230 protein-coding genes and 3 tRNA genes (2 of these 233 running past the window's edge) are annotated in these 226,815 nt (G+C 56.2%); 152 read left to right on the top strand and 81 right to left on the bottom strand.

From position 1 onward, the window contains the following. Together rpoD and ACXJGX_RS02600 are read left to right on the top strand one after the other, a co-directional pair. A protein-coding gene (rpoD, locus tag ACXJGX_RS02605; RefSeq protein WP_474778575.1) for an RNA polymerase sigma factor RpoD crosses the window boundary here: on the top strand, positions 1-1,432 show its 3' portion. Its footprint begins 542 nt before the window's first position; 1,432 of the gene's 1,974 nt are visible here — the last part of the coding sequence; its start codon lies off the left edge, out of view; its stop codon occupies positions 1,430-1,432. 43 nt (positions 1,433-1,475) lie between these two features. Then, entirely contained in the window at positions 1,476-1,868 is a 393-nt protein-coding gene (locus ACXJGX_RS02600; protein ID WP_474778574.1) for a hypothetical protein, read from the top strand. Positions 1,869-1,966: 98 nt separating this feature from the next. On the opposite strand, the gene ACXJGX_RS02595 is transcribed toward ACXJGX_RS02600, so the two are convergent. Next, positions 1,967-2,656 carry a nitroreductase family protein gene (locus tag ACXJGX_RS02595; protein WP_474778573.1) on the bottom strand — a complete coding sequence of 230 codons (690 nt, stop codon included), beginning with the start codon at positions 2,654-2,656 and terminating at the stop codon, positions 1,967-1,969. 92 nt (positions 2,657-2,748) lie between these two features. Beyond that, complete coding sequence (locus tag ACXJGX_RS02590; protein WP_474778572.1) at positions 2,749-3,603, bottom strand: SDR family oxidoreductase; 855 nt, start codon at positions 3,601-3,603, stop codon at positions 2,749-2,751. Positions 3,604-3,711: 108 nt separating this feature from the next. Here ACXJGX_RS02590 and ACXJGX_RS02585 point away from each other — a divergent pair, with 108 nt between their 5' ends. The 6 genes from ACXJGX_RS02585 (at position 3,712) to ribD (ending at position 7,487) form a co-directional block, all read left to right on the top strand. After that, positions 3,712-4,101 carry a winged helix-turn-helix transcriptional regulator gene (locus ACXJGX_RS02585; RefSeq protein WP_474778571.1) on the top strand — a complete coding sequence of 130 codons (390 nt, stop codon included), beginning with the start codon at positions 3,712-3,714 and terminating at the stop codon, positions 4,099-4,101. Positions 4,102-4,192: 91 nt separating this feature from the next. Then, a complete protein-coding gene (locus ACXJGX_RS02580; protein ID WP_474778570.1) occupies positions 4,193-4,441 on the top strand; it encodes a hypothetical protein in 249 nt (82 codons plus the stop codon). A 230-nt stretch (positions 4,442-4,671) separates the two neighbouring features. Beyond that, entirely contained in the window at positions 4,672-5,076 is a 405-nt protein-coding gene (locus ACXJGX_RS02575; RefSeq protein ID WP_474778569.1) for a secondary thiamine-phosphate synthase enzyme YjbQ, read from the top strand. Positions 5,077-5,286: 210 nt separating this feature from the next. Then, positions 5,287-5,802 carry a hypothetical protein gene (locus ACXJGX_RS02570; protein ID WP_474778568.1) on the top strand — a complete coding sequence of 172 codons (516 nt, stop codon included), beginning with the start codon at positions 5,287-5,289 and terminating at the stop codon, positions 5,800-5,802. A gap of 132 nt (positions 5,803-5,934) precedes the next feature. Next, entirely contained in the window at positions 5,935-6,402 is a 468-nt protein-coding gene (gene nrdR / locus ACXJGX_RS02565) for a transcriptional regulator NrdR (protein WP_474778567.1), read from the top strand. Between the two features lie 23 nt (positions 6,403-6,425). Continuing rightward, positions 6,426-7,487 carry a bifunctional diaminohydroxyphosphoribosylaminopyrimidine deaminase/5-amino-6-(5-phosphoribosylamino)uracil reductase RibD gene (gene ribD, locus ACXJGX_RS02560; RefSeq protein WP_474779170.1) on the top strand — a complete coding sequence of 354 codons (1,062 nt, stop codon included), beginning with the start codon at positions 6,426-6,428 and terminating at the stop codon, positions 7,485-7,487. Here ribD and ACXJGX_RS02555 read toward each other — a convergent pair. Together ACXJGX_RS02555 and ACXJGX_RS02550 are read right to left on the bottom strand one after the other, a co-directional pair. Next, positions 7,484-9,484, bottom strand: a complete 2,001-nt coding sequence (locus ACXJGX_RS02555; protein WP_474778566.1) for a capsular polysaccharide biosynthesis protein — start codon at positions 9,482-9,484, stop codon at positions 7,484-7,486. The two genes, ribD and ACXJGX_RS02555, sit on opposite strands and share 4 nt — an antisense overlap. A 40-nt stretch (positions 9,485-9,524) precedes the next feature. Then, positions 9,525-10,775, bottom strand: a complete 1,251-nt coding sequence (locus tag ACXJGX_RS02550) for a capsule biosynthesis protein (RefSeq protein WP_474778565.1) — start codon at positions 10,773-10,775, stop codon at positions 9,525-9,527. 164 nt (positions 10,776-10,939) lie between these two features. On the opposite strand from ACXJGX_RS02550, the gene ACXJGX_RS02545 reads away from it, so the two are divergent. From ACXJGX_RS02545 to ACXJGX_RS02520, 6 genes are all read left to right on the top strand, one after another. After that, on the top strand, positions 10,940-11,536 hold the full coding sequence (locus ACXJGX_RS02545) for a riboflavin synthase (RefSeq protein ID WP_474778564.1): 597 nt from the start codon (positions 10,940-10,942) through the stop codon (positions 11,534-11,536). Continuing rightward, a complete protein-coding gene (locus tag ACXJGX_RS02540) occupies positions 11,536-12,102 on the top strand; it encodes a hypothetical protein (RefSeq protein WP_474778563.1) in 567 nt (188 codons plus the stop codon). Before ACXJGX_RS02545 ends, ACXJGX_RS02540 begins: the two co-directional genes overlap by 1 nt. 119 nt (positions 12,103-12,221) lie before the next feature. Further along, positions 12,222-13,352: a 3,4-dihydroxy-2-butanone-4-phosphate synthase gene (ribB, locus tag ACXJGX_RS02535; RefSeq protein WP_474778562.1), complete on the top strand. Its 1,131-nt coding sequence runs from the start codon at positions 12,222-12,224 to the stop codon at positions 13,350-13,352. Then, the gene (locus ACXJGX_RS02530; RefSeq protein WP_474778561.1) at positions 13,352-13,891 is read left to right on the top strand and encodes a 6,7-dimethyl-8-ribityllumazine synthase; all 540 of its coding nucleotides are present in this window, start codon (positions 13,352-13,354) and stop codon (positions 13,889-13,891) included. The genes ribB and ACXJGX_RS02530 overlap by 1 nt, the downstream gene beginning before the upstream one ends. Next, entirely contained in the window at positions 13,888-14,355 is a 468-nt protein-coding gene (gene nusB / locus ACXJGX_RS02525) for a transcription antitermination factor NusB (protein ID WP_474778560.1), read from the top strand. The genes ACXJGX_RS02530 and nusB overlap by 4 nt, the downstream gene beginning before the upstream one ends. Before the next feature lie 57 nt (positions 14,356-14,412). Then, the gene (locus ACXJGX_RS02520; RefSeq protein WP_474778559.1) at positions 14,413-14,970 is read left to right on the top strand and encodes an HdeD family acid-resistance protein; all 558 of its coding nucleotides are present in this window, start codon (positions 14,413-14,415) and stop codon (positions 14,968-14,970) included. A gap of 215 nt (positions 14,971-15,185) precedes the next feature. Here the strand turns inward: ACXJGX_RS02520 and ACXJGX_RS02515 are convergent, their stop codons facing one another. Beyond that, positions 15,186-15,332: a hypothetical protein gene (locus tag ACXJGX_RS02515; RefSeq protein WP_474778558.1), complete on the bottom strand. Its 147-nt coding sequence runs from the start codon at positions 15,330-15,332 to the stop codon at positions 15,186-15,188. A 321-nt stretch (positions 15,333-15,653) separates the two neighbouring features. Here ACXJGX_RS02515 and ACXJGX_RS02510 point away from each other — a divergent pair, with 321 nt between their 5' ends. Beyond that, a complete protein-coding gene (locus ACXJGX_RS02510) occupies positions 15,654-16,112 on the top strand; it encodes an MmcB family DNA repair protein (RefSeq protein ID WP_474778557.1) in 459 nt (152 codons plus the stop codon). Here the strand turns inward: ACXJGX_RS02510 and ACXJGX_RS02505 are convergent. Next, complete coding sequence (locus tag ACXJGX_RS02505) at positions 16,099-16,290, bottom strand: DUF6324 family protein (RefSeq protein WP_474778556.1); 192 nt, start codon at positions 16,288-16,290, stop codon at positions 16,099-16,101. The genes ACXJGX_RS02510 and ACXJGX_RS02505 overlap by 14 nt on opposite strands. 127 nt (positions 16,291-16,417) lie before the next feature. Here ACXJGX_RS02505 and ACXJGX_RS02500 point away from each other — a divergent pair. The 5 genes from ACXJGX_RS02500 (at position 16,418) to ACXJGX_RS02480 (ending at position 20,292) form a co-directional block, all read left to right on the top strand. Next, a tRNA-His gene (locus ACXJGX_RS02500) sits at positions 16,418-16,494 on the top strand. Between the two features lie 134 nt (positions 16,495-16,628). Further along, entirely contained in the window at positions 16,629-17,660 is a 1,032-nt protein-coding gene (locus tag ACXJGX_RS02495; RefSeq protein ID WP_474778555.1) for an RluA family pseudouridine synthase, read from the top strand. A 341-nt stretch (positions 17,661-18,001) separates the two neighbouring features. Next, on the top strand, positions 18,002-18,898 hold the full coding sequence (rpoH, locus tag ACXJGX_RS02490) for an RNA polymerase sigma factor RpoH (protein WP_474778554.1): 897 nt from the start codon (positions 18,002-18,004) through the stop codon (positions 18,896-18,898). Between the two features lie 131 nt (positions 18,899-19,029). Continuing rightward, positions 19,030-20,004 carry a Gfo/Idh/MocA family protein gene (locus ACXJGX_RS02485; RefSeq protein ID WP_474778553.1) on the top strand — a complete coding sequence of 325 codons (975 nt, stop codon included), beginning with the start codon at positions 19,030-19,032 and terminating at the stop codon, positions 20,002-20,004. A gap of 9 nt (positions 20,005-20,013) precedes the next feature. Further along, a complete protein-coding gene (locus tag ACXJGX_RS02480) occupies positions 20,014-20,292 on the top strand; it encodes a DUF4389 domain-containing protein (protein ID WP_474778552.1) in 279 nt (92 codons plus the stop codon). A gap of 11 nt (positions 20,293-20,303) precedes the next feature. Here the strand turns inward: ACXJGX_RS02480 and ACXJGX_RS02475 are convergent, their stop codons facing one another. From ACXJGX_RS02475 to ACXJGX_RS02460, 4 genes are all read right to left on the bottom strand, one after another. Further along, a complete protein-coding gene (locus ACXJGX_RS02475) occupies positions 20,304-20,783 on the bottom strand; it encodes a GNAT family N-acetyltransferase (protein WP_474778551.1) in 480 nt (159 codons plus the stop codon). Then, positions 20,780-22,597, bottom strand: coding sequence for a M3 family oligoendopeptidase (locus tag ACXJGX_RS02470; protein WP_474778550.1), 1,818 nt, complete (start codon positions 22,595-22,597; stop codon positions 20,780-20,782). Before ACXJGX_RS02470 ends, ACXJGX_RS02475 begins: the two co-directional genes overlap by 4 nt. A gap of 85 nt (positions 22,598-22,682) precedes the next feature. Further along, positions 22,683-23,636, bottom strand: coding sequence for an alpha/beta hydrolase (locus ACXJGX_RS02465; RefSeq protein ID WP_474778549.1), 954 nt, complete (start codon positions 23,634-23,636; stop codon positions 22,683-22,685). 3 nt (positions 23,637-23,639) lie between these two features. Then, positions 23,640-23,930, bottom strand: a complete 291-nt coding sequence (locus ACXJGX_RS02460; RefSeq protein WP_474778548.1) for an SCP2 sterol-binding domain-containing protein — start codon at positions 23,928-23,930, stop codon at positions 23,640-23,642. 21 nt (positions 23,931-23,951) lie between these two features. On the opposite strand from ACXJGX_RS02460, the gene ACXJGX_RS02455 reads away from it, so the two are divergent. The 5 genes from ACXJGX_RS02455 (at position 23,952) to ACXJGX_RS02435 (ending at position 28,963) form a co-directional block, all read left to right on the top strand. Beyond that, positions 23,952-24,563, top strand: a complete 612-nt coding sequence (locus ACXJGX_RS02455) for a tetratricopeptide repeat protein (RefSeq protein ID WP_474778547.1) — start codon at positions 23,952-23,954, stop codon at positions 24,561-24,563. 24 nt (positions 24,564-24,587) lie between these two features. Then, positions 24,588-27,473, top strand: a complete 2,886-nt coding sequence (locus ACXJGX_RS02450) for a helicase-related protein (protein ID WP_474778546.1) — start codon at positions 24,588-24,590, stop codon at positions 27,471-27,473. Further along, entirely contained in the window at positions 27,470-27,859 is a 390-nt protein-coding gene (locus tag ACXJGX_RS02445) for an RNA-binding S4 domain-containing protein (protein WP_474778545.1), read from the top strand. The genes ACXJGX_RS02450 and ACXJGX_RS02445 overlap by 4 nt, the downstream gene beginning before the upstream one ends. A gap of 49 nt (positions 27,860-27,908) precedes the next feature. Further along, on the top strand, positions 27,909-28,244 hold the full coding sequence (fdxA, locus tag ACXJGX_RS02440) for a ferredoxin FdxA (protein WP_474778544.1): 336 nt from the start codon (positions 27,909-27,911) through the stop codon (positions 28,242-28,244). A gap of 212 nt (positions 28,245-28,456) precedes the next feature. Continuing rightward, the gene (locus tag ACXJGX_RS02435) at positions 28,457-28,963 is read left to right on the top strand and encodes a CarD family transcriptional regulator (protein ID WP_474778543.1); all 507 of its coding nucleotides are present in this window, start codon (positions 28,457-28,459) and stop codon (positions 28,961-28,963) included. A gap of 89 nt (positions 28,964-29,052) precedes the next feature. Here ACXJGX_RS02435 and purD read toward each other — a convergent pair whose 3' ends face one another. Continuing rightward, positions 29,053-30,315, bottom strand: a complete 1,263-nt coding sequence (gene purD / locus ACXJGX_RS02430; protein ID WP_474778542.1) for a phosphoribosylamine--glycine ligase — start codon at positions 30,313-30,315, stop codon at positions 29,053-29,055. Between the two features lie 157 nt (positions 30,316-30,472). Between purD and ACXJGX_RS02425 the strand changes: the two genes are divergently transcribed. Further along, positions 30,473-31,063: a glycine-rich domain-containing protein gene (locus tag ACXJGX_RS02425; RefSeq protein ID WP_474778541.1), complete on the top strand. Its 591-nt coding sequence runs from the start codon at positions 30,473-30,475 to the stop codon at positions 31,061-31,063. Next, on the top strand, positions 31,063-32,478 hold the full coding sequence (xseA, locus tag ACXJGX_RS02420) for an exodeoxyribonuclease VII large subunit (RefSeq protein ID WP_474778540.1): 1,416 nt from the start codon (positions 31,063-31,065) through the stop codon (positions 32,476-32,478). The genes ACXJGX_RS02425 and xseA overlap by 1 nt, the downstream gene beginning before the upstream one ends. On the opposite strand, the gene ACXJGX_RS02415 is transcribed toward xseA, so the two are convergent. Genes ACXJGX_RS02415 through ACXJGX_RS02405 form a run of 3 tightly spaced genes read right to left on the bottom strand, consistent with a single transcriptional unit; the run spans position 32,473 to position 34,257 of the window. Beyond that, complete coding sequence (locus ACXJGX_RS02415; RefSeq protein ID WP_474778539.1) at positions 32,473-32,865, bottom strand: hypothetical protein; 393 nt, start codon at positions 32,863-32,865, stop codon at positions 32,473-32,475. The genes xseA and ACXJGX_RS02415 overlap by 6 nt on opposite strands. Continuing rightward, the gene (locus ACXJGX_RS02410) at positions 32,862-33,251 is read right to left on the bottom strand and encodes a hypothetical protein (RefSeq protein WP_474778538.1); all 390 of its coding nucleotides are present in this window, start codon (positions 33,249-33,251) and stop codon (positions 32,862-32,864) included. Before ACXJGX_RS02410 ends, ACXJGX_RS02415 begins: the two co-directional genes overlap by 4 nt. Next, positions 33,244-34,257, bottom strand: a complete 1,014-nt coding sequence (locus ACXJGX_RS02405) for an alkane 1-monooxygenase (RefSeq protein WP_474778537.1) — start codon at positions 34,255-34,257, stop codon at positions 33,244-33,246. The genes ACXJGX_RS02410 and ACXJGX_RS02405 overlap by 8 nt, the downstream gene beginning before the upstream one ends. A 139-nt stretch (positions 34,258-34,396) precedes the next feature. Here ACXJGX_RS02405 and ACXJGX_RS02400 point away from each other — a divergent pair, with 139 nt between their 5' ends. From ACXJGX_RS02400 to ACXJGX_RS02380, 5 genes are all read left to right on the top strand, one after another. Continuing rightward, entirely contained in the window at positions 34,397-36,082 is a 1,686-nt protein-coding gene (locus ACXJGX_RS02400; protein ID WP_474778536.1) for an NAD(P)H-dependent oxidoreductase subunit E, read from the top strand. A gap of 64 nt (positions 36,083-36,146) precedes the next feature. Continuing rightward, positions 36,147-37,157: a signal recognition particle-docking protein FtsY gene (gene ftsY, locus ACXJGX_RS02395; protein WP_474778535.1), complete on the top strand. Its 1,011-nt coding sequence runs from the start codon at positions 36,147-36,149 to the stop codon at positions 37,155-37,157. A gap of 2 nt (positions 37,158-37,159) precedes the next feature. Beyond that, positions 37,160-37,996, top strand: a complete 837-nt coding sequence (locus ACXJGX_RS02390; protein WP_474778534.1) for a hypothetical protein — start codon at positions 37,160-37,162, stop codon at positions 37,994-37,996. Next, entirely contained in the window at positions 37,975-38,904 is a 930-nt protein-coding gene (locus ACXJGX_RS02385) for an EamA family transporter (protein WP_474778533.1), read from the top strand. The genes ACXJGX_RS02390 and ACXJGX_RS02385 overlap by 22 nt, the downstream gene beginning before the upstream one ends. A gap of 11 nt (positions 38,905-38,915) precedes the next feature. Then, positions 38,916-39,524 (top strand): inner membrane-spanning protein YciB, encoded by a 609-nt coding sequence (locus ACXJGX_RS02380; RefSeq protein WP_474778532.1) that lies wholly within the window; start codon positions 38,916-38,918, stop codon positions 39,522-39,524. Here ACXJGX_RS02380 and ACXJGX_RS02375 read toward each other — a convergent pair. Then, positions 39,521-39,850 carry a PilZ domain-containing protein gene (locus tag ACXJGX_RS02375; protein ID WP_474778531.1) on the bottom strand — a complete coding sequence of 110 codons (330 nt, stop codon included), beginning with the start codon at positions 39,848-39,850 and terminating at the stop codon, positions 39,521-39,523. The genes ACXJGX_RS02380 and ACXJGX_RS02375 overlap by 4 nt on opposite strands. Before the next feature lie 322 nt (positions 39,851-40,172). Here ACXJGX_RS02375 and ACXJGX_RS02370 point away from each other — a divergent pair, with 322 nt between their 5' ends. The 3 genes from ACXJGX_RS02370 (at position 40,173) to ACXJGX_RS02360 (ending at position 44,752) form a co-directional block, all read left to right on the top strand. Continuing rightward, complete coding sequence (locus ACXJGX_RS02370) at positions 40,173-41,351, top strand: aminotransferase class V-fold PLP-dependent enzyme (protein ID WP_474779168.1); 1,179 nt, start codon at positions 40,173-40,175, stop codon at positions 41,349-41,351. Positions 41,352-41,520: 169 nt separating this feature from the next. Further along, complete coding sequence (folE2, locus tag ACXJGX_RS02365) at positions 41,521-42,624, top strand: GTP cyclohydrolase FolE2 (protein ID WP_474779166.1); 1,104 nt, start codon at positions 41,521-41,523, stop codon at positions 42,622-42,624. Between the two features lie 295 nt (positions 42,625-42,919). After that, positions 42,920-44,752, top strand: coding sequence for a Hint domain-containing protein (locus ACXJGX_RS02360; RefSeq protein ID WP_474778530.1), 1,833 nt, complete (start codon positions 42,920-42,922; stop codon positions 44,750-44,752). A gap of 9 nt (positions 44,753-44,761) precedes the next feature. Here ACXJGX_RS02360 and ACXJGX_RS02355 read toward each other — a convergent pair whose 3' ends face one another. Continuing rightward, positions 44,762-45,223 carry an SRPBCC domain-containing protein gene (locus ACXJGX_RS02355; protein ID WP_474778529.1) on the bottom strand — a complete coding sequence of 154 codons (462 nt, stop codon included), beginning with the start codon at positions 45,221-45,223 and terminating at the stop codon, positions 44,762-44,764. Further along, positions 45,220-45,537 carry an ArsR/SmtB family transcription factor gene (locus tag ACXJGX_RS02350; protein WP_474778528.1) on the bottom strand — a complete coding sequence of 106 codons (318 nt, stop codon included), beginning with the start codon at positions 45,535-45,537 and terminating at the stop codon, positions 45,220-45,222. The genes ACXJGX_RS02355 and ACXJGX_RS02350 overlap by 4 nt, the downstream gene beginning before the upstream one ends. 132 nt (positions 45,538-45,669) lie before the next feature. Here ACXJGX_RS02350 and ACXJGX_RS02345 point away from each other — a divergent pair, with 132 nt between their 5' ends. From ACXJGX_RS02345 to ACXJGX_RS02325, 5 genes are all read left to right on the top strand, one after another. After that, complete coding sequence (locus ACXJGX_RS02345) at positions 45,670-46,290, top strand: ATP-dependent Clp protease proteolytic subunit (protein ID WP_474778527.1); 621 nt, start codon at positions 45,670-45,672, stop codon at positions 46,288-46,290. Positions 46,291-46,416: 126 nt separating this feature from the next. Further along, complete coding sequence (clpX, locus tag ACXJGX_RS02340) at positions 46,417-47,685, top strand: ATP-dependent Clp protease ATP-binding subunit ClpX (RefSeq protein ID WP_474778526.1); 1,269 nt, start codon at positions 46,417-46,419, stop codon at positions 47,683-47,685. Positions 47,686-47,689: 4 nt separating this feature from the next. Next, positions 47,690-48,061: a RidA family protein gene (locus ACXJGX_RS02335; protein WP_474778525.1), complete on the top strand. Its 372-nt coding sequence runs from the start codon at positions 47,690-47,692 to the stop codon at positions 48,059-48,061. A gap of 60 nt (positions 48,062-48,121) precedes the next feature. Further along, positions 48,122-48,505: an NADH:ubiquinone oxidoreductase subunit NDUFA12 gene (locus ACXJGX_RS02330; protein WP_474778524.1), complete on the top strand. Its 384-nt coding sequence runs from the start codon at positions 48,122-48,124 to the stop codon at positions 48,503-48,505. Positions 48,506-48,515: 10 nt separating this feature from the next. After that, positions 48,516-48,887 (top strand): DUF2155 domain-containing protein, encoded by a 372-nt coding sequence (locus ACXJGX_RS02325; RefSeq protein WP_474778523.1) that lies wholly within the window; start codon positions 48,516-48,518, stop codon positions 48,885-48,887. On the opposite strand, the gene aat is transcribed toward ACXJGX_RS02325, so the two are convergent. Then, complete coding sequence (aat, locus tag ACXJGX_RS02320; RefSeq protein ID WP_474778522.1) at positions 48,851-49,489, bottom strand: leucyl/phenylalanyl-tRNA--protein transferase; 639 nt, start codon at positions 49,487-49,489, stop codon at positions 48,851-48,853. The two genes, ACXJGX_RS02325 and aat, sit on opposite strands and share 37 nt — an antisense overlap. 75 nt (positions 49,490-49,564) lie before the next feature. Here aat and ACXJGX_RS02315 point away from each other — a divergent pair, with 75 nt between their 5' ends. After that, the gene (locus ACXJGX_RS02315) at positions 49,565-50,281 is read left to right on the top strand and encodes a class I SAM-dependent methyltransferase (RefSeq protein ID WP_474778521.1); all 717 of its coding nucleotides are present in this window, start codon (positions 49,565-49,567) and stop codon (positions 50,279-50,281) included. A 1-nt stretch (position 50,282) separates the two neighbouring features. Here ACXJGX_RS02315 and accC read toward each other — a convergent pair whose 3' ends face one another. The 8 genes from accC to ACXJGX_RS02275 all read right to left on the bottom strand — a co-directional run bounded on the left by accC (position 50,283) and on the right by ACXJGX_RS02275 (position 58,066). After that, positions 50,283-51,632 carry an acetyl-CoA carboxylase biotin carboxylase subunit gene (accC, locus tag ACXJGX_RS02310; RefSeq protein WP_474778520.1) on the bottom strand — a complete coding sequence of 450 codons (1,350 nt, stop codon included), beginning with the start codon at positions 51,630-51,632 and terminating at the stop codon, positions 50,283-50,285. Positions 51,633-51,642: 10 nt separating this feature from the next. Continuing rightward, positions 51,643-52,131: an acetyl-CoA carboxylase biotin carboxyl carrier protein gene (gene accB / locus ACXJGX_RS02305; protein ID WP_474778519.1), complete on the bottom strand. Its 489-nt coding sequence runs from the start codon at positions 52,129-52,131 to the stop codon at positions 51,643-51,645. Positions 52,132-52,278: 147 nt separating this feature from the next. After that, positions 52,279-52,626, bottom strand: coding sequence for a hypothetical protein (locus ACXJGX_RS02300; RefSeq protein WP_474778518.1), 348 nt, complete (start codon positions 52,624-52,626; stop codon positions 52,279-52,281). A 117-nt stretch (positions 52,627-52,743) separates the two neighbouring features. Continuing rightward, positions 52,744-53,493, bottom strand: a complete 750-nt coding sequence (locus tag ACXJGX_RS02295) for an ABC transporter ATP-binding protein (protein WP_474778517.1) — start codon at positions 53,491-53,493, stop codon at positions 52,744-52,746. A 78-nt stretch (positions 53,494-53,571) separates the two neighbouring features. Then, the gene (locus ACXJGX_RS02290) at positions 53,572-54,330 is read right to left on the bottom strand and encodes an ABC transporter ATP-binding protein (protein WP_474778516.1); all 759 of its coding nucleotides are present in this window, start codon (positions 54,328-54,330) and stop codon (positions 53,572-53,574) included. Between the two features lie 12 nt (positions 54,331-54,342). Further along, positions 54,343-55,542 carry a branched-chain amino acid ABC transporter permease gene (locus ACXJGX_RS02285; protein ID WP_474778515.1) on the bottom strand — a complete coding sequence of 400 codons (1,200 nt, stop codon included), beginning with the start codon at positions 55,540-55,542 and terminating at the stop codon, positions 54,343-54,345. A gap of 4 nt (positions 55,543-55,546) precedes the next feature. Further along, positions 55,547-56,578 carry a branched-chain amino acid ABC transporter permease gene (locus tag ACXJGX_RS02280; RefSeq protein ID WP_474778514.1) on the bottom strand — a complete coding sequence of 344 codons (1,032 nt, stop codon included), beginning with the start codon at positions 56,576-56,578 and terminating at the stop codon, positions 55,547-55,549. 123 nt (positions 56,579-56,701) lie between these two features. Then, positions 56,702-58,066: a substrate-binding protein gene (locus tag ACXJGX_RS02275; protein ID WP_474778513.1), complete on the bottom strand. Its 1,365-nt coding sequence runs from the start codon at positions 58,064-58,066 to the stop codon at positions 56,702-56,704. A 219-nt stretch (positions 58,067-58,285) separates the two neighbouring features. Between ACXJGX_RS02275 and ACXJGX_RS02270 the strand changes: the two genes are divergently transcribed. The 5 genes from ACXJGX_RS02270 (at position 58,286) to ACXJGX_RS02250 (ending at position 64,109) form a co-directional block, all read left to right on the top strand. Further along, on the top strand, positions 58,286-59,590 hold the full coding sequence (locus ACXJGX_RS02270) for a helix-turn-helix domain-containing protein (RefSeq protein WP_474778512.1): 1,305 nt from the start codon (positions 58,286-58,288) through the stop codon (positions 59,588-59,590). Positions 59,591-59,670: 80 nt separating this feature from the next. Continuing rightward, the gene (locus tag ACXJGX_RS02265; protein ID WP_474778511.1) at positions 59,671-60,039 is read left to right on the top strand and encodes a response regulator transcription factor; all 369 of its coding nucleotides are present in this window, start codon (positions 59,671-59,673) and stop codon (positions 60,037-60,039) included. Continuing rightward, positions 60,036-60,308 carry a hypothetical protein gene (locus ACXJGX_RS02260; protein ID WP_474778510.1) on the top strand — a complete coding sequence of 91 codons (273 nt, stop codon included), beginning with the start codon at positions 60,036-60,038 and terminating at the stop codon, positions 60,306-60,308. Before ACXJGX_RS02265 ends, ACXJGX_RS02260 begins: the two co-directional genes overlap by 4 nt. Beyond that, positions 60,308-63,004 carry an ATP-binding protein gene (locus ACXJGX_RS02255; RefSeq protein ID WP_474778509.1) on the top strand — a complete coding sequence of 899 codons (2,697 nt, stop codon included), beginning with the start codon at positions 60,308-60,310 and terminating at the stop codon, positions 63,002-63,004. Before ACXJGX_RS02260 ends, ACXJGX_RS02255 begins: the two co-directional genes overlap by 1 nt. Before the next feature lie 43 nt (positions 63,005-63,047). Beyond that, positions 63,048-64,109, top strand: coding sequence for a FliM/FliN family flagellar motor switch protein (locus tag ACXJGX_RS02250; RefSeq protein ID WP_474778508.1), 1,062 nt, complete (start codon positions 63,048-63,050; stop codon positions 64,107-64,109). On the opposite strand, the gene ACXJGX_RS02245 is transcribed toward ACXJGX_RS02250, so the two are convergent. Genes ACXJGX_RS02245 through ACXJGX_RS02235 form a run of 3 tightly spaced genes read right to left on the bottom strand, consistent with a single transcriptional unit; the run spans position 64,106 to position 65,398 of the window. Continuing rightward, a complete protein-coding gene (locus ACXJGX_RS02245; protein WP_474778507.1) occupies positions 64,106-64,531 on the bottom strand; it encodes a protein tyrosine phosphatase family protein in 426 nt (141 codons plus the stop codon). The two genes, ACXJGX_RS02250 and ACXJGX_RS02245, sit on opposite strands and share 4 nt — an antisense overlap. 10 nt (positions 64,532-64,541) lie before the next feature. Then, positions 64,542-64,973, bottom strand: coding sequence for a DUF6691 family protein (locus ACXJGX_RS02240; protein ID WP_474778506.1), 432 nt, complete (start codon positions 64,971-64,973; stop codon positions 64,542-64,544). Further along, positions 64,973-65,398, bottom strand: a complete 426-nt coding sequence (locus tag ACXJGX_RS02235; RefSeq protein WP_474778505.1) for a YeeE/YedE family protein — start codon at positions 65,396-65,398, stop codon at positions 64,973-64,975. Before ACXJGX_RS02235 ends, ACXJGX_RS02240 begins: the two co-directional genes overlap by 1 nt. A 230-nt stretch (positions 65,399-65,628) precedes the next feature. Between ACXJGX_RS02235 and ACXJGX_RS02230 the strand changes: the two genes are divergently transcribed. Continuing rightward, on the top strand, positions 65,629-65,946 hold the full coding sequence (locus tag ACXJGX_RS02230; protein ID WP_474778504.1) for an ArsR/SmtB family transcription factor: 318 nt from the start codon (positions 65,629-65,631) through the stop codon (positions 65,944-65,946). Between the two features lie 6 nt (positions 65,947-65,952). Here the strand turns inward: ACXJGX_RS02230 and ACXJGX_RS02225 are convergent, their stop codons facing one another. Further along, positions 65,953-66,168 (bottom strand): hypothetical protein, encoded by a 216-nt coding sequence (locus ACXJGX_RS02225; protein ID WP_474778503.1) that lies wholly within the window; start codon positions 66,166-66,168, stop codon positions 65,953-65,955. A 109-nt stretch (positions 66,169-66,277) separates the two neighbouring features. Between ACXJGX_RS02225 and ACXJGX_RS02220 the strand changes: the two genes are divergently transcribed. Further along, positions 66,278-66,535 (top strand): DUF2312 domain-containing protein, encoded by a 258-nt coding sequence (locus ACXJGX_RS02220; RefSeq protein ID WP_474778502.1) that lies wholly within the window; start codon positions 66,278-66,280, stop codon positions 66,533-66,535. 3 nt (positions 66,536-66,538) lie between these two features. Here the strand turns inward: ACXJGX_RS02220 and ACXJGX_RS02215 are convergent, their stop codons facing one another. Beyond that, the gene (locus ACXJGX_RS02215) at positions 66,539-67,420 is read right to left on the bottom strand and encodes a hypothetical protein (protein WP_474778501.1); all 882 of its coding nucleotides are present in this window, start codon (positions 67,418-67,420) and stop codon (positions 66,539-66,541) included. Positions 67,421-67,503: 83 nt separating this feature from the next. Between ACXJGX_RS02215 and ACXJGX_RS02210 the strand changes: the two genes are divergently transcribed. Further along, the gene (locus tag ACXJGX_RS02210) at positions 67,504-69,159 is read left to right on the top strand and encodes an ABC transporter permease (RefSeq protein ID WP_474778500.1); all 1,656 of its coding nucleotides are present in this window, start codon (positions 67,504-67,506) and stop codon (positions 69,157-69,159) included. 114 nt (positions 69,160-69,273) lie between these two features. Beyond that, a tRNA-Thr gene (locus tag ACXJGX_RS02205) sits at positions 69,274-69,349 on the top strand. A 256-nt stretch (positions 69,350-69,605) separates the two neighbouring features. Here ACXJGX_RS02205 and ACXJGX_RS02200 read toward each other — a convergent pair. From ACXJGX_RS02200 to ACXJGX_RS02190, 3 genes are read right to left on the bottom strand one after another with little or no spacing between them, the layout of a single operon-like run. Continuing rightward, positions 69,606-70,409 (bottom strand): carbohydrate ABC transporter permease, encoded by an 804-nt coding sequence (locus ACXJGX_RS02200; RefSeq protein WP_474778499.1) that lies wholly within the window; start codon positions 70,407-70,409, stop codon positions 69,606-69,608. Continuing rightward, entirely contained in the window at positions 70,406-71,293 is an 888-nt protein-coding gene (locus ACXJGX_RS02195) for a carbohydrate ABC transporter permease (protein ID WP_474778498.1), read from the bottom strand. Before ACXJGX_RS02195 ends, ACXJGX_RS02200 begins: the two co-directional genes overlap by 4 nt. Before the next feature lie 24 nt (positions 71,294-71,317). Then, positions 71,318-72,076 carry a DeoR/GlpR family DNA-binding transcription regulator gene (locus ACXJGX_RS02190; protein ID WP_474779164.1) on the bottom strand — a complete coding sequence of 253 codons (759 nt, stop codon included), beginning with the start codon at positions 72,074-72,076 and terminating at the stop codon, positions 71,318-71,320. A 292-nt stretch (positions 72,077-72,368) separates the two neighbouring features. On the opposite strand from ACXJGX_RS02190, the gene glpD reads away from it, so the two are divergent. The 13 genes from glpD (at position 72,369) to ACXJGX_RS02125 (ending at position 91,555) form a co-directional block, all read left to right on the top strand. Continuing rightward, positions 72,369-73,970, top strand: a complete 1,602-nt coding sequence (gene glpD / locus ACXJGX_RS02185) for a glycerol-3-phosphate dehydrogenase (protein ID WP_474778497.1) — start codon at positions 72,369-72,371, stop codon at positions 73,968-73,970. Positions 73,971-73,992: 22 nt separating this feature from the next. Next, on the top strand, positions 73,993-75,081 hold the full coding sequence (locus tag ACXJGX_RS02180) for an ABC transporter ATP-binding protein (RefSeq protein ID WP_474778496.1): 1,089 nt from the start codon (positions 73,993-73,995) through the stop codon (positions 75,079-75,081). A 12-nt stretch (positions 75,082-75,093) separates the two neighbouring features. Beyond that, positions 75,094-76,173: an ABC transporter ATP-binding protein gene (locus tag ACXJGX_RS02175; protein ID WP_474778495.1), complete on the top strand. Its 1,080-nt coding sequence runs from the start codon at positions 75,094-75,096 to the stop codon at positions 76,171-76,173. Positions 76,174-76,214: 41 nt separating this feature from the next. Then, the gene (locus ACXJGX_RS02170) at positions 76,215-77,087 is read left to right on the top strand and encodes a carbohydrate ABC transporter permease (RefSeq protein WP_474778494.1); all 873 of its coding nucleotides are present in this window, start codon (positions 76,215-76,217) and stop codon (positions 77,085-77,087) included. Then, positions 77,087-77,926, top strand: coding sequence for a carbohydrate ABC transporter permease (locus ACXJGX_RS02165; protein ID WP_474778493.1), 840 nt, complete (start codon positions 77,087-77,089; stop codon positions 77,924-77,926). The genes ACXJGX_RS02170 and ACXJGX_RS02165 overlap by 1 nt, the downstream gene beginning before the upstream one ends. 22 nt (positions 77,927-77,948) lie before the next feature. Next, positions 77,949-78,221: a DUF2160 domain-containing protein gene (locus ACXJGX_RS02160; protein ID WP_474778492.1), complete on the top strand. Its 273-nt coding sequence runs from the start codon at positions 77,949-77,951 to the stop codon at positions 78,219-78,221. Positions 78,222-78,296: 75 nt separating this feature from the next. Beyond that, the gene (locus tag ACXJGX_RS02155; protein WP_474778491.1) at positions 78,297-80,018 is read left to right on the top strand and encodes an ABC transporter substrate-binding protein; all 1,722 of its coding nucleotides are present in this window, start codon (positions 78,297-78,299) and stop codon (positions 80,016-80,018) included. 148 nt (positions 80,019-80,166) lie between these two features. Further along, positions 80,167-81,654 carry a glycerol kinase GlpK gene (gene glpK, locus ACXJGX_RS02150; RefSeq protein ID WP_474778490.1) on the top strand — a complete coding sequence of 496 codons (1,488 nt, stop codon included), beginning with the start codon at positions 80,167-80,169 and terminating at the stop codon, positions 81,652-81,654. A 350-nt stretch (positions 81,655-82,004) separates the two neighbouring features. Next, positions 82,005-84,227, top strand: coding sequence for a 1,4-alpha-glucan branching protein GlgB (glgB, locus tag ACXJGX_RS02145; protein ID WP_474778489.1), 2,223 nt, complete (start codon positions 82,005-82,007; stop codon positions 84,225-84,227). Positions 84,228-84,243: 16 nt separating this feature from the next. After that, positions 84,244-85,500, top strand: a complete 1,257-nt coding sequence (gene glgC, locus ACXJGX_RS02140; protein WP_474778488.1) for a glucose-1-phosphate adenylyltransferase — start codon at positions 84,244-84,246, stop codon at positions 85,498-85,500. Then, positions 85,497-86,927, top strand: a complete 1,431-nt coding sequence (gene glgA / locus ACXJGX_RS02135) for a glycogen synthase GlgA (RefSeq protein WP_474778487.1) — start codon at positions 85,497-85,499, stop codon at positions 86,925-86,927. Before glgC ends, glgA begins: the two co-directional genes overlap by 4 nt. A gap of 20 nt (positions 86,928-86,947) precedes the next feature. Further along, positions 86,948-89,005, top strand: coding sequence for a glycogen debranching protein GlgX (gene glgX / locus ACXJGX_RS02130; RefSeq protein ID WP_474779162.1), 2,058 nt, complete (start codon positions 86,948-86,950; stop codon positions 89,003-89,005). Positions 89,006-89,161: 156 nt separating this feature from the next. Further along, a complete protein-coding gene (locus ACXJGX_RS02125) occupies positions 89,162-91,555 on the top strand; it encodes a glycogen/starch/alpha-glucan phosphorylase (protein WP_474778486.1) in 2,394 nt (797 codons plus the stop codon). Here the strand turns inward: ACXJGX_RS02125 and ACXJGX_RS02120 are convergent. From ACXJGX_RS02120 to ACXJGX_RS02095, 6 genes are all read right to left on the bottom strand, one after another. Continuing rightward, the gene (locus ACXJGX_RS02120) at positions 91,552-93,168 is read right to left on the bottom strand and encodes an alpha-glucosidase (RefSeq protein ID WP_474778485.1); all 1,617 of its coding nucleotides are present in this window, start codon (positions 93,166-93,168) and stop codon (positions 91,552-91,554) included. The two genes, ACXJGX_RS02125 and ACXJGX_RS02120, sit on opposite strands and share 4 nt — an antisense overlap. Before the next feature lie 98 nt (positions 93,169-93,266). Continuing rightward, complete coding sequence (gene pbpC, locus ACXJGX_RS02115) at positions 93,267-95,303, bottom strand: penicillin-binding protein 1C (RefSeq protein ID WP_474778484.1); 2,037 nt, start codon at positions 95,301-95,303, stop codon at positions 93,267-93,269. Beyond that, positions 95,300-100,648: an alpha-2-macroglobulin family protein gene (locus ACXJGX_RS02110; protein WP_474778483.1), complete on the bottom strand. Its 5,349-nt coding sequence runs from the start codon at positions 100,646-100,648 to the stop codon at positions 95,300-95,302. Before ACXJGX_RS02110 ends, pbpC begins: the two co-directional genes overlap by 4 nt. Positions 100,649-100,829: 181 nt before the next feature. Beyond that, complete coding sequence (locus ACXJGX_RS02105; protein WP_474778482.1) at positions 100,830-101,894, bottom strand: YeeE/YedE family protein; 1,065 nt, start codon at positions 101,892-101,894, stop codon at positions 100,830-100,832. Positions 101,895-101,952: 58 nt separating this feature from the next. Further along, positions 101,953-102,288 (bottom strand): ArsR/SmtB family transcription factor, encoded by a 336-nt coding sequence (locus ACXJGX_RS02100; RefSeq protein WP_474778481.1) that lies wholly within the window; start codon positions 102,286-102,288, stop codon positions 101,953-101,955. 131 nt (positions 102,289-102,419) lie between these two features. Next, positions 102,420-102,806 carry a hypothetical protein gene (locus tag ACXJGX_RS02095; RefSeq protein WP_474778480.1) on the bottom strand — a complete coding sequence of 129 codons (387 nt, stop codon included), beginning with the start codon at positions 102,804-102,806 and terminating at the stop codon, positions 102,420-102,422. 45 nt (positions 102,807-102,851) lie between these two features. On the opposite strand from ACXJGX_RS02095, the gene ACXJGX_RS02090 reads away from it, so the two are divergent. The 12 genes from ACXJGX_RS02090 to hemA all read left to right on the top strand — a co-directional run bounded on the left by ACXJGX_RS02090 (position 102,852) and on the right by hemA (position 112,751). Beyond that, positions 102,852-103,589 carry a cytochrome c biogenesis CcdA family protein gene (locus ACXJGX_RS02090; protein WP_474778479.1) on the top strand — a complete coding sequence of 246 codons (738 nt, stop codon included), beginning with the start codon at positions 102,852-102,854 and terminating at the stop codon, positions 103,587-103,589. 11 nt (positions 103,590-103,600) lie between these two features. Beyond that, on the top strand, positions 103,601-104,167 hold the full coding sequence (locus ACXJGX_RS02085; RefSeq protein ID WP_474778478.1) for a thioredoxin family protein: 567 nt from the start codon (positions 103,601-103,603) through the stop codon (positions 104,165-104,167). Between the two features lie 106 nt (positions 104,168-104,273). After that, positions 104,274-104,747: a sulfur oxidation c-type cytochrome SoxX gene (soxX, locus tag ACXJGX_RS02080; RefSeq protein WP_474778477.1), complete on the top strand. Its 474-nt coding sequence runs from the start codon at positions 104,274-104,276 to the stop codon at positions 104,745-104,747. 27 nt (positions 104,748-104,774) lie between these two features. Beyond that, complete coding sequence (gene soxY / locus ACXJGX_RS02075; RefSeq protein WP_474778476.1) at positions 104,775-105,191, top strand: thiosulfate oxidation carrier protein SoxY; 417 nt, start codon at positions 104,775-104,777, stop codon at positions 105,189-105,191. 18 nt (positions 105,192-105,209) lie between these two features. Further along, on the top strand, positions 105,210-105,539 hold the full coding sequence (soxZ, locus tag ACXJGX_RS02070; protein ID WP_474778475.1) for a thiosulfate oxidation carrier complex protein SoxZ: 330 nt from the start codon (positions 105,210-105,212) through the stop codon (positions 105,537-105,539). A 32-nt stretch (positions 105,540-105,571) separates the two neighbouring features. Continuing rightward, on the top strand, positions 105,572-106,417 hold the full coding sequence (gene soxA, locus ACXJGX_RS02065; protein WP_474778474.1) for a sulfur oxidation c-type cytochrome SoxA: 846 nt from the start codon (positions 105,572-105,574) through the stop codon (positions 106,415-106,417). Between the two features lie 99 nt (positions 106,418-106,516). Further along, positions 106,517-108,220: a thiosulfohydrolase SoxB gene (soxB, locus tag ACXJGX_RS02060; RefSeq protein WP_474778473.1), complete on the top strand. Its 1,704-nt coding sequence runs from the start codon at positions 106,517-106,519 to the stop codon at positions 108,218-108,220. 16 nt (positions 108,221-108,236) lie between these two features. Then, positions 108,237-109,508, top strand: a complete 1,272-nt coding sequence (gene soxC / locus ACXJGX_RS02055; RefSeq protein ID WP_474778472.1) for a sulfite dehydrogenase — start codon at positions 108,237-108,239, stop codon at positions 109,506-109,508. Next, on the top strand, positions 109,492-110,541 hold the full coding sequence (locus ACXJGX_RS02050; protein WP_474778471.1) for a c-type cytochrome: 1,050 nt from the start codon (positions 109,492-109,494) through the stop codon (positions 110,539-110,541). The genes soxC and ACXJGX_RS02050 overlap by 17 nt, the downstream gene beginning before the upstream one ends. Positions 110,542-110,584: 43 nt before the next feature. Continuing rightward, a complete protein-coding gene (locus tag ACXJGX_RS02045) occupies positions 110,585-111,034 on the top strand; it encodes a DsrE family protein (RefSeq protein ID WP_474778470.1) in 450 nt (149 codons plus the stop codon). Between the two features lie 57 nt (positions 111,035-111,091). Further along, complete coding sequence (locus tag ACXJGX_RS02040) at positions 111,092-111,523, top strand: DUF302 domain-containing protein (protein WP_474779161.1); 432 nt, start codon at positions 111,092-111,094, stop codon at positions 111,521-111,523. 7 nt (positions 111,524-111,530) lie between these two features. Beyond that, positions 111,531-112,751: a 5-aminolevulinate synthase gene (hemA, locus tag ACXJGX_RS02035; RefSeq protein WP_474778469.1), complete on the top strand. Its 1,221-nt coding sequence runs from the start codon at positions 111,531-111,533 to the stop codon at positions 112,749-112,751. A 177-nt stretch (positions 112,752-112,928) separates the two neighbouring features. Here the strand turns inward: hemA and ACXJGX_RS02030 are convergent, their stop codons facing one another. Beyond that, positions 112,929-113,840 carry an MBL fold metallo-hydrolase gene (locus ACXJGX_RS02030; RefSeq protein ID WP_474778468.1) on the bottom strand — a complete coding sequence of 304 codons (912 nt, stop codon included), beginning with the start codon at positions 113,838-113,840 and terminating at the stop codon, positions 112,929-112,931. A gap of 71 nt (positions 113,841-113,911) precedes the next feature. Next, a complete protein-coding gene (locus ACXJGX_RS02025; protein WP_474778467.1) occupies positions 113,912-114,412 on the bottom strand; it encodes a hypothetical protein in 501 nt (166 codons plus the stop codon). A 272-nt stretch (positions 114,413-114,684) separates the two neighbouring features. Here ACXJGX_RS02025 and ACXJGX_RS02020 point away from each other — a divergent pair, with 272 nt between their 5' ends. Together ACXJGX_RS02020 and ACXJGX_RS02015 are read left to right on the top strand one after the other, a co-directional pair. Next, a complete protein-coding gene (locus tag ACXJGX_RS02020) occupies positions 114,685-117,003 on the top strand; it encodes a Tex family protein (RefSeq protein WP_474778466.1) in 2,319 nt (772 codons plus the stop codon). A 285-nt stretch (positions 117,004-117,288) separates the two neighbouring features. Beyond that, positions 117,289-117,879 (top strand): hypothetical protein, encoded by a 591-nt coding sequence (locus ACXJGX_RS02015; protein WP_474778465.1) that lies wholly within the window; start codon positions 117,289-117,291, stop codon positions 117,877-117,879. A gap of 462 nt (positions 117,880-118,341) precedes the next feature. Here ACXJGX_RS02015 and ACXJGX_RS02010 read toward each other — a convergent pair. After that, positions 118,342-118,431, bottom strand: a tRNA-Ser gene (locus tag ACXJGX_RS02010). Positions 118,432-118,690: 259 nt separating this feature from the next. Between ACXJGX_RS02010 and ACXJGX_RS02005 the strand changes: the two genes are divergently transcribed. From ACXJGX_RS02005 to ACXJGX_RS01975, 7 genes are all read left to right on the top strand, one after another. Then, entirely contained in the window at positions 118,691-119,560 is an 870-nt protein-coding gene (locus ACXJGX_RS02005) for an SPOR domain-containing protein (protein WP_474778464.1), read from the top strand. Between the two features lie 27 nt (positions 119,561-119,587). Then, a complete protein-coding gene (locus ACXJGX_RS02000) occupies positions 119,588-120,766 on the top strand; it encodes a D-alanyl-D-alanine carboxypeptidase family protein (RefSeq protein ID WP_474778463.1) in 1,179 nt (392 codons plus the stop codon). Beyond that, on the top strand, positions 120,763-121,371 hold the full coding sequence (gene tmk / locus ACXJGX_RS01995; RefSeq protein WP_474778462.1) for a dTMP kinase: 609 nt from the start codon (positions 120,763-120,765) through the stop codon (positions 121,369-121,371). The genes ACXJGX_RS02000 and tmk overlap by 4 nt, the downstream gene beginning before the upstream one ends. After that, positions 121,368-122,474, top strand: coding sequence for a DNA polymerase III subunit delta' (locus tag ACXJGX_RS01990; protein WP_474778461.1), 1,107 nt, complete (start codon positions 121,368-121,370; stop codon positions 122,472-122,474). The genes tmk and ACXJGX_RS01990 overlap by 4 nt, the downstream gene beginning before the upstream one ends. Before the next feature lie 10 nt (positions 122,475-122,484). Then, positions 122,485-123,273, top strand: coding sequence for a TatD family hydrolase (locus ACXJGX_RS01985; protein WP_474778460.1), 789 nt, complete (start codon positions 122,485-122,487; stop codon positions 123,271-123,273). Next, entirely contained in the window at positions 123,273-124,073 is an 801-nt protein-coding gene (locus tag ACXJGX_RS01980; protein ID WP_474778459.1) for an MBL fold metallo-hydrolase, read from the top strand. Before ACXJGX_RS01985 ends, ACXJGX_RS01980 begins: the two co-directional genes overlap by 1 nt. Before the next feature lie 61 nt (positions 124,074-124,134). After that, entirely contained in the window at positions 124,135-125,064 is a 930-nt protein-coding gene (locus ACXJGX_RS01975; RefSeq protein WP_474778458.1) for an AEC family transporter, read from the top strand. A gap of 46 nt (positions 125,065-125,110) precedes the next feature. Here the strand turns inward: ACXJGX_RS01975 and ACXJGX_RS01970 are convergent, their stop codons facing one another. From ACXJGX_RS01970 to ACXJGX_RS01950, 5 genes are all read right to left on the bottom strand, one after another. Further along, complete coding sequence (locus ACXJGX_RS01970; RefSeq protein ID WP_474778457.1) at positions 125,111-125,998, bottom strand: ABC transporter permease; 888 nt, start codon at positions 125,996-125,998, stop codon at positions 125,111-125,113. A gap of 3 nt (positions 125,999-126,001) precedes the next feature. Next, positions 126,002-127,615, bottom strand: coding sequence for an ABC transporter permease (locus ACXJGX_RS01965; protein ID WP_474778456.1), 1,614 nt, complete (start codon positions 127,613-127,615; stop codon positions 126,002-126,004). Between the two features lie 3 nt (positions 127,616-127,618). Beyond that, positions 127,619-127,906, bottom strand: a complete 288-nt coding sequence (locus ACXJGX_RS01960) for a DUF1330 domain-containing protein (RefSeq protein ID WP_474778455.1) — start codon at positions 127,904-127,906, stop codon at positions 127,619-127,621. A gap of 65 nt (positions 127,907-127,971) precedes the next feature. After that, a complete protein-coding gene (locus ACXJGX_RS01955; protein WP_474778454.1) occupies positions 127,972-129,078 on the bottom strand; it encodes an extracellular solute-binding protein in 1,107 nt (368 codons plus the stop codon). A gap of 77 nt (positions 129,079-129,155) precedes the next feature. After that, positions 129,156-130,256, bottom strand: a complete 1,101-nt coding sequence (locus ACXJGX_RS01950) for an ABC transporter ATP-binding protein (RefSeq protein WP_474778453.1) — start codon at positions 130,254-130,256, stop codon at positions 129,156-129,158. A 354-nt stretch (positions 130,257-130,610) separates the two neighbouring features. On the opposite strand from ACXJGX_RS01950, the gene ACXJGX_RS01945 reads away from it, so the two are divergent. From ACXJGX_RS01945 to ACXJGX_RS01915, 7 genes are all read left to right on the top strand, one after another. Next, the gene (locus ACXJGX_RS01945; RefSeq protein ID WP_474778452.1) at positions 130,611-131,498 is read left to right on the top strand and encodes a metal ABC transporter substrate-binding protein; all 888 of its coding nucleotides are present in this window, start codon (positions 130,611-130,613) and stop codon (positions 131,496-131,498) included. Then, positions 131,495-132,343 carry a manganese/iron ABC transporter ATP-binding protein gene (locus ACXJGX_RS01940; RefSeq protein WP_474778451.1) on the top strand — a complete coding sequence of 283 codons (849 nt, stop codon included), beginning with the start codon at positions 131,495-131,497 and terminating at the stop codon, positions 132,341-132,343. Before ACXJGX_RS01945 ends, ACXJGX_RS01940 begins: the two co-directional genes overlap by 4 nt. Beyond that, complete coding sequence (locus ACXJGX_RS01935; protein WP_474778450.1) at positions 132,340-133,194, top strand: metal ABC transporter permease; 855 nt, start codon at positions 132,340-132,342, stop codon at positions 133,192-133,194. Before ACXJGX_RS01940 ends, ACXJGX_RS01935 begins: the two co-directional genes overlap by 4 nt. Continuing rightward, a complete protein-coding gene (locus ACXJGX_RS01930) occupies positions 133,191-134,024 on the top strand; it encodes a metal ABC transporter permease (protein WP_474778449.1) in 834 nt (277 codons plus the stop codon). The genes ACXJGX_RS01935 and ACXJGX_RS01930 overlap by 4 nt, the downstream gene beginning before the upstream one ends. Before the next feature lie 64 nt (positions 134,025-134,088). Further along, positions 134,089-134,793 (top strand): ABC transporter permease, encoded by a 705-nt coding sequence (locus tag ACXJGX_RS01925; RefSeq protein ID WP_474779159.1) that lies wholly within the window; start codon positions 134,089-134,091, stop codon positions 134,791-134,793. Beyond that, positions 134,787-135,503, top strand: a complete 717-nt coding sequence (locus ACXJGX_RS01920) for an ATP-binding cassette domain-containing protein (RefSeq protein WP_474778448.1) — start codon at positions 134,787-134,789, stop codon at positions 135,501-135,503. Before ACXJGX_RS01925 ends, ACXJGX_RS01920 begins: the two co-directional genes overlap by 7 nt. Next, entirely contained in the window at positions 135,500-136,297 is a 798-nt protein-coding gene (locus ACXJGX_RS01915; protein ID WP_474778447.1) for an ABC transporter substrate-binding protein, read from the top strand. Before ACXJGX_RS01920 ends, ACXJGX_RS01915 begins: the two co-directional genes overlap by 4 nt. Positions 136,298-136,324: 27 nt before the next feature. On the opposite strand, the gene ACXJGX_RS01910 is transcribed toward ACXJGX_RS01915, so the two are convergent. From ACXJGX_RS01910 to ACXJGX_RS01890, 5 genes are read right to left on the bottom strand one after another with little or no spacing between them, the layout of a single operon-like run. Continuing rightward, positions 136,325-136,834, bottom strand: a complete 510-nt coding sequence (locus ACXJGX_RS01910; protein WP_474778446.1) for a DUF6505 family protein — start codon at positions 136,832-136,834, stop codon at positions 136,325-136,327. Then, positions 136,831-137,499: a biotin/lipoate--protein ligase family protein gene (locus tag ACXJGX_RS01905; RefSeq protein ID WP_474778445.1), complete on the bottom strand. Its 669-nt coding sequence runs from the start codon at positions 137,497-137,499 to the stop codon at positions 136,831-136,833. Before ACXJGX_RS01905 ends, ACXJGX_RS01910 begins: the two co-directional genes overlap by 4 nt. Further along, positions 137,496-138,563, bottom strand: coding sequence for an Mrp/NBP35 family ATP-binding protein (locus tag ACXJGX_RS01900; RefSeq protein ID WP_474778444.1), 1,068 nt, complete (start codon positions 138,561-138,563; stop codon positions 137,496-137,498). The genes ACXJGX_RS01905 and ACXJGX_RS01900 overlap by 4 nt, the downstream gene beginning before the upstream one ends. Continuing rightward, positions 138,564-138,758, bottom strand: a complete 195-nt coding sequence (locus ACXJGX_RS01895; RefSeq protein ID WP_474778443.1) for a DUF6494 family protein — start codon at positions 138,756-138,758, stop codon at positions 138,564-138,566. Between the two features lie 14 nt (positions 138,759-138,772). Further along, positions 138,773-140,740, bottom strand: a complete 1,968-nt coding sequence (locus ACXJGX_RS01890) for a 4Fe-4S binding protein (protein WP_474778442.1) — start codon at positions 140,738-140,740, stop codon at positions 138,773-138,775. Positions 140,741-140,920: 180 nt separating this feature from the next. On the opposite strand from ACXJGX_RS01890, the gene ACXJGX_RS01885 reads away from it, so the two are divergent. From ACXJGX_RS01885 to ACXJGX_RS01840, 10 genes are all read left to right on the top strand, one after another. Continuing rightward, entirely contained in the window at positions 140,921-141,484 is a 564-nt protein-coding gene (locus ACXJGX_RS01885; protein WP_474778441.1) for a DUF3305 domain-containing protein, read from the top strand. Then, positions 141,481-142,026, top strand: coding sequence for a DUF3306 domain-containing protein (locus ACXJGX_RS01880; RefSeq protein WP_474778440.1), 546 nt, complete (start codon positions 141,481-141,483; stop codon positions 142,024-142,026). The genes ACXJGX_RS01885 and ACXJGX_RS01880 overlap by 4 nt, the downstream gene beginning before the upstream one ends. Further along, entirely contained in the window at positions 142,023-142,634 is a 612-nt protein-coding gene (locus ACXJGX_RS01875; RefSeq protein WP_474778439.1) for a TorD/DmsD family molecular chaperone, read from the top strand. Before ACXJGX_RS01880 ends, ACXJGX_RS01875 begins: the two co-directional genes overlap by 4 nt. Before the next feature lie 50 nt (positions 142,635-142,684). Then, positions 142,685-142,870, top strand: a complete 186-nt coding sequence (locus ACXJGX_RS01870) for a twin-arginine translocation signal domain-containing protein (RefSeq protein WP_474778438.1) — start codon at positions 142,685-142,687, stop codon at positions 142,868-142,870. Between the two features lie 59 nt (positions 142,871-142,929). Beyond that, the gene (locus ACXJGX_RS01865; protein ID WP_474778437.1) at positions 142,930-145,890 is read left to right on the top strand and encodes a formate dehydrogenase subunit alpha; all 2,961 of its coding nucleotides are present in this window, start codon (positions 142,930-142,932) and stop codon (positions 145,888-145,890) included. Positions 145,891-145,901: 11 nt separating this feature from the next. Beyond that, entirely contained in the window at positions 145,902-146,495 is a 594-nt protein-coding gene (gene fdh3B / locus ACXJGX_RS01860; RefSeq protein WP_474778436.1) for a formate dehydrogenase FDH3 subunit beta, read from the top strand. 67 nt (positions 146,496-146,562) lie between these two features. Beyond that, a complete protein-coding gene (locus ACXJGX_RS01855; protein ID WP_474778435.1) occupies positions 146,563-147,756 on the top strand; it encodes a formate dehydrogenase subunit gamma in 1,194 nt (397 codons plus the stop codon). Positions 147,757-147,769: 13 nt separating this feature from the next. Next, a complete protein-coding gene (locus ACXJGX_RS01850; protein WP_474778434.1) occupies positions 147,770-147,898 on the top strand; it encodes a hypothetical protein in 129 nt (42 codons plus the stop codon). Positions 147,899-147,990: 92 nt separating this feature from the next. Then, a complete protein-coding gene (locus tag ACXJGX_RS01845; protein ID WP_474778433.1) occupies positions 147,991-149,043 on the top strand; it encodes a sugar phosphate isomerase/epimerase family protein in 1,053 nt (350 codons plus the stop codon). 48 nt (positions 149,044-149,091) lie between these two features. Further along, complete coding sequence (locus ACXJGX_RS01840; protein ID WP_474778432.1) at positions 149,092-150,228, top strand: Gfo/Idh/MocA family protein; 1,137 nt, start codon at positions 149,092-149,094, stop codon at positions 150,226-150,228. Here ACXJGX_RS01840 and ACXJGX_RS01835 read toward each other — a convergent pair. From ACXJGX_RS01835 to ACXJGX_RS01820, 4 genes are read right to left on the bottom strand one after another with little or no spacing between them, the layout of a single operon-like run. Further along, a complete protein-coding gene (locus ACXJGX_RS01835) occupies positions 150,217-150,774 on the bottom strand; it encodes a PqiC family protein (protein WP_474778431.1) in 558 nt (185 codons plus the stop codon). The genes ACXJGX_RS01840 and ACXJGX_RS01835 overlap by 12 nt on opposite strands. A gap of 1 nt (position 150,775) precedes the next feature. Beyond that, positions 150,776-152,869 (bottom strand): PqiB family protein, encoded by a 2,094-nt coding sequence (locus ACXJGX_RS01830; protein ID WP_474778430.1) that lies wholly within the window; start codon positions 152,867-152,869, stop codon positions 150,776-150,778. A 2-nt stretch (positions 152,870-152,871) separates the two neighbouring features. After that, complete coding sequence (locus tag ACXJGX_RS01825) at positions 152,872-153,471, bottom strand: paraquat-inducible protein A (protein ID WP_474778429.1); 600 nt, start codon at positions 153,469-153,471, stop codon at positions 152,872-152,874. Further along, positions 153,468-154,097 carry a paraquat-inducible protein A gene (locus tag ACXJGX_RS01820; protein WP_474778428.1) on the bottom strand — a complete coding sequence of 210 codons (630 nt, stop codon included), beginning with the start codon at positions 154,095-154,097 and terminating at the stop codon, positions 153,468-153,470. Before ACXJGX_RS01820 ends, ACXJGX_RS01825 begins: the two co-directional genes overlap by 4 nt. A 122-nt stretch (positions 154,098-154,219) precedes the next feature. On the opposite strand from ACXJGX_RS01820, the gene ACXJGX_RS01815 reads away from it, so the two are divergent. From ACXJGX_RS01815 to ACXJGX_RS01805, 3 genes are read left to right on the top strand one after another with little or no spacing between them, the layout of a single operon-like run. Further along, entirely contained in the window at positions 154,220-154,906 is a 687-nt protein-coding gene (locus ACXJGX_RS01815) for a fumarylacetoacetate hydrolase family protein (protein WP_474778427.1), read from the top strand. Beyond that, positions 154,903-155,451 (top strand): TRAP transporter small permease, encoded by a 549-nt coding sequence (locus tag ACXJGX_RS01810; RefSeq protein WP_474778426.1) that lies wholly within the window; start codon positions 154,903-154,905, stop codon positions 155,449-155,451. The genes ACXJGX_RS01815 and ACXJGX_RS01810 overlap by 4 nt, the downstream gene beginning before the upstream one ends. Next, positions 155,445-156,761: a TRAP transporter large permease gene (locus ACXJGX_RS01805; RefSeq protein ID WP_474778425.1), complete on the top strand. Its 1,317-nt coding sequence runs from the start codon at positions 155,445-155,447 to the stop codon at positions 156,759-156,761. The genes ACXJGX_RS01810 and ACXJGX_RS01805 overlap by 7 nt, the downstream gene beginning before the upstream one ends. On the opposite strand, the gene ACXJGX_RS01800 is transcribed toward ACXJGX_RS01805, so the two are convergent. Further along, on the bottom strand, positions 156,754-158,385 hold the full coding sequence (locus ACXJGX_RS01800; protein ID WP_474778424.1) for an alpha-D-glucose phosphate-specific phosphoglucomutase: 1,632 nt from the start codon (positions 158,383-158,385) through the stop codon (positions 156,754-156,756). The two genes, ACXJGX_RS01805 and ACXJGX_RS01800, sit on opposite strands and share 8 nt — an antisense overlap. A gap of 8 nt (positions 158,386-158,393) precedes the next feature. Then, the gene (locus tag ACXJGX_RS01795; protein WP_474778423.1) at positions 158,394-159,041 is read right to left on the bottom strand and encodes a nucleoside/nucleotide kinase family protein; all 648 of its coding nucleotides are present in this window, start codon (positions 159,039-159,041) and stop codon (positions 158,394-158,396) included. 185 nt (positions 159,042-159,226) lie between these two features. On the opposite strand from ACXJGX_RS01795, the gene ACXJGX_RS01790 reads away from it, so the two are divergent. Next, positions 159,227-160,081, top strand: coding sequence for a YihY/virulence factor BrkB family protein (locus ACXJGX_RS01790; RefSeq protein WP_474778422.1), 855 nt, complete (start codon positions 159,227-159,229; stop codon positions 160,079-160,081). A gap of 1 nt (position 160,082) precedes the next feature. Here the strand turns inward: ACXJGX_RS01790 and kynU are convergent, their stop codons facing one another. Together kynU and ACXJGX_RS01780 are read right to left on the bottom strand one after the other, a co-directional pair. Beyond that, a complete protein-coding gene (kynU, locus tag ACXJGX_RS01785) occupies positions 160,083-161,276 on the bottom strand; it encodes a kynureninase (protein ID WP_474778421.1) in 1,194 nt (397 codons plus the stop codon). Further along, positions 161,273-161,620, bottom strand: coding sequence for a DUF1304 domain-containing protein (locus ACXJGX_RS01780; protein ID WP_474778420.1), 348 nt, complete (start codon positions 161,618-161,620; stop codon positions 161,273-161,275). The genes kynU and ACXJGX_RS01780 overlap by 4 nt, the downstream gene beginning before the upstream one ends. A gap of 180 nt (positions 161,621-161,800) precedes the next feature. Between ACXJGX_RS01780 and ACXJGX_RS01775 the strand changes: the two genes are divergently transcribed. From ACXJGX_RS01775 to ACXJGX_RS01765, 3 genes are all read left to right on the top strand, one after another. Continuing rightward, the gene (locus ACXJGX_RS01775; RefSeq protein WP_474778419.1) at positions 161,801-162,250 is read left to right on the top strand and encodes a methyltransferase family protein; all 450 of its coding nucleotides are present in this window, start codon (positions 161,801-161,803) and stop codon (positions 162,248-162,250) included. A 104-nt stretch (positions 162,251-162,354) separates the two neighbouring features. Further along, the gene (locus ACXJGX_RS01770; RefSeq protein WP_474778418.1) at positions 162,355-163,929 is read left to right on the top strand and encodes a Re/Si-specific NAD(P)(+) transhydrogenase subunit alpha; all 1,575 of its coding nucleotides are present in this window, start codon (positions 162,355-162,357) and stop codon (positions 163,927-163,929) included. A 14-nt stretch (positions 163,930-163,943) separates the two neighbouring features. Next, positions 163,944-165,371 carry an NAD(P)(+) transhydrogenase (Re/Si-specific) subunit beta gene (locus ACXJGX_RS01765; RefSeq protein ID WP_474778417.1) on the top strand — a complete coding sequence of 476 codons (1,428 nt, stop codon included), beginning with the start codon at positions 163,944-163,946 and terminating at the stop codon, positions 165,369-165,371. Positions 165,372-165,753: 382 nt separating this feature from the next. On the opposite strand, the gene ACXJGX_RS01760 is transcribed toward ACXJGX_RS01765, so the two are convergent. From ACXJGX_RS01760 to ACXJGX_RS01740, 5 genes are all read right to left on the bottom strand, one after another. Then, on the bottom strand, positions 165,754-166,698 hold the full coding sequence (locus ACXJGX_RS01760) for an ABC transporter permease (RefSeq protein WP_474778416.1): 945 nt from the start codon (positions 166,696-166,698) through the stop codon (positions 165,754-165,756). Beyond that, positions 166,691-167,698: an ABC transporter permease gene (locus tag ACXJGX_RS01755; protein WP_474778415.1), complete on the bottom strand. Its 1,008-nt coding sequence runs from the start codon at positions 167,696-167,698 to the stop codon at positions 166,691-166,693. The genes ACXJGX_RS01760 and ACXJGX_RS01755 overlap by 8 nt, the downstream gene beginning before the upstream one ends. A 102-nt stretch (positions 167,699-167,800) precedes the next feature. Further along, on the bottom strand, positions 167,801-169,531 hold the full coding sequence (locus tag ACXJGX_RS01750) for a peptide ABC transporter substrate-binding protein (RefSeq protein ID WP_474778414.1): 1,731 nt from the start codon (positions 169,529-169,531) through the stop codon (positions 167,801-167,803). Positions 169,532-169,578: 47 nt separating this feature from the next. Beyond that, on the bottom strand, positions 169,579-170,583 hold the full coding sequence (locus ACXJGX_RS01745) for an ABC transporter ATP-binding protein (RefSeq protein WP_474779157.1): 1,005 nt from the start codon (positions 170,581-170,583) through the stop codon (positions 169,579-169,581). Continuing rightward, positions 170,576-171,580, bottom strand: coding sequence for an ABC transporter ATP-binding protein (locus ACXJGX_RS01740; RefSeq protein WP_474778413.1), 1,005 nt, complete (start codon positions 171,578-171,580; stop codon positions 170,576-170,578). Before ACXJGX_RS01740 ends, ACXJGX_RS01745 begins: the two co-directional genes overlap by 8 nt. A gap of 211 nt (positions 171,581-171,791) precedes the next feature. Between ACXJGX_RS01740 and argE the strand changes: the two genes are divergently transcribed. From argE to ACXJGX_RS01725, 3 genes are read left to right on the top strand one after another with little or no spacing between them, the layout of a single operon-like run. Further along, positions 171,792-172,952 (top strand): acetylornithine deacetylase, encoded by a 1,161-nt coding sequence (argE, locus tag ACXJGX_RS01735; RefSeq protein WP_474778412.1) that lies wholly within the window; start codon positions 171,792-171,794, stop codon positions 172,950-172,952. Continuing rightward, complete coding sequence (locus ACXJGX_RS01730; protein ID WP_474778411.1) at positions 172,949-174,295, top strand: NAD(P)/FAD-dependent oxidoreductase; 1,347 nt, start codon at positions 172,949-172,951, stop codon at positions 174,293-174,295. The genes argE and ACXJGX_RS01730 overlap by 4 nt, the downstream gene beginning before the upstream one ends. A gap of 45 nt (positions 174,296-174,340) precedes the next feature. Beyond that, the gene (locus ACXJGX_RS01725) at positions 174,341-175,504 is read left to right on the top strand and encodes a M20 aminoacylase family protein (RefSeq protein ID WP_474778410.1); all 1,164 of its coding nucleotides are present in this window, start codon (positions 174,341-174,343) and stop codon (positions 175,502-175,504) included. A 30-nt stretch (positions 175,505-175,534) separates the two neighbouring features. Here ACXJGX_RS01725 and moaA read toward each other — a convergent pair whose 3' ends face one another. Beyond that, positions 175,535-176,539, bottom strand: a complete 1,005-nt coding sequence (gene moaA, locus ACXJGX_RS01720; protein WP_474778409.1) for a GTP 3',8-cyclase MoaA — start codon at positions 176,537-176,539, stop codon at positions 175,535-175,537. An 85-nt stretch (positions 176,540-176,624) separates the two neighbouring features. Here moaA and ACXJGX_RS01715 point away from each other — a divergent pair, with 85 nt between their 5' ends. Further along, positions 176,625-177,074: a D-galactarate dehydratase gene (locus tag ACXJGX_RS01715; protein ID WP_474778408.1), complete on the top strand. Its 450-nt coding sequence runs from the start codon at positions 176,625-176,627 to the stop codon at positions 177,072-177,074. A gap of 18 nt (positions 177,075-177,092) precedes the next feature. Here the strand turns inward: ACXJGX_RS01715 and ACXJGX_RS01710 are convergent, their stop codons facing one another. Genes ACXJGX_RS01710 through glmU form a run of 4 tightly spaced genes read right to left on the bottom strand, consistent with a single transcriptional unit; the run spans position 177,093 to position 181,532 of the window. Beyond that, positions 177,093-177,779, bottom strand: a complete 687-nt coding sequence (locus ACXJGX_RS01710; RefSeq protein ID WP_474778407.1) for a DNA alkylation repair protein — start codon at positions 177,777-177,779, stop codon at positions 177,093-177,095. Then, positions 177,776-178,366 carry a GNAT family N-acetyltransferase gene (locus ACXJGX_RS01705; protein WP_474778406.1) on the bottom strand — a complete coding sequence of 197 codons (591 nt, stop codon included), beginning with the start codon at positions 178,364-178,366 and terminating at the stop codon, positions 177,776-177,778. Before ACXJGX_RS01705 ends, ACXJGX_RS01710 begins: the two co-directional genes overlap by 4 nt. Continuing rightward, positions 178,363-180,186: a glutamine--fructose-6-phosphate transaminase (isomerizing) gene (gene glmS, locus ACXJGX_RS01700; RefSeq protein WP_474778405.1), complete on the bottom strand. Its 1,824-nt coding sequence runs from the start codon at positions 180,184-180,186 to the stop codon at positions 178,363-178,365. Before glmS ends, ACXJGX_RS01705 begins: the two co-directional genes overlap by 4 nt. A 2-nt stretch (positions 180,187-180,188) precedes the next feature. Next, on the bottom strand, positions 180,189-181,532 hold the full coding sequence (gene glmU / locus ACXJGX_RS01695) for a bifunctional UDP-N-acetylglucosamine diphosphorylase/glucosamine-1-phosphate N-acetyltransferase GlmU (protein WP_474778404.1): 1,344 nt from the start codon (positions 181,530-181,532) through the stop codon (positions 180,189-180,191). 125 nt (positions 181,533-181,657) lie between these two features. Between glmU and ACXJGX_RS01690 the strand changes: the two genes are divergently transcribed. The 4 genes from ACXJGX_RS01690 to ACXJGX_RS01675 all read left to right on the top strand — a co-directional run bounded on the left by ACXJGX_RS01690 (position 181,658) and on the right by ACXJGX_RS01675 (position 185,125). After that, on the top strand, positions 181,658-182,320 hold the full coding sequence (locus tag ACXJGX_RS01690) for an HAD-IA family hydrolase (protein WP_474778403.1): 663 nt from the start codon (positions 181,658-181,660) through the stop codon (positions 182,318-182,320). Positions 182,321-182,356: 36 nt separating this feature from the next. Then, complete coding sequence (locus tag ACXJGX_RS01685) at positions 182,357-183,568, top strand: DegT/DnrJ/EryC1/StrS family aminotransferase (RefSeq protein WP_474779155.1); 1,212 nt, start codon at positions 182,357-182,359, stop codon at positions 183,566-183,568. Between the two features lie 120 nt (positions 183,569-183,688). Then, the gene (locus ACXJGX_RS01680) at positions 183,689-184,615 is read left to right on the top strand and encodes a hypothetical protein (protein ID WP_474778402.1); all 927 of its coding nucleotides are present in this window, start codon (positions 183,689-183,691) and stop codon (positions 184,613-184,615) included. A gap of 144 nt (positions 184,616-184,759) precedes the next feature. After that, positions 184,760-185,125 (top strand): NADH-quinone oxidoreductase subunit A, encoded by a 366-nt coding sequence (locus ACXJGX_RS01675; RefSeq protein WP_474778401.1) that lies wholly within the window; start codon positions 184,760-184,762, stop codon positions 185,123-185,125. A 23-nt stretch (positions 185,126-185,148) separates the two neighbouring features. On the opposite strand, the gene ACXJGX_RS01670 is transcribed toward ACXJGX_RS01675, so the two are convergent. After that, on the bottom strand, positions 185,149-186,507 hold the full coding sequence (locus tag ACXJGX_RS01670; RefSeq protein WP_474778400.1) for a GGDEF domain-containing protein: 1,359 nt from the start codon (positions 186,505-186,507) through the stop codon (positions 185,149-185,151). Between the two features lie 267 nt (positions 186,508-186,774). Between ACXJGX_RS01670 and ACXJGX_RS01665 the strand changes: the two genes are divergently transcribed. From ACXJGX_RS01665 to ACXJGX_RS01535, 27 genes are all read left to right on the top strand, one after another. Beyond that, complete coding sequence (locus ACXJGX_RS01665; RefSeq protein ID WP_474778399.1) at positions 186,775-187,308, top strand: NuoB/complex I 20 kDa subunit family protein; 534 nt, start codon at positions 186,775-186,777, stop codon at positions 187,306-187,308. Positions 187,309-187,329: 21 nt separating this feature from the next. Next, a complete protein-coding gene (locus tag ACXJGX_RS01660; RefSeq protein ID WP_474778398.1) occupies positions 187,330-187,941 on the top strand; it encodes an NADH-quinone oxidoreductase subunit C in 612 nt (203 codons plus the stop codon). 113 nt (positions 187,942-188,054) lie between these two features. Beyond that, complete coding sequence (locus tag ACXJGX_RS01655; protein WP_474778397.1) at positions 188,055-188,954, top strand: sulfotransferase; 900 nt, start codon at positions 188,055-188,057, stop codon at positions 188,952-188,954. Continuing rightward, the gene (locus ACXJGX_RS01650) at positions 188,951-190,189 is read left to right on the top strand and encodes an NADH-quinone oxidoreductase subunit D (protein ID WP_474778396.1); all 1,239 of its coding nucleotides are present in this window, start codon (positions 188,951-188,953) and stop codon (positions 190,187-190,189) included. Before ACXJGX_RS01655 ends, ACXJGX_RS01650 begins: the two co-directional genes overlap by 4 nt. Further along, positions 190,189-190,347, top strand: a complete 159-nt coding sequence (locus ACXJGX_RS01645) for a hypothetical protein (protein ID WP_474778395.1) — start codon at positions 190,189-190,191, stop codon at positions 190,345-190,347. The genes ACXJGX_RS01650 and ACXJGX_RS01645 overlap by 1 nt, the downstream gene beginning before the upstream one ends. 17 nt (positions 190,348-190,364) lie before the next feature. Next, the gene (locus ACXJGX_RS01640; RefSeq protein ID WP_474778394.1) at positions 190,365-190,706 is read left to right on the top strand and encodes a hypothetical protein; all 342 of its coding nucleotides are present in this window, start codon (positions 190,365-190,367) and stop codon (positions 190,704-190,706) included. A 14-nt stretch (positions 190,707-190,720) separates the two neighbouring features. After that, a complete protein-coding gene (locus ACXJGX_RS01635; RefSeq protein WP_474778393.1) occupies positions 190,721-190,843 on the top strand; it encodes a hypothetical protein in 123 nt (40 codons plus the stop codon). Beyond that, on the top strand, positions 190,843-191,943 hold the full coding sequence (locus ACXJGX_RS01630; RefSeq protein ID WP_474778392.1) for an NADH-quinone oxidoreductase subunit E: 1,101 nt from the start codon (positions 190,843-190,845) through the stop codon (positions 191,941-191,943). Before ACXJGX_RS01635 ends, ACXJGX_RS01630 begins: the two co-directional genes overlap by 1 nt. Before the next feature lie 187 nt (positions 191,944-192,130). After that, a complete protein-coding gene (locus ACXJGX_RS01625; RefSeq protein WP_474778391.1) occupies positions 192,131-192,730 on the top strand; it encodes an NADH:ubiquinone oxidoreductase in 600 nt (199 codons plus the stop codon). Between the two features lie 51 nt (positions 192,731-192,781). Next, on the top strand, positions 192,782-193,012 hold the full coding sequence (locus tag ACXJGX_RS01620; RefSeq protein WP_474778390.1) for a DUF5337 domain-containing protein: 231 nt from the start codon (positions 192,782-192,784) through the stop codon (positions 193,010-193,012). Next, positions 193,012-194,298, top strand: a complete 1,287-nt coding sequence (gene nuoF / locus ACXJGX_RS01615) for an NADH-quinone oxidoreductase subunit NuoF (RefSeq protein WP_474779153.1) — start codon at positions 193,012-193,014, stop codon at positions 194,296-194,298. Before ACXJGX_RS01620 ends, nuoF begins: the two co-directional genes overlap by 1 nt. Next, the gene (locus ACXJGX_RS01610) at positions 194,295-194,705 is read left to right on the top strand and encodes a hypothetical protein (protein WP_474778389.1); all 411 of its coding nucleotides are present in this window, start codon (positions 194,295-194,297) and stop codon (positions 194,703-194,705) included. Before nuoF ends, ACXJGX_RS01610 begins: the two co-directional genes overlap by 4 nt. Positions 194,706-194,710: 5 nt before the next feature. Further along, complete coding sequence (locus ACXJGX_RS01605) at positions 194,711-194,944, top strand: hypothetical protein (protein ID WP_474778388.1); 234 nt, start codon at positions 194,711-194,713, stop codon at positions 194,942-194,944. A 145-nt stretch (positions 194,945-195,089) separates the two neighbouring features. Next, positions 195,090-195,497, top strand: a complete 408-nt coding sequence (locus ACXJGX_RS01600) for a DUF5333 domain-containing protein (RefSeq protein ID WP_474778387.1) — start codon at positions 195,090-195,092, stop codon at positions 195,495-195,497. 140 nt (positions 195,498-195,637) lie between these two features. Further along, positions 195,638-197,653: an NADH-quinone oxidoreductase subunit NuoG gene (gene nuoG, locus ACXJGX_RS01595; RefSeq protein WP_474778386.1), complete on the top strand. Its 2,016-nt coding sequence runs from the start codon at positions 195,638-195,640 to the stop codon at positions 197,651-197,653. 114 nt (positions 197,654-197,767) lie between these two features. After that, positions 197,768-198,805 carry an NADH-quinone oxidoreductase subunit NuoH gene (gene nuoH / locus ACXJGX_RS01590; protein ID WP_474778385.1) on the top strand — a complete coding sequence of 346 codons (1,038 nt, stop codon included), beginning with the start codon at positions 197,768-197,770 and terminating at the stop codon, positions 198,803-198,805. A gap of 1 nt (position 198,806) precedes the next feature. Next, positions 198,807-199,301 (top strand): NADH-quinone oxidoreductase subunit NuoI, encoded by a 495-nt coding sequence (gene nuoI / locus ACXJGX_RS01585; protein ID WP_474778384.1) that lies wholly within the window; start codon positions 198,807-198,809, stop codon positions 199,299-199,301. 11 nt (positions 199,302-199,312) lie between these two features. After that, positions 199,313-199,732 (top strand): DUF4259 domain-containing protein, encoded by a 420-nt coding sequence (locus ACXJGX_RS01580; protein ID WP_474778383.1) that lies wholly within the window; start codon positions 199,313-199,315, stop codon positions 199,730-199,732. Then, positions 199,729-200,127, top strand: coding sequence for a carboxymuconolactone decarboxylase family protein (locus tag ACXJGX_RS01575; protein ID WP_474778382.1), 399 nt, complete (start codon positions 199,729-199,731; stop codon positions 200,125-200,127). Before ACXJGX_RS01580 ends, ACXJGX_RS01575 begins: the two co-directional genes overlap by 4 nt. After that, on the top strand, positions 200,124-200,729 hold the full coding sequence (locus tag ACXJGX_RS01570; RefSeq protein WP_474778381.1) for an NADH-quinone oxidoreductase subunit J: 606 nt from the start codon (positions 200,124-200,126) through the stop codon (positions 200,727-200,729). Before ACXJGX_RS01575 ends, ACXJGX_RS01570 begins: the two co-directional genes overlap by 4 nt. A gap of 77 nt (positions 200,730-200,806) precedes the next feature. Beyond that, positions 200,807-201,112, top strand: coding sequence for an NADH-quinone oxidoreductase subunit NuoK (gene nuoK / locus ACXJGX_RS01565; RefSeq protein ID WP_113776488.1), 306 nt, complete (start codon positions 200,807-200,809; stop codon positions 201,110-201,112). 5 nt (positions 201,113-201,117) lie between these two features. Continuing rightward, the gene (nuoL, locus tag ACXJGX_RS01560) at positions 201,118-203,283 is read left to right on the top strand and encodes an NADH-quinone oxidoreductase subunit L (protein WP_474778380.1); all 2,166 of its coding nucleotides are present in this window, start codon (positions 201,118-201,120) and stop codon (positions 203,281-203,283) included. Further along, entirely contained in the window at positions 203,283-204,824 is a 1,542-nt protein-coding gene (locus ACXJGX_RS01555) for an NADH-quinone oxidoreductase subunit M (RefSeq protein ID WP_474778379.1), read from the top strand. Before nuoL ends, ACXJGX_RS01555 begins: the two co-directional genes overlap by 1 nt. A gap of 12 nt (positions 204,825-204,836) precedes the next feature. Then, positions 204,837-206,273 (top strand): NADH-quinone oxidoreductase subunit NuoN, encoded by a 1,437-nt coding sequence (gene nuoN / locus ACXJGX_RS01550; RefSeq protein ID WP_474778378.1) that lies wholly within the window; start codon positions 204,837-204,839, stop codon positions 206,271-206,273. Beyond that, entirely contained in the window at positions 206,263-207,021 is a 759-nt protein-coding gene (locus ACXJGX_RS01545) for a biotin--[acetyl-CoA-carboxylase] ligase (protein ID WP_474778377.1), read from the top strand. The genes nuoN and ACXJGX_RS01545 overlap by 11 nt, the downstream gene beginning before the upstream one ends. Before the next feature lie 13 nt (positions 207,022-207,034). Beyond that, entirely contained in the window at positions 207,035-207,808 is a 774-nt protein-coding gene (locus ACXJGX_RS01540; RefSeq protein WP_474778376.1) for a type III pantothenate kinase, read from the top strand. Then, a complete protein-coding gene (locus ACXJGX_RS01535; RefSeq protein ID WP_474778375.1) occupies positions 207,805-209,469 on the top strand; it encodes a ribonuclease J in 1,665 nt (554 codons plus the stop codon). Before ACXJGX_RS01540 ends, ACXJGX_RS01535 begins: the two co-directional genes overlap by 4 nt. Before the next feature lie 287 nt (positions 209,470-209,756). On the opposite strand, the gene ACXJGX_RS01530 is transcribed toward ACXJGX_RS01535, so the two are convergent. From ACXJGX_RS01530 to ACXJGX_RS01520, 3 genes are all read right to left on the bottom strand, one after another. Beyond that, positions 209,757-211,211 (bottom strand): DEAD/DEAH box helicase, encoded by a 1,455-nt coding sequence (locus tag ACXJGX_RS01530; RefSeq protein ID WP_474778374.1) that lies wholly within the window; start codon positions 211,209-211,211, stop codon positions 209,757-209,759. Between the two features lie 228 nt (positions 211,212-211,439). Continuing rightward, a complete protein-coding gene (locus tag ACXJGX_RS01525; RefSeq protein ID WP_474778373.1) occupies positions 211,440-211,877 on the bottom strand; it encodes a hypothetical protein in 438 nt (145 codons plus the stop codon). Between the two features lie 125 nt (positions 211,878-212,002). Further along, complete coding sequence (locus tag ACXJGX_RS01520; RefSeq protein ID WP_474778372.1) at positions 212,003-213,598, bottom strand: peptide chain release factor 3; 1,596 nt, start codon at positions 213,596-213,598, stop codon at positions 212,003-212,005. Positions 213,599-213,640: 42 nt separating this feature from the next. On the opposite strand from ACXJGX_RS01520, the gene ACXJGX_RS01515 reads away from it, so the two are divergent. Continuing rightward, entirely contained in the window at positions 213,641-214,291 is a 651-nt protein-coding gene (locus ACXJGX_RS01515) for a hypothetical protein (protein WP_474778371.1), read from the top strand. Here ACXJGX_RS01515 and ACXJGX_RS01510 read toward each other — a convergent pair. After that, positions 214,288-215,250, bottom strand: a complete 963-nt coding sequence (locus ACXJGX_RS01510; RefSeq protein ID WP_474778370.1) for a Hint domain-containing protein — start codon at positions 215,248-215,250, stop codon at positions 214,288-214,290. The two genes, ACXJGX_RS01515 and ACXJGX_RS01510, sit on opposite strands and share 4 nt — an antisense overlap. A 91-nt stretch (positions 215,251-215,341) precedes the next feature. Here ACXJGX_RS01510 and ACXJGX_RS01505 point away from each other — a divergent pair, with 91 nt between their 5' ends. From ACXJGX_RS01505 to ACXJGX_RS01495, 3 genes are all read left to right on the top strand, one after another. Continuing rightward, positions 215,342-216,121, top strand: a complete 780-nt coding sequence (locus ACXJGX_RS01505) for an SDR family oxidoreductase (RefSeq protein WP_474778369.1) — start codon at positions 215,342-215,344, stop codon at positions 216,119-216,121. Next, complete coding sequence (locus ACXJGX_RS01500; RefSeq protein WP_474778368.1) at positions 216,121-217,239, top strand: hypothetical protein; 1,119 nt, start codon at positions 216,121-216,123, stop codon at positions 217,237-217,239. The genes ACXJGX_RS01505 and ACXJGX_RS01500 overlap by 1 nt, the downstream gene beginning before the upstream one ends. Before the next feature lie 72 nt (positions 217,240-217,311). Then, entirely contained in the window at positions 217,312-218,385 is a 1,074-nt protein-coding gene (locus tag ACXJGX_RS01495) for an ABC transporter ATP-binding protein (protein WP_474778367.1), read from the top strand. Here the strand turns inward: ACXJGX_RS01495 and ACXJGX_RS01490 are convergent. From ACXJGX_RS01490 to ccmI, 4 genes are read right to left on the bottom strand one after another with little or no spacing between them, the layout of a single operon-like run. After that, positions 218,382-218,963, bottom strand: a complete 582-nt coding sequence (locus ACXJGX_RS01490) for a hypothetical protein (protein ID WP_474778366.1) — start codon at positions 218,961-218,963, stop codon at positions 218,382-218,384. The genes ACXJGX_RS01495 and ACXJGX_RS01490 overlap by 4 nt on opposite strands. Positions 218,964-219,011: 48 nt before the next feature. After that, positions 219,012-219,254: a DUF1289 domain-containing protein gene (locus tag ACXJGX_RS01485; RefSeq protein ID WP_474778365.1), complete on the bottom strand. Its 243-nt coding sequence runs from the start codon at positions 219,252-219,254 to the stop codon at positions 219,012-219,014. Further along, complete coding sequence (ruvX, locus tag ACXJGX_RS01480) at positions 219,251-219,727, bottom strand: Holliday junction resolvase RuvX (RefSeq protein ID WP_474778364.1); 477 nt, start codon at positions 219,725-219,727, stop codon at positions 219,251-219,253. The genes ACXJGX_RS01485 and ruvX overlap by 4 nt, the downstream gene beginning before the upstream one ends. Next, positions 219,724-220,920 carry a c-type cytochrome biogenesis protein CcmI gene (gene ccmI / locus ACXJGX_RS01475; RefSeq protein ID WP_474778363.1) on the bottom strand — a complete coding sequence of 399 codons (1,197 nt, stop codon included), beginning with the start codon at positions 220,918-220,920 and terminating at the stop codon, positions 219,724-219,726. Before ccmI ends, ruvX begins: the two co-directional genes overlap by 4 nt. A gap of 204 nt (positions 220,921-221,124) precedes the next feature. On the opposite strand from ccmI, the gene ACXJGX_RS01470 reads away from it, so the two are divergent. The 5 genes from ACXJGX_RS01470 (at position 221,125) to ACXJGX_RS01450 (ending at position 226,762) form a co-directional block, all read left to right on the top strand. Then, the gene (locus ACXJGX_RS01470) at positions 221,125-222,369 is read left to right on the top strand and encodes a sarcosine oxidase subunit beta family protein (protein ID WP_474778362.1); all 1,245 of its coding nucleotides are present in this window, start codon (positions 221,125-221,127) and stop codon (positions 222,367-222,369) included. A gap of 199 nt (positions 222,370-222,568) precedes the next feature. After that, positions 222,569-222,751, top strand: a complete 183-nt coding sequence (locus ACXJGX_RS01465; protein ID WP_474778361.1) for a hypothetical protein — start codon at positions 222,569-222,571, stop codon at positions 222,749-222,751. Positions 222,752-222,856: 105 nt separating this feature from the next. Next, positions 222,857-223,186 carry a sarcosine oxidase subunit delta gene (locus ACXJGX_RS01460; protein WP_474778360.1) on the top strand — a complete coding sequence of 110 codons (330 nt, stop codon included), beginning with the start codon at positions 222,857-222,859 and terminating at the stop codon, positions 223,184-223,186. Then, a complete protein-coding gene (locus ACXJGX_RS01455; RefSeq protein ID WP_474778359.1) occupies positions 223,183-226,197 on the top strand; it encodes a sarcosine oxidase subunit alpha family protein in 3,015 nt (1,004 codons plus the stop codon). The genes ACXJGX_RS01460 and ACXJGX_RS01455 overlap by 4 nt, the downstream gene beginning before the upstream one ends. After that, positions 226,190-226,762 carry a sarcosine oxidase subunit gamma gene (locus ACXJGX_RS01450; RefSeq protein ID WP_474778358.1) on the top strand — a complete coding sequence of 191 codons (573 nt, stop codon included), beginning with the start codon at positions 226,190-226,192 and terminating at the stop codon, positions 226,760-226,762. Before ACXJGX_RS01455 ends, ACXJGX_RS01450 begins: the two co-directional genes overlap by 8 nt. 2 nt (positions 226,763-226,764) lie before the next feature. Here ACXJGX_RS01450 and ACXJGX_RS01445 read toward each other — a convergent pair whose 3' ends face one another. Next, positions 226,765-226,815, bottom strand: the 3' portion of a protein-coding gene (locus ACXJGX_RS01445; protein WP_474778357.1) for a winged helix-turn-helix transcriptional regulator. The gene runs 321 nt beyond the window's last position; 51 of the gene's 372 nt are visible here — the last part of the coding sequence; its start codon lies beyond the right edge, outside the window; the stop codon is at positions 226,765-226,767.

The raw sequence follows: 226,815 nt of genomic DNA, 5'->3' as shown, positions 1-226,815 counted from the left end.
CGATCTGGAAACCACGTTCGGCAATCAGTTGGACGGCGATGAAGAGGCGGTTGTTACCTCTGTGACGCCGACCGGCGAAAAGTCTGAAAGTGCGCAAGAGCTGGATGCCGACGGCAACCCGATTTCCAAAGACGACGATGACGATGACGAAGATCATGCCAACATGTCGCTGGCTGCGATGGAAGCCGCGCTAAAGCCGCGGGTTCTGGAAACGCTGGAAGTCATCGCACGCGATTTCTCGAAATTGTCGGACATGCAAGACGCGCGGATGTCGGCCACGCTGAACGAGGATTCTTCGTTCTCGGACAAAGACGAAAAGAAATACCAAAAGCTGCGGTCGGAAATTGTGGAACTGGTGAATTCGCTTCACCTGCACACCAACCGGATCGACGCGCTGATTGACCAATTGTACGGCATCAACCGCCGGATCATGTCGATTGACAGTGCGATGGTGAAGCTGGCTGACCAAGCCCGCATTAACCGCCGTGAATTTGTCGATGCGTACCGTGGCCGTGAATTGGACCCGCATTGGCTGGAAGATATGGCCGAAAAATCGGGCCGTGGCTGGCAGATGCTGGTCGAAAAATCGACCGACAAGATTGAAGAACTGCGCGATGATATGGCCCAGGTCGGCCAGTACGTTGGTGTGGATATTACCGAATTCCGCCGCATAGTGCAGCAGGTGCAAAAGGGTGAAAAAGAAGCCCGCCAAGCCAAAAAAGAAATGGTCGAAGCCAACCTGCGTTTGGTGATCTCGATCGCGAAGAAATACACCAACCGTGGTTTGCAATTCTTGGATTTGATTCAGGAAGGGAACATCGGCCTGATGAAGGCGGTCGATAAATTCGAATACCGCCGCGGTTATAAATTCTCGACCTATGCCACATGGTGGATCCGTCAGGCGATCACCCGGTCCATCGCGGATCAGGCGCGCACGATCCGTATTCCGGTGCATATGATCGAAACGATCAACAAATTGGTCCGCACTGGCCGCCAGATGCTGCACGAAATTGGCCGCGAACCCACACCAGAGGAATTGGCAGAGAAGCTGCAAATGCCTTTGGAAAAAGTTCGCAAGGTCATGAAAATCGCCAAAGAGCCGATTTCCTTGGAAACGCCAATCGGCGACGAGGAAGATTCGCAGCTTGGCGATTTCATCGAAGACAAGAACGCGATCCTGCCGCTGGATTCCGCCATTCAGGAGAACCTGAAGGAAACCACGACACGGGTGCTGGCGTCACTCACCCCGCGTGAGGAACGCGTGCTGCGTATGCGTTTCGGGATCGGCATGAACACCGACCACACGCTCGAAGAAGTCGGCCAACAGTTCAGCGTTACACGCGAACGTATCCGTCAGATCGAAGCAAAAGCGCTGCGGAAGCTGAAGCACCCAAGTCGGAGCAGAAAGCTGCGGAGTTTCTTGGATCAGTAAGTATGAATTATAGTAACGATTAACATTTTCAGGGGGGAGTTCATTGAATAAGTTAAGTTCATGGCTCTCTCCAGGGCTAGTTGCGCTATTACTTTCTCCTTTTGCGGCGATAGGTTTCTTACTAAAATTATTTGCCGATGCTTTTGAGTATGAAAACGGCTTAATAGAGGCAGATTTTTATCTGCACCTGATTGCAGTAGTTGTATATTTTACTTTGGCGTTAGTAAGTTTTGGAGGGGCAATTCATGCAGTGAACCAACTAACCCGTCAGGAATGGCAGACGAAATGCTGCATAAGTTGGCTTAGTGAACTTGTGTTTGTTGTCATGGCGGTCGCAATGGGGGTTTTTCTAGTGTCAAAAGGTGTAGAAGTGGCAGGCAGTAGTGCATCGTTGATACGCCCACTGTTAGACGCTGCCAGTCAAGATCATCCATAATTGTTCATGCAGGTCAGCCAATTAACTGTACTACGTTGACCAAAAGCTTTCGAGCGTGACGACCTTAATATTCATATATATATTTGAATTTTCGAGCCTCAATAAAATTTAGCAATTTTATCCAACGCCTTTTTGTATTTCGCCACCTTTGGCACTGTTGCCGAATCTGCAGCATGTCCAACGGTCAGTATCATCACAGGTTTCTCGGATTCCGGTCGATCCAATGCCGCGTTCAGGAATTTCATCGGGTTTGGTGTATGCGTCAGGCACGACAGTCCCGCGGTATGCAGCGCGGTGATCAGGAAACCTGTCGCGATGCCGACGCTTTCAGGGACGTAGTAGTTTTTGTAGCGTGTGCCATCGTCAAATTCCCCCCATCGCTGGGCAAATATCACGATGTGCCACGGCGCGGTGGTCAGGTGTGGTTTGTCGGCGTTCGTGCCGATTGGCTCTAACGCCTTGATCCATTCGTCGCTGCCGCCACCGTCATAGAATTTACGTTCTTCTTCCTCTGCCTCGGCCCTGATGCGCGCCTTGAGCGCGGGGTCAGATACGGCCGCAAAGAACCATGGTTGGTGGTTGGCCCCCGACGGGGCGCTGCCTGCGGTCAGGATGCAGTTTTCGATGATGTCGCGCGGCACGGGCCGGTCTGAAAAGTCGCGGACCGAATGGCGGGTGGCCATGAAGGCCCGGAAATCAGCCGCGGCTTTTTGCGCGTCACCGTCGGCCATGTCGCGGCGGTCGGGCAGGGGCAGGGCGGCGTAGGTCATTTTGTCTTTGGCGAACATCGGAGGCTCCTTGGGGTGCGCGCAAGCTAAACAGCAATCTCGCGCATCGCCAAGCGGAAAGGGCGGACCGTGCCGGCCCGCCCCCCTGCGTGTTACGCAAGCGCGGCTGCGATCGTGTCTTTGATACCTTCGGTTGGACGCCCGATCAGACCAGAAAGGGTTTTGCTGTCGTTGAACAGCGCCCCTTTGGCGGCCTGTGCATCGCTGTCGGCAAGGATGCCTGCAAAGCCCGCAGGGATACCTGCGCTGGTCAGCGCGGCGGCAAAGGCGTCTTCGGGCATGTCGGTGTAGGTCACAGGTTTGCCTGCGACCTCAGACACGGTCGCGGCGAATTCGGCCAGCGTGAACGCGGTATCCCCGGCCAGTTCCAACACCTGTCCATCGTGGCCACCGGCCAGAACGACAGCGGCGGCTTCGGCATAGTCATTGCGGGTCGCGGTCGCGAATTTGCCATCACCCGCCGCGCCAAAATGTTGCCCAAGTTGCAGATCTTGCGGCAGGGTCATCGTGATGTTTTCCGAATACCACCCGTTCCGCAGGAAACTGTAGGGAATGCCGGCTGCCTTGATCGCGTCTTCGGTTTGTTTGTGTTCAGCGGCGAGCGCCATTTCAGATGCCTGTGCGTTCAGGATTGACGTATAGGCGATAAAACCGACGCCTGCGTCTTTGGCCGCGGTGATGACATTGCCATGCTGCCGCACGCGTTCACCAACGGCCGAGGACGAAATCAGCAAAAGGCGGTCCACACCCGCGAACGCGGTGTGCAGGCTGTCGCGATCGTCGTAGTCGCCAATGCGGGTTGCAATCCCTTTGGCGGCAAAGCCTGCGGCGGCCGCATCTGTGCGCACCAACGCAATGATGTCGGATGAGGGGACGCGTTTGGCAAGATGGTCGACCACGAATTGGCCAAGCTGTCCAGACGCGCCGGTAATCATGTAGGTTGTCATTGTCTTTTCCTTTAGGTTTCGAATCGGGTATAGGTTTCAAATAGAGACCAATATCGCCTTCGGTAAGGAGGCAGGTTTTTGTAGCAAGGTAACACAAAGGGAACCGTGATGCGGGATTTACCAGCGGACCGGCTGGAACAATGGAAAGCGCAGGGGTTTGATCCGCGCAATTGTCCTGTGCGCATGGTTCTGGATCACGTCGCCGCGAAATGGACATCGCTGATTGTGTTGGAACTGGCGCAAGGGCCGCAGCGATTCAACGCGCTAGGACGCACGCTGCCCGATATTTCCAAGCGGATGCTGACCCAATCGCTGCGCGATCTGGAACGTGACGGGCTGGTCACGCGCAAGGTTTTCGACACCAAGCCACCCAGCGTACAGTATGCGCTGACCGACCTTGGGCAATCTTTTTTGGCCCCGTTTGCGCATTTGGTCGACTGGGCGGATGATAGTCACGGCCGCATTCTGGAGGCCCGCGCAGCCTTTGATAAAAAGTGATGTGCGCTGGCGCGCAAAGCTATGGCGCGTTCTGGTAGATTGCAGACCGGGAGGCGCGGCTTAAATAACCCTTAACAAAAAGGGTAACCCGATGAGACGCAACCAAACCTCTGTTATTGCAGTAATTTTTACACTTGGGCTCAGCTCTGCTTTGCATGGGTACGCTGTAGAGCCTGCGCCTGACATGTTGTCGGAACTGACAGATCAGGTCTCTGGTGAGGTCACAGATGACAGCTACGCTGATGTCTGTGTCTTTCAATTGGATATTCCGACCGGCCCTTCGGCAGAGCCGACACCATACCGCAGCTGCGACGCCCAGTCAGCAAAGGTAGGCTTTTAACAGCCGTCAGGATAAAATGGCGCCAGTCCGGCCTATAGCGCATCACGAAACATATCATAGCGTTTCCAGTGTTGGACCGAGGCTTTACACAATTGTTGCCGTACCTGACACGTTGATCGCGTTGAAGGCATTTTGCGAAGATGCGCTTCGCTTGCAAAACGTGACCGAATGCATAGGTGGCTTGTTCGCGCTGCATTGCAGTTCCGGCTTTATCCGCGCAGATTGTGCAGATGCAAACGATATTCCAAATACAAACCAATGGTCCCGGACTTTATGAATTTACCCACGAGGTGGCGGATTTTGTCACAGGGACCGGTTTGCTGACGCTTTTTGTGCAGCATACGTCGGCCAGTCTGTTGATCCAAGAAAACGCGGACCCCGAGGTGCAGGTGGATTTACAGAATTTTTTCGCGCGATTGGTGCCGCGGACCACCGATCCGGCGATGGCCTACCTGACCCATACTTATGAGGGACCGGACGATATGCCAGCCCATATCAAGGCGGCGCTTCTTCCTGTGCAAATCAGTATTCCGGTGATGTCGGGGCAGCTTGCGCTGGGGACGTGGCAGGGGATCTATCTCTTTGAACACCGCGACAGACCACACCTGCGCCGTGTGGTTGCACATTTTGCCTAGCGCCTGAAATTCTTGGCTTAGGGCGCCTTTACGGTGGGATTGGCCGCCACACCTGCCGCGCGGGGCAGGGTGTTTTTTAAACCCGTGATATTGACAGATGTAAATGTCTTGCATGGTGGACGTGGTGGGGTATCTATCCGCCTGTCCCCTGCGAACGGTTGCATACGCGCCCGGTCATCGCAGACATGTTTTTACCTGAAAGGGTCCGCCATGCGTTTTTCCGCCGCTGTTTTTATCTGCTTTTCCGCCACGCCGGTTTGGGCGGACTGCGCTGTCGATCAAACGCTTTTTCTGGGTTGCCACATCGAAGGACGCAACCGCGTGGTTTCTGTCTGCTATGACCAAAGCACCGCCGTCTATACCTATGGTGCGCCGGGTCAAATACCCGAGCTGACCTTGCGCGAAGACATTGCGACGCTGGACTATGCGCCGTGGCCGGGCGTCGGGCGTGCGATTTGGGAAACGGTGACGTTTCACAACGGCGATTACAGTTATAGTGTGACAGGTGGCTTTGATCGTATGCCTTCCGACGACCCTGACGCCGATGTCGAAACGACGTCATTTGGCGGTGTCATGGTATCGCAAGATGGGGCAGTTATTTCGGACCTGACCTGTGCGACAAAAGGGCTTGCGTTTGAATGGGCTGACACATTGTTTGCCGCCAAAACCGCAACCGGCGCAACATACGATCCGGCCACGCAGAGCTGGAGCCAAACAAATAAGTGAGTCTTGGAAGCCACGCTTTTCATGCTCTATTTAGCGCCTGAAAATGCCCACTACCCAAAACCTGTCATGGTTCCTATAGTGCCTGTGGATAAGTGGGGCTTTGGCCCTATCACTAGCTGACAAGGACCGGATATGCGCTGCCCTTTTTGCGGAAATGTCGACACTCAGGTAAAAGATTCACGTCCCGCCGAAGATCATGCGGCGATCCGGCGACGCCGGTTTTGCCCTGCCTGCGGTGGGCGTTTCACCACCTATGAGAGGGTGCAGCTGCGCGATCTGGTTGTCATTAAATCGAACGGACGCCGCGAGGATTTCGACCGCCCCAAGCTGGAAAGGTCAATCCGCATCGCCTTGCAAAAACGCCCGGTAGAACCCGAACGGATGGATCAGATGATCAGCGGGATCGTTCGCCGATTGGAAAGCCTTGGCGATACCGATATCCCGTCGGGCACCATTGGGGAAATCGTGATGGAAAGCCTCGCGCGGATTGATACCGTGGCCTATGTGCGCTTTGCCAGCGTTTACAAGAATTTCCAAGCCGCAGATGATTTTGACAAATTCGTCAGTGAACTGCGTCCAGACGCCCTGCGCGAAGAGTGACGGTTTTACCTGATGCGCGGTTTATGGCGCTGGCCCTGAATTTAGGGCGGCGTGGGATGGGACGTGTCTGGCCCAACCCTGCTGTGGGCTGTGTGCTCGTCAATGACGGCGTGATCGTGGGGCGTGGATGGACCGCTGATGGCGGGCGGCCCCATGCGGAAACGGTGGCGATTGCGCAAGCGGGGAACAGGACGCGCGGTGCTGTTGCATATGTTACGCTGGAACCCTGTTCACATCACGGCAAAACCGCCCCCTGCGCCGAGGCGCTGATTGCTGCGGGCGTGGCGCGGGTGGTTGTGGCCACGGGTGATCCTGATCCGCGTGTTGCGGGGCGTGGCATTGCGATGTTGCGGGCGGCGGGCATCGCAGTTGAAACGGGCGTAATGGCCGCGCAAGCCCAAGCGGACCACGCGGGTTTTTTGTTGCGCGTGACACAGGGCCGCCCGCTTCTGACTTTGAAATTGGCAGGGACGCTGGATGGCCGGATTGCGACCGCGACGGGCGAAAGCCAATGGATCACCGGACCAGAGGCCCGTCGCGCTGTGCATATGATGCGCGCGCGCCATGATGCGGTGATGGTGGGTGCTGGCACGGTGCGTGCGGATGATCCGACGCTGACGGTGCGGGGATTGGGTGTGACACACCAACCTGTGCGGGTTGTGGTGTCGCGCGGCGTCAAGCTGCCCGAGGATAGCCAGTTAGCCCGGTCCGCAAAAGATACCCCCGTATGGCTGTGTCACGGCGAAAATAGCGATGCCAGCATCTGGGTCGATCAGGGCGTCGTCAGTCTGCCCTGTGCAGTCAAGGCGGGACAGGTGGACCCCGATGCCATCCTGCAATCATTGGCCACACGCGGTATCACGCGGGTTTTTTGCGAAGGGGGCGGGATGCTGGCCGCCTCGCTTTTGTCGGCTAATCTGGTGGACCGTTTGGTGGTCATGACCGCTGGCATCGCGATGGGTGCCGAAGGCACGCCGTCGCTTGCGGCCATGGGGATCGAGCGGTTGTCGGATGCGCCGCGTTTCGCACTGTCGTCGGTGCAGGTGGTGGGCCGCGACATTATGCACGTCTGGCAGCGGGCTTAACCGCGCCGCCAAAAATGCGCATAACTTGCAAGTTGCCCTTGGATTTTTGCGAGGCTGCGATTGAATTTACCGGGTGCCGGGATGTCGTTGTTTTCCAGACGGTCGACGATGACTTCGACCGGGCAGGGTAGTCCGGTGATCGGATCGCGGTAGCGCGGATAAGCGATAAGGGCCGCATGGACGAGGGCTGGTAGATCGACACGTGCCGCGCGGCGCGGAATTGGCATGGCGCGATCGTCCGTCAGCCCCCAACCGGCATAAAACGGCATCCCCAGACAGGTTACGTGTTTGCCACGCAACAGGGCCTCGAATCCGATCAGCGACGTGAGGGTCCAAACCTCGTCCACCGCTGCCAGCGCCGCAATCGGATCTGTATCGGTCAAGACCACATCGGCCCATTTGATCGCATCCCCGAGCGCACCGGGGCGCCGCCCTGATTCGACGTCTGGATGCGGCTTGTACGCGATGATGGCTGCCGGGTTGGCGGCGCGCGCAGCTTCCAACAATCCAGCGTTGGTGACGACGTCGGTGCAGCCCAATTTGATCGATGCATCATTCTCGACTTGGCCGGGCACCAAAATACGCCGGCCCTTGGGCAGCGTGACATCGGTTGCGCGGGGCAGATTATATTTTGACAATCCGGCACCGGTGATCCGCGCGATCAATGCCGCCGCGCGGGCGTGATCCGCGTGGGATAGCCGGTCTGAGGTATTGATATACGTCTCAAGCCGACTGGGACGGGTGGCGTCATAATAGATCCCCAGATCATCAAGCACGAGGCTGAGCGGGCCAACCAGATCAGCCCCAAGGCCGCGTGATCGCAAAAACCCATCTTCGACCAATATCGCGTCGTGCGCGTCTGTATTTGCCCAACGCATCAGGCGGCGACCTGTCGCCTTTGCCAGTGCATCAGCCGACGCACCACGCGCAAACCGGACCTTATGGGGTTGTCCGAAAAACTGCTGAAGTGGCTTGCGTTTCCATGGGCGCATATCGCCTGCAACCCAGCCCGCGTGATCTTCGCGCCATACGCGGGTGGCCGCGGCCAGGGTGGTGGCAGCCTCCTCAAAGCTGCACAGCCTGTCATGAAACGGGTCATACCATGTGGGGTAAAGCAGCATCGCACCCGCGAAAAGCTGCGCGCGCGTCAGGCTGCGCTGGCGGCGTTGCAGGGGCGTGCGATCATCGGTCAGGCCCCACCCCATATAAAACGGCTGACCAAAGACAACGGGTTTATGTCCCGCCAAGACCGCCTCGAAGCCGAGCTGCGAACTGACCGTGTAGACCGCAATCGCACCATCAAGCAGCGCCCAAGGCGAAAAGGGCGCGTCACACAGGCTGATCCGGTCGCTCGCGTCTTTTTCACTAAAGTACCCGTTGCGGTGTCCGGCGACCGTTTCGGGGTGTGTTTTAATCAATATCTGCGCGGTGGGGTGTTCGGTTTGGGCATAGAACAGCATTTCACGAAATGTGTTGCTGTCCGCGCCGCTTGCCTGAACAGAGGCGTCCTTGCGGGTTTGGTCGATGACCAACACATACCCCGGATCAGGCAGGGGCAAGTCGGGATCAAACTGGTTATATTTCGACAGATGCTGGGCCTTCAGCATTGCGATGCCATCGCGTGCGCGATTGAGCAGGGCGGTATCGTCAAGCGGATCGTCGGTCAGGATTTTTTCCAAATCCGATGGTGTGGACGGGTCGAAATGCACGCCGCTGGTGTCGATATTTAATCCAATAGGCGCATCGCCATCGCGTCCCAGTCCAACAGAGCGTAAAAATGTGTCCTCGACCCGCACCACGCCCGCGTTTTTTCTGGCCGCGACCGTCGTGCCGCGGGGCGATGTCGGGCTATGCCCCCAGACGCCGACGAGATCAGCGTCGGACGGCACCCCAACGCGAATGTCAAAGCCCGCAAGGCTGACAATCCGCCGCATCCGCCCTTCGGTCAGGAAGCCGCCGTTATAGACAAAAAGGTTTTTACGGGCCGGTTCGTTCATTGGCGGAAGCTACTTGAGGCCACAGGTGTTGGAAAGTCCGTTAATTCACGGACCGGATCACCGGTGGGGTCACATCCGCCTTGGCCTCATATGGCCCGGCTTGCGCCAGCATCCGGTCCGTCAGTTGTCGCATCAGTTGGCGCCGCCCCTTATGCGAATAGAAGCCGCCGGGAATTTGCGAGGTTTGCAGTAAAAATTGGCGGTAATCGCGATAGGCTGCGTGGTCAGGGGCCTGTGGGTTGGCAAAGAATAATCGCAGCGGCTGATGCGAGACTAGCTCCGGCTTATCGTAGACTGCTGTGCCAAAAACCCGCAACGGAATGCCGCGCCAAAGCGCTTGTTGACCAGAGGTAGAGTTGACGGTGACGGCGCTGCGGGCTTCGTCCAATAATTGTGCTAATTTGCCACCGCGCACGTAATGCACGCGCGGCGCTATTGCGTGGCTTTGCGCGATATCGCGGATAAGCTTTTGCAGCGGTGATTGCCCGTTTTCTAACGGATGTGCCTTAAAGACCAAGTGATGGTGTGCGGGCGCACCGGCGGCGAACCCGTCGATCACCACCTGCACAAATTCGCGCATTTCATGAAACGTGGAATGCGCCTGAAAGCTGGCGTCATGTTCCAGCTGTAACAGCGCAATGTGATAGGGATAGCCAGCAGCCTTGATCTTGCGGGTCGCATAGGATCGTTCAGCGGCCAGATAGGGCATCAAGAGCAAGCGCTTTGAATAAAGCCAAGCCTCGGTACGAATGGGCAGTGCGCGGTGTGGCTGAAACGCCGGATATTTTCCGTTTCGAAACAACACAAACCAATGATAAAGCGCCCCGTAAAAGATGTGCTGACGCATATCGCCCCAATGGGTTGGCGGGGTCGGCACATCCACCCCAGAGCATGCGAGGCGTGCGCGCATATCATCAAGCGATAGTTTCATCAGCGGTGAAAACCCGTTACTGCCCCCCCGTTCATAGGTAACCCAGTAGGGGCGCATATATCCTTCTTCAAAGACGTGGATGCGCAGACCGCGGTCTTTGGCTTGGCGGACGGCTTCGGCGTGGATAGGGCGGGTATCGCCGTATAGCACAATGTCGGTGATTTGATGGGTGGCGATAATCTGGCTTAGCGCCGCGGGCCAATCTGCCTGTGACCCTGTGTATGGAATATAGTTGGGGGATTTCCACCAGAACGCCCTGTCACCCGCGTTAAACCCAACACGGTAAACCTGTGCGCCAGCCGTGCGCAGTGACCGACCAAGGCGCCGAAAAAACGGGCCGTGCGGACCCTGCAAAAACAAAAACCGATGTTGCGATTCTTTTACCACTGACCAAACTTTACAACGACAGACACAATAAAACGTTCATGAACACAACTTGCCCTCCTGCGCATTGTGCGACAAGTATGTAGCATACCTTGCGTGCATCCGCGCGGGGAATGTTTTGAAAATGAGAGGAATTTCGCTTGTTTACTGGAATTGTCACCGATTGCGGGCGTATTCTTGAGCTGGAGCAGCGCGGAGATTTGCGCGCAAGAATCGGCACCGCATATGACGTCGATGGCATCGACATTGGCGCGTCAATCGCTTGCAACGGTGTCTGCCTGACCGTGGTTGCGCTGGGCACGGCACCGCAAAACTGGTTTGATGTCGAAATCTCGGCTGAGACCGTGAGCGCCACAAATGTCGGTGAATGGCAGATAGGCAAACTGCTGAACCTGGAGCGCGCGTTAAAAGTCGGCGACGAATTGGGTGGCCATATCGTGTCGGGCCATGTGGACGGTGTGGCGCAAGTGATTGCGATGCGTGACGAGGGTGACAGTACGCGGGTGACTTTCCGTGCCCCGGAACGGCTCGCGCGGTTTATCGCACCTAAAGGGTCCGTTGCGCTGAATGGCACATCGCTGACAGTGAATGAGGTCGACAGCACCGACTTTGGCATAAATTTTATCCCGCATACCAAAGGCGCCACCACATGGGGTGACATCGCGGTGGGCGATCTGGTCAACATCGAAGTTGACACGATGGCGCGCTACGTCGCCCGTTTGCAGGAATATGCGTGATGGCGGGGATCGGGCATAATTCGGGGCAGGTGATTGAACCCGGCTTGAGCTGGCGCAAGCATGTCTGGACCAAAGCCCGCAAAGATTTATTACCAACCCTGCCGATAGAGGTCGTGCGCCTGCGTGTGAAGCGGGCGCAGGAGTTGGGGCTGCCATACAAAACTTATGCCGGGATCCGTGCAAGCACCGGACATGACCTAATCGGATTTTTGTTTTCAAGCAACGCGTTGCAAGTCTTGCGCGATGGGCAGCGGATGCCCGACGCACGCGCGGCAAAGCTTGACGCGTTGGTTGATGCACGCCGGATCGGTCTGGCGCATGCGCCTGTCACACCGACGCATCTTGCCGCGCTCGATGGTGTTGATCGTGCCTATACGGCACCACGGTTTGTCGCCCGCTGGTCGATGATGCGCGATCAGCTTGTTGCGGTTGCGCGCGCCGAAAAAACCTCGGGGGACCGGTTTGTGCTGGTGGGGGATACCGCGTTCGAACGTGAATGGACCGACGCCGCAAAATTGGCGGGCTACCTCTCGGCAGAGACCTATTTCGCACAACAGCAGGGCTAAAACCGGCCTTGCAGTTTTTACAGGTCGCCGTGACGTCGCAGGGCGGATGTTGGTCCACCGCTCTTCCCAAATGCGCATTGCTGGGCTATCTGCGTCAGAACATATAGTCGGGGATGCGCATGAGCCAGAATTTTGAAACACCGGGGCCGGTTGAGCGCGACTGGTCAGATGCGATCAGCAAGATTGAAGATATTATCGAAGACGCGCGCAATGGCCGGATGTTTGTGCTTGTGGATCATGAAGATCGCGAAAACGAAGGCGATTTGGTCATCCCGGCGCAAATGGCCACACCTGACGCGATCAATTTCATGGCCACACACGGGCGCGGGCTGATCTGTCTGTCTTTACCCGGTTCCCGGATTGATGCGCTGGGCCTGCCTTTGATGGCCTCATACAATTCGTCACGGCACGAAACCGCATTTACCGTCAGCATCGAGGCCCGCGAGGGGGTTACCACAGGAATTTCCGCGCATGACCGTGCGCGCACGATTTCCACCGCGATTGATGCCGCGAAGGGGGCCGCTGATATTGCGACACCTGGACATGTCTTTCCGCTGCGCGCCCGTGAAGGGGGCGTGTTGGTGCGTGCTGGACACACAGAGGCAGCCGTTGATATTTCCCGCCTTGCTGGCCTGAACCCGTCGGGCGTGATTTGCGAGATCATGAAAGATGACGGCGAGATGGCGCGCCTGCCGGATCTTGTTGCTTTTGCCCAGCTTCATGGGCTGAAAATCGGCACGATCAGCGACCTGATCGCTTACCGCCGCCGCCATGATAATCTGGTGCGCGTGCGCGAGGTCAGCCAAATCCATTCAGAGTTCGGTGGCGACTGGGAAATGCATATTTTCACGGATGAAACCCAAGGCGCCGAACACATTGCGCTGGTTAAAGGTGACATCACAACACCCGCGCCTGTTTTGGTGCGGATGCACGCGCTTGATCCGATGCTGGATGTCGTTGGTGCCGGTCATCCGGGGCGGCGCAACGAATTCAGCGACGCCATGGAGATTATCGCAGCCGAGGGGCGGGGTGCGTTGGTGTTGTTGCGCGACGTTCACATGAAAATCGACCACGAAGACGAGGTCACACCCAAGACACTGCGCCAGTACGGGCTGGGCGCGCAAATCCTGAGCGCACTTGGATTACATGAAATCACGCTTTTGACCAACTCTCCCATGCCCAAGGTCGTGGGCTTGGATGCGTACGGCCTTGAAATCATAGGCACGCGCAAAATTTCGGAGAACAGATAATGGCCGGACCGTCACATTACATCATGCCGCTGCCAACGTTTGAAAAACCGGTGAAAATTCTGATCGTGGCTTCCCCTTACTACAAGGACATCTCGGACAACCAGATCGCGGGTGCCAAGGCCGAAATTGAAAAGGCCGGCGCGACATGGGAGATTGCAGAAGTCCCCGGCGCGTTGGAAATTCCGACCGCAATCGGTATTGCCGAAAGGATGTCGAATTTCGATGGGTATGTGGCACTGGGCTGTGTGATCCGGGGTGAAACGACACATTACGACACCGTCTGTAACGATAGTTCACGCGCGATCCAGCTGCTGGGTTTGCAAGGTGCCTGCATCGGCAATGGTATCCTGACCGTTGAAAATCGTGATCAGGCGGTGGTGCGTGCTGACCCCGCACAAATGAACAAAGGTGGCGGTGCCGCTGCTGCGGCCTTGCACCTGATTGCGCTGGCCCGTAAGTGGAGCAAATCCGACAAATCGGTGGGCTTTACACAGGAAATTCTGCTGGCTGGTAACACAGGCGGTAAAACGACAGCATGACCATTTCGAACAACCAACGCCGTAAAATGAAATCTGCCGCACGGCTCTATGCTGTGCAGGCATTGTTCCAGATGGAAGCCTCTGGGCAGACAGTGGAAACGATCACCCAAGAGTTCGAGGATCACCGTTTCGGTGAGATCATTGACGATGCCGAATTGATCGAAGGTGATCCGGATACATTTCGCGGCCTCATGGAAACTGCGGTTGATAACCAAGCCGCGATTGACCAGATGACCGACAGGGCGCTGGTCGCCAAGTGGCCGATTGCACGGATTGATCCGACGTGGCGGGCACTGTTCCGCGCCGCGGGTGCCGAACTTTACAAAAAAGACACGCCACCCAAGGTCGTGATCAGCGAATTTGTTGCCGTCGCCGAAGCATTTTCGCATGACGGCAAAGAACCCAAGTTTGTGAACGCGGTGCTGGACCATATGGCGCGCGAGGCGCAACCCGAGAACTTTTAACCCCTATTGACGTTTGGGCCACGACGCCGCAGCCTTGCGGTAACAAGGAGCGCCCAAATGTCCCAGATCGACCAGACCCCGCCTGACGTTATCGAAGCACTGCGCAAATTCCGCAGTCAATTCCGCACAACGGGCTATGTGCTGATTATTCTTGGGCTGCTCGCGATCCTGTTCCCCCTCGTGTTTTCGATCGCGGCCAAGGTGTTGCTGGGCTGGGTTTTCTTGCTGACCGGTGCCGCGTTATTGTATCACGCGTTGCAGGCCAAAGCCTGGGAATCGGCCATTGGCAGCGGGTTGATCGCGGTGATGCATTTGGCATTGGGTGTCTATTTGGCATTTTTTGCGCTGAACGGACTGATCGGGTTGACGTTCCTGCTGGGCCTTGCGTTTCTGGCCCAAGGCGCCGTTGAAACGTATATCGCGACGCAACGCCGCCCCAAAACCGGCTGGGGATGGCTGGCGTTTAATGGCGCGATTACGTTGCTGTTAGGTGTCTTGTTGATTGCCGGTCTGCCGGGGACCGCGCTTTGGGCGATCGGGCTATTCTTGGGGATCAACTTTTTGTCGTCGGGTGTCGCCTTTGTGGCGCTGTCCCATTCGGTATCCGAAAAATAAAGGTGGCGGGAACCGCGGCAGCCGTACATGCAACTAATCCCGGGGACCTGTATGTACAGGTGGGCGCCAGGTAATCTAACCAGGGTTAGAACAGAGCCAGCATCCGAGGATTTGCTTAAGGCCACTGGATTTGTGCATATCCGTACGAGGAGCGCAGAAACCCGCCACGACAACAGGTAGGCGCGAAACCTACCCACGGCAAGTGCCGAGTTTGATTATTCTTGAATGTTCGCTTTGATCAGCCATCCATTGGGGCCGACCATGTCTAAGGGGGCATAAGCAAGCAACACCCGTTCAGCGAGCCCCACCATAATAAGCGCCATGGAAACTTCATAAAATGTGATACTGTGAAACAGTGACATGGCGAGGCTCCTGAGTGAACGTGCCTTCTTTATGCGGTTCAAACCCGTCGAAATCGTGACGTTCAGGTGGTTTTTCGGCAGTTGACCTAACGTCCGATGCCATAATTGGGTCACAAATGGTCGGCGGATTGGCGTTCTGTATCGGCGAATATCCGCTTAGGTGTTGAATCATAACGAAAAACAGTTGTGGCCGCGATATGCGGAATAAATTTCCAGATCAGGCTATAAAATGAAGGACATTGATCGCCGTTCGAATCAGGCTTGTGATCGATGCAATTTTTGATCTTGATTTTTGTTCACCCAATGTTCATGTTTCGAAGCATGCTTAACACCAACGATATCGATCCGCTTATGCCGGGTCAGCTTTTGGCACGAGGCGTTTGCCGCCACCTGCGCAGCCATGATTTTGTGAGCGTAGAGGAATTGATACCCACACGCGGATTGCGCGTGGATGTGATGGCGCTTGGCCCCAAGGGCGAGATATGGATTATCGAGTGCAAGTCGAGCCGTGCAGATTTTCAAACAGATCGAAAATGGCAGGGCTATTTGGAATGGTGTGACCGATTCTTTTGGGCGGTCGATACCGAATTTCCGACCGAGCTTTTGCCGGACCAAACCGGACTGATCCTCGCGGACAGCTATGGCGGCGAAATCGTCCGTATGGGCCCAGAGACCAGACTTGCGCCAGCGCGGCGCAAGGTCATGGTGCAAAAATTCGCGCGTCACGCTGCGCTGCGCGCGCAGGCGGTACGCGACCCAGGCGTGATCAGCGCTTTTTGACGGCGCGGGCTGCCATTGCGGCGGCTTTGATTTCTTCGGCGATTTCGTCGGCTTCTTCGGGTTCAAAATCCATGGGGATTTCAACGCCGTTGGCGTCGATAAAGATTCGCACCATGCCCAAATCGGTTGGACCGATCTGCATGTTTGCCTCGATGTCACGCTCGTTATTAATACCCATCTGGAATCCCCTGATTTCTTCGTATTTGAGTAGCGCGCCATTATACAGCTTGGCAAGCCGTTGCTGCGGGATAAAGCGGCAAAGAGGTCTTGCAATCGTGTGGATGTGCGGCTAAATCAGCCTCGATGCCGCCTTAGCTCAGTTGGTTAGAGCACTGGTTTGTGGAACCAGGGGTCCCCCGTTCAAGCCGGGGAGGCGGTACCACCCTCCCATCGATGAATGATGTCAGGTTGAGACATGCCTTGCTATTTTGCGTGTGATCCCGCAAACCCGCGCGCAACCTGATCTGCCGGAGCCTCTGGCAGGAGTATTTTACCCAAAGCGAGGGCAAGTGTGCCATGTCCGAAGTGATTTCGTTTGAAATAGGGGCAAACCCGCCACCACGTTTAGACAAGGCCATGGGACGCGATGTGCCTGACGATGCCTCACTGAGCCGGTCGCGTTTGGCGAAGCTTATTGCTGACGGCGCAGTGCGCATTGATGGAACGGTCATCACAGACCCCCGGTTTCGTGTGGCCGAAGGCGCCCAGGTTGATGTGACCGTTGAGGTCGCTGTCGAAAGCCATATCGGTGGTGAAGATATCCCGCTGGATGTCGTTTTCGAAGATGATGATTTGATTGTGATCAATAAACCTGCGGGCATGGTCGTCCACCCGGCCCCCGGTACGCCGACCGGAACGCTGGTGAATGCCTTGATCCATCATTGTGGGGACACGCTATCGGGGGTGGGGGGCATGAAACGCCCCGGTGTCGTGCACCGCATTGATAAAGATACGACAGGTTTGTTGGTGGCAGCAAAGACGGACCGCGCGCATCACCATCTGGCCGCGCAATTTGCGGCACATACGGTCGAACGTCGCTATCTTGCGGTGTGTTATGGTGTCCCTGATGCCAATGAACCGCGGTTGCGTGGCGTCAAGGGGACTTCATTCGAGCCTGGCAATATTCTGAAGGTCCAGACATTTTTAGGCCGTCACAAGACGGATCGCCAACGCCAAGCGGTTTCATTTACCACCGGGCGTCATGCCGTCACAAGGTCGCGGATTATTGAACCCTTGGGCAATCCGCCTTGCGCGACGTTGATTGAATGTTGGTTGGAAACGGGACGCACGCACCAGATTCGCGTGCATATGGCCCATTGTGGTCATTCGCTGATTGGTGACCCCGTCTATGGCGGGCGCCGAAAACTGTCGCCCAAAGCCGTCGGCGAGGCAGGGGTGGCTGCGGTGGCCGGGTTTGGCCGTCAGGCGCTGCACGCGGCCACGTTGGGCTTTGAGCACCCGGTCACGGGCGCATTCATGGAGTTCGAAGCAGCATTACCGGATGATATGACCACGCTTCTGTCGGCACTTGGCTTCACGGCTAGTTAGATTTCTGTGCCGGCGCATATGCTATGGCCGGCCGCGAAAATCGCGTGCCTGATATATGCGATCGCTGCGTCGCGAACACCTTTGGTTTGAAAGCGTCTGTAAGGCGCGGTTTTGGGACTATTTCTGCAGAGAGACCATGCGCATAGCATTTACGATGTGAAATTCGCGCATCTGGGCTGAAACAATCGGTCCCATGTGCGTGAATGCACGTAAAATACGCTCGCATTACTAAACTAAACGGTTCATATTGGATTTACGAAATTTCAAGACATGGACTTGAAACGTTACGTCAACCGTACCATATTCATGTTAAGCCTTTAAACATTAGGAGGGCAGAGACAGTGAGCAACTACAAGAATTTACCCGCACCAACCCCAGAAGGTGGGTTGAACCGGTATATGCAAGAAATCCGTAAGTTCCCGATGCTGGAACCCGAGGAAGAATATATGCTGGCCAAACGCTGGGTGGACCATGAGGACACCGAAGCGGCCCACAAGATGGTCACATCTCACCTGCGTCTCGCGGCGAAGATCGCGATGGGCTATCGTGGGTATGGTTTACCGCAGGCCGAGGTGATTTCGGAGGCCAATGTGGGCCTGATGCAGGCGGTCAAACGCTTTGACCCTGAAAAAGGTTTCCGTTTGGCGACATATGCCATGTGGTGGATCCGGGCGTCGATCCAGGAATATATCTTGCGGTCGTGGTCATTGGTCAAATTGGGCACAACCTCGGCGCAGAAAAAGCTGTTCTTTAATCTGCGCAAGGCGAAATCACGCATCGGCGCGTTGGAGGACGGGGATCTGCGTCCCGAAAATGTCACGCGGATCGCGACTGATCTGGGTGTGACCGAGGATGAAGTGATTTCGATGAACCGCCGCCTGTCGGGCGGGGATGCGTCGCTGAACGCCCAGGTCGGCGCGGATGGCGAAGGGTCCATGCAGTGGCAGGACTGGTTGGAGGACGAAAGTGCCGATACCGCCTCTGACTATGAGGAACACGACGAACTTGATGCCCGGCGCGAACTTTTGGCCGAGGCGATGACCGTTTTGAACGAGCGTGAGCGGGACATTCTGGTACAACGTCGTCTTTCCGACGAAACCGTAACCCTGGAGGATTTGAGCACGCAGTACAAAGTAAGCCGCGAACGGATCCGCCAGATCGAGGTGCGCGCGTTTGAAAAACTGCAAGCCAAGATGCAAGAGCTGGCCAAAGAAAAGGGCATGTTGGAAACGGCGTAGGTCGCCAAACCCAACTGTGCATAAACACCCCCGTCGGTTCGTCCGGCGGGGATTTTTTGTGCGGATGAACGATGAGGTGCGGTTGCAATGCGGGTGGTTACCGCTAACATTGCGCCGAAGAGGAGAGTTTCATGATACCGATACGATGGGGCGTTCTAGGCGCCGCTAATTTTGCGCTGAACCACATGGCGCCTGCCATCCATGCCGCGCGCGGCGCTGAACTGACTGCATTGGCGACGTCACATCCAGACAAGGCGGCCCCGTTTCAGGAATTTGCGCCGGGCCTGCGTGTTCACGACAGTTATGACGCATTGCTGGCCGACCCCGACATTGATGCGGTTTACATCCCGCTGCCGAACCATTTGCACGTAGAGTGGGTGATAAAAGCGCTTGCGGCGGGGAAGCACGTTTTGTGCGAAAAACCAATCGCCCTGTCGGATGCTGATTTCGACACCTTGATCGCAGCGCGTGACAAGGCCGGTAAACTGGCCGCTGAAGCCTTTATGATTGTCCACCATCCACAATTTGTCCGGGCGCGCGAATTGGTGCAGGCTGGCGCGATTGGTCGCGTCAAGCATGTGGACGCGACGTTCACCTATTATAATGACGATACGGGCAACATCCGCAATCAGGCTGATAAGGGTGGCGGCGGACTGCGCGACATCGGGGTTTACACATTCGGTTCAACGCGATTTGTGACTGGCGCAGAGCCTGCCACCGTACCATACGCAAACTTGCGGATGGACAATGGTGTTGATGTGTTTGCGCAGGTTGCTGCGGAATTTCCTGATTTCACCTATTCGGCGACGGTTTCAATGCGGTTGTTTCCGCACCAACAGGTCACTTTCCATGGCGAACAGGGGATTATTCGCCTGACCTGTCCGTTTAACGCGAATGTGTTTGATCAGGCAGAATTGGTGCTTGAGACGGACACAACAGCAGTCACGACCGAACGCTGGGCGGGTGTGAACCACTATGTTTTGCAGGTTGAAAACTTTTGCAATTCCGTCCGCACGGGTGCAGATTACCCATGCCCGCTTGAATTTTCGCGCGGTACGCAAAGGATGATCGATATGGTTTTTGCGGCGGGCGACGCCCCGGTTTAGGAGACGCGGATGAACGACGACAACGACGCCAAGGGCGCATCTGATTTCGAAAGCCTTTGGCTGCGATTGGTGCATATGATCATTATTGCGGTGCTGATGAGCATGGCCAGCACGTTGCTTGGCCTGCTCACGATCGCGCAATTTGTGATCATGCTGGTGAACAAACGTACCCCGAATGAACCCTTGGCCGAGATCGGGACGACGATGGGCGTTTGGATGGCCAAAGCTGCGCGCTATCAGACCGCCGCGAGCGAAGTCAAACCGTGGCCGTGGACCGATCTGGACTGATCAAACGCGGTTCAGATCGCCAGCGATAGTTTTAAAATATGTTGTGGTCCGGCACCGCCGTCCATGTACTGGGCGCCGGTGTCGATGAAACCGCCGCCCAGATAAACCTTGCGCGCATGGGGGTTGCGCAGGTTCACTGTCAGCATGACCGCCTCTGCCGCTGGGTAGCTGTGCGCCAAATACGCCTGCAACTGCGCTGCGCAGCCCGATGCGATGCCGCGCCCTTGCAGGTGCTGATCGATCAAAAATGTGCGCAGCCCAAAGATGTTGCTGGCCGCAAACCGATGATGCAGATGAAAACCGCGATCAATGCGGAACATCCCTGCAACCTGATCGCCATACATAATTACATGCACGTCAATCAGGGGATCGTTCAGGTCGATGAATTCGGCGGGCTGCCCCGAGAATACCACCTGATCGGGGGCCACGCTGACCCGCCGGAGCGAGTCGGCGAGTGCGCTGGTCAGCGGTGTCAGCGTAACCAGGGTCAATCCTCCATCGCCTCAAGCTCGTCAATGAAGCCTTCGATCATTGACAGTCCCTTGTCCCAAAATGCGGGGTCCGATGCATCAAGGCCGAAGGGCGCCAGCAGGTCTTTGTGGTGCTTGGACCCGCCCGCGCGCAACATATCAAAATATTTTTCGCGGAAGTCAGGGTCGCCTTCGGCATAAACGGCGTAAAGCGCGTTCACCAGCCCGTCACCAAAGGCGTAGGCGTAGACGTAAAACGGCGAGTGCACAAAGTGCGGGATATAGGCCCAGAACGTTTCATATCCGGGGGCAAAGTCAAATACCGGCCCCAGGCTTTCGCCTTGCACCGACATCCATAGCGCGTTGATGCCATCTGGGGTCAACTCTCCATCGCTACGCGCCGCATGCAGTTTGCATTCAAAATCATAAAACGCGATCTGCCGCACGACGGTATTGATCATATCCTCGACCTTACCAGCGAGCAAAATCTTGCGCTCTTCTTTGGTTTTCGCCCCTTCAAGCAGCTTTTGGAATGTCAGCATTTCGCCAAAGACAGACGCGGTTTCCGCAAGGGTCAGCGGCGTCGATGACAGCAGTTCACCTTGCTCTGCGGCCAGCACCTGATGCACGCCGTGACCTAATTCATGGGCCAGCGTCATCACATCGCGGGGTTTGCCAAGGTAGTTCAGCATCACGTAGGGGTGCACGGGGGTCACGGTCGGGTGGGCAAACGCGCCGGGTGCTTTGCCGGGTTTCACGGCCGCGTCGATCCAGCCCTTGTCAAAGAATGGCTGTGCGATATCCGCCATTTTAGGATCGAAACTGGCGTAGGCATCCAGCACGGTTTTGGTGGCTTCGTCCCAGTTGACGATGCGCGTGGTTTCCATCGGCAGGGGCGCGTTGCGGTCCCACACTTGCATCCGGTCCAACCCCAGCCATTTGGCCTTAAGCGCGTAATAGCGGTGAGATAACCGCGGGTAGGCGGCAACCACGGCGTTGCGCAGGGCCTCGACCACTTCGGGTTCGACGTGGTTCGACAGGTGGCGACCTGTCTGTGGCGTTGGCATTTTGCGCCAGCGGTCTTCGATTTCTTTTTCCTTCGCCAGCGTGTTGTGGACGCGCGCAAACAGTTTGATGTTGCCCTGGAACACTTTGGCCAGCGCATGTGTGGCGGATTCACGCTTTTTGCGGTCTTGTTCGGTCAGCAGGTTCAGCGTTGCCTCGAGGCTCAGGGTTTCCCCGTCGACATCAAATTCAAGCCCCGCCATTGTTTCATCGAACAGGCGATTCCACGCCGCTGCACCAACGGTGGATTGGTCGTGCAGGAATTTTTCGAGCTCGTCTGACAGTTGGTGCGGCTTCATCGCGCGCATCCTGTCGAAGACAGGTTTGTAACACTCAAGATCGGTGTTCGCTGCCAGAAGCTGCGCCAGATGCGCATCTTCCAGACGGTTGAACTCAAGTCCGTAGAAAACCAAGGGTGTCGTGAAATCGGTGATTTCGTCCTGACAGTCCGCCATGAATTTTGCGCGATCACTATCTGTGGTAATTTGATAATAACGCAGCCCAGCATAGGACATAATACGCCCTGCGATCACATCAATTTGTTCATAACGCTGAACTGCGTGCAACAGCCCGGCAGCGTCAAGGCCGGCAAGCTTGCCTTCATAGTCGGCGGCAAAGGCGGCGCATTCTGTTTCAAGCCACGCCATGTCGCGTTCCAGCTCGGGGGCATCGGGGCTGGTATAAAGGTCGGTCAGATCCCATTCGGGCAGGTTGCCCAGATCTTTGCCGCCTTGGGCATTTGTGTCGAAAACGGGCTGGGGAAATTTCATCGGATACCTCTGAACGGTTGTTTGCCATAACATAGGCGGGGGGAGGGGCGGTTGAAACCCCTTCACAGTTCAAAGGTGGGTTGGGTCAGGCGTGGGCAGGCGCCCTGATTGCCGCATCAAAATGCGCTGCGGTCGCATCAAAGATGCTTTTTTGCACAGCGGGGCTGTCCATCATCATTTCGTGCTGGCCGCCTGCGATAATCCGCAGCTGCCCGCCGGGCCAATGCGACATGCGGTCCCGAATACGCACCGGGTCAACGATCGCCTCTTTGCTGCCCAGGAATGTGATGCAAGGCAGGTCGGGTGACGCGCGCAAGCTGAGGCGGTGCATTTCGCGCAATGATGTATTGAGCCAGCGCAGCGACGGCCCCCCGAGGGCAAGATCAGGATGCCGGCGTAGCTGATCCCCAAGTGTTGCAAACATGGCGGCGTCATTGGTCAATGCGTTGCCCTCGAAAGGGGCGCGCAAAACATAGGGTTGTTCAAACTGGCCAGGAGCCAGCGTTTCGTCGAACCCGAGGTGCCTGCTGACCGTCGAAAGCCCCCACGCGATGGGGCGCAGCGCGACCGACATCTGGATACCCCACATCGGGGCCGAGAACATGGCGGCCTTGATATCAAGCCCGTCTTGCAGCGACCGCAAGCCGATGCACCCCCCCATAGAGTGGGCAATCATAAAATAGGGTTGCGGCAGATCCAGCGCCCTCGCGTGATCCATGACTGCGTTCACGTCATGTTGAAAATCGAGAAAACTGCCCACATGGCCAATTGCCCGGTTGGCGGTCATGCGGTCGGAAATACCTTGTCCCCGCCAATCGACCACGACGCTTGCATACCCGCGATCGTGCAGCGCCTTGGCGGCGCGCCCGTATTTTTCTACAAATTCGGTGCGACCCGGAAAGATCAGAACAGTACCTTTTGCCGCCGCGCGGTTCCAGTGGCCCACGCGGATACGCATACCGTCAGCCGTGCGTAGCCAATGCGCAGCACCCCCAGATGGACCTTCTGCAATGTCATCAAAAAGAGGTGCTGCAATCATATGTTAGCCCAGCACACTTGCCAGTTTCATGGCTTGCCCCATGTCGCCATCGACAGAAAGTTTGCCCGTCATGAACGCAGTCGTTGGGTTCAATTCGCCATCAAGAATGGCTTTGAATGTTTCGGTGTCGGCGGTCAAAGACACGTCTGCGTCGTCATCACTGGCGCGCGCGCCGTCGGCGTCGATGATGATGGCGCCTTCGCCTTCGATCACAAACTTTGCGGTGCCGTCAAAGCCGGCGCCGTCCATTTTTGCGTTCAGGGCGGCGACTGCCTCGGTTACAACGTCACTCATGTTTTTCGTCCTTCTTGGTTGATGTGGCGACCAGCCTCTGGTGTTGGCCGCGAACTGCGTTACATTACCAATATGAACATGCAGACACATCGCTTCAAACGTATCGTCACGGCACTTTTTCTGGCAGTGGGGTTTTCCTTACCCGCACTGGCGCAAGAGACGCCGTTGGATGACCTTTATCAAGACCTGCTGGCGGCGGACGAAGATACTTATTTGCGTGTTGAACAGCAGATCATCGCCGAATGGGAAAAAAGCGGATCGCCAGCGATGGATTTGTTGTTGCGCCGTGGAAAAGACGCGATGGAATCCGGCCAGCCAGACCTTGCTGTCGACCATTTCAGCGCGCTTGTTGACCACGCGCCCGGATTTTCCGAAGGATATTTTGGACGCGCGACATCGTACTATTTCCTTGATCAGGTTGGTCCTGCGCTGGCCGATATACAGCGCGTATTACAGATTAACCCGCGCCACTTTGAAGCGATGACCGTGCTGGCCGCGATGATGGAGCAATTGGAACGTCCCAGTGATGCGCTAGCGCTTTACGAAATGATTCTTGAAATCAGTCCGCAATCCATCGCGACGCAAGACGCGGTGAAACGCTTGCAGTTGCAACTTGAGGGTCTCGCGCTTTAGCGTGGGTCACATCGGAAATATTAGATGAGCAACGCGCGCATTACGGCTGTTCTTGGGCCGACGAACACTGGCAAGACGCACTATGCCATTCAGCGCATGCTGTCTTATCGGACGGGCGTCATCGGGCTGCCGCTGCGCCTGCTGGCGCGCGAAGTCTACGACAGAATCGTCGCCGAACGGGGCCCCGCTGTTGTTGCATTAATCACGGGCGAAGAACGGATCGTGCCCCCGCGTGCGGCCTATTGGGTTTGTACCGTCGAAGCGATGCCCGAAGGGATGGGCTGCGATTTTCTTGCGATTGACGAAATTCAACTGTGCGCCGACCCAGAGCGCGGCCATGTGTTTACAGATCGGTTGCTGAATGCACGCGGCCTGCATGAAACCCTGTTTTTGGGCGCAGACACGATGCGCAGTGCAATTGCAGCCTTGGTGCCACAAGCGCAATTTATGTACCGTGATCGCATGTCACAGTTGACCTACACCGGGTCAAAAAAGATTAGCCGGATGCCTGCGCGTGCAGCGATCGTCGGGTTTTCGGTTGAAAATGTCTACGCTATCGCTGAACTTTTACGTCGCACGAAAGGCGGTGCCGCCGTGGTGATGGGCGCACTTTCGCCACGTACGCGCAATGCGCAGGTCGAAATGTACCAAAACGGCGATGTCGATTATCTGGTCGCAACAGATGCGATCGGCATGGGGCTTAATCTGGATATTTCGCATGTCGCGTTTTCATCACTGATCAAGTTTGATGGCCATCGGATGCGGCATCTGGAGCCGCAAGAACTGGCGCAAATTGCAGGTCGGGCAGGGCGCCACCTTGAGAATGGCAGCTTTGGGGTGACGGGCGAAGCCCCCCCGCTGGACGATGATGTTGCCGCCGCGATTACCGAACACCAGTTTAAGCCAGTCACGAAATTACATTGGCGCAACAGTCGGTTACAGTTTGGATCGGTAAAGCGGCTGATTGCGACCCTTGAAGATCGTACCGACGACAAATGGTTGACGCGCGTGCGCGAAAGCGACGACCTGAAGGCGCTAAAAGCGCTGAGCGCGGACGTCGAAGTTGCGGCGCGCGCGACCGACGGGCCTTCGGTCAAACTGCTGTGGGATGTGTGCCGCGTGCCGGATTTTCGTGGGATCTCCGCAGGAGAACACGCCGGGTTGCTCACACAGATTTATAACGACTTGCATCAGCAGGGGCATGTGTCGTCCAATTGGTTTGCGTTGCAGGTGCGGCGGATCGACCGGACAGATGGTGATATTGACACATTGTCAAAACGTCTGGCTTACATACGCACATGGACTTATGTTGCGCAGCGCAACGGATGGTTGCGTGACGAATCTCATTGGCGCGAGGAAACCCGCGCTGTAGAAGACCGACTATCAGACGCGCTGCATGGCGCGCTAACGCAAAGATTTGTGGACCGGCGGACAAGCATTTTGCTTCGCCGGCTCAAACAGAAGGAGAGCCTCTTGGCTGACGTAAACGACAAGGGTGAAGTAACCGTAGAAGGCGAATTCGTCGGGCGGTTGGAAGGTTTCCGCTTTCGCATGGATAAGGCGGGCAGCCCAGACGAGGCCAAGACATTGCGTCAGGCCTCTGTTCAGGCGCTGGTGCCGCAGTTCCATCTGCTGGCGGATCGATTCTATAATGCCCCCGATCCCGAGATTGATTTCACCGAACAAGGTGGCCTGATGTGGGGTGACCAAGCGGTTGGGAAACTGGTTGCGGGTGCGGACCCCTATAAGCCCAGCGTCGTTGCGTTTGTGGATGATGAAGCAGGCGAAGATGTTGCGGCCAAGGTACAGCGCCGTTTGCAGCACTTTATCGACCGCAAGATTGCCGCCGGTTTCGAAGGCCTGCTGGCCCTGAAAAACGACGACACACTGACAGGGGCTGCAAAAGGCTTTGCTTTTCGGATGGCCGAAGGCTTTGGGATTATTCCGCGCGGTGAAATCGCCGACGAGGTCAAGGCATTGGACCAAGATGCCCGTGGGGCGTTGCGCAAGCACGGCGTCCGTTTCGGCCAATTCACGATTTTCCAGCCCTTGCTGTTGAAACCTGCCCCGACGCGGTTGCGTCTGGTGTTATGGTCGTTGACCAAAGGTCTGCAGGAATTCCCCGAAAGCCCGCCACCCGGTCTGGTGACGTTGCCCGCCGCGAAAGATGCGGTGCCGGGTTATTACGCCATGTCGGGCTACCGCGCGGCCGGCGAACGGGCGATCCGCATCGATATGCTGGAACGTCTGGCGGATATGCTGCGTGACAAAGACAGTCGCGGCGGGTTTGAAGCAAACCCGGATATGCTGTCGATCACCGGTATGACGCTTGACCAATTCGCGGACCTGATGGCCGGATTGGGCTATAAGGCTGAAAAAGGCGAACGCGAAAAGGTCAAACCATTGACCAAAGTGATCCCTGAAACAGCAACTGATATCGACGACAGCACGCCTGTAATGGACCGCGCCGCGCCAAAGGCCGGTGCGGTTGTGACGGACCCCGCTGAAACGCTTGCTGCAGATTTGGGCGGTGACGTTGCAAGCATTGCCGACGAAGGCATCGCACCGATCGCGGTCGACCCAATTGACACTGATGTTGCGGGCGGTGTGCCTGACACGGCCGGTGATGAGCAGGCAATCGGTGTCGCGGCAGATGCGCAAGTGGACAGTATCGAACGCGAGACATTCTACACCTTTACGTGGGGTGGTCGCGCCGTACGTCCGGCGCGTCCTCAAACAGAGCGGCCGCAAAACGACCGTCCTCGTGTCAAAGGTAAGCCAAAGGGGAAAGGCAAACCCCAAGCTGGTAACACCAAGCCGCAAACGTTTGCAGCCAAGCCGAAACGTGAAAAAGCGATCGATCCCGATAACCCGTTCGCAGCCGCATTGGCCGGGTTCAAAAAGGGTTGACCGACGCCCCCCGGCAGACGATCCGCCTAGATAAATGGCTGTGGCATGCGCGGTTTTTCAAATCGCGCAGCATCGCAGCCGGGGTGGTGTCTGCCGGAAAGGTTCGCATCGGGGGCACACCCGTGAGCAAACCTGCGCGTGCGGTTGGTGCCGGCGATGTTCTGACGTTTTCCCAAGCTGACGCGACCAAAGTCGTGCGAATCCTTGCATGCGGGGAACGGCGCGGCCCCGCGCCCGAAGCCCAAACATTGTACGAGGACATGTCCCCACCTGTGGAACGTCGTCCCTATAATCCGGGTGGGGACAGGAAAGGGCGCCCAACAAAGAAAGAACGTCGGGATATGATGACGCATCGTACAGGTGATGGTTCATTCGATCTTGAATGATCGCGCACTCTGTCCTAGCTAGGCCATTGATATAAAGTGGAACGCGCCTATGACCTATGTTGTCACCGAAAATTGCATCGCCTGTAAATACACCGATTGCGTCGAAGTCTGCCCTGTGGATTGCTTCTACGAGGGTGAAAATACATTGGTCATTCACCCGGATGAATGCATCGACTGTGGTGTTTGTGAACCAGAATGCCCAGCGGATGCGATCCGGCCGGATACGGAACCGGACATGGAAAAGTGGGTCGAATTCAACCGCAAGTACTCTGAAATGTGGCCTGTTATCGTCACGAAGCGCGATCCGCTGCCGACAGCGACCGAGATGGACGGCAAAGAGGGTAAAATGGCGATGCTGTCCGAGGCCCCCGGCGAAGGCGGCTGATTCGGGCTGTAATTTGGCGCAAAGTCCTGAGTTTGTTCAGGATTCTGATGCTGCAATGCGGCGCTTTTCTGGGCGCTGTTTTTATGATATAGTCAGCACAATGCTGCGAACAAGTTGATCCGAACAGACAAGCGACATGACCGACGGTAACACGTGTTTCCGCCGGAATTTCTGTCGCGTGACGTCTGGCGGGTCGCCATGAAAGGACGATTATGTCGAAGAAAAAAAGCGAATTTAGCCCGGAACAGTTTGTTGTGTATCCGGCGCATGGTGTTGGTAAAATTATTTCGGTTGAGACACAAGAAGTCGCTGGCTTCGAGCTGGAGCTTTTTGTCATTTCCTTTGCGAAAGACAAAATGACGCTGCGCGTCCCGACCCACAAAGCCGCCGAAGTCGGCATGCGCGCGTTGGCCACACCTGACGTGGTGTCGCAAGCGATGAAAACATTGCGTGGCAAAGCGAAGGTCAAAAAGGCTATGTGGTCGCGCCGTGCGCAAGAGTATGAGCAAAAGATCAACTCTGGCGACCTGATCGCGATTGCCGAGGTTGTCCGCGATCTGCACCGCCAAGATGATCAGCGCGAACAAAGCTATTCAGAACGTCAGTTGTATGAAGCCGCGCTAGAGCGTCTGACCCGTGAATTCGCAGCCGTCGCAGGCAGCGAAGAGTCGGTTGCAGGTGAACAGATCACCTCTGTCTTGGTCGGCCGCGCGGCCTAATATCGCGAACTATTCGTAAAAACTTAAAAGCCGCGCGTCGTATGAGCGCGGCTTTTTTGTCTGTCGGGGTTTGCAGGATGTATAGAACCCTATAGCGCGCGCCAACCGATGTCGGACCGGTAAAACCCTTGCGGCCAATCGACGTTTTTGGCCATAGCGTAGGCTTTTTGATGTGCCTCGGCCAAGGTCGCGCCGCGCGCGGTGATATTCAGCACACGACCGCCATTGGCGACGATATGCCCATCTTTTTGGGCGGTCCCCGCATGAAACACCATGTGAAAGCTGTCCTCAGGTTGATCATCGAGGCCCTTGATCGGGGTGCCTTTGGCGTAGTCGCCGGGGTAACCGTTTGCCGCCATCACGATGGTCAGTGCATGGTCATCTGCCCAGTTCGCTTGGATTTCATGCAGCCGTTCTTCGGCGCAGGCCTGCAGAAGGTCAAGAATTTGGCCACCCAACCGGATCATCAAACACTGACATTCAGGGTCGCCAAACCGCACGTTGTATTCAACCAGACGGGGTTGCCCGTCTTTGATCATCAGGCCAACGAACAGCACGCCTTGAAAGGGCGTACCGCGCTTCGCCATTTCATCAATGGTCGGCTGTACAATTTCGGCAAGGGCTTTTTGGGTGACTTCGGCGGTCATCACCGGGGCAGGGGAATACGCCCCCATACCACCGGTATTGGGGCCTGTATCACCATCAAAGGCGCGTTTGTGGTCTTGGGCTGTGCCAACGGGCAAGATTGTCTTGCCATCGCATAGCACAAAGAAAGACGCTTCTTCGCCATCCATAAATTCTTCGATCACAACCTCTGCGCCGGCTGCGCCAAAGCTGCCGTCGAACATGTCATCAACCGCCGCTAAGGCTTCGGCAACAGTCATTGCAACAGTGACGCCCTTGCCTGCCGCCAGACCGTCAGCCTTGACGACAATCGGCGCGCCTTGCGCACGGATGTAATCGCGGGCTGCGTCGGCATTATTGAAATGTGCATAGCCTGCGGTGGGGGCGTTGGCGGCGTCGCAGATTGTTTTGGTAAAAGATTTGGATGCTTCGAGCAGGGCCGCGTCTTTGCTGGGGCCGAAAACCAACAGCCCGGCTGCGCGCAACCTGTCGGCCACACCAACCGCCAAAGGTGCCTCTGGCCCGATGATCACAAAGCTGATCGCGTTTTCTTCGGCAAAGGTCGCCACCGCATCCCCGTCTAGGATATTGATATCGGCACATTCCGCGATGGCGCTGATTCCGGCGTTGCCGGGCGCAACAATCAGGCGGTCGCATTTTGGGTTTTGTTTGATCGCCCACGCAAGGCTGTGCTCGCGCCCGCCGCTACCCAAAATCAGAATATTCATTGTTGCCCCACTGGTTTGACGGTTTGGCAGGTTTTTACGGATGCCAAGTCCCGATCACAAGTGCGCAACCGGGCTATTTCCCAGCGGGCTGCGATTTTCGCGTGGTCTTTCACCGCAGCTTGGGCTAATTTTTAGACTGAAACGCACTGGGACTTTGATGAAATACGAAAAGCGTGATCGTCGGCTCTGGCATCGGTTGGAAGGGTACAGCTTTCACGAGCGCCCCTTAACACGGTCGCTGATCGACCGGCTTCAAGAAGAAACCGGCCACGAGGTTGATACGTGTTATACGATGGTCGAAGAATACCGCCGTTTCATGTATTTGATCGGCAGCACTGGCGAACACCTGACACCTTCGCCGATTGTCGATCAGGTGTGGCGGGCGCATATTGCCGACCACGCCGCGTATTTTGATGATTTTTGCCCCCGCATCATCGGGCGGACAATTCACCACCCGGGTGATCTGCTGCCAGTCCAAGATGACCCGTCCTATGGGTTGACGCTAGAATACTACGCCCAAGAGTTTGGCCGCGCGGATGTCCAATATTGGCCCGAGCCAGAGGTGACGATGGTCAACCTATCGCAAACACTGATGTGGGGCGTGGGGTTTTTGGCGTTTGTGTTCGCGGCGGCATTTTCATCGATGTTGTTTGGAATTTTCGGGATGTTGGTTCTGATCGTAAGCACATTTTTGCAATGGAAGTACACATCGTTGCCGTTGCACAATCTTAAGGTGAAGGACAACTGATGGACCTGTTTGACGATGCACCCGTCGATAATACCCCCGAATTTTCGGTTTCTGAAATTTCAGGGGCAGTTAAAAAGGCGCTTGAGGGCGGGTTTGCAAACGTGCGTGTACGCGGTGAGGTGGGCCGCGTGTCGCGGCCCGGTTCGGGGCACCTGTACCTTGACCTCAAGGACGACCGGTCTGTGTTGTCTGCTGTCATCTGGAAGGGTCGTGCGCAGGCGCTGACACATCGCCCCGAAGAGGGTATGGAAGTGATTGCCACAGGCAAGCTCACGACATTTCCCGGCCAGTCGAAATATCAGATGATCATCGAAGACATCGTGCCCGCAGGGGCTGGTGCGTTGATGGCCATGCTGGAAAAACGCAAGGCAGCATTGGCTGCCGAGGGGCTATTTGATGTCGCGCGCAAACAGCCTCTGCCGTATTTACCGGAAATTATTGGTGTCATTACGTCGCCCACCGGGGCCGTCATTCGTGATATTTTGCACCGTCTGCGGGACCGGTTTCCGCGCAAGGTGCTTGTTTGGCCTGTGGTCGTACAGGGTCAAAAGTGTGCGGCTGATGTCGCGGCAGCGATTGATGGATTTAACCGCCTGACACCGGGTGGGGCATTGCCACGCCCGGATTTGTTGATTGTTGCGCGTGGGGGGGGCTCGCTCGAAGATCTGTGGGGGTTCAACGAGGAAATCGTTGTGCGTGCTGCGGCTGCATCGGACATTCCGCTGATTTCTGCGGTGGGCCATGAAACCGACACGACGCTGATTGATTTTGTGTCTGATCGCCGCGCGCCGACGCCGACCGCTGCGGCCGAATTGGCGGTGCCCGTGCGGCTTGAATTGCTGGGCTGGGTTGATCAACAAAACATGCGCCTCACGCGTGCCTTGTCGCAAGGCGTGCAGCATCGGCGCCAGCGCGTCAGCGATTTGGGGCGGGCCTTGCCCAACAAGGACAGTTTACTATCAGGTCCATCGCAGCGGCTTGATTATTTTGCGGACCGCTTGCCCGTTGCGCTGCGCGCGGCTGCGTCAAAGAAGCGCCTGCAAGTGTCAGAGGCCGCACTGCGCCCGGGAATGATGACCCGCCGTATAGCCGAGGAACGGCGCAGGTTTCACACGCTGTCGGAAAGGTTGTCGCCCAGCTTGCTGGCGGCCCGCATCGCGCGCCAATCCGAGCGGTTGGATACCGTGCTGACCCGTCTGTCTGATCGTGTGTCACGGCAACAGGCAGAACGCATTGCCCGGCTGGAAGCACTTGATCGGCTGTTCGAGACATTGGGCTACCAAGAGACGTTGAAGCGCGGGTATGCTGTGGTGCGTCGTGATGGGCAATTGGTCACCACGCAGGCGCAGGCCACGGGCAACCTCGAGATTCAGTTCGCTGACGGTCGCGTGGCGGTTAGCGCACGCACGTCATGACGATAGATCGCGACAAATCAACGTGTCGTCGCGGTCGGTCATCTCGTGAATTTCTGTAGCTGAGGGTTGCGAGGTATAGATCGCACGCAGCCCGTCAGGGGTGTGCGAAATTGCCCAGCATTTGCGGGCAGGGTCGCCATCATAGCGAAAACAAATATCCCCTTTGCTTTCGAACCAGATACCGTATTGGCAAATTCCCGTCTCGGACGACCACATGACGCGCCGTCCGTCCATGTACCGCTCTATGCCATGCACAAAGCCAGCGCCGACACCCCAGGTGACGGTGCGCCCTGTGACGTAGGCATCAAAGGTCGCGGCGTCCATGCGCCCTTCGGCGGTGGCGGGATGGCTTGCGGTAAACATCAGAAATGTGACGAATGTTTTCATGAGTTGAGATCAGAACAGCTAAAAAGGGCGTCGTCGGCCAGAGGGGTAATCAGAAATTCGCGGGATGGATCGCGCATATAATATCCGGTCAGATCGTCACCTGCTTCAAAGAACGTCCAGCATTTGTATGCGGGGTCATCGTCGTAGCGAAAGCAGATTTGGTCTTTGCTTTCAAACCACGTCCCCCTGATGCAGCGCCCTGATAACGTTGTCCAGATCACGCGCTGATCGGGCAGATACCGTTCGGTGCCGTAGACGCCATGTGGCGGGATACGATAGCCCAGCGTATGCCCCGTCGCATAGGCCGCGAATTCTTGCCCGCTCATGGCGTCTTGGGCCATGGCGCTGGTGGCCATATGCGCAAGGGCAAAAACATGTTTAAACATTGCGCCACCTTTTGACAGCGGGGTCCATGATTTTGCGCCAAATTGGCGGGACCAAGGCGATTGCCGCCATCATGGGCAGCGGTTTCGGTAGCGTCGGTACGTCAGGCGGCAAGGTAAGCGCGGGATAGGGGCGTGCGGGGTGCGCGTGGTGGTCGGAATGGCGTGTCGCGTTCAGCATCAGTGCCGAACTGAACCAGTGCGGGCTGTTCCAACTATGCGCAGGCCCGACGGGGACGGATTTACCGCTTGGGGCTGTGGCGCGCATCAGCCCGTAATGCTGCACATAATCCGACATCAAGAGTTGCATCTGCGCGTGACCCGCAAGCAACACATAAAACACCAATGCCTTGGGACTGATCGACAGCGCGATCCCCATCGCAATCAGCGCGCCTGCGATGTAAATCACGTAGGGGTTTCGCCAAGCTGACCGGCCGTTCGCTTTCAGACGGGCTGCCTCGGCTTGGTAACCCAGTTGAAAAGACCCGGCCCATGCGCGCGCCGCAAAGCGATAAAAATTTTCGCCCCAGCGCGACGTGTTCGGGTCTGCTGGTGTTGCCACCGCCTTATGATGGATCAACACGTGCGCTGACGTATGGTGCCCAAAAAGCAGACTGATGTAGATCCACATGCCCAGTCGGTGTCGCCCACGGGTGCTGCTGTGGATCAGTTCATGGGCGTTTGCGTTGCTGACCTGACCGAAAAACAGCCCGGCGGCAAAAAATAGCCCCAGTTTTTCAAGCGCATGCAGTTCATTCGCTGCCAGCGCAAAAACCACTGTCGGCAATAGCGCGAAATGCGCGAGCGCAAGCGTGACAGACAACCCGTCGCCTGCGGGAAATTCTGTTGCCGGGGTGATTTTATGCACCAGACGATCAAGAATACCGGCAAGCACAGTCAAATAGATGGCCGCCGCAAGCACCCAAAGCCCGCCCCAAACCGCGGCCCCGCCGATAAGCACAACGGGGGTCAGGGTAATAACGGAAAACAAGCGTATTTGTGGTGTCATGGGTGATCGGTAGCATGGGCCGGGGGCGCAGGTCACGGCAAAATTCGAGACAACGTATTCCGTGCCTGTCCGGTCGCTTTTGCATGGTCTGCGCGCCATCGGAGCACTATGTTGACCTTAACACGAGGGGAGAAACGCGATGACTGCGGACGATAACAGCGGTGTCTGGAAATCTGGCAAAGGCAAGGGGCGCCACACCCCCAAAGGCCGACAGCTGGACGATGTCGCTTGGGCGCAGGTGCAAGATTTATTGGGGGATCGCCCCCGCAAACGTGACCTATTGATCGAATTTCTGCACTTGATCCAAGATACCTATGGCCACCTGTCTGCGGCACACCTGCGCGCCTTGGCAGAGGAAATGCGGGTGTCGCAGGCCGAAGTCTACGAAGTCGCGACATTTTATGCGCATTTCGACGTTGTGAAAGAAAATGAAACCCCTCCGCCTGCTTTGACGATCCGTGTGTGTGACAGCCTGTCGTGCGAATTGGCCGGGGCGCAGCAGTTGAAAACCGCACTGCAAGACGGTCTTGACCCTGCGCAGGTCCGCGTATTGCGTGCGCCCTGCATGGGGCGTTGTGATACTGCGCCCGCGCTGGAAATCGGTCACAACCATATCGATCATGCGACCGTTGAAAAGGTGCAGGCTGCGATCGCCGCTGATGATACGCACGTGCATGTGCCGGACTACCAAACCTATGCGGCCTATGTCGCCGATGGCGGTTACAGTGTCTTGGCGGGTTTGCGCGAAAATGGCGACTGGGAGGCGGTGCAAGACACCTTGCTGGCGTCGGGATTGCGCGGTTTGGGCGGCGCAGGCTTTCCTGCGGGAAAAAAATGGGGCTTTGTGCGCGACAACCCCGGTCCGCGCTATTTGGCTGTGAATGGTGATGAGGGGGAACCGGGCACCTTTAAGGACCGGTTTTATCTCGAACGCACCCCGCATTTGATGCTGGAAGGTATGTTGATCGCCGCTTGGGCTGTCGATGCTGAAAAATGTTTCATCTATATGCGGGACGAATATCCCGCTGTCTTGGAAATTCTGCGCCTTGAAATCGCGGCGCTTGAGGCGTCAGGCATCGTTGCGCCGGGATATATAGATTTGCGGCGCGGCGCGGGCGCGTATATCTGCGGCGAAGAAAGCGCGATGATCGAAAGCATCGAGGGCAAACGCGGCATTCCGCGTCACCGGCCCCCTTTTGTGGCGCAGGTCGGGATTTTTGATCGACCGACATTGGTGCATAATGTTGAAACCTTGCTTTGGGTGGCGCGGGTCTGTCGCGAGGGGCCAGAAGTTTTGTCGCGCAACGAACTGAACGGGCGTGTCGGATTGCGATCCTATTCCGTCTCTGGGCGGGTCACGTACCCCGGCGTTTATCTCCTGTCGGCTGGATCGACGATCACTGATGTGATTGCAGCGGCTGGCGGCATGGCAGACGGGCACGTGTTCAAGGCATATCAGCCGGGTGGACCATCATCGGGTCTGTTGCCTGCCAGCATGCATGATGTGCCTCTGGATTTTGACACGCTGCAGCCGCATGACACCTTTATTGGATCAGCGGCTGTTGTTGTTCTGTCAGACCACGACAGTGCGCGGGGTGCGGCGCTGAATATGCTGCGGTTCTTTGAGGACGAAAGTTGTGGTCAATGCACCCCGTGCCGTGTGGGATGTGAAAAAGCAGTGAAACTGATGCAGGCGGACCGCTGGGATCAGCCGCTGCTGTCGGAATTGTGTACCGCGATGGCCGACGCATCAATTTGTGGGCTGGGGCAGGCAGCCCCCAACCCGATCAAACTGGTCATACAGCATTTTAGCGACGAAATTTAGCAGGGCCTTTTCAATCAAAGCCCAAGCGATTAGGTCATGAGGCACCAAGTACAAAGGCGTATGGATGTCGTTTTTCAAAAAGCTCAAAGACCGACTGTCGGGGTCATCGTCAAAAATTGACGCAGGGATCGATGCGATTGTCACTGATGCCGCACCGGCGCCCGTGGTTGACGCCACACCCGAAGTGGCCGCGCCAAAGCCGGGTATCTTGGGTCGTATGTTTGCGGGTGATCAAACCGCGGTCGTGCGGCGTGCGCTTGATGATGAAATGCTTGAGCAGCTTGAGGAATTGTTGATCAGTGCCGATATGGGCGTTGATACGGCATTGCGGGTGACGGCGAACATGGCCGAAGGCCGATTGGGCAAAAAACTGTCCGTTACCGAGATCAAGCAGGTATTGGCGGACGAAATCACCCGGATTATGGAACCCGTCGCACGTCCGATGCCGCTTTATGCGAAAAAGCCGCAGGTTGTATTGGTGGTCGGTGTAAATGGCGCCGGAAAAACCACGACCATCGGCAAACTGGCGAGCCAGTTTCAGGCGGCGGGCAAAAAAGTGGTGATCGCCGCTGGTGATACATTTCGCGCCGCAGCGGTGGAACAATTGCAGGTTTGGGGGGATCGCGCAGGGGTGCCGGTGATGACGGCACCACAAGGGTCAGACCCGGCCAGCCTTGCCTTTGACGCGATGACAAAAGCCGAGGCCGACGGCGCAGATCTGTTGATGATCGACACGGCCGGGCGTTTGCAGAACCGGTCTGACCTGATGGAAGAGCTTGCCAAGATCGTGCGGGTGATCCGCAAGAAAGACCCGGACGCGCCGCACAACACTCTTTTGGTTTTAGACGCAACAACCGGGCAAAACGCGATTCAACAAGTCAAAGTCTTTCAGCAGTTGGCCGATGTTTCGGGTTTGGTGATGACCAAACTGGACGGGACCGCAAAGGGCGGTGTGTTGGTGGCGCTGGCGGACCAGTTCGGCCTACCGATCCATGCCATCGGCGTGGGCGAGCAGATCGATGATCTGGCGCCATTTGACCCGGAAGAGTTCGCCGCCGCATTGGTTGGGATTTGAACGTGAAAGGGCTGATTTGTGCCGTTGCCCTGATGGCCTCACCCGCATTGGCCTATGATACGATGACCATCCAAATGTGCCAGAAAAGCCTGGCGGCGGGGGTGGATGCGGTTGTTCTTGATGCTGGGCTACGCAAGTCGCTGCATGGTTTGCAGGTCCAGCTTGACCCCGACGGGTGGTGCATGATCAACGGCGGGCAAGATCGATTGGGTCTTCCGGTGGACCAGATCGCGTTCCGATTAGACGGCGCACAGGCGTTTGTTGATGGAACTGGTGTACCTGTTGGTCTGGCTTTGCAGGTGTCAAACTGGCAAAGCTACGACATTAGCGCGGCGGTACGCCGATTGCCTGAAAGTGGCGCGTTGATGATTGAGCGTGCGGAAATGCGGGCCGCCGATGAGAGCGGAATTGCCGCGACGGCGGTTATCCAAGGCGCCTATTTCGGGACCGTAGCAAACCTGCAAAGCAGTCTTGCCGGCCTGCGGTTGGCAGAGCTTCAGGCGACAATGAATGTGAACCCGAAGCTGCTGGAAACACTTGGCGTTGATCTATCACAAGTCACACAAGAAACAGTTGATAACGCATTGCGTGACGTCCCCCGTTGGCAAGTCAGCACAGATAGCCGCACTGCGGTAATCGCATTTGCATCTGCGGGTGACGCGGCTTTCGGCAAGCTTGCGGTTGATCTCATGTTAGACCGTGGTGTGGGTTTTTTGCAGGCGATTATTCCTTTCACCGCGTTGTCGCGACAACCCAGCGATGACGACGTCGCGAAAGCCGTCGGGTTGGCGATGTCGGGTGTTTCTGTTGGGGTCTCATGGTCGGCGGGTCCATTTTGAATACGCTTGGTGAATGGTTAGTGTCGATCGCGGGGACACCTGAAGGTGCGCGTTTGGCAACGATCCTTGCGCTGGTGTCGGCAATTGCCCATGCGGTTTTTGGCGCGCTGCAAAAGGGGCGGTATGACCCGTGGTTGTCGCGCGGGGCGATCGATGCGTGGCTTGCGATTATTTCTGCGCCGGTCGCGCTTTTCTTGGTGCCATGGCCGAATGTGACGACCGTATTTATCCTTGCTGGCGCGATTGTTATACACTTAGCATACAAGCTAACAATGGCGATGGCCTATCAAAAGGCTGCGTATACAGTGGTTTACCCAGTGGTGCGCGGTACAGGACCACTGGTGACTGTATTTGCAGCGTCTGTTTTTTTTCACGAACACTTTAGCCCGGTGCAATGGGTCGGGGTGGCGTGTCTCTCTGGCGGCATCTTACTTTTGGCGCTGCGGAACCTGTCCGAAGAGGTGATTGACCTTGCCGCATTAAAGGTCGGGCTGCTGTGGGCGTTGGTTTGCGGTGTGCTGGTGGCCGTCTACACCACCTATGACGCCTATGGGATCAGGCAGTCAGCCGACCCTTTTACGTTTCTTGCGTGGTTTTTCTTTGTGACCTCGCTTGATATGCCGGTGATTGCACTGTGGCGGTATCGGCGCATGACGACCGCGATTGTGCTGCGTCCATTGGTTTGGCGTGGTCTGGCGGGCGCTTTGATCGCATGGGTCAGTTTCGGCGGTGTGATGATGGCAACGCGGCTGGACAAAGTTGGCGAAGCAGCGGTGCTGCGCGAAACATCTACGGTGTTTGCGGCATTAATCGGTTGGTTCATCTTGGGCGAAAAGGTCGGCCCACGGCGGCTGATTTTGATGACCATGGTTGCGCTGGGCGCCGTCATCGTAGAAGTGGGTGGTTAAAGGGGACCGCAATGGCCGAGAAGAAAATCAATCCAATCACCAAGCAGGTCCTTGAGTTAGGACCGACCTTTGCATTTTTCCTGCTTTATATGCGGATCAAGGAACAGACATACAATTTTGCCGGTGTGGATTATTCCGGATTCATTGTGGCCACGATCATCTTTATTCCCATTTTGCTTGGCGCGATGGGTGTGCTTTGGGCGCTGACTGGCAAACTGAGCCGGATGCAGATCTTCACGGCCTTCATGGTAATCTTTTTTGGTGGCCTGACGGCGTATTTCAACGATGAACGGTTCTTTAAGATGAAAACCAGCATCGTTTACGGGTTTATCGCCAGTATCCTATTGATCGGCTTGTTGCGCGGGCAAAGCTATCTTCAGTTGGTGATGGAGGAATTCCTGCCGATGGAGCGTGAAGGCTGGATGATCCTGACCCGTCGCTTGACGATGATGTTTGGCGCCCTTGGGGTGGCGAACGAAATCATATGGCGCACCCAGTCTACGGATCTTTGGGTCAAGCTTGAAACCTTTGCGTTCCCCGTCGCGCTCTTTGTCTTTTTATGGGTGCAAATTGTCGGGTTGCAGCGATACCTGATCGAAGAGCCGACGACCGAAGACTAACGCATTTCTGTAAATCGGAACCCCACTGTCCCGCGATGCGCACCCTGGCGTGCGTCGCGGCGGTAACGCAACGTGTCAAGTATGTCGTCGTTTATCTGCGGGCGAAATGTGACGCCCGCCTGTGCGCCAACGGCCCAAAGCACGGTGCCTTCGACCAGTCTGCCAAGCACATAAAACGAGATTTTCCCCCCACGTTGCAAATTCCGCACGCGTTCAAACCGCGCCCCATTATTGCTAATGTCGGCAACGATGGCTTGTTGGCTCCCTTGAGGTGTGCGGAGTTCGATTGGATATTGGGTCCGATAACGATGTGCCCGATGCTGCATAATATCACCTACATGTTCAATGAGGTACGGTTACAGCGCGTTGCCTAAGAATTGGTTACGCGCAGTATTTGAACAAAATTTTTTGCAGACCGGTTTTGATGCGCGGCGAAACCATATGGATCGGCAGGCCGTTCTTGACGTTGCGGCGCGTCGCGCCTATGAAATCCTTGTGGCGATTTGTTTCCAGATTGCGGGCCACTTGGTATTTTGCCGATGCGAAAGATCAGAAAATATGCCGCTAAAAAGGGTTGCGGTTTTACGCCTCGATACCTTTTCCCGGTGTCGGGGTTTTTTTAATGCGCAAACGCGCGGGGATATGACGATGAAGACTTGGAGCAAACGCACAAAAGCCGTTCACGCCGGCACACGCCGGAGCCAGTACGGCGAGGTCAGCGAAGCGATCTTTATGACGCAAGGCTTTGTTTATGAGACGGCAGAAGACGCCGAAGCACGGTTTGTGGCGCTGGGGGATGATGAATTTATCTATGCCCGCTATGGCAACCCGACTGTGCGGATGTTCGAAGACCGGATCGCCAGTTTGGTCGGCTACGAAGACTGCTTTGCCTGCACATCAGGGATGGCGGCTGTCACGGGGGCGCTGACCGCACTGCTGAAGGCGGGCGATCACGTGGTGTCGTCGCGGGCATTGTTCGGGTCGTGTCTTTATGTGCTGGAAGAGGTGTTGGGCCGCTTTGGCGTCGAGATCACGTTGGTCGATGGCATGGACAACACGGCATGGGATGCTGCGATCCGTCCCGACACCAAGCTGGTGTTTTTCGAAAGTATCTCAAACCCGACGCTCGAAGTTGTTGACATGGCCCATGTTGTTGCCGCTGCGCATGCTGTTGGGGCCGTGGTGGTCGTTGACGATGCGATGGCGACGCCGGTGTTTTCCTATGCGTCGGCGCTGGGCGCAGACATTGCCGTGATTTCGACAACAAAACATGTCGATGGTCAGGGGCGGTTGTTGGGCGGCGCAATTTGCGGATCGCGCGAAATGATCCGTGGCCCCATTGAAACCTATATGAAACATACCGGCGGCGCGATGAATCCGTTTACCGCTTGGTCGCACCTGAAGGCATTGGAAACGATTGACCTGCGCGTTCGCGCACAATCGGCTGCTGCCCTGCAGGTCGCCGAGGCGCTGCATGGCCATCCAAAGCTGACCCATGTCCGTTATCCGACGCATCAGGGCCACCCGCAAAGTGAATTGGCCCTGTCGCAGGCACCTTCAGGGGGCACTGTGTTGGCGTTCGAGGTGGCCGGTGGCCGCGACGCCTGTTTCCGGTTTATCAATGCGCTCGAGATTTTCACGATTTCCAACAACTTTGCGGATGCAAAATCGATCGTGACCCACCCGGCAACAACAACGCATCAGCGACTGCCGCAAGCGCAAAAGGACACCTTGGGAATTTCGATGGGCCTGATCCGACTTTCGGTTGGGTTAGAAGATCCCGAAGATTTGATCGGTGACCTGATGACGGCCTTGGACAAGGTCTGAGCAGAATTCCCCGCGTTTTGCGCGGGGAGCCTGCTATCGTTCCCGCAAGGAGATCCAACACATGACTGATCTAAAAGCTGACCTGCTGCGTATTTATCATGATATTGTTGGAAACTCGGGTGGCAAGTCCCATGTGAAGGGGATGCACCTGGCCAAAGAGGGCACTGATATGAACATGCATACGACTGATCTGGGGCGTGAACCAACCCGTGAAGATGCCGAAGCGGCGTTGGCTGTCCTGCGGCGCTGGGCTGGTGAAGTAACCCCCGAAGAAGTCACATTGCTTGATCCACTGGTGTCGCGGCTGATCCCAGGTCAAGAGGTGTCGAACTATCCTGCTTTGGCCCGCGCGTACCCAGAGGAATTTGAGGTGGACGAGGCATACAAGGCGTCGATGCCCGACCTGCAAAACGGGCCGTCCAGCCTGATCAAAGGGGCAAAACAGCAGATTCAACACGTCGGGATTTCGAATTTCCGACTGCCGATCCGGTTTCACACACGTGACAATGGCGATCTGACGCTGGAAACATCCGTGACAGGCACTGTGTCGCTCGATGCCGAAAAGAAAGGCATCAACATGTCCCGGATCATGCGTAGTTTTTATAAACACGCAGAAGAAACCTTTAGTTTCGAAGTGATTGAGCGGGCGCTTGATGCGTATAAAACCGATCTTGAAAGCTTTGACGCGCGTATTCAGATGCGGTTTTCCTTTCCGATGAAGGTGCAAAGCCTGCGATCTGGCCTGACTGGGTATCAGTATTACGACATCGCACTGGAACTGGTAGAGAGCGCGGGCGTGCGCAAAAAAATCGTGCATCTCGACTATGTTTATTCCTCGACCTGTCCGTGTTCGTTAGAATTGTCGGAACATGCGCGCCAGTTCCGGGGCCAATTGGCAACGCCGCATTCGCAACGGTCGGTCGCAAGGATTGCGGTGCTGTTAGAGCAGGGAAGTAACCTGCTGTGGTTCGAAGACTTGATTGACCGGGCGCGGGCGGCTGTGCCGACTGAAACGCAAGTGATGGTGAAACGCGAAGATGAACAGGCGTTTGCCGAACTGAATGCTGCAAATCCGATTTTTGTCGAAGATGCCGCACGGCTGTTTACCGAGCAGTTGCAAGAGGATAACCGGATTTCTGATTTTCGGGTGATCGCCAGCCACCAAGAAAGCCTGCACAGCCACGATGCTGTATCCGTGCTGACAGAAGGGCAGACGTTCGCATCCGAGAGCCTTGATCCACGGTTGTTTGCGTCGCTGTTTCATGTTGGCTAACGCCCAGACAAGGTGTGCGTGAGGCGCAAAAGCGCACCCGCACACCTGTCCTATTGGTTCAAAAATATCGCTTTTGCGGTGACAGTGTTGCGCGTATATTCGGCCATGCGCGAGCAGCGAACCGAATCAGCTTTGTCAGGGCGAAGTGCGGGGTTGCGAACAAGCGTTGTCTGCCCCCTCACATTTTTTACGGACGAAGATCATGGAACTGCGCTGCGTGTGGGTTTGCGAACCCGCGTGTACGACCCACGTGAGTGGCCCTGTTAGTGTTAAGTTTTGTGAATGGCCTCGCTAAATGGCAACCACATTTACGTGGTTCTATATGGGGACATCCACGACCCAGCTTGATCCGACCGAAGGCAATACTGTTGTTGAGAATGCGAACTCTACCGCGTTCATTGGAAAAACCTTTGGTACCGCTGGCGACCCGCTTTACAATCATATCTCGTCAGCAACGCTGATCGACAGGGGCGGCACCGCTGGCGCGCTTGAAGTGAACAACAGCCTGTCCAACGACCAATTTACGACCAATATTGGCGCGGGCGTCCAGACGTTCACGTATGATGCCAGTATCATTTATGATGCGACAATCACCTATGCGAATGGCACAACTGCCACCGTAACCGCCGTTATTGTCCAAAGCACGACGGGGCAGTTGTTTTTTGCCCCCGATCGGACAGCAAACCCGGCACCTGACACCGTGGCCTTCGAGGCGTCACCCATTGTGTCTGTGCGCCTGATCAGTGTGCACGACAACGTCACGTCGTTTTCTGGACTTGATATCAACCGCATCGTGACGGGCTTTGATGATGGCTATATTGACGGAACGTCAGGCAACGATCTGATCAACGGCAGCTATATCGAACCGATCGCGAATGGCACCGACCGCGTCGACAACGGTGATGGTATTTCCAGCTCTGGAACCGGGTGGCAGGATGATCGCATCCGTGCCGGTGCAGGCAATGACACGGTCTATTCAGGGTTGGGCGATGACAATGTGGATGGCGGAACCGGTGCCGATTTTATCGATGGTGGCGCCGGTAATGACACGCTTTATGGCGGTGCAGGCGTTTTCACGGATACTATTTATGGCGGCGACGGGAACGACAACATTGATGGTGGGGATGGTGACGACCTGCTGTTTGGCGGCGCGGGGAACGACACCATCATCGGTGGGAACGGCAATGACATCATTAATGGCGACAACGGCAATGACACGATCACAGGCGGGACTGGCAACGACATTATCACAGTGGGTCTGGGGGACACTGCCACTGGCGGTGCCGATGCAGACAGATTTACGCTGGACTTTGGCCAGACCAGCAGCACTGGCTCGCTAACTATCACGATCAATGGCGGCACTGATGGTGTCGACAATGATACCCTCAATCTCACGGGGCATGGCGCATTTACGGTGGCTACGACCTTGGATGCGGATGGGGATTCGCGCAGTGGTACTGCGACATACGCCAATGGTCAGACCGTTCACTTCACTGAAATTGAAAACCTGATTGTGTGCTTCGCACAAGGGACGCGGATAAAATCCGAAGGTAGTGAGGTCGCGATTGAATCGCTTAGTGTTGGCGACAGGGTTATGACGCGTGACCATGGATTGCAGACAATACGCTGGATCGGCGCACGCAAGGTCAGCGCGCAAAAACTTGCAGCATATCCCAACCTGCGCCCGGTCCGGATTAGCGCGGGCGCGTTGGGCGCGGGCGTGCCTTCGCGTGACCTGTTGGTGTCGCCGCAACACCGGATCGTCGTGCGCTCCAAGATTGCAGTGCTGATGCTCAAAGCGCCCGAGGTGTTTGTGGCGGCTAAAAATTTGGTCGGTCTTAAGGGGGTTTCTATCGCCGCCGATCTGCCAGAGGTCATCTATTTCCATCTATTGTGTGATAAACACGAGATTATCGAAGCTGAGGGCGCATATGCGGAAACGCTTTACACCGGGACAGAGGCGATGAAGGCGATGTCGCCGCAAGCTGCCGCAGAAATCGCAGTGATCTTTCAAGGGGCGCCATTTTTGAACCCACCACTCGCGCTGCCCGCGCCCAAGGGACATCAGGCCCGCAAGCTGGTTGCCCGGCACATCAAAAATGAACGGGCAATGTACAGCAGGTTGTGACCCCTGCGTTCAGGCCATTTCAAAGTGCTGTGCAGCGCCGAAGTAACTGCCCAATACGATGTCCCATCGGCGCAGGTAACTGGTGCTGACTGCATCGGCGAGCGGACCAAGAATGTCGAACCCCCCATGGGTGAGGTCGCATTGCGTGCCTTGGTCGCAGGACCGAAAGCTTACTTTCACCACGGTTGCATCTGCGGGTGTCAAGCCTCGGTGCCACGTAAAGGCGATGAACCGACCCGGGTCATAGGCAATAATTTCACCCCAAACCACAGTGTCACCGCGGTCAGTCGTCTCGACGATCTTGTCGCCTTTGTGGGCGCCGAACCGAATGTTTTTTGCCGTTTCATGATGGTTTTCGCGGCCGGATCGCGCTGTGGCTGGCCACCAAGTTCCGATCTCATCCGTAAAGAGCGCAAACGCATCGGCGGGGGCCAACGGCACGGTGATGGTTTTATGTATCGGGTCGTTCATTCTGTTTGTCCTTTGGCTTTTTCCTGGGCTGCGCGGGCAAAGGCCGCCAGTGCATCGTCCCAAAGCGAATCCAGATATTGGCGCAACTGCTGCACCCCCTCAGGAGCAATGGCATAGAGCCTGCGGTTCCCGGCGGGGGTAACCGTTAACAGACCTGCATCTGATAGCACGCGCAGGTGTTGGCTGACTGCTGGCCTGCTGATGGGCATTTGCGCTGCAATCGCGCTGACCGACAGCGCGCCGCTGCGCAAATGGTCAATAATCGCGCGCCGTGTTGGGTCTGAAAGGGCGTTGATTGCATCTTGGTAGGTCATGACTTACCGTAAGTCACGACTTACGATTCGTCAAACGTTTCGCGCAACCCTTGAAGCCCCTGTCCGCTGTCACTAAGACTCTGTCAGGACTTTTGAATTAGGACGACCCTGTCCAACAGTGAGGCACTACATATGCAAGATCCCGTCGAGACCTACATGAACCTTGTCCCTATGGTTGTTGAACAGACCGCCCGGGGTGAACGCGCCTACGATATTTTTTCACGTTTGCTGAAAGAACGGATCATTTTTGTGAACGGGCCCGTCCATGATGGCATGAGCCAGCTTGTGGTGGCACAGTTGCTGCATCTGGAGTCGGAAAACCCGAAAAAAGAAATCAGCATGTATATCAACAGCCCCGGCGGCGTTGTGACATCGGGTTTGTCGATCTACGACACGATGCAGTACATCCGACCAAAGGTCAGCACACTTGTCATCGGGCAGGCCGCATCAATGGGGTCACTGTTGTTGACAGCTGGTCACGCCGGCATGCGCTTTTCGTTGCCCAACAGTCGCGTGATGGTCCACCAGCCATCTGGTGGCTACCAAGGCCAAGCCACCGACATCATGATTCACGCGGCTGAAACGCAAAAACTGAAAACGCGGCTGAATGAAATTTACGTGAAACATACCGGAAATTCCCTGAAAAAAGTCGAGTCAGGTTTGGAGCGTGACAACTTTATGTCGCCAGAAGAAGCCAAAGAATGGGGCCTGATCGACGAAATCGTGGCGAACCGCGATAAGATGGACGGTTAAGCAGTTTGTCGTCATGACCCATCGTATGGTCATTTTGACATTGTGGACCTTGATGGGCTGCCCTAATGTTGCTTCGGGGGCAGCCCTAAAATTTGGATGACGGGCCAATAGGCCAAGGGGTTTGACATGGCGACTACGACCGGAAACGACAGCAAAAACACACTTTACTGTAGCTTCTGTGGCAAAAGCCAGCATGAGGTACGCAAGTTGATTGCCGGACCAACGGTTTTCATTTGTGATGAATGCGTTGAACTGTGCATGGACATCATCCGCGAGGAAACGAAATCGGCCGGTTTGAAAACCGGTGACGGCGTGCCAACACCTTCGGACATCTGTAAGGTTTTGGACGATTATGTCATTGGTCAGGTTCACGCAAAGCGCGTGTTGTCTGTGGCGGTGCATAACCATTACAAGCGCCTGAACAATTCAGACAAATCTGACATCGAGCTGGCGAAATCCAACATCATGCTGATTGGGCCAACCGGCTGCGGTAAAACGCTGCTGGCGCAAACGCTGGCGCGCATTTTGGACGTACCCTTTACGATGGCCGACGCGACGACGCTAACCGAAGCCGGTTATGTGGGCGAAGACGTTGAAAACATTATCCTAAAGCTGTTGCAGGCGTCAGAATACAATGTTGAACGCGCGCAACGCGGTATCGTCTATATCGACGAAGTCGATAAAATTACACGCAAGTCGGACAACCCGTCGATCACCCGTGACGTATCGGGCGAAGGTGTTCAGCAAGCACTGTTGAAGATTATGGAAGGTACCGTTGCTTCGGTGCCACCACAGGGCGGGCGCAAGCATCCGCAGCAGGAATTCCTGCAGGTGGATACAACCAACATTCTGTTCATCTGTGGCGGCGCCTTTGCTGGTCTGGATAAAATCATCTCGCAGCGTGGCAAAGGGTCCGGCATGGGCTTTGGTGCCGAAGTACGTGACGTCGAAGAACGCGGCGTCGGCGAAGTGTTCCAGGACCTAGAGCCAGAGGATTTGCTGAAATTTGGTCTGATTCCGGAATTTGTTGGCCGCCTACCTGTGATCGCAACGCTGACAGATTTGGATGCCGATGCGCTGATCACTATTCTGACCCAGCCGAAAAATGCTTTGGTCAAACAATACCAGCGCCTGTTCGAACTCGAAGATACCAAATTGACGTTTACCGAAGACGCGCTATCCGCGATTGCAAAACGTGCGATCGAACGTAAAACCGGCGCACGTGGCCTGCGGTCGATCATGGAAAGCATCCTGTTGGATACGATGTTTGATCTGCCCGGTATGGACACTGTCACCGAAGTCGTCGTGAACGAAGAGGCTGTCACATCCTCTGTGGCGCCGTTGATGATCCACGACGAAAGCCGCAAGGCAAAAGAAACGGCGTCGGCTGGTTAACCCTATGCAACGGATCAAATCGGGCGGCATATTTGAAGATAAAATCGGATATTGCCGCGCGGTTGTTGCGGGTGGATGGGTTCATGTGTCCGGGACTGTCGCGCCCGGCACAGACATCCCCACAAACGCTGCCGACCAATGTGCGGCTGCGCTGGCTGTGATTGAAAAGGCATTAAAAGACGCTGGCGCCAGCTTTGCTGATGCCGTGCGCGTCAGATATGTGGTGCCGAACCCGGACGATTTTGAAGCCTGCTGGCCTGTATTATCAGCGACATTTGGCGAAAATCCGCCTGCGGCCATGATGATTTCCTGCCCGTTGATCGACCCGAAATATAAAATCGAGATCGAGCTGACAGCGTATCGCGAAGGGCTTTAACCGTACTGGACCTTTCCTGCATTTTAATGCAGGAAGAGGCAACGCAACTGGAGACGCGACATGGGCCTTGGTCATAATATCAAACGCATCTTTACATGGTGGGACGGCCAGTCCTTTGGCACGCAGCTGTGGACATCGCGCAACGGCACGAAAGTCGGCGAGGATGGACAAGGCAATATTTACTACACCAACAAAGATAAATCCCGTCGGTGGGTCATCTATAACGGTGAAAACGAAGCAACACGTGTCACGCCAGAATGGCATGGCTGGCTGCATCACACCTGGGACGAAACCCCAACCGAGCATGTGATCAAGCACAAAGCCTGGGAACAACCGCATCAGGAGAACTTGACAGGCACGGTTGCAGCCTATGCCCCTGCCGGTTCTATCCGCAAAGCTGCCCCAGCAGCGCGTGCCGATTACGAGGCGTGGACACCTGAATAAGGTCGCAAATATGCACCGTTTGTTGATCACTGGTCTTGTTGCTGTTTTTGCCTTTGCGTCCTCTGTCGTCGCTCAGGAAGAACCTGCCGAGGTGGCGCCAGGTGGCGTCGTACGAGTGCTGGACAAACTGACGGGCAGTCACATCGATCTAACATTACAAAGCGGCGAAACCGGGCGTCTTGGTTATCTGAGCGTCACGTTAAAAGAATGCCGTTACCCGCAAGAAAACCCTTCTGGTGACGCGTATGTCGCGCTTGAGGTGCATTACCGTGACGAGCCTGCGCCCGCGTTTGAAGGCTGGATGTTAGCGTCTTCACCCGCGCTTAATGCGATGGACCATCAACGTTATGACGTTTGGGCGTTGCGCTGTATTACATCTTGACCCAGCGGCACTGCGCCCGGCGCGGTGAATGACGCTGGTTGGCGAATGGCTTTGTGAAGGCGCTTGCGATAGTCCGCACGCGAAATCTCTATGGCGCCGAGGCTTGCCAAATGGTCGGTGATAAACTGGGTGTCACACAGCTGGAACCCTCCTAAGCGAAGCCGGTCAACCAGATATGCCAGCGCAACTTTGGACGCGTTGGTTGCTTTGCTGAACATGCTTTCCCCAAAAAACGCGGCACCGACAGTCACGCCGTAGGCACCGCCGACCAGCGCGTCATCTTGCCATACTTCGACGGAATGGGCGTCGCCCTGGTGGTGCAAGGTGGTGTAGAGGTTGAAGATTGTATCGTTTATCCATGTCTCTTCGCGGTCAGCACAGCCTTGCACGACGGCCGCGAAATCTTGGTCAAAGCTGATACGAAAATCGCCCCTGCGCAAGGTTTTCGCGAGGCTGCGCGATATGCGGAACCCATCAAGCGGTAGGATGCCCCGTTGCTGCGGATCTACCCAAAAAACCTCTGGGTCGTCGCGGCTTTCGGACATCGGAAAAATACCTTGTGCGTATGCCGATAGCAAAAGTGCGGGGTTTAGATCGTGCATTCGGTATCTTACTCTGTAGTCACCAGCAAAGGTGTATGAGTATACATCTGACAACTAAAGCTAAAAGAGATCAGCATGGGGTTTTTCGACTTTCTCGCGGACATGCCGCATTATCAAGACCGCACCAACGCTGTGGCGCGTATGAATATGCGGCACAAGTTTTTGGTCGCAGCCCACGCCGACACCATCGCAGGTGCCAGAGTGCTTGATCTTGGGGCGCATGATGGCCGATGGTCATATGCGTTTGCGGGGGCAGGGGCAGCGCATGTCACTGGCATCGAGGCACGTGCCGAACTCGTTGCGACCTTTTCAGACTATCCCGATCCGACGCTTCGTGCGCGTGTTGACTTGCGTGTGGGCGACATTTTCGAGGAACTGGAAAATGCTGTTGCCGCCGGCGAAAGCTATGACGTGGTGGCCATATTTGGCATTTTATACCACATCATGGATCATTTTCGGCTGTTGCAATTGGTTGTGAACCTGCGCCCCAAACTTATCATCGTTGATAGTGAATTTATTCAGCGGAGCAATGGCGTGATTGTTTTGGGTCAAGAACGCACTGACAAAATCCTGAATGCGTCGGCGCAACACCCGGGTCAAAAAATGGCGGTTGTCGGGACGCCCAGTCCGCAGGCGGTTGTGATGATGGCAGATGTATTGGGGTACGATGTGATATGGGCGGATTTGCTTGCGATACCCGAAGCAGATCGCCATGGCGGCAGCGACTATTTCCGCGATGTGACCGAGAAAAAAGTGCGCGCGGCCTGTGTACTGAAGCCGCGCGCGCAATAATCTATCCGTTCAGATTTTCCTCAAGCCAGTGCTCCAGCCAGTGAATGTTGTAGTCGCCGGTTTGTACGGCTGGTTCCGCCAGTAGCGCGTGGAACAATGGGATGGTGGTGTCGACCCCATCCACAATCAGTTCGTCCAAAGCGCGGGCGAGGCGAGCCAATGCCTCGGGGCGATCGCGGCCATGTACGATCAGTTTGCCGATAAGGCTGTCGTAGTATGGGGGGATGCGATAGCCGTCATAAAGCGCACTGTCCATACGCACACCTAACCCACCCGGGGCGTGATATTGGGTGATTGTACCGGGGCATGGCGAAAAGTTAGGCAATTTTTCCGCGTTAATCCGCACTTCGATCGAATGGCCGTTGATTTTCAGATCGTCTTGCGTGAACGACATTGCATGGCCGGACGCGACGCGCAGTTGTTCGCGCACCAAATCAACGCCAAAGATGGCTTCAGTGACCGGATGCTCCACCTGAAGACGCGTGTTCATTTCGATAAAGTAGAATTCATCGTTTTCGAACAGAAATTCGATTGTTCCGGCGCCGATATAGTTAATTTTGGAAACCGCATCAGCACAGACTTTCCCGATCCGATCACGCAGCTCTTGCGTGATTGCCGGGCCGGGGGCTTCTTCGAGCACTTTTTGGTGACGCCGTTGCAACGAACAGTCACGCTCTCCCAAGTGGACAGCGTTGCCTTTGCCATCACCAAACACCTGAATTTCGATGTGGCGAGGTGTGGTCAGGTACTTTTCAATATATACCTCGTCATTGCCAAACGCAGCTTTGGCTTCGGCACGGGCGGAATGGAACGCCTTTTCCATGTCAGCAGCCGTCTGGGCCACCTTCATGCCGCGTCCGCCGCCGCCAGCGGTGGCTTTGATGATGACCGGATAACCGATTGTTTCACCGACTTTTTTGGCGTCAGCCAAAGTTGGCACACCACCGTCTGACCCGGGCACGCAAGGCACGCCAAGCGCCTTCATGGTGTCTTTTGCGGTGATTTTGTCGCCCATCATGCGGATATGTTCCGCTGTGGGGCCGATAAACGTCAGGCCGTGATCTTCGACGGCCTGAACGAACGCGGCATTTTCAGACAAAAATCCATATCCGGGGTGGATTGCTTGCGCACCTGTGATTTCACAGGCGGAAATGATCGCCGGAAATGAAAGATAGCTTTGCGCGGATGAAGGGGGGCCGATGCAGATGGCTTCGTCCGCCATGCGCACATGCATTGCGTCGGCGTCAGCAGTCGAATGGACCGCCACGGATTTTACGCCCATTTCACGGCAGGCGCGGACAACACGCAGGGCAATTTCGCCCCGGTTTGCGATGAGAATTTTATCGAACATGGGCGGCCCCTTATTCGATGATCACAAGAGGCGCGCCATATTCAACGGCGCCGCCGTCTTCGACCAGAATGCGTTTAATCGTGCCAGCGCGTGGGGCAGGGATGTGGTTCATCGTTTTCATGGCTTCGATGATCAGCAATGTGTCGCCTTCATTGACCGTCGCGCCGACAGTCACGAATGCAGCTGCACCCGGTTCTGCCGCCATGTAGACAGTGCCGACCATTGGCGACGTCACAGCACCCGGGTGGCTGGCGGGATCGGACGATTCAACAGCGGCCGGTGCCGCTGCAATCGGGGCTGGCGCCATTGGCGCTGCGGAAGGAGCCGGTGCTGCGGCTTGAACAATCGTCTGTGTTTGTCTGCTGACGCGGACGTTCAGGCTGTCGTTATCACCATATTCCCGCTTTACCTGCAGTTCGGTCAGATCATTTTCGCGCAGCAGTTCAGCCAATGCTTGAATAAAGCTGACATCGCTGTCGTGAGAGGTTTTTTTGCTCATTTTGTCCTCGGCCATTGCCCTATATCCGTTTTCTTTGCGACGCAGCGTCACAATACTTTGCGGCACTTATAGGGCAACCGGATCGGAGGGGGAAGCGGGGGCGGGTGAAAATGCAGCGTTTGATAAAATCACCTGCTGCGGCAGACGTTACGCTAAACGCGGCACAAGCGTTGTATCGACGGCTTTCGTCATATCGGCTTGGTCGGATGTCGCTGGGTGTTGCCCGTCTTCGTCACTGTCATAGGGCAACATTGGCACGCCATAAGGGCGTAATTTTCGCTCCTGCGGCAGAATTTCTGCTTCGGTCTCTGGAAATGCGGTTCCTGATAACCGGGCGTTTACAATTTGTGCGATAAACGGTTTGTCAGGCGGCAAGACAGCCGCGCGATCGTTTGCAGTAACCACCGGCACCTTTGTGTCAACATCTCGTGGAACCGGCGCCGTGCGGGCAGAAACCGCAACAGCCTTTGGCGCAATGCTAAAAGTGTGATCCATCGTCCGACTCCTTAAAAGCTAGATTTTGCTTTCGACAGAATCGGCCTTCGGGATTACCAAATCCTTAACTTTAGAAGGTCAGATGTTTCGCATTTTAGCAAAACATCTGAGACTGGTTCAGATCGCCAGATATTGGGCGCGCAAGTCGGCGTTATCAAGCACCTCGGCTGCGGACCCATCGAACACGACGGTGCCCGTATCCAAGATCACCGCACGGTCGGCAAGCTTGAGCGCCGCAACGGCGTTTTGCTCCACGATGACCGTCGTGATGCCCTGGTCACGGATGATGTTCAGCGTCTTGGCGATTTCTTGCACGATGACGGGCGCCAGACCTTCATAGGGTTCATCAAGCAGCAAAACTTTGATGTCGCGGGCAAGCGCACGTGCAATCGCGAGCATTTGTTGTTCGCCACCAGACAGGGTCACACCTTCTTGCTTGCGCCGCTCGCCCAGCCGCGGGAACAGTTCATAGATGCGATCCAGTGACCAGCCGATCGGTGGCGCAATTTGCGCGAGTTGCAGGTTTTCTTCGACGGTCAGACCGGGGATGATCCGCCGGTCTTCTGGCACCAGCGCAATGCCTGCCGCCGCCGCCTGATGGCTTTTCATCTCGTGCAGCGGTTTGTGATCAAGCCAGATCTCGCCGTGGCGCAGTTCTGGGTCGCCCATGCGCGCGATGGTGCGCAAGGTGGATGTTTTCCCTGCGCCGTTCCGGCCAAGCAGGGCCAAAATTTCACCTTCATGGATATTAAAGCTAACGTTTTGAACGATGTAGCTTTCGCCATAATAGGCTTCGATTTCCCACACGCTCAGAAAGGCGGGGGCTGTTGCCGCGTTATTGGCGTTTTTATTGAATGTCGCGTTCATGTGTTCCTCCGGGTGCCAAACCTTCGTTGAAGGTTTGTGGCCAGATCTTGGCTTCAGATCTGGCCGCTGGATAAGTTGTTATACCTGCGCTTCGCCGAGATAGGCTTCGCGGACTTTCGGGTGGCCTTTGATGTTTTCGGGGGTGTCTTCGACAAGAGGTGTCCCTTGCGCCAACACTGTGATCCGTTCTGCCAAAGAAAACACCACGTTCATGTCGTGTTCAATAATTGCCATGGTGATTCCGCGTTTGGTCCGGATCTCCTTTAGCAAATTGATTGTGTTTTCCGTATCCGCCCGCGCCATGCCGGCGGTTGGTTCATCAAGCAACAACAGCTTTGGATCTTGCACCAAACACATCGCCATTTCCAATCGCCGTTTGTCGCCGCGCGACAGGCTTGAGGCCACCATATGACGTTTTTCCAGCATGTTAACGTCAGCAAGCATTTCCTCTGCCTGTGCCCGGATGCCTTTTTCGGAGGTGATGCTTTCGATCGCATGCATCCGGAATGACCCGTCACGTTTGGCAAAGCAGGGGATCATGACATTTTCGAAAACCGTCAAATCGCTAAAGATTTCCGGCGTTTGAAACACCCGGCTGATCCCCATCTGGTTGATCTCGTGTGGTTTGCGCCCCAGCACAGATTGGCCGTCAAACATGACCGACCCAGAATCCGGGATAAGCTTGCCCACCAGCACGTTCAGCAGTGTGGATTTGCCCGCCCCGTTTGGACCGATGATGGCGTGAACGGTATTTTCTTGCACGCTAAGATTGACGTCACCCAGCGCTTGCAAGCCGCCAAACCTTTTGTTGATGCCTTTAACTTCAAGGATTCCCATTTTCGTTTCTCCTTATTCGGCAGGTTTGTTGGCGCCGGGATTGGCGTCGGTTGGTTTCTTGCGCCGGAAAGTCGCCGCAAGTTTCTGTCCACCTTCGACAAGACCACCAGGAAGAAAGATCACAACCAGCATGAACACGATGCCAAGTGTGAGGTTCCAGCCTTTGCCGACGAAGGGGTGGACGACCGCGACGATGAAATCCTCGAGCCCGTCAGGCATAAAACCGAACCATGTATGCAGTACCTGATCATTGATTTTAGAGAAGATGTTTTCAAAGTATTTGATCATCCCTGATCCCAAAACCGGTCCGATCAGCGTGCCTGCGCCGCCCAAAATCGTCATCAAGACGACTTCGCCTGATGCGGTCCATTGCATCCGCTCTGCGCCAGCCAAAGGGTCCATCGATGCCATCAGGCCACCGGCCAGACCAGCATACATACCAGAGATGACGAAGGCGGCCAAAGTATAGGGACGCGCATTCAAGCCCGTATAGCTCATCCGGGTCTGGTTTGATTTGATTGCGCGCAGCATCATGCCAAATGGCGACCGGAAAATCCGGATCGACAGGTAAAATGCGCAAACCATCAGGATTGCCGCAAGGTAATAGCCCGCATTGAACGTAAAGTTCCATGCGCCAACCGCCATTTCATAGCTTGCGCGCATTTCCAGACCGAACAGGGAGGGTACGGGAATGTTCCCGCTGGCGGTTTGTGATGTACCCAAGATGCGCGGATCGTCCATTGCGAGCTGCAACCCGGTTTCGCCGCCCGTGATCGGGGTCAGCACGGAATAGGCCAGCGCGAACGACATTTGCGCGAAGGCCAGTGTGAGGATCGAAAAGTAGATGCCAGACCGCCGCAGCGAGATGAACCCGATCACAAGCGAGAATACACCAGCGATGATCACACTCAGAATAATCGCCGGCAGCACGTTCATGCTGAGCAATTTGAACATCCAGACCGCAGAATATGATCCCACACCCAAGAACGCCGCATGCCCGAAGGACAGGTACCCTGTGAGGCCAAACAGGATGTTAAACCCGATGGCAAAAATCCCGAAGATCACAAAACGCTGCATCAGGTCGGGGTAGCCTGCGTTGAACTGTGCCAGTTCTGAACTCGCCGGGAACGGGTTCAGGATGATCGGTGCAAACAACGTCAATCCAATGACGATCAGCAGCAGCCGGAAGTCTTTTTTATCTAATCCGAGCATGTGCTTATTCCTCCATCACGCCTTTGCGACCCATCAGGCCACGCGGACGTGTTAACAAAATGATGATGGCGACGAGGTAGATGATGATCTGGTTGATCCCCGGTAGAAAGTTGATGACCGCAGAGGTCGATGCAAAGCTTTCCAAGATACCCAACAAGAACCCAGCCGCCACAGCGCCCGGCAGTGACCCCATGCCGCCGACAACCACCACAACAAAGCTGAGCACCAAGAAATCCATGCCCATGTGATAGTTCGGGGGGTTGATCGGTACGTACATGACACCCGCGAGCCCGGCGACAGCCGCCGCAATCCCGAACATGATCGTAAAGCGTTTGTCGATGTCGATACCCAGCAATCCGACGGTTTCACGGTCGGCCATCCCGGCCCGTACAACCATCCCGAATGTGGTGAATTGCAGGAACGCAAAGACCGCGCCGATCACGACAACCGAGAAGAAGAAGTAAACCAACCGCCAGTAGGGGTAGATGATGGCGTTAGGATCAAAGCCCAGCAACACCCCGAAATCAAAGCTGCCGGTAAAGGCGCTTGGGGCGGGGGTTGGGATCGGGTTTGCGCCGTAGAAGTATTTGACGACCTCTTGGATCACGATGGCAAGGCCAAAGGTCACAAGGATCTGGTCCGCATGTGGGCGCTTGTAAAAGTGTTTGATAAGCCCGCGTTCCATAATAAACCCGATCCCGATCATGATCGGAATGGCGAATAGGATGGACAGCGGCACCGCCCAGTCGATTAACTTATCGCCCATCACTGGGCCGAACCAGCCGTGCAGATAAGGCACATCAACTTGCATGGGGTTACCCAAGAAATCTGTGCGGGTTTCATCCACCACTTTGTGGCTAAGCGAAAGAAGTTTGCTCATTGTGACGGCGCAAAAGGCCCCCAGCATGAAAATTGCCCCGTGGGCAAAGTTAACAACGCCGAGCGTCCCAAAAATAAGCGTCAGACCGAGCGCGATCAGCGCATAGGCCGACCCTTTATCGAGTCCGTTGAGAACTTGCAGAATGAACTGGTCCATTAGGTGACCTCTGATCAGTTAAATGGTGGCAGGGTACCAAAAAACACACCGCTGCCGCTCAGGGCGCAGTAGGTTCGAAAGCCGGGCCACCACGCAATGTGGTGACCCGATGTTTTGGTGGGATTATGCGCCTGGGTTACATGTGCCCAATGCACCACCGGCAAACTGCGGGTGATCGGGGGCGTATGTGACCTGGTCAACAGGCGTGACTTCAACGATCTCGACAAGGTCGAATTCGTTTTCTGGGTTTTCTTTCCCGCGCACAACCACAACGTCCTTAAAGCACTGGTGGTCGTCGCCACGGTAAAGCGTTGGGCCGTTGCCCATACCATCGTATTCAAAACCTTCAAGGGCTTCGACAACGGCGCATGGGTTAAACGAACCGGCGCGTGTCACAGCATCCGCATAAAGCAGGGTCTGCACGTAGCATGTGTGCGCCGCCTGGCTTGGTGGGAAGCCGTATTTTTCGCCGAAGGATTTCACGAAAGCATTGGTGCCGGTATACCGCGCACCCATCTGGTTTTCGAGTTTCCAATCCCAGTTCTGCGAACCGATGATGCCGGCGATGTTTGCACCCGCACCACGTGCCATCAGCTCGGAGTAGAGCGGCACAACGATTTCGAACTGCTTACCGTTCGCTTGGGCTTGGCGCAGGCCAAACTGTACAGCGTTGGTCAAAGAGTTCACCATGTTCCCGCCGTAATGGTTCAGAACCAGAACATCTGCACCAGAGTTCAGAACCGGCGCGATGTAGGACGAAAAGTCAGTCTGTGTCAGCGGTGTTTTCACAGCGTTCACAGTTTCCCAACCCATGGCTTCTGTCGACGACCGGATTGCTTCTTCGGTGGTGTAACCCCAGTTGTAGTCCGCGGTCAGGTGGTAGGCCTTACGGTCGGTACCGTACTGTGCTGCAAGCACAGGCGCGAGAGCCGCACCAGACATATAAGAGTTAAAGAAGTGGCGGAAACCGTTGGCCCGCTTGTCTTTACCTGTCGTGTCGTTGGAGTGGGTCAAGCCCGCCATAAAGATCACGCCGGCTTCTTGGCACAGTGCCTGTACAGCAACAGCCACACCAGACGACGAACCGCCAGTGATCATGATGGCGCCATCTTTTTCGACCATCGACCGTGCAGATGCGCGTGCCGCGTCAGATTTTGTCTGGGTGTCCCCAGTGACGTACTTAACCTGACGACCCAGAATACCTGTACCGTCCAACGCTTTGGACGAGAAGGTGCTGAGCATGCCGCCGTCACCGCCACCGTTCAGATGCTCGACAGCCAGTTCATATGCACGCAATTCATCTGCGCCCTCATCAGCATATGGACCTGTCTGTGGCACGTTGAAGCCAAGAACGACCTCACTGTCACCTGGTGCATTGGTAAATCCTGCGTGCGAAGCTGCGCGTAGGTAAGTTGGTAGCGTAAGTCCCGCACCTGCAATGGCACCCGTCTTTAACACGCCGCGACGTGAGAAATTCGAATTTGACATTAGTTTCCTCCCTAAAGGTTTGTGCTGCAATATTTGTAAAAATTCACAGCTTGTACGTGTGCGTACGGGGCCATTGTTGGGCCGAGACATCAAATTCGGCAACAACCCATTGAGGCGACTTGATTAATTTGTAAATAAATGCACAGTATTTTCGTGCGCGCTGTAAACCAGTTTTCTTGCAGGCGCAGAAAGCCGTTGAAACTATTGGGGTAATTAAACATGTCCATCCGCCGTCTGACCGGATCGCGCATTCGTGAGAAGCGAATGGACCAAGGAATACGTCAGGCGGCACTTGCGCAAGCCGTCGGAATATCCCCGTCATACTTGAACCTGATCGAGCATAACCGGCGCAGAATCGGCGGTAAGCTGCTCACCGATCTTGCGCGGGTATTGCAAGTCGACCCTGGCCTGTTGACCGAAGGCGCGGGGACAGACCTGCTTGACCAAATGCGCACTGCGGCGGCGGCGTTTGGTGCGATGGATGACGTTGCGCGCGCTGATGAATTGGCCGCGCGCTATCCGGCGTGGAGCGGGCTGATTGTCGCGCAGGCACGCCGGATTTCCGGCCTTGAAGAACATGTGCAAGCGCTGTCGGACCGTATGGCGCACGACCCGCGTTTGGCCGCGTCTTTACACGAAGTGATCTCGGCTGTGACGTCTATCCGGTCATCTTCGTCCATTCTGGTGGGACAAGAACAACTGGATGCCGATTGGCAGCGCCGTTTCCACCAGAACATCCACAACGACAGTTTGCGTTTGGCCGCAAGCAGCGAAGCCTTGATCGCATACCTTGAGGCGCCTGAAAAAGCCGTCGAAGGCGCAAATACCCCGTTCGAGGAGCTTGAGACAGCGTTGGCGCAAGTCGACTATCACCTTCAAGCGCTTGAAGATGCCAATGCGGACATCGCTGGACTGGCGCAAGAATTGGACCTGCATGGACGTGGGGCGCAATTGTTTGACGCTTTTGCGCGCCAATACAGTGAAGATGTTGCCGCGCTACCTTTGGCTGATTTTGCACGCGCGTGTCGCGATTTTGATTATGACCCAGCAAAACTGGTGCATAAATTCGGTGTAGATTTTCCGACGGTTCTCCGCCGCCTTGCGGCCCTTCCGCCGCATGACAGGCATCCGAACATGGGATTGGCGACCTGTGATTCTTCGGGGGCTTTGACGTTTCTAAAGCCTGTTCCCGGCTTCACCTATTCGCGCGCCAATGGTGCCTGCCCGCATTGGCCGATTTTTGCTGCGTTGAACCGTCCAACGCAACCGATCCGCGCCGAAGTCGTCCTGCCTGATGCGGCGAAAACGCGGTTTTTATGCTATGCGATTGCCATGCCTATCGGGGCACAGCAATTCGATATGGCGCCGGTGTTGCATAGTACGATGCTGGTCATCGCCGACCCCGCAGAGGGGGTGTCACCACCGATCCCTGTGGGCGGCGCGTGCCGCATTTGTCCGCGCACCAACTGCTTTAGCCGTCGAGAGCCGTCAATCATAGGTGGTGCGGTTGAATCTGGTCTTTGACTCCGGCGCCAATTGCACGGATAGTCCGCGCAGGGAGGCTGCTCTGGAGGGGGTAGTAAGACATGAGGGGAGGCGATGAGATGGGCAAACGTGTCCTTCTGATCGAAGATGAGCCAAATATTCTTGAGGCGATCAGTTTTATTTTGTCCCGCGATGGGTGGACAGTTCACACCCATGAAGATGGGGAAACAGCAATGCAAAAAGTCGTCGGATTTCCGCCGGATATGATTATCTTGGATGTCATGCTGCCCGGTCGGAGCGGCTTTGATATCTTGCGAGATCTGCGGGCCACCGACACAACCAAAGATATTCCGGTGATGATGCTGACAGCGCGGGGTCAGGAAAAAGACCGGGAGTTAGCGCTCCGGCTTGGCGCAGACCGCTTTATGACAAAACCGTTTTCGAACGCAGAGGTGCGCGATCATGTGCGCAGCCTGATGGAGGCATGAACCAACCGCAAAAGTCCAAGATATTTTTAGAGCATGCCGGCTATCGGCAGCGCCGTATAAGGGACGCGGCGCGCCTTCTTCCTGTGTTCGGCGCGATACTTTGGGCAATCCCTCTTTTATGGCAAAGCGATGCACAGGACGGTGAAAACAGTTCGGGCGCGCTGGTCTATGTCTTTGTGGTTTGGGCTATTCTTATTGGTCTTTCTTTCGCGATCTCACGTCTCATTCGTGCGGATGACGGCAGCGCGCCCATAGACAGAACGCCCTGATGCTTGCCTTTAACGTCGTCATTTTCATTTCGCTATGCTATGTTGCTTTCCTGTTCGGGGTCGCATTCCTAGCAGAGCGGCGGGCGACCCAAGGGCGGGCAAGCTGGCTGCACTCACCGGTGATTTATACGCTGTCTCTCAGCATTTATTGTACTGCGTGGACGTTTTACGGGGCGGTTGGGTATGCCGCCCGCTCCGGGCTAGAGTTTGTGACAATTTATCTGGGCCCAACATTGATGATGATCGGATGGTGGTGGATCTTGCGCAAACTTGTGCGGATCGGGCGGGCCCAGAGAATCACATCCATCGCAGATCTTGTTTCGTCGCGTTTCGGAAAATCAACGTCACTGGGCATCATCGTCACCCTTATTTCTGTTGTCTCGGCAACGCCTTACATCGCGTTGCAGTTGCAATCCGTAACCCTGTCCTTTGCCGTATTTGCACAAAACAACGGGCATATCTGGGAACAAACGGACTTGAACGCGACGGCCATGTGGGTGGCGATTGGTCTGATCGTATTCACTGTCTTGTTCGGCACCCGCAATCTGGACGCCAACGAACGGCATCACGGGATCGTCATGGCGATCGCCGTCGAGGCGGTCGTGAAACTGGTCGCACTGCTCGCGGTCGGCGTTTTTGTGGTCTGGGGCATCGCGTCGGGACCTGCGGATGTGTTGGCGCGCATTGATGCATCCGAAATTCCACTGTGGGATCAGGACGGCGGCAGATGGTTAAGCCTTGTATTTTTGTCGGCTGCCGCATTTTTATGTCTGCCGCGCATGTTTCAGGTCTTGGTGGTCGAAAACGCCGATGAACGGCACCTAAGCATCGCAAGCTGGGCGTTTCCGACCTATCTGATGCTCATGAGCCTTTTTGTTGTGCCGATCGCGGTGGTGGGGCTTGATTTGCTACCGTCTGGCAGTAACCCTGATCTTTTTGTACTGACCGTCCCGCTTCAGCAGGGGAAAGACGGGCTGGCGATGCTGTCATTTCTGGGCGGTTTTTCGTCGGCGACGTCGATGGTGATGGTTGCCACGATTGCGCTGGCAACGATGGTGTCCAACCATATCGTGGTGCCGGTCTGGCTTTCGCGGCAAAATAGCCAAGCCGCGATGATGTCGGGCGACATTCGTCAGGTCATCCTACTGTCCCGGCGGTTGTCGATTGCGGGTGTCCTATTCTTGGGTTTTATTTACTACCGCATTTCCGGCGGCGGGACGGCGCTTGCGGCGATTGGGTTGGTGTCATTTTCGGGCGCTGTTCAGGTATTACCAGCGATGTTGGGGGGTATTTTTTGGCGCGGTGCCACGCGCGTCGGCGCCGCGGCCGGGCTTTTGACTGGGCTCGGCCTGTGGCTCTGGACACAGTTTCTGCCCAGCATTGGCGATAACGCCGTGATCAGCCAGTCGGTGCTGGACTTCGGACCATATGGGTGGGGGTGGCTGCGTCCACACGCGCTTTTTGGGATCAGCGGGCTGGACCCGTTGGTCCACGGGCTATTTTGGTCGATGCTTCTGAATACCGCGATGTTTATCCTTGGGTCGCTGTTCAGTTTTCCCGCACCGTTGGAACGTCTGCAAGGCGCACAGTTTGTCAATGTGTTTGAGCATTCAGTCGCTGCGCCTGCTTGGACGAACGCCGCTGCGGGCGCCGAAGACCTGTTAGTTATGGCGCAGCGCATATTGGGAAGCGCTGATGCGCAGGCGATCTTTGAACGCGAAGCCAGCCGCCAGGGAAAGAAAGGATACCTGCCCGAAGTCACCCCCGCATTTGTCGAAGGCCTTGAACGCGAATTGGCGGGGTCGGTCGGGGCTGCAACCGCACATGCCATGATCGGCCAATTGATTGGTGGCAGCGGGGTTTCGGTCGAGGATTTGATCGCGGTGGCAGACGAGGCCGCACAAATTCTGGAATATTCCAACCGCCTGGAGGCAAAATCAGCCGAGCAAGAGCAGACAGCGCGCGCTTTGCGGGACGCGAATGCGAAACTGACGGCTTTATCCATTCAAAAGGATGCCTTTCTCAGCCAAATCAGCCACGAACTGCGCACGCCGATGACATCAATCCGGTCATTTTCTGACATTCTACGCGAAGCGGATACATCGCAAACTGACCAGTCGCGCTTTGCGGGAATTATTCATGACGAAGCCATGCGGTTGACCCGGCTTTTGGACGAATTGTTGGATCTTTCCGTGTTGGAAAACGGTCAGGTCGTGCTGCAAGAACAGACTGGAAACCTCGCGGCGCTTCTGGATCGCGCCATTGGGTCCGCCGGTGTGTTTCATGACGAACTTGAGGTTATTCGCGACCCCGAGGCCGAAAAGATCACTGTGACGGCAGACCTGGATCGGTTGGTGCAAGTGTTTATCAATCTTATCGCGAATGCACGCAAATATTGTGACGCTCGCCACCCGCGGCTGAAAATATCTGTCGTGGATAGAGGCACACATTACTTTATTGATTTTGTTGATAATGGCAGCGGGATCGCACCCAGCCATCACCAGATGATCTTTGAAAAATTCTCGCGGTTATCAGACGGGTCCAAAGCAGGTGGTGCCGGGCTTGGTCTTGCGATCTGTCGCGAGATTATGCACCGGTTGGGGGGCGAAATTGCCTATTTGCCCGGGCAATATGGCACGGCATTCCGTGTGACGCTGTTAAAACAACAAAAGCGGTCGCCGTTAGGACAAACGTAACCTTGGTTTACTAAAACTGCGATGAATTAGCGGTGGCGGGCGCATGACGGGCAGTTCTCATTCTTCAATTTTACGCAAGATGGCGGGCGCGCGGTCCGATGAACCGGCCGAAAGCCCGATTACGTCGTCGCGTGCTGTTCGCATGGCGTTGACGAAGGCGGCCAATGACACTGTTGGCCTTGTTCTGACCGTGCGAAGCATTGCAGAAGATATCATGCCGCTGGATCAGATGCTGTCGACCTTTGACGATGGCATGATGTTGGTGGCTTTGACGCGACACGGCCGGATGGTTGGTGTGGCGGCGTGGGATATGCAGATGCGCGCCGCAGTGCTGGAAATGCAAACCATGGGCAAGTTGATCGCGATGGTTGCTGACGCAAGACCTGCGACAGGCACTGATAAAACCATGTGCGATCCTTTGCTCGCGGCGCTTTTGGCGGTGCTGCCCTCTGCGGTGGTGGGGACTGATTTTGAAGGATGGATCGACGATGTTACCCCCGATGCCCGTCTTGAAAGCGCGCGCGCGGCGGGGTTGATGCTGGATGACTGTTCCTATCGAAGCGTCAGAATGGCCGTTGATTTAGGCGTCGCTGACCGAACCGGCAGTTTGGTGTTGGCCTTGCCTATGCTTACCCGTCCGGCAGAACTGCCCGATCCAGAGCCTGCACCCTTGAATTGGGGTGATGCGTTTCGCGCCAATGTGATGGATTCACCAGCCGTCCTCGATGCACTGCTGCACCGCTTTAAGATGTCGCTGGGGCGGGCGCAAAACTTGCAAGTGGGGCAGGTTGTTGCCTTGCCCGGTTGTACGGTTAATTCGGTCAGACTCATTTCGGCCGATGGCCAGAACGTGGCACAAGCGAAACTGGGGCAGGTTGGTGGCATGCGCGCAGTGCGGATCGAAAACGCGGTCGCGCCACAAATGCGGGATCTGCCAGGTGCCAATGATCTGGGCTTTCCTGCCATGACACGCGATGACGATGTAGGGATGGCCCTATCGGGGGCTGATCTGATTGAAGAACCAGCGGCAGATGTATTTCCTGCCGCTGACTTTGATTTTGATGCGATGGCTGGTGATGACCTGCCCGCATTCGCTGCTGATTAGGTGCCCGCCAGTGCGTTCAGCTGGCCGCGCATTCCGGCCAGATCGTAGCCGGCAGCAGCGGTTGCCCCAATGATATCATCGACAGGCATTTTGCCTGCCTGCCCTAACGACCACACAATCGACGACCGCGTTCCAGAGGCGCAATAGGCCAGGGTTGGCCCCGCTGACGCATCTATTGCGGACATTTGCGCCGCGACCATATCCATGTTCAGGGATTGATGGGTCACCGGATTGACAACAAATTCCAACCCTGCCGCCGTTGCGGCTGCTTTGATCGCAGCGGCTTGGTGGCTTGGCGGGACTTCTGCATCGGGTCGATTACAGATAATGGTCTTGAACCCGCCGGCGACGATGGCGGGGATGTCTTCGACCGTGATTTGCGGGGTCACGGCGTAGGCCGTGTTGATGTGTCTAATGTCCATGACGTGTCTTTTAGCCCGCTGTTGCCGTTTGGTCCAGATAGCTCCGCACTTTGGGGGCGACCAGCATACCCGCTGCCATCGCAACGACAAACAAAAGTCCGCCAATCCCACCAAAGCTAAGCGAGGCGATCGCAGGGCCTGGGCATAGGCCAGCAAGGCCCCAGCCCATCCCGAACAGGGTCGAGCCGATGACGAGGTTGCGACCGATGCGCGGCGCTGGCGGAGCAGGGAAACTGGTGGCAAGCACAGGTTTGCGACCTTTTGTCAGCTGCCAAGCAACGGCCATCGGGATGATCGCGCCGCCCATAACAAAGGCAAGCGTTGGATCCCACGACCCGAAAATATCAAGCCAGCCCTGCACCTTGTCAGTGTTCGTCATGCCTGAAACCAACAAACCGGTGCCGAACAGCGCACCAACGATGAATGAAATAATCCGGCGCATTAGATGACTCCTAAAACATGTTTAAACACCACAACGGTCAAGCCGCCAGCGACGATATAGAACCCGGTTGCGACGATCCCGCGCAACGAAAGCCGGGAAATCCCGCAGACGCCGTGCCCGGATGTGCAGCCGTTCGCAAGACGCGTTCCCACGCCGACCAACAACCCCGCGGCGATGATGACAGCATAGTTGCTGGTTAAATTTGTGGCTGAACCACCCATGATTTTGGCAACAACCGCAGGCGTCAAAAACAGACCTGCAATCAGCGCGACACGCTCTTGCCAGTTGTTTTTTCCGCTGCCGTCGACCAAGCCACCGATGATGCCCGAGGCGCCCATAATTTGTCCATTGACCAGCAGAAAAATCGCAGCTGCCAGCCCGATAATTCCGCCACCAATAAGACCGTATATCCAGTCAGTTTGCATAGTTATTTCCGTTTCCAAATGTTGCGTTGCGCATCTTTTGCTCTGTCGATCCGACCCTTACCGCAGGTGGAAGCTTTGTCTTCACGGCCGTTGAAATTTACTTTAGTGATACGACATAGCCCTGCGGCTTTAGAGATGGCATCATCTTCTCTTTTGATGTTGCCTATATAAACGATTGCTAACGCATTTCAATATTGAAATGTATATATTTATGATATAAGAGTGCGAGAATGACTGAAGTATTTGATAATATTGTTGATCCCATGGATGCTGCCGCAAATGATGCCGCTGATTTAATGAAGGCGCTTTCGAATCCGGGTCGGCTGCGCATTCTGTGCGCGCTTGTTCCCGGAGAAGTGACCGTTGGCGAACTCGAGGTAATGCTTGGCGCCAGCCAATCATACGTGTCGGGGCAATTGTTGCGCCTGCGTAATGAAGGGCTGGTTGCGTGTGAACGTGACGGCAGAAGCATGCGTTACCGGCTTTCCGATCCGCGTGTCCGCCCTGTTCTGGAACGTATCTACGACGTATTTTGCCCGAAGGCGTAGAGCGTGTTAGTTGACAACAACGCCGATGATCACCGCCATCAGTCCGATGGTCGACACCAGCAGCGCACCAAGGTTGATTGGTAAAACTTTGGCGATGCGGGCCCGCAAATCTTCATCGCTCAGGTTGGCCCGTTTCGCTTTTGCTACTGTGATGATGCTGTAGGCAATGCCGCCCAAGCCAACAAGAGACAGCGCCGCGCCAATCCAAATCACCAGTTCCATCGCTACCTCCTGCGTTTATGCAGCCCTAACCCGATGATCAGATCCATGCAAGGGTTGCGGGGCGCTGGCGCTAAGGCTAGTGAAGGGAACGCCTGTCAGGAGAACGCACATGAACGATTCAGTCACCGATTCAGTTTCCAACGTCGCCGGAGAGGAGCTGCGCCAATTTATTGAACGTTACGAACGCCTCGAGGCGGAAAAGAAAGATATTGCGGACGGTCAAAAAGAAGTGATGGCCGAAGCAAAAGGTCGCGGCTATGACACCAAGGTGCTGCGCAAAATCGTTGCCATGCGCAAACGCGACGCAAATGATCTGGCCGAAGAAGAAGCCGTGATGGAAATGTATATGGCTGCGATTGGGATGTAAGCGCTAGGTGAACGGTAAAACCATCGAGACGCCGTCCATCGCAGTGATCGCGGCAATGTCGGCCTCATAGTTGTCAGACATCGCTGCGACCATGTCGGCACCTAATTCCGGCAGGTCGATATCCTCTTCTGCCGCATCAGGGATCGGGAATTCTTCCCAGATATCCGCGACCAGTGTTTCATATTCGAATTCAGTTTCCGGCGGGTTTGCCGCCATGTGTGCCCGCAGACGGGTCAAACCCTCGGGGGCAATCAGACCCGGCAACAGGTCAAGACCACCGGTCAGTTCGACCTCGTCATCCAAATTCGTCAGCAGACGCAGCAAACGCGCCCAGATCAGCGGCGTATCCTCATTGCACCAAACAATGATTTCCGCGTTCGGCGCGGCGCCTTTGATGCGTTTGATCACATCCGACCACCGGATGTCGGTCGGGTGCATCAACCCCAACAGTTCCCCAATGCTTTTAGATGTGGTCAAGGGTAAGACGTCTTGTAAAAACGTGGCCGGGTGTTTGATCGCAATGTAGAACGATAGATCGTCATGTGGAAACAGTTGACGAAGAGCGCGCGGCTTTGTTTCTGCCTGAGGGTAAAATACGCCATATTCAAAGATCCGGTTCGGAACGCAAATAAAGTTAGCATTGAACAGAAGAAGCCGGTCGATATCGTCGTCTTCCACAATGCTATCCAGCAAAATATCGCGCGCACCTGCGGCGGGAATTGCACCGTCAAGACCCTGAATCGTACTGCGGATAAGATTGCGATACTTCCCCGGACCCGGCACCGCAACGCCGTTTTGTAACAACACATCAACATTGCCAAGCACAGTTTTGAACAAACGGTCGTCGTCGGTTGCGTGGGCGCCAATGTGGTACGCAATTTGCATGCTGTTTTGCCTTTAATCGTCCAAGTTCAATCATCATAGCCGCATTTCTGGACAGTTAAACCTGTTTCGGATAGTCGACGTGCATGTCCGAGCAAACGAGTCAGATATCGCATCAACGGGGGGCATGGCTGCGTGTGTCGCCATGGTCAGTCGGGGCATTCTTGATCGCGGTTATGGTGTTGATACCCATTGTTGCGGTGATCTGGTTTGCATTCACGCCGACCGACAATATCTGGCCACACATGTTGCGAACAACTTTGCCGCGGTACATGGCGAACACTGCTATATTGATGCTGAGTGTCGGCGCACTGACTGCGATGGTTGGCACCGGGGCGGCATGGCTGGTGGTGATGTATCACTTTCCCGGACGCCGCATCTTGCAGTGGGCGCTGCTGATGCCGCTTGCAGTGCCTGCCTATGTCGGGGCCTACGCGCTTGTGGATTTTTTAGAATACGCCGGTCCTGTGCAAACCGCGATGCGTGGCACGATGGGCTGGGCCACGGCGCGTGACTATTGGTTTCCGGCGATCCGCACGCGCGAAGCCGCGATCGTGGTGCTCAGCGCAGCGCTTTATCCATATGTCTACATCCTTGCACGGGCAGCGTTCCGCGAGCAGTCAGGCTCCGCATACGAAGTCGCCCAAGCACTGGGCGCTGGTGCTTTTGCCCGGTTCTGGCGGGTTGGCTTGCCGTTGGCGCGCCCCGCAATTGCGGCCGGCGTGGCGGTTGTGATGATGGAAACGGTGAACGATTTTGGCACAGTGGACTATTTTGCGGTACAGACACTGACGACCGGGATTTTCTCGGTTTGGCTGCAAGGGGGCAATCTGGGCGGTGCTGCGCAATTAGCGACCTGCGTTTTGGGGCTGATTATCATCTTGGTCAGTTTGGAAAAATTCAGCCGACGCAAAAGTAAATTTTTTGGCTCCGCGCGCAGCGCACGCCCTGTCCAACCGATGCATTTGCGTGGATGGCACCGGTATGCCGCAATGTTGGCGTGTTTGCTGCCGGTGCTTGTGGGGTTCGTCCTCCCGGTTGGCGTCCTTCTTACACATGCGTTTGATGCAGGGCAGTGGGTTGCACCCGGTTTGCGCAAGGCGATGTCGCATACCATTGCCGTTGGCGGCATAGCCGCGATCCTGACCGTATTGGGTGGTTTGTTTATGGTATACGGGGTGCGACTGACGCGGCGCCGTCTGCCGGCCTTGTTGATGCCGATCACCGCGATCGGCTATGCCGCCCCGGGCGCCGTGCTTGGTCTTGGAATTCTGGTCCCGTTGGCCTGGTTCGACAATGCGCTGGCGGACGGGTTGGTGGGGATCGGATTTAGCGATCCAGGGTTGATTTTCACAGGCAGCGCGGCCGCCCTTGTCTTGGCTTATGTCGTGCGATTCTTTGCGATCGGGCAGGGGACAGCCGATGCTGCATTGGGGCGCGTGTCGCCAAGCCTGCCGATGGCGGCACGGTCTCTCGGACGTACTGCCGGTGGGACACTTCGGGCGGTTCACCTTCCGCTGGTCAAGGCATCGGTCGGATCTGCTTTGTTGCTGGTATTCGTGGACTGCGTCAAAGAACTGCCCGCCACGCTACTGCTAAGGCCGTTCAGCTATGATACATTGGCGACGCGGGTCTACGCAAAAGCCTCGCTTGAAAACATTTCAGAGGCAGCCCCGGCGGCGCTGATGATCACGCTCGTTGGGCTTGCTGCCGTCGCGCTGCTGGCGCGGGCAAACCGTTAAATACCGCAGCAAAATTTTTTCTGCTAAATCGATAAAATGCCCATTGCATTGGTGCAATTTCCCCTGCTATACGCCGCGCAGTCAGACAGACGATGCAGGAAACTGCACACCAGTGCCCCTATAGCTCAGCTGGTAGAGCAACTGATTTGTAATCAGTAGGTCCGCGGTTCGAGTCCGTGTGGGGGCACCATTTTATCGAAGTGTATCGATACGATGATAGCCACCTCTATGGGGTGCGACGTTTTGTTGGTACGATCGAAAACAATGCGACAACAGTGCCAGCGCACCAGCGCACTATCTGATTTGATTGGCGTGCCGGTTGATTTGCGATGCGACATGAACATTGCACACGCTTGCATTTTGGTGGCCGCCGATAACCGTGTAGCATTCGCGTGAAGGCGGGCTGCCTCTTGTGACCGGATAGCCAGTGGGTTTCTGCGCGGGGGCTAGACTTTGCCGACACTGAATCCACGTGACAAATGATTTTGCATCGCAAAGAGCAATACGACACCGGGAAGGATGGATGCGACTGTGACGGCCATCACCAGACCGATATCAGTTTGGAATCCAAAAAGGGCGTTGATCGCCATGCTGATCGGTTTCCCGTTGGTTGTTGTCAGGATGCGGGCAAACACCACCTCGACCCATGAAAACATGAAACAGAAAAACGCGGTCACGGCGATCCCGGGTGCAATTTGCGGCAACAAGAACGTCCAGATAAACCGTGGGCGAGAGTAGCCATCCAAGAACGCGGTTTCATCCAACTCTTTTGGGATCGCGGATATGAAGCCCTGTAAAATCCAGATTGAGATGGGCAGGTTAAACAGGCAATGCGCCAGCGCGATCCCAAACACCGAATTCACGATGCCTAGCGCGGAAAATAGCTGAAATATCGGCAAGGTTAGCACCACAGGCGGTGTGATCCGAAAGGCGATGAAGGCAAAGAAAAGGTGTTTATCCCCAACAAATGACATGCGTGAGAACGCATAGGCTGCCGGAATCGCCACAGGAACCGTGATGGCGATATTGAGCAACACATAGGCAATCGAATTGCCAAATGCGGAACGCAAATTCGGATCAGTGGCGATTGCCGCATAATTCAAGAATGTGACGCTACCCGCGGCTGTGTTGCCGTGGGGCAGGGTCGCGGTAAAGCTGAGGATGGTCATTTGCGCAAGCGGCAGACACGCGCAGACAATGAACACCAGTAGGCCTGCGATTTTGATAAAAGGTAAGGCGCGCAAAATCATGTTTCCGCGACCTTTGACGGGTGTGCGCTGTCTTGGTCGCCTTGCGCTTTGGTAAAGAGCCACGCGACGGTCAAAACGATCACAAAATATAGCACGGAACGCGCTGCAGACGGGCCATAGTTGAACGCCTTGATCTCCTCGCCCAGATCGACGGCAAGGAACATGGTTGCGCCGTTCGGGCCGCCTGCATTGATAGGAAAGGCCTCGGTGTAAATCATGAACGAATCCATAAAGCGCAACAAAATGGCCATCAGCAGGACGTTTTGTAATTTTGGTAACTGAATATGCCGAAGCACTTGCCATGGGCTCGCACCGTCTATGTCCGCGGCTTGGTAATAGGATGCAGGAATTGTTGTCAGCGCGGAGTAGCTTAGAATGACGACAAGGCTGGTCCAATGCCATGTGTCCATCGCAATGATGACGGCCCACGTTTGAACAACGGACAGCTTCCATGCGGGTGACCATCCGAAATGCGCCATCACGCGCCCCAAAATCCCTGTTTCCGGGTCAAGCAGGCTCAACCAAAGTGAGGGGATCATATTCCACGGCACCAAAAGCGGTAGCGCCACGCAGGCAAGCGCAAATCCGACCCAACGCTTTCGGCGTGGGATACACAGTGCGATTGCGACACCCAGCGGGATTTGAATACCAAGAACCAAAATTGAAAATAACGTGCTTCGCCCGAATCCTGACCAAAAGCGGCCCGATCTGACGATGTCGGCATACCATTCGGTGCCGACCCAAAATCGTTGATCTAGAATGAAAATTTCGAAGAATGAATAGTTGATCACCGTGATCAAAGGGATGACGCCGACAATGCCCAGCAATATCGCGGCGGGAAGGACGTAGACCCAGCCAGTGTTGTCGCGATCTTTCATTTGCATGTCTGTGTTCGCTTTCAGGAAAGGTTAGACCTTTACAACGTCGGTGCCCCATAATTGGCAGTCTTCAAGAAGCTTCTTGGGCAATGTGCCGTCCGTAAAAAGAACACTGACATCGCGCATAGAGCAGATGGTCAGCGGGGCCTTGCGTTCGAACTTTAGATAGTCGGCGACAACCATCACCTTGCGGGACCGCTGGATCGCGCTGCGGCTGACCAATATTTCCTGTCCGTCAAAGTCCAGAAGGTCGCCGTCTTCGTCGATGGCCGAACAGCCCAAAACCGAAAAGTCGAACTTGAATTGCTGAATCATCTCTGCGGTCAAACCACCCACAAGCCCGCCGTCTGCGCGCCGCAAAACCCCGCCCGTCAAGATAATTTCACTGCTGTGGTTTGCCGCTAGCGTGTTGGCAATATTCAAATTGTTTGTCACCACCAGCAGATTTTCATGGTCAAGAAGCTCGCGTGCGACTGCTTCTGTGCTTGTCCCGATATTCATGAAAACCGATGCCCCGTTGGGGATAGATGCCGCACAGGCCACAGCGATGTTTTTCTTGCCGGCTTCATTCAGGCGACGGCGTTCATCGTAGACAATATTGACCACGCCGGACGGAATGACAGCCCCCCCATGCACACGTTCAAGGCGTCCGCTTTCCGCCAAGTCAGCCAGATCACGGCGGATGGTCTGCACTGTGACGTCATATCGTTCAGCAAGCCCTTCGACGGTGACTTTGCCTTCCTTGCGTGCCAAATCCAGTATTTCGTGTTGTCTGAAATTCGAGACCAAAGCTTTCTCCTCGGTAATTTGCACGGCTTCGGCTGACCGTCCTGACGTGGCGTCCGCTGTGCATCGCAACAATCTACGCCAGACGTTTCGCGTCAAGAGGTCGAATCCCGTTTTGACAAAAAATCGTGAATATCGGACACATACGAAATAAAAATCCTTATAAAAACAGTGAAATAGGTTAAAACGAAAAAAAACGAACATTCGTTATTGACTGGATATCGGTGTTGGTGCTTATTTGCGCTACGTTGTGAGCGGGGAGGCTTCGGCGTATGATGGGCGTGGGGAGGCTTCATTGGGACAGCGTGAAAATCACGACATCGTCGACCTTTTCGTCATTGGTGGGGGCATCAACGGATGCGGTATTGCGCGTGATGCGGTCGGTCGCGGACTGACGGTTGAACTGGCCGAGATGAACGACCTTGCGTCAGCTACATCTTCGGCCTCGACCAAACTGTTCCATGGCGGTTTGCGCTACCTTGAATATTGGGAGGTCCGCCTTGTCCGCGAGGCATTGATCGAACGTGAAACACTGTTGCGCGCGATGCCCCATATCAGCTGGCCCATGCGATTTGTGTTGCCTTACCACAAAGACATGCGCTTTGAAGGCGATACGCCGACCTCTAAATTACTGAACGTCATCATGCCTTGGATGAAGGGCCGCCGCCCTGCCTGGCTCATCCGGTTTGGTTTGTTCCTTTATGATCACCTTGGCGGGCGCAAGATTTTGAAGGCAACGACATCCCTGCGCCTTTCAGGAACGCCCGAGGGCGCGCCGCTCAAAGATCGGTTTCAAAAGGCATTTGAATATTCCGACTGTTGGATCGAAGACAGTCGCTTGGTCGTTTTGAACGCCCGTGATGCTGCTGACCGTGGCGCGCGGATCAACGTCCGCACCAAGGTGGTCTCTGCGGAACTGGTGGACGGGCTTTGGCACGTCGCATTGCAAGAGGCAGCCACGGGCGCGCGCCGTGATGTGATTGCGCGAATGTTGGTAAATGCTGGCGGGCCATGGGTCGAAAGCGTCATTCGCAACACCGTGCGCATTAACGCGACCGAGGGCGTACGCCTTGTGCGGGGCAGTCACATCGTGACGCGCAAACTATATGATCACGACAAATGCTATTTCTTTCAGGGCGAAGACGGGCGGATCATTTTCACAATCCCTTACGAGACCGATTTTACCTTGATAGGGACGACAGACGCGGATCATGCTGACGTCAATGTAAAGCCGGTTTGCACCCCAGAAGAGCAAGCCTATCTTCTGGATTTTGCGTCCAGCTATCTCAAGAAACCAGTGACCCAAGCGGATGTCGTGTGGACATATTCGGGAGTGCGCCCGCTATACAACGACGGGGCAAGTTCAGCGACCGCTGCAACGCGCGACTATGTGCTTAAGGTTGATCAGTCGGCCGGTGCGCCGATTTTGAACGTTTTTGGCGGAAAGATCACGACCTACCGCAAGCTCGCGGAATCGGCGTTGGAAAAAATCACGCCTTTCTTTCCCGATGCGGGACAGGCGTGGACAGCCGGTGTCGCCTTGCCCGGTGGGGACTTCCCGGTCAGTGGTGTCGCGGCCCTGACGGACCGCCTGAAGGCCCGATATCCGTTTTTGACGGCGCGCTGGGCGGCACGCCTGGTCAAGGCGTACGGGACAGATGCGTTTGATGTTCTGGGAGATGCACAATCGGCCGCCGATCTTGGGCAGGAATTTGGCGCCGATTTGACGGCACGTGAAGTCATGTGGTTGGTTGAAAAAGAGTACGCGCGCAGCGCCGAAGACATCGTGTGGCGACGGTCCAAGTTGGGACTGAGGCTGACACCGCAAGAAATTGATTTGCTGGATGGATGGCTTGCCGATGTGCCTGCCGTTCAATCGTCGCAAAACGCAGTGTGAACTGCGAAAGGGGGAGAGAGAAATGTCACTTGTTCTGGAAGGTGTGTCAAAAGTCGTAAACGGCCAGACACATATTTATCCGACCGATCTTGCGCTATCGTCCGGTACAATGAACGTACTGCTTGGCCCCACGTCGTCGGGGAAAACATCGTTGATGCGTTTGATGGCGGGCCTCGATGTCCCGCAAAGTGGCAAGGTCATTTGGAACGGCAAAGATGTCACCGGAATGCGCGTGCAGGACCGCGGAGTGGCAATGGTCTATCAACAGTTCATCAATTATCCCTCGATGACGGTTTATGACAATATCGCAAGCCCCATGCGGTTGCTGGGCCAGACCGCTGAACAGATTGATGCTGCGGTCAAAAAGGCAGCCGACCTGATGAAGCTATCAGAATTTCTGGATCGCAAGCCACTGGCGTTATCGGGCGGGCAGCAGCAGCGCTGTGCGCTGGCGCGCGCCCTTGTCAAAGGTGCAGGCCTTGTGCTGCTGGATGAACCCTTGGCAAACCTTGATTACAAACTTCGCGAAGAATTGCGCGCCGAAATCCCCAAGATATTCGAAGAAGCCGGGTCAATTTTTGTCTATGCGACCACGGAACCCGAAGAGGCGCTTTTGCTGGGGGGCAATACCGCGACCATGTGGCAGGGCAGGGTGACGCAATTTGGCAAAACCCCTGTTGTTTACAGACAACCCGTTGACGCGACGACGGCGCGCGTTTTCTCGGATCCGCCGATGAATTTTCTGAAAATCCGCAAATCTGGTGACACGCTGGGCTTTGGCGACGGTCAGACCGCACCGGCATCTGCGGCTTTTGTCGGCCTTGCTGACGGGGACTACCTTGCGGGGTTTCGCCCCAATCACCTTGAGCTGCATAAACAAACACAAGGCGCGCTGGAATTCACGGGCAAGCTGAACGTAACCGAGATCACGGGATCAGAAACATTTGTACATTTGGACCATCACGGCGACAGCTGGGTGGGGCTTGTGCATGGGGTTAAAGATCTCAAAATCGGGACGCCGCTGACGGTCTATCTCGATCCGAAGCACGTTTACATTTTTTCACAAGACGGCAGATCTGTCGCGGCTGCATCTTATGCAACAGCAGCCTGAGGGAGACACGCAATGGCAAAAATAACCCTCGATAATCTGGCACATTCCTACCTGCCAAACCCCAAAAACGAAGAAGACTATGCGCTGAAGGAATTGAACCACGACTGGGTCGATGGCGAAGCCTACGCGCTTTTGGGGGCGTCGGGCTGCGGCAAGTCCACGTTGCTGAACATTATCTCGGGGCTGCTGCATCCAAGTCAGGGGCGCATCCTGTTCAATGACCGTGATGTGACGATGGCGCCGACCACGCAGCGCAATATTGCACAGGTGTTCCAGTTCCCCGTGGTTTACGACACGATGACGGTGCGTGATAACCTTGCGTTTCCGCTTCGGAACCGCGGTGCTGACGCGGCTTATGTCCGCGACCGGGTGCAGCATATTGCACATATGATTGGCATGGAGACGATGCTGGACCGCAAGGCACGCGGGTTGACGGCAGACGCCAAACAGAAAATTTCGTTGGGTCGCGGTATGGTGCGCGAAGACGTCAACGCGCTTTTGTTCGATGAACCGCTGACGGTCATTGATCCGCATATGAAGTGGGAATTACGCACGCAACTTAAGTCGCTGCATCACGAATTCGGCCACACCATGATTTACGTGACTCACGACCAGACCGAAGCCCTGACTTTCGCGGATAAGGTTGTTGTGATGTATGATGGGCGCGTCGTGCAAATGGGCACACCGCAACAGCTGTTTGAAACACCAGAACATACGTTTGTCGGGTACTTTATCGGCTCGCCCGGTATGAATGTTTTGGATGCCACAGTGTCCGGCGACAAAGCGATCATCGCGGGCACAGAAATCGCGCTTGGCCAAGCATTTGGAACGCCAACAGGCAAGGTCGAGGTCGGGGTGCGCCCTGAATTCACCACGTTACGCGCAGGCGGCGATGGCCTTGCGGTCCGGATTAAGCGGGTCGAGGATGTGGGCCGGCACAAAATAGTCCGCGTTGATTTTGAGGGGACTGAAATCAACGTGATTGCCGATGAAGGGGCCAATATTTCGCCCGATATGAACCGCATCGTTTTCGATCCGGCCGGGATCAACGTTTACGCAAACAGCTGGCGCGTCGCGCCAAAGGTGGCCTGAAATGCCCGTGTTTTTGACCGCCGCACCGAGGGGAGCCAACTGTGAATAAAACCATTAACCAAAAAGCATGGTTCCTCGTTCTGCCGGTCCTTGTGCTGGTCGCGTTCTCTGCGGTGATCCCGCTGATGACCGTTGTGAATTATTCGGTCCAAGACACCTTTGGGAACAACCAGTTCTTTTGGGCCGGCCTTGAATGGTTCAAGGAAATGATGGCGTCAGAGCGGATGTGGGATGCCTTGGCGCGCCAGCTTGCGTTCTCTGCGATCATCCTCGCGATTGAAATCCCCTTGGGCGTTTTTATCGCGCTGAATATGCCGAAAAAAGGCGTCTGGGCGTCAGTTTGCCTTGTCTTGATGTCGTTGCCCTTGCTGATCCCGTGGAATGTCGTCGGGACGATTTGGCAGATTTTCGGTCGCGTTGATATTGGACTGTTGGGGTACACGCTGGATGCGATCGGGATCGATTATAACTACACGCAAAATTTCTATGCCGCGTGGATTACCGTGATCACGATGGACGTCTGGCATTGGACATCGTTGGTCGCGCTTTTGGCCTATGCCGGGCTGCAATCCATTCCGGATGCGTACTATCAAGCCGCAAAGATTGATCAGGCCAGCCGCTGGAAAGTCTTCCGTTTTATCGAACTGCCCAAAATGATGGGTGTGTTGATGATCGCGATTTTGCTGCGGTTTATGGATAGCTTTATGATCTACACCGAACCCTTCGTGGTCACGGGTGGCGGCCCCGGCAATTCGACGACGTTCCTGTCGATTGACCTTGTCAAAATGGCACTTGGACAGTTTGATCTGGGGCCTGCTGCGGCTTTCTCGATCATGTACTATCTCGTGATCCTGCTCATTTCCTATGTCTTTTACACCGTGATGACGAACCTTGATAAAAGGGATGGCCACTGATGTCTGACACCGCCAACAAAAACGGCTTTGCCTTGCCAAAAATCAACGGAAGCGCCATCGTTATGGGGCTTTACCTGCTGTTCTTGCTGCTGCCAATCTATTGGCTGCTGAACATGAGCCTGAAGACCAATACCGAGATTTTGAACAGCTTCAGTCTTTGGCCGCAGGATCTGACCTTTGATAACTACATGACGATCCTGACGGATGCGTCATGGTACACCGGCTATCTGAATTCCATGATCTACGTCGTGTTGAATATGGTGATTTCGTTGGCGGTTGCGCTGCCTGCCGCCTATGCGTTCAGCCGCTATACGTTCCTTGGTGACAAGCATCTGTTCTTTTGGTTGCTGACCAACCGGATGGCGCCACCCGCCGTTTTTGCGCTGCCCTTCTTCCAGCTTTACAGCTCGGTCGGGTTGTTTGACACGCATATCGCCGTCGCTTTGGCGCACTGCCTGTTCAACGTCCCCTTGGCCGTGTGGATTTTAGAAGGTTTCATGCGCGGCGTGCCCAAAGAAATCGACGAAACCGCTTATATCGACGGCTATTCGTTCCCGCGGTTTTTCGTGCGTATTTTTACGCCTTTGGTCGCATCCGGTATCGGTGTGACAGCGTTCTTCTTGTTCATGTTCAGCTGGGTCGAACTGCTGCTAAGCCGCACGCTGACCAGTGTGAACGCAAAGCCGATCGCGGCGACAATGACGCGCACCGTTGGTGCCGCCGGAATCGACTGGGGGGTGCTCGCCGCCGCTGGGGTGCTGACGATCGTCCCCGGGGCTTTGGTGATCTATTTTGTCCGCAACTACATCGCCAAGGGCTTTGCCCTCGGCCGCGTATAATAATCGAAACGGGAGAGAAACAATGGAATGGATGGCATGGACTTGGCCGACCGCCGCTTTCTTCAGCATTATCGCGGTCACGCTGATCACCTTTACGATCCTTGCGATCAAATACCCCGAGGTGCCGCGCAATGGCGTTCTGGGGATCGAAACAACGCGCGGTGACAGGTTGTTCATCACGCTACTTGGCGCGGCCTTTATCAACTTGGCTTGGCTTGGAATGCTCAGCGCACCTCAATGGGGCGCGCTGATCGTATGTCTCTTTTACGCCATCGCGGTATTTCGCTGGGTGTAACGGACGGCATTATGGGACGGTCCAGTTAGCAAGATCTGGAGCGTCTTGAATGTTCTATTTTAGGGAGGAACAACAATGAACTTGCGATTAAAAGGGACGACGGCCCTGGGCCTTGCGGCATGCATGATTGCCGCACCAGCCTTTGCAGATATGGATGCGGCGAAAGCATTCCTTGATAGCGAAATCGGCGATCTTTCTGCGCTGTCACGCGCGGATCAGGAAGGTGAGATGCAATGGTTCGTTGACGCGGCAGCACCCTATGCGGGTATGTCAATCAACGTTGTTTCCGAAACGATTGGGACCCATGAATACGAAGCCAACGTTCTGGCCCCAGCGTTCGAGGCCATCACCGGTATCAAGATCACGCATGATCTGATCGGTGAGGGGGACGTTGTTGAAAAGCTGCAAACACAAATGCAGTCAGGCGAAAATATCTATGATGCCTACATCAACGATTCCGACCTGATCGGGACACACTGGCGCTATCAGCAGGCCCGTAACTTGACCGACTGGATGGCTGGTGACGGTGCTGCCGTGACCAACCCTAACCTGAACTTGGACGACTTTATCGGTCTGTCGTTCACAACCGGGCCGGATGGTAAAATCTATCAGCTGCCTGACCAGCAGTTCGCGAACCTTTACTGGTTCCGTTATGATTGGTTCAACGACGAGCAGAACAAAACCGACTTCAAAGAGCGGTACGGCTATGATCTGGGCGTGCCTGTAAACTGGTCCGCCTATGAGGATATCGCGGAATTCTTTACAGGTCGCGATCTGTCACGTCTGGGTGTCGAAGGCGAAGTCTTTGGCAACATGGACTACGGTAAGAAAGACCCGTCATTGGGGTGGCGCTATACAGATGCGTGGCTGTCGATGGCGGGTGTCGGTGACATTGGTGAACCCAATGGCCTGCCGGTCGACGAATGGGGTATTCGTGTGAACGAAAACTCGCAACCTGTTGGGTCCTGTGTGGCCCGCGGTGGTGCGACCAACGGCCCGGCTGCGGTATACGCGGTGACAAAGGCAATCGAATGGCTGCAAAAATACTCGCCGCCTGCGGCAGCTGGTATGACGTTCTCTGAAGCAGGGCCAATCCCTGCACAAGGGAATATCGCACAACAGATGTTCTGGTACACTGCCTTTACCGCCGCATCCGTCGAGCCAGATTTGCCCGTTATGAACGAAGATGGCACGCCAAAGTGGCGCATGGCACCTTCGCCACACGGTGCCTATTGGACCGAAGGCACAAAAATCGGCTACCAAGACGCCGGTTCCTGGACGCTGATGGAATCCACACCCGTTGATCGCGCACAGGCGGCTTGGCTTTATGCCCAGTTCGTAACCTCCATGACGGTCGACGTGAAGAAAAGCCATGTTGGCCTGACATTCATCCGTGAATCGACGATCCAACACGAAAGCTTCACTGAACGTGCCCCACGTTTGGGTGGTCTGATCGAATTCTACCGGTCACCTGCACGGGTGCAATGGTCACCAACAGGGACCAACGTTCCTGACTATCCAAAGCTGGCACAGCTGTGGTGGCAGAATATCGGCGACGCAATGTCGGGTGCAAAAACACCGCAAGAGGCGCTTGATTCACTGTGTGCCGATCAGGAAAAAGTCTTGATCCGTCTGGAGCGTTCGGGTGTCCAAGGTGATCTTGGCCCGCTGATGAACGAAGAACAGGATCCGTCCTACTGGCTTGAACAGCCGGGTTCGCCAAAGCCGATGCTTGAAAACGAAGACGAAACGCCCGTCACGATCTCTTATGACGAGCTGATCCAGTCCTGGCAGTAAGCCATTGACCCGAGGCCGAGAAATCGGCCTCGGCATTCTTTCTTTCGAATTGACTCCCAGCAGTCGGTTGTGACGTCTCAATCGATTGGAACAGCGGCCGCTTTCGTGGCGGCCGCTTTTTTTAAACATCTCTACGCGCGTGGCTGGCATGACCTATATTCTTGCAATCGATCAGGGGACAACATCGACCCGGGCAATCGTATTTGATGCGGCAATGACCGCTGTTGCCAGCGCACAAGAAGAATTTACGCAGCATTTTCCGCAATCTGGCTGGGTCGAACATGACCCTGCTGATTTGTGGGCGACGACAATCAGCACATGCCAGACTGCGCTAGACCGTGCGGGCCTGCGCGCAGCGCAAGTTGCCGGTATCGGCATCACGAACCAGCGCGAAACGGTGGTGGTTTGGGACAAACAGACAGGACAACCCATTTACAACGCCATTGTCTGGCAGGATCGGCGCACCTCTGATGTTTGCACGAAACTACGCGCCGCCGGGCATGAAAAGATGATCACGGACCGGACCGGGCTGTTGCTTGACCCGTATTTTTCGGGAACCAAGTTAAAGTGGATATTGGATCACGTTGACGGGGCGCGCGCACGGGCCGCACAGGGTGACCTTCTGTTTGGAACAGTGGATAGTTTTCTGATTTGGAAGCTCACCGGGGGTGCCGCACACGTAACCGATGCAACAAACGCAGCCCGCACGATGCTTTATGATATCCGCAAAGGTCGCTGGAGCAGCACAATTTGCGCAGTTTTTGATATTCCGATGAACATGTTGCCCGTGGTCAAAGACTGCGCAGCGCATTTTGGCGATACGCAGCCCGATATTTTTGGCGGCAGCATTCCGATATTAGGAGTGGCGGGCGATCAACAGGCGGCGACCGTAGGGCAGGCGTGCTTTCAACCGGGCATGATCAAATCGACCTATGGCACCGGCTGTTTCGCGCTGTTGAACACGGGAGACACGCCCGTCATGTCACAAAACCGCCTGCTCACGACCATTGCCTATCAACTGAACGGCAAGCCGACATATGCGCTCGAAGGGTCAATCTTTGTCGCAGGCGCTGTTGTGCAATGGCTGCGGGATGGTTTGAAAATCATCTCGGACGCCTCCGAAACACAGGCCTTGGCCGAAAAGGCCGACCCCAACCAGTCTGTCACGCTTGTTCCGGCCTTTGTCGGTCTGGGTGCGCCTTACTGGAATCCAGACTGTCGCGGGGCTGTTTACGGCCTCACGCGTGCAACAGGCCCCGCAGAAATGGCCAAAGCCGCGTTAGAAAGCGTGGGTTACCAGACCCGTGATTTGCTCGAGGCGATGGCGTCTGATTGGCAATCACAAGGCATCCAGCCGGTCCTGCGCGTTGATGGCGGTATGGCGGCCAGCGATTGGGCAATGCAGTTTTTGTCTGACATTATTGACGCGCCCGTGGACAGGCCAAAGGTCCATGAAACAACCGCACTGGGTGTTGCGTGGCTTGCCGGAATGCAAGCCGGGGTTTATCCGCCGCAGGACGCATTTGCAGCGTCATGGGTTCAGGAAAAACAGTTTAATCCCAACATGGACGCGGCGCAGCGCAGCGCAAAATACGCCACATGGAAAAAAGCAGTCGCTGCAACGCTAAGTTTTTAGGCAACCGTCAGAAATAGATCGTGTCAGGGCGGGACTGGCGCTGCAAAAGTCGGGCTATCGCGCGGCGTCAAATGGAACGTCGCACGTGGTCTTGGACTTCTGACAGGGTCGGGGGTTTCAGTGGTGATCCGAATAAACACTGTGATTTCAGCAACATGTGGCAGCATTCATGGCATTGTTGCGCCCTGCTTCACGGATGCATATCACGGGTATCTTTGGCCGGGGGACGCTGCGGACCCGCATGACGCATCTTTGGTTGGTTGACGCCCCCTGTGGGCCTGTGGTTCTGTGAACTATGGGCGCATAGGTGTGAATGAAACCCACAACAAAGATATTGCTGGAGTTTTACGATGCCGAAGAAACAACTTGGGCTAGGTTCGCAGCCACAGCTACCTGATTTTTTGACGCAAGACGGTGTTGACGCGCTAAATAATGGAACGCATCCGGCGCCATTTGATGTCTTGGGGCCACATAAAGACGGCAGGCGCTGGTGGATTACGACCTTTCAGCCTGATGCCGTGGACGTTGTGGCGATTATCGCGGGACGGCAAGTACCCTTGGCGCGGATCGGCGGCGATGTGTTTGCAGGCCCTGTCGCGAACAAGGATTATCTGCTGCAAATGCGGTATGCCGATGGCACAGAATACTGCACACCCGATCCTTTTGCATTTCCTCCTGTTCTCACAGACTTTGATCAGTACCTCGTCGGCGAAGGGACACACAAAGAACTGTGGCGGGTTTTAGGGGCACATGTTTCCCAGCATCAATCTGTTGACGGTGTTCATTTCGCGGTCTGGGCGCCCAACGCGCAACGCGTGAGCGTGGTAGGAGATTTTAATCAATGGGACGGCCGCCGTCACCCGATGCGTCCGGCTGGGCAAACCGGCGTTTGGGAAATATTCTTGCCAAATATCGGCGATGGGGCACTTTATAAATACCAGATCACCGGGGCGCATGGTGCGGTGGTTCTAAAGGCTGATCCGATTGGGTTTGGGTCACAGCATCCGCCAGAGAAGTCGTCGGTCGTGCGTGATATTTCCGGTTTCGGCTGGACCGATCAGGACTGGATGAAAACGCGCGCGGCCCGTGCCGATCGCCATAGCCCGATTTCGATTTACGAGGTTCACCTTGGGTCTTGGCGACGTCGCTATGATGATGGCGGACGCTCGCTGAGCTACCGCGAACTGGCGCGCGATCTGGTGTCCTACGTCAAATATATGGGTTTTACACATATCGAATTGCTGCCGATTTCGGAATTCCCTTTTGATGGGTCATGGGGGTATCAGCCGGTCGGGCTATATGCCCCGACGATCCGGTTTGGCCCGCCACATGAATTTCGCGACCTGATCGCCGCCGCGCACGACGCGGGTATCGGGGTGCTTTTGGATTGGGTGCCGGGGCACTTTCCCACCGATGACCACGGCTTGGCGCAGTTTGACGGGACTGCGTTGTACGAACACGCCGATCCGCGCGAGGGATTTCACCAAGACTGGAATACATTGATCCCCAACTATGGCCGCCGCGAGGTCAAAAACTATTTCGTCGCCAACGCGCTTTATTGGATCGAAGAATACCACTTGGACGGGCTGCGGGTCGATGCAGTGGCATCGATGCTATACCGCGACTATTCGCGCAATACGGGTGAATGGGTGCCCAACAGCGATGGTGGCCGCGAAAACTACGAAGCGATCGCGTTTCTGCAAGAGATGAACACTGCCGTTTATGGGGCCGACCCAAGCATCATGACAGTCGCCGAAGAAAGCACATCGTTTCCCGGCGTATCCCAACCGGCGCACGCCGGCGGGCTTGGCTTTGGCTACAAATGGAACATGGGTTGGATGAATGACACGCTGCGGTACATGGAACGCGATCCGATTTACCGTCAGTATGACCACCACCTGATGACATTCCCGATCGACTGGGCCTTTACCGAAAATTTTGTGCTGCCCATCAGCCATGACGAGGTCGTGCATGGCAAAGGGTCGATGATTGCCAAAATGCCCGGAACCGAGTGGGAAAAATTCGCGAACTTGCGGGCGTATTATGCGTTTATGTGGATGCAGCCCGGCAAAAAGCTGCTGTTCATGGGCTGTGAGTTTGCACAACCCGAAGAATGGAACCATGACGCGGAACTGAACTGGGGCGCGGCAGACCAGCCTGCGCATAAAGGTGTGCAGCAACTGGTGCGCGATCTGAACGCGCTTTACCGCAGCACACCTGCCTTGCATGTGAATGACTGCGTTGCTGCGGGCTTTGCTTGGGTGAAAAACGACCCGGCACAATCGATCACCGGGTTTGTGCGATACGGGGGGGCGGGTGACGCACCTGTCGTCGTCGTGTGCAACTTTGTTCCGGTGGAACGATCGGACTTTAGGATTGGCGTACCCGAACAAGGTTTCTGGGAGGAAGTGTTGAACACGGATGCGTCAATATACGGCGGTGACAATCGCGGCAATTTGGGGGGCGTCGCGGCGTCAGATTTACCCGCTGACGGCCACGCGCATTCGGTGGTGATCACGTTGCCGCCACTGTCGGTTATTGTGCTGCGTTTGCGGCGCGAAGACGAAATATAGGGATGGAGAATACGAAATGAAGACAAAGCGATTAACACAACGGTCCATGGTGTTTGTGCTGGCTGGTGGCCGCGGCAGCCGCCTGCGTGAACTGACTGACCGACGCGTGAAACCTGCCGTGCCCTTTGGTGGCAAGGGCCGCATTATCGACTTTGCACTGTCGAACGCGATGAATTCGGGCATTCGCAAAATGGCGATTGCAACGCAATACAAGGCCCATAGCCTGATCCGTCACCTGCAACGGGGCTGGAATTTTTTCGGGGCCGAGCGGAATGAATTTCTGGATGTTCTGCCTGCCTCGCAACGTGGCGGGACCGAAAGCTGGTACAAGGGTACAGCTGACGCCGTGACGCAGAACATTGATATCGTTGACAGCTACGGCGTCGATTACGTCATCATTCTGGCGGGCGATCATATCTATAAAATGGACTACGAAATCATGCTGCGCCAGCATGTTGAATCCGGTGCCGATGTGACCGTGGGCTGTTTGACAGTGCCCCGCGCAGAGGCCACGGCCTTTGGTGTTATGGCGACCGACAAAGAGGGTCGGATCACCAGTTTCCTGGAAAAACCCGCCGATCCACCGGGTACACCCGAAGACCCGACCAAGGCGCTGGCGTCGATGGGCATTTATGTCTTTGACTGGAAGTTCCTGCGCGACCTTTTGCAAAAAGATGCCGAAGATCCCAATTCTACGAATGATTTCGGCACCGATCTGATCCCCGAGATTGTGAAGCATGGCAAAGCCATGGCGCACCGTTTTGACGAAAGCTGTGTACGCCGCGAAGGCGCGCCAGCCTATTGGAAAGACGTCGGGACCGTCGACGCATTTTGGCAGGCCCACATTGACCTGACCACGTTCACGCCTGAACTGGATCTGTGGGACAGGGACTGGCCCATCTGGACCTATAACGAAAGCGTACCGCCCGCAAAGTTTATCCATGATGAACGCGACCGCCGCGGGATGGCGATTTCGTCGATGGTTTCAGGGGGCTGTATCATTTCGGGGACCGAAGTGCGCAATTCTGTTCTGTTCACCAATGTGCACACCAATTCCTATGCAGTTCTTGACCACGCGGTTGTGCTGCCGGGGGTCGTTGTCCACCGCTCTGCACGGTTGCGTCAGGTGGTTGTCGACGGCGGCGCAATTATCCCCGCCGGGCTTGTTGTGGGCGAAGATCCGATCGATGACGCGAAATGGTTTCGCGTCACGGAACGTGGCACCACACTGATCACGCAAGACATGCTTGATAAAAGGGCGGCCAGTTTATGACCAAAATCCTTTTCGTCGTATCCGAATGTGCGCCGCTGATCAAAACGGGCGGCCTTGCCGATGTGGCCGGCGCGCTTCCGATTGCTTTGGCGGCTTATGGCGACGAAGTGCGCACGTTGATGCCCGGTTACCGTGCGGTCTTGGGGGCGTTGGGAAAAACCAAAGTGGTCGTGACATATGACGATTTGTTCGGCGGCCCTGCACAGTTACGGCAGTGCAAGGTGGCGGGCCTTGATCTGTATGTGCTGGACGCGCCGCATCTGTATGATCGCGACGGCGGAATCTATGTTGATGCCGCGGGCCAAGATTGGCCGGATAACCCTGAACGTTTTGGTGCGCTATGTTATGTGGCGGCGCTGGTTGCGGACAACGGGGCAGGCGGGTGGACACCGGAAATTATCCACGGTCACGACTGGCAGGCCGGTCTGACGCCGGAATACTTGCACACGCTTGGTTGCGCTGTCCCCTTTGTCTTTACGGTGCACAACATCGCCTTTCACGGCAATACCGCCGCTGAACGCATCGCGGGTCTTCGGCTGGATGCGACCCGCTTTACTGCGGATCACTATGAATTTTGGGGGCAGATATCGGCACTGAAGTCGGGGTTGATGGGTGCAGCGCAGATTACGACAGTGTCGCAAACCTATGCCGAAGAACTGCTGACCCCGGAATTCGGCATGGGGATGGACGGTGTATTACGTTATCGCCAGTCTGACCTGACGGGCATCGTGAACGGGGTCGACACCGACATCTGGAATCCCGCGACAGACCCAAATATCACCCCGTACAAGACAGCATCAGGCAAGCTTGCGAATAAGAAAGCGCTGCAAAAAACCTTTGGTTTGGGCCGCGCCGATGGGCCGCTGTATGTGCTGGTGTCGCGTTTGACTGCGCAAAAAGGGATCGACCTTTTGCTTGACGCCTTACCAGAGCTTTTAAAGCAAGGCGGACAGCTGGCTTTGCTGGGGTCGGGCGACCCGCAGTTAGAGGTCGCATTGCTTGCCGCTGCGGCAAGCCACGAAAATGTCTCTGTCAAAATCGGGTATGATGAATTGTTGGCCCATCAGATGATGGCTGGTGGCGATGTGATTTTGGTACCGTCGCGGTTTGAACCTTGCGGTCTGACGCAGCTTTATGGCTTGCGCTACGGGACGCTTCCACTGGTGGCGCTGACGGGTGGTTTGGCGGACACCGTGATCAACGCGTCACCAGCCGCGATTGCCAGCGGCGTTGCGACAGGTGTCCAGTTTTTCCCCATCACGTCGCAAGCGCTGGCAAACGCGTTCTTGCGGATTGGCGGTCTATATTCCCAGCCGAAAGTATGGAAAACGATGCAAAATAACGCGATGAAACAATCCGTGAGCTGGGAGGCGTCTGCTGCAAAGTATCACGCGCTTTACGCCGCATGTTCCGAGGCACACAGGTGAACACACAACGCTTTCCGATCATGCCCGGTCACCCCTCGCCGTTAGGTGCGACAGTCGACAGCGAAGGCGTCAATTTCGCCGTGTTCTCGCGACACGCCACAAAAGTCATGCTGTGCCTGTTCGATGATGACGGCAATGAAAATCAGATCGTGACACTGCCAGAACGTGAAGGCCACGTCTGGCATGGCTATTTTCCGGGGATGCGGGCGGGCCAGCAGTACGGGTTTCGCATGGACGGTCCTTATGCCCCCAAAGAAGGGCATCGTTTTAACCCCTATAAGCTGCTGATTGATCCCTACGCCAAACGGCTGACGGGTCACCCCACATGGCACAACGCGTTGTTCGGGTATCAAACAGGGCACAAGGACAAAGACCTGAGCTTTGACAAGACCGACAGTGCGCCGTTTATGCCGCGCAGTGTTGTTGTAGATCCGGTGTTCAAATGGGATGATACGCCTAGGCCACGCCATTCATTGGAAAGCACGATCATCTATGAGGCCCATGTCAAAGGTCTGACAGCTGGCCGCAAGGACATTCCGGGCGCGGGTACTTATCTGGCGATGGCGTCTGATCCGATCCTTGAGCATCTTAATAATCTTGGCGTCACCGCCGTTGAACTGTTGCCTGTGCAGGCATTCATAAATGAAAAATTTCTTCTTGATCGCGGGCTGACGAATTATTGGGGCTATATGACCTACGGCTTTTTCGCCCCTGATCCGCGCTACATGCAAGGCGCGGACATTGCCGAGTTTCAGCAGATGGTGCAGCGGTTTCATTCAGCAGGGATCGAGATAATCCTTGATGTGGTTTATAATCACACTGCCGAAGGGTCCGAAATGGGACCGACGCTGATGTTCCGGGGTCTTGATAATGCCAGCTATTACCGCTTGGCAGACGATCCGCGGTATTACATCGATGACGCTGGCTGTGGGAACACGCTTGATTTTGAGAACCCGTTTGTGATCCGGCTGGTGATGGACAGTCTGCGCTATTGGGTCGAGGTCATGCACGTTGATGGCTTCCGGTTTGACCTGTGTTCCGCGCTTGGCCGTACGCGGCACGGGTTCGAGCGCGACGGGCCGTTTTTCCGGGCCATTGGCCAAGACCCTGTGCTGAACCGTGTCAAACTGATCGCCGAACCTTGGGACATCGGCCCGGGCGGATATCAATTGGGCGCATATCCTGCACCCTTTGCGGAATGGAATGACAAATTTCGCGACAATGTGCGCGAATTCTGGCGGGGTGATCGTGGCAAGGTCGCTGATGTGGCCGCGCGCCTTGCGGGATCGGCGCAGTTTTTTGACCACGATGGCAGGTCCGCAACATCGTCACTGAATTTTCTTACCGCCCATGATGGTTTCACCTTAGAAGATACAGTGAGCTATTCAGAGAAAAATAATCTGGCCAACGGCGAAGAAAACCGGGACGGTCATTCCAACAATCATTCTGACAATATGGGTGTCGAAGGCCCAACCGAAGATTGCGATATCATGGCCGCGCGGATCAGGCGCAAACGTAACCTGATGGCGACGTTGATGCTGTCGCAAGGCACCCCGATGATCTTGGCGGGCGACGAATTAAGTAACTCGCAAGGCGGGAATAACAACGCTTATTGCCAAGACAACGAAATTGGCTGGGTGAACTGGCCCGAAAAAGACGACCCGTTTTTTACGTTTTGCCAACAAGCGATTGCGTTCCGCCGCATGCATCCGCTTTTGCGTCAGAAACGGTTTTTGCATTCGCGCCAACGTCTTATTGACGGAGAGCCGGATCTGTTTTGGCGGCGTGCCAACGGCGAAGCCATGCGGCAGGCCGATTGGGACGACCCCGCACTGGATATCTTGGTGGCTGAAATGCGCATGGCATCAGGCACCCCTGAATATGTGCAGCGCGAAGGTGCGTTGTTGGTTGTTCTCAATCGTGGTCCTGCCGTTGAAATCATCCCGCCCGCACTTCCGGATGGCGATACGTGGGTCCGCCGTTTCGACACCAGCCAAGATGACGCCATCAAGGTCACCAAAGGCATGGAGGTTGCCGCTGATGCGGTTGTCGTTTTCTCGCATGAAACAGGGGAATAGACGTCAAAGGCGCCGCTGAATCGTCCGCATCAGGCGCGCAAGAACAGGGTGGCTTGCAATGCACGTTCAAATGGCTTCTAGGACGTGCGCCGATGGTATAGTGCGCGCAGTATATGTCGCGCGCACGCGCCTGAATAAGACCGGATAGGGATTTTGATGAACGCAATGAATAGTTTGTCAGCGGACGCGCTTGGCGCCCGTATCACGCAGCATCTGACATACACATTGGGCAAGGATAAACCGCACGCCAGCCTTTATGATTGGCGCATGGCCGTCAGCTATAGCGTCCGCGATCTGATTATCGCGCCTTGGTTTGCAGCCACGCGCAAGACCTACGAGGCACAAGGCAAGCGTGTTTACTATCTATCGCTCGAGTTTTTGATCGGGCGCATCCTGGGTGATGCGATGGTGAACTTGGGGCTGTTTGATGTTGTGAATGACGTCTTGTCGGCAGAAGGGATCCTGCTGCGCGACGTCATTGGCGATGAACCTGATGCGGCGCTGGGCAATGGCGGTCTGGGGCGATTGGCGGCGTGTTGCCTGGAAAGCATGGCAACACTGGCCTGTCCGGCATACGGGTACGGCATCCGCTACGAACACGGGCTGTTCCGCCAAAGCTTTGAAAGCGGACGCCAGGTCGAACATCCCGAAGATTGGCTGAATCAGCCGCATCCATGGGAATTCGAACGCCCCGAAGCCCGCTATACGATCCCGTTCAAGGGGCACGTCGACCGTGTTGATGGACGATCGGTCTGGCACCCGGCTGAAACAGTCTATGCGCGCGCCTATGATATGCCGGTTGTGGGCTGGCAGGGGAAATGGGCGAACACGCTGCGCCTGTGGGGTGCGCATCCCACCGAATTATTCGACCTTGCCCGATTTAATGCTGGCGACCACACAGCCGCCGCCGCGCCAGAGGCATTGGCGCGTACGCTGTCGCGGGTGCTTTACCCGGAGGACACGACCGATAGCGGCAAAGAATTGCGGCTCAAGCAGGAATTTTTCCTGACGTCCGCCGCGCTTCAGGATATTTTGCGCCGCTTCCTGAGCGAGTATGACGACCTGACATTGCTGCCGGAAAAGGTTGCGATCCAGATGAACGACACACATCCCGCGCTGGCAGGACCAGAGTTGTTACGCCTGTTGATCGACGTCCACGGGTTGGATTGGGATAGCGCGAAACGTATCGCTGTTGGCTGCCTGAACTACACCAATCACACGCTGCTGCCCGAAGCCCTTGAAACGTGGTCGACGTGGTTGATGGGGCGGGTTCTGCCGCGCCACATGCAAATTATTGAACGCATCGACCACGACCATCAATCGGCGACAAATTGTGCAGAGGCGCTGGCAATCGTCAGCCACGATCAGGTGCACATGGGAACGTTGGCATTTGTAATGGCGTCCCATGTCAACGGGGTGTCGGCGCTGCACACGCAACTGATGAAAGATACCGTCTTTTCGGGCCTGAATGCCCTTTATCCTGCACGTGTGATCAACCAGACCAATGGTGTGACGCCACGGCGCTGGTTGCGGATGTCGAACCCTGCTTTGTCAGCGGTGTTGACGGATATCATCGGTGCAGGTTGGGAAGATGATCTGGACCGCCTTGCGGGGTTAAACGCACATGCGACGGACCGCAGTGTGCGCGACGCCATCAGTGACGCGAAACGCCATAACAAGGTGGCCTTGTCCAATTGGGCCGCCGAAAAAATGGGTGTCACGCTTGATCCTGATGCGATGTACGACGTGCAAATCAAGCGGATGCATGAATACAAGCGCCAGCTGATGAATGTGTTCGAAACGATTGCGCGCTGGTCTGCTATTCGTGCAAATCCCCATGGCAACTGGACGCCCCGTGTCAAGATATTTGGCGGCAAGGCCGCGCCGGGCTACCACGCCGCCAAGGAAATTATCCACTTGATCAACGATGTCGCGCAAACCATCAATGCCGACCCGGTGACCGGCGGATTGCTTAAGGTGATATACCCTGCCAACTACAACGTTTCGCTGGCAGAGCGGCTGATTCCGGCGACGGACCTGTCCGAACAGATTTCGACAGCTGGAAAAGAGGCATCCGGCACCGGCAACATGAAATTCACCATGAACGGTGCGATGACGATCGGCACGCTTGATGGTGCCAATGTCGAAATCCGCGAACAGGTCGGCGCAGAAAACTTTTTTCTGTTTGGCATGACAGCGGCAGAGGCACAGGAACGGTCCTGTGTTCCCGGTCACGCCCGCGCGGCGATCCTGGCCAGCCCAGCGCTGCAAGATATCTTGCAGATGATCGTCGAAGGCCGATTTAGCCCGGACGACAAAGCGCGCTATCACGGGCTGGTGGATTCCATGTGGAACCACGATCCATTCCTTGTTGCATCAGATTTCGACAGTTACTGCGCGCGTCAGGGTGACGTTGATCACGCATTTGCCGATCGTGACCACTGGAAAACGCTTGCGCTGCGCAACATCGCTGGCGCAGGTTTCTTTTCCTCTGACCGCACGATCAGAGGATATATGAAAGACATCTGGAACACCAAAAGCCTGTCCTAGGCCATCGCCGCCCCAAACCCCGCGCCATGCGACAGATATACAAACCCGTTCCCGGCAAGGGTCAATATGTTTGCATCCAGCGTGGCGGCGTTGCCAAAACTGATCGCACTGTCGCCTGTCAGACGCAGAATTTGGGTTTCAGTTGATAGGTTGAACACACAGGTCAGCGTTTCAGCATCGGCCTCGCGGGTGAAGGCAAGCAGGGGTTCCGGCAATTGTAAGAACGTCGTCGTACCGCGTGTCAATGCAGGGCTTGCTTTGCGGCGGGCGATCACGTCCTTGTAATACGACAGGATGCCGTCGCTGCCTTGCTGATCCACGGCCTTTGCGGCCTGCGGTGCCTTGACCGGCAGCCAAGGCGTACCCGTTGAAAACCCAGCGTTCGGCGCATCCTTTTCCCACACCATCGGCGTCCGGCAGCCATCACGACCTTTGACAGCCGGCCAATAGCGGATCGCTGGCGGATCGGTCAGTTCCTCAAAAACCAGATCGGTTTCGGTCTGGCCCAGCTCTTCGCCCTGATAGATGCCAATGGTGCCTTCAAAAGACATCAGCATCGCGCAGGCAAGACGGGCCATGCTGTCATCAGACACCGCATGTTCGGCCCACCGCGTTACTTGTCGGGGCACATCGTGGTTGCTGAACGACCAATAGGGATGGCCGTCAGGCGCGCCGCGCTGAAATCCCTGAATGCAGTTTTGAAAATGCTCCGCGTTGAAATCGGGGCCGAGCATCGCAAAACTATACGCCATGTGCAGGCGGTTGGTGCCTTGGGTGTATTCGCCCATGATTTCGATCGACCGATGCCCCATCTCGCCGACTTCGCCAACCATCATGATGTCCGGATATTGATCCGTCAGTGCGCGCAACCGTTCCAGAAACCCTATGTTTTCGGGGCGTGTTTTGTTGTAAATGTTATTCTGCATCCCATAAAGGTCGGTGGCCATCACCTGCGGCTTGGCTTGCGCTGGGGGGTTGGACCGCAGTTTTTGGTCGTGAAAGTAATAGTTCACGGTATCCAGCCGGAACCCGTCAAGCCCGCGATCCAGCCAGAACTTGCAGGTCGCCAAAATCGCATCGACAACATCGGGATTGTGGAAATTCAGGTCTGGCTGCGATGCGAGAAAGTTATGCAGGTAATATTGCCCGCGCTGGGGATCGAATTCCCAAGCAGGGCCACCAAAATGGCTGTGCCAATTTGTCGGTGGCGACCCGTCGGGCAAAGGATCGGCCCAGACGTACCAGTCCGCTTTGTCGTTGTCGCGGCTGGTGCGGGATTGTTTGAACCAGTCGTGCTGCTCCGAGGTATGCGACAACACTTGGTCCACGATCACCTTAAGACCGCGCGCGTGCGCTTGTTCGATCAGCGTGTCAAAGTCGTCAAGATCCCCGAACAAAGGATCAATGGCCGTATAGTCGGACACATCATAGCCCATGTCCGCTTGCGGCGAGGCAAAAATAGGCGAAAGCCAGATGCAATCGACACCCAGTTCGGCAATGTAATCCAGTCGGCGCGTAATTCCCCTGAGGTCGCCAACACCATCGCCGTCGTCATCTTGGTAGGACCGTGGATAGACCTGATATACAATCGCGCTGCGCCACCACTCGTTCATTCAAACACCCCTCGTTTGCTTTATCTTTAGCAGTCACCGTTGTGATGGAAAGGGCGGAAAGATTTTAAATTGTATGCCGCGTCGCGCCGCACAATATTTCATCGTGCAGCGTCGGGTTGGATCTCGATCTGGGCCTGTTCAGACTGTCCTGTGGCATCGATCACTGTGATCGCAGCAAAACCTTGACCGATGTCGGATAAATCGACTTGCGAGCGATAGCTTTGCGCGATTGGCGCCCCGTTCAACAGCCAGACATAAGGCGGCAAACCATCGCGCACCTTGAGCGTCAGATCGCTGCCTTGCAAAATGGCGCCATCCGGCGGAAAGGCGATGCTGGGACCGGGGACAGTGTTCTGCTGTTGCTGACCAAACTGGCGCAAATGTTGCGGCAGCTGCGCGTTTGTGACCAAAAGCGTGGCGCGCGGCGGTGCCTTGATCGGCGTGACGGCAGGTTTGACACGTGCAAACGCCGCAAACATCACAGGGGCCGCGAGATCGCCGCCAAACGCACCGGGCACGGGCGTGCCATCCGCACGCCCCATCCAGACGCCGACGACATGCTGGCCGTCAAACCCCACGGCCCATGCATCGCGGTGCCCGTAGGAGGTGCCGGTTTTATAGGCGATACCCGTGGCTTGAACGCCGCGGGGGCGGGGGGTCTCCAGCAAAATATCTGCGACCTGCCATGCCGCGACTGGGTTCATTACGACCTGCGGCTGGAAACCGGGGGTGGATTGCGCATCTCCGCGCAGATCAACCGCCCGTCCGTCATTCCCGATTGCGCCGTAAAGCTGGACCAGTTCAGTCAGCGTCACCCCAACGCCCCCCAATGCGACCGCCAAACCTGGCGCGCCGCCGGGGATCTGCGGGTCCATGCCGGCGCGGCGCATGCCGGCAACTAAATGGTGCGGCCCCAAGGCTTGGGTTACGGCAACGGCGGGGATGTTCAGCGATTGTTGCAAGGCGCTGCGCACGCGCAATTCACCGCGAAACATCCCGTCAAAATTCTGCGGCTGATAGCCGTCAAAATCGGTCGGGCGATCCGCGATCAGGGTTTCGGGGTGGATCAGCCCTTGGTCAAATCCCAACCCGTAGATCAGCGGCTTTAACGTCGATCCCGGCGACCGGACGGCTTGGGTCAGGTCCATAAATCCCGCGCGCCCGTCCGCCTGATAGGCTGCCGATCCGACGGATGCGATGATTTCGCCGGTTTGGTGGTCTGCCACGACAATGGCGACCTGAACACGGTCGGACCGTTGCGCTACGGCGTCGGCGGCAAGGCGTTCCAACGCTGCTTGCACCGTGCGGTCCAGCGTCAGCTGGTGCCGTGTATTTTGCGGATTGGCGGCAACGGCCCGATCCGCAAAATGCGGCGCAAGGGCTGGAAAACTGTGACGCGTGCTGCTGACCGGGTCGCGTGTTGCGCTGCGATAGCGCTCGGAATTAATCGCGCCATTTTCCAACAGGCGCGTCAACACGGCATTGCGCGCCTCCGTCGCCGCTGTCGCCGCGCGATCCGGACGGCGCGTTTCGGGCGACTGGGGCAGGGCGACCAAAAGCGCCGCCTGCGCTGTCGTCAAAAGCCACGGCGCGCGGTCGAAATACGCATAGGATGCCGCGCGCACCCCTTCGATATTGCCGCCAAATGGCGCGTGGTTCAGATAAAGCGTCAGGATATCATCCTTGCTGATCTGTCTTTCCAGCGCCAGCGCCACGCGGATTTGCCGCAATTTGCCCGCGATTTCGCCCGTGCCGCCATTTTCAAGCAAACGCGCGACCTGCATCGTCAGGGTCGACCCGCCTGACACCACACGCCCGCTGCGCAGGGCTTGACCCAATGCGCGCAGCATCGCCAACGGGTCAACCCCGCCATGATCGTAAAACCGCTTGTCTTCGTACCGGATCAGCAGCGCCAGATACGTTGGGTCAACCGCGTGTAAACTTACCGGCAACCGCCAACGCCCGTCTGCCATTGTATAGGCGCGCAAAAGATCGCCGTTGCGGTCAACGACTTCGACGCTGGTGGTCAGCGCAAGCGATGGCAAAACCGTCGCGTCAACCCAACGATCCACGCCGTCGCGTGCCGCCGCCGCCGCCCAGAGACCCGCGGCAAGAGCCAGAACCCAGCGGATCACGGCAGAATGGACATCTGGCCCGTATCGGTGCGCGCCCGCATGTCGGGGCGGTACATGTCTTCGACCGATGCGGCGGGGTGATGGAAAGTACCCGGTGACACGGCACGTACGATATAGGCCAATTGGAAGGGGTCCTCGGACCGCCAATCGACCGCGGCAAGGAACCTGTCATTCAGGAATTGCGCGTTTTCGGGGCTGGTCAGATCCAGCCATTCCAACGCTTCGATATCACCGCCTTGGATCAGGTTCGGGTTGTCGATCTCAAGCCCGGCAGGCAGCGGGTCGTTTACCATCAACCGGGCCTCTTGGGGGCCAAACGGCTGGACGGTCAGCACCGTCACCAGCCGCGTGCCTGTCACCAGACCTGCCAGAGACGTCGCCGCGCCGTCCATCGTGTAATAGGCGCGGTCGATCGCATAGCCACGACCGCCTGCGGGCTCTGGCTGCGCGGGCACACCAAAGGTTGTGATCGTGATATCCGTCGCTGCGCGCCCGCTATGCGCGATCACAACAGGGGCGGCACCAGAACCCGCGCTGCGCATCTGCACCACGGGTCCGTCGGATAAATCGCCATTGACGGTGACGCCACCATTGCCACTGTCGCGGATCAACGCATTTGCGGCCAAAAGCGTCCACGCGGCCTCTTGGGTGGAGACATAGGGTTGATAGCGGGTCACAGCCGGCACAAGCCGTTCGCGGTCCACCACGCTGCTGCCCGCCTCTGCCGCTAAGGTCAGTACGGCAGCAATATCACGGCGATTGGTGCCATAATCGTTGCGCCACGTGCGGGGTTCATCGGCGTCTAATGCGCGCACCAACCAGCCACTGGCGCTGGAAAACAGCCGATCAGCGCGGCGTTGATCGCCATATTGCGCAAGCGCTGCACCCAATTGGGCATAGGCCAGTGGGGTGTTAAAGGCCTCTGGCTTTTCGTCGGCATAATACCGCAGGTCACCAACCGCCGCCTGACCCTCGCGGGCAAGAACATAAAGCGCATAGGCCAGATCATCCCCGCCGTCGTCAAAGTCGGGGTAATAGTTGACCGCGTTGCGCAGGTTATCGATCGCATTGTCAAAGGCGATGTTTGGCACCGCATAGCTGGCCGCACGCGCACGCGACAAAAAGTCGGTGACATAGGCATCGAGCCACAGATCACCCGAAGACGGCTGCCACAAACCAAACCCGCCATTGGCCGCTTGGTTGGCTGTCACCTCTGCGATGGCGGTGGTGATCCTGTCCGTAATCTTGCTGGTCTCGGCCAGCCCCATCACAGTCGCCACGTCATTGAGATAAAGCAGCGGCATCGCCCGCGATGTAATCTGTTCGGTGCAGCCATAGGGATAGCGATCCAGCATACTGATCAGACCCGGCACATCGAATTGCGCCAGCGGCCCAACTGTCAGCGTTGCATGTCCTGTACCACTGACAAGCCCGGCAAAAATGTCATCGTCAAAGGTAAAGGTCGCCCCTGGGTCAAGGTCAAATCGGCTGGTGCGGCTTATTTCGGGGTCATTGACGACAACAGGCACGCGGAATGTTTTCGCAACCTCGCGACCGTCCGGCAGGGTCAGCACGACCCGCAGGGTGTGATCGCCCGGATCAAAGGCGCTAAACGGTACCTCGAATACCTGCTTGCCGCCTTGGTCCAAAACAAACGTCGGCGGCAGAGCGCCCGCAAGCGCAAGCCCGTCCGCCGTCACATTGATCCCGACGGTTCCTGAAGGTCCATCCGCATGTTGGATTTCCAGCAACATCCGGCTTTGGTCGCCGGGCGCCATGAAACGCGGCACGCTGGCAGTCAGCACGATCGGATCGCGTACAACAACATCATGACTGGCCTGCCCAACACCGCGGTCCGACCATGCCAGCGCCATCAATCGAATTGTGCCATCAAAGGCCGGCACGTCAAAGCTGACTTGCGCATGACCGGTGGCATCCATCGTGATCGGGCCGGTAAAGAATGTCACCAAATCTTCGGTCGGTGGGGGGCTTTGCATGCCTGCTTGGGCCATCGCATCGCCACCCGAACGTATGGTGCCCATCGCCCCGTTCAGCCCGTCAATCAGCCGCCCGTAGACGTCGCGCAGTTCGACGCCCAGCTTGCGCTGCCCAAAATAGTGGTCTTGCGGGTCCGGTGCGTCGAACCCGGTCAGGTTCAAAATACCCAAATCCACCGCCGCCAAGGTGACATAAGCGGTCTCGCCGGGGGCAATGCCGTCGACTTGCAGATCGACCATCAGCGGTCCGCGCGGTTCCATCTTATCGGGCGCTGACAGGGTGACGGCCAACGCTTTATCGCCGGGGGCGACTTGGGCGTAGCCAAGCCCCAGCGCACGCGCCGGGTTGTGGCCTGCCTGCACATCCATCGGCCGGATGACGGACGCGCTGACATAGGCACCCGCGCCCCATTCTTGTGTCACGGGCAGGGTGATCAGGTTTTCACCTGTGGTCACAGGTACGGTTTGCATATGGATCACACGGTCGGACATGACTGTGATCACAGCGACCCCGTCATAGCGGGGCACAATCCGGAATGTGGCCGTATCGCCAATGGCATAGCTGTCGGCGTTCAACGACGCCTCAAGCAAATCCGGGGTGTCGTTGGTGCTGGCGGGGGCATACCAGCCCGCATAAAAATCCGCAGAGGCCGAGACGTATTGCGCGCCTGTGGCTTCGACGACCACCTCGTGCTGGCCCCAGCTGACATCGGCGTTGATGCGGATTGGACCGTCACCCAATGTCGCCATGCCCGACGCGATGCGTTCGCGTGTCGTGATCGGCTCCCAGTCCCAGTAGCCGTTCAAGGAATACCAGCGATAGCGGGTCGTGACCTTGTTGACCGCCCATTGGACAGGCATGTCAGCGGAGGTCAGATCAGGGTTCAGCGCAATCAGATCAAAGCTGGCTTTGCTGAACTCGCTGATCACCCCGTCAAAATCCGGCTTGATCCCTATCATCGGTTGGTCAGGCAGCACAGGGGTGGTGATCTGGCGTTCAACGGGTCGCCCCGACCCTTCGGTGACGCGGGCAGTGACGCGCAGTTCTAACGGCTGGCTGGCATGCAGGTCAGGTAATTCCACGGCCAGTGTGGCGACACCGTCCGCATCGGTGGTCCCACCTTCAAGATAGCGCAACTGGGGTTCAAACCGGGCATCATAGGTGCCAAAGCGATAGTTGGGATAGCCGTCAAGACTGCGTGCAGCAGTCAGCAGCGCCTCTCCCTCAACGCCAAGGTCGGCCCCCACCGCGCCAAACAGATAGCGGGCATCAACGCGCAGCATTGGGATATCCCCCAGCGCGATCCGGTCTGGCAATGACAGGTCAAAGTCGATCCGTTCGGGCAAGAAATCTTCGACTAGCACCGTTTGGCGGGCCAGAGACGGTGCGTCAAGGTCGGCAAACACGCTGATCCGCCATGTGCCGCGCGGGGCTTTTGACGCCACGGGCAGGGCAAAGACATGGCCGCCCGCCACGTCTTCGGTCGCGGTGATGCGGCTGTATTCAACCCCGTCGGGGCGGGTCAGGATCGCGGTCAGGGGAACACCGGGCAACGCCTTTGTGGTGGTATCGCGCATCAGGGCGGTCAGGTGAATGGTTTCGCCCGCGCGGTAGGCGCCGCGATCGGTTGCCAAAAACACATCAATCGGCGGGCTCGGCTCGCGGCCTGCGACACCGCGGTCGGACAGATCAAACGCAGCTTCGGTCAGCGACAGATAGGTCATATCGTCGCCCATCGTGACCGTGACCAGCGCGGGGGCATTCCCGCCGGTCCCACGTGTCAGACCAGCGTCAAAATGCACCACGCCATCCGCACCGGTTTGGGTGCGGGCCAACACGGTGTTGCTGTTGGAAATCAATGCTACGCTCGCACCCGCACTGGCCGATGCATCCGCCAGCGACCGGACTGCCACGGTTAATCCGTCATTGCCCAGATAAGTCGCCACCCCCAGATCCGATAGCACAAACCACTGTGTTGCGGCGGGGGCGTCGTTGTCGATTGTCGCGGCGGTTGCGGTCAACACATAAACACCCGCAGGTGCACCCGTCAGCGCGTCATCAAGGGGAATCCGGGTCAGCACATCGCGGTTTAGTTCGTTTGCAACCTGGGCTGTGCCGGACCAGACATCAGACCCGATATCACTGGACAGGCGGTCAGTTTCGTATTGCGAAATCATTGCGCCAAGCAGGCCGTCCTGGGCCGCGCGCAGAATGTTGCGGTCGTCGACTCGGCGCAGGTGCAACGTCAATTCAGACAGGTTTACCGTTTCAAGCGGGATCGCGATATCGCCCAAGCGCGGCAGCACATAGGCCCGCCCCACAAAGGCCGCGCTGGGCGAACGGTCACGTACGTAGAACCACAATTCTTGGTCGCGCATCAGCTTTTCGCCACTTGCCGCAGGCAGGCCGTCGCGCAGGACCACGCGGTAGCGTTCCCCATGCACGACACCATCGATACAAAGCTGGCCATCGTTGACAGAGACCGCAAATTTCGGATCGGAAAGCTGCACATAGGGCGCGTAATCCGTGCCCGCACCAATCAAATCTTCGCTGAAAACAGCACAGATGCGCGGCGTCGCGCTGTCACTGTCAATCTGCGTGTCGACCACGCGAAAACCGTATTTGCCAATGGCATCGGTCAGCGCTACTTCGGTTTGCGGGTCAAACCGCAGCGATTGCGCCAGACGCAAAGCGTCAATCATGGTGCGCCCGCGCCCGCGCTGTTCCATATGGGTTGCCAAATCCACCGCGGCGGCGCGCTGGGTGTCGGGATCGGTGGCGCGCAGGTATGCCGCGATGGATGCGGGTACCGCCAACTGCGCTATGTTGCTGCCCTCTGCTGCGGCAAGCTGCGCGAGGTACAGCCAGTCTTGGGGCTGGTCAGAGCGCAGCGCGATCGCGGCTGCCCGACTTTGTTGACCGCTGATGTTGTCGCGGCGCCATGTCCGGCTATTGATCACCTCGGCAGCCTGTGCGAAATCTTCGGGCGTCAGGAACGACAATTCTGCCATCCGCGCATCCACGCCTGCCAATACGCGCGCGGATGTGACAACAACCGTGCCTGAAATCGCGCCGTCATACGGGCTTGATCCGGTGATATCGCGCTTTGGGAAGCAAGCGTTCGAGCGCTGATTGAATGTAAATGCCTCGCATGATGCGGTGTTAAGGCATGCGGCCTCGCAGGCAGTCAGTGTGGTGTCGAAAATATTTGCCAGATCAGTCCCGGCAAGATCGACGCCATAATCATAGATGGTCCGTTTCTGGGGGACCGGGGTGTCATCTGCGGCGGCTGGAACGGCGCCCGTCAATAAGAGTGATGTAAATAGCGCGATGAAATGGCGGGTCATAATGCTCTCCGATTCCGGTTAACCCCAGGATTGCATGGCACCGTCGATGTCACAACGCAGGTTCGCAAAAGGTAGGGAAGACCTGACCATGGTTCGGGACAGTATGGGACGAACGTGGGCACACCTCCTGTTCGTGTCGCGCGTAGACTGGGGATTAAAAGCAATATGCAGTATTCGAAACTTAAAGGATTTTTTCCGCGCGTCCGAACCCTTCGATCATTTGTTTCAGGCCGATTGCGGCCCCTGCAAAAATGGCAGCAAAGGTCACAGGTGCGCTGAATGCGAGCAGAGAAAACGCTGACAGGCCCTGCCCAACGCTGCAGCCAACGGCGACCACTGCACCAACGCCCATCAGGCCGGCGCCCAGAATTTGACGCCGCAATTCACGCGGGTCTTCGCAGGCTTCCCACCGGAAATGCCCCTTCAGCAGGCTTCCGATAAACGCGCCGCACCAGACACCCACAATCGATCCGATCCCAAATGACAGCGATCGCGCGCTGGACGTCATCCCATACAACATGGTCTCACCTATCGGGGCCGCAAATGTGTGTCCGACAATCGCAAGATCGTCAAATCCATGGCTTTGGACATATTGCATTCCCAGCCATGCCGATACCACCGCAGCACCCATAGCGACGGACCAAAATAGCGCAAGACGGTTCTGCCGAAAGTCAGCATTTGCAAGGGCGAATGCCGTGATAGCCGCGCCAATGACGAGACCGACAACCGCAATGGGTAACCCAAACCGGTTGCCGATCAGATGTGCAATGCCAGCCGGCGCATCGCCAGGCGACATGCCACCAAATAGCACAATGCGCAAAGGTGCCAGCGGCCCCGATATGGTGGCATAAGCCGCCATGCCCATCACAACGACAATCACAAACGACCGCAGGTCGCCACCGCCCAACCGTGCGATTGCGCCATAGCCACAATTTCCCGCAATCGCCATGCCATAGCCAAACATCAGTCCGCCCGCCACGCTTGCAACAGGGGACCACCGCGCTGCGATGTAGAAAGAATTCGCGGGGTCGAACACCCCAGCGGCCATCAGCCCGAAGCTTCCCAAGATGGCGGTGCCAATGGCAAGCCCCCACATGCGCATACGCATATCGCTGGCCCCGTAAAGAAAATCTTCGATTGCGCCCAGCGTACAGAACCGTCCCAACCTGGCCGCCAATCCCAGAACAACCCCGCCAAACAGCCCGACAATTGCCGCAACGTTGGAATCCCCCCACGCGTCAAGCATGCTAACCCCTCCCAAGGTATAAAGCCGGACGCACAGTTACGCGAAATGGGCGGTCCGGTTACTTCGTCTCGCAAAACAGCTCATAAACGAGACCGATAATTTTACGGGACCGGTCATCGGTCAGGCTGTAGTAAATCGTTTTGCCGTCGCGGCGTGGCTTCACCAGACCTTCCAGACGCAGTCGGCCCAGTTGCTGGGATACCGCCGCTTGGCGCGCGGATAGCAGATCCTCGAGTTCGGTAACCGACTTCTCTCCGGTGACGAGATGACACAGGATCATCAACCGTCCTTCGTGGCTGATGGCCTTTAGGTAATTCGTCGCGGTGGTGGCATTATCCATCATGCGATCCAGTTGATCATCTTCCAAATCGGCGGTGAGTATTGGAAGTGGCATCAGCACGGGTCCCGTTTTACCATGTAAACTCCGCACTCAATACCGAAATTATCAGCCGGATCAAGTCTGCGCCGGGTCAACACGTCGTGCGGTGTTACATTGCGGCACGCATAAAATGACCTATCCATCGTCTAGTCGGCGTATTTTATTTGATAGGAAAGTTCGGACTGTGTCAGCATCTGACCCAAAAGTCCCCAAAAGAAATCCTGCCCGGGGTAGCCTTCGATGCGGCTTACTTCTGATCCGTCGACCAGCAAAACGAATGTCGGCGTGAAGGTGACGCGACGGGTCAGCGTGATGTCATCAGGAAGCGGTTTGGTGATGTCCACGCGCCGCAAGGGGGCCGCTTCGCCTTCGCCCGTTTTCGGGTAGATCGACCCGATTTCGGCGTTCCAGCGTGCGCACCACATACACCCTGCTTCTTCGGCCATCATCAACTGCACCTCCGCCTGCGCGGGGAGGGTGACCAAAAACAACGACAGGACGCTGCCGAAAAAGATAGCTAAATGTGTACGCATTCAATAATCTTAATATGAATATGTGGACAAATCAAGGAAGCGAATATGCTCGACGTGTCATATTTTGGGGCTGCAATCGCGGGGCTGTTGTCGTTTTTCACACCCTGTGTGTTGCCTATGGTCCCGTTCTATCTGTGTTACATGGCCGGTTTGTCGATGAATGAACTGCGCGAAGGCACTGGGATTCCCGTCGGCGCACAACGCAGGTTGGTGATTTCTGCGGTTTTCTTTGCCCTTGGCGTCACAACCATTTTTGTCCTTTTGGGCATGGGGGCGACGGCGCTGGGTCAAACGTTCGGCGCTTGGCGTGACACGCTCACGTATGTTGCGGCGGGGATTTTGTTTCTTTTTGGTTTGCATTTTTTAGGTGTGGTGCGAATCCCGCTTTTGTATCGCGAGGCCCGCATCGAAAGCAGCGCGTCGCCCACCACGATTGTCGGTGCATATCTGATGGGTTTGGCGTTCGGCTTTGGCTGGACGCCATGTGTGGGTCCGGCGCTGGCGGCAATTTTGATGGTCGCCAGCGGCATGGGCGACGTGTGGCGGGGTGGGCTGCTGTTGTTTGTCTACGGGGCGGCCATGACGGCCCCGTTTGTTGTTGCCGCGCTGTTCGCGCGCCCGTTTCTGCGCTGGTTGCAGCGCAACCGCAGGTACTTGGCGTATGTGGAAAAACTCATGGGCGTGATGCTGATTATTTTTGCCATCCTGATCGCGACGAATTCGGTGAACTACATCGCGCAGTGGATGATTCAGGTCATGCCGTCATTTGGAAACTTGGGATAGGGAGAAAACCCATGCTACGGAAACTATTGGCGACACTCGCCGTGATTGTGGCGCTGCCGGTCTATGCGGTGACGCTTGGGGATGACGGTCTGCACAAGACGGACTGGATGCGCGATACCTTCAAAGACCTGCGCGAAGACCTCGCCGAGGCGAATGCCGAAGGCAAGCGTTTGCTGGTCATCATCGAACAGCGCGGTTGTATTTACTGCACGAAAATGCACGAAGACGTCTTTCCTGATCCGCAGATTGACGCGATGTTGCGTGAACAATTTTATGTCGTGCAGATCAATATGTTCGGCGATATCGACGTGACCGATTTTGAAGGCACCACGCTTGCCGAAAAAGACATGGTGCGCCGTTGGAACGCGTTGTTTACCCCGACGATGATGTTCTTTCCAACCGACGTGGACGAAGAGGCCACAGCAACCCAAGCCGCGGTCGCCGTGATGCCGGGCGCCTTCGGCAAGTGGACAACGCTGAATTTGCTGACGTGGGTTTTGAACGAAGGCTATTTGGGCGACGAGCCTTTCCAAAAGTACCACGCCCGCATGATCCAAGAAGCTGGAATCACTGAGTAATTTCAAGAATCGCATATAAACATTCAAATACATGATTTTGTTGTTGCGAGAATCTTTGTTCGTGCGCTACGGTATACACCAAGGGTCTATGATCCAGGGAGGGACCATGAAACGTATTATCACCGCTGGCGCTTTTGCCGCTTTTGCAACGATCGCTTTTGCTGACGATGTCGCGCCAGATGATGTTGTTTATTCCGAATACGGTGAGGTCGCTGAATCCCTTACGGGCGTGGCGGGTGATCCCGCTGCCGGTTTGGAAATCATGGTCGCGCGCGGCAAAGGCAACTGCATTGCCTGTCATCAGGTGACGGCGCTTGCAGATTACCCGTTCCACGGAGAGGTGGGGCCGTCGCTAGATGGTGTTGCGGATCGCTGGGATGTCACGCAGCTGCGTGGGATCATTGCAAACGCCAAAATGACCTACGACGGGACGATCATGCCCGCGTTTTACCGGGTGAGCGGTTTCAACCGCCCCGGCGATGCGTTCACAGGAAAAGCAGCCGAAGGGCCTTTGTCGCCTTTGCTGACTGCCCAAGAAATCGAAGATGTTGTGGCCTATCTGCAGACGCTGTCTGACTGAACCGGCCTTTTTAGAACAGGAGAAACCATGAAACTGACGCGTAGACACACGCTGATGCTGGCGATGGGGTCGGCGGCTGTGGCGATGATGCCGCTTCGCGCCGCTGCCGCCGCAGAAGAGGCGATTGCTGCATTCACAGGCGGTGCCGCGCTGGGCACGGCTGGCTTGACCTTAACCGCCCCAGAGATTGCTGAAAACGGGAATACAGTTCCGATCGCTGTCGATGCTCCGGGTGCAGAAGCCATCATGATCATTGCGGCGGGGAACCCGACACCGGCTGTTGCGACATTTACCTTTGGTCCGCTGGCCGCATCGCAAATGGCTGCCACGCGTATCCGGCTTGCTGGAACGCAGGACGTGGTCGCGATCGCGCGGATGGCGGACGGCAGCTTTGTCGAAGCCCGCCAAGAAGTAAAAGTCACCATCGGCGGCTGCGGCGGCTAACCTAGAGGAATTAAAGACATGGCAGAGAATGTAAAACCACGCGTTCGCGTCCCTCGGGATGCAACCGCTGGCGAAGTGATTATCATCAAGACCCTGATCAGCCATCCGATGGAATCTGGTCAGCGCAAAGATGGCGACGGCAACCTGATACCACGTTCGATCATCAACAGGTTTACCTGTGACTTCAACGGCCAGAACGTGATCGACATCACGCTGGAACCCGCGATTTCGACGAACCCGTATTTTGAATTTGAATCGGTGGTGCCTGAAACGGGGACCTTTGAATTCACGTGGTACGACGACGACGGGTCTGTCTATACCGACACCAAAGAGATTGCGGTCAACTAAAGACCGCAACATTGCCGGGGAGGGCCATGTTCATGAAAACGCTTATCAAAGGTGGGGCATTGTCCCTCATGTTGTTGTCCTCTACCGCGTTGCGGGCCGACGAGGATGCAAATTTGGTGATCAACGGCGACATCGAAATTACAGTGCGCGCCGATGCGCCTGCGCATCTGGACAATCTGAACACCATCTATTCTGGCTGGGTGTTTCGATCAGATGAAACACAGGCGTTGGAAATGGATGACTTTGAAAACCCGGGCATGATTTTTGCGGACGATGCGCGTGATGCATGGTCTGTGTCCGAAGGGAGCGAAGGTAAATCATGTGCGGACTGTCACGGCGACGCTGAATCGCTTGTCGATGTGCGCGCAAGCTATCCAAAATGGAACGACGGTGCTGAAGAAGTCCGCACACTGGCGATGCAAATCAACGGGTGTCGCACCGAACAAATGGGCGCCGAGCCGTGGAAATACGACGGCGATGACATGCTCAACATGGAAGCCCTGATTTCGTCGGTCGGACGCGGCACGATTGTGAACGTGGCGATCGACGGCCCCGCGCAATCGATGTGGGAACAGGGCCGGGATCTTTATTATACCCGCATGGGTCAGTTGGACCTGTCTTGCGCGAACTGCCACGAAGATAATTATGGCAACAACATCCGCGCAGACCACCTGAGCCAGGGCCAGATCAACGGCTTTCCCACCTACCGTCTGAATAACGCAAAGCTGAACGGCGTGCAGTCGCGTTTTCGTGGCTGTGTCCGCGATACCCGCGCTGAAACCTATGCCGTCGGTTCCGAAGAGTTCATCGCGCTTGAACTTTATGTCGCTTCCCGCGGGAATGGTCTGTCCGTCGAAGGACCGTCCGTCCGTAACTGATCCCCCAGACTGCCCGTGACTAGTAAACTGGTCACGGGTTCCTTCTTTTCTTAAATATTCAGTTTTTAGAATATGAAACTGAAACAAAGGACCGACCCAATGATCTCTCGTCGTGACTTTTTACAGGTAGGTATGGCCGCGTCGGCGATCGTCGGCGCATCCGGTTTTGGAAATTGGGGCCGATTGGCGGCCCAGCAGGCCTTGACGCAAAACCAGCTGCTCGACTTTGACACATTCGGGAATGTGTCGCTGATCCATCTTACCGACCTACACGCGCAGCTAAAGCCGATCTATTTCCGCGAACCTGAAATCAACCTTGGTGTCGGTGACAATAAAGGGCAGGTGCCTCACGTCACGGGTGCGGATTTCCGTAGGCTCTATGGCATCGAAGACAACAGTCAGTCGGCTTACGCGCTGACGTACGATGACTTTGCCGCGCTGGGCAAAAGTTATGGCAAGATGGGTGGGCTTGACCGGGTTGCGACTGTGGTGAATAGCATTCGTGCGGCTCGCCCTGATGCCCTGCTGCTGGATGGCGGCGATACGTGGCACGGGTCTTACACCTGTTACCAGACCAAAGGGCAGGACGTCGTGAACGTCATGAACCTGCTGAAACCTGACGCGATGACATTCCACTGGGAATTCACGCTTGGGTCTGACCGTGTCCGCGAAATCATTGGCGATCTGCCCTTTGCGGCGATGGGTCAAAATATCTTTGACGCTGAATGGGACGAGCCTGCGGAAGATTTTGTGCCATATAAGTTCTTTGAACGTGGCGGTGTTAAAATCGCTGTGATCGGTCAGGCGTTCCCTTATATGCCGATCGCTAACCCGGGCTGGATGTTCCCGGAATATTCGTTCGGTATTCGCGATCAACACATGCAAGAAATGGTTGATGAGGTGCGCAGCAAGGGCGCGGAACTTGTCGTTTGCCTGTCCCATAACGGCTTTGACGTTGACAAAAAGATGGCAAGCCGGGTGACCGGAATTGATGTCATTTTGGCTGGCCACACGCATGATGCGCTGCCGGAACCGGTATTGGTGGGCGAAACGATCATCATTGCATCCGGTTCAAACGGCAAATTCATCAGCCGCGTTGATCTTGACGTGCGCGATGGGCGTATGATGGGTTTCCGGCACAAGCTGATCCCGATCTTTTCTGACGTGATCGAACCTGATGCCGAAGTGGCGGCCGCGATTGACGCGGAACGCGCACCCTATATCGACACGCTGACAGAGGTTCTGGGCAAAACCGCCGATGACACGCTTTTATATCGCCGCGGGAATTTCAACGGATCGTGGGATGACCTGATCTGTGAGGCGCTGATCGAAGAGCGCGACGCAGATATTTCGATGTCGCCCGGTGTGCGGTGGGGGCCGTCGATCATGCCCGGTCAGGACATCACACGCGAAGACCTGTGGAATGTCACATCAATGACCTACCCCAAGGCTTATCGGTCCGTAATGACTGGCGAATTCATTCATACCATCATGGAAGATGTCGCAGATAACCTGTTCAATCCCGACCCCTACTATCAACAGGGTGGCGACATGGTGCGGGTCGGCGGCATGGGGTACCGGATTGATGTCACCAAACCGATTGGCGCACGGATTTCCGACATGACCCTGCTGAAGACCGGCGAAAAAATTGACCCTGCCAAGACATACGTGGTCGCAGGCTGGGCGAGCGTGAACGAAAGCACAGAAGGCCCCGATATTTGGGACGTTGTCGAAAGCCATATTCGCAACAAAGGGACTGTTTCGGTTGCGCCGAACACGTCCGTCCAAGTCGTTGGCGCCTAAGGAAAAGGAACAGAAAATGAGCGAGATTTTCAAAGGTATGAAACCTTCGCGGCGCAACTTTTTGCGCGGTGCCGCTGCAAGTGGTGCGGCGCTTGTCGGCGGTGTGACAGCGGCGCGGGCCGAAGGCGACCCCGCAATTTTGGACGTCCAGCCGTGGAACCAGTTTCTGGGACCCGGCGTTGACGAAGCCCCTTATGGCATGCCGTCCAAATTCGAGGCCCATGTGCGCCGCCAGAACGTGCCTTGGCTTACGGCTGATCCGGTCAGTTCCATCAACTTTACACCGCTGCATGAACTGGACGGGATTATCACGCCCAACGGCTTGTGCTTTGAACGTCACCACGCTGGCGTGGCCGAGGTTGATCCGTCCGCGCATCGCTTGATGATCAATGGTCTGGTTGACCGTCCACTTGTGTTCACCATGGAAGACCTGATGCGGTTCCCCCGCGAAAACCATGTCTATTTTCTGGAATGCGCCGCGAACTCTGGGATGGAATGGGCGGGCGCACAGCTGAACGGCTGCCAGTTTACGCATGGCATGATCCACAACGTGCAATATACCGGCGTTCCGCTGCGGCTCTTGCTTAAAGAGGCCGGTGTCAAGACCACAGGTAAATGGCTGCTGCCAGAGGGCGCCGATGCCTCTGGCATGACCCGCTCGATCCCGATGGAAAAGGCGATGGATGATTGCCTTGTCGCGTTCAAAATGAACGGAGAGGCCTTGCGCCCAGAACAAGGTTACCCCGTGCGTTTGGTCGTTCCCGGCTGGGAAGGCAATATGTGGATCAAATGGCTGCGCCGCATCGAGGTCGGCGATGAGCCTTGGCATCACCGCGAAGAAACCAGCAAATACACCGATTTACTTGGCAATGGTCAGGCGCGTCGGTTCACATGGGAAATGGATGCAAAGTCCGTTATCACCAGCCCAAGCCCGCAAAAGCCGATCACACATGGGCCGGGGCCGGTGGTTCTGACCGGTGTTGCATGGTCTGGACGGGGCACGATCCCACGGGTGGACGTGACAATCGACGGCGGCGCCAACTGGCATCAGGCCCGCATGTCGGGGCCATCGATGGATAAATCGATGCACCGCTTCTACTTTGATTTTGAATGGGACGGAAAACCCTTGCTGTTGCAAAGCCGCGCCCATGACAGCACCGGATATGTCCAGCCGACAAAGGACCAACTGCGCGCTGTCCGCGGCGAGAATTCGATCTATCACAACAACGGGATCCAGACATGGGCAGTGAACGAACAAGGGGTGGCTGAAAATGTCGAAATTTCTTAAGGGAACCGCGCCGATCTGGGCTGCTATCGCTTTGACGACGCCTGCACTGGCCCAAGATACATTGGGGCTTGGACGTCCTGCACTGGATGCTGAAATCGCGGCATGGGATACCGACGTGCGGCCAGACGGGCTTGGTTTGCCTGCGGGCAGCGGCGATGTTTGGACCGGCGAAGAGGTCTTTGTCGAAAAATGCGCGTCCTGTCATGGCGACTTCGGAGAGGCGGTCGGACGCTGGCCCGTGCTTGCGGGCGGGCAGGGGACGCTGACCCACAGGGATCCGGTCAAGACAATCGGATCGTACTGGCCATACCTGTCGACGGTCTATGACTATGTCAATCGCGCGATGCCATTTGGCGCTGCGCGTACGCTTGAGCCCGATGAAGTCTATGCGATCACGGCGTACCTTCTGTATGTCAACGATCTGGTCGACGAAGACTTTACGCTAAGCAATGACACCTTTCTGGATGTCGAAATGCCGAACGCCGACAATTTTTATATGGATGACCGCGCCGAAACCGAAATTCCGCAGTTTTCGGTCGCTGATGTGTGCATGGAAAATTGCAAGGAAACTGTTGAAATCACCATGCACGCAAGCGTGCTGGACGTGACACCAGACACCGAAGACGCGGTGGAAGAAGCGGCCATCGCGACTGACGCACCTGCTGCCGAAGCCGAACCAGAGGTCGTCGCAGACGCGGCGCCAGCCGTTGATCCCGCGCTGATCGCCGAGGGCGAAGGCCTGTTTCGCCAATGCAAATCCTGCCACGAAGTTGGTGACGGTGCGCGCAACAGGACAGGTCCGGAACTGAACAACATTGTCGGTCGCACGATTGGTGGTGTTGATGGCTTCCGGTATTCGCGCGGGTTTACTGAAGCCGCCGATGCTGGCGAGATTTGGACCACCGAATATCTTTCGGCGTTCCTGATGGACCCGCGCGGCACCATAAGCGGCACAAAAATGACGTTCCGCGGGCTGCAAGACCAAGCGCAGGCAGATGCATTGATCGCATATCTGACCCAGTTCGAGGAATAACCAGCCGATACGATCCGTACAGCAAGCGAAGGAAGGGAAGGCCATGCGCACCATCGTGCGAAACTTTGTCGGGGCGATACTTTTGGCGCTTGGGACACTTTCCGGGGCTTGGGCGCAAGATGATGGCCGACATTATCTTGCGCTTCAGATCAGCGACAATGATGTGCAGAAAATGAACACAGTGCTGAATGTCGCAGTGAACGTATCGCAACACTATCAGGAACAAGGCGAAGAGGTCGAAATCAGGATCGTCGCGTTCAATGCGGGTCTGCATATGTTGCGCACCGATACGTCACCAGTCCTTGCGCGGCTTACGGCGTTTGAACAGTCGATGCCGAATGTCAGTTTTGCAGCCTGCGGGAATACGATCGACGCAATGGCCGCGACCGAAGGTGCCGCACCGCCAATATCGGATCACGCCGAACGGGTGCCTGCTGGCGTGGCCGAATTGATGATGCTGGATGAAACCGGATGGACGGTAATCCGCCCTTGATAAAAATCACGGCGGCACACGCCGCCCTGCGCAACCCTGCAACTAGGAGGACACATGATGAAGAAATTTATGATTTCCACTGCAATCTGTCTGATCGGCGCATCTGCAACAGCCCAGGATGCGACGACCTATCCGTTTGATGGCAGTTTCGAAGACGCGACATTTGCGGTTGAAAATGCCATCATCGGCAAAGGCCTGGTGATTGATTACGTCAGCCACACCGGTGACATGCTGAACCGCACGGCAGAGGACGTCGGCAGCGACGTGGTGATTTTTGAGGCGGCGGACATCTTTTTGTTCTGTTCCGCACAGTTGTCGCGCGACGTCATGGAAGCCGATTTTATGAACATTGCGCATTGTCCCTACGGGATCTTCGTGGCCGATCGCGGCGGGGACGTTTTTATCGGACACCGTAACTATCCCGCTGGCGAGATGCAGCAGGTCCAGACCCTTTTGACCGACATTATCCACGACGCCATCGGCGAATAGGACGCGTATGAACTATTATAGCTATTTCGAGGCCGCGCTGACCCGGCTAAAAGACGACGGCAATTATCGGGTTTTTGCAAATCTCGAACGGCACTGCGGGAATTTCCCCCATGCAACCAGTCGCGGTGACAAAACCAAAGATGTCACGATTTGGTGTTCGAACGACTATCTGGGAATGGGCCAGCACCCCGCAGTGATTTCTGCCATGCATACCGCCCTTGACACTGTGGGCGCTGGTGCTGGCGGAACCCGCAACATTTCCGGCACCACATTTGAACACATCCGCCTTGAGGCCGCGTTGGCCGATCTGCATGGCAAGGAACAGGCGCTGTTGTTCACGTCAGGCTATGTGTCAAACTGGGCCGCGCTGGGGACATTGGCCGCAAAGATTCCCGATTGTCTCGTGCTGTCAGACGCCCTTAATCACGCCAGCATGATCGAAGGCATCCGCCATTCCAAAGCGGAATGTCAGATTTGGCGGCACAATGACGTGGACCACCTCGCGGAGCTTCTGGCCGCGCAACCGATCGACCGCCCCAAACTCATCGCCTTTGAAAGCGTCTATTCGATGGACGGCGACATCGCCCCTATTGCTGAAATCTGTGACCTTGCAGAGAAATATGGCGCGATTACCTATCTGGACGAGGTCCACGCTGTGGGGCTTTACGGTCCGCGTGGTGGGGGGATATCCGAACGCGAAGGCCTGATGGACCGCATCACCGTGATCGAAGGGACATTGGGAAAGGCCTATGGTGTGATGGGCGGCTATATCGCCGCAAGCGCGGCGTTGTGCGATTTCGTGCGCTCATTTTCCAGTGGATTCATTTTTACGACAGCACTGCCGCCCGCGGTCGCCGCAGGGGCACGCGCATCCATTGAACATCTCAAAGCCAGCGATGCAGAACGTGTTGCCCAGCAGGCCAATGTGGCTGCGGTGCGTGCGGGGCTTGATGCTGTCGGCATTCCCCATATCGATAACCCCAGCCACATCATCCCGGTCATGGTAGGCGACCCGGTCAAATGCAAATATCTGTCGGACATATTGCTGGCCGATCACGGCATCTATATCCAGCCAATCAATTACCCGACCGTGCCAAAGGGGACAGAGCGGCTGCGGATCACCCCGTCACCGGTTCATTCAGCCGATGACATCAGCCGACTTATTCTGGCGTTGGAAATACTTTGGAAACAGTGCCAACTGGCACGCATGCCCATGGCCGCGCAATAGCGTTTGACGGGTACAAACGCCTGTCATACCCGCAAAACGGGGGGGCGCATGCAGGCACAGCGTATTGATACCTGCACAGACGGCGCGATCCTTGTCACTGTTGGGCAATGTGGCTGGGTGCTACCGCCACCCATCTTGGGGTGAAACGCCGCGCACACGCCCAAAGCGGCGCAGGCATTATCCGTCTTCGCCGACAAATTCAAAACGCTCACCGCGCCGCGCGACACGGCCCAGACCGCCATTGGGCAGGTGGAAGCCGACCATCAGCATTTGACTTTGCGCAAGCTGATCAAGCAACGACATCCGCGTTTGGGCTGCTGTAGGGGCATCTTGGTCCGATCCCGATAACCAATCAGGTCTTTCAAACGCGACATGGTGGTTTAAAATACTGTCGCCGACGATCATCACTGGGTCACCGCCGACGCGGACCTCGAACGCCATGTGGCCGGGCGTATGCCCCGGCGTCACGCGTGCGGCAACGCCAGGCAGAATTTCTGCACCGTCGCTGAACAGATTGATCTGGTCTCGCAGTTCCGCCAGTCGGCTACTGGCACCCACAGCAAAGATCTGCCGCGCGGCGTCGATTGTGGAAACGGTGTTGGGGTCGGTCCAATAGTCCCATTCGGTGCGGCCCATGTGATAGGCGGCGTCAGGAAACACAAAATCACCAAAATCATCAAGAAGCCCCCACAGATGATCCGGATGCGCATGGGTAAAGATAACGTCGGTGACGTCAGACGGGGCGACGCCCAGTGCATCAACCGCGTCCATCAGCGTGCCGGCGGTTGGCATAAAGTCCGGACCAGCGCCGACATCGAACAGCACGGTGCGACCATCTTGCCGCAGCAGCGTGACATTGCAGTCAGGTTCTAAAGTGTCACCTGAAATGCCGTATCTGGCCAGTATTTGATCGGCTTCGTCCATTGGAACATCACCCAAAGAAAACGACTTTGGCAGTACCAAATGCCCGTCGCTTAGGGTGTCCAACCGGCTGTCGCCTGCGGCGAATGTTGTCTGCGACCACCCCACCTGAGGTGTCAAGAACGACGCTGCGGATCCAGCCAACAGGGTACGGCGTGTAATGTGCATGATAACCTCATATTCATTTTGATGAATATTATGCACATAACCGCGTAAAAGAAACTGTTTTCGGCAGCGGCCTATCTTTTTTCAAGGAATTGGTAGGCATCTAGAATTGTTTTGGTCAGCGCTTCGAAAAATCCGGGCACGGTCACATCAATAAGGCCTGTGTGTGCGCCTGTTTCATCTGTGATGCTGTCATCAGATGTTTTCACCACAATCAGATCGCTGGGCGAGGCAAGTAGTTCGCGGTAACTTGCGCCTTTGCCATGTTTCAAAACGTTGATCGCCAAATAGTACCGGTGAAAACGATCAGCAAGGTCGGGCTGCTTTGCGTCAAGCAGCAGCGCGTTTAATTTGCGTGAAAACGGGCCGCGCCGGAAATGGTGCTGCATCCGCGATTCAAATAACGAAAAGACGTCAACTGCCGCCGTCTCAAGCGCGACGGTGGCAGCGCGCTGTTCCGCGCGTTGGGCGTCTGACGCGTCCGGTACGTCCAAACGTGTCAACGTATCTTGGTGCGTCTTTGCATGTGTCTGTGCCGCGGCGACCAGTTCGGGAACGCTTTGTGAAGCTTCCATTGTTCATTCTCCTTATTTTCACCCTCCCTTAAGCTATGCGGCGCGGAATGATAGTGGTTGAAACATGGCGGACCCCACGAATGCGCATATCCGCAATCCAAACGACCATCACTGTGGGCGCGCCGTGCTGTGAAATTCACACCCTGTTCAGAAACAAATGCCGCTGATCAGCAAAAATCGACCGTTATTGCGCGCGCATCTGCAGGTGGCCCTTGGCGGCCCCGGTCTGCACGGCTATCACGATCATCCGACCGCCACACAAGGAAGCCGCTATGAACGATGTCGCAGAACGTATCGCCCGCACCATTGCAACCGATATCGGGGCGCGCCCCGAACAGGTGATTGCGACCGTCGCCTTGCTGGATGGTGGCGATACGGTTCCGTTCGTTGCGCGTTACCGCAAAGAGGTGACAGGTGGGCTTGATGATACCCAACTTCGTCAATTGGCCGAACGTTTGGGATATCTGCGTGAACTGGAAAAGCGCCGCGCAACCATTCTGGGCGAAATCACAGGGCAGGGAAAACTGACCGATGCGCTGGCTCGCGCGATCGCGACCGCGGATACAAAGGCTGTTCTTGAGGATCTGTATTTGCCCTACAAACCCAAGCGCCGGACAAAGGCGATGATCGCCCGTGAAAACGGCCTCGCGCCGCTATTGCAAGCGATTATGGCGGATCGCAAGGCCGATCCGGTGATGCTTGCGCAGGGGTATATTTCCGAGGCGGTCCCCACTGAAAAAGACGCGCTGAACGGTGCGCGTGACATCTTGACCGAGGACTTGGGTGAAAACGCGGCCCTGTTGGGACGGTTGCGCGAGGTGATGCAAAAAGAGGCCTTGGTGACCGCCCGGGTCAACAAAGGCAAAGAAGAGGTCGGCGCAAAATTTTCGGACTATTTCGCACATAGCGAAAAATGGGCCACCATTCCGTCGCACCGCGCGCTTGCTATTCTGCGGGCCGCAAAAGAAGAAATCGTGACGGTTGATATCGCCCCGGACGGCGACGCGGGGCTTGACCGGATGATCGGCATTATCGCTGCCGAAATCGGCATTCCGGGCCAAGGTCCGGGCGACATTTGGCTGCAGGCCGCCGCTGCATGGACATGGAAAGTCAAACTGAGCCTGTCGATGTTTATGGACCTGATGACGGACATGCGCCGTCGGGCCCACGCGACTGCCATCGACGTTTTTGCGCGTAACCTCAAAGACCTGCTTTTGGCGGCACCGGCCGGTGCGCGCGCAACGCTTGGTCTTGATCCGGGAATCCGGACCGGCTGTAAAATCGCTGTCGTGGATGAAACCGGCAAATTGCTGGACACGGCAACGATCTATCCATTTCAGCCGCGCAACGATCTGCGTGGCGCAGAGGAAACGTTGCTGCACCTGATCCGCAAGCATGGCGTCGCGCTCATTGCGATCGGGAACGGCACCGCCAGCCGCGAATCTGAACGGCTGGTTGCGGATGTTTTGAAAAACCTGCCCGCAGGGATTTCACGTCCAACGCCGGTGATTGTGTCCGAAGCAGGGGCATCGGTCTATTCAGCGTCGGAACTGGCCTCGCAAGAGTTTCCAGATATCGACGTGTCCATTCGCGGGGCGGTGTCTATTGCGCGCCGCTTGCAAGATCCACTGGCCGAGCTTGTCAAAATCGAACCGCAGGCGATTGGGGTTGGGCAATACCAACACGACGTTGACCAGCGCCAGCTTGCGCTTTCGCTGGCGGCGGTGGTCGAAGACGCGGTGAACGCCGTTGGGGTCGATCTGAACATGGCCTCTGCGCCACTGCTGTCACATATCGCCGGGTTGGGGCCATCGCTTGCGCAAAATATTGTGGCCCACCGCGATGCAAACGGTGCGTTCCCCACGCGCAAATCCCTGCTGAAAGTGGCTGGATTGGGTCCAAAAGCATTCGAGCAAAGCGCGGGGTTTTTGCGGATCACCGGTGGCACAGAGCCTTTGGACGCGTCATCCGTCCACCCCGAAGCCTACGGTGTCGCCCGCAAGATCGTGCAGGCGTGCGGCCGTGATGTGCGCGCGATCATGGGGGACAGCTCTGCGCTTTCTGGGCTGAATGCCGCGCAGTTTGTTGATGATAATTTTGGGCTGCCCACCGTGCGCGATATCCTTGCCGAACTGGAAAAACCGGGCCGTGATCCGCGCCCGGCTTTCAAAACGGCCACGTTCGCAGAAGGCATCGACAGCATCACGGATTTGAAACCGGGCATGTCGCTTGAGGGAACAGTGACGAATGTCGCGGCATTTGGTGCCTTTGTTGATATCGGGGTGCATCAGGATGGGCTGGTTCATGTCAGCCAGCTTGCCGATAAATTCGTCAAAGACCCACACGAGGTTGTCAAAGCCGGCGATGTGGTCCGTGTCCGCGTGACAGAGGTTGACGTGCCCCGAAAACGTATCGGTCTGACGATGCGCACGGACAACAGCGCTGATGCGGCACCGCGTGCGCAAAAACCGGCGAACCCAAAACAGGATCGAAACGCGCGGTCAACTGCGGGGCCCAAACAGGCCACCGCCGATACGGGCGCACTGGGTTCTGCACTAGCCGAGGCTCTCAAGCGCCAAAATCGCGCATAGCTGATTCACGTCACGCAAAAGGTGCGAAGCTGCGCTTGGGTGACGTAAATCAGCCCACAGGAATTTGGCATTTTATCTAAACGATTGCCACGCCCTACCGTTTCCCTGTCTAAGTATCGGTATGGCGTCAGTGACGGGTCGTCTTGTATCTGTATCGGACTGATCAGATCAGCCGTCATTGACGCGATTTCGCCTCAGACGCGCAAAAAATTGAAAATCGAAACCGTCATCGACGTACACCAGACCTGTAAAGCGACACCCAGTGTAGAGACGAGGAGCGAATAATTGACCGATCGCGTTGACGAATTATTGAAGCGTATCAGTAGTATGGAAAATGACCTCGCGCAGGAACTCGATCGCCGCCGTGATAAATTCCGTTACCGTATCGCGCAAGGTCGGGTGATTTTTGATCGTGAGGTCCGCCAAAGGCATCGGGCGCTCAAGCAAAAACTGTGGTCCTATGTTGCAGGTGCCCGCCCTCTTGTCGTCTTGACGGCTCCGGTGATCTATTCAGTGATCATTCCATTTGTCCTGCTTGATTTGTTCGTGACGCTTTATCAGGCCATATGTTTTCCGGTTTACCGGATCGAAAAAGTGCGCCGCGGCGACTATATTTGCTTTGACCGCAAACATCTTTCCTACCTGAACGGACTGGAAAAACTCAATTGCCTTTACTGCTCTTATGGCAACGGTTTGCTGGCCTATGCGGTGGAAATCGCGGGGCGCACCGAAAGACACTGGTGTCCGATCAAACACGCAAAACGCGTCGCAGGTGTACATCAATATTACCCTGCTTTCCTAGAATATGGAGATGCAGAGGGATACCAACGGCAACAAAAACAAGCGGGCCAACATGCACCCCCCGACGGGGAGTGACCAGTCTGGGCCGGAATGATTTTGACAGAAAATTAGTTGTGTTTTCATGAATCCCCGATCCAAATCCGCCGCGATCCTTAACGGCTTCACAGCCTCGCACCGTGGCCGTTGGGTGACTACGTATGGGGTAGTGGGTTTTGACCGCGGCGCGATTGAAGAAAAAACTGGCCCTGCCTCTCAAGTCGTATGCGTTCGCGCGGCAGTCGGTAGAAACCGATGGCACACGACAAAACTCCGTTTGTCGAGGGCTATCCATATTCTTGACGATATTCGCGATGACCTGCCCCCCAAATCTCCCTTAGTCGTCAACAGGGTTCGCATGGCGCAGGTCAAGAGTGCTTCCCAAGGGGATAAACCGGCCCGCAAATTCAAGGTATTTCCGCAACGCTACGCGTATCATACATGGGCGTCATAAACACCGGGGCCATAAACCATTCTTAGAACAGTGTCTTCTGTGGTCTATGGCGGAGGCTCAGGGATTCGAACCCTGGGAGGACTTTCACCCTCGTCGGTTTTCAAGACCGGTGCATTCGACCACTCTGCCAAGCCTCCGTTGGGGGCTCTTTAGCGGGTGTTAAATGATTCGAAAAGCAACTTCACGTCTTGGGGAAATCCGCCGAGTTTTTGGCCATACCACTTCCATAACCGACTTGGGGGCGTTATCGTTGCGCCAAGCAGGCGTTGAGATCAGAGGCGCGCGGTAAAATATGCACGCATGTTTCTTGGCGGGGATGAAATAATAGAGCTGAAAATCGGCTGAACTCCCTTTTTATAAGGGTGAAACAAGGGGCGAATTATGACGGGCAGGGTGATGACAGTCAGTAAGCTTTCGGTGGTATTTGTCGCGGTAATCGGGATGGCGGCTTGTGATGAAGGCGGTGGATTTTCGTTGGGGGCGTCCGAAAATGGTGGCGTAGATGCACCACTACAGCGCGCAACGCAGGTGTCACAAACCGAACGCGACGTTGAGCGGCCCGATATTTTCGAAGTAAACGACCGCGGACTTTGGGATGGCCGTCCGTCTTTGGGTGGCGTTTGGGTGGCGCACCCTGATGCCCAAGATCCAGAGCGGGTGATAATTCGCAATACCGATACTGGTCAATCGGTCGTTGGTGCCCTGTTCCGCCGCGAACGTGAAAACCCCGGTCCGCTCTTGCAGGTGTCATCGGATGCCGCCGAAGCTTTGGGGCTTTTGGCCGGCGCGCCGACTGCGCTCAGCGTTGTTGCTTTGCGTCGCGAAGAGATAGAAGTGCCTGTTGATGCCCCGTTGCCGCCAGAAGACAACCCTGTCATCGCAAGCCTTGCAGCACCCGTGACCGTGCAAGCCGTCGCGCTTGATGACGCGCCCATTGCCGCCACCGTTGATCCGATTGCTGGCGCTGCCGCAGCGATTGATGCGGCAGAGGCTGGTGCGATACTTGCCACGCCAGTTGTTGCGCCTGCGACAGTCGCGGCAGCAACGACACCTTTGGCGCAGATTGGTGTATTCAGCGTTGAAAGTAATGCAAACACAGCGGCACAGAAAATCCGCGCTGCTGGAATTGCTGCATCGGTCGAGCCGCAAGATGCGGGCGGACGAACCGTTTGGCGGGTGGTGGCCGGACCCGTTTCAGATGACGCAACCCTTGCACAACTGAAATCTCTTGGCTTTGTCGATGCGTTCGTTTTGGACGCCGAATAATCATTTAACTATTGGAGGGTTGATCTGATGATCCTATCCACAATCCGCACGGCTTTCGTTTTTGTCTGCATGGCGGCAACGGCGGCGTCTGCGCAGACTTTTGAAACCAGTGCGACAGCGGCCTATGTTTTCGACCAGACGACGGGCACCGTCCTGCTGGCCAAAAACGAAGATATGCCCCTGCCGCCAGCCTCGATGTCGAAATTGATGACAGTTTACATGGCATTCGAGGCGCTAAGAGACGGGCGTTTGGACATCAACGATGAATTGCCCGTATCGTCGCATGCCGCAAACTATGCCGGTTCGTCGATGTTTCTGGATACCACGGACCGTGTACGCGTCGAAGACCTGCTGCGTGGCGTAATCATTTTATCCGGTAATGACGCAAGCGCGGTATTGGCCGAAGCCTTATCACCCGATGGTACCGAGGCGGGTTTCGCACGCATGATGACCCAACGCGCGCAGCAACTTGGGATGGAAAATTCGACGTTTACCAATTCAAACGGGTGGCCTGCGGCGGGGCACCGGATGTCGGTCGAAGACTTGGGCATTCTTGCTGATCACCTGATCCGCGACTTTCCGACGTACTATCCGTTGTTCGCCGAGCAAGAGTTTGCATTTGATGGGCGGGTTCCATCCAATACCCGCAACCGCAACCCGATTTTGGCGTTGGGCATTGGTGCCGACGGCCTGAAAACAGGCCATACCCAAGAGGCTGGCTATGGTCTTGTCGGGTCGGCAAAGCAAGGCAATCGCCGGGTCATTTTCGTTCTGACGGGGCTTGCGTCTGAACAGGCCCGCGCCGAAGAAGCCGAGCGGATTGTGAACTGGTCATACCGTCAATTCGCCCAAAAAGATGTGGTGTCGGCGGGCAACCGGATTGCAACAGCCAACGTCTGGATGGGGCAGGTGCATTCCGTCGGCTTGACGGTGGCCGAGGATTTGTCGCTTTTGGTGCCAATCCTGAACCAAGGAAATGTGGATGCACAGGTGGTGTATTCGGGTCCGATCGCAGCCCCGATCAAGGCCGGTGATCAGCTGGGGGAACTTGTGATTAACCTGGATGGTCTGCCTGAAAAACGCGTCCCTTTGGTGGCCGATGTGGACGTGGCGCGCGGTGGCTTTACATCGCGCCTACGGACGGCCGCCACGGTGCTTTGGGGGAAATTCGGCCCCCAAACTGATGCGGCTTCCGAAGAGGCATGACCGCCCCGACCTTTATCACATTCGAAGGCATCGACGGTTCGGGCAAGTCGACGCAGGCGCGGATGCTGGGGGATTATTTGCGCGGGCAAGGCCGCGACGTCGTGCTGACCCGCGAACCGGGCGGTAGCCCCGGCGCCGAAGAAATACGCCAGCTTTTGCTGACGGGTGATCCAGACAGATGGTCCGCCGAGACAGAGATATTGTTGTTCACTGCCGCCCGTCGGGACCATTTGGAAAAAACGATCGAGCCTGCATTGTCGTCCGGGAAAACCGTGGTCAGTGATCGTTTTGCTGACAGCACCCGTGTCTATCAGGGGGCGACGCGCGGTGACCTGCGGGCCATGGTCGACAATTTGCATAGCCTGATGATCGGGCGCGAACCTGATCTGACGTTTATTATCGATATGGACCCGGCGATGGCTTTGCAGCGTGGGCTGGCACGCAAATCAGGCGAAGACCGGTTCGAAGACTTCGGGCTCGGGTTTCAGGAAACCCTGCGTCACGGGTTTTTAGCTTTGGCGCATGCGCATCCAACGCGCTGTGTCCTGATTGACGGAAACCGTGCGTCTGATGCGATCGCGACCGAAATCGCAGCACACCTATGAACGACGACGTTATCCCCGAACCCGACCGCATTGAAGGTGCGCCGCATCCGCGCGAAACGCAGGTTCTGTTTGGTCAGCCCAAGGCCGAGGCCGATTTTCTGGATGCCTTTCAATCCGGCCGGATGCATTCGGGATGGTTGATCACTGGACCGCGCGGTGTGGGTAAGGCGACGCTCGCGTGGAAAATCGCGACCTTTCTTCTTGCCGATGAAGGGGTTGGGCTGTTCGGCGATCCCACCCTAGCGGTTGATCCGCAGCATCCTGACGCGCGGTTGATCTACGCTGGTGCGCACCCGCGGCTTTCCGTCATACGCAGGCCATGGGATGATAAGACCAAAAAACTGCGCAATGAAATCACGGTTGATGCTGTGCGTGCGCTGAAACAGTTTTTCCAAATGTCGTCAGCCGATGGCGGGCGTCGTGTGGTGATCGTTGACGCAGCGGATGACCTGAACCGAAACGCCGCCAATGCCATTCTGAAAGAACTGGAAGAACCGCCCGCGAACACGGTGATCCTGTTGATTGCGCACCAACCGTCAGGGTTGCTGCCCACAATCAGGTCACGGTGTCGGGAACTGCGGTGTTCCACCCTTAGCGCGGATGATCTGCACAGCGCGTTAGCGCAGGCCGGGCACCCGGTGTCCAACGCCGACGGTCTTGCGGCGCTTGCGGGTGGTTCTGCGGGGGATGCGATCCGGCTGCTGAACCATGACGGTCTGGCACTTTATACCGAAATCGTGCGTCTGTTTGACGGTATTCCGCGCATTGATCGCCCTGCGGCACTGCGTCTGGCAGAAAGTTGCGCAGGTCGCGGTGCTGAACTGCGCTTTGGGATGACGCTTGATCTGATTGACCTGTTTTTGTCGCGTACCGCGCGCGCAGGCGTGCTGGGTGAACCCCATGTGCAGGGCGCAATGGGCGAGGCGCGCCTGCTGGCGCGGCTGTCACCCAACGACCTGATGGCGCGTAAATGGGCGCAACTGCAACAGGATTTATCCAACCGGTCGCGACATGGACGCGCTGTGAACCTTGACCCTGCCGCGCTGATCCTTGATATCATTTTCAAGATAGAAGAGACGGCGCAGGGCGTCGCAGCAGCCTGAAAGCCGCGTCATGAAACAACCGACCATTGTTGACAGCCACTGCCACCTGGATTTTCCGGATTTCCAAGACGAATTGCCCGACGTCATCGCGCGTGCGCTGGATGCGGGCGTTGAACGGATGGTGACAATTTGTACAAAGCTGCGCCTAGAACCGCAGGTGCGTGCGATTGCGGAAACTTATGCGCCCGTTTTCTATGCCGCGGGAACCCACCCTATGAGCGTGGCGGACGAACCGCTTGCATCGGTGGATGCGTTGATTGCGATGGCCGCACATCCGAAATTTGTAGGCATCGGGGAAACAGGGCTGGATTACCACTACACCGCTGAGACCAAGGCGATCCAACAAGAAAGCCTGCGCATCCACATCGCCGCCGCCCGCGAAACAAAGCTGCCTTTGATTATTCACGCACGCGCCGCTGATGACGATATGGCGCAAATCCTGTCCGAAGAATACGCCAACGGCGCCTATAGCTGTGTGATGCACTGCTTTTCGAGCTCGGCGGCGTTGGGCAAGGCCGCGCTTGACCTTGGGTTTTATCTGTCGATGTCGGGCATCGCAGCATTTCCCAAAAGCCAAGACCTGCGCGACATCTTTGCCAGCGCGCCCATCGACCGGATTTTGGTGGAAACCGACAGCCCCTATCTGGCACCACCCCCGCACCGGGGGCGGCGCAACGAACCGGCCTATACCGCACTGACCGCCAAGATCGGGGCGGCGGCGTTCGACATGGACTATGCCGATTTTGCGCAAAAAACGACAGCCAACTTTGACAGGCTGTTCTGGAAGGCGGCATTGTAATGGATCAGCTGCGCGTCACAATCCTTGGTTGTGGGTCGTCCGGAGGCGTGCCGCGGCTGGGTGGATTATGGGGCGAGTGTGACCCTGAAAATCCGAAAAACCGCCGGCAGCGCTGTTCTATCTTGCTGACGCGTTACAACGGGCATAGACAGACGCGCGTGTTGATCGACACGTCACCGGACCTGCGCAACCAGCTGTTGACCAATGACATCGGGACGCTGGACGCTGTGGTTTACACCCACGAACACGCCGATCATGTCCATGGGATAGATGATCTGCGGATGATCGTCTTTAACACGCGCACCCGTCTTCCTGCTTGGGCCAGCCCGCAGACCGCCGCCGAATTGCGCGCGCGCTTTGCATATATCTTTGAAACGCCGCCCGGGTCATCTTATCCGCCTGTCTGTGATTTGCACACGATCAATGGCGCGATAACGGCAACAGGGGCAGGGGGGGACATCACGTTGACGCCCTTTATGGTGAGTCACGGTGATATCGACGCGCTTGGTTTTCGGATCGGTGACGTGGCCTACATCCCCGATGTATCGGCAATCCCAGAGCCAGCATGGGCGCATTTGCAGGATCTTGACTGCTGGATCATCGACGCCCTGCGCCGCGCGCCGCACCCCAGCCACTCGCATCTTGCGCAAACGCTTGACTGGGTTGCACGCGCGCAGCCCAAATTGGCCGTGCTGACCAATCTGCACAATGATATGGACTATGCTGCCGTGGCAGACGAAACACCCGCACATGTTGTCCCTGCTTATGATGGCATGACACTGTCGTTCGACATGCGCTAGGGCCGGTTTCGCGCCGCTCGCATACCACTTATCGGCACAGCCGCCCAAAGGACTGCCCACCATGAGCGTACTTCTTGACGTTATCCTTCCCGTTTTCATCGTCATCGGGTTCGGCTATTTGGCGGTCTGGAAAGGCTATTTTAGTGATAGCGGCGTTGACGGGTTGATGAAATTCACCCAAGGCTTTGCGATCCCGTGCCTGTTGTTTCGCGCAATATCCACATTGGACCTGCAGCAAAACTTTGATTTGTCGCTGTTGTTTTCGTTCTACACCGGGGCCTTGGCCGGGTTCTTTGCAGGATTGTTGGGCGCAAGGTTTTTGTTCAAGCGCGACTGGGAAGAAAGCGTTGCGATCGGGTTTTGCGGGCTATTCTCGAATTCACTGCTTTTGGGTTTGCCGATTACCGAACGTGCTTACGGCGCGAATGCGCTCGAGGCGAATTACGCGATCATCGCGATCCATTCGCCGTTTTGCTATGGGGTCGGGATCACCGCGATGGAAATCGCGCGCAACTGGGGCGGCAGCGTCGCGGCTTTACCCCGCAAAGTGCTGACCGCGATGTTCCGCAACGCGCTGATCGTGGGAATTACGCTGGGGTTTATCGTCAACCTTGGCCATATCACGGTGCCGGGTGCGTTGGCGGATGCACTGGACCTGATTGCACGGGCTGCGCTTCCTGCGGCGCTGTTTGGTTTGGGGGGCGTGCTTTACCGTTACCGTCCCGAAGGTGACATGCGCGCGATCCTCTATGTTGTTGCGATCTCTTTGGTGCTGCATCCGGCGATTGTCTGGCTGCTGGCTGGGTTCAATGACCTGTCTGAGCCCGCGACGCGGTCGGCCATTCTGACCAGCGCGATGGCGCCGGGGGTAAACGCATATGTCTTTGCGAACATGTACGGTCGCGCGCGCAGAGTGGCCGCTTCTGCGGTTCTCATGGGGACGGGGTTGTCGATTGTGACGGTCTGGTTCTGGCTGCACGTCCTGCCATAAAAAAGCGGGGCACAGGGCCCCGCAAATTCATGATATTGTGGCGCCATCAGTTCGGAGACAAACCGCGCAGACGCTCTGATCTGCGGCGCAGCAATTCGACCGTTGCCAGCAGCAGGATCGACACCCCGACCAGCACAGTGGCGACCGCCAGAATTGTCGGGCTGATCTGTTCGCGCAGGCCCGTAAACATTTGCCAAGGCAGCGTCTTTTGGGCTGCGGCACCGACAAACAGCACAACGACCACCTCGTCAAATGACGTGATAAACGCGAACAACGCCCCCGAAATGACGCCAGGCAAAATTAGCGGCATCTGCACGCGAAAGAAGGTTACTGTCGGCGTTGCGCCCATATTGGCTGCAGCCCGTGTCAGGGACTGATCAAATCCGACCAGTGTGGCCGTGACGGTGATGATGACAAACGGAATACCCAAAGCCGCGTGGGCAAGGATCACCTTGATATAGCCGCTCAGGGCTTTGGACATGCCAAGGTTATCTTCCATCCACAGGCCCATCTGGCTGTAGAAAAAGAACATCCCCGTTGCTGAAATGATCAAAGGCACGATCATCGGGGAAATCAAAATTGCCATGATCGCCCGGCGGAACGGCACATGTGACTGTGACAAACCGATCGCCGCCAGCGTGCCCAAAGAGACAGAGATGATCGTCGCAAAGGGCGCGATGATCAGCGAGTTTTTCAGCGGGCGTATCCAGTCCTGGTTGGTGAAAAAGTCGCGGTAATGCTTTAGGGAATATCCTTCCGGGTCCAGCGCCAGCATCTTTGGCGTGAAGGTAAAGAAGTTCTCGGCGTTGAACGACAGTGGAATAATAATGATGATGGGCGCGATCAGGAAGAACAGGATGAACCCCACAATCACCCGAAAGCTATAGTGCCAGATACGCTGACCCGTTGTTGCATAGGTAGGTAGTGCGCTCATCGGTTAGCCCCCCAGTTTCACGTTGTCGATGCCGACGATACGGTCGTAAGCCCAGTACAGCGCCAATACGATCGCCAGCAAAATGGTTCCAAGCGCGGCGGCAAGGCCCCAGTTCAAAGAGCTGGAAATATGATAGGCGATCCGGTTCGAGATAAAGACGCCTTTGTTCCCGCCAACGATTTCCGGTGTGATGTAGTACCCGATCGACAGAATGAACACGAGGATCGACCCCGCGCCAATCCCCGGCACCGATTGCGGAAAGTAGACGCGCCAAAACGCGGTCCAGTTTGTGGCACCCAATGATTTTGCCGCGCGCAAAAAGCTGGGTGGAATGGTTTTCATGACCGAATACAGCGGCAAGATCATAAACGGCAGCAAGATGTGGGTCATGGCGATGATCGTACCCGTTGCATTGTTGATCAAGGCAAGCCGGTTATCGTCACTCACGATGCCAACCCAAACCAGCAAGTCATTGATAACCCCTTGGTTTTGCAACAGGACCTTCCATGCAGATGTGCGCACCAAAAGCGATGTCCAGAACGGTAGCAGAACGAGGATCATCAGCAGGTTGGCTTTGCGTGCGGGCAGGTTGGCCAGCATCCATGCCACCGGATAGCCAAGCAATATGCAGCTAACGGTGATCGTCATCGACATCAGCATCGTGCGCCAGAACAAGGTGATATAGATTTGTTCATTCTCTGGCTGCCATTCAGGCCCATCGGGTGTCTTTTGCAGATCAATCGCATTCAGGAAATAGCCATTGGTATAGGCAGGGCTGTAGGTATAAATTGTGCTCCAGACTTCTGGGTCGGCCCAATCCTTTTCGATGTCCTCAAACGTGGCTTTCACGTTTTCCGTTTCAAAGGCAGGGACTGCTGCGGCTGTCGCATTTACCAGACCAGCCAGTTCACCCTCCACCGACAGACCAGCGTTCGTGCGCAGATCCTGGTACAGCGCCAGATAGACGACGTTCCACGGTTGTTCTTCGGTCGGGCTGTCGCCGTCTTCGGACCGGATGACACGGGCAAAGTCGGCATACATGTCAGCTGTCTGGGGGAACGCGGCTTTGGCGGCCGGCGCGATTTTGAACCGGGGTTCGGCGCCGGTGCCGTCCCAATTTGCGCGTGCCGCAATCCATGACGGATCGGCAAAAAGGGTCACAAACGTCGCGGGCTCTTCCCATGCGGGGTCAAGCGCCACAAATTGATCGGTGTAAATCTCGCCGATGTCATCGACCTGACGGCCGGATTTACGGAACAGAGACGAAATTCCTGACATTTCATAGTTCAGGCGGCTGCCCAGTCGGGTATGATCTTTCAGTTCGACCGCAACCATGAGATCTTTGGCAAGCGCCTCGAAGACGGGTGTCGGTGGAACCGGGTCGGCCGCCGTGTCCCAATCATCCAGCGCCGCAACTGTGCGCGGAATGGTATCGCCCACGATCTGGTTCTCGACCGACCGGAACAGCATTTGGCCGATCGGGATGATGAACGTGAGCATGATAAACAAAAGCAGCGGTGCAACCAGCAGAAATGCCCGCAATTTTTGGCGGCGCAGCGCACGGTTGAGGCTCGCCTTGAGTGGTGTGCCGTCGGCGGCAAGAACTTGTTCTGCCATGTTTTAGACCCCTTCGACCAAGATGATCATACTTGTTGCATTTTCGCGGCGAATACGCGCGACCTCTTGGTAATCCTTGGAATAGTACAGCGCCTTGGCGCTTTCAAAATCGGGAAATTCAAAGATCACGTGGCGGTCAAAACTGGCCCCTTCGGGCACTTCGGACTGTCCACCACGGACAATCGGAATGCCGCCGTAGGCTGTGATCATGGGCGTATCTTTGATGATATACTCCTGATAGGCATCAGGATCGTTCACGGTGATATGACCGATGATATAGCCTTTTGGCATGTTTATTTCCCGTAAGTATTTGGACGTAGGGTGGATTCAAACCCACCCTACAAAGCGTTCAGCGATTACTGCGCAAGCCAGCTCTGGAATTTTGCATCCAGATCGTCACGGTAATCAGCCCACCATTCGTAGTTATACAAGAAGGTGTTTGTCGCGTTCGCCGGGTCTGTTGGCATGTGTGGTGCCATTTCGATACCCAGTGTTGCGTGTTGACCAACCAGTGGCGCAGACGATGCACGTGCTGGACCGTACGAGATGTACTTGGCTTGGTCTGCAAGACGCTGTGTGTCTGTCGCAAAGCGGATGTAGTCCAATGCGCGGGCTTCACGCTCTGGGCTCAGACCTGTTGGGATGATCCAACCGTCAAGGTCGAACACTTGCGCGTCCCATAGCATGGCAACGGGCTGCTCTTGTTCAACAATCAGGCTGAACAGACGACCGTTGTATGTTGTGCCCATGACAACTTCGCCATCTGCCAACAATTGTGGGGTATCCGCGCCAGCAGACCACCAAACAACGCTGTCCTTGATTGTGTCGAGCTTTGCAAATGCCTGTGCTTGGCCTTCTTCGGTTTCCAGCACGTCATAGACGTCTTCTTTTGCGACACCGTCACAAAGCAAAGCCCATTCCATGTTGTTGATCGGGCGCTTTTCCAGCGAACGCATGCCGGGGTATGCTTCGAGATCGAAGAATGCGCAGATTGATGTTGGCGGTGTGTCGCCAACCATGTCGGTGCGGTAGCCTGCGGTTGTCGAATACACGATCTGCGGGATAAAGCAGTCAGACACCAGAAGTTCACCGAAATCCTCGGAAGCCGGGGTGCCGTCATCGCCATCTGCCAACATTTCGTCGGCGTCGATTTCCATCGCAAGGCCTTCGTCGCACAGGCGGATTGCGTCGGATGCAACCACGTCAACCACGTCCCAAGTGACGTTGCCCGCTTCGTTCATCGCACGCAGCTTGGCCACGGCCTCGTTCGAACTTTCGTCGTTGACGATCGTGACGCCGGTCGTTTCCATATAGGGGTCGTGATACGCCGCCTGTTGCGACGCAGAATAGGCGCCGCCCCAGCTAACAATTGTCATCTCATTTGCCATGTGGCTTTCTGCGAAGACGGTTGTACCCGCCAACGTCAGTGCCGAAGTGGCCATGAGTGCTTTGGTCAATGTCATAGTAATCTCCCGTTATTATACCCGGTTTGGTTATTTCGAGCCGGCCCTCCGGGTGAAGGCAAGCTCTGTCTCAGCCGTTACGCGTCAAGCGCGCGGCAATCCTCGGCAAGCCAGCCAATTTCGATCTGGCTTCCCGGTGTCAGGCGGACCTGATCAGGGGCGTTGCGTGATTTGATGATAAAGTTATCAGTGCCCGCAACCCGCAGTCGGGTGCGGAAAATGTCGCCCATGTAAATGAATTCCAACACTTCGGCTTTCAGCGTCAGCGCATCGGGGCTCATCCGTGATTTGTCGAATTCGACACGTTCCGGGCGGATCGACACTTTGGTGCGTTCGCCAACCTTGCTGACGTTGACAGGGATCGCGTCGATCACGTCGCCGCTGTCCAGCTTGACGATACACGTGTTGCCACGAATTTCCTGAACAATGCCTTCCAGCGTATTATTTTCGCCAATGAACTGCGCGACAAAGCTGTTTTTCGGGGCTTCATACAGTTCGTCCGGCGGCGCCAGTTGTTGTATGCGCCCGTCGTCAAACACCGCAACGCGGTCCGACATGGTCAGGGCTTCGGTCTGGTCGTGGGTCACGTAAACCACGGTAATCCCCAGCTTGTGCGCAAGGTTGGTGATTTCGAACTGCAATGTTTCGCGCAGCTGTTTATCCAGCGCACCAAGCGGTTCGTCCATCAGGACCAGTTCAGGTTCAAACACCAATGCGCGCGCCAAAGCGATCCGCTGCTGTTGTCCGCCAGACAGTTGGGTCGGTCTGCGGCTCGCGAACTCGTGCATCTCGACCATCTCAAGGGCGCGCATGATTTTTACCTCACGCTCCGACTTGCCGATCTTGCGTACTTCCAACGGGAAGGACAGGTTTTCGGCAACGGTCATATGCGGGAACAGGGCGTAGTTTTGAAACACCATCCCGATGCCGCGTTTGTGAGGCGGGATATCATTGATCGAAACGCCATCGATCCGTATCTGCCCATGTGTCGCGGTTTCAAACCCGGCCAGCATCATCAGGCAGGTGGTCTTGCCCGATCCCGATGGCCCCAACATGGTCAGGAATTCGCCCTTGGGCATGGAAAGGTTAAGGTCTTTTACAACGAGTTTTTCACCGTCGTAGCTTTTCTGGACGCGTTCAAATTCGACGAACGCACTTTCGCTTTTGGCTTCTGACAAACCAGTTCCCCCGCGGATTGGCACAGTACGACTCCAACTAAAACGGTCCTGACCCCGTTTTGCAACTTGAAACACCTGATTTTTCGGTTTCCGGTTGGATGGGCTGATTTTGTGAAGATACGGAGTGAAATTCGCTTCTATAGTTGCAAATTCGGTCGTTTTGTCTGTTTTGAAAAAGATAACGCACGCCTTGATTGTATGTGGTTTCGCGGACTCGCTGATTGATCTGCATAGTTAATGGGCAGGTGGTCGAAAAAGGGGCGGAATTTGATTTGCTATGATTAAAATCTGACGTTTACAGTTGCGAATAATTCTCATATTCAAGTAAAGAATCTTAGTTTCGGGAGAGTTCTGATGCGCTATGCGATCAAACGCACGATTTTTGGGCTGTTGTTTGCTGCGGTTGCAGTGCAGGGGCGGGCCGATACGTTCAAGGCGGTCACAACTTTTACCGTCATTGCAGATATGGCGCGCCATGTCGCAGGCGATGCGGCCATTGTCGAAAGCATCACCAAGCCCGGCGCAGAAATTCACGGGTATCAACCGACACCGCGCGACATTATTCGTGCCCACGACGCCGATCTGATTTTGTGGAACGGTCTGAACCTCGAGATTTGGTTTGCGCAATTTTTGTCTAACTTGGGCGATGTACCCAGCGTGACCGTGTCTGACGGCATCGACCCGATCAGCATTTCCGGCGGCGATTACGATGGCAAGCCAAACCCCCACGCGTGGATGAGCACGGACAACGCGCTTATTTATGTCGACAACATCCGCGACGCATTTATGGCGCATGATCCCGAAAACGCGCAAATCTATGCCGCCAACGCGACCGCCTATAAGGCCGAAATCGTCGCTGCGATTGATCCGCTCAAGGCGGCGATCCTTGCCGTTCCAGCCGATCAGCGGTGGCTGGTGACCTGCGAAGGCGCGTTTAGCTATCTTGCGCGCGACTTTGAGATGCACGAACTGTTTTTATGGCCGATCAATGCTGACAGTCAGGGCACACCGCAGCAGGTGCGCCGGGTGATTGATGCTGTCCGCGACCATCATATCCCGGCCGTGTTTTGCGAAAGCACGGTATCGCAATCGCCCGCCCAGCAGGTCGCCCGTGAAACCGGTGCGGCCTATGGTGGCGTGCTTTATGTGGATAGCCTGACCGAAGAAGACGGGCCTGTGCCAAGCTATATTGATCTTTTGCGCGTGACTTCGCAGACAATTGCATCAGGTATTACGCAATGACACAAAACGCAGGCATTATCGCAAACGACGTTACCGTCACCTATCGCAACGGCCACACGGCGCTGCGTCACGCAAGCTTTGAAATTCCGCGCGGCACGATCACGGCCTTGGTGGGCGTCAACGGTGCCGGAAAATCGACGTTGTTCAAGGCGATCATGGGCTTTGTTCCTGCGTCCGGCGGCACCATCAGCGTGCTTGGGATGCCAGTGAAGGAAGCGCTGCGCAAAAATATCGTCGCATACGTCCCGCAGTCCGAAGAGGTGGACTGGTCATTTCCTGTGCTGGTCGAAGACGTGGTGATGATGGGCCGCTATGGCCACATGGGTTTCTTCCGCCACCCAAAGCAGGGCGATCACGACGCGGTCACATCGGCGCTGGCACGTGTTGGCATGACCGAATTTCGCCACCGTCAAATCGGCGAATTGTCAGGCGGTCAGCGCAAGCGCGTGTTTCTGGCGCGCGCACTGGCCCAGGAAGGTCAGGTGATCTTGCTTGATGAACCGTTTACCGGTGTGGATGTGCAGACCGAAGAGGCAATCATCCAGCTGTTGCGCGACATGCGCGACGAGGGGCGGGTGATGTTGGTGTCGACACATAATCTGGGGTCTGTTTCCGAATTCTGCGATCGCACGGTTTTGGTGAAAGAAACGGTGCTGGCCTACGGGCCAACCGAAACCACCTTTACCCGCGAAAACCTTGAACTGGCTTTCGGTGGGGTGTTGCGGCATTTTGTGATTGGCGGCTCTGATTTACACGACGACGATGATGCCCGCGAAATCCGGGTGATCACCGATGATGAAAGGCCTTTTGTGGTTTACGGACCCGATACCGGTGGCGACACATGATCAGCACCCTGCTCGAACCTTTTACCTACGGGTATATGTTCAACGCGATGTGGGTCAGCGCGTTGGTCGGCGGGGTGTGCGCATTTCTATCGGCCTATCTGATGCTGAAAGGGTGGTCGTTGATCGGGGATGCACTGTCCCATTCGATCGTGCCCGGCGTGGCGGGCGCCTATATGCTAGGGCTGCCATTTGCGCTTGGTGCTTTTGCTGCGGGCGGGCTGGCGGCCGGCGCCATGTTGTTTTTGAACCAACGGTCGGGTTTGAAGGAAGACACCATCATCGGCATCATCTTTACATCCTTTTTTGGCCTTGGTCTGTTTATGGTATCGCTGTCGCCGACATCGGTCAGCGTTGAAACGATCACCATGGGCAATATCCTTGCGATTACGCCGTCCGATACGCTGCAACTGGCGATCATCGGATTTGTGACGCTCGCGGTGCTGCTTGCCAAATGGAAAGACCTGATGGTCACCTTTTTTGATGAAACCCACGCCCGATCCATCGGGCTGCGGGTGGACCTGCTGAAGGTTGTGTTTTTTACACTGCTTTCGGCATCCTGCGTTGCGGCTTTGCAAACAGTGGGGGCATTTCTGGTCATCGCGATGGTGGTGACGCCCGGTGCCACGGCGTACCTGTTGACCGACCGTTTCCCGCGCCTGCTGATGCTGAGCGTGGCGATCGGGGCTGGCACCAGCTTTTTCGGCGCGTACATGAGCTATTTTGTCGATGGGGCAACGGGCGGGCTTATTGTGTCATTGCAAACGCTCATCTTTCTTGTGGTGTTTGTCGCGGCACCAAAGCACGGGTATCTTGCCGCCCGTCGCCGCGCAGCAGAGGCCCTTAGGTCATGATGGATACCCTGCTGTTCCCGTTCCAATTCGCTTTTATGAACAAAGCGTTCCTGATGATCGCGATCATCGCGGTACCCACCAGCCTGCTGTCTTGTTATTTGGTGTTGAAAGGGTGGTCGCTGATGGGCGATGCCATCAGCCACGCGGTGCTGCCCGGCGTTGTTCTGGCCTATGTGCTGCACATTCCACTGATCATCGGGGCGTTTGGGGCAGGGATGCTATGTGCGGTGGGGACCGGTTTCCTGTCGGAAAACAGCCGGATCAAACAAGACACAGTCATGGGGATCGTGTTTTCAGGCATGTTTGGTTTTGGTATCGTGCTTTATACCAAAATCAGCACAGATGTGCATTTGGATCATATTTTGTTCGGCAATATGCTGGGGGTGGGGGCCGCTGACCTGTGGACGGCCGGGACCATCGCGGCACTTGTCGCTGCTGTGCTCTTGGCAAAGCGGCGTGATTTTCTGCTTCATGCATTTGATCCGGTACAGGCCCAAGCCGTTGGTCTGCGGGTCGGGTGGCTGCATTATGGATTATTGGCAATGATTTCGCTGACGATTGTGGCGACCCTATCGGCGGTCGGGATCATTCTGGCGATTGGCCTTTTGATCGCGCCGGGTGCGATTGCATTTTTGCTGACCAAACGGTTCTCGGTTATGTTGCCTCTGGCGGTCGCGGTGACGTTATTTGCCGGATTTGCGGGTGTTTATATCAGCTTTTTCATCGACAGCGCGCCTGCGCCGACGGTCATTCTGGTGCTGACGGTAATTTTCATCGGTGCCTTTATCCGGACCAGTCGCAAAATGCGCAGCGCGACCCACACAGCTTAATTAACATTGAAACCCTGCGCTTGGCATGAAACCTTATGCGCAGGCGAACGAACGGGCAGTATCGATGAATGAGCTATGGGAGGGATTGGTCGCCGGGTTCTGGCTCGTGCTGACCCTGGATCCCGATTTGGTCGACATCACGCTGCGGTCATTACAAGTCACCGTGACAGCGACATTGATCGCCTCGTTCATTGCGCTTCCGTTTGGGGCGTTTCTGGCGATCCGGCGGTTTCGCTATCGGCGGGCGACGATTGCCATATTGAATGCAATGATGGGCCTGCCACCCGTTGTCGTGGGGCTTGTGGTTTATCTGCTTTTGTCGCGGGCAGGGCCGTTCGGGGTGTTGGGTCTATTGTTCACACCCACCGCGATGATCATCGCCCAAGTCATTATCATCACGCCACTTATCGCGTCGATCGCCCATCAGGCGATCCGCGATATCTGGGCCGAATACCATGATCTGCTGATTTCATTTTCGACAACAAAGCGGCAGCGGATCCGGACGCTGATCTGGGACGGACGGCGCGCGCTATTGACCGCTGCGCTTGCGGGCTTTGGCCGCGCCATCGGCGAGGTCGGCGCGATTATGATCGTTGGCGGAAATATCGAACATGCCACACGGGTGCTGACCACCGCCATTGCTTTGGAAACCGGCAAGGGCGATTTTTCATTGGCCTTGGGGCTGGGGTTTGTTCTGATCGCGCTGGCGATTGTCGTCAACCTTGCCATCCACGCGGTGGGCCGCACCGAAAGCGAGGGCAAATGGTAACGGCTATTTTGCCCATGCGGGCCTCTGCCGCCACCGTAAAGCGGCGCGGGAAAATCCTGCTGGGACCTGTTGATTTGACCGTCGGGCCAACAGGCATCACCATGGTGATGGGGCCAAACGGGGCGGGGAAAACAACCCTGTTGCGCACGTTGCACGGGCTAGAGCGCCTATCGGGCGGATCCGTGTCGTGGCAGGTGCCGCTATCCGACGCGCGCTTGCGGCAGGCCTTTGTATTTCAGACACCGATTATGCTGCGCCGCAGCGTCCGTGACAATTTGACCTACCCGCTGGTGCTGCGCGGGGTTAGTAAACCTGACGCGCGTGCATTGGCCGAAGACTGGGCAAGACGCGTAGGTTTAGGTGCGATGCTGGACCGCCAAGCCCCCCTGTTGTCGGGCGGCGAAAAGCAGAAACTGGCCTTGGCCCGCGCCTTGGTGCTCAAGCCCGACATCATTTTCTTGGATGAACCCTGCGCAAATCTGGACGGTCGCGCCATTCGCGAGATCGAGGCCATTTTGCTAGCGGCCCGTGACGCCGGCACGCGCATCTTGATGGCGACGCACGACATCGGGCAGGCAAGACGCCTTGCAACCGATATTGTGTTTTTAATGCATGGGGTTATCATTGAACACGCCCGGGCTGATGACTTTTTTGCGGGGCCGAAAACGCCGCAAGCTGCGGCGCTACTGAATGGAGATATTGTAGAATGATCAGAGTCCTTGCCTGTGTGCTGGTGCTAAGCGGATCAACCGCATTTGCGGAAGATCTGAAAATGGCCGTCACCACATCATTCCACAACTCGGGCCTTGCCGAGATATTGTTGCCCGCGATCAAAGAAGACACCGCGATTGATGTACAATTGTTGGTTGTTGGGACGGGGCAGGCGCTGCGCCTTGGCGAAGCGGGTGACGTTGATGCGATTTTGGTGCATTCGCGCACCGCAGAGGATGCATTCCTTGCGGCTGGGTACGGCACGCACCGCCGTGAAATCATGTACAATGATTTTGTGTTTATTGGCCCGGACAGCGACCCTGCCGCGATTGCCGACGCATCGGATGCCGCCGATGTGCTGGGGCGTGTCGCCCGAACCGAAGCCGTCTTTGTCAGCCGAGGCGACGACAGCGGGACGCATAAGATGGAACTGTCGCTTTGGGATTCCGCAGGTATCGCGCGTGGCGGTGATTGGTATCGCCCTGTCGGCGCTGGCATGGGGGCCGCGCTGAACACGGCTGCGGCCATGGATGCATATATTCTTGCGGACCGCGCAAGCTGGCTGAACTTTGAAAACCAAGGTGACTTGGCGCTGTTGTTCGCAGGCGATCCGGTGCTGTTCAACCAATATGCCTACATCCCGGTCAACCAGAACCTGCACCCGCATGTCAAAGCAGAGCTGGCGCTGGCGCTGGAGGATTGGCTTACATCACCGCGCGCAGCAGACCTGATCAACGGCTACACAATCAACGACCAGACCTTGTTTACTTTCAACGCCCAGCCCACGATGTAAGCAACCCCATCTGCAACAAGAGCCGCATCAATGATGATGGTGCGGCTCGTCCTCGTCCAGCGATCCATGGATTGCAAACTGATCAAGCCCGGCAGACTGCGGTTCCGTGATCCGGTAGCTTTCTTTGACGCCCGCAGGCGTCAATTCGCGGCTGACCATGATCAGCGCGTTCGGCGTCTGCCCATCACACAGATCAATCATTTGCATGACTTCTTCGGCGGCGACACCGCGGGCTGCGGCCTGATCCGGCGCGCCGTAATGGCTGACAAAATGCGCCGCGAGCGCGTCAATCAGGGCGTCAACCTCCGTGTCTTCAATCTTGGTCACTGCGACAACCGTTGCCCTGCCAAATGTCTCAAGGCCAAGCCAGCCGTTCGCAAAGGCTTGCCTTGCCTTGCCGCTTAGGTCGCCGTCGGACCAGTTCGAAAATTCAAAGCCACCTGATATGCACCATTCGCCTGTGCGTGCAGGCGTGTGAAAGATCATCTGGTCGCTTTCGTCAAAGTGGATGGCGCGGGCAAGATAGCGATTGGTCATAAGGTCTCCAGCACGTCAGTAAGGGGGGTCACGGTGGTGATATCACCGGATTTGCGCAACAGGCCAAAATCGGCGTCCAAGCCGATGGCATCGCCATCTTTGTGCCATAGCCCGCTGAATTCATTGTGAATCGGTTTCGCGCCTTCGTCCATCCAGCGGTTAATCCAAACAAGCGTGTGACGCGCCCATGCTTCAAGCAGGTCAATCGCCGCAAGATCGCCGCAGCCTTCGGCATAAAGCGAGGTGACATCGGGCGTATCACCCGGTGCATCGTTGGCGTCCCAGATCGGGACAGTCACACCGACCACCAACCAATCGGGGGTTTGATCGGGCGGGCAGGTGGCGGCGACAGCCCGCAGTCCGCCACAGGCGGCACCATTCACCATGATCGTACCGTCCCATTTGATATGCACGGCGACTTCGGGTGGGGCGATGGCCCCGAGCGCGTTTTGAAACCCGATGCCGCAAACCGGCAGCATCGCCATAGCCGCAGTCAAACTGACCTCTGGCGCAAAGACAATCGCGGCATGCAAGGCGTTGCCGGTCAGGTTGTAGACCAGCGTGCCGCCGTCGCACCCTGCGCGCGCCATGTCAACGGCCACGGTCAATGGTGCGTCGACCGTGGCTTGGCCATGCAGCAGCGGTGGAAAGCTGGGCAGGCTCATGCGTTGCCGTCAGCGATCAGTTGCCGGGCAACCGTGCGGAACGCCTGCGCTTGGGCCGAGTCAGGCTTTGACACCACGATCGGCGCGCCGCCGTCAGCAGCCAGCCGGATATCAAGATGCAATGGCAGTTCCGCGAGCAGCGGCACACCCAGTTTCGCAGCCTCGGCAGCAACGCCGCCATGGCCAAAGGTATGTTCTTCATGGCCGCAGTTGGTGCAGATATGGGTGCTCATGTTTTCGATCATGCCGATAATTTTGGTGCCCAGTTGATTGAACATATCAATCCCCTTGCGGGCATCCAGCAGGGCCACGTCTTGGGGTGTGGATACGATCACGGCACCGGTCAATTCAAACTTTTGCGCCAATGTCATTTGCACGTCGCCTGTCCCGGGCGGCAGATCGACGATCAGCACGTCCAGCGCGCCCCATTGGACCTGGTTCATCATTTGCTGCAGCGCGCCCATCAACATCGGACCCCGCCAGACAACCGCCTGATCTTCGTTTTGCATCAACCCCAGTGACATCATCGTGACGCCGTGGTTGCGCATTGGCAGGATCGTCTTGCCGTCGGGTGACGCAGGCCGCCCCGACACGCCGAGCATCCGCGGTTGCGACGGGCCGTAGACATCCGCATCAAGCAAACCCACGCGCCGCCCTTCGGCGGCGAGCGCACAGGCCAGATTTGCGGAAACAGTGGATTTTCCAACGCCGCCTTTGCCAGAGGCAATCGCCAAAATCCGGTCGACGCCCGGAACCTTTTGCGGGCCTTTGGGTTCTGACGGACGCCCCATTTTTAGATCCGGCGGCGCGGCCGGCGCGCTGTGGGCTGTCATGATCGCCGACACTTTGCCGATGCCCTGCATCGCTTTTAATGCCGCCTCTGCTGCGGCGCGGACAGGTTCCATCTGCGATGCAATGGACGGTGCAACTTCAAACACAAAGCGCACGTTGTTGTCTTCGACAGACAGCGCCCGGACAAGACCAGCTGCCATGATATCGGTGCCGGTTGCTGGGTCTTCAATCGTTTTCAAGGTCGCAATGACCGTATCGCGGGTAATGGTCACTTAGTCGTCCTGCCCTGAAATTGTGCCTGTCACGGTATGTTCAAGTGCAAGACCATCAATGGTCAGGACCATCTTGGCCTCAAGGGTTTTGCCGGACGTGGGCGCATTGCGCATGGCTTCTTCGATGGCTTGCTGGGATGTGACGCCGACTTGCTTTAGAAATTTGCGCATCGACATGTTGAAATCTTCGCTCATGGATATGTCCTTTGTTAATGGTCGCGGCGCTTTGACAGATAGTCATCTGTGCTGCGCGGGCGCGGGCGTTCCGTGCCCTGGAACGGGTTGTTCGCAGAATGATATTGTGCCTGAATCCGGCAATTATCACACATTTGGATCATTCTGGCCGCATCCGGGTTCGCAAACATCGCGTGTTTTCCCGCCAGCTTTTCGGTGATCATCTCAATCGTGGATTTCACCCCGAACAGGTTGCCGCATTCGACGCATGCAAACGGTTCCTCTTCGTTCAGGACGACTTGGGTCAGGGCGACATCGGCAAGGTTCAATCGCGGTTCCAGCGTGATCGCCTTTTCCGGGCAGATATTGCTGCAAAGCCCGCATTGCAGGCAGGCATCTTCTGCAAAGCGCAGTTGCGGCATATCGGGGTTGTCGGCCAGCGCACCTGACGGGCAAAGCGACACACACGACAGGCAAAGCGTGCAGGCATCGGTATCGACGATCACTGCGCCATAGGGCGCACCGTCCGGCAGTGCGATGGCCACATCACCGCGCAACGCCTTGGCGGCGGTACGGGTCACCTGCCGACGGTTGCCCATCGGCAGCATCGCGTTCGCAATTGCCAATGCAGGGGGCGCGTCGAACAGGGCATCGCTCAGTGCGTCGGGGTCCGCAAGGTGAAGCAGTGGCACCGGCCGGTCGCTGATGGCCGACGCCAACGTAGCTTCGCGTGTAATTGTGTCGCGATCAGACTTTGGCGCCAGCAAGATGGCGACTGCCGCAAACCCCGCCCCGAAAGCGGCAAGGATTTCCGCATGCCCAAATCCGGCCAGCGCAGAGACGTCCAGCGGAATGACGTCGCTGGGCAAACCACGTCCGTAACGCGCGGCCAACTGGATCATTTCCGTGCCATATACGTCATCGTGCACCAAAAGCCGTGGGTTTGCGCCGCCCGCCTTACGGAAGGTACTGGCCAGCGTGTTGATGCGCAGGAAAATACTGTCAACGGGGGGCGCATCGTATGTGATGGCGCCCGACGGGCATAGCGCCGCGCAGGCGCCGCAACCCGCGCAAATCATCGGGTCAATCGCAACATGATCACCGGCTGATGTGATCGCACCCGTCGGGCAGGCATTCAGGCAGTTGGAACAGGCGGGTTGTTCAGCACGCGAGTGCGCGCACAGGCTTTCGGTCAATTGGACATAAAGCGGTTTTTCGAAGGTGCCGATCATTTGGGCCGCGTCAAACACCGCCTTTGCGACGGACGGCGCGTGCTTTGGATCAGCGCGTAAATACCCGTCACGTTTTTCATGTGCCGAAAACAGTGGCGTGTCGCCCGACAGGTCCAAAATGATGTCGCATTCCGATTGCGCGCCGTCTTGTGGGGCGCCAAAGTTTAATAGGCCGCGTCCGCCCGGTTCCAGCAACTGAAGGGCGTCAAACCGTGTCTTGAAACGTCCAAGGCTTCCGGTCGCCTGCGTCAATCGGCCCTTGATCGTGTCAAACGTGCCCGTCAGCGGGGCGTCGCTGTTGTCGGTCAGCAGCAAGGTGATGCTCAGCACGTCCGCTAGCTGTGCTGCTGCATCAATCGCGACCTGACCCGCACCGATCACCAGACACGTCCCTTCAGAGGTCACATCGCGAATCTTCGGGGCGTGCTGGGGCAGCATGGCCGCCGCCGCAAGTGCCGCCATTTTTGGCGTCTTGTTATGCTGGTCTGCGGACCAACCCGCCCTGTCACGCAGATCCACAAAACGCGGCGGCGCAATTTCCATATCCGCAGCAAGCGTTTCAAAGCGGCCCTGCTCTTGGCCGCATGCGATAATGGCAGTGCCCGTTGCAATCGCGGATGCAGCGGCGTCGAATTCGCGCGTGCACAGCGCGGTGTGGATTTTTGAACAGCCTAACCCGGTCGCTGCGGCAATACCGTCGGCGTCTATGCTTTGGGTTCCCGCGCAATTGCACAAAATCAACTGGTTTCCCTTGGGGGCGTGGCTTGTCATTGGTTTTCTCTCCCGGCTCTGCGTGGCCGCATTCGTGCAAGCTTAGCTATTGCGTGCGGGACAGGCAAACCCCTAAAGTGCAAAGGTTAATGCTGCAAGGCAGCATAAGCATGTAATAATAAAGCTTTTTTCATCGACGGTTATGGTGCAACATATGATTCAAACCTGAAGGAATGAAACGTGTCGTCGAGCCAGCCCCAGTTTCAGTCAATGCCGATTGGCGTTGTTTTGCGTCGTACACCGGGTGTCACCCGCTGGGCGAAATGGGCGTGGCGTGCAGAATCAGTTTTGCCGGGCGCGGCACCCGCTCAATGGAAACTCTTGCGCGAAATCGGCGGCAGTGCCGAATTTCATATCGGGACTGTGCAGCTTGATTTGCACGCCGCCGATTCCGAAGGGTATCTGGCTGGCCTCGCGGATAGCGAACCATCGGTTTATGTTGTTTTGCGGCAATCGGGACATGCAGAGCAACCCTATCAGATTGCGCTTGTCACCGCGTCACCCTTTGAGGCGCAAGATTACTGTGACAACGGTGATGACGTGGTGGAAAAGGTGCCGATGCCGGCCGGGCTGATTGCATGGGTTCGCGCCTTTGCGCAGGCCAACTACGAGGATACGCCATTTGTAAAGCGCCGGCGCGATCGCAAGGACGTGGATGGCGTGGAAAACGGTGTTGGCGACGCGCGCATCACGCAGTTGACCGATGTGTACCGCGCGCCATCACGCAAGGGGGGCGCGGCATGACCCAAGATTTCTGGTCGCGCCGCAAGGCGCAAGTCGCCGCAGAGGTGGATGCCGAATCGAAACCCGCAGACGATGTTCAGCCCGATCCCGAGCTGGCGGATGCCGAAGTTTTGGCGGCTCTTGATTTGCCTGATCCCGATACGCTGATGTCGGCTGATGACGTGAAACGGTTTATGGCAAAAGCTGTGCCCGAACATTTGCGCCGGCGTGCGTTGCGAAAATTGTGGCGGATGAATCCTGTTTTGGCCTGTCTGGACGGCCTGAATGATTATGACGATGACTATACGGACAAGGGCCTGGCGCCCGTGGCGGTGAAAACTGCCTATCAAGTCGGTAAAGGCTTGATGTCGCACATAGAAAAACTTGCGTCAGACGAAAAGTTAATGCTATCAAAGGCCGAGAATACAGAAGAACATCAACCCGTTGTGAAGGAAGACCCGCCAGTGATCACGCAAGCCCAGCCAATGGAGCAAGCCGATCAAGAGCCTGCGATTGTCCGTCGCCGGATGCGGTTTGACTTTGATTCTGGGGCGCAGGCATGACCGCTTTGGCGCAGCAGATCGAAGTTGATGCAGAGGATCGGCTTCGCGCGGATTTGTATAATTTTATCGGCTTGCTTTTGGCAGGGCCGCCTGACGAATTGCTGCTTGCGCAATGCGCCGCATTGTCAGGTGACGCAAGCCCGCTTGGGCGGTCGATCAGTCAGTTGGCGCAGGTCGCTGCGGTGACAAAGCCGAAAACGGTTATCCGCGAATTCAACGCCCTGTTCATTGGATTGGGCCGCGGGGAACTGCTGCCATTTGCGAGCTATTACCTGACCGGGTTCTTGAACGAAAAGCCGCTGGCGGCGTTGCGGGCAGACATGGCGGCACGCGGGATCGCACGCGCCGCAAATGTATACGAACCGGAAGACAACATCGCATCCCTCATGGAGATGATGGGGGGGCTGATTGTCGGGCGGTTTGCGGGTGGACCTGCGAACCTGCAAACGCAAAAGGCGTTTTTTAACAAGCACGTCGGTTCGTGGGCGAAACATTTCTTTAGTGACCTGGAAGCAGCAAAAAATTCGGTCCTCTACGCCTCGGTTGGCGCGGTGGGGCGTGAACTTATGGAAATCGAACGCGAAGCGTTTCGGATGATTGCGGACTGATCCGCGCAATGTGGCGGCGCGTCCGTCAAACGATGAAGGGGACCAATCTGATGGCACAGACAAAAGAGGATGGCAGCAGCCGTCGCGATTTTCTGAAACTTGGTGTGGCCGCGCCAGCAGCGATGGCTGTCGCCGTGTCCGGCAAGCAAGTGCAAGCACAACCCGTGGACCCCGCGTCCAACAAGATGCAAGACACTGCACATACCCGTGCATATTTCGAAAGCGCCCGTTTCTAAGGGCACAGTGACGCAACCCAGCAAGCCCGCAAATGCGGTGCCCGCAAGGGAGGAAAGACATGTTAAGAAAGAAGACCACAGCTGTATCGCAGCGCGCGGGTTTCCAGACACCAAGCACCAAGGGTGCGATTGACCGCCGCACATTTCTGCGCGGTTCGGGGCTGACGATTGGCGGATTGACTGCAATTGCCGCAACCGGCGGGACAGTGACCGCAGCAAACGCGCAAGAGGCCGTCGCGGGCGCTGTCCAGACCATCAAATCTGTCTGCACCCACTGTTCGGTTGGCTGCACCGTTATCGCAGAGGTCGATAACGGCGTTTGGGTTGGTCAAGAACCCGCTTGGGACAGCCCCTTTAACCTTGGTGCGCATTGCGCCAAAGGCGCCGCTGTCCGCGAACACGCACACGGCGAACGCCGCCTGCGCTACCCGATGAAAAAAGAGGGTGGTGAATGGGTCCGGATCAGCTGGGAAACTGCGATCAACGAAATCGGCGACAAGATGTTGCAGATCCGCGACGAAAGCGGCCCTGACAGCGTCTATTGGCTGGGATCGGCGAAGTCGAACAACGAACAGGCGTATCTGTACCGCAAGTTCGCGGCCTATTGGGGCACCAACAACGTGGACCACCAAGCCCGGATTTGTCATTCGACAACTGTTGCCGGTGTCGCGAACACATGGGGCTACGGCGCCATGACAAACAGCTATAACGATATCCATAACTCCAAGGCGATCTTTGTGATCGGGGGCAACCCTGCCGAAGCACACCCTGTGTCGCTGCAGCACATCTTGAAAGCCAAAGAGCAAAACAATGCACCTTTGATCGTGTGCGACCCGCGCTTTACGCGCACGGCGGCGCATGCTGACGAATATGTACGCTTTCGGCCCGGTTCTGACGTTGCCCTGATCTGGGGTATCCTTTGGCACATCTTTGAAAACAGCTGGGAAGACGCAGAGTTCATCCGCACACGCGTGTGGGGCATGGACCAAATCCGTGACGAAGTGAAAAAATGGGCCCCAGAAGAAGTTGAACGTGTGACAGGTGTTCCGGGCGAACAACTGCGTCGCGTTGCCTATACACTGGTCAACAATCGCCCCGGCACCGTGATCTGGTGTATGGGTGGTACGCAGCACACAACCGGTAACAACAACACCCGCGCTTACTGCGTTCTTCAGCTTGCGCTGGGGAATATGGGCGTGTCTGGCGGCGGCACCAACATTTTCCGCGGTCACGACAACGTACAGGGTGCGACCGATCTGGGCGTGCTCGCGGATACGCTGCCCGGCTATTATGGTTTGGCGCCAGGGGCATGGGCACATTGGGCCCGCGTTTGGGACGAAGACCTGAATTGGCTCAAGGGCCGCTTCTCGGATGCGTCATACGGCGACACGTCGATGATGAACCTGAACGGGATTCCCGTCAGCCGTTGGATTGACGGTGTGTTGGAAGACAAGGAAAACATCGACCAGCCGGACAATACCCGTGCGATGGTTCTGTGGGGCCATGCGCCCAACTCGCAGACACGTCAAAAGGAAATGAAGACGGCGATGGAAAAGCTCGACCTGATGGTCGTTGTCGATCCCTACCCAACAGTGTCGGCTGTTATGCAAGACCGCACCGATGGTGTTTACCTGCTGCCTGCATGTACACAGTTCGAAACACGTGGTTCCGTGACTGCGTCCAACCGATCCTTGCAGTGGCGTGACAAGGTTGTCGAGCCTTTGTTTGAATCGCTGCCCGATCACACGATCATGGCGAAGTTTGCAGAAAAGTTCGGGTTCCACGACAAAATCTTCCGCAACATCGCGATTGATGAAGGTGGTGAACCCAATATCGAAGACATCACCCGCGAATTCAACCGCGGCATGTGGACGGTCGGCTATACCGCCCAAAGCCCGGAACGCATGAAAATGCACATGGCGAACCAGCACACGTTTGACAAAACAACGCTGCGCGCGGTGGGTGGACCTGCTGACGGTGATTTCTATGGCTTGCCTTGGCCTGCTTGGGGCACACCTGAAATGAACCACCCGGGTACGGCAAACCTGTATGATATGTCGATCCCGGTTGCCGAAGGTGGCCTGACTTTCCGCGCACGGTTTGGTGTGGAACGTGACGGTGACAACCTGCTGGCCGAAGGCGTCTATAGCAAAGGGTCTGAAATTCAGGACGGCTATCCAGAATTTACGATGCAGATGCTTGTCGATCTGGGCTGGGATGTGGATTTGACCCCATACGAGCGGTCAATGATCGAATATGTTTCGGGTTTCCGTGACACGCGCCCCGGCACTGAAGAAGTCGGCGAAACGTCGCAGACCGGTCAAATTCCATCCGACTACAACGACAAGGTCGGTGGTGTGAACTGGAAGACCGACCTTTCTGGCGGCATCCAGCGTGTTGCGATCAAGCATGGCTGTGCGCCATTCGGGAACGCAAAAGCCCGCGCTGTGGTGTGGACCTTCCCCGATCCGGTTCCACTGCACCGCGAACCGCTTTATAGCAACCGGCGCGATCTGGTGGCGGATTACCCAACCTACGAGGACAAAAAGTTCTGGCGGGTGCCAACGCTGTACAAGTCGATCCAAGAGAACGACTTTTCACAAGAATATCCGATCATTCTGACCTCTGGTCGTCTGGTTGAATACGAAGGTGGCGGTGACGAAACCCGGTCGAACCCATGGTTGGCCGAACTGCAACAAGACATGTTCATCGAAATCAACCCGCGCGACGCTAACAATCTGGGTGTACGCGACGGGGCTGACGTTTGGGTCGAAGGCCCGGAGGGCGGCAAGGTTAAGGTGATGGCGATGGTGACCGAACGTGTGGAAAGCGGTGTCGCGTTTATGCCATTCCACTTTGGCGGTCACATGGAAGGTGTTGATTTACGGGATAAATATCCTGACGGCGCCGATCCTTATGTTTTGGGCGAAAGCACAAACACCGCACAAACATATGGCTATGATTCAGTGACCCAGATGCAAGAGACCAAAGCGACCCTCTGCAAAATCTGGACAGCGTAAGGAGAAGTAAGATGGCAAGAGCAAAGTTCCTGTGCGACGCCGAACGCTGCATTGAATGCAACGCCTGTGTGACCGCATGTAAAAACGAACACGAGGTGCCTTGGGGCATCAACCGCCGCAAGGTGGTAACAATCAACGACGGTAAACCGGGTGAACGCTCGATCTCGGTTGCCTGTATGCACTGTTCTGACGCGCCATGTATGGCTGTGTGCCCAACAGATTGCTTCTACCAAAGCGAAGAAGGCATCGTTTTGCACTCCAAAGACTTGTGCATCGGTTGCGGTTATTGTTTCTACGCCTGCCCATTCGGCGCGCCACAGTACCCGCAAGCCGGTAACTTTGGATCACGCGGCAAGATGGACAAATGCACATTCTGTTCCGGTGGCCCCGAAGAAAACCACTCGGCTGCGGAATTTGCAAAATACGGTCGCAACCGGATCGCCGAAGGCAAACTGCCGATCTGCGCAGAAATGTGTTCGACCAAAGCCTTGCTTGCCGGGGACGGCGACATGGTGTCCAGCATCTATCGCGAACGGGTTGTCGCACGGGGCTTTGGCTCTGGCGCTTGGGGCTGGGGTACAGCCTACGACCAAAAGGGCGGTTAATTCGCCATCGGGGGCAGGTGATACATCTGCCCCCTTGTTTTCTTAGAACGCAGCAGGGGGCGTTGCCATGATCCGAGCATTCATCACGAGCTTAGGACTTTGTCTGTTTGCGCTGACCGCGCAGGCACAAGACGCTGTTGCGCCTGACCGCACTGCGACGGGTGGCGCACAAACACTGAGCGATATCTTAGCGCGACAAGACGCAATGAAAGTTGATGACAGCTTTCGCAGTGAAAACCTGGGCAGCGCTGATGCCGCCGCTGATATAACACAGCAGCTTGGCACGCTTGGCGGTCAATCGGACCCTGATCTTTGGCGCGGCGTGCGCTATGACAGTTTGGACATGACCACGCAATCACGCGGCCCTGCGGGGGGCGTGTTGATCCAAGACGGGGGTATGTGGTGGCTCAAGTTTCGTGAGGGTCCGCTGCGCACCTACGGCGGTTTCTTGTTGCTCGGGACGATCGGGTTCTTGGTCCTGTTCTACCTTATCCGCGGTAAAATTCGCATTGATGGCGAAAAGACCGGGCGGAAAATCACACGATTTAAGGCGGTTGAACGCTTTGGCCACTGGCTGATGGGCGGTTCGTTTATTCTGCTCGGCCTGACCGGGATTGTCACATTATTCGGGCGCGTCTGGATCATTCCGACATTTGGGCACGAAAGCTTTTCCATCTTGGCCGTTGGGTCAAAGTGGATCCATAACAATATTTCGTGGGCCTTTATGATCGGGCTGACGATGGTTTTCTTTATGTGGGTGCTTGAAAACATCCCCAACCGTCATGACCTGAAATGGATTGCTGTCGGGGGTGGCTTGTTCAAAAAGGGCGTACACCCGCCAGCCAAGAAATTCAACGCGGGCCAAAAGGTCATCTTTTGGTCGGTGATCTTGCTGGGCAGCTCGATTTCTGTGTCGGGCCTGTCGCTGTTGTTCCCGTTTGATTTGCCGATGTTTGGCGCGACCTTCGGGCATCTCAACGATTTTGGGCTTCCGCAGCTTGTCGGTCTTGGGCCTTTGCCAACGGACCTGACACCACAAGAAGAAATGCAATATGCCCAGCTTTGGCACGCGATCGTCGCCTTTGTGTTGATGGCGATCATCATTGCCCACATCTATATCGGCTCTGTCGGTATGGAGGGCGCGTTTGATGCGATGGGCGACGGCGATGTCGAAGAGCAATGGGCGCGTGAACACCACAGCCTTTGGGTGGACGAGGTGAAGGCAAAACAAGCCAAAACCAATGCCACGCCAGCGGAATAAGAAGGGGAAGACGATGAAAACCATGCTTCTGGCCTTCGCGGCGGCGATACTTATTTCGATCATTGCCTTCTATGGCCTGCACGCCATCGGCTTTAGCGCAGCTGACAGCACCGTCAGCGACAATGTGCGCTTGTCCGAATAGGTTGCCCGATTGATCCTGCGCCATCCCTGAAATCAGGGGTGGCGCAGTTTTTCTAAATCGATATAGTTTTCGCAAATCATGGGAGGTTTGCAATGAAAACGATCAAAGGACCCGGACTGTTTTTGGCACAGTTCGCGGGGGACCAAGCGCCGTTCAATACGTGGGACGGGATTACGAAATGGGCTGCGGATTGCGGGTACAAGGGCGTCCAAGTTCCAAGCTGGGACGCACGTTTCTTTGACCTGTCCAAGGCGGCGGCGTCGAAAGATTACTGTGATGATTTCAAGGGCCAAGCAGCGGTGCATGGTATCGAAGTCACCGAACTTTCAACCCATCTTCAGGGACAACTGGTTGCTGTAAACCCAGCCTATGACACAGCATTCGACGGCTTTGCCGCAGCCGAAGTGCAAGGCGACCCCAAAGCCCGTCAAGCATGGGCTGTCGATCAGGTCAAAATGGCCTTGTCCGCATCAAAGCATTTGGGTCTGACCGAAATGGCAACCTTTTCTGGTGCGCTTGCATGGCCTTATATTTATCCGTGGCCGCAGCGCCCGGCAGGGTTGGTCGAAGCGGCGTTTGACGAATTGGCCGCACGCTGGCGTCCCATTCTGGATCACGCTGAGGATTGCGGCGTTGATCTGTGTTATGAAATTCACCCCGGCGAAGATCTGCACGATGGCGTGACCTTCGAGATGTTCCTTGAGCGCGTGGACAATCATGCCCGCTGCAACATGCTTTATGATCCGTCACACTATGTGCTGCAATGTTTGGACTATCTCGACAATATCGATATCTACAAAGACCGGATCAAGATGTTCCACGTCAAAGATGCCGAGTTCAATCCGACAGGTCGGCAGGGCGTTTATGGCGGCTATCAATCTTGGGTCGATCGGGCGGGGCGTTTCCGCAGTCTGGGCGACGGACAGGTGGATTTCGCCGCGATCTTTTCAAAAATGGCGGCCAATGATTTCAGCGGCTGGGCCGTTGTGGAATGGGAATGCTGTTTGAAGCACCCCGAAGACGGTGGGCGTGAAGGTGCGCAATTCGTGAAAGATCACATCATTCGCGTCACCGAGCGTGCATTCGACGACTTTGCCGGTGGCGCCGTGGATGACGCCACCAACCGCCGGATGCTTGGCATCTGACGGCCCCGCCGGGGGGAGTATTTTGAACAAAGCGAGGGAGGGTCGATAATGCGACCGATACGACTTGGGATGGTAGGCGGCGGGAACGACGCCTTTATTGGGGGTGTGCACCGTATTGCTGCGCGCATTGACGGGCGCTTTGATCTGGTGGCGGGGGCACTGTCGTCTACACCAGAAAAGGCGCAAGCCTCTGGGGCTGCTCTGGGGCTGTCACCAGACCGCACCTATGACGACTTCAAGGCGATGGCGATCCGCGAAGCGCGCCTGAAAGACGGGATAGAAGCGGTTGCGATTGTGACGCCAAACCATGTGCATTATGCGGCAGCGCGCGAGTTTCTCAAGCGGGGGATACACGTGATTTGCGATAAGCCGCTGACAGCAACGATGTCCGATGCGCGAAAGCTGGCAAAGGCCGTCGAGGATAGCGATGCGCTGTTTGTGTTGACCCATAATTACACCGGTTACCCCATGATGCGTCAGGCGCGCGAAATGGTGGCCAATGGCGATTTGGGGAAACTGCGTCTGGTTCAGGTCGAATATGTGCAAGATTGGTTGACCCAGCAAGATGACAGCAAACAAGCCGCTTGGCGAACCGATCCGACACGATCCGGCCTTGGCGGATCGACGGGCGACATCGGAACACATGCGTTCAACTTGGCAAGCTTTGTGAGCGGGCTTACGCTCGACAGTCTGAGTGCGGATTTGCAGAGCTTTGTGCCGGGACGTCTGTTGGACGACAACGCACATGTCATGATGCGCTTTGAAGGTGGCGCGCGTGGTCTGCTTTGGTGTTCTCAGGTGGCGCCGGGCAATGAAAATGGCCTGCGGTTGCGGATTTTCGGCGATAAGGGTGGGCTGGAATGGCATCAGGAAAACCCCAACCAGCTTTGGTTTACGCCGTTCGGTGAACCAAAGCGGTTGCTGACCCGCGGTGGGGCAGGCACTGGTCACGCGTCGGCCAGGGTGACGCGGACACCGGGTGGCCACCCAGAGGGCTATCTAGAGGGGTTTGCCACCATCTACAGCGAGGCAGCCGAAGCGATCGAGGCACACCGTACGGGACAACCCGTAAGCAAGGATGTGATTTATCCGACCATTGCCGACGGTCTGCTGGGCATGCAATTTGTCGACGCCTGCGTACGGTCATCGAAACGTGACGCGGCGTGGGTGAAGCTAGCGGGCTAACTTGCGCGCGATATCTTCTGACAAGGCCAGCAACGCCGCTGCTTGCGCGGCGGCGATGCTGCCAAGTGATTGATCCGCCATCGGTTGGGCCATCGCAAAACGGTGGGTGCTATTGGGAAAGTTTATTCCGTCTCCGCCGACAAAATACTGACCGGTTAACCGGAACATGCCGTCAGAGCCCGCGATCATTTGTGTCACGCGGATATCAACGGCGACGTCGGCAAGCCCGGCAAAGGGCCAAGGATCAGGGCCAACATCAGTATTCAAAATATCGCCCAACGTGTCGGTAATGACCAAGGTCACCGCCCGCTCTGGGGCATCCGCCCACAGCACATCCTCGTTGGTTTCGATCAGCCCGGTGGCACCTTGTACGGCAAGTTCTTCGGCGGCTGCATAGCTGGGCAAGGAAACCGACCGTACCATTACGCTGCTGACGAGCGGGCGCAATTCAAGCTGCGAGGGGAGCGGTTGCAGTGCAAGCCGGTTGGCAGGGGCCGCGCAGGCCGCAAGTCCGAGCAAAGCGATTGTTGTCATCTGTTTCAGCATGTTAGCGTCCTGTCAGCAAAGAGCTTGGGTTGCGTTGTATGGTGCGCGCGAGCGACGTTAACGCATCCGCAGCGGATTGAATGTCGCGTAATGTCGACAGCGTTTCGGCGTTAAAGCGTGACCGTTCGCCATAGCTTTCAATCACCGCTTGGGTTTGCGATACCAACCCATTCGCACGCGCCGATAGTTCCGGCAGTCCGGCAACGGCTTCTTCGATCGCGCGTGCCGCTTCGTTGGCTGATGCCAGCGCGGCATTGACGTTTTCAATGGCGCCACCTTCGCGGACCTCTGCCAAAAATATCCGCATTTCATCAAGCGCGCCACCCAAAGACCGCGGCAGGTCTTTGGTATCATCGCTTGCGATAAGTGCGTCAATCGACGCGAGCGTACTATTGACCGATACAACCAGTGCATCGAGTTCCAAGGCGTTGGCTTTTGCTGTCAGCGCTTCGATGTTTGCGGTGATTTCTGGTAGGTTGCGGGTCGCTTCTTCGATATTGTTTGCAGCCTGTGTGGCTGTCGTCACCGCAGAGTCGATATCTCCCACAAGGTCAAGTTCGGTAACGCGGCTCACAATTCCATTAAGCTCGTTAATCACGCCTCTGAGATCTTTTGGCACAGCTTGCACGTCTTGCGACGCGACAAGCGCACGGCTTTCATCAAGGAGCGCGACCAGCGATTGGGGTGCCGCGCGCGTGTTGTCATCATTGGCAAGACGTTCGATGCTATCCATCAGGTCGATCGCGCCGTTCATCAGCTCTTCGACGGGCAGCGCGTTAATGCGCGCAAGCACGCCTTCGGCGGTGGCTGCAACATCGGAAATATTCGATTCCGTGGTTGGGATGACAGGGTACGGACCCGTCGTCAGCGCCATAATGGCAGGGAGCGCATCATCGACCTGCACAAGTTCAACCATCAAGGTTCCGGACAGAATGTTACCCGTTACCATGCGGGCACGCAGTCCCCGACTTACAAAGTCCGATAGCAAAGCAGCGGCATCATCCGTCGTCGATCCTTCAGGCATACCCAATCGGACCGGTTCGATGGCCAGCACGGCTTGCAGTCGCACCTGCGCACTGTCACCTTCGCCCACGATGATCGCGTTGATGGCGTCCACAACGCCGACACGGATCCCCTGAAATCTGACTTCGGACCCGACGGTCAATCCGCTGACGGATTCTTCGAACAGCACAGCGACCTTAAGCGTTTCAGCGTCGGGATCTGAAAACAGGCTGTCGCGTGCGGTTTGCTCATCGTAGAAAATCGAAAAAATCTGACCGTCTTCGATCGGAGTGCCGCCGGATACGACAGTGTCGAACGCGATGCCCCCTTCGATGAGAGATGCAATGGAGTTCACATCAAGCGATACACCGCTCGCGCCAAAGGATAGCGAAAACCCTGACGTGTCCCAAAAACGCGTACTGCTGGTGATGCGTTTGTCATATGGGCTTTGGATAAATGCAGAGACGATGACTTCGGTGCCATCAAAGTTGAGTTCGGGTGCTTCGAGGTATCCAACCTCGAGGCCCTTGTGCAGGATCGGGGCGCCAGCAGACACAGAGCCGCCGTCCTTGGTACGCAGCACAATGCGTGTGCCGCGTTCGCCCGCGCGCGTCAAAATCGGCGTTTCCAGCCCGACAAAGTTATATTGGGCAACATCCGCATCGGAATCCCAGTTGCCTTCGATGTAGACACCCGACAGCACCGTATCGAGCCCGGTAATCCCGCGGACTGACACGTCTGGACGCACGACCCAAAACTGCGCATCATCGTCCAGATAGGGTGCGACGGTTTTATCGACGCGCGCGTGCACCAAAACGTCCCCTAAACCCGGTGCGAATTCGACGGTTTCAACTGTCCCGACTGTCACGTCACGGTATTTGATGACCGTTTCACCCGCGGTAACACCCGCGGCGTTTTCAAAGCTGATGGTGATCAGCGTCCCGCGATCTGTATAGCTTTGCCATGCGGCGCCCAGCGAAATCGCTAATGCCAAGATCGGAACCAGCCAAACAAGGGATAATCTTTGCAATACCGGACGTTTGACCGGACGTACATCAAGAGGGGCTGGACCCGTGGATTTTGTGTCAGTCATGATTACGTCCTGTCGGTGTCCCAAATCAAGCGCGAGTCAAAACTAAGCGCAGATAGCATTGTAAAGATGACCGATATCGCAAAGCTGACGGCAGCGATACCGGGATTAATTGTGGCAACTGTGTTGAGCTGGACCAGCGCCGATAAAATGGCCACCACAAACACGTCGATCATCGACCATCGACCGATAAACTCGACCAGTTCATAGGCCTTGTGGCGCCCGTGCGGATTGCTGATCGACCTGTTCTGCACGCTGAGGGCCAGATAGATAATGGCAAGAAACTTACCAATCGGGATAACGACCGACGCAAAGAAAACGATAAACGCAATGCCCCAAGATCCGTGATGTGCCAGATCAACGGCACCGCCAATGATCGTGCTTTCGCTATGTTCGACCAACGTGTTGGTCAAAAGCATCGGATAGATGTTGGCAGGAATATAGGCGATCATGCCCGCGATCAGCCATGCCCAGACCCGCTGGATGCTTTGCGTGTCGCGGCTTTGCAGACGTCCTTCGCAGCGCACACAGACGGGCGTCCCCTGCGGGTGGACCTGTCCGCAACGCTGACATGCAACCAAACCCGCCTCGCGGGCGGTGATCATGGTGTCGCGTGATCCAGTGCTTCCCAAATCGAATACCTACAAATCATCTGATCTTTTAGAACTGTGATGATCACAACCCCTGCAAATGCCCAAAACGCGGGTCCGATAGTCACCGCAGCAAGCCCAGCGACTTTTATCAATGCGACAGTTACACCGACAATGAAAATCTCGGCCATGCTCCATGGGCGCAACCGCTCTGCTAAGCCAAAAGCGCGGCGCGCACCAGTGTGAACAGGTTTGCCCCAGACCAACGGCCCCAGCGCATAGATCAGCGCTGCAAGGCGGATCATCGGGATGATGACAATGAAAAATGCCACCGCGACAGCGAGCGGAATTGCGTACCCCTTGTTAAAGGCAAGAATAGCATCAAGAACCGATGTCGCGTTATGAAGCCCTTTGGCGTCCAAGGTCAGGAATGGAAAACTGATTGCGGCCATAAGCATGATAAATGCGCTGAACGCGAGGCTAAGGACGCGCCCGATCGCGGCGGGTTGCGACGTCATCAGAACGGTGCCGCAGCGCTGGCAATAAGCCCGCGCACCATCGGGCAGATCCTGCGCAAGATGCAGTGTGTCGCACTGATGACAGGCGATTAAATCGTCAAGCGGTGGCAGTGTGCTGGACACGTTGTCTGCGATCCTGTGGTTCCGCCGGGGCTTGCCCCTTGGCCGTGGTGAAGCTATCCCGTCTGCGGTAACATAGGGTAGGGTGACCTACCAGACAACGCAACATAGCGAGAAAACTCAAATTGTCCCAGACCGTTTTTTCACCCCGCCCCGCGCCCGTTATTCCCATTGCAGGGCAACATGCATTTCCTGTGAACCGTATTTTCTGCGTTGGCCGAAACTATGCGGCCCATGCTGCGGAAATGGGGCACGATGTCGATCGCGAAGCGCCGTTCTACTTTAATAAATCGGCCCATGCGCTTTTGCTGTCTGGTAATGTCATGCCTTACCCCCCGCGCACAAACGATCTGCACCATGAAATGGAATTGGTCGTGGCGATCGGTGCAACCGCCCAGAATGTGGCCATGTCTGACGCGATGGACGTTGTTTTTGGCTACGCCTGCGGGCTGGATATGACGCGCCGTGATCTGCAAGCCGCCGCCAAAGACAAACGCCGCCCATGGGATACGGGCAAAGATTTCGAAAACGCAGCGATCATCGGGACGATCACACCAGTTGCCGATTTTGGACCGATTGGCGCGCAGGCGATCTGCTTGACCGTGAACGGCGAAACCCGGCAAGAGGCGACATTGGCCGACATGATCTGGTCTGTGCCCGAAATCATTGCTGACTTGTCGACACTGTATACGTTGCAGCCCGGTGATCTGATTATGACAGGCACGCCAGCGGGTGTCGGACCTGTTGTGGCTGGTGATACATTGCGCGGCACGATCGGTGACCTCGCGCCGGTCGAGACCACGATTGGGTGACCTTGTTGCATTTTTTCATCCGGATGCTGGCGCGGCTGATGGCGATCCTTGGCGGGCTGACGCTGTGTGCTGTGATCGCCGCAGTGTGTATCAGCGTTGCAGGCCGCGAGGTGGCTGACGCCGCCCATGCTGGCTACCTCGGTTCTGCGGGGCGGTGGCTTTTGGATCACGGACTTGGTCCGATTTTAGGTGATTTTGAATTGGTCGAGGCTGGCGTTGCATTTGCCATCTTCGCGTTTTTACCAATGACCCAGCTTTCTGGGGGGCATGCCCAGGTTGATATCTTCACGACACGTTTAAGCCCGACAACCCAGCGCCGGATCGATGCGTTTTGGAGCATTGCAATGTTATGCGCGACGTTGCTCATCACGTGGCGTTTGTTTGAAGCGTTGCAAGATAAATATCGCTATGGCGATACGACCTATCTGATTCAACTGCCAGTCTGGTGGTCCTATGCTGCCTGTTTCGGAGCCAGCGTGGTGGCAAGCATCGTCGGGTTTTACTGCGCCATCATGAAAACCTGGGGGCAAGATCAATCATGGTAAGCGATCTTACGCTTGGCTATCTTTCCTTTCCGGTTCTGCTGCTGTTGATTTTTTCGCGTGCGCCCATCGGGCTTGCAATGTTGATCTGCGGCATTGGCGGGCTTTATTTCGCTACCGACGGGACAACCGTTTTCATGGCGCGGCTCAAATCCGAAGTCTATTCGACGTTTTCAAATTATAACCTGTCGATTATTCCAATGTTCCTTTTGATGGGGCAATTTGCCACCCTTTCGGGTATGTCGCAGGCGCTGTTTCGCGCCGCGCAAAGCTGGCTGGGGCATCGTAAGGGCGGTATGGCAATGGCTGCGGTCGGGGCCTGTGCAGGGTTTGGCGCGATCTGTGGATCATCTTTGGCGACAGCTGCCACAATGAGCAGGGTAGCCCTGCCAGAGTTGCGCAAATTCGGGTATTCCGGTGGGTTTTCGACAGCTACCTTGGCGGCGGGCGGGACGCTTGGCATCTTGATCCCGCCCTCGGTCATTCTGGTGATCTATGCGATGCTGACAGACCAGAATATCGCAAAGCTGTTTGCCGCGGCGGTCCTTCCGGGGATTTTGGCCGCCATCGGATATATGGTCACCATCGCAATTTATGTCCGAATGCACCCTGACGAGGCTGGCACGCATCCTTGCATGCCTTACCGCGCGCGGTTCAAAGCGGTGATTGCTGTATGGCCCGTTATCGGCATTTTCGGATTAGTGGTTGGTGGCATCTACAACGGCTGGTTCACCCCGACAGAGGGCGCAGCGGTCGGGGCGGCAGGGACCGGCATCGTTGCCTTGATGTCGGGCAGTTTGAATTGGGGCACATTTCGTGACAGTATGGTTCAAACCGCCACCAGCACCGGACTGATCTTTTTTATCGTGTTGGGCGCCGCGTTTTATAACGGCTTTCTCGCGTTGACGCATGTGCCGCAGGAATTGTCGATGTGGGTGACGGGCCAAGGGTTCAGTCCTTGGGTTATCATGATTGTAATCTTGATGTTCTATCTGATCTTAGGTTGCGTGATGGACAGCCTGTCGATGATACTTTTGACGGTTCCGATCATCTGGCCGGTCATCAGCGGATTGGAATTTGGATTAACCACCGAAGAGCTCGCGATCTGGTTCGGCATAATCGTATTGATTGTGGTCGAAGTCGGGTTGATTACGCCGCCCGTGGGGATGAACCTGTTTATCATCAACAGCATGGACAAGCAGACCCCCATCACCGCGACCTATCGCGCGGTGATGTTTTTCGTGGCATCTGACATCGTCAGGGTCGCAATATTGCTGGCCTTTCCAGTGATTACGTTGGTGGCAATCAGGTAATGACGTCAGGGGCGTCGCGCCGTGTGCGGATTTTGATCTGCCCGAGGTCCTGTGCAGCACGAATAACCTCGGCTAGCGCATGCTCTGGTGCCTCGTGCAGCCGATGTGGATCGGTTTCCAACCTTTCCAGATAGACCCGCAATGTCGCACCTTGGGTGCCTGTCCCTGACAGCCGATAGACAACACGTGCGCCACCCGAAAACATGACCCGGATACCCTGGCCGTTGGTTACACTGTCATCGACTGGATCACGATACGAAAATTCGTCAGCGTTGGTGACCGTCATATCGCCCACATGATGACCGGGCAGCGATGAAAGCTGGCCACGCAGGTGGTCCATCAGCGCATGCGCGGCGTCGCTGTCCACATCTTCATAATCATGGCGCGAATAGTAGTTGCGCCCGTATGTTTGCCAATGCGTATCCATGAGCGCAGCGACGGATTGCCCGGTTTTGGCAATGATGTTCAACCACATCAAAACCGCCCAAAGCCCGTCTTTTTCGCGCACATGGTCTGATCCTGTCCCCGCACTTTCTTCGCCACAAAGGTTGACTTTGCCCGCATCAAGCAGGGTGCCAAAAAACTTCCAACCGGTTGGTGTTTCAAAACAAGGGATACCTTTCGCGCGTGCAACCCTGTCCACTGCGCCAGAGGTGGGCATCGATCGCGCAACACCCGTCAAACCTGCCTTGTACCCTTTGGCAAGATGCGCTTGCGCCGCGATCAGAGCAAGACTGTCCGACGGGGTCACATAGGCACCGCGCCCGACGATCATGTTACGGTCGCCGTCTCCGTCGCTCGCTGCACCAAAATCGGGTGCATCCGGCCCCGTCATGATCGCCATCAATTCATGCGCCCAGATCGGGTTCGGGTCAGGGTGGCCGCCGCCAAAGTCCGCAGAGGGGACACCATTGATGATGGTGCCTTTTGGCGCACCAAGGATGTCTTGCAATATCTTGGTGGCATAGGGGCCGGTGACCGCGTGCATCGCATCAAACTTCATGCGAAACCCGCGCGAAAACAGCGCGCGGATTGCGTCAAAATCAAAAAGTTCACCCATAAGATCGGCATAATCGGCAACCGGATCAACCACGGATACTTTCATCGCACCAAGCATGCTGTCGCCTATCTGCGACAGATCCACATCATGCGCGTCCAGAATCCTGTATTCGGTCAAACTTGAGGTCTGCGCGAAAATTGCATCGGTGACGGCCTCGGTGGCAGGGCCACCGTTCGCCATATTGAACTTAAGCCCGAAATCCGCATCAATGCCGCCGGGGTTATGGCTGGCAGACAGAATAAACCCGCCATCAGTGCCGTGCGTGCGGATCATGTGTGATGCGGCGGGGGTGGATAGAATTCCGCTCTGGCCCACGATCACATGTGCCGCACCATTGGCCGCCGCCATGCGCAGAATGACTTGGATGGCGCGTTCGTTGAAATAGCGACCGTCGCCCCCAACGACAAAGGTCTTATCCGCTGCGCCCCCGATCCCGTTCAAAATTGACTGGACGTAGTTTTCTAGAAAATGCGGCCCCATGAAAAGGCGCGTTTTCTTGCGAAGCCCCGATGTTCCCGCCTTTTGACCATCAATGGGTTGTGTCGAAATTGTATGTGTATTCATTTTGTTACCTATTTCAGCGCGCCCGGCACGGGTTGCCCATCAAAAATAAAATCGCATGGCAGCGCGCGATCGGTCACGCGCTGCGCGTTTGGAACATCATTGCCTTCAGCCCTGCGTGTCGCGACCGCGCGCGAATAGCTAAGGCTGAGCCAGCGGTGGATAAGGCGCGCGCGCAGTTCTGTCATCGGGACTTCGAGCCGCGCAGATACATCCCAAAGCGGCGCGAGCGCTGTCCATGGGGCCTCGTCAAACATCAGATAATTGCCTTCGACGATCACAAACTGAACGTCAGCGGGGACAACGATTGCGCCTGCGACCGCAATATCGCGGGTGCGGTCAAAGATCGGGGCGTATACTTCTTCGCCCGTTTTCAATGCTTGAACGAGCCGGATGAACCCGCCCGCATCAAATGTCTCTGGTGCGCCTTTGCGCTGCCCCAGTCCTTTGGTTTCAAGCACGGCGTTGTCCAGATGAAAGCCATCCATCGGGACCACCACTGATTTGTGCCGCTGCGCGTTCAATCGGCGCGCCAGTTCGATTGCCAGTGTCGTTTTGCCCGATGCAGGCGCACCCGTGATCGCAACCAACTGGCGCCCGTTGGTTTTATCAAGCAGGTGTTCGGCAAGCGTGTTGATATGAAGTGTCAGCGTATCCAATGGTTTACCTGCCTGTGTCCCGGGCTTTGACCCGTTTTATCCAAGCCTAGACCGAGACGCATCATGTTGCGACAGGTTTTTCGCTTTCGGGCGACCTTACGCGTAACAACGCCCATCTGGCGTGGTCATTGCGCGCACGATGTCTTAGGCTATAGGCGATAGTGATCGATAAATGGATGTTTTTAATGCTGAGACGGGCCTGGCGCATTTTTCTGGAAGTTTGGGAAATAGCCGGCGAAAAGCATTTAGGGCTGGTTGCCGCGGGTGTCGCATTTTTCGGGATATTCGGAATTTTTCCCGGGATTGCGGCGATCATCGCGATTTTCGGTCTATTGGCGGACCCCGTGGTGATTTCCGAGCAGCTTGTCTTATTGGATGAAATCATACCGCCTGACGCGTACCGTCTTTTGTCGACGCAGATTAACCGGCTGGTTTTGGCGCCGCCTGATACATTGGGTTGGGCAACGGTTGTGTCGATTACCATCGCGCTGTGGTCGTGCCGCGCCGGGGTGGGGGGGCTGATCGGCGGGTTGAACGCCATTGCCGGGCAACGTCAGCGCCACGGCGTGATGCAGGTTTTGATTGCCTTTGCTTTGACGATTGCATTGGTCGCGCTTGCGATCGTGGCATTGTTTCTGGTGGTGATCCTGCCCATCGTGCTTGCGTTTTTCCCGGTCGCTGCGTCAACGGCGTGGCTGGTCGAAGGTGCGCGCTGGCTGATCGCGCTTGGCGTGTTGTTGGTGGGGCTTAGTCTGCTTTATCGTTTTGGCCCGGCCCGGATCGGTGGGCGTGGGCGCTGGTTGACTGTGGGCGCGTTCGCGGCCGTGGTCGTGTGGGTCATCGCGTCTGCGGCGTTGTCCTATTACCTGACCAACTTTGGTAGCTACAACGAGGTATACGGATCAATCGGTGCCGTGATCGGTTTGCTGCTGTGGCTGTATGTCAGTGCGTATCTTATTTTGCTAGGGGCCGCGCTGAACGTCGCTGTGCATGGCTATGATGTGCCCCCATCACTGGGAAACACATCGTATATTCAATAAACTAGGTGACGGCGGCACGTGTCTGGAATGCGGGTGTATCCCAAAGCTGACGTTGCATGACGTCTGCGACAATTTCCAAGGCCCGGTCGATGTCTTGGCTATCAATGAACAGTGGCGTGATGCCAAACCGCATGATGTCAGGCGCGCGAAAGTCACCAATCAGACCTTGGGCAATGCAGGCCTGCATCGCGGCATATCCGTGTTCAAACTGAAACGACACCTGGCTTCCGCGTTGCATGGGGTCGCGCGGGCTGGCGAGTGTCAGCATCGGGCAGGCGGCTTCGACCCCCGCGATGAATTGTTCGCTCAGCGCGATTGATGCGGCACGCACAGCGGCCATATCGACCCGATCCCAGATATCAAGCGCGGCTGACAGTGCGGCCATTTGCAACACAGGTGGCGTACCCACACGCATCCGTTCGATGCCGCTGCCGGGACGGTAATCCAGATCAAACGCAAAGGGGCTTTCATGGCCAAGCCAGCCGGATAACGCCGGTTGGCAACTGTCGATGTGGCGCGGAGCAATATAGATAAACGCGGGCGCGCCCGGCCCCCCGTTCAGGTATTTATAGGTGCAGCCGACGGCAAAGTCGGCGTTGCAGCCTTTTAAATCAACAGGTAATGCGCCTGCGGTATGCGCCAGATCCCAGACCGTGATCGCGCCAACGTCATGGGCTTGTGTCGTCAGTGCGGCCATGTCGTGCAGCCGCCCGGTGCGATAGTCGACTTGTGTCAGCATCACGACGGCAACCTCGTCGGTTATTGCCGCTGCGACGTCCTCGGGCGCAACAATGCGCAGTTGCAAACCCCGATCCAGCGCTTTGATCAGACCTTCGGCCATGTAGATATCAGACGGAAAGTTGCCGCTGTCGGTCAAAATCACTTTGCGGTCCGGGACAAGGTCAAGCGCGGCGGCAAGGGCCTGATAGACCTTGATCGACAGGGTGTCGCCTAAAACAACATGGCCGGACGCCGCGCCGATCAGCCGCCCGATGCGATCGCCCAAGGCGCGCGGTTGCTGCATCCATCCCGCACGGTTCCAGCCGGTAATCAGCATTTCGCCCCATTCATCGATGACTGTCTGCGCCACGCGCGCTGCTGCGGCTTTCGGTCGCGGCCCAAGAGAGTTACCGTCGAGATAAACCAGACCATCGGGCAAATGGAACTGTGCTTTGGTGTCATGAAAATTCGTCATATCCCCACCCATAACGCCAAGAGCGCCAGTGTGGCTGGGATGGCTTGAAAGTAAAATGCGCTTTTTACGCCCGTCGCAAAACCAACAGCACCTGCCACCACCACGCACGCCAGACTGAAAACAGTCAGTGTGATGTTTTCCATCGCCAGCCCGATCAAAACGCCCGCTGCCAGAAAGCCGTTATACAGACCTTGATTAAAGGCCATGACCTTGGATGCGGTCGCAAATTCCTGGGTGGTGCGAAAGACGCGATGCCCGCGTGGTGTGTCCCAAAACACCATTTCCAAGACCATGATATAGACATGTATCATCGCAACAAGCAGCGCTAGCAGAGTGTAAAGCATCCGTATTCCTTTTCCCGTCGGGGCTGTTCGCACATGATCGCAATGTAGGGCGAGTTTGGCGACCCACACCAGTCCCTTTGCACGGCATTGCGGCGGTATTTGCGGATGTTTCCGGTATGCGCCGGGCGGTCCGAGTATATGTGATGGACAACCATAGCCCCCCGGGGCAGTGTTTGAACCATGAGATGGATCGATATACCCCCCGTTTGGCTTGGACTGGCGTTGGCATGCGCATGGGCGATTGCACGCGTGCAACCGGTGTCACTGCATATCGACGGGCCGTTTACGGATCTTTTAGGCGGGCTGCTGGTGGGGGCAGGGGTTGTTCTGATGGTGCTCGCATTTGCCGAGCTTCGTAAAAAACGAACGACTGTGATCCCGCACCGCGCGGCGACGCATCTTGTCACCACGGGGATATTTTCGCGCAGCCGCAACCCTATTTATCTGGGCGATGCGCTGGTTCTGGCGGGGTTTGCGTTGCGCTGGGGCGCGCCTGTCGCGCTTTTGCTGGTGCCGCTTTTTATCGCAACCATTTCCCAGCGATTCATTATCCCGGAGGAAGACAGGTTGCGCAGAAAATTTCACGCTGACTTTGCAAGATATTGTCAGAAAACACGCAGATGGGTGTGACTGTTAGCGTATGACATAAGAAAAACAGGGGTTTACTAGTTGTAACATGCGGGTTCGCCTTATAACAAATTGACGACTGCTGACTGATAAATGGGGGATTGTCTGTGAAAATCGGCTCACCGAAAGAAACGTTTGAAGGCGAGAACAGGGTCGCGATGACCCCGGCCTCGGCCAAAGATTTACAAAAACTTGGCTATGATTGCATCATCGAAACCGGGGCCGGTCTGGCCGCAGGTTTTTCTGATCAGACCTACATTGATGCGGGCGTCGAGGTTGTGAAAACCGGCGCCGCGCTATTTGAAACGGCCGACATCGTCGCCAAAGTACGCCCGCCTTCAGACGCAGAAGTGAACCTCCTGCGCGAAGGTCAGACGCTGATTTCATTCTTCTACCCTGCGCAAAACGCGGCGTTGATGGACGCAGCAAATGCCAAGGGCGCGACCGTTATTGCGATGGACATGGTTCCACGCATCAGTCGCGCGCAAAAAATGGATGCGCTTTCGTCAATGGCGAATATTGCTGGCTATCGGGCCGTGATCGAGGCCGGCAATAACTTTGGCCGTTTCTTTACAGGGCAAATTACTGCTGCGGGCAAAGTTCCGCCTGCAAAGGTTCTTGTTGTTGGTGCAGGTGTTGCTGGTTTGGCCGCGATCGGAACAGCAACCAGCCTTGGCGCGATCACCTATGCTTTTGATGTGCGCCCCGAAGTCGCAGAGCAAGTGGAATCAATGGGCGCGCAGTTCGTCTTCCTTGATTTCAAGCAAGAACAACAAGACGGCGCGGCGACAGGCGGTTATGCCGCTGTGTCCAGCCCAGAATTCGCGGCGGCGCAGTTGGCCAGGTTCCGTGAAATTGCGCCTGAAATGGACATAGTGATCACCACCGCGCTGATCCCTGGGCGCGACGCGCCCGAGTTGTGGACCAAAGATATGGTCGACAGCATGAAACCGGGGTCGGTGATCATCGACCTCGCGGCAGAGCGTGGCGGCAACTGTAAACTGACTGTCATGGACGAAAAGATCGTGACAGAAAACGGCGTCACCATCATAGGCTATACGGACTTTCCAAGCCGGATGGCGGCGCAGGCTTCCACGTTGTACGCGACAAATATTCGTCACATGATGACCGACCTGACACCCGCCAAAGACGGCGTACCTGCGCACAACATGGACGACGACGTCATTCGCGGTGCGACCGTCACCCACGCAGGCGCGGTGACTTTCCCGCCACCCAAACCCAAAATCGCGGCCATCGCGGCCGCGCCCCGCAAAGAAGCGCCCAAAGCCCTGACCGCCGAGGAAAAGCGCGCCAAAGAAACCGCAGATTTCAAGGCGCAGACCCGCAATCAGGTCACGCTGCTGGCTGTGGGTGCTGCTGTTTTGCTGGGCATCGGGCTTGTGGCCCCGGCCAGCTTTATGCAGCACTTTATTGTCTTTGTTTTGTCGGTGTTCATCGGGTTCCAAGTGATCTGGAATGTATCGCATTCGCTGCACACGCCGCTGATGGCTGTGACCAACGCGATTTCGTCGATCATCATCTTGGGTGCGCTGATGCAAATTGGTTCAGGGTCGTTCCTTGTGATTATTTTGGCGGCGCTTGCAGTCTTTATGACGGGGATCAACATCTTTGGTGGTTTCCTCGTGACACGGCGCATGCTTGCCATGTTCCAAAAGTCTTAAGGGAGTAGGAAAAAATGAGTTTAGGATTTACAACAGCGGCCTACGTCGTCGCAGCGGTCCTTTTTATCCTCTCGCTTGGGGGGCTTTCGGGGCAAGAAAGTGCAAAACGCGCGGTGTGGTATGGTATTGCGGGCATGGGTCTTGCGGTGTCGGCGACGCTGATGGGGCCGGGTAGCGGGCTTTGGCTTTTGTCGCTGATCTTGATCGCGGCGGGCGGCGCCATCGGCTATGTTTTGGCCACCAAGGTCCAGATGACCCAAATGCCGGAACTGGTTGCGGCGATGCACAGCCTTGTCGGGTTGGCAGCGGTGTTTGTCGGTTTTGTCGCGCATTTTGAAATTGGGAACGTCATGAGCGGTGCGCATGGCGATGATTTGGGCACATTCGGGGCGTTGATTGCGCACAAATCTGCGGTTGAAATCAATATCCTGCGGGTCGAGCTGTTTTTGGGTGTGTTTATCGGCGCGGTCACGTTTACAGGTTCGGTCATTGCCTATGGCAAATTGGCGGGACGGGTAAATTCCAAAGCGACAAAACTGCCGGGTGGGCACATGTTAAATGCTGCTGCCGCAGCGATTTCGGTCGTTGCTTTGATCTGGTATTTCAACACCGGTGGGTTCTTGCCGCTGTTCGTGATGACCTTGGCCGCGCTGTTTATCGGGTATCACCTGATCATGGGGATCGGCGGCGCGGATATGCCAGTCGTGGTGTCCATGCTGAACAGCTATTCCGGCTGGGCTGCTGCCGCGATTGGTTTCTCGCTTGGAAATGACCTGTTGATCGTGGTCGGCGCATTGGTCGGATCGTCTGGCGCGATCTTGTCCTATATCATGTGTAAGGCGATGAACCGCAGCTTTGTAAGCGTGATCCTGGGCGGCTTTGGTGGCACCAAAGGCCCGCAGATGGCGGTTGAAGGCGAGCAGATTGCCATCGACGTGGATGGCGTCGCCACAGCCTTGAACGAAGCTGACAGCATTATCATCATTCCGGGCTACGGGATGGCTGTTGCGCAGGCGCAGTCTTCGGTTGCGGAATTGACCCGCAAGCTGCGTGCGCAGGGCAAGAACGTGCGTTTTGCGATCCACCCCGTTGCAGGGCGTTTGCCGGGGCACATGAACGTGTTGCTGGCAGAAGCCAAGGTGCCTTACGATATCGTCATGGAAATGGACGAAATCAACGAAGACTTCCCAACCACGGACGTCGCCATTGTCATCGGTTCCAACGACATCGTGAACCCCGCAGCACAGGACGATCCAAACAGCCCGATTGCAGGGATGCCGGTTCTTGAGTGTTGGAAAGCTAAGCAAGTGTTCGTGTCCAAACGCGGTCAGGGCACCGGGTATTCCGGCATTGAAAACCCGCTTTTCTTTAAGGAAAACACGCGGATGTTCTATGGTGATGCCAAGGCATCTTTGGACGCGCTACTGCCCAAAATCGACTAAACGACCTGTGATCCAAGTCAGGAACAAAATTGCCCCGCCGATAGATCCGGCGGGGCAATTTTATTTTGCGCAAGGCAGACTGCCCCGCTGTTACAGCGATAATTAATGGGCGATCGCCAAAAAGCGATCACGCACACTGCGCTGTGTGATCAATCACGCCATTCGTATCGTGATAATGTTACTGTTTTCCCGACGGTATACAGCGATGCATCATTTAGACTGATGGTCGCGGCCTACGTTTGCAGGACCGATTTCGCGGTGTTTCCCGTTGAACCGTCGTCGGGCACAGATGTTCCCCAAATCGACCACAAGCGCATGGTGATGGATGATGGGCCGACCATCATGGGCGGCTACCGTTACACGTTGGTCCCGCTGACAGCCATCAATGCCCACGAATACGTGGATCCAGCGCATCACGCAGTCCGTCACCAATATAGTTCACAGCGAGCACCGTCAGTGAAATCGCCAGTCCGGGCCAAATGACCCGTTCCGGAAAGGCGGTCATGCGGTCGACGCTATCGAACAGGATTTTACCCCAAGTGGGAAAATCTGATGGAAAGCCAAGGCCAAGAAACGACAGCGCGCTTTCGGTGATGATTGCAGTAGCAAGACCGAGCGTGGCAGAAACCATGATCGGCGACAGAACGTTCGGCAACAGGTGCCGTGTGATCATGCGGCGGGCAGGGGTGCCGATTGACCGCGCGGCCAGCACGAATTCACGTTCCTTGAGCGCCATAACATCGCCGCGCACAATCCGCGCGGTTTGCATCCAAGATGTAATCCCAATGCCGGCCACAATCAGGATGAAAATTCCGCTTTCGGGTCCAAAGGTTGCACGCAGCGGATCACGAAACAGCAGCATCATCACCAGAAGCAGCGGCAAAAGCGGAAGCGCCAGCACCAGATCGGTAAATCGCATCAGCAGACCGTCCAGCCGTTTGAAATATCCAGCAACGACACCAACAAACGTCCCGATCACGACCGACAACACCATCGCCGTCCACCCCACGGCCAACGACACCCGTCCACCTTGCATGATATTGGCCATAATATCGCGACCAAGGTTATCCGTCCCCATCGGGCGCGCCCAACTGACCTTTGCGTTCCCATCAAACAGCAACATATATATCGGCCGCACATCCTTGTTACGGATATCGAGCTTGCCGGGATCAATGTTCCAGATGACCGGCCCGACCGTCACAAACAAGGTGATGAAAATCAAAAACGCCAGACCCGCGACCGCGCCTTTATGGGTTTTGAACTGGTCCCAAACGTCCCACCACTGGTTGCGTGGTTTGACCACAGTTGTCACAGTTGTATCAGTCATAGCGGATCCTCGGGTCAAGAATGCCGTAGAGAACATCGGCGATCAGGTTCATCATGACGATCAAAACCGCCAACAAGAAGGTGATGGTCATCACCATCGGAATGTCGTTCCCTTGCAGTGCGATAATCAAGAGCTGCCCCAAACCGTTCACTTTGAAAATTTGCTCGGTGATGATGGCGCCGCCAAAGATCGCCGGGATCCCCAGTGCGATCACGGTAATGACAGGGATCATCGAATTGCGCAGGACATGTTTGAGGACGACAACGCTTTCGGACATGCCTTTGGCGCGTGCGGTGCGTACGTAGTCTTGGCCAAGATTATCGAGCATCGAGGCGCGCATATAGCGGCTGACCTGTGCCGTTGTCTGCAGTGCCAGCACCATGACCGGCATCACCATTTGACGCAGTTGGAACAGGAAGCTGTCCCAATCGTTGACAACATGCGTGGTGTCATAGATCGACGGCAACCATTTGAGCTGGACAGAAAAAATGACAATCAGCAGAACACCCGAAAAGAACGGAGGGACCGAAAATCCGATCATCGACACAAACGTGCCCGCCTGATCGAAAACGGAATATTGGCGATAGGCGCTGATGATCCCGATGGGCAGCGCGATCAGCACACCGACGACATAAGACATTCCAACCACCCATAAGGTCTGGGGCAGACGCTGCGCAATAGTTTCAAAAACCGGGCTGCGCGACTGGAAACTGATAATACGCTGGGCGCCATCGGCAAAGTTGGTCCCAAAGGTGCCGTCGATCCAATATTGCGGTTCAACGATAAAGAACTGTTTCAGCCAGAGCGGAAAGCGCACGTACCAAGGTTCACCCAACCCCAGCGCAAGGCGCATCTTTTCTTTGACCTCGGGGGGGATCGTCAGCGGCATCTGCGCCATCGGATCACCGGGGGCGAGTTCAAGCAGCATGAAAATCACAAAAGCGATGAACAAAAGCGTCGGAATCGAGATGAGCAATCTGCGAATGGTATAGATCAGCACGGGCAACGCCTTTGGTCAGAGCTTTGAAGGGAAGGCGGGGCAAATCAATCGCCCCGCCAAATCGTTTCCACAGGGTGGGATTATACCCGCCCTATGCAAGTGTTAGCGGTTGTCGCCGACGCGGTACCAGTCGGCTGCGTTCCACAGTTCGCTGTCCCATGTGTTCAGCGCGACACCACCGAGCGAGTTTGCATGTGCAGACACGCGACCACGGTCAACCAGTGGCAGGATCGTCATCGTGTCTTTGGTCAGCATGTCGTTCAGCGCGATTGCCAACCGGCTCCGCTCTGCCTGATCGGCTGTTGCGCTCAGTTCGGCAACCAGTGCGTCATAGGCTGGATCACAGAAACGGTTGATGTTTTCACCCTGCCACTGCGTCTCGGGGCGTGGTGCCTTGTCACATGTGTACTGCGCCAAATAGGCTTGCGGGTCGGTCCCATCAAAGTTGTTCGCGTACATTTCAACGTCTGCATAGAAACGCTGGAATGTGTCAGGCGAACCTGGATCACCGCCGAAGAAGACCGAAGAATCGATGTTGCGCAGTTCGGTTTCAACACCGATTTCGCCCCACCATTCTTTGATCAGCGCCTGGAAATCCTGACGCACTGCGTTGGTCGAAGATTGGAACATTACACGCAGTTCTACACCGTCTTTTTCACGGATGCCGTCGCCGTTGCTGTCAACCCAGCCCGCGCCGTCAAGAAGCGATTTCGCGCCTTCGATATCTTGGACCAGGCAGCCTGTGTTTTCTGTGGATGCGTAAATCTCGGGACCGGGAACAAGGTTACAGGTTGGACGCCCTGCCTGACCGTAGCCAACCTCGACCAGCAGATCGCGATCAATCGCCATGGACAAGGCGCGACGCACGGCTTCGTCGCTCAGGAATGGATGCGGCGCAGCAGCGGTCGAACGCACGCCTTCTTCCAGCGATGGGGACGGGTCGGTCATGTTAATTTCAATACGCTCAACCAGCGTACCAAACGCAGATACAGGTGTACCAACGCCTGCTTCAGCCATGGATGCGATCACATCAGGTGCCAGTTGCAGGTTCCAGGCGTAATCGAATTCGCCGGTTTCAAGAACCGCGCGCCCTGCTGCCGTCGCGTCGCCGCCACCTTTGAACGTCACGGTCGCAAATGCTGGCTTTGCCGGGTCACGGTAGTTTTCGTTCGCAACCAGTTGGATCACGTCGTTTGTGCGGAAATCAGTGACCACAAAGGGGCCGGTCCCAATCGGGCTAAAGTTCGCATCAGTACATTCTGGTGCTTTCGCGCCCAGACAGTCTGCAAACTGTGCGGCTTGAATGATCGGGGACTGACCGCCCATAAACGGCTGGTATGGGTTTGGCTGTGGACCAGCAAAGGTTACTTTGACCGTCAGGTCATCGATGGCTTCGACGGAATCGACACCTTCGAATTTGGAAAGCTGCGCGCAGCCACCTTCGGGGTCCATGCAGTATTGTGCGGTGAACAAAACGTCAGCAGACGTCACGGGGGTTCCGTCAGACCACAGCAGCCCATCCTTGAGCTTCCAAGTGATTGATGTCAGGTCTTCGGACACGCCGCCATTTGCGACGGTTGGAATTTCTGCGGCCAGATAAGGCACCATTGCGCCGGTTGTGTCATACCGCGCGAGCGGCTCGATCACGAGGCTTGCCGCTTCGATGTCTTTCGTCCCACCTGACAGGTAGGGGTTCATGATCGAAGGCGCTTGCCAATAGATGATGTTAAGCTGACCATCGCGGCCGCGTTCGCCTTCATGCGCTTCGGCGAATGCCATCGGCGCCAGCGAAACAGTCGCAACAGCGCTCAGCAGAGCTGTCTTGAGTTTCATGTTTTCTTCTCCTTGTTGATGCTCTTTTTAACCTCGGGCCCCGCCGTTTAGCCGGCAGTGGTGGTATCATTATACAGATGACATGCGGTAAACCGTCCAGGCGCGACCTCGCGGTAGTCGGGTTCGATTGTTTTGCAGATATCCATCACCGACGGGCAGCGCGTACAAAAGTTGCACCCCTTGGGTGGGTTCGCGGGGGACGGCACATCACCTTGCAGGATGATGCGTTCGGTTTTGGTCGCAAGGCTGGGATCAGGTTCCGGAACCGCCGACAAAAGCGCCTTGGTATAGGGGTGCAAGGGTTCACGAAACAGCGCCTCGCGCGGGGCGAGTTCGACGATTTTGCCTAAATACATCACCGCAACGCGGGTTGCGATGTGGCGCACCATCGACAGGTCATGACTGATAAACAGATAGGTCAGACCGAACTGTTCTTGCAAATCTTCCAGCAAGTTCACCACTTGTGCCTGAATAGAGACATCCAAGGCGGCAATCGGTTCGTCGCAAACGATAAATTTCGGGTTTAACGCCAGTGCGCGGGCGATGCCGATACGCTGGCGTTGCCCGCCTGAAAACGCCTGCGGATAGCGTTTCGCGAATTGGCGATTCAGCCCGACAGCATCCATCAGCTCGCCCACTTTTGCGCGCTTTTCTGCTTCGGACATGTTGGTATGTTCGTCCAGGGGTTCCTTGATAATGGCCTCGACTGTCATCCGCGGATTGAGCGAGGCTTGCGGATCCTGGAACACCATCTGCATGGCGGGCCGCATGGTGCGCAGCTTGCGTTGCGATGTGGTCCCGATCTCGCGGCCGTCAATCGAAATCGACCCCGATGTAATATCGTAAAGCCGCAGTACCGCGCGCCCGCATGTGGATTTGCCACATCCGGATTCACCGACGAGACCAAGGGTTTCACCTTCCATCACGTCGAAACTGACGCCGTCGACCGCTTTCACTTCGCCGACGCGCAGACGCAACAAGCCGGCGTGGATCGGAAAATGCATTTTCAGGTCGCGGACACTGACCAACGGCTTTGCAGGTGTATCAAGCATTGCGAGGGGCTCCGGTCCGGGCATCATAAAAACAAGCGGCGTCATGGCCCCCACCCAGATCGTAGCGGGGCGGGTTTTCTGCGGCGCATCGATCAAACGCCACATCGCAGCGATCGCGGAACGGGCACGACTTTGGTGCCGCCATCATGATGGGCGGCTGCCCTTCGATGACGGTCAGGCGGGGCGCGCGTTCACCGTGAATCTTCGGAATCGTTTTGAGCAAGGCACGCGTATAGGGGTGCTGTGGATCACGAAACAGGTCCTGAACAGGGGCGTGCTCGACCACCTGGCCACCATACATGACCATGACCCGGTCGGCGATGCCGGCAATCACGCCAAGGTCGTGGGTGATCCAGATCACGGCCATACCAAGCTTGCTGCGCAGATCCTTCATCAGTTCAAGGATTTGCGCCTGAATCGTCACATCCAGTGCCGTGGTCGGTTCGTCTGCGATCAACACTTGCGGGTCGCACGCCAATGCGATGGCGATCATCACCCGCTGCCGCATTCCACCCGAAAACTGGTGCGGATAGTCATCCAAGCGGCGCTTTGCGTCCGGGATGCCGACCAGTTCCAACAATTCCTGGGCGCGCGCTTTGGCCTGTGCTTTTGACAGGCCCATATGTTTGCGCAGGGGCTCCATGATTTGCAGACCCACCGTAAACACAGGGTTCAGCGACGTCATCGGGTCTTGGAACACGAAACCGATCTTGCCACCGCGTACGGCGCGCAGTGTCTCGGCATCAACGTGCAGCAAATCCTTGTTGTCAAACATCACTGACCCGGCCCGCACGTCGGCGGGCGGTGATGGTAACAGTCCCAAAAGGGACATCATCGTTACGGATTTACCCGATCCGCTCTCGCCTACAACACCCAGCAATTCGCCAGGGCGCAGCGAAAAGCTGACGTCGTTCACGGCGTGGACTTCGCCGGATCGGGTTTTGAAAACAGTTTTGAGGTCCCGGACATCCAGAACAGGCAAAGCCCCATCGGGCATATAGAACCTCCCACTTGGTTCAGATTATTATTTAGCACTTGTACTAATTATTAAGCAGTGCGCATTTTTACCAAACGGTAACATTTATTTTAGCCGCCGCAAGCCGTTTCCGGTTTGCACCTGCCTGTCAGGCGCGCAAGACTGAAGTTGCCACGTGTTTGAACAGGTGCACGAACAAGTGGCGGATAATGCAGCACAAGAAGGATAACACATGACCCTCAGCGCGCGGGCTTTAATGGATCGTTTGGTTGCGTTTCCGACGGTTAGCCGGGACAGCAATCTTGAACTGATTGATTTTGTACAACAATATCTGGAAGATCAGGGTGTGTCATCGGTGCGTGTCCCCAATCATGATGGCACCAAAGCCGCCTTGTATGCGCATGTCGGCCCGCAGGTTGATGGTGGCGTGGTGCTGTCGGGGCATACGGATGTGGTGCCGGTAGATGGTCAGAATTGGGACAGCGACCCGTTCACGGTGACCGAACGTCAGGGGCGGCTATTTGGCCGCGGAACCTGCGATATGAAAGGGTTCGATGCGCTTGCGATTTGGGCGATAACACGTGCGGCACGCCTTGAAATTAAGCGACCGCTGCAAATTGCACTGAGCTATGACGAAGAGATCGGCTGTACCGGTGCGCCGCCGATGATTGATCACATGGTCAGCATGGGAATGCCGCGCGGTGACACCGTGATCGTGGGCGAACCGTCGATGATGAAAGTCGTGACCGGCCATAAAGGTGGCATGGGCTACAAGATGCACTTTCATGGGTTCGAAGTGCATTCTTCGCTGCTTCATACGGGTGTCAGTGCCATCATGATGGCCGCAAAGTTGATCGAGTGGGCGAATCAAATCAATGCTGAAAACGCCGCAAAAGCACCGTCTGTGGTCGACGCAGAATTTGTGCCACCTTACACGACATTACATGTCGGCATGATTTCCGGTGGAACCGCCCATAACATCACGGCGAAGGACTGCTATTTTGACGTGACCTTTCGGGTGGTGCCGGGCGAAAGCATCAGCGCGTGGCGTGATCTGTTTCTTGCGCAGGTTGCAACGCTGGATGCGGCGATGAAAACCTTACATCCGGATGCCGGGATTTCATACGAACAGTTTTTTGAACTGCCCGGCCTTGCACCTGAAAAGGACGGCTCCGCCGAGGCGTTGGCGCGTCAACTCACCGGCGCAAATGCCAGCAGCGTGGTTAGTTACGGCACAGAAGCTGGGCATTTTCAGGCCCGAGGCTATTCCGCGGTTGTTTGTGGCCCCGGCGATATTGCACAGGCGCATCAGCCCAACGAATACATCACAGTTGATCAATTCCAGCAGGGCGAAGCCTTTATGCGCGCCCTTATCGAAAGCCTGACCAAGTGACTCCATTCCCCATTGCTATCGAAAATCGGGTCACATACCCCGAACCCCCGCCCAAGCAGGCGGATGTTGTGGTGATTGGGGGCGGTATCATCGGCGTTATGTCGGGGTGGGAACTGGCCAAGCGCGGTCAAAAGGTCGTGGTGCTGGAAAAAGGCAGAATCGCCGCCGAACAATCCTCGCGTAATTGGGGATGGATCCGGGCGCAGGGGCGCGATGCTGCCGAAGTTCCGATTCTGTTAGAATCGGTTGCGATGTGGCGCGAGATGGCAGCCACCCTCGGTGAGGATATCGGGCTACGCCAAGGCGGCGTCAGTTATCTTGCCGCAACGCCAGCAAAGCTGGCCCGCTATGAAAACTGGCTGCCAACGGCCAAGGCGCACGGGCTTGATACGCGTATTCTGGGACGCGAAGAGACAGCAAAACTGTTTTCCGGTGCGGCTGTTGATTGGGCAGGCGCCCTTTGGACGTCCAGTGATTTGCGGGCCGAACCCTGGACAGCCGTTCCCGCGATTGCACGCGCGGCGGCACGCGACGGTGTGATTTTTGTCGAAGGCTGTGCAGCGCGGATGATCGACACCACCGCCGGGCGCGTTTCTGGCGTCATCACCGAGGCCGGACCGATTGTCACCTCTGCCGTCGTGGTTGCGGGCGGTGCGTGGTCGTCGCTGCTGTTGCGCCGGCACGGCATTGCTATTCCGCAGTTGTCGGTACGCGCAACCGTTGCTGCCACGGGCGTATTGGCCAATGTACATGACGGCGCGGCCGTGGACGACAGGCTGGCCTTTCGGCGGCGGCTGGATGGCGGCTATACCCTTGCCGCGTCGGGATTTCACGAGCTATTCGTCGGTCCTGACGCCTTTCGCGCGTTTGGCCGATTTGCCCCACAGTTGATGCAAGATCCGCTAGGCACGCGTCTGTTGCCGGTGCCACCAAAAGGCTACCCCGATGCATGGACGACGGCGCGGCGTTGGTCCGCAGATACTGTCAGCCCGTTCGAAAAAATGCGTGTGTTGAATCCGGCGCCGAACAAGGGAAAGGTTGCAAAAATGGCCAAATCTTTTGCAGATACCTATCCGCAGCTTGGCAAAATTACGATCAAAACAGCGTGGGCGGGGATGATCGATACCATGCCTGATGTGGTTCCCGTCGTTGATCATGCTGCGCAGATGCCGGGGCTGACCATTGCCACGGGCATGTGCGGTCACGGGTTTGGCATCGGTCCCGGCTTTGGTCGCATTGTTGCCCAGCTTGTCACCGGCGAAACACCCAATCATGATATCAGCCGGTTCCGGTTGTCCCGCTTCTCGGATGGGTCCAAGCTGGTGCTTGGTCCAAACCTTTGACCCCGTCGTGACCCAAGGTCGCGCAACCTTTCATGGAGATACCAAATGCCCGTCAAAAATCGCTTTGCTGAATTGCTGCCAGAAATCACCGCATGGCGACGTGATTTGCATGAAAACCCCGAAATCCTATTTGAAACACACCGCACCGCTGCGGTTGTCGCCGAGAAACTAGCGGCATTTGGTTGTGATGAAATCGTCACCGGCATCGGACGCACCGGCGTTGTGGGTGTGATAAAGGGAAAAACAGATACCTCGGGCAAGGTGATTGGCTTGCGTGCCGATATGGATGCACTGCCGATACATGAACAGACCGGGCTGGCGTATAAGTCAAAAACGGATGGTGCGATGCATGCCTGCGGCCACGATGGGCATACCGCAATGCTGCTGGGGGCCGCGCAATACCTGGCCGAGACCCGTAACTTTGACGGGACCGTGGTTGTCATTTTCCAGCCCGCCGAAGAGGGCGGCGGCGGTGGTCGCGAAATGTGTGAAGACGGCATGATGGACCGTTGGAACATTCAAGAAGTCTACGGGATGCACAATTGGCCCGGCAAACCTGTCGGAAGCTTCGCGATCCGTCCGGGCGCGTTTTTCGCGGCCACGGATCAATTCGAAATCACGGTCGAGGGATTGGGCGGGCATGCGGCAAAGCCGCATCAAACGGTCGATTCGATTGTGATTGCGGCGCACCTCGTGACCGCGCTGCAGACCATTGCCAGCCGCAATGCGGACCCTGTCGATCAGGTGGTCGTGTCGGTCACGTCGATCGAATCGTCATCCAAGGCGTTCAATGTGATCGCACAACGCGTCCATTTGAAAGGCACGGTGCGCACCATGTCGAAAGAGATGCGCGACAAGGCCGAAACGCGCCTGAATGCGATCAGCGCTGGCATTGGTGCGACATTTGGTGCCGAAGCACGCGTCACCTATCACCGCGGCTATCCGTGCATGGTAAACCATGAGGAACAGACCGCATTTGCCGCAGACGTCGCCACAGCGGTGTCGGGCGCATGTGAGGATGCCCCGTTGGTGATGGGCGGCGAGGATTTTGCCTATATGCTCGAAGAACGCCCCGGCGCCTATATTCTGGTGGGCAACGGCGATTCAGCCGACGTGCATAATCCGCACTACAATTTTAATGATGATGCGATTCCAGCCGGGTGCAGTTGGTGGGCCGAGATTGTCGAAAAGCGGATGCCTGCTGCGTAAATCAAATGGGTGGGCATCCCCCACCTATCGTCAGCCGCCCGTGTGTGACATGTGGCGGCTGACTTGACCGTCGACCTTTTGCCGCGAATAGTCAAAATCGTGCCCTTTGGGTTTAAGGGCAATCGCCGCACGAATGGCTGTATCGAGCTCGGCATCTGATTCCGACCCCCGCAATGGTGCGCGCAGGTCTGAATGCCCTTCTTGCCCCAAACAAGTATAGATTTCACCGGTGCATGTGATCCGCACCCGGTTACAGCTTTCGCAAAAGTTATGCGAAAGCGGCGTGATGAATCCGATCTTTTGGCCGGTGGCGTCAACACGCACATAACGGGCTGGTCCGCCGGTTTTCTCGGTCAGGTTCGTCAGTGTCGATCGCGTCGTCAGTTGCGCACGCAGGTCCGCCAGTGACCAATACTGGCCAAAGCGGTCTTCGTTGCCCAGATCCCCCATTGGCATCACTTCGATGAAGGTCAGATCCATGTCGCGCGACGCGCACCAGTCGGTCAGGGCAAACAGTTCGTCTTCGTTAAAACCTTTGAGAGCGACAGTGTTGATTTTGACGCGCAGCCCTGCCTTTTGGGCGGCATCGATGCCGCGAATGACTTGGGGCAGGCGACCCCAGCGGGTGATATCCGCAAACTTTTTCTCATCCAAGGTGTCCAAGGATACGTTGATCCGCCGCACACCTGCGGCATAAAGATCGTCGGCGTGTTTTTCTAGTTGGCTGCCATTGGTTGTCACGGTCAGTTCTTGCAAGGCTCCGCTATCGAGATGGCGCGACATGCTGCGAAAAAATGTCATGATATCGCGCCGCACCAAAGGTTCACCGCCTGTGATCCGCAGTTTGCGCACACCCAACCGCACGAATGCAGAGCACATGCGATCCAGTTCTTCGAGCGTCAGAAGATCCTTTTTGGGCAGGAACGTCATGTTTTCGGACATACAGTAAACGCAACGAAAGTCGCACCTGTCGGTGACTGATACCCGAAGGTATTCGATAGCGCGCGCAAAGGGGTCAATAAGGGGTAAGGTCATGCCGGCAGCCTAAGGCTGCGCGATGATCTGCGCAAGTCGCATCAACGTGGTTGAAATATCGTGCTTTGCACCCTAAGTTTTGCGCATGAAAGCAAAATTTTTCCTCCCGTTTGTTGCGCTGGCCGCATGTACCGAAGTTCCTGTGGCGGTCGCACCACCAGAGGAAACCGCGCCGACAGTGGCCATTTCACCACCACCGGCCCCGCCTGCGAATGCGACGACTGTCGATCAGTTTGATACGACAACGGCGGCGGATCGTGCGGCGGCAATCGCGCCGGTTGCGGTGTCAGATGTGTCGTTGGGTGTAACCGTCGCGTCGCTTGGATCACCCGCAGAGCCGGGGATTTGGCTAAAAACCCCGTTAGTAACGGCCGTTAGCGCGGGCCGCGTGATCTACAAAGGTAAATCCGTGAACGTCGAACTGCGTCCATCTGGTGGGGCGGCAGGGTCGGGAAGCCAGATCAGTTTGGCTGCGATGCGCCTGATCGAAGCACCGCTCACCAGCCTTGCGGAACTCACCGTATTCCGAAACTAGGGTAGGTCAACACCCGCCCTAGGATTCCAATTTGCGCGTCGCCTCTTTGACCGCAGAGGGTTTCATGTCTGCACCGTGGAGAGTGACAAAGGCCTGAACGCGCGCGGGGTCATGTTTGGCTAATTCGGCCAACCAGCCGCCGATCGCTTTTTGGATAAACCAATCGTGATCGGTTACATAACCCGCAGCCCAGTCCAGCACCCGTTCACGGATGGCGATGTCGTCAGCTTTGGGATTGTTCATTTTTGTCCAAGGCAGCGTCATCATCAATGCTGCGCGACGCGTCCACATCTGATCAGACTTTGCCCAGCCTGCAACCTGATCCAAGCGCGCAGGGTCTGCGACGAGCCGCTTTGCCCCTGCAACACAAACGTGATCGGCGATGGTGGCACCGTCCAAATCAGCGACCCATGCCGCAATCAGATCCCATGCCGCCGTATCGTCGGGGCGGATACGCGCCTGCGTCAGCAATTTAGCCGCTGCAATCCGGCCTTCGTGAATGTTGCTTTTCCAAAGACCGCGCGCCACGGTCAGGCGCGTTTCCAGATCCATAATGGCGCGCCATTCCTTGACCAGATCATCAAGCGCGGTGTTCGAGATCCCGACATAAGGCCGGTCAATTTTGTGATAGCGGTGCAGTTCCGACGCTTTGGCGGTATCGCCTTCGGCACGCAGCGCCGCGATGGCAGATTTTGTTGTGGTCATCTTGGCTTGCTCAGCTTCCATGTCAGGTTTGCGCGAACGGCGGGCCATTCATACGCAAGAATTGAATAAACGCAGGTATCGCGGAGCGACCCGTCGGCGGTGATCATATGGGCGCGCAGCACCCCATCCAGTTTTGCGCCCAATCGTTCTATCGCGGCGCGGCTTTGATGGTTCATATAGTGTGTGCGAAATTCGACCGCGTTGCAGCCTAAATCATCAAAGGCATGCCCGAGCAACAGGCGTTTTGCCTGCGTGTTCAAGGGGCCGCGCTGTACGGATGTGCCGTACCATGTACTGCCAATTTCAAGGCGGTGGTTTCGCGCGTCAATATTCATGTAGGTGGTCATGCCGACAGCACGGCCATCAGGTGTCATGACCGCAAATGCAATCATGCTTCCCGCCGCTTGCAGGTCCAGACGGCGTGCGATTTCGGCGGACACCGTATCGGGGTGCGGAACAGACGTGTACCATGTTTTCCACAGATCATCCGCGGCAGCAGCCACAGCCAAATCCGCCGCATGGCTTTGCGCCAATGGTACAAGTGTGACCGCGCTGTCGCACAATGTGATCGGGGCAGGGTGTATCATTCCACCGTCACTGACTTTGCCAGATTGCGCGGCTGGTCGACGTCAGTCCCTTTGGCAATGGCGGTATAATAGGCCAACAACTGCGCCGGAATTGCATAAAGGATCGGGGCAAGAAACGGGTCGATTTCCGGCATGAGGATCGCGTCCCAAACACCATCGCCGGCCTCTGCTGCGCCTTTGGCGTCGGTGATCAATAGCACGTTGCCACCGCGTGCCATGACCTCTTGCATGTTCGACACCGTTTTGTCGAACAGCGCATCACGCGGTGCCATCACAATCACGGGGACGTGTTGATCGACCAATGCAATCGGCCCATGCTTCAATTCCCCCGAAGCATAAGCTTCGGCGTGTATATAGCTGATTTCTTTTAGTTTTAATGCGCCTTCTAGTGCCAGCGGATACATTGCACCGCGCCCCAGGAATAGAATATCCCGCGCCTCAGCCAATTTTGCGGCGACTTCGCGGGTTTTATCCTCGATGCCAAGCGCAAGGTTCATCAGGCCTGGCAGGGCGCGCAGCGCCGAAAGTTTTTCCGCAAGACCGGCATCATTGATCCGACCGCGCGCATGGGCTGCATCCAGCGCCAGAATGGCAAGTGTCGTGAGCTGACATGTGAATGCTTTGGTCGACGCGACACCAATTTCGGTCCCCGCGAGGATCGGCAAGGCAAGGTCGCTCTCGCGGGCGATCGAACTTTCTTGGGCGTTCACGACCGACACGATTTTGGCGGCTTTGCCTTTCATATAGCGCAGGGCCGCAAGCGTATCAGCGGTTTCACCCGACTGACTGACAAAAAGCGCGACCGTACCCGGCGTGACCGGTGGTTCCCGATACCGAAATTCCGATGCAACATCGACCTCGACGGGCAAACCGGCGATTTGTTCGAACCAGTATTTTGCGACCAGACAGGCGTAAAACGCTGTACCGCAGGCGACCATTGTCAGCCTTTCGACCTGCGTAAAATCAAGGCCCGTATCCGGCAGGGTGACAGCCGTGGCATCGCCGTTGATGTAATGCGCAAGCGCACCTTGCAGGACCGTCGGCTGTTCGGCTATTTCTTTGGCCATAAAATGCTTGTAACCCGCCTTATCAACCTGCGCGGTCTCAAGGTGGATTGTTTTGATGTCGCGCGTGACAAACGCGCCTGCCGCATCGCGAATTTCGACCGAGTGCCGTGTGATGACGGCCCAGTCACCTTCCTCGAGGTAGCTGATCTTGTCGGTCATCGGCGCCAAGGCAATGGCATCAGACCCGACAAACATTTCACCTGTCCCGTAACCGATGGCAAGCGGCGACCCTTTGCGGGCGGCGATCAACAAATCATCGTGGCCATCAAACAGAAAACACAACGCATACGCCCCCTCAAGACGCGCAATGGTACGTGCGGCGGCGTCGACCGGACTGTCGCCTTGGTCGATGTAATGCTGGGTCAGCAGGGCAACCGTTTCCGTGTCGGTGTCGGTTTCGAACGCGATCCCGTTTTCCGCCAAATAGGACCGCAATTCGCGGAAGTTTTCGATAATTCCGTTGTGGACGACAGCGACACCTCCGGCGCGGTGCGGGTGCGCGTTCACGATGCTAGGCACGCCATGCGTTGCCCACCGTGTGTGACCTATTCCTGCCTTTCCCGCGAGCGGATCATGCACGAGCAGGTCGGACAGGTTGACCAATTTGCCAACGGCCCGGCGCCGGTCAAGTCGCAAGTCGTTGATTGTCGCGATGCCTGCGCTGTCATAACCGCGATATTCAAGCCGCTTTAGGGCATCGACCAACATCGGTGCAGCTTCGTGATTTCCTAGTACGCCTACAATGCCACACATGATCAGTTTCCTTTTGCTTTGCGCGCACGCAGCTTTTCGAACAGGCGTACTGCAAATTTAGGTTTGTTTTCTTGACGGGCGCGGCCCAGTGCCAGATCGCCGTCGGGGACATCACGGGTTATCACGGATCCGCTGGCCGTCATGGCAGCCGCGCCGATGGTCACAGGGGCCACGAGCATGGTGTTGGACCCGATAAATGCATCGGCGCCGATCATGGTTTGGTATTTGAAAACGCCGTCATAATTGCAGGTGATCGTGCCTGCACCGATGTTGGCGCGCGCACCAACCGTGGCGTCGCCAATATAGGACAGGTGATTGACCTTTGCGCCCGGTTCAATCTGGGCATTCTTGATTTCGACAAAATTTCCCACTTTGACGTTCTCGGCCAATTCGGCGCCAGGGCGCAACCGGGCATAAGGGCCAACAACGGACCCACGCGAAACATGGCAGCCCTCAAGGTGCGAGAAAGCGCGGATGGTTGCGCCGGACTCGATCGTGACGCCGGGGCCAAAAACAACGTTCTGCTCGATGAGTGTGTCGCGTCCGATCACCGTGTCATGCGCGAAAAATACGGTTTCGGCGGCGCTCATGGTTACCCCATCCGCTAGCGCAGCTTCGCGCGCGCGTGATTGAAAAGCGGCCTCTGCTTGGGCCAATTCAGCACGCGAATTGATGCCCAGTGTTTCGGCTTCGTCGCAGCGCACCACGGTGGCAGACAGACCGCGCAACCTTGCAATTGCGATGGTGTCTGTCAGGTAATATTCACCGGCCGCGTTATCATTTTTTACCGCGTCAATAAGGTTAAAAAGGATCGCAGCATCGGCGCATATCACGCCGCTATTACAAAGCGTTACGGCCCTTTCTTCGTTTGTCGCATCCTTGAATTCGACTATCCGGTCAAGCTGGTCATTGACGACGATCAGGCGCCCGTAGCGTCCCGGATCTGCGGCCTCGAACCCGAGCACGACAATGTCATGGGTCAATCGTGCGGCGGTCATTGCTGCCAGCGTTTCCGCGCTGATAAACGGTGTGTCACCGTATAGAACAATCACATCACCTTCAAACCCCGCCAATGCATCGCGGGCCTGCGCGACGGCGTGGCCCGTGCCCAGTTGTTCCGATTGCAGCGCGATCAGCGCGTCGGGGTCATATGCCTTTGCCGCCTTTTCGACGGCCGATGCACCGTGACCTGCAACCACAACTGTTCGTTCCGGTGCCAACGAATGGCCTGCCTTCATCGCATGGACCAGCATCGGTGCGCCTGCGATTTGATGCAAGACCTTGGGCAGGTCGGAATTCATCCGCGTGCCCATACCTGCGGCGAGAATAATCAGTGCGCGTGCCATGCTCTTTGCCTTTTTGTTTCCTGTGTCTTCTACTGCTGTTTTTACAGACCACAAGGGTGGGGGGCTTCACATCAGTTTACATCGCGTTACAGATGAGCGGGTGAATTATTTATAAAGGCTGCCACATGCGCACAGTGATCTTTGACCTCGACGGCACGCTTGCCGATACCTCCGGCGATTTGATCGCGGCGGCGAATGCCTGTTTTCGGGGGCTGGGTTTGGGTGATTTGCTTGATGCATCCCAAGACGCGGCCACGGCGTTGCGTGGCGGGCGGGCGATGCTGACGCTGGGGTTTTCGCGGGTGGACGGGGTTGCCGACGATGAAGTTGCGCGACAATATCCAATCTTGCTCAAGGCCTACGCGCAGGATATTTGCCGCCATACGGTGATGTACCCCGGTGCGATGGATGCTGTCTTGCAGCTCAAATCTGATGGGTATGCCGTGGGGATCGCGACCAATAAACCCGAAGCTTTGGCCGATACGCTCTTGCGCGAACTTGGGGTCCGTGATGATTTTGCGTCTTTGATCGGCGCGGATACACTGCCCGTGCGCAAACCTGATCCGGCCCATCATTTTGAGGCAGTGCGCCGCGCCGGGGGTGATCCGAAGCGGTCGCTTTTGGTAGGTGACACCGCGACAGATCGCGACACATCGCGCAATGCAGGGGTGCCTTCGGTATTGGTTACTTTTGGTCCCGGACGCCACGATGTGCTGGCGCTTGATCCTGAGGCAACGATTGATGACTTTCGACAGTTACATGGCGTGGTCGGCAATTTGATCGGCTAGTCGCTGGTGCAAAAAATATGGGTCGATGGGCGGATGATGACAGAGATTTTTCAGGGCAGCTTTACACAGCAGGAACCGATCCCGCCCGAGGCGATCGCCGCCGCAAACGTTGTCATGCAGCATGGACGCTTGCACCGCTATAACACCATCGCAGGCGAGGTGGCCGAGGCAGCATTGCTGGAAGAGGAGTTCGCGGCAAGCGTCGGCGCGCGGTATTGCCTTGCCGTTGCTTCGGGTGGTTTCGCGATCACGACCGCATTGCGCGCGATAGGCGTCGGGCATGGTGACCGGGTGATGACCAATGCGTTCACGCTTGCGCCGGTGCCGGGTGCAATTGCCGCGGTGGGTGGGGTGCCGGTTTATATCGATGTGACCGAAGACCTGGTGATTGATCTTGATGATCTCGCGGCAAAGATCGAACCGGGGGGCGTCTTGTTGCTGAGCCACATGCGTGGACATATCTGTGATATGCGCCGCCTTATGGCGATGTGTAATGCGGCATCAGTCACGGTGATTGAAGATTGTGCGCATACGATGGGTGCCGCTTGGGACGGTATACCCAGCGGCAGATGGGGCCGGTTTGGGTGTTACTCAACGCAGACCTACAAACACATAAATTCAGGAGAGGGGGGGCTGCTGGTTTCCGACGATGCCGAAGACATGGCGCGCGCGATTGTCCTATCGGGCAGTTACATGCTGTTCGACCATCACCGCGCGGCGCCGCCACCGGACGTTTTTGAAAAAATCAAATACGACACCCCGAACATTTCAGGGCGGATGGATAATTTGCGTGCGGCGATTTTGCGGCCGCAGTTGCGCGATCTGACACGCCAAACCCGGCGCTGGAACGCGCTTTACCATGCGCTTGAGGCCGGTCTGCGCAATACACCCGGTCTAAAGCTGATCGATCGTGACCCCCGCGAGCAGTTTGCCGGGTCGTCTTTCCAATTTCTGTTATTGGCGTGGCCGGAACATGCCGTCGCAAAAGTGCTGCGGCGCTGCGCGTCGCGCGGCGTCGAGATGAAGTGGTTTGGTGCCGCAGAGCCAATTGGCTATACGTCGCGCTATGACAGCTGGCGCTATGCCGCCAGTGGCCCGATGCCGAACACAGACCGTATTTTGGCAGGGCTGGTTGATATGCGGCTCCCGTTAACGTTTGACGTCGACGATTGTGCGCAGATCGCGCGGATCGTTCGCGCCGAAGTCGTTCAGGCATATCAGGAGCTAAACGCACGATCTGATTTCTGACCATGGCGGGTTTGACGCCCGGGATTTTTGCTGTCGGATAGGCGCTAAAATATGTGGTCTGAATTTTGTCTCACTTCTGACCGATTTCGCTGTATGTTCGCCACGAAAAAAGGGGACGTCATGTCTTTTAGTTGGCCAACATGGGAACAGTTTATCTACCGCGTCGTACGGTTGCGCCGTGTCGTGGTGTTGGCCGTGTTTGCGGCGATTGTGGTGGCCATCCTGTACGCCGCGAACGTGACCGTACCTCTAGAGAATGTAATGTTCATACTCGGCCTCGTCGCGTTAAGTGTCGTTTTTCATGTCGCGCTGTTTCCCAACGTACCGTTAGAGACGATGAGCATAGCCCCTGCGATGACTGCGTTTCTTTTGGCGTTGCCGCGGCTCGCAACACTCGCAAGCGATGCGCCGGTGCAGTATCGCGATGCGGCGCATGTCCTTATCGTTGTGATGGCCGTCATTGCCGCTTTTGCGGGAACGCTCGTCTTAAACGTTTTGCTGTCCATGTTGCTTTACTGGGGCAAAGCGATGAATTGGCGTCTGAATGCGCGGGCAGAGTTCCCGATGTCCGTAAAGGCCGCACATTGTGCGTTTGGTTTGCGCCCCGATCAGTTGCGTGGACGCGTCCTGACGGGAAGCGCAGATGCCAACGGCTTTTTCGATGTGGCTGTGATGTCGCACCATCTAACAGACCCAGAAAACGGTGATCAGCCTCTTATCATCAAAATTGATGCGAAAATATTGACATCGGATCAATCGACCCACGAGGTGATGCTGGTTCTGGCCAGTGGGCAAGTCACTGTCTGCTCTTACCATTTCACGCCCACGGTCACGGGGTGCCGCGTCGACGTGTCCGAAATACCCGGTGATTTTACGATCGGGATGCATGTGCTTTTTTGGCTGACGGACCAACAATTCGATAACCTGATCGAAATGGCCGATATTGCGACGCGAAAATGCCCGCGTGCGAACGGGGTGTCGCATGCGGTATCACTGTTTTCTCTTGCCGGGATTGTGCTGTCGCCGCGTCGTCCGGCGTTGGATTGACGTCTTGGGTATCGGTCTCAATTGTCCTAATTTTTCGGGGCCGAGAATGGCACGACATGTTGACCCGCAATGCCGCGGGCGGTATGCAGCCATGAATGAATTCTAGGTGTACAGTTGTGTGTGCCGTGTCACAGGGGTCGCATTATGCAAGAAATGCTTGCTGAATATCTGCCAATCATGATTTTCTTGGGGCTGGCAATTGCGCTGGGGCTGATCCTGATTTTAGCAGCAGCGGTTTTAGCTGTACGTAATCCCGATCCGGAAAAAGTGTCGGCATATGAATGCGGTTTCAACGCTTTTGACGATGCACGTATGAAATTCGACGTGCGTTTCTATCTGGTCTCGATCCTGTTTATCATCTTCGACCTTGAAGTCGCGTTTTTGTTCCCTTGGGCGGTCGCGTTTAAAGACATCAGCATGGTTGGTTTCTGGTCAATGATGGTGTTCTTGGGTGTGCTGACCGCAGGGTTTGCCTACGAATGGAAAAAAGGCGCGCTTGACTGGGAGTAATCAAAGTCAGCTGGATTTACTTATTAAGTGCCCATCGCAGACGCGGTGGGCATTTTGCTTTGTGCGATCGTCATGCCATTCTCGTATATGACCGGCGCAAGTGGATACATGCTTTTCGACCGATACATCGCGACATCCGCTTGAGAGAGGAGTGCCTGCCAAGAGGTGTTGGGTTTTGCTGTCGCAATGCCGATGGCAAGCCGGACCTTATGCCACCCGTTTGCGAGGCGAACGGGGGATTCCGTGCTTTCTAGGATGCGGTCTGCAAGCGCTCGTGCGGCTTCAAGGGGGTTGGTATCAATGATGAGACATAAAAACTCGTCGCCGCCCAACCGCGCGACGTGATCGGCTGCGCGTATTGCAAACCGAAGCCTGCTCGCGGTCACCTTCAGCGCGGTGTCACCTGAATCATGGCCTGCGCTGTCGTTCAATTGTTTAAATTTATTTACGTCCATGTAAATAAGCGCGGCTTGTCCAGACGAGAGCGCATTTTGTGTGACGGGTTCGGCAACGATCTCTTCCAGCGCTGCGCGGTTCAACAGACCGGTCAATTGATCTGTGCGGGCCACGGATCGTTCACGTAAAAAGGCTTGTGTTTGTCGTGACGACGCCATTCCAATGAAAATGCTTGTCGATAACAATAGCAAAGACACCCCGGCCAGAATAGGCATGCTGCGCCTTAATAGCCCGCTCCCAGGTGACGGGCGAGTCCAGGACACCCTTGCGACCTCGTGACCATCCATATCGCGCAGCGTTTCGAACTCTGTTTCGGCAGCCAGTTGCGCCGAAACGGGTCCGATCTTTAAATTGTTGACAAGAAGTTCCTCGCCGAAACCCGTTGCTGCGGCTTCCGTAAGAAAGATTCCAGAGATCATAATCGGTAGATTGCCAATATCGACTGCCGTGGTGTCCGCAGGCTGGATGCGTGAGGCTGCCACGACGGCAGGTTGTCCATTAATCCGTGCGAAATTGGCCGTCACGGCATCGGGGAGCGTTTCGGTTTCGTTCAAGGACGATATAAATGCAGCTGTTGCATCCGCGTCGATGACGGAAATGTCGGATCCGTCGCCGCCTGCCAAGTATCCGTAAATCGGCGTGCCGTCGGGGGCGACGATGAAAATGAAATCAAACGTATCGCCTTCGGTCGCGCCTGACCCGATATTGGCAAAAACAGCCTCATCGTTGCGTACGACAATCCAAAAATATGCCTCGTCCCAAATTGCGTAGTCCTGTGTGCTGATCTGCACCCGATTGATTTCCGCTTGAAGGCGCGTGTTGACCAGTTGGTGCGTATACTCTGCCGTCAGGGTATCGGTGGCTTTTGCCATCCAGATCGAAACAAGCGCCTGCGCGGCAATCGCGACAAAGCTGATGACCAACATCGACCAAAAAATACGGGACGGTCGCAATGGCGATCGTTTTTTATGCAAATAACTCAATCGCCACTCTCCAATTTCTACTTGGGTATCGCCAAATAGTTAACAATCCCTTGGCTCAATTTTGGCCGCAATGGAAGAATATACCCGATTTGAATTGATGGCACCTTTGGGTGCGTGCTGTCTTGACCTCTGCGGGGACCAAGCGTAGGTCAATAACCACAAAAGGTAGGCCATCGGTCTGCATGGGAACTGATAAGGAAAGACGTACTTATGGGGATCGCCACCGGCCTAAATGATGCGGGCGCTGATAAGGAAGTTGCCACCCAGACCTTGAACCGCGAGTTGCAGGACAAGGGTTTTCTTGTGACGAGCACTGCGGACATGATAAACTGGGCGCGCACAGGGTCGCTGCACTGGATGACTTTTGGTCTTGCCTGTTGCGCGGTTGAAATGATGCATACCTCAATGCCGCGCTATGATCTGGAACGGTTTGGTACAGCGCCGCGCGCTTCGCCACGTCAATCGGACCTGATGATTGTTGCCGGGACATTGACCAATAAAATGGCCCCGGCGCTGCGCAAGGTCTATGATCAGATGCCAGAGCCACGCTATGTCATATCGATGGGTTCTTGTGCGAACGGTGGCGGATATTACCACTACAGCTATTCGGTGGTGCGCGGCTGTGACCGCATTGTCCCCGTGGATGTGTACGTCCCCGGCTGCCCGCCAACAGCAGAAGCGTTACTTTATGGAATCCTGCAACTGCAGCGTAAGATTCGCCGGACGGGAACGATCGTTCGCTAACGCGATGAAAAGGACAAAACTATGACCGAAGCATTGAACGAACTTGGTGCTCTGCTGGAAACGAAACGTGGCGACAGCGTGCTGTCGTGGGACGTGACGCATGACGAATTGACCGTCAATGTGGCGCCATCCTCTTTGGTGAGCTTTGTGGACTTTCTGAAAACCGATCAGTCCTGCAAATTTTCAAGCTTGGTTGATATTACTGCGGTAGATTACCCAACGCGGGCAAAGCGGTTTGATGTCGTCTACCATTTTTTGAGTATGTACCAAAACCAGCGGATCCGGTTGCGCGTGCAGATTCGCGAAGATGAAATGCTGCCTTCGATTTTATCCGTGCACCCCAGCGCGAACTGGTTCGAGCGTGAAGTGTTTGACATGTTCGGCATCTTGTTCTCGGGGCATCCTGATTTGCGCCGCATCCTGACCGATTACGGGTTCCGGGGTTATCCGTTGCGCAAAGACTTTCCAACAACGGGTTACACCGAAGTCCGTTATGACGAAGTCCAAAAGCGCGTCGTGTACGAGCCTGTAAAGCTGGTGCAAGAATACCGCCAATTCGATTTCATGTCGCCATGGGAGGGTGCGCAATACATCCTGCCGGGTGATGAAAAGAAAGACGAGAAAGCAGGCTGATGGCCGCTGCTGCATCTCTGCGTGCTTGGCACAGATGTGGTCGTCGCGTTATCGCGGTGCGATTGGCGAAGGCTGATGTTCGTGCGCGCGCCGCATCAGGTGGCGGTGCATAGATGACGCAAACAACGCTTCTTTACGGTGTGGGCGCAGCAAAGGCGGGAACGTCTTGGCTTTATCGCATGCTGGCTGATCACCCTGAATGCAAGCTGCGCGCAGTCAAAGAAGCGCATTACTGGGACAGTTTTGACGACAAGCAGCGCGATTGGCAATTGCGCGCGTTTGCGCGCCGCTGCGATCAAATGTCCAGAATGCGTGCGAGCATGACGATTAAAGGGAACACCCTGCGTGCCGACAGTTTGCAGCGTCAGATCGATGAAATAATCGCCCTGATGTCAGTGATAGCCGGGGATCGCACGACCGATACCGCATATCTTGATTGGCTGGGGCAGGGCGCAAGCGACAAACGTTTGATGGCCGATTTGACACCAGCATACGCCCTGCTTGATACGGACCGTCTGACGCGGATGGTTGGCGCTAGCCCGGTGTCCAAAGTCATTTATCTTGTGCGCGACCCTATGGCACGTCTTTGGAGCCATGTGCGCATGCATGTGACCCGTGCGGGCAGTGACGACGCGCAAGTGCAGGCAGATGCAAATGCCCTGCTTGGTGACATCGTGGATGGCAAAAACCTACCGAATATTCTGGACCGGGGTGACTATCGCGGTGCGATCACACGGCTGCGCGCCGTTGTGCCGGCGTCTAGGCTGATGGTCGGCTTTACCGAGGTCATGTTTACGCCGACAGGTTGGGCGCAAATTTGTAAATTTCTCGGGATTACGCCGACTGGCGTTGACGCTGGTCGCAGGGTCCACGCTGGTGTAAGTGCGACGATGAATGCGGGACTGGCCAAGAGGGCAGTTGCCTTATTAAAAGATCAATACGAATGGGTCGCCGAACACGTCGGCCCGCTGCCCACTGCGTGGCAGACTAACCTTGCGAGGGCTGTGGCATGATGGACGGCGATATCCGTGTAAACACCTATGATGACGGGTCTACTGACGCCACGACGGGCGAACAGAAAATCCGTAACTTCAATATTAACTTTGGCCCACAGCACCCGGCGGCGCACGGCGTGTTGCGTTTGGTGCTTGAGTTGGATGGCGAAATCGTCGAGCGCTGCGATCCGCATATCGGTCTGCTGCACCGTGGCACCGAAAAGCTGATGGAAAGCCGGACGTACCTGCAAAACCTGCCGTACTTTGACCGGCTGGATTATGTGGCCCCGATGAACCAGGAACATGCTTGGTGCTTGGCGATCGAGAAATTGACTGGAACAGAAGTCCCGCGTCGCGCTTCTTTAATTCGGGTTCTCTATTCGGAAATCGGTCGGGTGCTGAACCACTTGTTGAACGTAACGACACAAGCGATGGATGTTGGCGCACTTACCCCGCCGCTCTGGGGCTTTGAAGAACGTGAAAAGCTGATGGTATTCTACGAGCGTGCCTGTGGTGCGCGGTTGCATGCGGCCTATTTCCGGCCAGGCGGCGTCCATCAGGATCTGCCAGATCAGTTGATCGAGGATATTGATACCTGGGCGGTGGAATTTCCCAAGGTGCTGGCCGATATCGACGGGTTGCTGACGGAAAACCGGATTTTCAAGCAGCGCAATGCCGATATCGGGGTGGTGACTGAAGAGGACATTCAGCAATGGGGTTTTTCGGGTGTAATGGTACGCGGATCGGGCCTTGCGTGGGATTTGCGCAGATCACAGCCCTACGAATGCTATGACGAATTCGAATTCCAGATCCCTGTCGGCAAAAATGGTGACTGCTACGACCGTTACCTGTGCCGCATGGAGGAAATGCGTCAATCCACATCGATTATCCGTCAGGCCTGCGAAAAGCTGCGCCATGAAAAGGGTGATGTGATGGCACGTGGCAAGTTGACGCCGCCAACACGCGGCGAAATGAAAACGTCGATGGAAGCGTTGATCCATCACTTTAAACTTTACACCGAAGGGTTCCACGTGCCTGCGGGCGAAGTATATGCCGCGGTTGAGGCGCCAAAAGGTGAATTTGGTGTCTATCTGGTTGCTGACGGATCCAATAAACCTTACCGCGCCAAATTGCGCGCGCCCGGGTATCTGCACTTGCAGGCAATGGATCATGTCGCAACGGGGCACCAACTGGCAGACGTTGCGGCAATTATTGGAACAATGGACGTCGTGTTCGGTGAGATCGACCGCTAATGGGTTCGATCACACTTGATATTTGGCTTATTGTCCTTGGGGCGGTTGCCGGTATAGCGGGCGCTTTGGTCGCACGCGGCAGCAACCGTTTCATCAAATCGGCCATCGCCGGGGCGATTGCCGTCATTGTTGCGACACTTTTGCGCAACATATTTTAGGATCGAAAGGTGATCACGTGACCCGCATTATTCCCATGGTATCTTTCTTGGCTTTGTCTGCGTGTGCAGGCGGGTTCACTATTCCTGACTTCCGGACATCCGCACCGCCGCCAGTGGTGCAACCCGCACCGGCACCTGTTGTTGCGGTCAACCCGCTTTCAGCCAAAGAACGTTTTGTGACAGCGACCGAACAAAACGGCTGTGTGCTAAATCAAAGCAATTCTGATGTGATCATGGCCAATGCGACGCTTTCCCAACAAGACCTTGCACGGGTGATGAGCGAACTAAAAGCCGAAGGCCGTGGGCGCGTGTCCACTGACAAAGCTGGTTTCGAGATCATTTCGAGCAATTGCGTTTAATGGAGGATGTCGGGATGTTGAATATTGGCTTGCCCAGCCTGCTGCTTCTGTTAGGTGGGCTTAATCCTGGTGGGATCGTCCCCACCGCCTTGTTTGCGCTGACCATGTCAGCTGCCGTAATGACTGGGATCAACTGATGCTACGCCGCCTTTACCACGACCAACCCGCCACGTTTGCATTTACGCCCGACAACCAGAAATGGGCTGAGGCGCAGATGAAAAAGTTTCCCGAAGGGCGTCAAGCCTCGGCGGTGATTCCGATATTGTGGCGCGCGCAAGAGCAAGAAGGCTGGTTGACACGTCCTGCCATCGAACACATCGCGACAATGCTTGATCTGGCATATATTCGCGTGCTGGAGGTCGCATCGTTTTATTTTATGTTCCAACTACAGCCCGTTGGTTCCATTGCCCACATTCAGGTGTGTGGTACGTTATCGTGCATGATCTGTGGCGCCGAAGATCTGATCGCGGTCTGTAAAGACAAGATTGCGGATAAGGCGCATACGCTGTCAGCGGACGGAAAATTTTCCTGGGAAGAGGTCGAATGTTTGGGATCGTGCGCCAACGCGCCGATGGCCCAAATTGGCAAAGATTACTACGAAGATCTGACCGCCGCGCGTCTGGGCGAGATCATTGATGAATTAGCTGCCGGCAAAGTCCCCGTACCCGGCCCGCAAAACGGACGTTTCGCAGCAGAGCCCTTGAAGGGGCTGACCAGCTTGCGCGGCTACGAAAGCGGGAAAACCAAATACAATGCGAGCGTCCAAGCCGCGGTTGATATCGGCGACACCGTCAAACGCATTGACGGCACAGAGGTGCCGCTATTGACGCCGTGGATCAAAGGCGCAGCGCCTGATGCTGTGACATCCAAGCCCAATGCAGCAGAACCCAAACCTGCAGCAACAAAACCGGCGGACAAAACCGGCATCACCAAGCAACAAGCCGTCGCAACGTCAAAGGGCAAGCCCGTCAGCAAGGCTGACCCTGCGACTGTGGAAACGAAACCAACCACTTTGGCCACGGCGCGCCCATCGGGCGCAGATGATCTGAAACGGATCAGCGGCGTCGGTCCAAAGCTTGAGGGCATTTTGAACGAACTCGGTTTTTGGCACTTTGACCAGATTGCAGCATGGACCGCAGATGAGATCACGTGGGTCGACAACCGCCTGAAATTCAAGGGACGTATCGTCCGTGATAACTGGGTTGACCAAGCGACGACATTGGCCAAAACGAAGTAAAGACGTCACAATTCGGTAAAAAAAACGATCTATAGTGATTTTGGTGCCGCAAAACGCGAATAACGTTAGATTTTGTCCCTCAAGCAGTCATTGTAGATGACGGTGAATGGGACGTGGACACGCGGCTTTATTCATTTCCAGTCAACACGAGAAGGTCGGTGAACGACCATTCGAGGGAGACCATAACATGGATGGATTGAAACCAGTCACACAGCGCATGATCGCTATTGCAGCCTGTTTCGGTATAGGCTTCACGATTTTGTTGCTTTTGTTTGGCGAGATGGGATTTTTTGGTGCGCTCCTGTCCGGCGCGATCGTTACTGCGGTCATTCTTTTTGTGATGATGCTGGGGTGGCTTGATCGGCTGGCGCCGCCCGGTGACGATAAATCTACGACGATCAGTGCCCCTGCAAAAACAACCCCTTCGCGCACTGTTGAACCGAACGCTGCGCCCGTGCCAGTCGACGACAGCGCAGATGCCGCGAATGCGATGCCAACAGACGTCCCGGCGCAGGTTGGCCCAGCGGCAGCGCCGCAAGCTGACACCGGTAAACCCGACGCACTTGCGGCACCACGTGCGGGTGGTGCTGACGATTTGAAGCAGATCAAAGGTGTTGGACCCAAGCTCGAGATGATGTTGAACGGGATGGGGATTTATCACTTTGATCAGGTCGCGGCCTGGGGTGCAGCCGAAGAAAAATGGGTGGACGAAAATTTGCAGGGCTTTAAGGGTCGTGCAACCCGTGACAAATGGGTAGAACAAGCCAAGACACTGGCGGCCAAATAAACCGTCATATAAAGACAAAGAAAGGCGGTGTCGCAGGGCACCGTTTCGCACATGAGCCAAGAACCAAATGCCGACCAAGCCAAAATAGGACGACGTACTGCGTTGTTTCTTGCGGGAACAGGTATTTTATGGATTTTGGCGACTTGGGCAGGGTCACATTTCGGTTGGTCCGTGCGGACCCGCGCGTTATTTGACCTTATTGCGCTTGCCGGATTCGGTTTTGCGCTATGGCTGACATTTCAACTCTGGCGGACGCGCCAGAACGACAAGGGCGAAAGCTGATGCTCAAAGACGAAGACCGGATTTTCACGAACCTTTACGGTATGCATGATCGGACCCTGAAGGGTGCGCAGACACGTGGCCATTGGGACGGAACCGCCGATATCATTAAAAAAGGCCGCGACTGGATCGTAAACGAGATGAAAGCCTCTGGTTTGCGCGGCCGCGGCGGAGCAGGATTTCCAACGGGTCTGAAATGGTCCTTTATGCCCAAGGAAAGCGACGGACGTCCGTCTTACCTTGTCGTGAACGCCGACGAATCTGAACCGGGCACATGCAAAGACCGTGAAATCATGCGTCATGATCCGCACACATTGGTCGAAGGATGTTTGATTGCGTCCTTCGCGATGAACGCGCATGCCTGCTATATCTACATTCGTGGTGAATACATCCGTGAAAAAGAAGCGTTGCAAGCCGCGATTGACGAGGCTTATGCCGCTGGTCTTGTGGGTAAAAATGCTGCCAAATCCGGCTGGGATTTTGACATCTACCTGACACACGGTGCCGGCGCCTATATTTGCGGCGAAGAAACCGCGCTTCTTGAAAGCCTTGAGGGCAAAAAGGGAATGCCGCGCATGAAGCCGCCGTTCCCTGCGGGTGCCGGGCTTTATGGCTGCCCCACCACGGTGAACAACGTCGAATCCATTGCGGTTGTTCCGACGATTTTGCGGCGCGGCGGCGGGTGGTTTTCGGGAATTGGGCGCGCGAATAACGCGGGCACCAAGCTTTTTGCGATTTCTGGGCACGTGAACAATCCCTGCGTCGTCGAAGAAGAAATGGGAATCACCTTTGAGGAGCTGATCGAAAAGCACTGCGGTGGCATCCGTGGCGGTTGGGACAATTTGAAGGCCGTGATTCCCGGCGGGTCATCCGTTCCGAACGTGCGTGGTGAAAACATGCGCGATGCGATTATGGATTTCGACGGGCTTAAGGAAAAAGGATCGAGCCTTGGCACCGCCGCCGTAATCGTGATGGACCAGTCCACCGATATGATCAAAGCGATCTGGCGTCTGTCGAAGTTTTACAAACACGAAAGCTGTGGTCAGTGCACGCCGTGTCGCGAAGGCACCGGCTGGATGATGCGCGTTATGGAGCGTTTGGTAAAAGGTGATGCATCGGTTGACGAAATCGATATGTTGTTCTCTGTTACCAAGCAGGTCGAGGGGCACACGATTTGTGCGCTGGGTGATGCGGCTGCATGGCCGATCCAGGCCCTGATCAGAAACTTCCGGGATGAAATTGAAGACCGGATCAAACATAAACGTGTAGCGGGGATTGCAGCAGAATGATCGTTCGGGGACTGATGATGGGCGCGGCGCTGACGCTTGCCGCATGTGCAACCGGATCCAAGGCGGCACGCCCGTTTGATGATCCCGCCGTGCAACAGCTGTATACGATGTCGACGCCAGTATATTACGCGACATTGAAGGTCGCGAACGATGTTGCGCGTAATTGCGCGCGCTATCGCTATGATGCCGTATTGGATGCGGAGCTGAATGAAAGACGCAACGAGGTCGGGCGTGGTTCATTGTCGGCGATTCCTTTGCGGCTTGCGATTGAAACCGAAACCGGTGTGGCCGAGCGTAGCTTTAGCGCGAAACATGGCGTTGATCTGACAGCAGCGGATTTGTGTCCGGCTGGCGACGCCGAGTTCCTTGAAGGTTCCGCGCTAAGTGCGTTGCTTATCCCGGTCTGACCCGAATGACCCTTCGTACCTTTATTGACGGGGCCGCCAGTTTCTGCGCGGCCCTTGTTACTTGCGCTGTCTGTGGTGTGCCGGCTTGGTTCACAATGCTTTCGGTGCGGGCGGGGCTTGCGCCAGTTTGGGCGTATGTCGCATCTGGCGCACTTGCGGTGATCGGCATGATCTTGTGCTTTGCCTTTCTGCGCAAGGCGTTGGCCGGGATATCACCGACACGTCAACGACGTCGTTAATGTGATCAGGCTGCGCTGGTGCGATCCGCGCTCGGCAGCGCTCGCACAAAGATATCATCGCAGTGATATTGAATATCCGCCCTCGCGACGCAATGTCTTGTTCGATCAGAGTGTGCAGGCAAGCTGCGCACGCAGGAGAACTGTTATGAATAAATCCACCATGTTTTTTGCAGCAATCGTCTGTGCATCTGTCGGCGCTGCTAGCAGCCTGTCCGCGCAGACCGCGCTCAAGGATGTGGCCGAAATTCGCGATGGCATTATTCACGTGGGTATGGCGTACGAAATTTCCGAGCAATGTGACGAAATCAGTGCCCGCACATGGCGCGGCCTGACATTTCTGCAATCGTTAAAAAACCGTGCTTCGGCATTGGGATATTCCGATGCGGAAATTGACGCATATGTTGATGACCGTGCCGAAAAACGCCGCCTTGAGGGGATGGCGCGCGAACAGCTTGCGATGCTCGGCGCTGTTGAAGGTGCGCCCACGACATATTGTGCCGTGGGCGCGGCGCAAATTGCGGCAAAGACCCGTGTTGGCTGGCTATTGCGGTAGACAGACATAATTGACACGAAATTTGGTGTCTTTTTTGCCAAACTGACTGGCATCATGTTTCCGAGCGCGTTAGAACGCCTCAGACGCGGTCCCACCTCGAACGCATGAGGCAGGCGCGAACGGGAATATAAAGGCACGCCATGTCTGATCTACGCAAAGTCGTCATTGATGGAACTGAGGTCGAAGTGGATGGGGCGATGACCCTCATTCAGGCCTGTGAAGAGGCAGGGATCGAGATCCCACGTTTTTGCTATCACGAACGGCTTTCAATTGCTGGTAACTGCCGGATGTGCCTGGTCGAGGTCGTCGGCGGCCCGCCAAAACCTGCGGCATCCTGCGCGATGCAGGTCCGCGATTTGCGCCCTGGTCCCGAAGGTCAGCCGCCTGTCGTGAAAACCAATTCGCCTATGGTGAAAAAAGCCCGTGAAGGCGTGATGGAATTTCTGCTGATTAACCATCCGCTGGATTGTCCGATCTGCGATCAGGGTGGCGAGTGTGATCTTCAGGATCAAGCAATGGCCTACGGCGTAGATTTCAGCCGGTTCCGTGAACCCAAGCGTGCGACCGAAGATCTGGATCTGGGCCCGCTTGTCGAAACCCACATGACGCGCTGTATTTCCTGCACACGCTGCGTGCGGTTCACCACCGAAGTTGCCGGCATCACGCAAATGGGCCAAACTGGTCGCGGCGAAGATGCCGAGATCACCAGCTATTTGGGTGAGACGCTTGATTCGAATTTGCAGGGCAATATCATTGATTTGTGTCCTGTCGGTGCGCTGGTTTCGAAGCCGTACGCGTTTACAGCGCGGCCTTGGGAGCTGACGAAAACCGAATCAATCGATGTGATGGATGCGCTTGGCGCAAGCATTCGGGTTGATACGAAGGGCCGTGAAGTGATGCGCATTCTGCCGCGCAACCACGACGGCGTGAACGAAGAATGGATTTCAGATAAAACCCGTTTTGTTTGGGACGGTCTGCGCAAGCAGCGTCTTGATACACCCTATATTCGCGAAAACGGCAAGTTGCGCAAAGCAGGCTGGGCAGAGGCATTAACCGCCGCTGCTGCCGCGATGAACGGCAAGAAGATCGCCGGGCTGGTTGGTGATCTGGCCCCTGTCGAAGCCGCATTCGCGCTTAAGCAGTTTGTCGAAGGGCAGGGTGGCGTTGTCGAATCGCGCACAGATGGCGCAAAGCTGCCCATCGGAAACCGGTCTGGCTATGTCGGCACCGCACGCATTGAAGATATCGACACCGCCGAGATGATTTTGCTCGTGGGCACAAACCCCAAGCTGGAGTCACCCGTGCTCAACGCGCGTATCCGCAAGGCTTGGTTGCGTGGCGCAAAGGTCGCGCGGATCGGTGCAGTGGCTGATTTGACGTATGATGTCACAGAGATGGGAACAGACCGCGCGGCGCTTGAAAAGCTTGCCGCGATGGATCATTCCGACAAGCAAGGCACCCGCAGCGTGATGATCGTCGGCCAAGGCGCGCTGCGCGAAGCAGACGGCGCCGCCGTTCTTGCACAAGCAATGAAGGCCGCTGGCAAAGCCGGTTCAAAATTCATGGTTTTGCACACCGCAGCATCCCGCGTTGGCGCGATGGATGTCGGGGCCGTGACCGACGGCGGAATGGATGCGATCAAAGATGCCGAGGTGATTTACAACCTTGGTGCCGACGAAGTCGACATCGCACCCGGTGCATTTGTAATTTATCAGGGCAGCCACGGTGACCGTGGCGCACACCGCGCAGATATCATTCTGCCTGCCGCCGCCTATACCGAAGAAAACGGTCTGTTTGTGAACACCGAAGGGCGTCCGCAGCTTGCAATGCGTGCCAGCTTCCCACCGGGAGAGGCCAAGGAAAACTGGGCGATCTTGCGGGCGCTGTCCGCAGAGTTGGGGGCGACACTGCCTTTTGACAGTTTGGCGCAACTGCGTCAGGCGCTGATTGCGGCGCATCCGCACCTTGGTGACATTGATGTTGTGGCCGAAAACGCGTGGCAACCTTTGCCCGTGATCAAGCCGGGCAAGGCAGATTTCGTTGGCGCCGTGCGCGACTTTTATCTGACGAACCCAATTGCGCGGGCATCGAGCCTGATGGCCGAGCTGAGCGCGAACGCAAAAGCGCGGGCAAACCCGCCGATCGCGGCAGAATAACACCGGGGCAATGACCCCATGAATTTCAGCCCGAAAGGGCTGGCATCGGCGGCGTAAGCGACATATGCGCTGCGTCAAAACAGGACACCGCCAATACGGTGTGAGGGAATAAAGATGGTCGAGTTCTTCACCAATACCAACCTTGGGATCGTCCTTGTGATTTTGGGCCAGTGTCTTTTGGTCCTGATCCCTTTGTTGGTCGCGCTCGCATTTTTGATGTACGCGGACCGCAAAATTTGGGCAGCCGTGCAGATGCGCAAGGGGCCAAACCAGGTTGGGATCTTTGGCCTGCTGCAATCGTTCGCGGATTTCCTGAAATACATCGTCAAGGAAATTGTCGTACCCGCCGGGGCCGATAAATTTGTTTTCTTCCTTGCGCCGATGATTTCGTTCGTGCTGGCCGTGGTCGCTTGGTCGGTGATCCCTTTCAACGATGGTTGGGTATTGTCCAACATCAACGTGGCCATCTTGTTTGTCTTCGCGGTGTCCTCACTTGAGGTTTACGGCGTGATCATGGGTGGTTGGGCGTCCAACTCGAAATATCCGTTCCTCGGGTCGTTGCGGTCTGCCGCACAGATGATCTCTTACGAAGTGTCGCTTGGTTTGATCATCATCGGTGTCATTATCTCGAGCGGGTCAATGAACTTTGGCGATATCGTCGAGGCACAGCGCGGCGCCGGATTGCTAAGCTGGTATTGGGTCGCGCACTTCCCGATGTTGTTCCTTTTCTTTATCTCGGCGCTGGCCGAAACCAACCGCCCGCCGTTCGATTTGCCAGAGGCGGAATCAGAACTGGTTGCGGGCTATCAGGTTGAATATTCGTCAACACCGTTCCTGTTGTTCATGATTGGCGAATTGATGGCGGTCGTGCTGATGTGCGCACTGATCTCGCTATTGTTCTTTGGCGGCTGGCTGTCCCCGCTGCCATTCCTGCCCGATGGCATCTTTTGGATGATCCTGAAGATGGCGATGTGCTTCTTCATGTTCTCGATGGTCAAAGCGATCACACCACGTTACCGCTATGACCAACTGATGCGGATCGGCTGGAAAGTTTTCTTGCCAATGTCATTGGGTTGGGTCGTTCTGGTGTCATTCCTTGCAAAATACGAAGTTCTCGGCGGCTTCTGGGCCCGCTGGACGATGGGAGGCTGATATGACCCAAATGGATTACACACGTGCTGCGAAATATTTCCTGCTTCAGGATTTCTGGGTCGGTTTTAAACTGGGGATGAAGTATTTCTTTTCCCCCAAGGCCACGTTGAATTATCCGCATGAAAAGGGGCCGTTGTCTCCGCGGTTTCGTGGCGAACACGCGTTGCGCCGGTACGCCAATGGCGAAGAACGTTGCATTGCCTGTAAGCTGTGCGAGGCCGTGTGCCCGGCGCAGGCGATCACCATTGATGCCGAACCCCGCGATGACGGTTCACGCCGCACCACGCGCTATGACATCGACATGACAAAATGCATCTACTGCGGTTTCTGTCAGGAAGCCTGCCCGGTGGATGCCATTGTCGAGGGTCCGAATTTCGAATTCAGCACCGAAACCCGCGAGGAATTGTATTACGACAAGGCCAAACTTTTGGCCAATGGCGACCGTTGGGAATCCGAGATTGCGCGCAATCTCGAGCTTGACGCGCCGTATCGGTAAGGGGCCAGGACATGGGCGCTTGGGGCGTAGGATCACTGGATAACGACGGCAGCCAAGATTGGCTGTCCGACTTTAGTGAGTTTGGTGCGTCAGCGGTGTCTGACATTCTATCTGCAAGCGCCGAAGGTATTGCCGACGGCTATATCGATGCAGATATCGGGTCTGCGATTGTCGCATTGGCCGAAGTTGTCTGCGCCGCATTGGGTAAGATGGATGAAAACCTGTCGGACCAATTGGCCGAACCCGTAGAAGACCACAAAGACGCGCTGCTTGATATCGATAACGTTCAGGCGCGGACCCTCGAAGGGCTTGAAGCCGTCATATCGGATGCTGACACTTCAGAACTCTACGATTTGTGGGAAGAGTCCGACGACTTTGATGCATGGTTAGAACATGCGAAGGTTTTGCAAGCGAGATTGGATGCCGCATGACCGACAACAATCCCTTTGAAGCGATGATGAAGATGAGCCAGGACTGGGCCAAGTCGATGAATGTCGACTTGGATGCGTTTACGCCAAAAGGTTTTGAAAACCTGTGGCCGACGATGTCCAAGGACACGATGGAGATGTTCTTTGGCAAGGGCGTGAACCCGGACGGGCTTGACGCCAAGACGCGGCTGCTGTTGACCCTTGCAGGGCTGACCGTGTTGGGGGCACAAGCCGAATCTCAGATCAGATTGACCGTGCGCCACCTGATCGAGGCGGGCGCGACAAAGCAGGAAATCGCGGAAACGATTGCCCAAATGGGAATGTTTGGCGGTGTGCCTGCCATGACAAAGGCCATGGAATTGGCAAATGAAGTGTTGGAAAAGGACGAAACCGCATGAGTGTTTTCGCGTTCACATTCTATCTGTTTGCGATCACCACGGTTGTGGGTGGTTTGTTCACAGTGATCAGTCGCAACCCGGTGCATTCGGTGCTTTGGCTGATCCTTGCGTTTTTGTCTTCGGCGGGGCTTTTCGTCACCTTGGGCGCTGAATTCGTCGCGATGCTGTTAATTATCGTCTATGTTGGCGCGGTCGCGGTGCTGTTTTTGTTCGTCGTGATGATGTTGGACGTTGATTTCGCCGAACTGAAGGCTGAGATGGCGAAATACATGCCATTGGCGCTGCTGATCGGGATCGTGATCATCATGCAATTGGCGCTGGCATTTGGCGTATGGGATTTCTCGGATGGTGTGAACGTGCGCGTTGCCGCACCAGCGGGCGATGCGGATAACACCGCCGCCCTTGGTATGCTGATCTATGACAAATACATTATGTTGTTCCAGTTGGCGGGCCTGATCCTGCTGGTCGCGATGATCGGTGCGATTGTGCTTACATTGCGCCACCGGGTCGACATCAAACGCCAGAACGTTATCGCGCAAATGCACCGCGATCCGGCCAAGGCGATGGAACTCAAAGACGTGAAACCGGGGCAGGGCCTTTAGGCGCTGCTGAAGATCCCGGATGACCGCTGGGATGCGACAAACAAAATATCGGGGAATATCCCCGGAGGGACGAATGAATGATCGGACTTGAACATTATCTGGCGGTGGCTGCAGCCCTGTTTGTCATCGGGATCTTTGGCCTGTTTCTGAACCGTAAGAACGTGATCATCTTGCTGATGAGCATCGAGTTGATGCTGCTTGCGGTGAACATCAACTTTGTCGCTTTCTCGAGCTATCTTGATGACTTGGTCGGACAGGTGTTCACCCTATTCGTGCTGACCGTTGCCGCTGCCGAGGCCGCGATCGGTCTGGCCATTCTGGTTTGTTTTTTCCGCAACCGCGGAACCATCGACGTTGAAGACGTCAACGTGATGAAGGGCTAACGCAAATGGAAACCACCATTCTTTTTGCCCCACTGGTGGGCGCAATCATCGGCGGCTTTGGTTGGAAGCTGATGGGCGAAACCGCCGCACAGTGGATCACGACAGGACTGTTGTTTTTGGCGGCTTTCCTGTCTTGGATTGTGTTCCTGACCTTTGATGGCACGACCGAAACCATCACTATTCTGCGCTGGATCGAAAGCGGCACATTATCCACCGAATGGGCGATCCGCATGGACCGGCTTACCGCGATCATGTTGATCGTGATCACCACGGTGTCTGCTCTCGTGCATCTTTATTCCTTTGGCTACATGGCGCACGACGATAACTTTAGCGAAGGCGTTGCGTATAAGGCCCGCTTTTTCGCCTATCTGTCGTTTTTTACGTTTGCGATGTTGATGCTGGTGACGTCTGACAACCTCGTCCAGATGTTCTTTGGCTGGGAAGGCGTGGGTGTCGCGTCATATTTGCTGATCGGTTTCTACTATAAAAAACCATCAGCGGGTGCAGCGGCGATTAAGGCGTTTGTGGTGAACCGCGTTGGTGACTTTGGTTTCGCGCTTGGTATTTTCGCGCTGTATATGATGACGGATAGCATCCGTTTTGACGATATTTTTGCGGCTGTGCCCGATCTTGCCGAACAGTCACTTCATTTCCTGTGGCGCGACTGGAATGCAGCGAACCTGATTGCGATGCTGCTGTTTATTGGTGCGATGGGTAAATCCGCGCAGTTGATTTTGCACACATGGTTGCCGGACGCGATGGAAGGGCCCACCCCAGTGTCGGCCCTGATCCACGCGGCAACCATGGTAACCGCTGGTGTTTTCCTTGTGTGCCGCATGTCGCCGCTGATGGAATACGCGCCGGAAACGACGAACTTTATCGTCTTCCTTGGTGCGACGACCGCATTCTTTGCGGCAACGGTTGGTTTGGTCCAGAATGATATCAAACGCGTGATTGCGTATTCAACCTGTTCGCAGCTGGGATATATGTTTGTTGCCGCCGGTCTGGGTGTCTATTCCGTCGCGATGTTCCACCTGCTGACGCATGCGTTCTTTAAGGCGATGCTGTTTCTGGGGGCGGGCTCTGTCATTCACGCTATGCACCACGAGCAGGATATGCGGAACTATGGCGGCTTGCGCCATAAGATTCCCAAAACGTTCTGGATGATGATGATCGGGACGTTGGCCATTACCGGGGTTGGTATTCCGTTCTTGTATATCGGCTTCCCTGTCGGGTTTGCGGGATTTGTCTCCAAAGATGCGATCATCGAAAGCGCTTATGCCGGCACCAATGGCGGCTATGCGTTCTGGATGCTGTTGATCGCGGCGTTTATGACCAGTTTCTATAGCTGGCGCCTGATGTTCATGACGTTCTTTGGAACAGCACGTGGCGACGCACACACCCATGATCACGCCCATGAAAGCCCCAATTCGATGTTGGTGCCGCTCTATGTGCTTGCGATCGGCGCGATTTTTAGCGGGATGGTCGGCTACGGCGCATTCTTCGGGCACACCGACAAGATCGGCAAGTTCTTTGGCGTTCCCTATGCAGAGGCTGGCGCGCATGAGGCTGTGGCCGAAGGCCACGATGTTGTTGCCGCAGAGGCGGGCCATGTTGTGGTCACGTCCGACGCAGGTCATGGCGAAGCGACAGACCACGGTACAGAAACGATGGATGCGAACGCTGGCGAACATCACTATGTGCTGACGGGGGCTCCGGGAGAGGGCGCAATCCATATGTCGCCAGACAATCACATCCTGACCGAGGCACATGAGGTGAATTGGCTGGTCAAGCTGTCACCCTTTATCGCGATGTTGGCTGGGCTTGGTTTAGCATATCACATGTATATCCGCCGTCCTGATCTGCCCGGCCGGTTGGCCAAGCAGCAAGCGCCGCTTTACAACTTTTTGCTCAATAAATGGTACTTTGACGAGCTTTATAATGTCGTCATCGTCCGGCCCGCTTTTGCGATTGGGCGTTTCCTGTGGAAGCAGGGGGATACGAAACTGATCGACGGCGGAATTAACGGTTTGGCCATGGGCATCATTCCATTCTTCACAAGGCTCTCTGCGCGTGCGCAGTCTGGCTATGTGTTCACTTATGCGCTGGCAATGGTTCTGGGGATTGCAGTTCTGCTGACCTGGGTCTCGATGACCGGAGGGGCAAACTAATGGGTAACATCCTTACACTTACGACGTTTATTCCGCTGGGTGCAGCCGTGATTTTGGCACTGTTCCTGCGTGGGGATGACGCCGCTGCGCAGAAGAATGCAAAATGGGTTGCAATGGCAGCCACGGTGGCCACTTTTCTTGCGTCGCTCTTTATCCTGAGCAATTTTGATCAGAATGACACGGGCTTTCAACTGGTTGAAGAGCAGCCTTGGTTGCTGGGGCTTCAGTATAAGATGGGCGTTGACGGGATCAGCGTTCTTTTTGTGATGTTGACCACATTCCTGATGCCGCTTGTGATCGCATCCTGTTGGAACGTCACTGCCCGCGTCAAAGAGTATATGATTGCTTTCCTGATCTTGGAAACCTTGATGCTGGGTGTGTTTATGGCGCTGGATCTGGTGCTGTTTTACATGTTCTTCGAGGCGGGCCTGATCCCGATGTTCCTGATCATCGGGATTTGGGGCGGTAAGAACCGGATTTATGCTTCGTTTAAATTCTTCTTGTATACGTTCCTCGGGTCGGTGCTGATGCTGGTTGCAATGGTTGCGATGTTCTCGCAGGCGGGTACGACCGATATTCCGACACTGATGACCTTCGACTTTGCATCAGAGAACTTCAGCGTTCTTGGCATCCACATCGTGGGTGGCATGCAAACGATGCTATGGCTTGCGTTTTTTGCCAGCTTTGCGGTGAAGATGCCGATGTGGCCCGTTCACACATGGCTGCCTGACGCCCACGTTCAGGCGCCGACGGCGGGTTCTGTCGTTCTGGCCGCGATCCTGCTCAAGATGGGCGGCTATGGATTCTTGCGGTTCAGTCTGCCGATGTTCCCGATCGGATCCGAAGTCATGGGGCCGTTGGTTCTTTGGCTGTCGGCAATCGCGATTGTGTATACGTCGCTGGTGGCGCTGGTGCAGGACGACATGAAAAAGCTGATTGCGTATTCGTCGGTGGCACACATGGGCTATGTCACGATGGGTATTTTCGCCGTGAACCAGCAGGGCATTGACGGTGCGATTTTCCAGATGATCAGCCACGGCTTTATCTCGGGCGCGCTATTTTTGTGCGTTGGCGTAATTTACGACCGGATGCACACCCGCGAAATCAGCGCCTATGGCGGTCTGGTGAACCGGATGCCGGCCTATGCGCTGATCTTTATGTTCTTCACGATGGCAAACGTGGGTTTGCCTGGTACATCAGGCTTCGTTGGGGAATTCCTGACACTGATGGGTATTTTTCAGGTCAACACATGGGTGGCAGCAATCGCGACGACAGGCGTTATCTTTTCGGCGGCTTATGCGCTGTGGCTGTACCGCCGCGTTGTCATGGGCGACCTGATCAAAGAAAGCTTGAAGACAATCACCGATATGACCACGCGTGAAAAACTGATATTCACACCGCTTGTTGTGATGACCATTTTGTTGGGTGTCTACCCGGCATTGGTTCTGGATATCATTGGGCCAAGCGTGACCGCGTTGGTTGACAACTATGAAACAGCTGTGGCGGGATTTAAGACCGTCGCCCAAGTTGCATCGCATTAAGGAACGGATGACATGATTTCCGCAGATATCCAAATCGTCATGCCCGAAATCCTGCTGGCTGTTTATGCCATGCTGGCATTGCTTGGCGCTGTTTACACGACCAAAGACAAGGCGGCACCGCTGCTGACTTGGCTGACATCAGGCGTGTTCGTTCTTTTGGCCGCTTGGATCGGCATTACAGGGCAGGGCACCCAGACGGCCTTTGGCGGCATGTTCAACGACGACGGTTTTGCCCGCTTTGCAAAGATCATGGTCCTGCTGTCCGCCGCCGCGGTTTTGCTGATGTCCGAGGCCTATATGCAGCGTCGTGGTCTGTTGCGGTTCGAGTATCCGATACTGGTGGCCCTTTCGGTGGTTGGCATGATGGTGATGGTGTCCGCTGGCGATCTGATGGCGCTGTACATGGGTCTTGAGCTGCAGTCGCTCGCGCTTTATGTCGTCGCGTCCTTGCGCCGTGACAGCGTCAAGTCGACCGAGGCAGGGCTTAAGTATTTTGTGCTGGGCGCATTGTCGTCCGGTTTGCTGCTGTACGGGGCATCGCTGACCTATGGCTTTGCCGGCACCACCCTGTTCAGCGGGATCATCGATGCAACGGCTCAATCGCCATCACTGGGGTTATTGTTCGGCATTGTGTTCTTGATTGCCGGGCTGGCGTTCAAAGTATCAGCAGCGCCGTTCCACATGTGGACGCCTGATGTGTACGAGGGATCGCCAACACCCGTAACAGCGTTCTTTGCGACGGCACCAAAGGTGGCGGCGATGGCGATGTTTGCACGGGTCGTGCACGATGCCTTTGGCGGTATTGTCGGTGATTGGCAGCAAATCGTTGCTTTCCTTGCCGTCGTGTCGATGTTCTGGGGCGCTGTCGCCGCGATTGGTCAAAAAGATATCAAACGCCTGATGGCTTATTCGTCGATTGCGCACATGGGCTTTGCTCTTATGGGGCTTGCAGCGGGGACTGCGTTGGGTGTGCAGGCGATGCTGATTTATATGGCGATCTATATCACCATGAACGTCGGTACCTTTGCCTTTATCCTTGGTATGGAACGTGACGGCCGCCCGGTGACAAACATCGAAAGCCTGCGCATGTACTCAAAACGGCAACCGCTGCGCGCCCTTGCGATGTTGGTGCTGATGTTCAGCTTAGCCGGTGTGCCGCCGATGGTTGGTTTCTTTGGCAAATTCTATGTGCTGCGCGCAGCTTATGATGCCGGTCTGGGCTGGCTGGCAGTGGCTGGTGTTGTCGCGTCTGTCATTGGTGCGTTCTATTACTTGCGTGTCGTGTTCTACATGTACTTTGGCGAGGAAGGCGACGCGCTGGACGGAAAATTGACCCCGGTACTTTGGGCGTTCCTGATGGGTTCTGCCGCGGTGATGGTGCTGGGTATTGTGAATTTGTTCGGGATCGAAACAGTGGCCGCAGCGGCGGCAGCAACGCTTGTCAACTGACAGCGCACACGCGCATTGGCCTGAAGGCTATGGGTGCATAATCCGCGACACTGTGGAAAGCACCATGATCGAGGCAGCGCGCCTTGCGCCAACGCTGGAACAGCCAACCTGGATCATGGCACATACCCAGACCGGCGCGCGGGGGCGGCGCGGGCGCGCATGGGTTGTGCCGCAGGGGAACCTGAATGCGACGTTGGTTTTTAAACCGAATTGCACCGCGCCCGAAGCTGCAAAGCGGTCCTTTATGGCCGCGAATGCCCTGTTTGCCGCACTATCCATCTATGTGCAGCCCGAAAAACTGTCGCTGAAATGGCCAAATGACGTGCTGCTGTCCGGCGGCAAGGTCGCCGGCATCTTGCTGGAAAGCAGCGGTCAGGGCCCCTACGTGGACTGGCTATCGATCGGGATCGGCGTCAATCTGCTGCATGTGCCGCAAGGTGTCACGCATGCGGCGTTTGCGCCGACAAGCCTGAAGTCTGCGGGTGGTTGGGATGTCACGCCCGAGGATTTTCTGGCGGTGTTGGCCGACGCCTACGCGACACAAGAAGATAAGCTCACGACCTTTGGGTTTCGCCGCATCCGCGATGACTGGCTATCCAAAGCCGCGCGTCTGGGCGAAATTATCACCGCGCGGACCGGCCAAGCCGAAATTGCCGGTCGCTTTGAGACAGTCGATCTTAAGGGGAACCTGATCTTGCAAACAGCGCAAGGTCCACGGGCGATATCTGCGGCCGATATCTATTTCTAGAAAGGAGCGCGCCATGCTTTTGGCGATTGATTGCGGAAATACCAACACCGTGTTTTCGATCTGGGACGGCACCGATTTTGTTGCGACTTGGCGCACCAGCACGGAATGGCAACGCACGGCCGACCAATATTATGTGTGGCTGTCGACACTGATGCGGTTTCAGAATGTTGATGCGGTCATCGACGAAGTGATCGTCAGCTCGACTGTGCCACGGGTTGTGTTCAACTTGCGGGTTCTGTCAGACCGGTATTTCAACTGTCGCCCGTTGGTGGTGGGCAAACCGGATTGTCTGCTTCCGATGCAGCCGCGCGTCGATGAGGGAACCCAAGTTGGGCCGGATCGATTGGTCAATACAGCCGGCGCGTTTACCCGGCATGGCGGCAACTTGATCGTTGTTGACTTTGGCACCGCAACAACCTTTGACGTTGTGGACACGGATGGTGCTTATGTTGGCGGCGTGATCGCGCCCGGTGTGAACCTTAGCCTTGAAGCATTGCACAATGCCGCGGCGGCGCTTCCGCATGTGGATATTTCCAAACCACAACACGTTGTGGGCACGAATACCGTTGCCTGTATGCAATCAGGCGTCTTTTGGGGTTACATTGGACTGGTTCGCGAGATATGTGCGCGGATCAAAGCAGAACGCGGCGTCGCGATGAAGGTTATCGCGACCGGGGGGCTTGCGCCCCTGTTCCAGCAGGCGGAAAACCTGTTCGACGTGTTTGAAGACGATCTGACGATGCACGGCCTGACCGTCATCCATAAGTATAATAAGGAAAATAAATGAGCGACCGCCTGATCTATCTGCCTCTTGGGGGCGCCGGCGAGATCGGCATGAATGCCTACGTCTACGGCTATGGTAAACCTGGCAAGGAACGCCTGATCGTTGTCGACCTTGGCGTGACGTTCCCCGATATGGACAGCTCACCGGGGGTCGACCTGATCTTTCCTGACATTAGCTGGCTTGTCGCACGCAAGTCCCAGATCGAGGGTATTTTCATCACTCACGCCCACGAGGATCACGTCGGCGCGATCGGTCACTATTGGGAACGTCTTGGCGCGCCTGTCTATGCGCGTCCGTTCACGGCGAATATTGCGCGGCGCAAACTGTCAGAGCATGGCCTGCCCGAAAGCGTGGTGACGGTTGTTGATGTCTATCCGCAAGTGATTGACTGCGGTCCCTTTAAAATTTCGTATTTGCCGATCAGCCACTCTATCCCCGAAAGCGCGGGCCTGTTGATTGACAGCCCGGCGGGGCGCGTTCTGCACTCTGGCGACTTTAAAATCGATGAAACGCCCGTTGTCGGTGACCCGTGGAATGCCGCTCTTTGGGAAGAGGTGTCAAAGGACGGTGTTAAGGCGCTGATCTGTGACAGTACCAACATTTTCTCCGAGGCGCCGGGCCGGTCGGAATCGACGATCGGTGATGCCATTGCCGAGATGATGAAAGACGCGTCGGGCATGGTGGTGGCCACCACATTTGCATCGAACATCGCACGCCTAAAGACACTGGCGATTGCCGCGCAAAAGGGGGGCCGTTCGGTCGTTCTGTTAGGGCGTGCCATGCGCCGTATGGTCGAAGCCGCGACCGAGGTGGGCATTTTGTCGGGCTTCCCGCCTGTGGTATCACCCGAAGACGCGTTGAACATGCCGCGCGAGAACGTGATGTTGCTGGTGACCGGGTCGCAGGGTGAACGCCGCGCGGCCTCTGCACAACTTGCGCAGGGTTCCTATCTGGGGCTGAAGCTCAAGGAAGGGGATACATTCCTGTTCTCGTCGAAAACCATCCCCGGTAACGAACGCGGTGTGATCCGGATTATGAACCAACTGTCCGAATTGGGCGTTGACGTGATCGATGACGCTGGCGGTAAATACCACGTATCTGGTCACGCAAACCGGCCGGATCTGGAAACCATGCACCAGATCGTCAAACCACAAATTCTGATCCCGATGCACGGCGAACATCGCCACCTGCGCGAACACGTCAAAGTCGGGAACAAAAGCGGTCTTACCGGGATCGTTGCCGTAAACGGTATGATGATTGACCTGTCCGGCAATGCACCCAAGGTTGCCGAATACATTGAAACCGGGCGTACGTATCTGGATGGCACCGCACAGTTCGGCGCGATGGACGGCATCGTCCGCGACCGTATCCGCATGGCGCTGAACGGGCATATGATCGTGACGCTGATCATCGATGAAAACGATGAGCCGCTCGGCGATCCTTGGGTCGAAATTTCGGGTCTAGCGGAAACCGGGCGCAACAACGCGGCCTTGGTGGATGTGGTCGAACAAGACCTGAGCCAGTTTATCAATCGCGCCGAAGCAAAAACGCTGCGTGACGATGTGAAACTGGAAAAAGAGCTGAAAACAATTGCCCGCCGTTCTACACAAGGCGAAATAGGCAAAAAGCCAGAAGTCACCGTGATCATATCGCGTCTGAGCTAACACTTTGGTCGGGGGTGACCCCGGCCAGCGCATTTCTTTTTCAGCGTATGTGAACAATCCATCCAAAAAATCAGTTGGTATGCGTATATGGAAACGATCAGCCGTCGGGCTGATCGACCCTTCTGCCCAGTAAAAATACTGTCCTGCCTAGATGCTGGTGTGGATGCATCATCCGTTCAGCCGGCCCGAATGCTGTTTCGGTGACGTGTTCTAACCCGATACAAACACGTCGCATGCGAACCAACTGATCGGCGGTGTTTAAACGTTAATCAACACCGCCAATGTGATCAGCTTTTCATCCGCTCTTCGAAGCTCAGTGCGATAAACGCAGGGGTATCGTCGCCCATGCCGACTACGGCTGGCCCGTTGTCACGGTATTGCTGCCGGTTGCGCGGTGGGCGGCTTTCGCGCGGTTGCTGCGCGGGCTCGGGTGCTGGTGCTGCGGGCTTTTCAGGCGCGGGTGCTGTCACGACTGGCGGTGTTGGCTTTGCGTCCTCTGCTGGTACAGCAGCAGCCGGCTTACGGTTGCGTGTGCGCGTGCGTTTGGGGCGTTCGGGGGCGTCGGTTGCGGGCGCCTGCGATTTCGGAGCCACATCCCCTGGCGCGTCTTGGCGCGGGATTGTCGTGTTCACCAATGCCTCGACATCGGCGAAATATTTTTCGTCGCGCGCGCCACAGATCATGATTGCAGTGCCCGTGCGACCGGCGCGGCCTGTCCGGCCAATCCGGTGCACATAGTCTTCGGCATGGCTTGGCACGTCAAAGTTAAACACGTGGGTCACTGCGGGAATATCAAGACCGCGTGCAGCAACGTCAGAGGCCACAAGAAAACGCAGTTTATTGTCGCGGAACGATTCCAATGTCCGTGTGCGATGGCTTTGGTCCAGATCTCCATGGATCGGCGCCGCCTCATAGCCATATTTATTCAATGACTTTGCGACAATATCGACGTCGGACTTGCGGTTGCAAAAGATGATCGCATTGGTGCAGGCGTCACCTTCGAGGTCAATCAGCTTGCGCAAAAGGGCCCGCTTTTCTGACGGCTCTTTCACCTTGTTCGTGCCGTGGAACATCACAACGCTTTGTTTGATGTTGACGTTTGTGGTTGCGGCGCGCGCGACTTCGATCTTGGCGGGGTTCGACAGGAATGTGTTGGTGATCCGTTCAATTTCGGGTGCCATCGTCGCCGAGAAGAACAGCGTTTGCCGCGTAAACGGCGTGCGCTTGAAAATTTCTTCGATATCGGGAATGAAGCCCATGTCGAGCATCCGGTCGGCTTCGTCGACGACCATGATTTTCACGTCGGTCAGAATAAGCTTACCACGTTCCAAGTGGTCCAGAAGGCGGCCGGGGGTCGCGATCAGCACGTCCACGCCTTTGTCGATCAACTGGTCCTGGTCTTTAAAACTGGTGCCGCCGATCAACAGCGCCTTGGTCAGTTTGGTGTATTTGGCGTATGCGTCAAAGTTTTCAGCAACTTGCGCAGCCAGCTCCCGCGTTGGGGCCAATACCAAAGACCGTGGCATCCGCGCACGCGCACGTCCACGCCCCAACAGCGTAATCATCGGAAGCGTGAAGCTTGCAGTTTTTCCGGTGCCGGTCTGGGCAATGCCAAGGACATCGCGTCCTTCAAGAGCTGGCGGAATTGCACCTTCTTGAATAGGGGTCGGGGTTTCGTAGCCAGTTTCGGCAACAGCCTTAAGAACCTTGGGGTCAAGGTTCAGGTCAGAGAATTTAGTCATGTGCGTCCTATTGATGCGGGTACGGTCCGCGCAGGTGAAAGGACGCATTATTTCCGAGCGTCCCGGCGTCGTTGGCAAATTTAGCCAAGTAACCCGATAGCGAAAATGTGCTTGTGCGTCAAGCGACGCGCCGGGTTTGGCGTTTACTGTTCGCTACCGGTGCGGAAATTGATCGCTGATCATGAGCATGTCAGATTGCCAAAACTGCTATAAGACAAAGCAAACGGCTTAAGATGTGATGATCACAGCATTTTCAAGAACGACCGCATTCCACGTTTGCGGGTCCAAGACGGGCGATAGGTCGCCGCGCAGCGTGATGCGGGCGCCTTCCTCAAGGCCGGCGGCAGGCGTTTTCAATGTCACTTGTAAGCTTGCGCCATGCGACGGGTCACCACAAAACGGGCACAGGCCCATGTCGGACACCAAGATCAGCTCAACAACATCTGCGCCGGGTGTGATCGGGACGACATAGCCGGTAATCACCATGTCGGGGACACCGTTGCGCAGGCTTTCAGGAAATGTCTTTTTGACCTCGTAGGATGTATCCGTCACGATTTCATCAATTTGGATATCGTTTAACATCGCCCAGCCATCGGTCTGTGCCCATACGGATGTGCTGCCTGCGGTCATGGCGAGGGTGAGGGCCGTGCTGCTGATGCGCTTCATATCAATTCTCTGCTTGGGGTTGGCTGCGGTTCACCACAGACTACACGGATTACCGTTTGTTAAAATGACAATTTTACGTGAACCGGCAAACGTCACAGCCCGGCGCAGGCTATGACGCTTGGGCATCACACCATCATTTCTTTTGTCGCAGTCAGTTTGATATCCGGGTAGTCGCGCCCGACACGGTCAATATCCCATTGCAACCGCGTCAGGTACACGGTGTCGCCGTCGTTATCCGTCGCGATGTGTTGCTTGTTGGCGGACGCGAATTTTTCGACGGCGTCCTTGCTGCCAGCGACCCAACGGGCCGATGTAAATTGCGAGGATTCGAAACGGACGGGCAGGCCGTACTCCAGTTCGATCCGACTGGCGAGAACTTCGAACTGCAATGCACCGACGACGCCGACGATAAAACCGGACCCAAACGTGGGTTTAAACACTTTGGCGGCACCTTCTTCGGCGAATTGCATCAACGCTTTTTCAAGATGCTTGGCCTTCATCGGGTCGCCCGCGCGGCATGTTTGCAGTAGTTCAGGCGCAAATGACGGGATGCCCGACACCCGAATTTCCTCGCCTTCGGTCAGGGTATCACCAATGCGCAACTGGCCATGGTTCGGGATGCCAATGATGTCACCGGCCCATGCTTCTTCGGCCAATTCGCGGTCAGCGGCCAGAAACATCACAGGGTTACTGATCGCCATCTGCTTTTTAGAACGCACATGCGTGAGCTTCATCCCGCGCAAGAAATGCCCCGACGCCAGCCGCACAAAGGCGACGCGGTCGCGGTGTTTGGGGTCCATATTGGCCTGCACCTTGAACACGAACCCCGTCACTTTGGGTTCTTCCGGCGCGATATTGCGCGGCTGTGCAGTTTGGATCTGCGGTTCCGGCCCATAGGTTGCCAAGCCGTCCATCAGTTCCTTGACCCCAAATGAATTCATCGCAGAGCCGAACCAGATCGGCGTCATTGAGCCATTCAACAAGGCCTCTGGGTCCAGTTTTGGCAAAAGCTCCTTGGCCATCTCGATTTCTTCGCGGAATTTTTCAAGCAAGTGCGCAGGCACGTGTTCCGCCAGCTTCGGGTCGTCCAATCCGTTGATCGAAATGCTGGCGGCAACCTTGTTACGGTCAGCGCGATCCATCAATTCAAGACGGTCGCGCAAAATATCGTAGCAGCCGATGAATTCGCGCCCCACCCCGATGGGCCAGCTTGCCGGGGTCACGTCGATTGCAAGGTTTTCTTGGATTTCGTCAATAATTTCGAACGTATCGCGGCTTTCGCGGTCCATTTTGTTGCAGAAAGTCAAGATCGGTAGGTCCCGCAAACGACAGACTTCGAACAGCTTTTGCGTCTGACTCTCGACACCTTTGGCACCGTCAATGACCATCACGGCCGCGTCGACTGCCGTCAGCGTGCGATATGTGTCTTCGGAAAAATCCGAGTGTCCGGGCGTGTCCACAAGGTTGAACCGGTATTTTCCAAAGTCGAAAGACATCGCCGACGCGGAAACGGAAATACCGCGATCTTTTTCCATTTGCATGAAATCTGACCGGGTACGTCGGGCCTCGCCTTTGGCGCGTACCTGTCCGGCCATCTGAATGGCGCCACCATACAAAAGGAATTTTTCGGTCAAGGTTGTTTTGCCAGCATCCGGGTGCGAAATGATCGCAAAGGTGCGGCGGCGGCCAATTTCAGGCGGAAGGGGCGGGCGATTTGTCATGGCAGATGCTTTATGCGGTCGCAAAGAAAAGGGCAATGCGGCATGCGCTTAACCTATTCTTTTCGGTTCGGCGCTAGACGTCGTGAAATGTATAAACCTTATCATATCCTCGTATTTCTTATGGCAACCGCATGCGGGGGCGGCGGCGGCGAAAGCGTCGGCAGCGGCATCGACCCAAGGCTTGCCCGTATCGATATATACGAAACCCAACGGGTGCGGGTGCTTGGTGATCCGGGTGCCGGTGTGATGGGCATGATGGCGACACCGGAACCCGCGATCCCAACGTCCGGTCAGGCACATTTTGATGGCTTCGTCACGATGCGCGTCGAAAATCCCGCGCAGGTTCTGGTGCTGTATGGTGATTCCGCCATCGCGGTGGATTTTGCGGGGAATACCGTCACTGGGACTTTGGACAATTTTTTTGGAACGACGGGACGTGGAAATGTTGCAGATTACGCGGGCGAGGTCACGATTGATGGGGGCACTCTTCGCGACGGTGTCAGCATCGACTACAGTGGGGTGTTAACGGCCGGATCAGATCGATTGGTTTTGGGCGGTACGGCCGACGGGCAGTTTTTAAACCAACCACTGACGGCGATTGCGGTCGCTGATCTAGAGGCGGGTGTCATCCACAATGGCACCTTGTTTGACGCCACGCTTATCATTGTCGGGGAAGGATCTGTCACACCTTAACTGGTCGACGCCCGTCGCAGGACACTGACGATATCGGTCTGTGCGGTCAATCCGTCTTGGACCTCGTAGTCCAGATGCCTGACACGATTGTGGATTGTCACATCGTTGGTGTCAGACAATGCGCCACGGCTGCGCTGATCGATGAAATGCGATTCCGCAGCAATCCCTTCGGCAAAAATGATGTAATGCTCTTCAAAGATCAGTTGGAAATACTCGATAAATCCGCCGTTGCGACGTACCACCGTCCGATCATCGACCAGATGCCGGGCTTTTATCAGGACCTCTGATCGGCCAGCCCCCAAAATATCTTCGCGCTGATAAATAAACAGCCGGTGATCAGGGCGCAGGACCAGATCATTTTCGTTGTGCAGCGCACCTTTTTTAATAAGAACCGGCGCGAATTGTCCGGTTGCGCGTAATGTGCTTTGGCCAATGATTTTGATGGGCTGGCGGCCGTGGTCACGCGTCAGCACCATGTCGCCTGCTTGCAGGGTTTCGATCGGGCGCATTTCGCCGGTCCCCATGGTGATATGCGTGCCGCGCGCGAAAGATCCACCAGCCGCTTGGGCAAAGCGCCGTGTGGCGGCATGTCTCTCGATCCCGATCAGACGGTAGTTGGTATTTTGTAAAATTTCACCCAATGGCAGGAGGTGAATGTCGGCGACCAGGTCGTCCGCCACTTCGACGAGGATCAGTAATTCAAGCGTGACACCGTCCGGGGCCATCAATGTCAGGCAGCAATCCACGTGCACCACGTTACCGTTCCCGTCAGCGCGCGACAGCCGCGTTTCGGAATTTTGCAACTTTAGTCCGTAACTGATTGATTTGGGTGCTAAACGGTATTGATCGTCCATGATCATATCATCAGCAAACGACATCGGTTCACCATAGCGCACGCCATGCGTTGCTGCGAAATCCGCAGCGCGAAAAACATCCACGACGAGGGTCTGGCTAGTCATGCGAAACCGTTACACCGACGCGCGGTCAAAGGGAATAGACCCTACCGATTTGTGGTGTTAGGTCTGTGTTTGAATTTTGGAGGGACATAAGATGGATCTGGGTATTAAAGGCAAACGTGCGTTGGTATGCGCGTCATCCAAAGGGTTAGGTCGGGGCTGCGCTGTCGCTCTGGCGGAGGCTGGTGTCGATTTAGTCCTGAACGCACGCGGCCAAGAGGCGCTTGAGGCGACGGCGGATTACATCCGTACAAACTACGGCGTCGATGTGACAACTGTTGCGGCGGACGTCGCAACCCAAGCAGGCCGCGAAGCATTGCTGGCCGCTGCGGGTGACGTGGATATTCTGGTCAACAATGCGGGTGGTCCGCCTCCGGGAATGTGGACCGACTGGAGCCGGGATGACTTTATTGCGGCTTTGGACGCCAATATGCTGGCACCAATCGCGCTGATGCAGGCGCTGATGCCCGGTATGATTGACCGTGGATGGGGCCGCGTCGTGAACATCACGTCAGGTTCGGTCAAGGCACCAATTCCGCAACTGGGTCTGTCGAATTCTGCGCGTGCCGGTCTGACGGGATTTGTTGCGGGCACGTCGCGTCAAGTTGCGCAATACGGTGTCACGATCAACAACATGTTGCCGGGCATTCATGCGACTGATCGCGCTGTCAGCCTTGATACAGGGGTGGCAACTGCGCAAGGCATCGACATTGCGGCCGCCAAGGCGCAGCGCCAGGCAACCATTCCCGCACGTCGCTATGGCACCGCGGACGAATTTGGCGCGACCTGTGCGTTTCTTTGCTCTCAGCATGCCGGATTTATCGTGGGCCAAAATATCGTCGCCGACGGCGGTGCCATTAACGCCACGATCTGATGGCCCAAGGATTTAGCCTGAAAGACCAGCTTTTTAACGCTGAAACAGTTGGCCTTTTGGGCGATCATTTTGAACGGGCGGGTGTTTTTAGTGCGGCACCGTTTGTCGCCGACGTCATGGCGCAGCTGCCGCCGCTTGAGCTGAAAGCACGGATAAACCTGATCGCGGAGGTTCTCGCGCGGCACCTGCCGCGGGACTATATAGCCGCCTGTGACGCCATCACCGCGGCCTTGCCGCCGCCGCTTGATCCGTCACGTACGGATGATGATTTCGGACATTTCATTTATGCGCCCTTGGGTGTGTTTGTCGAAACACGCGGGATCGAACGGCATCTGGACGAAAGCCTTACGTTGATGCAGGCGCTGACACAGCGGTTTTCAATGGAATTTTCGCTCAGAGCGTTTTTGAACCGTCACGAGGCCGCGACGCTGGAAAGGTTGCACGACTGGGTGCGCCACGACAATTATCATGTCCGGCGCCTGGTGTCAGAGGGAACGCGGCCAAGGCTGCCATGGGGGCAGAGCGTCGGTTTGACACAAGCACAGACACTGCCGCTTTTGGATCAGCTATATGCGGACAAGACGCGTTTTGTGACGCGGTCCGTGGCCAACCACCTGAATGATATCACAAAGTTCAACGGCGGATTGGTCATTGACCGGCTTGAACGGTGGCAGGGCGCGGGCGGGCAACTGGCGCCTGAACTGGACTGGATGCGCAAGCACGCCTTGCGTGGGTTGATAAAAGCAGGCGATCCGGCAGCGCTGCGCCATCTTGGCTATCTGCCCGACGCGCCGATCAACCTGACGCAATTCGATCTGAGCGAAACGGCGATCCCTATTGACGCGAGCTTGACGATCAACGCGTCCCTTACGGTCGCAACCGACACCCCGCTGATCATCGATTATGTGATTGATTTCGTGAAGGCGAACGGGAAAACCGCACCAAAAGTTTTCAAATTCAAACAATGCATCGCCAAGGCGGGAATCCCTGTCACGATCACCAAAACCCACCGTTTCAAAGGCGACGCGACCACGTTCCGGCTTTATCCGGGGGCGCATCAAATCCATCTGCAAGTCAACGGGCGTATCATGCAAAGTGTCGGATTTGATCTGACCTAAATCTTGCCCTGCCGTGCCGGGGTTGTTAGGTGCGGTATACCCAATAATTTTCGTCAGGGATCGCGCGCGCTCATGCAAACACCACGTCTCGAGATTAAGAACATCGTCAAAGCTTTTGGTGGTCGCCGCGTGGTCGACGACGTAAGCCTGACGGTCATGCCGGGGCAGGTGACCTGTTTGCTTGGTCCATCGGGGTGCGGGAAATCAACGACCCTGCGAATCATCGCCGGCGTCGAGATGCAAGACAGCGGGACCATCCATGTGGACGGTCAGCTTGTTTGTGACACCATCTATCGTGTGCCACCCGAAGGGCGATCAATCGGGTTGATGTTCCAAGACTTTGCATTGTTTCCGCATTTGACGGTGGGGCAGAATGTGGCCTTTGGCCTGAAAAAAGGAACCGAGGCAGCGTCGCGGGTGGAAAGACTGCTGGGGAAGGTGGGGATGGGGCGTTATATTGACGACTATCCACACCAGCTGTCAGGCGGTGAACAGCAACGCGTTGCTTTGGCGCGCGCCTTGGCACCGCGGCCGCGTATCATGCTGATGGATGAACCGTTTTCTGGTCTGGATGACCGCTTGCGCGACGATATCCGCGACGAGACGCTCGAGGTGCTTAAGGGCGAGGGGACAGCTGTTTTGTTGGTCACCCACGAACCCGGCGAAGCGATGCGCATGGCCGATGAAATCGCCCTGATGCGCGACGGGAAAATCGTACAGCAGGGGGCGCCCTATAATATTTACAATACGCCTGTTGATCGCAAAGCAGCAGCGTTTTTTAGTGATATCAATGTGATTAAGGGCGTCGTCGAGGGCGCATTGACAGACACACCTTTTGGTCAGTTTCTGGCGCCGGGCGTGGCGAACGGCACCGCTGTAGATATCGTTATCCGTCCGCAACATCTGAAAATCGATTTTGATCGCGCGGGGCGCGGTCCACACCCGACGGCAATTGACGGAACGCCGGCGCGCGGGGTGGTGCAGCGGGCACGGTTTGTGGGCGCGTCAAGCTTGGTCGAATTCAAAATGGATTACGATGGATCAACCTTGCGGGCGGTGGTGCCGTCGGTCTTTTTGCCCAAAGTCGGCACGCCGCTATGGCTGATGATCCGGCGTGACCGGTGTTTCGTATTTCCAAGCGGCTAGCTGCCGGTTTCGAAAATATCCACAGTTTCACCGCCCAATCGCACATAGCAGACGGTGGATGTTGCCGTGTTTTGGTGACAGAAGATCGGCAGATCATTTGCCACCGTTTTATTATAAGCCGCGATGTTCACTTCATAAAACCCGGGCCGCGCCAGAAGATCATTTACCAAAGGAAGTTGCTGACCGTGCGACACGTTGTTTTGGTCAAAAAGTCGGCTGGATGTGACGTCATGCAACAAGCGCTGTGTGCTTTCGGGGCCGTTTCCGTCGTAGATATACGTTGTAACGGGGGCGATTGTCGCAAATATGACCTCGCCCTGCTGGGTGGTCACGGTTGACCGCAAAACAGCGGCCTCACACTCGACTCCGATCAAGTCGAGCGTCAGCACGTCCGGGTGATTGGGATCGCTAAAGATGATGTTGCGTGTCTGGGTAAACGGGCACTGAAACGACGCCACCGATAGCCCGTTTTCGACAGCCGCCACGGTGGACATCTTTGGGTTTTGCGTCACGCCCGCATGTGGCAGGCATCCCGAGACGGGAATGCTTGCACAAACAAGAAAGACTTTAAACTTCACTTTGTTCCCATCCCATAAAAGTGAACACTCCGTGTCCTGATCAGGAACCTAACCTAAACGCGCGGCACGACCGCCGCGTCGTTTCGAAACCTTTGTCTTGCGATTGGGTAAATCGGCCATCACCGCCGCGCGCTCTGCAGGGGTCATCCGCGACCAGCCCCCGATTTCGTCGATTGTCCGCAGGCATCCGGTGCACAGTCGGCTTTCGGGCTGGATCACACAGATTTTGATGCACGGGCTGTCAATTTCCGCGCGCTTCCAGATTTGGTCGGTGTTTTCAGATTTGGTCACGCGTTTTTCCTAAGGTGTGCCAGCCTGTCCAGCATCCCCTGCAAGATATAGCTGGCCGCGACGTGATCAATGACCTCTGCGCGTCTTTTGCGTGATGTGTCCGCTTCGATCAGGGCGCGCTCTGCGGCGACAGTCGACAGCCGTTCATCCCAAAATACAATTGGCAGGTCCGTGAGCCGTTCCAAATTGCGTGCAAACGCCCGCGTTGCTTGACATCGTGGGCCTTCAGAGCCGTCCATATTCATTGGCAGCCCCAGAACGAGCCCTTTGATCTGGCGGGCGGTGGTAATCTCGAAGAGGCGCGCCGCATCAAGACCAAATTTCTTACGCTTGATGGTTTCCAGCGGCGTTGCCACCGAACGCGTCAAATCGGATACGGCGACGCCAATCGTTACTGTCCCAAGGTCAAGCCCGGCGACCGCACTAAAATCCGGCAAGGTCGCAGCAAAGGCCTGGGGTGTTTCGCAGATCATTCCACCAGCCCTGCCTGTTGTGCCGCGTTGGTCAGCGTGTCCATTGCGGCGGCATTGGTTGCGAACACTTGCTGGGCTTCGACCCAGACGGCACGGGCGCTGGAATCGTCGCCCAACACGCCGTAGGCCGCAATTAACCGCGCCCAGTCCGACGCTGGCCCGCCTTCGTTGGCCAGTCGGTCTGCGAGCCCGGCAACCATGTTCCCGATCATGGCGGCCCGTTCGTCATCTGTCATGTCTTTGGCGTTGTCGATGTCGGCCGCGGACGGGCCACGCACGGATGGCAGTGAATAGTCGATGCCTGCCCGAAAGGCGGCGTCTTCGATTTGTCCTCTGGCCGAGGTGACATAAAAGCTTGTGATGTCGCCGTTTTCTGCAATGTCACGCCACAGCCGCACTGCGATATCAGGGCGGTCGGTTTGGTTATAGAGCGCACCCATGTAATACCGCGCCGCGATATTTTGTTCATCGCGGGCCAATATGCTGCGCAGCGTTGTTTCTGCCTCGGGCGAGATCAGACCGTTTGCTGCTGTAACTTGCAAATCTGCCAAGATCTGCAGGTCATCGATGCTGGCCGCGTCACCAAGAATTTCCAGAAGATGCTCTTGGGCGCGGGTGGCTGCGGCAAAGTTGCGCAACTCTGACTCGTGATAGGCCAGACGCGCCCATGCTTCGGTGTCGTCGGGGCGTGTTTCGGCAATCACGCGCAGCTTTGCTATGGCGTTCAGATAATCCGCTGGGGCATCAACGGGCAGGCTGGGCGGTGCTGCCATTTCCAGTTCGGTCTGGGACGGGCGTGTGTTGCGCGCCTCTTGGCTGGCGGCAAGCCGCGCCTTTAACGGCAGGTCGCCATAGCCGGGCGCGCCAAGCGCACTATAAATCGCGAACGTCACCACTGACAGCGCGGCGACAATGCCAAAGATGATCGAACGGTTGGGGGTGGTTGTGCGCGAGGCGTCGGATGGCTCGTTGGTCGCGGCGATCAGACGGCGGGCGACTTCGGCGCGCGCGCGTTCGGCTTCTTCTTGGGGCAAGAGGCCCCGCGACAAGTCGCGTTCAATTTCATCGAGTTGGGCGCGATACACGCCGACATCTGGATTTTGGGTATGTTCGCGACGCGGTCTTTGCAGCGTTGCGGCAAGGATCCCCGCGACACCAAGCGTCAAAACACCGCAAATCAGCCAAAAAATCATCCCGTCCCATCCCTTTAGATCAAGGCTGACATAGCCTTCTGGAGCCTTGGTGAAAAGGGGGATGCGACGACATGGCGTTATGGGGGGTTTGCACCCATGTCGTTAATTGTTAGCCAGACGCCGCTGGCAGTATCCTCTTGGCACCCAGAAGGGTCCAGATAGGATGCAAGTCAAGTTCGGACCAAACAGGGAATCGATGACCGCATGAAACGTTATTCAGCTTTTGCCGTTGCTCGTGAGGCGATGCGCCAGCATACCGGTTGGGACCGCGCATGGGCAAAGCCCGCACCCAAAAAGAAATACGACGTCGTGATCGTCGGTGCCGGGGGGCATGGTCTGGCGACCGCTTATTATCTGGGTAAGAATTTCGGCATCACCAACGTGGCAGTGTTGGAAAAGGGTTGGCTGGGTGGCGGCAACACGGGCCGCAACACAACGATTATCCGGTCGAACTATCTGCAGGATCCGTCCGCCGCGATCTATGAAAAGGCGCGCAGCCTGTATGAAACCATGTCACAGGACCTGAACTATAACGTGATGTTCAGTCCGCGTGGTTTGATCATGCTTGCCCAAACGCAACACGAAATTCGGGGATATCAGCGCACCGCACAGGCGAATGCGTTGCAAGGTGTGTCGACAGAATGGATCGGCCCGGACCGGGTCAAGGAACTTTGCCCGATTATCAACATCGACGGGCCGCGTTATCCGGTGCTGGGCGGTTTGTATCAGGCGCGGGGCGGCACGGCACGGCACGACGCTGTGGCATGGGGCTATGCGCGCGCATGTTCCGCGATGGGGATGGATATCATCCAACAATGCGAAGTCACCGGCGTGCGCCAAAACGAAGGCAAGGTTGTTGGCGTTGATACATCGAAGGGGCCGATTGACTGTGGCAAACTGGCGATGGTTGTCGCCGGGCATGCGGGCGTCATGGCGCAAATGGCGGGGTTCCGGTTACCGATTGAATCTGTGGCCTTGCAGGCCTTGGTATCCGAGCCGATCAAGCCCTGTATGGACGTGGTGGTCATGGCCAACACCGTTCACGGGTATATGTCGCAGTCCGATAAGGGCGAAATGGTCATCGGTGGCGGCACCGATAGCTTTAACAATTATACCCAGCGCGGGTCATTCCATCACATCGAAGAAACCGTGCGCGCGCTGATCGAAACCTTTCCGATGGTGTCGCGGCTGAAAATGCTGCGCCAATGGGGGGGGATCGTCGATGTGACGGGCGACCGATCCCCGATTTTGTCAAAGACACCCGTTGACGGGGTGTTCGTCAACTGTGGTTGGGGCACCGGAGGATTCAAGGCAATTCCCGGATCGGGTTGGGCGATGGCGGAACTGATTGCAAAAGGTCATTCACCTTTGACCGAAGAATTCAGTATGTTCCGGTTCCGCGAAGGCAAGTTCATCGACGAAAGCGTGGCGGCCGGGGTGGCGCATTGATGTCAGAAACCATCAGAAAACGCGCGCCTGCCAATCACGTCAAATTTAAGGCGCCAATGTCGCCTTTGGCGGAACTTGGCCGACCTGAAGTTGAACATTCGGCTGTCCTTGGCCCAAAAGGCCGGGGGATTCTGGCTTGTCTAGCTTTGCGAGTGTGGACGGGTGATGGTGAGGCATCAACAAACGAGGATGCCACGACATGCTTGATTTCACTAAAAAAACCAAACGGAACACGGGCGGTTTCGGCTTTATTTTCGGAGTCGGCATCGCGTTTACAGCAATGCTGGCGGTCGTGTTCGCGATGGGGCAGGCCAACGCACAAGACGCGCCATACGGGCCAGCACCTATTCCATTCATCAAGGTTATGCCTTTGGACGAATAATTCTTTTCATCTTTCCTCTCCCCAAGACGTGAAAGGCGGGCGCAGCAATGCGGCTGCCTTTTGCGTTTTGGTTGCGACATCTTCCCCAAACATCGAGGCCCCAACATGCTGACCCTTCAGTGTCCCTATTGCGGCGTGGACGCCGATGAAACCGAATTGCATGCCGGGGGGCAGGCGCATCTCAAACGCGAGGGGCCGGGATCATCCGACGATGATTTTGAGGATTACCTGTTTATGCGCGAAAACCCGAAGGGCGTTCATTTTGAACGTTGGCGCCATGCCTATGGTTGCGGGAAATGGTTTCTGGCGGCGCGCTGCACCGCCACCCTAGAAGTATTCGGCACCTATCCGGCGCAATCCACACAGCCACCGCAAAGCATCACAGAGACGATCGCAGGCAAGCGCCCCGGTTGGTCGAAGGGAACCTTTCAATGAGCACCCGTCTTTCCGGCATGGGCCGTCTAATCAACAAAAACAAACCGCTGTCATTCAAGTTTAACGGCAAGAATTTGCGTGGCTTTGAAGGCGATACGCTTGCCTCTGCGCTATTGGCGAATGACCAGTTGCTGATGGGGCGGTCGTTTAAATATCACCGTCCGCGCGGCGTGGTGGCGTCGGGTGCCGAAGAACCTAACGCGCTGATGAACCTTGGAGCGGGTGGCCAATTCGAACCGAACCAACGCGCGACGACCACCGAACTTTTTGATGGTCTGACTGCGGCGTCCCAAAACCACTGGCCAAGCCTTGAATTTGATGTCGGGGCAATCAACACACATTTCGCGCGGTTCCTGCCCGCGGGCTTTTACTATAAAATGTTTATGTACCCGCAGGCCTTCTGGAAACATGTCTACGAGCCGGTCATTCGCCACTCTGCGGGGCTGGGTAAAGCACCAAAAGACCGTGACACCAGCACATACGAACACTTTCATGTCCATGTTGATGTCTTGGTTGTGGGCGGCGGCATTGCGGGCCTCGCTGCTGCACTTGCGGCTGCTGAAGCCGGTGCGCGTGTCCTGCTGATGGAACAAACCGCACATTGGGGCGGTCGCGCGGTTGTCGATGAGCCCACAATCGAAGGCATGCCTGCCCAGGATTGGGTGAAGGAAACAGTCGAAGTCCTTGAAAATATGCCGAATGTTGACTTGCGTTTGCGGTGCATGGGCGCGGGTGTTTATGACCATGGCTATGCGCTGGGCTATGAAAGGTTGACAGATCACGCGCCTGATACGGACGGCCCGCGACACCGCCTGTGGCGCATTCGCGCCAAGCAAATCATCACGGCGACCGGCGCGATCGAACGCCCGCTGTCGTTTGCCGGTAACGACGTGCCGGGTGTTATTCTGGCTGCGGCGGTGCGCGATTATGTGGTGAATTTTGGTGTATCGCTGGGCGACCGCACCGTTGTCGTGACCAATAATGATGATGCCTACCGGACGGCATTGGTGCTAAAGCGCGCAGGCCTAGAGATCCCGGCGATCATCGACGCGCGCAAAGATGTCGAAGGACCGTTGATTGACGCGGTGCGTGCGTTGGGTATCAGGGTCGAGGTTGGCAAAGGCATCGCCAAGGTCAAAGGTGGCAAGCGCGTCACATCCGTCGGGATATGCACGCAAGCCGGCGAGGGCGCAGTCATCGAAGAGATCGCGTGTGACTGCGTGGCGATGTCGGGCGGTTGGTCGCCCGTCGTACACCTGTGGTCGCATTGTGGCGGGAAACTGTGCTGGGACGCGGATCAGGTGATGTTCCGCCCCGATCACGAAAAGCCCCCCACCGGTGCAAACGGCGCACCATTTGTCATCGCGGCGGGCACTGCCAACGGCCATTTGTTTACCGCCGAAGCCGTCGGCGATGGATGGGCGGCGGGGCGTGTTGCGGCCAAAGTGGCCGGCCATAGCAAACGTGCAGGACAGGCCCCCTTGGGCGAGGATGACGCCGAGGGACCGATTTCACCGGTTTGGATGATGCCGCAAGGGGCAAGCCATGCCCTGCGCGCGAAGGCGTGGTTGGATTTTCAAAACGACGTCAAAGTGTCCGACGTGCAGTTGGCCGCGCAGGAAGGTTTTGAAAGCGTTGAACACGCAAAACGCTATACGACATTGGGGATGGCAACCGACCAAGGTAAATTAAGTAATATCAATGGTTTGGCCGTGCTTTCGCAGGCGTTGAATGCAGACATTCCAAATGTCGGCACCACCACGTTCCGCCCGCCATATACCCCCATCTCGTTGGGTGCGATTGGCGGCTCTGCCCGCGGTGATCTATTCCAACCGATCCGCAAAACGCCCGTATCGGCATGGTCGAATGCGCATGGGGCAGACAACGAACCTGTTGGTCAATGGCGCAGGCCCTATGCGTATGTGCGCCCCGACGAGACAGTGCATGACGCCGTCAACCGCGAGGTGGTGAATACGCGCACCAACGTCGGGCTGCTGGATGCATCCACACTGGGCAAGCTGATCGTCAAAGGTCCGGACGCCGGAAAATTCCTTGATTTGATGTACACAAACGTGATGTCGACATTACCGGTCGGAAAATGTCGTTACGGGCTGATGTGTTCGGAAAACGGGTTCCTGATGGATGACGGTGTTGTGGTCCGCATGGACGAAAACACCTGGCTTTGTCACACCACAACCGGGGGTGCCGAACGCATTCACGCCCACATGGAAGACTGGTTGCAGTGCGAGTGGTGGGACATGCAGGTTTACGTGGCAAACGTCACCGAACAATACGCGCAAATCGCGGTTGTTGGCCCGAATGCCCGCAAATTGTTGCGCAAACTGGGTGGCGATATGGACCTGTCCGCCGAGGCGCTTCCATTTATGCAGTGGGCCAAGGGCAAGATTGGCGCATTTGATGCGCGCGTCTTTCGGATCAGTTTTTCGGGAGAATTGTCATACGAGGTGGCTGTGCCCGCTGGTCAGGGCGCCGCATTCTGGGATGCGCTGATTGCAGCCGGTGAAGAGTTCGGCGTGATGCCTTATGGCACAGAATGCCTGCATATTTTGCGCGCTGAAAAGGGCTTTATCATGATCGGGGATGAAACTGACGGAACAGTGATTCCGCAGGATTTGAACCTGCAGTGGGCGCTATCCAAAAAGAAAGACGATTATCTGGGCAAGCGCGCCCACACGCGCAGCCACATGGCCGACCCGAACCGCTGGAAACTGGTCGGGCTTGAGACCGTCGATGGGTCTGTTTTGCCAGATGGTGCGTATGCGATTGCTGATGGACACAATGCGAACGGGCAACGCAACACGCAAGGCCGGGTCACATCAACGTATTATTCCGCGACCCTCGCGAAGGGGATCGCGATGGGGCTGGTTTTGCGCGGGCCGGACCGGATGGGCGAGGTGATTGAATTCAACAAGCTTGACGGCACAACGGTCGCCGCCAGAATTGTTGATCCGGTGTTTTATGACAAAGAAGGGGCAAAGCAAAATGTCTAATGCGGTCAGTGCTTTGAACGGTAAAGTCGCTGCGGGAGAGGTCACAATCCGCGAGGCCGGGTTGCGGGGGATGATCACGTTGCGCGGGGATCTATCCGACAGCAAGGTGAAATCCGTTTGCACGTCCCTGACGGGGTGCGATTTTCCAACAAAAGGGGGTGTCAGCATTGATGGTGACAAAGGCCTGTGCTGGATGTCGCCGGACGAATTGCTGATCCTGCTTCCATACAGCGCCGTTTCTGATGCTTTAGCATCAATTGATAAGGCATTGAAGAAAAGGCATTATTTGGCGGAAAATGTATCAGACGCCCGCGCGCTCGTTTCTGTCGAGGGCGCCTATGCGCACGATGTGCTTGCCAAGCTTGCGCCTGTCGATTTGCACCCGGATACCTTTAAACCCGGCCAATGCCGGCGCAGCCGGATTGGCCAAATTGCTGCGGCATTCTGGATGCGTGACGCAGATACGTTTGAATTGATTTGTTTCCGGTCGGTCGCTGATTACGCCTTTGATCTGCTTGTGGCGTCGGCACATGCCGGTGCTGTTGGCCACTTTAAAACCGCTTAGCGTCACTGGTTCGCGTCGTACTCTGCCCTGGCTGCGTTGACCTCTTGCAGGTT

The sequence above is a fragment of the Yoonia sp. SWMV100 genome (assembly GCF_056108365.1).
The sequence above is the reverse complement of the archived record's forward strand: the minus strand, read 5'-3'. Positions and strand labels throughout refer to the sequence as shown.

Bases quoted from the DNA above. Each gene is read 5' to 3' on its own strand.
- ACXJGX_RS01845 (WP_474778433.1), top strand. From the start codon at position 147,991: ATGAAAACGATCAAAGGACCCGGACTGTTTTTGGCACAGTTCGCGGGG.
- ACXJGX_RS01975 (WP_474778458.1), top strand. From the start codon at position 124,135: ATGAGCGTACTTCTTGACGTTATCCTTCCCGTTTTCATCGTCATCGGG.
- ACXJGX_RS02570 (WP_474778568.1), top strand. From the start codon at position 5,287: ATGCGTTTTTCCGCCGCTGTTTTTATCTGCTTTTCCGCCACGCCGGTT.
- ACXJGX_RS01715 (WP_474778408.1), top strand. From the start codon at position 176,625: ATGAAAGCAAAATTTTTCCTCCCGTTTGTTGCGCTGGCCGCATGTACC.
- ACXJGX_RS01935 (WP_474778450.1), top strand. From the start codon at position 132,340: ATGATCAGCACCCTGCTCGAACCTTTTACCTACGGGTATATGTTCAAC.
- ACXJGX_RS02370 (WP_474779168.1), top strand. From the start codon at position 40,173: ATGAAGACTTGGAGCAAACGCACAAAAGCCGTTCACGCCGGCACACGC.
- ACXJGX_RS01625 (WP_474778391.1), top strand. From the start codon at position 192,131: ATGGATGGATTGAAACCAGTCACACAGCGCATGATCGCTATTGCAGCC.
- soxB (WP_474778473.1), top strand. From the start codon at position 106,517: ATGATCTCTCGTCGTGACTTTTTACAGGTAGGTATGGCCGCGTCGGCG.
- ACXJGX_RS01675 (WP_474778401.1), top strand. From the start codon at position 184,760: ATGCAAGAAATGCTTGCTGAATATCTGCCAATCATGATTTTCTTGGGG.
- ACXJGX_RS02425 (WP_474778541.1), top strand. From the start codon at position 30,473: ATGAAATACGAAAAGCGTGATCGTCGGCTCTGGCATCGGTTGGAAGGG.
- ACXJGX_RS02325 (WP_474778523.1), top strand. From the start codon at position 48,516: ATGCACCGTTTGTTGATCACTGGTCTTGTTGCTGTTTTTGCCTTTGCG.
- ACXJGX_RS02240 (WP_474778506.1), bottom strand. From the start codon at position 64,973: ATGCGCCGGATTATTTCATTCATCGTTGGTGCGCTGTTCGGCACCGGT.
- ACXJGX_RS01635 (WP_474778393.1), top strand. From the start codon at position 190,721: ATGTTGAATATTGGCTTGCCCAGCCTGCTGCTTCTGTTAGGTGGGCTT.
- ACXJGX_RS02095 (WP_474778480.1), bottom strand. From the start codon at position 102,806: ATGCGTACACATTTAGCTATCTTTTTCGGCAGCGTCCTGTCGTTGTTT.
- ACXJGX_RS02175 (WP_474778495.1), top strand. From the start codon at position 75,094: ATGGCAAAAATAACCCTCGATAATCTGGCACATTCCTACCTGCCAAAC.
- xseA (WP_474778540.1), top strand. From the start codon at position 31,063: ATGGACCTGTTTGACGATGCACCCGTCGATAATACCCCCGAATTTTCG.
- ACXJGX_RS01665 (WP_474778399.1), top strand. From the start codon at position 186,775: ATGGGGATCGCCACCGGCCTAAATGATGCGGGCGCTGATAAGGAAGTT.
- ACXJGX_RS01620 (WP_474778390.1), top strand. From the start codon at position 192,782: ATGAGCCAAGAACCAAATGCCGACCAAGCCAAAATAGGACGACGTACT.
- ribD (WP_474779170.1), top strand. From the start codon at position 6,426: ATGGCGCTGGCCCTGAATTTAGGGCGGCGTGGGATGGGACGTGTCTGG.
- ACXJGX_RS01870 (WP_474778438.1), top strand. From the start codon at position 142,685: ATGGCACAGACAAAAGAGGATGGCAGCAGCCGTCGCGATTTTCTGAAA.
- ACXJGX_RS02290 (WP_474778516.1), bottom strand. From the start codon at position 54,330: ATGGGAATCCTTGAAGTTAAAGGCATCAACAAAAGGTTTGGCGGCTTG.
- glmS (WP_474778405.1), bottom strand. From the start codon at position 180,186: ATGTGTGGCATTGTAGGCGTACTAGGAAATCACGAAGCTGCACCGATG.
- ACXJGX_RS01540 (WP_474778376.1), top strand. From the start codon at position 207,035: ATGCTTTTGGCGATTGATTGCGGAAATACCAACACCGTGTTTTCGATC.
- nuoN (WP_474778378.1), top strand. From the start codon at position 204,837: ATGATTTCCGCAGATATCCAAATCGTCATGCCCGAAATCCTGCTGGCT.
- ACXJGX_RS02295 (WP_474778517.1), bottom strand. From the start codon at position 53,493: ATGAACGCGACATTCAATAAAAACGCCAATAACGCGGCAACAGCCCCC.
- ACXJGX_RS01910 (WP_474778446.1), bottom strand. From the start codon at position 136,834: ATGACCAATCGCTATCTTGCCCGCGCCATCCACTTTGACGAAAGCGAC.
- ACXJGX_RS01985 (WP_474778460.1), top strand. From the start codon at position 122,485: ATGAAACAACCGACCATTGTTGACAGCCACTGCCACCTGGATTTTCCG.
- soxA (WP_474778474.1), top strand. From the start codon at position 105,572: ATGAAAACGCTTATCAAAGGTGGGGCATTGTCCCTCATGTTGTTGTCC.
- ACXJGX_RS02050 (WP_474778471.1), top strand. From the start codon at position 109,492: ATGTCGAAATTTCTTAAGGGAACCGCGCCGATCTGGGCTGCTATCGCT.
- ACXJGX_RS02460 (WP_474778548.1), bottom strand. From the start codon at position 23,930: ATGAGTGACGTTGTAACCGAGGCAGTCGCCGCCCTGAACGCAAAAATG.
- ACXJGX_RS01940 (WP_474778451.1), top strand. From the start codon at position 131,495: ATGACACAAAACGCAGGCATTATCGCAAACGACGTTACCGTCACCTAT.
- nuoL (WP_474778380.1), top strand. From the start codon at position 201,118: ATGGAAACCACCATTCTTTTTGCCCCACTGGTGGGCGCAATCATCGGC.
- ACXJGX_RS01965 (WP_474778456.1), bottom strand. From the start codon at position 127,615: ATGGCAGAACAAGTTCTTGCCGCCGACGGCACACCACTCAAGGCGAGC.
- ACXJGX_RS02225 (WP_474778503.1), bottom strand. From the start codon at position 66,168: ATGGAACTGGTGATTTGGATTGGCGCGGCGCTGTCTCTTGTTGGCTTG.
- ACXJGX_RS02260 (WP_474778510.1), top strand. From the start codon at position 60,036: ATGAACCAACCGCAAAAGTCCAAGATATTTTTAGAGCATGCCGGCTAT.
- ACXJGX_RS01660 (WP_474778398.1), top strand. From the start codon at position 187,330: ATGACCGAAGCATTGAACGAACTTGGTGCTCTGCTGGAAACGAAACGT.
- ACXJGX_RS02265 (WP_474778511.1), top strand. From the start codon at position 59,671: ATGGGCAAACGTGTCCTTCTGATCGAAGATGAGCCAAATATTCTTGAG.
- ACXJGX_RS02200 (WP_474778499.1), bottom strand. From the start codon at position 70,409: ATGATTTTGCGCGCCTTACCTTTTATCAAAATCGCAGGCCTACTGGTG.
- ACXJGX_RS02025 (WP_474778467.1), bottom strand. From the start codon at position 114,412: ATGGAAGCTTCACAAAGCGTTCCCGAACTGGTCGCCGCGGCACAGACA.
- ACXJGX_RS01945 (WP_474778452.1), top strand. From the start codon at position 130,611: ATGCGCTATGCGATCAAACGCACGATTTTTGGGCTGTTGTTTGCTGCG.
- ACXJGX_RS01920 (WP_474778448.1), top strand. From the start codon at position 134,787: ATGGTAACGGCTATTTTGCCCATGCGGGCCTCTGCCGCCACCGTAAAG.
- ACXJGX_RS01520 (WP_474778372.1), bottom strand. From the start codon at position 213,598: ATGACAAATCGCCCGCCCCTTCCGCCTGAAATTGGCCGCCGCCGCACC.
- ACXJGX_RS01645 (WP_474778395.1), top strand. From the start codon at position 190,189: ATGGGTTCGATCACACTTGATATTTGGCTTATTGTCCTTGGGGCGGTT.
- ACXJGX_RS02415 (WP_474778539.1), bottom strand. From the start codon at position 32,865: ATGAAAACATTCGTCACATTTCTGATGTTTACCGCAAGCCATCCCGCC.
- ACXJGX_RS02245 (WP_474778507.1), bottom strand. From the start codon at position 64,531: ATGGACATTAGACACATCAACACGGCCTACGCCGTGACCCCGCAAATC.
- ACXJGX_RS02585 (WP_474778571.1), top strand. From the start codon at position 3,712: ATGCGGGATTTACCAGCGGACCGGCTGGAACAATGGAAAGCGCAGGGG.
- ACXJGX_RS02125 (WP_474778486.1), top strand. From the start codon at position 89,162: ATGAACGCAATGAATAGTTTGTCAGCGGACGCGCTTGGCGCCCGTATC.
- ACXJGX_RS01915 (WP_474778447.1), top strand. From the start codon at position 135,500: ATGATCAGAGTCCTTGCCTGTGTGCTGGTGCTAAGCGGATCAACCGCA.
- ACXJGX_RS01605 (WP_474778388.1), top strand. From the start codon at position 194,711: ATGACCCTTCGTACCTTTATTGACGGGGCCGCCAGTTTCTGCGCGGCC.
- ACXJGX_RS01535 (WP_474778375.1), top strand. From the start codon at position 207,805: ATGAGCGACCGCCTGATCTATCTGCCTCTTGGGGGCGCCGGCGAGATC.
- ACXJGX_RS01600 (WP_474778387.1), top strand. From the start codon at position 195,090: ATGAATAAATCCACCATGTTTTTTGCAGCAATCGTCTGTGCATCTGTC.
- ACXJGX_RS02275 (WP_474778513.1), bottom strand. From the start codon at position 58,066: ATGTCAAATTCGAATTTCTCACGTCGCGGCGTGTTAAAGACGGGTGCC.
- ACXJGX_RS01450 (WP_474778358.1), top strand. From the start codon at position 226,190: ATGTCTAATGCGGTCAGTGCTTTGAACGGTAAAGTCGCTGCGGGAGAG.
- ACXJGX_RS01855 (WP_474778435.1), top strand. From the start codon at position 146,563: ATGATCCGAGCATTCATCACGAGCTTAGGACTTTGTCTGTTTGCGCTG.
- ACXJGX_RS01800 (WP_474778424.1), bottom strand. From the start codon at position 158,385: ATGAATACACATACAATTTCGACACAACCCATTGATGGTCAAAAGGCG.
- ACXJGX_RS01555 (WP_474778379.1), top strand. From the start codon at position 203,283: ATGGGTAACATCCTTACACTTACGACGTTTATTCCGCTGGGTGCAGCC.
- ACXJGX_RS02230 (WP_474778504.1), top strand. From the start codon at position 65,629: ATGACTGAAGTATTTGATAATATTGTTGATCCCATGGATGCTGCCGCA.
- ACXJGX_RS02335 (WP_474778525.1), top strand. From the start codon at position 47,690: ATGCAACGGATCAAATCGGGCGGCATATTTGAAGATAAAATCGGATAT.
- ACXJGX_RS01980 (WP_474778459.1), top strand. From the start codon at position 123,273: ATGGATCAGCTGCGCGTCACAATCCTTGGTTGTGGGTCGTCCGGAGGC.
- nuoF (WP_474779153.1), top strand. From the start codon at position 193,012: ATGCTCAAAGACGAAGACCGGATTTTCACGAACCTTTACGGTATGCAT.
- nuoI (WP_474778384.1), top strand. From the start codon at position 198,807: ATGACCCAAATGGATTACACACGTGCTGCGAAATATTTCCTGCTTCAG.
- ACXJGX_RS01670 (WP_474778400.1), bottom strand. From the start codon at position 186,507: ATGTTGGTCATCAGCTTTGTCGCGATTGCCGCGCAGGCGCTTGTTTCG.
- ACXJGX_RS02155 (WP_474778491.1), top strand. From the start codon at position 78,297: ATGAACTTGCGATTAAAAGGGACGACGGCCCTGGGCCTTGCGGCATGC.
- ribB (WP_474778562.1), top strand. From the start codon at position 12,222: ATGAGCCAGAATTTTGAAACACCGGGGCCGGTTGAGCGCGACTGGTCA.
- ACXJGX_RS01825 (WP_474778429.1), bottom strand. From the start codon at position 153,471: ATGATCACCGCCCGCGAGGCGGGTTTGGTTGCATGTCAGCGTTGCGGA.
- ACXJGX_RS02555 (WP_474778566.1), bottom strand. From the start codon at position 9,484: ATGAACGAACCGGCCCGTAAAAACCTTTTTGTCTATAACGGCGGCTTC.
- ACXJGX_RS02380 (WP_474778532.1), top strand. From the start codon at position 38,916: ATGGCCGAGAAGAAAATCAATCCAATCACCAAGCAGGTCCTTGAGTTA.
- ACXJGX_RS01780 (WP_474778420.1), bottom strand. From the start codon at position 161,620: ATGCTTTACACTCTGCTAGCGCTGCTTGTTGCGATGATACATGTCTAT.
- ACXJGX_RS02210 (WP_474778500.1), top strand. From the start codon at position 67,504: ATGTCCGAGCAAACGAGTCAGATATCGCATCAACGGGGGGCATGGCTG.
- ACXJGX_RS02485 (WP_474778553.1), top strand. From the start codon at position 19,030: ATGATACCGATACGATGGGGCGTTCTAGGCGCCGCTAATTTTGCGCTG.
- ACXJGX_RS01745 (WP_474779157.1), bottom strand. From the start codon at position 170,583: ATGCTTGATACACCTGCAAAGCCGTTGGTCAGTGTCCGCGACCTGAAA.
- ACXJGX_RS02465 (WP_474778549.1), bottom strand. From the start codon at position 23,636: ATGATTGCAGCACCTCTTTTTGATGACATTGCAGAAGGTCCATCTGGG.
- ACXJGX_RS02580 (WP_474778570.1), top strand. From the start codon at position 4,193: ATGAGACGCAACCAAACCTCTGTTATTGCAGTAATTTTTACACTTGGG.
- ACXJGX_RS02595 (WP_474778573.1), bottom strand. From the start codon at position 2,656: ATGTTCGCCAAAGACAAAATGACCTACGCCGCCCTGCCCCTGCCCGAC.
- ACXJGX_RS02235 (WP_474778505.1), bottom strand. From the start codon at position 65,398: ATGCAAACTGACTGGATATACGGTCTTATTGGTGGCGGAATTATCGGG.
- ACXJGX_RS02510 (WP_474778557.1), top strand. From the start codon at position 15,654: ATGCTTAACACCAACGATATCGATCCGCTTATGCCGGGTCAGCTTTTG.
- glmU (WP_474778404.1), bottom strand. From the start codon at position 181,532: ATGGCACGCGCACTGATTATTCTCGCCGCAGGTATGGGCACGCGGATG.
- folE2 (WP_474779166.1), top strand. From the start codon at position 41,521: ATGAACATGCATACGACTGATCTGGGGCGTGAACCAACCCGTGAAGAT.
- ACXJGX_RS01990 (WP_474778461.1), top strand. From the start codon at position 121,368: ATGAACGACGACGTTATCCCCGAACCCGACCGCATTGAAGGTGCGCCG.
- ACXJGX_RS02005 (WP_474778464.1), top strand. From the start codon at position 118,691: ATGACAGTCAGTAAGCTTTCGGTGGTATTTGTCGCGGTAATCGGGATG.
- ACXJGX_RS02345 (WP_474778527.1), top strand. From the start codon at position 45,670: ATGCAAGATCCCGTCGAGACCTACATGAACCTTGTCCCTATGGTTGTT.
- purD (WP_474778542.1), bottom strand. From the start codon at position 30,315: ATGAATATTCTGATTTTGGGTAGCGGCGGGCGCGAGCACAGCCTTGCG.
- ACXJGX_RS02355 (WP_474778529.1), bottom strand. From the start codon at position 45,223: ATGAACGACCCGATACATAAAACCATCACCGTGCCGTTGGCCCCCGCC.
- ACXJGX_RS01875 (WP_474778439.1), top strand. From the start codon at position 142,023: ATGACCGCTTTGGCGCAGCAGATCGAAGTTGATGCAGAGGATCGGCTT.
- argE (WP_474778412.1), top strand. From the start codon at position 171,792: ATGACCCTCAGCGCGCGGGCTTTAATGGATCGTTTGGTTGCGTTTCCG.
- ACXJGX_RS02505 (WP_474778556.1), bottom strand. From the start codon at position 16,290: ATGGGTATTAATAACGAGCGTGACATCGAGGCAAACATGCAGATCGGT.
- fdxA (WP_474778544.1), top strand. From the start codon at position 27,909: ATGACCTATGTTGTCACCGAAAATTGCATCGCCTGTAAATACACCGAT.
- ACXJGX_RS01955 (WP_474778454.1), bottom strand. From the start codon at position 129,078: ATGACATTGACCAAAGCACTCATGGCCACTTCGGCACTGACGTTGGCG.
- ACXJGX_RS02250 (WP_474778508.1), top strand. From the start codon at position 63,048: ATGACGGGCAGTTCTCATTCTTCAATTTTACGCAAGATGGCGGGCGCG.
- ACXJGX_RS01830 (WP_474778430.1), bottom strand. From the start codon at position 152,869: ATGACTGACACAAAATCCACGGGTCCAGCCCCTCTTGATGTACGTCCG.
- ACXJGX_RS02530 (WP_474778561.1), top strand. From the start codon at position 13,352: ATGGCCGGACCGTCACATTACATCATGCCGCTGCCAACGTTTGAAAAA.
- ACXJGX_RS01510 (WP_474778370.1), bottom strand. From the start codon at position 215,250: ATGACTAGCCAGACCCTCGTCGTGGATGTTTTTCGCGCTGCGGATTTC.
- ACXJGX_RS02435 (WP_474778543.1), top strand. From the start codon at position 28,457: ATGTCGAAGAAAAAAAGCGAATTTAGCCCGGAACAGTTTGTTGTGTAT.
- ACXJGX_RS02495 (WP_474778555.1), top strand. From the start codon at position 16,629: ATGTCCGAAGTGATTTCGTTTGAAATAGGGGCAAACCCGCCACCACGT.
- ACXJGX_RS02470 (WP_474778550.1), bottom strand. From the start codon at position 22,597: ATGAAATTTCCCCAGCCCGTTTTCGACACAAATGCCCAAGGCGGCAAA.
- ACXJGX_RS01835 (WP_474778431.1), bottom strand. From the start codon at position 150,774: ATGCTGAAACAGATGACAACAATCGCTTTGCTCGGACTTGCGGCCTGC.
- ACXJGX_RS02270 (WP_474778512.1), top strand. From the start codon at position 58,286: ATGTCCATCCGCCGTCTGACCGGATCGCGCATTCGTGAGAAGCGAATG.
- ACXJGX_RS02085 (WP_474778478.1), top strand. From the start codon at position 103,601: ATGCTACGGAAACTATTGGCGACACTCGCCGTGATTGTGGCGCTGCCG.
- ACXJGX_RS01530 (WP_474778374.1), bottom strand. From the start codon at position 211,211: ATGACTAAATTCTCTGACCTGAACCTTGACCCCAAGGTTCTTAAGGCT.
- ACXJGX_RS01690 (WP_474778403.1), top strand. From the start codon at position 181,658: ATGCGCACAGTGATCTTTGACCTCGACGGCACGCTTGCCGATACCTCC.
- ACXJGX_RS01775 (WP_474778419.1), top strand. From the start codon at position 161,801: ATGAGATGGATCGATATACCCCCCGTTTGGCTTGGACTGGCGTTGGCA.
- ACXJGX_RS02385 (WP_474778533.1), top strand. From the start codon at position 37,975: ATGGTCGGCGGGTCCATTTTGAATACGCTTGGTGAATGGTTAGTGTCG.
- nuoH (WP_474778385.1), top strand. From the start codon at position 197,768: ATGGTCGAGTTCTTCACCAATACCAACCTTGGGATCGTCCTTGTGATT.
- ACXJGX_RS02120 (WP_474778485.1), bottom strand. From the start codon at position 93,168: ATGAACGAGTGGTGGCGCAGCGCGATTGTATATCAGGTCTATCCACGG.
- ACXJGX_RS02350 (WP_474778528.1), bottom strand. From the start codon at position 45,537: ATGACCTACCAAGATGCAATCAACGCCCTTTCAGACCCAACACGGCGC.
- ACXJGX_RS01970 (WP_474778457.1), bottom strand. From the start codon at position 125,998: ATGAGCGCACTACCTACCTATGCAACAACGGGTCAGCGTATCTGGCAC.
- ACXJGX_RS02045 (WP_474778470.1), top strand. From the start codon at position 110,585: ATGCGCACCATCGTGCGAAACTTTGTCGGGGCGATACTTTTGGCGCTT.
- glgB (WP_474778489.1), top strand. From the start codon at position 82,005: ATGCCGAAGAAACAACTTGGGCTAGGTTCGCAGCCACAGCTACCTGAT.
- ACXJGX_RS01725 (WP_474778410.1), top strand. From the start codon at position 174,341: ATGCCCGTCAAAAATCGCTTTGCTGAATTGCTGCCAGAAATCACCGCA.
- ACXJGX_RS02315 (WP_474778521.1), top strand. From the start codon at position 49,565: ATGGGGTTTTTCGACTTTCTCGCGGACATGCCGCATTATCAAGACCGC.
- ACXJGX_RS01570 (WP_474778381.1), top strand. From the start codon at position 200,124: ATGAGTGTTTTCGCGTTCACATTCTATCTGTTTGCGATCACCACGGTT.
- nrdR (WP_474778567.1), top strand. From the start codon at position 5,935: ATGCGCTGCCCTTTTTGCGGAAATGTCGACACTCAGGTAAAAGATTCA.
- ACXJGX_RS02515 (WP_474778558.1), bottom strand. From the start codon at position 15,332: ATGTCACTGTTTCACAGTATCACATTTTATGAAGTTTCCATGGCGCTT.
- ACXJGX_RS01905 (WP_474778445.1), bottom strand. From the start codon at position 137,499: ATGAGCCTGCCCAGCTTTCCACCGCTGCTGCATGGCCAAGCCACGGTC.
- soxY (WP_474778476.1), top strand. From the start codon at position 104,775: ATGAAACTGACGCGTAGACACACGCTGATGCTGGCGATGGGGTCGGCG.
- ACXJGX_RS02375 (WP_474778531.1), bottom strand. From the start codon at position 39,850: ATGCAGCATCGGGCACATCGTTATCGGACCCAATATCCAATCGAACTC.
- ACXJGX_RS01655 (WP_474778397.1), top strand. From the start codon at position 188,055: ATGACGCAAACAACGCTTCTTTACGGTGTGGGCGCAGCAAAGGCGGGA.
- ACXJGX_RS01840 (WP_474778432.1), top strand. From the start codon at position 149,092: ATGCGACCGATACGACTTGGGATGGTAGGCGGCGGGAACGACGCCTTT.
- ACXJGX_RS02575 (WP_474778569.1), top strand. From the start codon at position 4,672: ATGCAAACGATATTCCAAATACAAACCAATGGTCCCGGACTTTATGAA.
- ftsY (WP_474778535.1), top strand. From the start codon at position 36,147: ATGTCGTTTTTCAAAAAGCTCAAAGACCGACTGTCGGGGTCATCGTCA.
- ACXJGX_RS02195 (WP_474778498.1), bottom strand. From the start codon at position 71,293: ATGCAAATGAAAGATCGCGACAACACTGGCTGGGTCTACGTCCTTCCC.
- clpX (WP_474778526.1), top strand. From the start codon at position 46,417: ATGGCGACTACGACCGGAAACGACAGCAAAAACACACTTTACTGTAGC.
- soxZ (WP_474778475.1), top strand. From the start codon at position 105,210: ATGGCAGAGAATGTAAAACCACGCGTTCGCGTCCCTCGGGATGCAACC.
- ccmI (WP_474778363.1), bottom strand. From the start codon at position 220,920: ATGATTTTTTGGCTGATTTGCGGTGTTTTGACGCTTGGTGTCGCGGGG.
- glpK (WP_474778490.1), top strand. From the start codon at position 80,167: ATGACCTATATTCTTGCAATCGATCAGGGGACAACATCGACCCGGGCA.
- ACXJGX_RS02480 (WP_474778552.1), top strand. From the start codon at position 20,014: ATGAACGACGACAACGACGCCAAGGGCGCATCTGATTTCGAAAGCCTT.
- ACXJGX_RS02410 (WP_474778538.1), bottom strand. From the start codon at position 33,251: ATGTTTAAACATGTTTTTGCCCTTGCGCATATGGCCACCAGCGCCATG.
- ACXJGX_RS01765 (WP_474778417.1), top strand. From the start codon at position 163,944: ATGAGTTTAGGATTTACAACAGCGGCCTACGTCGTCGCAGCGGTCCTT.
- ACXJGX_RS01930 (WP_474778449.1), top strand. From the start codon at position 133,191: ATGATGGATACCCTGCTGTTCCCGTTCCAATTCGCTTTTATGAACAAA.
- ACXJGX_RS01455 (WP_474778359.1), top strand. From the start codon at position 223,183: ATGAGCACCCGTCTTTCCGGCATGGGCCGTCTAATCAACAAAAACAAA.
- ACXJGX_RS02590 (WP_474778572.1), bottom strand. From the start codon at position 3,603: ATGACAACCTACATGATTACCGGCGCGTCTGGACAGCTTGGCCAATTC.
- ACXJGX_RS02105 (WP_474778482.1), bottom strand. From the start codon at position 101,894: ATGCTTGACGCGTGGGGGGATTCCAACGTTGCGGCAATTGTCGGGCTG.
- ACXJGX_RS01805 (WP_474778425.1), top strand. From the start codon at position 155,445: ATGGTAAGCGATCTTACGCTTGGCTATCTTTCCTTTCCGGTTCTGCTG.
- ACXJGX_RS01865 (WP_474778437.1), top strand. From the start codon at position 142,930: ATGTTAAGAAAGAAGACCACAGCTGTATCGCAGCGCGCGGGTTTCCAG.
- nuoG (WP_474778386.1), top strand. From the start codon at position 195,638: ATGTCTGATCTACGCAAAGTCGTCATTGATGGAACTGAGGTCGAAGTG.
- ACXJGX_RS01650 (WP_474778396.1), top strand. From the start codon at position 188,951: ATGATGGACGGCGATATCCGTGTAAACACCTATGATGACGGGTCTACT.
- ACXJGX_RS02100 (WP_474778481.1), bottom strand. From the start codon at position 102,288: ATGCCACTTCCAATACTCACCGCCGATTTGGAAGATGATCAACTGGAT.
- ACXJGX_RS01525 (WP_474778373.1), bottom strand. From the start codon at position 211,877: ATGAAGCGCATCAGCAGCACGGCCCTCACCCTCGCCATGACCGCAGGC.
- moaA (WP_474778409.1), bottom strand. From the start codon at position 176,539: ATGACCTTACCCCTTATTGACCCCTTTGCGCGCGCTATCGAATACCTT.
- ACXJGX_RS01500 (WP_474778368.1), top strand. From the start codon at position 216,121: ATGGCCCAAGGATTTAGCCTGAAAGACCAGCTTTTTAACGCTGAAACA.
- ACXJGX_RS01685 (WP_474779155.1), top strand. From the start codon at position 182,357: ATGACAGAGATTTTTCAGGGCAGCTTTACACAGCAGGAACCGATCCCG.
- fdh3B (WP_474778436.1), top strand. From the start codon at position 145,902: ATGGCAAGAGCAAAGTTCCTGTGCGACGCCGAACGCTGCATTGAATGC.
- ACXJGX_RS01575 (WP_474778382.1), top strand. From the start codon at position 199,729: ATGACCGACAACAATCCCTTTGAAGCGATGATGAAGATGAGCCAGGAC.
- ACXJGX_RS02540 (WP_474778563.1), top strand. From the start codon at position 11,536: ATGGCGGGGATCGGGCATAATTCGGGGCAGGTGATTGAACCCGGCTTG.
- ACXJGX_RS02165 (WP_474778493.1), top strand. From the start codon at position 77,087: ATGTCTGACACCGCCAACAAAAACGGCTTTGCCTTGCCAAAAATCAAC.
- ACXJGX_RS01470 (WP_474778362.1), top strand. From the start codon at position 221,125: ATGAAACGTTATTCAGCTTTTGCCGTTGCTCGTGAGGCGATGCGCCAG.
- ACXJGX_RS01505 (WP_474778369.1), top strand. From the start codon at position 215,342: ATGGATCTGGGTATTAAAGGCAAACGTGCGTTGGTATGCGCGTCATCC.
- ACXJGX_RS02160 (WP_474778492.1), top strand. From the start codon at position 77,949: ATGGAATGGATGGCATGGACTTGGCCGACCGCCGCTTTCTTCAGCATT.
- ACXJGX_RS01760 (WP_474778416.1), bottom strand. From the start codon at position 166,698: ATGACTGATACAACTGTGACAACTGTGGTCAAACCACGCAACCAGTGG.
- ACXJGX_RS02030 (WP_474778468.1), bottom strand. From the start codon at position 113,840: ATGCACATTACACGCCGTACCCTGTTGGCTGGATCCGCAGCGTCGTTC.
- ACXJGX_RS01630 (WP_474778392.1), top strand. From the start codon at position 190,843: ATGCTACGCCGCCTTTACCACGACCAACCCGCCACGTTTGCATTTACG.
- aat (WP_474778522.1), bottom strand. From the start codon at position 49,489: ATGCACGATCTAAACCCCGCACTTTTGCTATCGGCATACGCACAAGGT.
- ACXJGX_RS01495 (WP_474778367.1), top strand. From the start codon at position 217,312: ATGCAAACACCACGTCTCGAGATTAAGAACATCGTCAAAGCTTTTGGT.
- ACXJGX_RS01850 (WP_474778434.1), top strand. From the start codon at position 147,770: ATGAAAACCATGCTTCTGGCCTTCGCGGCGGCGATACTTATTTCGATC.
- accC (WP_474778520.1), bottom strand. From the start codon at position 51,632: ATGTTCGATAAAATTCTCATCGCAAACCGGGGCGAAATTGCCCTGCGT.
- ACXJGX_RS01710 (WP_474778407.1), bottom strand. From the start codon at position 177,779: ATGACCACAACAAAATCTGCCATCGCGGCGCTGCGTGCCGAAGGCGAT.
- ACXJGX_RS01465 (WP_474778361.1), top strand. From the start codon at position 222,569: ATGCTTGATTTCACTAAAAAAACCAAACGGAACACGGGCGGTTTCGGC.
- ACXJGX_RS01895 (WP_474778443.1), bottom strand. From the start codon at position 138,758: ATGAGCGAAGATTTCAACATGTCGATGCGCAAATTTCTAAAGCAAGTC.
- ACXJGX_RS01790 (WP_474778422.1), top strand. From the start codon at position 159,227: ATGCTGAGACGGGCCTGGCGCATTTTTCTGGAAGTTTGGGAAATAGCC.
- ACXJGX_RS02000 (WP_474778463.1), top strand. From the start codon at position 119,588: ATGATCCTATCCACAATCCGCACGGCTTTCGTTTTTGTCTGCATGGCG.
- ACXJGX_RS02300 (WP_474778518.1), bottom strand. From the start codon at position 52,626: ATGGATCACACTTTTAGCATTGCGCCAAAGGCTGTTGCGGTTTCTGCC.
- ACXJGX_RS02285 (WP_474778515.1), bottom strand. From the start codon at position 55,542: ATGCTCGGATTAGATAAAAAAGACTTCCGGCTGCTGCTGATCGTCATT.
- glgX (WP_474779162.1), top strand. From the start codon at position 86,948: ATGCCCGGTCACCCCTCGCCGTTAGGTGCGACAGTCGACAGCGAAGGC.
- ACXJGX_RS01460 (WP_474778360.1), top strand. From the start codon at position 222,857: ATGCTGACCCTTCAGTGTCCCTATTGCGGCGTGGACGCCGATGAAACC.
- ACXJGX_RS02090 (WP_474778479.1), top strand. From the start codon at position 102,852: ATGCTCGACGTGTCATATTTTGGGGCTGCAATCGCGGGGCTGTTGTCG.
- ACXJGX_RS01680 (WP_474778402.1), top strand. From the start codon at position 183,689: ATGTCTTTTAGTTGGCCAACATGGGAACAGTTTATCTACCGCGTCGTA.
- ACXJGX_RS02400 (WP_474778536.1), top strand. From the start codon at position 34,397: ATGACTGCGGACGATAACAGCGGTGTCTGGAAATCTGGCAAAGGCAAG.
- soxX (WP_474778477.1), top strand. From the start codon at position 104,274: ATGAAACGTATTATCACCGCTGGCGCTTTTGCCGCTTTTGCAACGATC.
- ACXJGX_RS02520 (WP_474778559.1), top strand. From the start codon at position 14,413: ATGTCCCAGATCGACCAGACCCCGCCTGACGTTATCGAAGCACTGCGC.
- ACXJGX_RS02220 (WP_474778502.1), top strand. From the start codon at position 66,278: ATGAACGATTCAGTCACCGATTCAGTTTCCAACGTCGCCGGAGAGGAG.
- ACXJGX_RS01890 (WP_474778442.1), bottom strand. From the start codon at position 140,740: ATGACAAGCCACGCCCCCAAGGGAAACCAGTTGATTTTGTGCAATTGC.
- ACXJGX_RS01960 (WP_474778455.1), bottom strand. From the start codon at position 127,906: ATGCCAAAAGGCTATATCATCGGTCATATCACCGTGAACGATCCTGAT.
- ACXJGX_RS02280 (WP_474778514.1), bottom strand. From the start codon at position 56,578: ATGGACCAGTTCATTCTGCAAGTTCTCAACGGACTCGATAAAGGGTCG.
- ACXJGX_RS02040 (WP_474779161.1), top strand. From the start codon at position 111,092: ATGAAGAAATTTATGATTTCCACTGCAATCTGTCTGATCGGCGCATCT.
- glgA (WP_474778487.1), top strand. From the start codon at position 85,497: ATGACCAAAATCCTTTTCGTCGTATCCGAATGTGCGCCGCTGATCAAA.
- kynU (WP_474778421.1), bottom strand. From the start codon at position 161,276: ATGACGAATTTTCATGACACCAAAGCACAGTTCCATTTGCCCGATGGT.
- hemA (WP_474778469.1), top strand. From the start codon at position 111,531: ATGAACTATTATAGCTATTTCGAGGCCGCGCTGACCCGGCTAAAAGAC.
- nuoK (WP_113776488.1), top strand. From the start codon at position 200,807: ATGATCGGACTTGAACATTATCTGGCGGTGGCTGCAGCCCTGTTTGTC.
- soxC (WP_474778472.1), top strand. From the start codon at position 108,237: ATGAGCGAGATTTTCAAAGGTATGAAACCTTCGCGGCGCAACTTTTTG.
- ACXJGX_RS02455 (WP_474778547.1), top strand. From the start codon at position 23,952: ATGTGGCGACCAGCCTCTGGTGTTGGCCGCGAACTGCGTTACATTACC.
- ACXJGX_RS02020 (WP_474778466.1), top strand. From the start codon at position 114,685: ATGAACGATGTCGCAGAACGTATCGCCCGCACCATTGCAACCGATATC.
- nusB (WP_474778560.1), top strand. From the start codon at position 13,888: ATGACCATTTCGAACAACCAACGCCGTAAAATGAAATCTGCCGCACGG.
- glgC (WP_474778488.1), top strand. From the start codon at position 84,244: ATGAAGACAAAGCGATTAACACAACGGTCCATGGTGTTTGTGCTGGCT.
- ACXJGX_RS02110 (WP_474778483.1), bottom strand. From the start codon at position 100,648: ATGACCCGCCATTTCATCGCGCTATTTACATCACTCTTATTGACGGGC.
- ACXJGX_RS01610 (WP_474778389.1), top strand. From the start codon at position 194,295: ATGATCGTTCGGGGACTGATGATGGGCGCGGCGCTGACGCTTGCCGCA.
- ACXJGX_RS01515 (WP_474778371.1), top strand. From the start codon at position 213,641: ATGCGCTTAACCTATTCTTTTCGGTTCGGCGCTAGACGTCGTGAAATG.
- ACXJGX_RS01750 (WP_474778414.1), bottom strand. From the start codon at position 169,531: ATGAAACTCAAGACAGCTCTGCTGAGCGCTGTTGCGACTGTTTCGCTG.
- ACXJGX_RS01580 (WP_474778383.1), top strand. From the start codon at position 199,313: ATGGGCGCTTGGGGCGTAGGATCACTGGATAACGACGGCAGCCAAGAT.
- ACXJGX_RS02180 (WP_474778496.1), top strand. From the start codon at position 73,993: ATGTCACTTGTTCTGGAAGGTGTGTCAAAAGTCGTAAACGGCCAGACA.
- ACXJGX_RS02330 (WP_474778524.1), top strand. From the start codon at position 48,122: ATGGGCCTTGGTCATAATATCAAACGCATCTTTACATGGTGGGACGGC.
- ACXJGX_RS02405 (WP_474778537.1), bottom strand. From the start codon at position 34,257: ATGACACCACAAATACGCTTGTTTTCCGTTATTACCCTGACCCCCGTT.
- ACXJGX_RS02450 (WP_474778546.1), top strand. From the start codon at position 24,588: ATGAGCAACGCGCGCATTACGGCTGTTCTTGGGCCGACGAACACTGGC.
- ACXJGX_RS01880 (WP_474778440.1), top strand. From the start codon at position 141,481: ATGACCCAAGATTTCTGGTCGCGCCGCAAGGCGCAAGTCGCCGCAGAG.
- ACXJGX_RS01925 (WP_474779159.1), top strand. From the start codon at position 134,089: ATGAATGAGCTATGGGAGGGATTGGTCGCCGGGTTCTGGCTCGTGCTG.
- ACXJGX_RS02215 (WP_474778501.1), bottom strand. From the start codon at position 67,420: ATGCAAATTGCGTACCACATTGGCGCCCACGCAACCGACGACGACCGT.
- ACXJGX_RS01740 (WP_474778413.1), bottom strand. From the start codon at position 171,580: ATGCCCGATGGGGCTTTGCCTGTTCTGGATGTCCGGGACCTCAAAACT.
- ACXJGX_RS02255 (WP_474778509.1), top strand. From the start codon at position 60,308: ATGCTTGCCTTTAACGTCGTCATTTTCATTTCGCTATGCTATGTTGCT.
- ruvX (WP_474778364.1), bottom strand. From the start codon at position 219,727: ATGATCTGCGAAACACCCCAGGCCTTTGCTGCGACCTTGCCGGATTTT.
- ACXJGX_RS02360 (WP_474778530.1), top strand. From the start codon at position 42,920: ATGGCAACCACATTTACGTGGTTCTATATGGGGACATCCACGACCCAG.
- accB (WP_474778519.1), bottom strand. From the start codon at position 52,131: ATGAGCAAAAAAACCTCTCACGACAGCGATGTCAGCTTTATTCAAGCA.
- tmk (WP_474778462.1), top strand. From the start codon at position 120,763: ATGACCGCCCCGACCTTTATCACATTCGAAGGCATCGACGGTTCGGGC.
- ACXJGX_RS01705 (WP_474778406.1), bottom strand. From the start codon at position 178,366: ATGATACACCCTGCCCCGATCACATTGTGCGACAGCGCGGTCACACTT.